The 206,503-nt window shown below is 70.3% G+C and carries 195 protein-coding genes, 2 tRNA genes, 6 pseudogenes and 1 riboswitch (1 of these 204 running past the window's edge); of the genes and pseudogenes, 118 read left to right on the plus strand and 85 right to left on the minus strand.

The window, feature by feature from the left end; genetic code table 11:
- The 13 genes from AB0436_RS16405 to AB0436_RS16465 form a co-directional block, all read left to right on the plus strand.
- Positions 1-782, plus strand: the 3' portion of a protein-coding gene (locus AB0436_RS16405) for an alpha/beta hydrolase (RefSeq protein WP_366468538.1). 184 nt of this gene lie to the left of the window's left edge; 782 of the gene's 966 nt are visible here — the last part of the coding sequence; its start codon lies off the left edge, out of view; its stop codon occupies positions 780-782.
- 8 nt (positions 783-790) lie between these two features.
- Positions 791-2,017 carry a DUF3152 domain-containing protein gene (locus AB0436_RS16410; RefSeq protein ID WP_366468540.1) on the plus strand — a complete coding sequence of 409 codons (1,227 nt, stop codon included), beginning with the start codon at positions 791-793 and terminating at the stop codon, positions 2,015-2,017.
- A gap of 67 nt (positions 2,018-2,084) precedes the next feature.
- Positions 2,085-2,180, plus strand: coding sequence for an Ms4533A family Cys-rich leader peptide (locus AB0436_RS16415; RefSeq protein ID WP_366468541.1), 96 nt, complete (start codon positions 2,085-2,087; stop codon positions 2,178-2,180).
- A gap of 160 nt (positions 2,181-2,340) precedes the next feature.
- Positions 2,341-4,056 (plus strand): ABC transporter substrate-binding protein, encoded by a 1,716-nt coding sequence (locus AB0436_RS16420; protein ID WP_366468542.1) that lies wholly within the window; start codon positions 2,341-2,343, stop codon positions 4,054-4,056.
- Between the two features lie 2 nt (positions 4,057-4,058).
- The gene (locus tag AB0436_RS16425) at positions 4,059-5,051 is read left to right on the plus strand and encodes an ABC transporter permease (protein WP_366468543.1); all 993 of its coding nucleotides are present in this window, start codon (positions 4,059-4,061) and stop codon (positions 5,049-5,051) included.
- A complete protein-coding gene (locus AB0436_RS16430) occupies positions 5,048-6,037 on the plus strand; it encodes an ABC transporter permease (protein WP_366468544.1) in 990 nt (329 codons plus the stop codon). The genes AB0436_RS16425 and AB0436_RS16430 overlap by 4 nt, the downstream gene beginning before the upstream one ends.
- A gap of 16 nt (positions 6,038-6,053) precedes the next feature.
- The gene (locus AB0436_RS16435; protein WP_366468545.1) at positions 6,054-7,697 is read left to right on the plus strand and encodes an ABC transporter ATP-binding protein; all 1,644 of its coding nucleotides are present in this window, start codon (positions 6,054-6,056) and stop codon (positions 7,695-7,697) included.
- 191 nt (positions 7,698-7,888) lie between these two features.
- Positions 7,889-9,544, plus strand: coding sequence for a DUF3492 domain-containing protein (locus tag AB0436_RS16440; RefSeq protein WP_366468547.1), 1,656 nt, complete (start codon positions 7,889-7,891; stop codon positions 9,542-9,544).
- Complete coding sequence (locus AB0436_RS16445) at positions 9,541-10,587, plus strand: hypothetical protein (RefSeq protein ID WP_366468548.1); 1,047 nt, start codon at positions 9,541-9,543, stop codon at positions 10,585-10,587. Before AB0436_RS16440 ends, AB0436_RS16445 begins: the two co-directional genes overlap by 4 nt.
- 160 nt (positions 10,588-10,747) lie before the next feature.
- Entirely contained in the window at positions 10,748-11,710 is a 963-nt protein-coding gene (locus tag AB0436_RS16450; protein ID WP_366468549.1) for an NAD-dependent epimerase/dehydratase family protein, read from the plus strand.
- Entirely contained in the window at positions 11,698-12,462 is a 765-nt protein-coding gene (locus AB0436_RS16455) for a spherulation-specific family 4 protein (protein ID WP_366468550.1), read from the plus strand. The genes AB0436_RS16450 and AB0436_RS16455 overlap by 13 nt, the downstream gene beginning before the upstream one ends.
- A gap of 63 nt (positions 12,463-12,525) precedes the next feature.
- Complete coding sequence (moeZ, locus tag AB0436_RS16460; protein WP_366468551.1) at positions 12,526-13,704, plus strand: adenylyltransferase/sulfurtransferase MoeZ; 1,179 nt, start codon at positions 12,526-12,528, stop codon at positions 13,702-13,704.
- A gap of 202 nt (positions 13,705-13,906) precedes the next feature.
- Positions 13,907-14,353, plus strand: a complete 447-nt coding sequence (locus AB0436_RS16465) for a hypothetical protein (RefSeq protein ID WP_366468552.1) — start codon at positions 13,907-13,909, stop codon at positions 14,351-14,353.
- Between the two features lie 16 nt (positions 14,354-14,369).
- Here AB0436_RS16465 and AB0436_RS16470 read toward each other — a convergent pair whose 3' ends face one another.
- Positions 14,370-17,090 carry a lysylphosphatidylglycerol synthase transmembrane domain-containing protein gene (locus AB0436_RS16470; RefSeq protein ID WP_366468731.1) on the minus strand — a complete coding sequence of 907 codons (2,721 nt, stop codon included), beginning with the start codon at positions 17,088-17,090 and terminating at the stop codon, positions 14,370-14,372.
- Between the two features lie 299 nt (positions 17,091-17,389).
- On the opposite strand from AB0436_RS16470, the gene AB0436_RS16475 reads away from it, so the two are divergent.
- From AB0436_RS16475 to nudC, 5 genes are all read left to right on the plus strand, one after another.
- The gene (locus AB0436_RS16475) at positions 17,390-17,758 is read left to right on the plus strand and encodes an MGMT family protein (protein WP_366468554.1); all 369 of its coding nucleotides are present in this window, start codon (positions 17,390-17,392) and stop codon (positions 17,756-17,758) included.
- Positions 17,759-17,941: 183 nt separating this feature from the next.
- On the plus strand, positions 17,942-21,292 hold the full coding sequence (locus AB0436_RS16480) for an ATP-dependent DNA helicase (protein ID WP_366468732.1): 3,351 nt from the start codon (positions 17,942-17,944) through the stop codon (positions 21,290-21,292).
- Between the two features lie 73 nt (positions 21,293-21,365).
- The gene (locus AB0436_RS16485) at positions 21,366-24,629 is read left to right on the plus strand and encodes an ATP-dependent DNA helicase (protein ID WP_366468555.1); all 3,264 of its coding nucleotides are present in this window, start codon (positions 21,366-21,368) and stop codon (positions 24,627-24,629) included.
- A gap of 10 nt (positions 24,630-24,639) precedes the next feature.
- Positions 24,640-26,043, plus strand: a complete 1,404-nt coding sequence (locus AB0436_RS16490) for a dipeptidase (protein WP_366468556.1) — start codon at positions 24,640-24,642, stop codon at positions 26,041-26,043.
- 140 nt (positions 26,044-26,183) lie between these two features.
- Positions 26,184-27,089, plus strand: a complete 906-nt coding sequence (gene nudC / locus AB0436_RS16495; RefSeq protein ID WP_366468733.1) for an NAD(+) diphosphatase — start codon at positions 26,184-26,186, stop codon at positions 27,087-27,089.
- Between the two features lie 43 nt (positions 27,090-27,132).
- Here the strand turns inward: nudC and AB0436_RS16500 are convergent, their stop codons facing one another.
- Positions 27,133-27,471 (minus strand): trypco2 family protein, encoded by a 339-nt coding sequence (locus AB0436_RS16500; protein WP_366468557.1) that lies wholly within the window; start codon positions 27,469-27,471, stop codon positions 27,133-27,135.
- Between the two features lie 106 nt (positions 27,472-27,577).
- Here AB0436_RS16500 and AB0436_RS16505 point away from each other — a divergent pair, with 106 nt between their 5' ends.
- Genes AB0436_RS16505 through AB0436_RS16525 form a run of 5 tightly spaced genes read left to right on the plus strand, consistent with a single transcriptional unit; the run spans position 27,578 to position 35,322 of the window.
- The gene (locus AB0436_RS16505; protein WP_366468558.1) at positions 27,578-29,251 is read left to right on the plus strand and encodes a serine protease; all 1,674 of its coding nucleotides are present in this window, start codon (positions 27,578-27,580) and stop codon (positions 29,249-29,251) included.
- The gene (locus AB0436_RS16510) at positions 29,248-31,527 is read left to right on the plus strand and encodes a tetratricopeptide repeat protein (RefSeq protein ID WP_366468559.1); all 2,280 of its coding nucleotides are present in this window, start codon (positions 29,248-29,250) and stop codon (positions 31,525-31,527) included. The genes AB0436_RS16505 and AB0436_RS16510 overlap by 4 nt, the downstream gene beginning before the upstream one ends.
- Positions 31,461-32,855: a vWA domain-containing protein gene (locus AB0436_RS16515; RefSeq protein WP_366468560.1), complete on the plus strand. Its 1,395-nt coding sequence runs from the start codon at positions 31,461-31,463 to the stop codon at positions 32,853-32,855. The genes AB0436_RS16510 and AB0436_RS16515 overlap by 67 nt, the downstream gene beginning before the upstream one ends.
- Positions 32,852-34,054: a hypothetical protein gene (locus AB0436_RS16520; protein WP_366468561.1), complete on the plus strand. Its 1,203-nt coding sequence runs from the start codon at positions 32,852-32,854 to the stop codon at positions 34,052-34,054. Before AB0436_RS16515 ends, AB0436_RS16520 begins: the two co-directional genes overlap by 4 nt.
- On the plus strand, positions 34,051-35,322 hold the full coding sequence (locus AB0436_RS16525) for an extracellular solute-binding protein (RefSeq protein WP_366468562.1): 1,272 nt from the start codon (positions 34,051-34,053) through the stop codon (positions 35,320-35,322). Before AB0436_RS16520 ends, AB0436_RS16525 begins: the two co-directional genes overlap by 4 nt.
- 35 nt (positions 35,323-35,357) lie before the next feature.
- Here AB0436_RS16525 and AB0436_RS16530 read toward each other — a convergent pair whose 3' ends face one another.
- A complete protein-coding gene (locus tag AB0436_RS16530) occupies positions 35,358-35,612 on the minus strand; it encodes a glutaredoxin domain-containing protein (RefSeq protein WP_366468563.1) in 255 nt (84 codons plus the stop codon).
- Between the two features lie 147 nt (positions 35,613-35,759).
- Between AB0436_RS16530 and AB0436_RS16535 the strand changes: the two genes are divergently transcribed.
- From AB0436_RS16535 to AB0436_RS16550, 4 genes are all read left to right on the plus strand, one after another.
- On the plus strand, positions 35,760-37,961 hold the full coding sequence (locus AB0436_RS16535; RefSeq protein WP_366468564.1) for an ATP-dependent DNA helicase UvrD2: 2,202 nt from the start codon (positions 35,760-35,762) through the stop codon (positions 37,959-37,961).
- A 183-nt stretch (positions 37,962-38,144) separates the two neighbouring features.
- Positions 38,145-38,441 (plus strand): hypothetical protein, encoded by a 297-nt coding sequence (locus AB0436_RS16540; RefSeq protein WP_366468565.1) that lies wholly within the window; start codon positions 38,145-38,147, stop codon positions 38,439-38,441.
- 131 nt (positions 38,442-38,572) lie between these two features.
- Positions 38,573-38,941, plus strand: a complete 369-nt coding sequence (locus tag AB0436_RS16545) for a WhiB family transcriptional regulator (protein ID WP_366468566.1) — start codon at positions 38,573-38,575, stop codon at positions 38,939-38,941.
- Entirely contained in the window at positions 38,938-39,267 is a 330-nt protein-coding gene (locus AB0436_RS16550) for a hypothetical protein (protein ID WP_366468567.1), read from the plus strand. The genes AB0436_RS16545 and AB0436_RS16550 overlap by 4 nt, the downstream gene beginning before the upstream one ends.
- Positions 39,268-39,378: 111 nt before the next feature.
- Here the strand turns inward: AB0436_RS16550 and AB0436_RS16555 are convergent, their stop codons facing one another.
- Together AB0436_RS16555 and AB0436_RS16560 are read right to left on the minus strand one after the other, a co-directional pair.
- Positions 39,379-40,764 carry an AarF/ABC1/UbiB kinase family protein gene (locus AB0436_RS16555; RefSeq protein WP_366468568.1) on the minus strand — a complete coding sequence of 462 codons (1,386 nt, stop codon included), beginning with the start codon at positions 40,762-40,764 and terminating at the stop codon, positions 39,379-39,381.
- 41 nt (positions 40,765-40,805) lie between these two features.
- Positions 40,806-41,969, minus strand: a complete 1,164-nt coding sequence (locus tag AB0436_RS16560; RefSeq protein WP_366468569.1) for a ThiF family adenylyltransferase — start codon at positions 41,967-41,969, stop codon at positions 40,806-40,808.
- Positions 41,970-42,165: 196 nt separating this feature from the next.
- Here AB0436_RS16560 and AB0436_RS16565 point away from each other — a divergent pair, with 196 nt between their 5' ends.
- The 4 genes from AB0436_RS16565 to AB0436_RS16580 all read left to right on the plus strand — a co-directional run bounded on the left by AB0436_RS16565 (position 42,166) and on the right by AB0436_RS16580 (position 45,950).
- Complete coding sequence (locus AB0436_RS16565; RefSeq protein WP_366468570.1) at positions 42,166-42,762, plus strand: M48 family metallopeptidase; 597 nt, start codon at positions 42,166-42,168, stop codon at positions 42,760-42,762.
- Between the two features lie 119 nt (positions 42,763-42,881).
- Complete coding sequence (locus AB0436_RS16570; RefSeq protein ID WP_366468571.1) at positions 42,882-44,486, plus strand: TerD family protein; 1,605 nt, start codon at positions 42,882-42,884, stop codon at positions 44,484-44,486.
- Between the two features lie 11 nt (positions 44,487-44,497).
- The gene (locus AB0436_RS16575) at positions 44,498-45,178 is read left to right on the plus strand and encodes an AIM24 family protein (protein WP_366468572.1); all 681 of its coding nucleotides are present in this window, start codon (positions 44,498-44,500) and stop codon (positions 45,176-45,178) included.
- A 16-nt stretch (positions 45,179-45,194) separates the two neighbouring features.
- The gene (locus tag AB0436_RS16580) at positions 45,195-45,950 is read left to right on the plus strand and encodes an AIM24 family protein (RefSeq protein ID WP_366468573.1); all 756 of its coding nucleotides are present in this window, start codon (positions 45,195-45,197) and stop codon (positions 45,948-45,950) included.
- Between the two features lie 64 nt (positions 45,951-46,014).
- On the opposite strand, the gene AB0436_RS16585 is transcribed toward AB0436_RS16580, so the two are convergent.
- Both AB0436_RS16585 and AB0436_RS16590 read right to left on the minus strand, forming a co-directional pair.
- Complete coding sequence (locus AB0436_RS16585) at positions 46,015-46,554, minus strand: NUDIX domain-containing protein (RefSeq protein WP_366468574.1); 540 nt, start codon at positions 46,552-46,554, stop codon at positions 46,015-46,017.
- Positions 46,551-47,993, minus strand: a complete 1,443-nt coding sequence (locus AB0436_RS16590; protein WP_366468575.1) for a zinc-dependent metalloprotease — start codon at positions 47,991-47,993, stop codon at positions 46,551-46,553. The genes AB0436_RS16585 and AB0436_RS16590 overlap by 4 nt, the downstream gene beginning before the upstream one ends.
- A 242-nt stretch (positions 47,994-48,235) precedes the next feature.
- Here AB0436_RS16590 and AB0436_RS16595 point away from each other — a divergent pair, with 242 nt between their 5' ends.
- The 4 genes from AB0436_RS16595 (at position 48,236) to AB0436_RS16610 (ending at position 51,472) form a co-directional block, all read left to right on the plus strand.
- A complete protein-coding gene (locus tag AB0436_RS16595; RefSeq protein ID WP_366468576.1) occupies positions 48,236-49,348 on the plus strand; it encodes an SDR family oxidoreductase in 1,113 nt (370 codons plus the stop codon).
- A 123-nt stretch (positions 49,349-49,471) separates the two neighbouring features.
- Positions 49,472-49,930: a molybdenum cofactor biosynthesis protein MoaE gene (locus AB0436_RS16600; protein WP_366468577.1), complete on the plus strand. Its 459-nt coding sequence runs from the start codon at positions 49,472-49,474 to the stop codon at positions 49,928-49,930.
- 191 nt (positions 49,931-50,121) lie between these two features.
- Positions 50,122-50,292 (plus strand): hypothetical protein, encoded by a 171-nt coding sequence (locus AB0436_RS16605; RefSeq protein WP_366468578.1) that lies wholly within the window; start codon positions 50,122-50,124, stop codon positions 50,290-50,292.
- 85 nt (positions 50,293-50,377) lie between these two features.
- Positions 50,378-51,472, plus strand: a complete 1,095-nt coding sequence (locus AB0436_RS16610) for a PDZ domain-containing protein (RefSeq protein WP_366468579.1) — start codon at positions 50,378-50,380, stop codon at positions 51,470-51,472.
- Between the two features lie 56 nt (positions 51,473-51,528).
- Here the strand turns inward: AB0436_RS16610 and AB0436_RS16615 are convergent, their stop codons facing one another.
- Positions 51,529-52,089 carry a PPA1309 family protein gene (locus AB0436_RS16615; RefSeq protein WP_366468580.1) on the minus strand — a complete coding sequence of 187 codons (561 nt, stop codon included), beginning with the start codon at positions 52,087-52,089 and terminating at the stop codon, positions 51,529-51,531.
- A gap of 136 nt (positions 52,090-52,225) precedes the next feature.
- Between AB0436_RS16615 and AB0436_RS16620 the strand changes: the two genes are divergently transcribed.
- From AB0436_RS16620 to AB0436_RS16635, 4 genes are all read left to right on the plus strand, one after another.
- A complete protein-coding gene (locus tag AB0436_RS16620) occupies positions 52,226-55,102 on the plus strand; it encodes a UPF0182 family protein (RefSeq protein WP_366468734.1) in 2,877 nt (958 codons plus the stop codon).
- 95 nt (positions 55,103-55,197) lie between these two features.
- Positions 55,198-55,271, plus strand: a tRNA-Met gene (locus AB0436_RS16625).
- A gap of 219 nt (positions 55,272-55,490) precedes the next feature.
- Positions 55,491-57,296 (plus strand): tetratricopeptide repeat protein, encoded by a 1,806-nt coding sequence (locus AB0436_RS16630; protein WP_366468581.1) that lies wholly within the window; start codon positions 55,491-55,493, stop codon positions 57,294-57,296.
- A 74-nt stretch (positions 57,297-57,370) separates the two neighbouring features.
- Positions 57,371-57,444 (plus strand) — tRNA-Met (locus AB0436_RS16635).
- Positions 57,445-57,572: 128 nt separating this feature from the next.
- Here the strand turns inward: AB0436_RS16635 and AB0436_RS16640 are convergent.
- Positions 57,573-57,989, minus strand: a complete 417-nt coding sequence (locus tag AB0436_RS16640; protein ID WP_366468582.1) for a Fur family transcriptional regulator — start codon at positions 57,987-57,989, stop codon at positions 57,573-57,575.
- Positions 57,990-58,155: 166 nt separating this feature from the next.
- On the opposite strand from AB0436_RS16640, the pseudogene AB0436_RS16645 reads away from it, so the two are divergent.
- A pseudogene (locus AB0436_RS16645) lies at positions 58,156-58,443 on the plus strand (catalase-related domain-containing protein); the annotation flags it as partial.
- Positions 58,444-58,476: 33 nt separating this feature from the next.
- On the opposite strand, the gene AB0436_RS16650 reads toward AB0436_RS16645, so the two are convergent.
- The gene (locus AB0436_RS16650) at positions 58,477-58,875 is read right to left on the minus strand and encodes a CBS domain-containing protein (RefSeq protein WP_366468583.1); all 399 of its coding nucleotides are present in this window, start codon (positions 58,873-58,875) and stop codon (positions 58,477-58,479) included.
- A gap of 152 nt (positions 58,876-59,027) precedes the next feature.
- Positions 59,028-59,828, minus strand: coding sequence for a histidinol-phosphatase (gene hisN, locus AB0436_RS16655; protein ID WP_366468584.1), 801 nt, complete (start codon positions 59,826-59,828; stop codon positions 59,028-59,030).
- Between the two features lie 131 nt (positions 59,829-59,959).
- Here hisN and AB0436_RS16660 point away from each other — a divergent pair, with 131 nt between their 5' ends.
- Positions 59,960-60,544, plus strand: a complete 585-nt coding sequence (locus AB0436_RS16660) for a TetR/AcrR family transcriptional regulator (protein ID WP_366468585.1) — start codon at positions 59,960-59,962, stop codon at positions 60,542-60,544.
- A gap of 37 nt (positions 60,545-60,581) precedes the next feature.
- Here AB0436_RS16660 and AB0436_RS16665 read toward each other — a convergent pair whose 3' ends face one another.
- The 4 genes from AB0436_RS16665 to AB0436_RS16680 form a co-directional block, all read right to left on the minus strand.
- Entirely contained in the window at positions 60,582-60,905 is a 324-nt protein-coding gene (locus AB0436_RS16665; protein ID WP_365849585.1) for a multidrug efflux SMR transporter, read from the minus strand.
- Positions 60,906-60,991: 86 nt separating this feature from the next.
- Positions 60,992-62,002 carry a ribosome small subunit-dependent GTPase A gene (gene rsgA / locus AB0436_RS16670; protein WP_366468586.1) on the minus strand — a complete coding sequence of 337 codons (1,011 nt, stop codon included), beginning with the start codon at positions 62,000-62,002 and terminating at the stop codon, positions 60,992-60,994.
- A gap of 4 nt (positions 62,003-62,006) precedes the next feature.
- Positions 62,007-63,365 (minus strand): 3-phosphoshikimate 1-carboxyvinyltransferase, encoded by a 1,359-nt coding sequence (gene aroA, locus AB0436_RS16675; RefSeq protein WP_366468587.1) that lies wholly within the window; start codon positions 63,363-63,365, stop codon positions 62,007-62,009.
- Positions 63,366-63,422: 57 nt separating this feature from the next.
- On the minus strand, positions 63,423-64,109 hold the full coding sequence (locus AB0436_RS16680; protein WP_366468588.1) for a M50 family metallopeptidase: 687 nt from the start codon (positions 64,107-64,109) through the stop codon (positions 63,423-63,425).
- A gap of 76 nt (positions 64,110-64,185) precedes the next feature.
- Between AB0436_RS16680 and AB0436_RS16685 the strand changes: the two genes are divergently transcribed.
- From AB0436_RS16685 to AB0436_RS16725, 9 genes are all read left to right on the plus strand, one after another.
- The gene (locus tag AB0436_RS16685; protein WP_366468590.1) at positions 64,186-65,007 is read left to right on the plus strand and encodes an SOS response-associated peptidase; all 822 of its coding nucleotides are present in this window, start codon (positions 64,186-64,188) and stop codon (positions 65,005-65,007) included.
- A gap of 1 nt (position 65,008) precedes the next feature.
- Positions 65,009-65,665 (plus strand): alpha/beta family hydrolase, encoded by a 657-nt coding sequence (locus tag AB0436_RS16690; RefSeq protein WP_366468591.1) that lies wholly within the window; start codon positions 65,009-65,011, stop codon positions 65,663-65,665.
- Positions 65,666-65,895: 230 nt separating this feature from the next.
- Positions 65,896-66,552 carry a sigma-70 family RNA polymerase sigma factor gene (locus tag AB0436_RS16695; protein WP_366468735.1) on the plus strand — a complete coding sequence of 219 codons (657 nt, stop codon included), beginning with the start codon at positions 65,896-65,898 and terminating at the stop codon, positions 66,550-66,552.
- Positions 66,549-66,863 carry a mycothiol system anti-sigma-R factor gene (rsrA, locus tag AB0436_RS16700; RefSeq protein ID WP_366468592.1) on the plus strand — a complete coding sequence of 105 codons (315 nt, stop codon included), beginning with the start codon at positions 66,549-66,551 and terminating at the stop codon, positions 66,861-66,863. The genes AB0436_RS16695 and rsrA overlap by 4 nt, the downstream gene beginning before the upstream one ends.
- Before the next feature lie 142 nt (positions 66,864-67,005).
- Positions 67,006-68,340 (plus strand): HD-GYP domain-containing protein, encoded by a 1,335-nt coding sequence (locus AB0436_RS16705; protein ID WP_366468593.1) that lies wholly within the window; start codon positions 67,006-67,008, stop codon positions 68,338-68,340.
- Positions 68,337-69,620 (plus strand): HD domain-containing protein, encoded by a 1,284-nt coding sequence (locus tag AB0436_RS16710; RefSeq protein WP_366468594.1) that lies wholly within the window; start codon positions 68,337-68,339, stop codon positions 69,618-69,620. The genes AB0436_RS16705 and AB0436_RS16710 overlap by 4 nt, the downstream gene beginning before the upstream one ends.
- A gap of 164 nt (positions 69,621-69,784) precedes the next feature.
- Positions 69,785-70,768, plus strand: coding sequence for a hypothetical protein (locus AB0436_RS16715; protein ID WP_366468595.1), 984 nt, complete (start codon positions 69,785-69,787; stop codon positions 70,766-70,768).
- Between the two features lie 93 nt (positions 70,769-70,861).
- Entirely contained in the window at positions 70,862-71,491 is a 630-nt protein-coding gene (def, locus tag AB0436_RS16720) for a peptide deformylase (protein WP_366468596.1), read from the plus strand.
- A gap of 57 nt (positions 71,492-71,548) precedes the next feature.
- The gene (locus AB0436_RS16725) at positions 71,549-71,785 is read left to right on the plus strand and encodes a hypothetical protein (protein WP_366468597.1); all 237 of its coding nucleotides are present in this window, start codon (positions 71,549-71,551) and stop codon (positions 71,783-71,785) included.
- Between the two features lie 67 nt (positions 71,786-71,852).
- Here the strand turns inward: AB0436_RS16725 and AB0436_RS16730 are convergent, their stop codons facing one another.
- The 4 genes from AB0436_RS16730 to AB0436_RS16745 all read right to left on the minus strand — a co-directional run bounded on the left by AB0436_RS16730 (position 71,853) and on the right by AB0436_RS16745 (position 77,637).
- Positions 71,853-72,884, minus strand: a complete 1,032-nt coding sequence (locus AB0436_RS16730; protein WP_366468598.1) for a ribonucleotide-diphosphate reductase subunit beta — start codon at positions 72,882-72,884, stop codon at positions 71,853-71,855.
- Positions 72,884-75,328 carry a ribonucleoside-diphosphate reductase subunit alpha gene (locus AB0436_RS16735; protein WP_366468736.1) on the minus strand — a complete coding sequence of 815 codons (2,445 nt, stop codon included), beginning with the start codon at positions 75,326-75,328 and terminating at the stop codon, positions 72,884-72,886. The genes AB0436_RS16730 and AB0436_RS16735 overlap by 1 nt, the downstream gene beginning before the upstream one ends.
- Before the next feature lie 46 nt (positions 75,329-75,374).
- Positions 75,375-75,510, minus strand: a riboswitch (cobalamin riboswitch).
- A gap of 256 nt (positions 75,511-75,766) precedes the next feature.
- Complete coding sequence (gene mctP, locus AB0436_RS16740; protein ID WP_366468599.1) at positions 75,767-77,398, minus strand: monocarboxylate uptake permease MctP; 1,632 nt, start codon at positions 77,396-77,398, stop codon at positions 75,767-75,769.
- Complete coding sequence (locus tag AB0436_RS16745) at positions 77,395-77,637, minus strand: DUF3311 domain-containing protein (protein WP_366468600.1); 243 nt, start codon at positions 77,635-77,637, stop codon at positions 77,395-77,397. The genes mctP and AB0436_RS16745 overlap by 4 nt, the downstream gene beginning before the upstream one ends.
- 570 nt (positions 77,638-78,207) lie before the next feature.
- Here AB0436_RS16745 and AB0436_RS16750 point away from each other — a divergent pair.
- The 6 genes from AB0436_RS16750 to AB0436_RS16775 all read left to right on the plus strand — a co-directional run bounded on the left by AB0436_RS16750 (position 78,208) and on the right by AB0436_RS16775 (position 85,087).
- Positions 78,208-79,272, plus strand: coding sequence for a phytanoyl-CoA dioxygenase family protein (locus AB0436_RS16750; protein ID WP_366468601.1), 1,065 nt, complete (start codon positions 78,208-78,210; stop codon positions 79,270-79,272).
- Positions 79,254-80,558 (plus strand): DUF6271 family protein, encoded by a 1,305-nt coding sequence (locus AB0436_RS16755; protein ID WP_366468602.1) that lies wholly within the window; start codon positions 79,254-79,256, stop codon positions 80,556-80,558. The genes AB0436_RS16750 and AB0436_RS16755 overlap by 19 nt, the downstream gene beginning before the upstream one ends.
- Before the next feature lie 8 nt (positions 80,559-80,566).
- Positions 80,567-81,736: a type III PLP-dependent enzyme gene (locus AB0436_RS16760; RefSeq protein WP_366468603.1), complete on the plus strand. Its 1,170-nt coding sequence runs from the start codon at positions 80,567-80,569 to the stop codon at positions 81,734-81,736.
- Positions 81,737-82,234, plus strand: a complete 498-nt coding sequence (locus AB0436_RS16765; protein WP_366468604.1) for a GNAT family N-acetyltransferase — start codon at positions 81,737-81,739, stop codon at positions 82,232-82,234.
- Positions 82,234-83,415 (plus strand): MFS transporter, encoded by a 1,182-nt coding sequence (locus tag AB0436_RS16770; RefSeq protein ID WP_366468605.1) that lies wholly within the window; start codon positions 82,234-82,236, stop codon positions 83,413-83,415. Before AB0436_RS16765 ends, AB0436_RS16770 begins: the two co-directional genes overlap by 1 nt.
- A 163-nt stretch (positions 83,416-83,578) precedes the next feature.
- Positions 83,579-85,087, plus strand: a complete 1,509-nt coding sequence (locus AB0436_RS16775) for a glycoside hydrolase family 3 N-terminal domain-containing protein (RefSeq protein ID WP_366468606.1) — start codon at positions 83,579-83,581, stop codon at positions 85,085-85,087.
- A gap of 32 nt (positions 85,088-85,119) precedes the next feature.
- Here the strand turns inward: AB0436_RS16775 and AB0436_RS16780 are convergent, their stop codons facing one another.
- Positions 85,120-85,884: a GntR family transcriptional regulator gene (locus AB0436_RS16780; RefSeq protein WP_366468737.1), complete on the minus strand. Its 765-nt coding sequence runs from the start codon at positions 85,882-85,884 to the stop codon at positions 85,120-85,122.
- A 290-nt stretch (positions 85,885-86,174) separates the two neighbouring features.
- On the opposite strand from AB0436_RS16780, the gene AB0436_RS16785 reads away from it, so the two are divergent.
- The 4 genes from AB0436_RS16785 (at position 86,175) to AB0436_RS16800 (ending at position 90,924) form a co-directional block, all read left to right on the plus strand.
- On the plus strand, positions 86,175-87,458 hold the full coding sequence (locus AB0436_RS16785) for an extracellular solute-binding protein (protein ID WP_366468607.1): 1,284 nt from the start codon (positions 86,175-86,177) through the stop codon (positions 87,456-87,458).
- An 89-nt stretch (positions 87,459-87,547) separates the two neighbouring features.
- On the plus strand, positions 87,548-88,543 hold the full coding sequence (locus AB0436_RS16790; RefSeq protein WP_366468608.1) for a sugar ABC transporter permease: 996 nt from the start codon (positions 87,548-87,550) through the stop codon (positions 88,541-88,543).
- Positions 88,540-89,400, plus strand: a complete 861-nt coding sequence (locus tag AB0436_RS16795) for a carbohydrate ABC transporter permease (protein ID WP_366468609.1) — start codon at positions 88,540-88,542, stop codon at positions 89,398-89,400. The genes AB0436_RS16790 and AB0436_RS16795 overlap by 4 nt, the downstream gene beginning before the upstream one ends.
- A 9-nt stretch (positions 89,401-89,409) precedes the next feature.
- Positions 89,410-90,924: a glycoside hydrolase family 3 protein gene (locus AB0436_RS16800; RefSeq protein WP_366468611.1), complete on the plus strand. Its 1,515-nt coding sequence runs from the start codon at positions 89,410-89,412 to the stop codon at positions 90,922-90,924.
- Positions 90,925-90,995: 71 nt separating this feature from the next.
- Here AB0436_RS16800 and nagB read toward each other — a convergent pair whose 3' ends face one another.
- Positions 90,996-91,781 (minus strand): glucosamine-6-phosphate deaminase, encoded by a 786-nt coding sequence (gene nagB, locus AB0436_RS16805; protein ID WP_366468612.1) that lies wholly within the window; start codon positions 91,779-91,781, stop codon positions 90,996-90,998.
- 430 nt (positions 91,782-92,211) lie between these two features.
- On the opposite strand from nagB, the gene AB0436_RS16810 reads away from it, so the two are divergent.
- Positions 92,212-93,675: a histidine kinase N-terminal domain-containing protein gene (locus AB0436_RS16810; RefSeq protein ID WP_366468738.1), complete on the plus strand. Its 1,464-nt coding sequence runs from the start codon at positions 92,212-92,214 to the stop codon at positions 93,673-93,675.
- A gap of 197 nt (positions 93,676-93,872) precedes the next feature.
- Here the strand turns inward: AB0436_RS16810 and AB0436_RS16815 are convergent, their stop codons facing one another.
- Both AB0436_RS16815 and AB0436_RS16820 read right to left on the minus strand, forming a co-directional pair.
- Entirely contained in the window at positions 93,873-94,130 is a 258-nt protein-coding gene (locus AB0436_RS16815; protein ID WP_004937597.1) for a WhiB family transcriptional regulator, read from the minus strand.
- A 313-nt stretch (positions 94,131-94,443) separates the two neighbouring features.
- Positions 94,444-95,412: a diacylglycerol kinase family protein gene (locus AB0436_RS16820; protein ID WP_366468613.1), complete on the minus strand. Its 969-nt coding sequence runs from the start codon at positions 95,410-95,412 to the stop codon at positions 94,444-94,446.
- An 81-nt stretch (positions 95,413-95,493) separates the two neighbouring features.
- Here AB0436_RS16820 and AB0436_RS16825 point away from each other — a divergent pair, with 81 nt between their 5' ends.
- Positions 95,494-95,916, plus strand: coding sequence for a hypothetical protein (locus AB0436_RS16825; RefSeq protein WP_366468614.1), 423 nt, complete (start codon positions 95,494-95,496; stop codon positions 95,914-95,916).
- A gap of 39 nt (positions 95,917-95,955) precedes the next feature.
- Here AB0436_RS16825 and AB0436_RS16830 read toward each other — a convergent pair whose 3' ends face one another.
- The 3 genes from AB0436_RS16830 to AB0436_RS16840 all read right to left on the minus strand — a co-directional run bounded on the left by AB0436_RS16830 (position 95,956) and on the right by AB0436_RS16840 (position 97,812).
- Positions 95,956-96,861 carry an RNA polymerase sigma factor SigF gene (locus AB0436_RS16830; protein WP_366468739.1) on the minus strand — a complete coding sequence of 302 codons (906 nt, stop codon included), beginning with the start codon at positions 96,859-96,861 and terminating at the stop codon, positions 95,956-95,958.
- Positions 96,862-96,875: 14 nt separating this feature from the next.
- Positions 96,876-97,289, minus strand: coding sequence for an anti-sigma regulatory factor (locus AB0436_RS16835; protein ID WP_365849536.1), 414 nt, complete (start codon positions 97,287-97,289; stop codon positions 96,876-96,878).
- 262 nt (positions 97,290-97,551) lie between these two features.
- Positions 97,552-97,812: a UBP-type zinc finger domain-containing protein gene (locus tag AB0436_RS16840; RefSeq protein WP_366468615.1), complete on the minus strand. Its 261-nt coding sequence runs from the start codon at positions 97,810-97,812 to the stop codon at positions 97,552-97,554.
- Between the two features lie 44 nt (positions 97,813-97,856).
- Here AB0436_RS16840 and AB0436_RS16845 point away from each other — a divergent pair, with 44 nt between their 5' ends.
- On the plus strand, positions 97,857-99,452 hold the full coding sequence (locus tag AB0436_RS16845) for a Na+/H+ antiporter (protein ID WP_366468616.1): 1,596 nt from the start codon (positions 97,857-97,859) through the stop codon (positions 99,450-99,452).
- Here the strand turns inward: AB0436_RS16845 and AB0436_RS16850 are convergent.
- The 3 genes from AB0436_RS16850 to AB0436_RS16860 form a co-directional block, all read right to left on the minus strand.
- Entirely contained in the window at positions 99,431-100,339 is a 909-nt protein-coding gene (locus AB0436_RS16850) for a pyridoxal-phosphate dependent enzyme (protein ID WP_366468617.1), read from the minus strand. The genes AB0436_RS16845 and AB0436_RS16850 overlap by 22 nt on opposite strands.
- A gap of 37 nt (positions 100,340-100,376) precedes the next feature.
- Positions 100,377-101,564: a globin domain-containing protein gene (locus AB0436_RS16855; protein ID WP_366468618.1), complete on the minus strand. Its 1,188-nt coding sequence runs from the start codon at positions 101,562-101,564 to the stop codon at positions 100,377-100,379.
- 147 nt (positions 101,565-101,711) lie between these two features.
- A complete protein-coding gene (locus AB0436_RS16860) occupies positions 101,712-102,158 on the minus strand; it encodes an Rrf2 family transcriptional regulator (protein ID WP_366468619.1) in 447 nt (148 codons plus the stop codon).
- Positions 102,159-102,331: 173 nt separating this feature from the next.
- Here AB0436_RS16860 and AB0436_RS16865 point away from each other — a divergent pair, with 173 nt between their 5' ends.
- The 4 genes from AB0436_RS16865 to AB0436_RS16880 all read left to right on the plus strand — a co-directional run bounded on the left by AB0436_RS16865 (position 102,332) and on the right by AB0436_RS16880 (position 106,115).
- Positions 102,332-103,738: a family 2B encapsulin nanocompartment shell protein gene (locus AB0436_RS16865; RefSeq protein ID WP_366468620.1), complete on the plus strand. Its 1,407-nt coding sequence runs from the start codon at positions 102,332-102,334 to the stop codon at positions 103,736-103,738.
- Positions 103,739-103,845: 107 nt separating this feature from the next.
- Positions 103,846-104,889 carry a family 2 encapsulin nanocompartment cargo protein polyprenyl transferase gene (locus AB0436_RS16870; RefSeq protein ID WP_366468621.1) on the plus strand — a complete coding sequence of 348 codons (1,044 nt, stop codon included), beginning with the start codon at positions 103,846-103,848 and terminating at the stop codon, positions 104,887-104,889.
- Positions 104,890-104,974: 85 nt separating this feature from the next.
- Positions 104,975-105,568, plus strand: a complete 594-nt coding sequence (locus AB0436_RS16875; protein ID WP_366468622.1) for a GNAT family N-acetyltransferase — start codon at positions 104,975-104,977, stop codon at positions 105,566-105,568.
- 118 nt (positions 105,569-105,686) lie between these two features.
- Positions 105,687-106,115, plus strand: coding sequence for a DUF6304 family protein (locus AB0436_RS16880; RefSeq protein WP_366468623.1), 429 nt, complete (start codon positions 105,687-105,689; stop codon positions 106,113-106,115).
- 51 nt (positions 106,116-106,166) lie between these two features.
- Here AB0436_RS16880 and AB0436_RS16885 read toward each other — a convergent pair whose 3' ends face one another.
- Together AB0436_RS16885 and AB0436_RS16890 are read right to left on the minus strand one after the other, a co-directional pair.
- Entirely contained in the window at positions 106,167-106,580 is a 414-nt protein-coding gene (locus AB0436_RS16885; protein ID WP_366468624.1) for a VOC family protein, read from the minus strand.
- Positions 106,581-106,614: 34 nt separating this feature from the next.
- Entirely contained in the window at positions 106,615-106,977 is a 363-nt protein-coding gene (locus tag AB0436_RS16890) for a DUF2809 domain-containing protein (RefSeq protein WP_366468625.1), read from the minus strand.
- Between the two features lie 78 nt (positions 106,978-107,055).
- Between AB0436_RS16890 and AB0436_RS16895 the strand changes: the two genes are divergently transcribed.
- From AB0436_RS16895 to AB0436_RS16910, 4 genes and pseudogenes are all read left to right on the plus strand, one after another.
- Positions 107,056-108,063, plus strand: a complete 1,008-nt coding sequence (locus tag AB0436_RS16895; protein WP_366468626.1) for an NAD-dependent epimerase/dehydratase family protein — start codon at positions 107,056-107,058, stop codon at positions 108,061-108,063.
- Positions 108,064-108,269: 206 nt separating this feature from the next.
- On the plus strand, positions 108,270-108,683 hold the full coding sequence (locus tag AB0436_RS16900) for a carboxymuconolactone decarboxylase family protein (protein ID WP_366468740.1): 414 nt from the start codon (positions 108,270-108,272) through the stop codon (positions 108,681-108,683).
- A gap of 9 nt (positions 108,684-108,692) precedes the next feature.
- Positions 108,693-109,019, plus strand: a pseudogene (locus tag AB0436_RS16905) (DUF952 domain-containing protein); the annotation flags it as partial.
- 45 nt (positions 109,020-109,064) lie between these two features.
- Positions 109,065-109,604, plus strand: a pseudogene (locus AB0436_RS16910) (DUF1349 domain-containing protein); the annotation flags it as partial.
- A 21-nt stretch (positions 109,605-109,625) separates the two neighbouring features.
- On the opposite strand, the gene AB0436_RS16915 reads toward AB0436_RS16910, so the two are convergent.
- A complete protein-coding gene (locus AB0436_RS16915; protein WP_366468627.1) occupies positions 109,626-110,555 on the minus strand; it encodes a LysR family transcriptional regulator in 930 nt (309 codons plus the stop codon).
- Positions 110,556-110,654: 99 nt separating this feature from the next.
- On the opposite strand from AB0436_RS16915, the gene AB0436_RS16920 reads away from it, so the two are divergent.
- Positions 110,655-111,779, plus strand: coding sequence for a putative sulfate exporter family transporter (locus AB0436_RS16920; RefSeq protein WP_366468628.1), 1,125 nt, complete (start codon positions 110,655-110,657; stop codon positions 111,777-111,779).
- A gap of 56 nt (positions 111,780-111,835) precedes the next feature.
- On the opposite strand, the gene AB0436_RS16925 is transcribed toward AB0436_RS16920, so the two are convergent.
- On the minus strand, positions 111,836-112,309 hold the full coding sequence (locus AB0436_RS16925; RefSeq protein WP_366468629.1) for a GNAT family N-acetyltransferase: 474 nt from the start codon (positions 112,307-112,309) through the stop codon (positions 111,836-111,838).
- Between the two features lie 176 nt (positions 112,310-112,485).
- A complete protein-coding gene (gene sodN, locus AB0436_RS16930) occupies positions 112,486-112,881 on the minus strand; it encodes a superoxide dismutase, Ni (protein WP_366468630.1) in 396 nt (131 codons plus the stop codon).
- 141 nt (positions 112,882-113,022) lie between these two features.
- On the opposite strand from sodN, the gene sodX reads away from it, so the two are divergent.
- Positions 113,023-113,448, plus strand: a complete 426-nt coding sequence (sodX, locus tag AB0436_RS16935; RefSeq protein WP_366468631.1) for a nickel-type superoxide dismutase maturation protease — start codon at positions 113,023-113,025, stop codon at positions 113,446-113,448.
- Here sodX and AB0436_RS16940 read toward each other — a convergent pair.
- Positions 113,352-113,981: a CGNR zinc finger domain-containing protein gene (locus tag AB0436_RS16940; RefSeq protein WP_366468632.1), complete on the minus strand. Its 630-nt coding sequence runs from the start codon at positions 113,979-113,981 to the stop codon at positions 113,352-113,354. The two genes, sodX and AB0436_RS16940, sit on opposite strands and share 97 nt — an antisense overlap.
- Before the next feature lie 94 nt (positions 113,982-114,075).
- On the opposite strand from AB0436_RS16940, the gene AB0436_RS16945 reads away from it, so the two are divergent.
- Positions 114,076-114,837 carry a class I SAM-dependent methyltransferase gene (locus tag AB0436_RS16945; RefSeq protein ID WP_366468633.1) on the plus strand — a complete coding sequence of 254 codons (762 nt, stop codon included), beginning with the start codon at positions 114,076-114,078 and terminating at the stop codon, positions 114,835-114,837.
- Between the two features lie 73 nt (positions 114,838-114,910).
- Here the strand turns inward: AB0436_RS16945 and AB0436_RS16950 are convergent, their stop codons facing one another.
- From AB0436_RS16950 to AB0436_RS16960, 3 genes are read right to left on the minus strand one after another with little or no spacing between them, the layout of a single operon-like run.
- Complete coding sequence (locus tag AB0436_RS16950) at positions 114,911-115,672, minus strand: amino acid ABC transporter ATP-binding protein (protein WP_366468634.1); 762 nt, start codon at positions 115,670-115,672, stop codon at positions 114,911-114,913.
- Positions 115,669-116,604 (minus strand): amino acid ABC transporter permease, encoded by a 936-nt coding sequence (locus AB0436_RS16955; protein WP_366468635.1) that lies wholly within the window; start codon positions 116,602-116,604, stop codon positions 115,669-115,671. Before AB0436_RS16955 ends, AB0436_RS16950 begins: the two co-directional genes overlap by 4 nt.
- A 27-nt stretch (positions 116,605-116,631) precedes the next feature.
- Positions 116,632-117,585: an ABC transporter substrate-binding protein gene (locus AB0436_RS16960; protein ID WP_366468636.1), complete on the minus strand. Its 954-nt coding sequence runs from the start codon at positions 117,583-117,585 to the stop codon at positions 116,632-116,634.
- A gap of 548 nt (positions 117,586-118,133) precedes the next feature.
- Here AB0436_RS16960 and AB0436_RS16965 point away from each other — a divergent pair.
- Positions 118,134-119,348: an NADP-dependent malic enzyme gene (locus AB0436_RS16965; RefSeq protein ID WP_366468637.1), complete on the plus strand. Its 1,215-nt coding sequence runs from the start codon at positions 118,134-118,136 to the stop codon at positions 119,346-119,348.
- Between the two features lie 105 nt (positions 119,349-119,453).
- On the plus strand, positions 119,454-120,419 hold the full coding sequence (locus AB0436_RS16970) for a zinc-binding dehydrogenase (RefSeq protein WP_366468638.1): 966 nt from the start codon (positions 119,454-119,456) through the stop codon (positions 120,417-120,419).
- 54 nt (positions 120,420-120,473) lie between these two features.
- Here AB0436_RS16970 and AB0436_RS16975 read toward each other — a convergent pair whose 3' ends face one another.
- From AB0436_RS16975 to AB0436_RS17005, 7 genes are all read right to left on the minus strand, one after another.
- Positions 120,474-121,547 (minus strand): helix-turn-helix transcriptional regulator, encoded by a 1,074-nt coding sequence (locus AB0436_RS16975; RefSeq protein ID WP_366468639.1) that lies wholly within the window; start codon positions 121,545-121,547, stop codon positions 120,474-120,476.
- A gap of 1 nt (position 121,548) precedes the next feature.
- On the minus strand, positions 121,549-122,391 hold the full coding sequence (locus AB0436_RS16980; RefSeq protein WP_366468640.1) for a hypothetical protein: 843 nt from the start codon (positions 122,389-122,391) through the stop codon (positions 121,549-121,551).
- A 93-nt stretch (positions 122,392-122,484) separates the two neighbouring features.
- Positions 122,485-122,670, minus strand: coding sequence for a DUF6104 family protein (locus tag AB0436_RS16985; protein ID WP_366468641.1), 186 nt, complete (start codon positions 122,668-122,670; stop codon positions 122,485-122,487).
- Positions 122,671-122,838: 168 nt separating this feature from the next.
- Positions 122,839-126,663, minus strand: coding sequence for a multifunctional oxoglutarate decarboxylase/oxoglutarate dehydrogenase thiamine pyrophosphate-binding subunit/dihydrolipoyllysine-residue succinyltransferase subunit (locus tag AB0436_RS16990; protein WP_366468642.1), 3,825 nt, complete (start codon positions 126,661-126,663; stop codon positions 122,839-122,841).
- A gap of 283 nt (positions 126,664-126,946) precedes the next feature.
- On the minus strand, positions 126,947-128,044 hold the full coding sequence (locus AB0436_RS16995) for a HAMP domain-containing sensor histidine kinase (RefSeq protein ID WP_366468643.1): 1,098 nt from the start codon (positions 128,042-128,044) through the stop codon (positions 126,947-126,949).
- On the minus strand, positions 128,041-128,778 hold the full coding sequence (locus AB0436_RS17000; protein WP_366468644.1) for a response regulator transcription factor: 738 nt from the start codon (positions 128,776-128,778) through the stop codon (positions 128,041-128,043). Before AB0436_RS17000 ends, AB0436_RS16995 begins: the two co-directional genes overlap by 4 nt.
- A gap of 179 nt (positions 128,779-128,957) precedes the next feature.
- Positions 128,958-129,632 carry a spermidine synthase gene (locus AB0436_RS17005; protein ID WP_366468741.1) on the minus strand — a complete coding sequence of 225 codons (675 nt, stop codon included), beginning with the start codon at positions 129,630-129,632 and terminating at the stop codon, positions 128,958-128,960.
- A gap of 207 nt (positions 129,633-129,839) precedes the next feature.
- On the opposite strand from AB0436_RS17005, the gene lon reads away from it, so the two are divergent.
- On the plus strand, positions 129,840-132,260 hold the full coding sequence (gene lon, locus AB0436_RS17010; RefSeq protein WP_366468645.1) for an endopeptidase La: 2,421 nt from the start codon (positions 129,840-129,842) through the stop codon (positions 132,258-132,260).
- 73 nt (positions 132,261-132,333) lie between these two features.
- On the opposite strand, the gene AB0436_RS17015 is transcribed toward lon, so the two are convergent.
- On the minus strand, positions 132,334-133,167 hold the full coding sequence (locus AB0436_RS17015) for a lysozyme (RefSeq protein WP_366468646.1): 834 nt from the start codon (positions 133,165-133,167) through the stop codon (positions 132,334-132,336).
- Positions 133,168-133,385: 218 nt separating this feature from the next.
- Here AB0436_RS17015 and AB0436_RS17020 point away from each other — a divergent pair, with 218 nt between their 5' ends.
- Complete coding sequence (locus tag AB0436_RS17020; RefSeq protein WP_366468742.1) at positions 133,386-133,868, plus strand: MarR family transcriptional regulator; 483 nt, start codon at positions 133,386-133,388, stop codon at positions 133,866-133,868.
- 15 nt (positions 133,869-133,883) lie between these two features.
- On the opposite strand, the gene AB0436_RS17025 is transcribed toward AB0436_RS17020, so the two are convergent.
- Positions 133,884-134,672 carry a hypothetical protein gene (locus AB0436_RS17025; RefSeq protein ID WP_366468647.1) on the minus strand — a complete coding sequence of 263 codons (789 nt, stop codon included), beginning with the start codon at positions 134,670-134,672 and terminating at the stop codon, positions 133,884-133,886.
- Positions 134,673-135,115: 443 nt separating this feature from the next.
- On the opposite strand from AB0436_RS17025, the gene AB0436_RS17030 reads away from it, so the two are divergent.
- From AB0436_RS17030 to AB0436_RS17050, 5 genes are read left to right on the plus strand one after another with little or no spacing between them, the layout of a single operon-like run.
- The gene (locus AB0436_RS17030; RefSeq protein ID WP_366468743.1) at positions 135,116-137,620 is read left to right on the plus strand and encodes a nitrate- and nitrite sensing domain-containing protein; all 2,505 of its coding nucleotides are present in this window, start codon (positions 135,116-135,118) and stop codon (positions 137,618-137,620) included.
- Positions 137,617-138,093 carry a roadblock/LC7 domain-containing protein gene (locus AB0436_RS17035; RefSeq protein WP_366468648.1) on the plus strand — a complete coding sequence of 159 codons (477 nt, stop codon included), beginning with the start codon at positions 137,617-137,619 and terminating at the stop codon, positions 138,091-138,093. The genes AB0436_RS17030 and AB0436_RS17035 overlap by 4 nt, the downstream gene beginning before the upstream one ends.
- Positions 138,090-138,485, plus strand: a complete 396-nt coding sequence (locus tag AB0436_RS17040) for a DUF742 domain-containing protein (protein WP_366468649.1) — start codon at positions 138,090-138,092, stop codon at positions 138,483-138,485. The genes AB0436_RS17035 and AB0436_RS17040 overlap by 4 nt, the downstream gene beginning before the upstream one ends.
- Complete coding sequence (locus AB0436_RS17045; protein ID WP_365849409.1) at positions 138,466-139,092, plus strand: ATP/GTP-binding protein; 627 nt, start codon at positions 138,466-138,468, stop codon at positions 139,090-139,092. The genes AB0436_RS17040 and AB0436_RS17045 overlap by 20 nt, the downstream gene beginning before the upstream one ends.
- Positions 139,093-139,106: 14 nt before the next feature.
- The gene (locus tag AB0436_RS17050; RefSeq protein WP_366468650.1) at positions 139,107-140,342 is read left to right on the plus strand and encodes a styrene monooxygenase/indole monooxygenase family protein; all 1,236 of its coding nucleotides are present in this window, start codon (positions 139,107-139,109) and stop codon (positions 140,340-140,342) included.
- Here AB0436_RS17050 and AB0436_RS17055 read toward each other — a convergent pair.
- The 4 genes and pseudogenes from AB0436_RS17055 to AB0436_RS17070 form a co-directional block, all read right to left on the minus strand.
- Positions 140,315-141,535 (minus strand): C40 family peptidase, encoded by a 1,221-nt coding sequence (locus tag AB0436_RS17055; protein ID WP_366468652.1) that lies wholly within the window; start codon positions 141,533-141,535, stop codon positions 140,315-140,317. The genes AB0436_RS17050 and AB0436_RS17055 overlap by 28 nt on opposite strands.
- A gap of 82 nt (positions 141,536-141,617) precedes the next feature.
- The gene (locus tag AB0436_RS17060) at positions 141,618-141,962 is read right to left on the minus strand and encodes a hypothetical protein (protein WP_366468744.1); all 345 of its coding nucleotides are present in this window, start codon (positions 141,960-141,962) and stop codon (positions 141,618-141,620) included.
- Positions 141,959-142,714: a helix-turn-helix domain-containing protein gene (locus tag AB0436_RS17065; RefSeq protein ID WP_366468653.1), complete on the minus strand. Its 756-nt coding sequence runs from the start codon at positions 142,712-142,714 to the stop codon at positions 141,959-141,961. The genes AB0436_RS17060 and AB0436_RS17065 overlap by 4 nt, the downstream gene beginning before the upstream one ends.
- A gap of 93 nt (positions 142,715-142,807) precedes the next feature.
- Positions 142,808-143,715 (minus strand): annotated as a pseudogene (locus AB0436_RS17070) (alpha/beta hydrolase).
- A gap of 666 nt (positions 143,716-144,381) precedes the next feature.
- Between AB0436_RS17070 and AB0436_RS17075 the strand changes: the two are divergent.
- On the plus strand, positions 144,382-144,597 hold the full coding sequence (locus AB0436_RS17075; protein WP_366468654.1) for a hypothetical protein: 216 nt from the start codon (positions 144,382-144,384) through the stop codon (positions 144,595-144,597).
- A gap of 52 nt (positions 144,598-144,649) precedes the next feature.
- Here the strand turns inward: AB0436_RS17075 and AB0436_RS17080 are convergent, their stop codons facing one another.
- Positions 144,650-145,774: a CapA family protein gene (locus tag AB0436_RS17080; protein ID WP_366468655.1), complete on the minus strand. Its 1,125-nt coding sequence runs from the start codon at positions 145,772-145,774 to the stop codon at positions 144,650-144,652.
- A gap of 111 nt (positions 145,775-145,885) precedes the next feature.
- On the opposite strand from AB0436_RS17080, the gene AB0436_RS17085 reads away from it, so the two are divergent.
- Positions 145,886-146,686 carry an HAD-IIA family hydrolase gene (locus AB0436_RS17085; protein WP_366468656.1) on the plus strand — a complete coding sequence of 267 codons (801 nt, stop codon included), beginning with the start codon at positions 145,886-145,888 and terminating at the stop codon, positions 146,684-146,686.
- A gap of 20 nt (positions 146,687-146,706) precedes the next feature.
- Here the strand turns inward: AB0436_RS17085 and AB0436_RS17090 are convergent, their stop codons facing one another.
- Together AB0436_RS17090 and AB0436_RS17095 are read right to left on the minus strand one after the other, a co-directional pair.
- Entirely contained in the window at positions 146,707-147,639 is a 933-nt protein-coding gene (locus tag AB0436_RS17090) for a glutaminase (protein ID WP_366468657.1), read from the minus strand.
- A gap of 101 nt (positions 147,640-147,740) precedes the next feature.
- Complete coding sequence (locus AB0436_RS17095; protein ID WP_366468658.1) at positions 147,741-148,673, minus strand: diiron oxygenase; 933 nt, start codon at positions 148,671-148,673, stop codon at positions 147,741-147,743.
- A 128-nt stretch (positions 148,674-148,801) separates the two neighbouring features.
- On the opposite strand from AB0436_RS17095, the gene AB0436_RS17100 reads away from it, so the two are divergent.
- On the plus strand, positions 148,802-149,908 hold the full coding sequence (locus AB0436_RS17100; protein WP_366468659.1) for a ferritin-like domain-containing protein: 1,107 nt from the start codon (positions 148,802-148,804) through the stop codon (positions 149,906-149,908).
- Positions 149,909-149,921: 13 nt separating this feature from the next.
- Here the strand turns inward: AB0436_RS17100 and AB0436_RS17105 are convergent, their stop codons facing one another.
- The 5 genes from AB0436_RS17105 to AB0436_RS17125 all read right to left on the minus strand — a co-directional run bounded on the left by AB0436_RS17105 (position 149,922) and on the right by AB0436_RS17125 (position 155,170).
- Positions 149,922-151,391: a penicillin-binding transpeptidase domain-containing protein gene (locus AB0436_RS17105; protein WP_366468660.1), complete on the minus strand. Its 1,470-nt coding sequence runs from the start codon at positions 151,389-151,391 to the stop codon at positions 149,922-149,924.
- On the minus strand, positions 151,388-152,767 hold the full coding sequence (locus AB0436_RS17110; RefSeq protein ID WP_366468661.1) for an FtsW/RodA/SpoVE family cell cycle protein: 1,380 nt from the start codon (positions 152,765-152,767) through the stop codon (positions 151,388-151,390). The genes AB0436_RS17105 and AB0436_RS17110 overlap by 4 nt, the downstream gene beginning before the upstream one ends.
- Before the next feature lie 106 nt (positions 152,768-152,873).
- Positions 152,874-153,185 (minus strand): zinc-ribbon domain-containing protein, encoded by a 312-nt coding sequence (locus AB0436_RS17115; RefSeq protein ID WP_366468663.1) that lies wholly within the window; start codon positions 153,183-153,185, stop codon positions 152,874-152,876.
- 49 nt (positions 153,186-153,234) lie between these two features.
- Positions 153,235-154,125 carry a non-homologous end-joining DNA ligase gene (gene ligD / locus AB0436_RS17120; RefSeq protein ID WP_366468664.1) on the minus strand — a complete coding sequence of 297 codons (891 nt, stop codon included), beginning with the start codon at positions 154,123-154,125 and terminating at the stop codon, positions 153,235-153,237.
- 1 nt (position 154,126) lies between these two features.
- Entirely contained in the window at positions 154,127-155,170 is a 1,044-nt protein-coding gene (locus AB0436_RS17125) for a Ku protein (RefSeq protein WP_366468665.1), read from the minus strand.
- Between the two features lie 279 nt (positions 155,171-155,449).
- On the opposite strand from AB0436_RS17125, the gene AB0436_RS17130 reads away from it, so the two are divergent.
- Positions 155,450-155,839, plus strand: a complete 390-nt coding sequence (locus AB0436_RS17130) for a hypothetical protein (RefSeq protein WP_366468666.1) — start codon at positions 155,450-155,452, stop codon at positions 155,837-155,839.
- A 146-nt stretch (positions 155,840-155,985) separates the two neighbouring features.
- On the plus strand, positions 155,986-156,660 hold the full coding sequence (locus AB0436_RS17135) for a class F sortase (RefSeq protein ID WP_366468668.1): 675 nt from the start codon (positions 155,986-155,988) through the stop codon (positions 156,658-156,660).
- A 94-nt stretch (positions 156,661-156,754) separates the two neighbouring features.
- Here AB0436_RS17135 and AB0436_RS17140 read toward each other — a convergent pair whose 3' ends face one another.
- A complete protein-coding gene (locus AB0436_RS17140) occupies positions 156,755-158,389 on the minus strand; it encodes an FAD-dependent monooxygenase (RefSeq protein ID WP_366468669.1) in 1,635 nt (544 codons plus the stop codon).
- 274 nt (positions 158,390-158,663) lie between these two features.
- On the opposite strand from AB0436_RS17140, the gene AB0436_RS17145 reads away from it, so the two are divergent.
- The 7 genes from AB0436_RS17145 (at position 158,664) to AB0436_RS17175 (ending at position 164,068) form a co-directional block, all read left to right on the plus strand.
- The gene (locus AB0436_RS17145) at positions 158,664-159,800 is read left to right on the plus strand and encodes a SchA/CurD-like domain-containing protein (protein ID WP_366468670.1); all 1,137 of its coding nucleotides are present in this window, start codon (positions 158,664-158,666) and stop codon (positions 159,798-159,800) included.
- 68 nt (positions 159,801-159,868) lie between these two features.
- On the plus strand, positions 159,869-160,303 hold the full coding sequence (locus tag AB0436_RS17150) for a cupin domain-containing protein (protein ID WP_366468671.1): 435 nt from the start codon (positions 159,869-159,871) through the stop codon (positions 160,301-160,303).
- Positions 160,300-161,568 (plus strand): beta-ketoacyl-[acyl-carrier-protein] synthase family protein, encoded by a 1,269-nt coding sequence (locus AB0436_RS17155; protein ID WP_366468672.1) that lies wholly within the window; start codon positions 160,300-160,302, stop codon positions 161,566-161,568. The genes AB0436_RS17150 and AB0436_RS17155 overlap by 4 nt, the downstream gene beginning before the upstream one ends.
- On the plus strand, positions 161,565-162,815 hold the full coding sequence (locus AB0436_RS17160; protein WP_366468673.1) for a ketosynthase chain-length factor: 1,251 nt from the start codon (positions 161,565-161,567) through the stop codon (positions 162,813-162,815). Before AB0436_RS17155 ends, AB0436_RS17160 begins: the two co-directional genes overlap by 4 nt.
- 47 nt (positions 162,816-162,862) lie before the next feature.
- Positions 162,863-163,120, plus strand: a complete 258-nt coding sequence (locus AB0436_RS17165) for an acyl carrier protein (RefSeq protein WP_365849346.1) — start codon at positions 162,863-162,865, stop codon at positions 163,118-163,120.
- A 1-nt stretch (position 163,121) separates the two neighbouring features.
- Positions 163,122-163,601 carry an SRPBCC family protein gene (locus AB0436_RS17170; protein ID WP_366468674.1) on the plus strand — a complete coding sequence of 160 codons (480 nt, stop codon included), beginning with the start codon at positions 163,122-163,124 and terminating at the stop codon, positions 163,599-163,601.
- 137 nt (positions 163,602-163,738) lie between these two features.
- On the plus strand, positions 163,739-164,068 hold the full coding sequence (locus tag AB0436_RS17175; protein WP_366468675.1) for a TcmI family type II polyketide cyclase: 330 nt from the start codon (positions 163,739-163,741) through the stop codon (positions 164,066-164,068).
- Positions 164,069-164,159: 91 nt separating this feature from the next.
- On the opposite strand, the gene AB0436_RS17180 is transcribed toward AB0436_RS17175, so the two are convergent.
- From AB0436_RS17180 to AB0436_RS17190, 3 genes are all read right to left on the minus strand, one after another.
- The gene (locus AB0436_RS17180) at positions 164,160-165,158 is read right to left on the minus strand and encodes a methyltransferase (RefSeq protein WP_366468745.1); all 999 of its coding nucleotides are present in this window, start codon (positions 165,156-165,158) and stop codon (positions 164,160-164,162) included.
- Positions 165,159-165,359: 201 nt separating this feature from the next.
- Positions 165,360-166,442 (minus strand): right-handed parallel beta-helix repeat-containing protein, encoded by a 1,083-nt coding sequence (locus AB0436_RS17185; RefSeq protein ID WP_366468676.1) that lies wholly within the window; start codon positions 166,440-166,442, stop codon positions 165,360-165,362.
- A gap of 85 nt (positions 166,443-166,527) precedes the next feature.
- Positions 166,528-166,947 carry a PRC-barrel domain-containing protein gene (locus tag AB0436_RS17190; protein WP_366468677.1) on the minus strand — a complete coding sequence of 140 codons (420 nt, stop codon included), beginning with the start codon at positions 166,945-166,947 and terminating at the stop codon, positions 166,528-166,530.
- Positions 166,948-167,092: 145 nt separating this feature from the next.
- Between AB0436_RS17190 and AB0436_RS17195 the strand changes: the two genes are divergently transcribed.
- From AB0436_RS17195 to AB0436_RS17205, 3 genes and pseudogenes are all read left to right on the plus strand, one after another.
- Positions 167,093-167,707, plus strand: a complete 615-nt coding sequence (locus tag AB0436_RS17195; RefSeq protein ID WP_366468678.1) for a DUF4865 family protein — start codon at positions 167,093-167,095, stop codon at positions 167,705-167,707.
- On the plus strand, positions 167,704-168,063 hold the full coding sequence (locus tag AB0436_RS17200) for a hypothetical protein (protein ID WP_366468679.1): 360 nt from the start codon (positions 167,704-167,706) through the stop codon (positions 168,061-168,063). Before AB0436_RS17195 ends, AB0436_RS17200 begins: the two co-directional genes overlap by 4 nt.
- Before the next feature lie 40 nt (positions 168,064-168,103).
- Positions 168,104-168,289, plus strand: a pseudogene (locus AB0436_RS17205) (putative Ig domain-containing protein); the annotation flags it as partial.
- Between the two features lie 96 nt (positions 168,290-168,385).
- Here AB0436_RS17205 and AB0436_RS17210 read toward each other — a convergent pair.
- The 3 genes from AB0436_RS17210 to AB0436_RS17220 form a co-directional block, all read right to left on the minus strand.
- Entirely contained in the window at positions 168,386-169,075 is a 690-nt protein-coding gene (locus AB0436_RS17210) for a GntR family transcriptional regulator (protein ID WP_366468680.1), read from the minus strand.
- 92 nt (positions 169,076-169,167) lie between these two features.
- On the minus strand, positions 169,168-170,130 hold the full coding sequence (locus tag AB0436_RS17215; protein WP_366468681.1) for a catechol 2,3-dioxygenase: 963 nt from the start codon (positions 170,128-170,130) through the stop codon (positions 169,168-169,170).
- A 72-nt stretch (positions 170,131-170,202) separates the two neighbouring features.
- Positions 170,203-171,282 (minus strand): 4-oxalomesaconate tautomerase, encoded by a 1,080-nt coding sequence (locus tag AB0436_RS17220; protein WP_366468682.1) that lies wholly within the window; start codon positions 171,280-171,282, stop codon positions 170,203-170,205.
- A 172-nt stretch (positions 171,283-171,454) separates the two neighbouring features.
- Between AB0436_RS17220 and AB0436_RS17225 the strand changes: the two genes are divergently transcribed.
- Positions 171,455-173,056: an MFS transporter gene (locus tag AB0436_RS17225; RefSeq protein ID WP_366468683.1), complete on the plus strand. Its 1,602-nt coding sequence runs from the start codon at positions 171,455-171,457 to the stop codon at positions 173,054-173,056.
- Positions 173,057-173,084: 28 nt separating this feature from the next.
- Here the strand turns inward: AB0436_RS17225 and AB0436_RS17230 are convergent, their stop codons facing one another.
- Positions 173,085-173,828: a DUF4232 domain-containing protein gene (locus AB0436_RS17230; RefSeq protein ID WP_366468684.1), complete on the minus strand. Its 744-nt coding sequence runs from the start codon at positions 173,826-173,828 to the stop codon at positions 173,085-173,087.
- 102 nt (positions 173,829-173,930) lie between these two features.
- Entirely contained in the window at positions 173,931-175,484 is a 1,554-nt protein-coding gene (locus AB0436_RS17235; RefSeq protein ID WP_366468685.1) for a serine/threonine-protein kinase, read from the minus strand.
- 89 nt (positions 175,485-175,573) lie between these two features.
- On the opposite strand from AB0436_RS17235, the gene AB0436_RS17240 reads away from it, so the two are divergent.
- The 3 genes from AB0436_RS17240 (at position 175,574) to AB0436_RS17250 (ending at position 177,094) form a co-directional block, all read left to right on the plus strand.
- A complete protein-coding gene (locus AB0436_RS17240; protein ID WP_366468686.1) occupies positions 175,574-176,128 on the plus strand; it encodes an RNA polymerase sigma factor in 555 nt (184 codons plus the stop codon).
- 17 nt (positions 176,129-176,145) lie between these two features.
- Positions 176,146-176,271, plus strand: a complete 126-nt coding sequence (locus AB0436_RS17245; protein WP_366468746.1) for a hypothetical protein — start codon at positions 176,146-176,148, stop codon at positions 176,269-176,271.
- 100 nt (positions 176,272-176,371) lie between these two features.
- The gene (locus tag AB0436_RS17250; protein ID WP_366468687.1) at positions 176,372-177,094 is read left to right on the plus strand and encodes a lytic polysaccharide monooxygenase; all 723 of its coding nucleotides are present in this window, start codon (positions 176,372-176,374) and stop codon (positions 177,092-177,094) included.
- Positions 177,095-177,192: 98 nt separating this feature from the next.
- Here AB0436_RS17250 and AB0436_RS17255 read toward each other — a convergent pair whose 3' ends face one another.
- Together AB0436_RS17255 and AB0436_RS17260 are read right to left on the minus strand one after the other, a co-directional pair.
- On the minus strand, positions 177,193-178,080 hold the full coding sequence (locus AB0436_RS17255) for an alpha/beta hydrolase (RefSeq protein WP_366468688.1): 888 nt from the start codon (positions 178,078-178,080) through the stop codon (positions 177,193-177,195).
- Positions 178,077-178,634 (minus strand): quercetin 2,3-dioxygenase, encoded by a 558-nt coding sequence (locus AB0436_RS17260; RefSeq protein ID WP_366468689.1) that lies wholly within the window; start codon positions 178,632-178,634, stop codon positions 178,077-178,079. Before AB0436_RS17260 ends, AB0436_RS17255 begins: the two co-directional genes overlap by 4 nt.
- 128 nt (positions 178,635-178,762) lie before the next feature.
- Here AB0436_RS17260 and AB0436_RS17265 point away from each other — a divergent pair, with 128 nt between their 5' ends.
- Positions 178,763-179,206, plus strand: a complete 444-nt coding sequence (locus AB0436_RS17265; protein WP_366468690.1) for a MarR family winged helix-turn-helix transcriptional regulator — start codon at positions 178,763-178,765, stop codon at positions 179,204-179,206.
- A 111-nt stretch (positions 179,207-179,317) separates the two neighbouring features.
- Here AB0436_RS17265 and AB0436_RS17270 read toward each other — a convergent pair whose 3' ends face one another.
- Entirely contained in the window at positions 179,318-181,408 is a 2,091-nt protein-coding gene (locus AB0436_RS17270; RefSeq protein ID WP_366468691.1) for a SpoIIE family protein phosphatase, read from the minus strand.
- A 147-nt stretch (positions 181,409-181,555) separates the two neighbouring features.
- Between AB0436_RS17270 and AB0436_RS17275 the strand changes: the two genes are divergently transcribed.
- Positions 181,556-182,461 carry a DMT family transporter gene (locus AB0436_RS17275; protein WP_366468692.1) on the plus strand — a complete coding sequence of 302 codons (906 nt, stop codon included), beginning with the start codon at positions 181,556-181,558 and terminating at the stop codon, positions 182,459-182,461.
- Positions 182,462-182,756: 295 nt separating this feature from the next.
- On the opposite strand, the gene AB0436_RS17280 is transcribed toward AB0436_RS17275, so the two are convergent.
- The 5 genes from AB0436_RS17280 to AB0436_RS17300 are packed head-to-tail and all read right to left on the minus strand — an operon-like array spanning position 182,757 to position 189,219.
- Positions 182,757-183,767 (minus strand): ROK family protein, encoded by a 1,011-nt coding sequence (locus tag AB0436_RS17280; RefSeq protein WP_366468693.1) that lies wholly within the window; start codon positions 183,765-183,767, stop codon positions 182,757-182,759.
- On the minus strand, positions 183,764-185,494 hold the full coding sequence (locus tag AB0436_RS17285; RefSeq protein ID WP_366468694.1) for an ABC transporter ATP-binding protein: 1,731 nt from the start codon (positions 185,492-185,494) through the stop codon (positions 183,764-183,766). Before AB0436_RS17285 ends, AB0436_RS17280 begins: the two co-directional genes overlap by 4 nt.
- Positions 185,491-186,402 carry an ABC transporter permease gene (locus AB0436_RS17290; protein WP_366468695.1) on the minus strand — a complete coding sequence of 304 codons (912 nt, stop codon included), beginning with the start codon at positions 186,400-186,402 and terminating at the stop codon, positions 185,491-185,493. The genes AB0436_RS17285 and AB0436_RS17290 overlap by 4 nt, the downstream gene beginning before the upstream one ends.
- A complete protein-coding gene (locus AB0436_RS17295; RefSeq protein ID WP_366468696.1) occupies positions 186,399-187,358 on the minus strand; it encodes an ABC transporter permease in 960 nt (319 codons plus the stop codon). The genes AB0436_RS17290 and AB0436_RS17295 overlap by 4 nt, the downstream gene beginning before the upstream one ends.
- 49 nt (positions 187,359-187,407) lie before the next feature.
- Positions 187,408-189,219 (minus strand): peptide ABC transporter substrate-binding protein, encoded by a 1,812-nt coding sequence (locus tag AB0436_RS17300; protein WP_366468697.1) that lies wholly within the window; start codon positions 189,217-189,219, stop codon positions 187,408-187,410.
- Between the two features lie 274 nt (positions 189,220-189,493).
- Here AB0436_RS17300 and AB0436_RS17305 point away from each other — a divergent pair, with 274 nt between their 5' ends.
- The 3 genes from AB0436_RS17305 to AB0436_RS17315 all read left to right on the plus strand — a co-directional run bounded on the left by AB0436_RS17305 (position 189,494) and on the right by AB0436_RS17315 (position 193,145).
- Positions 189,494-190,738, plus strand: coding sequence for an ROK family transcriptional regulator (locus tag AB0436_RS17305; RefSeq protein WP_366468698.1), 1,245 nt, complete (start codon positions 189,494-189,496; stop codon positions 190,736-190,738).
- A gap of 62 nt (positions 190,739-190,800) precedes the next feature.
- Positions 190,801-192,321, plus strand: coding sequence for a M81 family metallopeptidase (locus AB0436_RS17310; RefSeq protein WP_366468699.1), 1,521 nt, complete (start codon positions 190,801-190,803; stop codon positions 192,319-192,321).
- Positions 192,322-192,344: 23 nt separating this feature from the next.
- Positions 192,345-193,145, plus strand: coding sequence for a copper homeostasis protein CutC (locus AB0436_RS17315; protein ID WP_366468700.1), 801 nt, complete (start codon positions 192,345-192,347; stop codon positions 193,143-193,145).
- Here AB0436_RS17315 and AB0436_RS17320 read toward each other — a convergent pair.
- The 3 genes from AB0436_RS17320 to AB0436_RS17330 form a co-directional block, all read right to left on the minus strand.
- Complete coding sequence (locus AB0436_RS17320; protein ID WP_366468701.1) at positions 193,127-193,528, minus strand: PIN domain-containing protein; 402 nt, start codon at positions 193,526-193,528, stop codon at positions 193,127-193,129. The genes AB0436_RS17315 and AB0436_RS17320 overlap by 19 nt on opposite strands.
- Positions 193,513-193,767: a type II toxin-antitoxin system prevent-host-death family antitoxin gene (locus tag AB0436_RS17325; RefSeq protein WP_366468702.1), complete on the minus strand. Its 255-nt coding sequence runs from the start codon at positions 193,765-193,767 to the stop codon at positions 193,513-193,515. Before AB0436_RS17325 ends, AB0436_RS17320 begins: the two co-directional genes overlap by 16 nt.
- A 97-nt stretch (positions 193,768-193,864) precedes the next feature.
- On the minus strand, positions 193,865-194,719 hold the full coding sequence (locus AB0436_RS17330; RefSeq protein ID WP_366468703.1) for a helix-turn-helix transcriptional regulator: 855 nt from the start codon (positions 194,717-194,719) through the stop codon (positions 193,865-193,867).
- Positions 194,720-194,913: 194 nt separating this feature from the next.
- Here AB0436_RS17330 and AB0436_RS17335 point away from each other — a divergent pair, with 194 nt between their 5' ends.
- The 4 genes from AB0436_RS17335 (at position 194,914) to AB0436_RS17350 (ending at position 197,531) form a co-directional block, all read left to right on the plus strand.
- Complete coding sequence (locus tag AB0436_RS17335; protein WP_366468704.1) at positions 194,914-195,696, plus strand: SDR family oxidoreductase; 783 nt, start codon at positions 194,914-194,916, stop codon at positions 195,694-195,696.
- A gap of 59 nt (positions 195,697-195,755) precedes the next feature.
- Positions 195,756-195,971, plus strand: coding sequence for a 4-oxalocrotonate tautomerase family protein (locus AB0436_RS17340; protein WP_366468705.1), 216 nt, complete (start codon positions 195,756-195,758; stop codon positions 195,969-195,971).
- 90 nt (positions 195,972-196,061) lie between these two features.
- Entirely contained in the window at positions 196,062-196,823 is a 762-nt protein-coding gene (locus AB0436_RS17345) for a MerR family transcriptional regulator (RefSeq protein ID WP_366468747.1), read from the plus strand.
- A 294-nt stretch (positions 196,824-197,117) separates the two neighbouring features.
- A complete protein-coding gene (locus tag AB0436_RS17350; RefSeq protein ID WP_366468706.1) occupies positions 197,118-197,531 on the plus strand; it encodes a DUF4190 domain-containing protein in 414 nt (137 codons plus the stop codon).
- 61 nt (positions 197,532-197,592) lie between these two features.
- On the opposite strand, the gene AB0436_RS17355 is transcribed toward AB0436_RS17350, so the two are convergent.
- The 3 genes from AB0436_RS17355 to AB0436_RS17365 all read right to left on the minus strand — a co-directional run bounded on the left by AB0436_RS17355 (position 197,593) and on the right by AB0436_RS17365 (position 199,335).
- Positions 197,593-197,775, minus strand: coding sequence for a hypothetical protein (locus tag AB0436_RS17355; protein WP_366468708.1), 183 nt, complete (start codon positions 197,773-197,775; stop codon positions 197,593-197,595).
- Positions 197,776-197,864: 89 nt separating this feature from the next.
- Positions 197,865-198,680 carry an oxidoreductase gene (locus tag AB0436_RS17360; protein WP_366468709.1) on the minus strand — a complete coding sequence of 272 codons (816 nt, stop codon included), beginning with the start codon at positions 198,678-198,680 and terminating at the stop codon, positions 197,865-197,867.
- Positions 198,681-198,765: 85 nt separating this feature from the next.
- Complete coding sequence (locus AB0436_RS17365) at positions 198,766-199,335, minus strand: TetR/AcrR family transcriptional regulator (RefSeq protein WP_366468710.1); 570 nt, start codon at positions 199,333-199,335, stop codon at positions 198,766-198,768.
- A gap of 284 nt (positions 199,336-199,619) precedes the next feature.
- On the opposite strand from AB0436_RS17365, the gene AB0436_RS17370 reads away from it, so the two are divergent.
- The 3 genes from AB0436_RS17370 to AB0436_RS17380 are packed head-to-tail and all read left to right on the plus strand — an operon-like array spanning position 199,620 to position 202,434.
- Positions 199,620-199,925 carry a FeoA family protein gene (locus AB0436_RS17370; protein ID WP_366468711.1) on the plus strand — a complete coding sequence of 102 codons (306 nt, stop codon included), beginning with the start codon at positions 199,620-199,622 and terminating at the stop codon, positions 199,923-199,925.
- On the plus strand, positions 199,922-201,859 hold the full coding sequence (locus tag AB0436_RS17375; RefSeq protein ID WP_366468712.1) for a ferrous iron transporter B: 1,938 nt from the start codon (positions 199,922-199,924) through the stop codon (positions 201,857-201,859). The genes AB0436_RS17370 and AB0436_RS17375 overlap by 4 nt, the downstream gene beginning before the upstream one ends.
- Positions 201,856-202,434, plus strand: coding sequence for a NifU family protein (locus tag AB0436_RS17380; RefSeq protein WP_366468714.1), 579 nt, complete (start codon positions 201,856-201,858; stop codon positions 202,432-202,434). The genes AB0436_RS17375 and AB0436_RS17380 overlap by 4 nt, the downstream gene beginning before the upstream one ends.
- A gap of 90 nt (positions 202,435-202,524) precedes the next feature.
- Here AB0436_RS17380 and AB0436_RS17385 read toward each other — a convergent pair whose 3' ends face one another.
- Together AB0436_RS17385 and AB0436_RS17390 are read right to left on the minus strand one after the other, a co-directional pair.
- Positions 202,525-202,710, minus strand: a complete 186-nt coding sequence (locus AB0436_RS17385; protein ID WP_366468715.1) for a DUF397 domain-containing protein — start codon at positions 202,708-202,710, stop codon at positions 202,525-202,527.
- Positions 202,707-203,579 (minus strand): helix-turn-helix transcriptional regulator, encoded by an 873-nt coding sequence (locus AB0436_RS17390; protein WP_366468716.1) that lies wholly within the window; start codon positions 203,577-203,579, stop codon positions 202,707-202,709. Before AB0436_RS17390 ends, AB0436_RS17385 begins: the two co-directional genes overlap by 4 nt.
- A gap of 161 nt (positions 203,580-203,740) precedes the next feature.
- Between AB0436_RS17390 and AB0436_RS17395 the strand changes: the two genes are divergently transcribed.
- The gene (locus AB0436_RS17395) at positions 203,741-204,199 is read left to right on the plus strand and encodes an ATP-binding protein (RefSeq protein WP_366468717.1); all 459 of its coding nucleotides are present in this window, start codon (positions 203,741-203,743) and stop codon (positions 204,197-204,199) included.
- 45 nt (positions 204,200-204,244) lie between these two features.
- Here AB0436_RS17395 and AB0436_RS17400 read toward each other — a convergent pair whose 3' ends face one another.
- On the minus strand, positions 204,245-204,883 hold the full coding sequence (locus AB0436_RS17400; protein WP_366468718.1) for a hypothetical protein: 639 nt from the start codon (positions 204,881-204,883) through the stop codon (positions 204,245-204,247).
- A 339-nt stretch (positions 204,884-205,222) separates the two neighbouring features.
- Between AB0436_RS17400 and AB0436_RS17405 the strand changes: the two genes are divergently transcribed.
- From AB0436_RS17405 to AB0436_RS17415, 3 genes and pseudogenes are all read left to right on the plus strand, one after another.
- Positions 205,223-205,552: a ribbon-helix-helix protein, CopG family gene (locus AB0436_RS17405; protein ID WP_366468719.1), complete on the plus strand. Its 330-nt coding sequence runs from the start codon at positions 205,223-205,225 to the stop codon at positions 205,550-205,552.
- Entirely contained in the window at positions 205,549-206,034 is a 486-nt protein-coding gene (locus AB0436_RS17410) for a hypothetical protein (protein ID WP_366468720.1), read from the plus strand. The genes AB0436_RS17405 and AB0436_RS17410 overlap by 4 nt, the downstream gene beginning before the upstream one ends.
- A 238-nt stretch (positions 206,035-206,272) precedes the next feature.
- Positions 206,273-206,411: pseudogene (locus AB0436_RS17415) on the plus strand (IS1380 family transposase); the annotation flags it as partial.
- Positions 206,412-206,503: the final 92 nt, after the last annotated feature.

Raw genomic sequence — 206,503 nt, forward strand, 5'->3', positions numbered from 1 at the left:
GTTCCTCGCAGAACTGGTCGGCGCTCATGCCCTTGATCGACGATCTGGTGGACGGCGAGGCGCTCGATCTGCCCGGCTTCGGGGACTCCCCGCCGCCGGACGACGGCAACTACTCGGTCACCGGGCACGCTCGCGCGGTCATCCGCTACCTCGATGCGAGCGACCGCGGGCCCGTCCACCTCCTGGGCAACTCCCTGGGTGGCGCTGTCTCGACCCGGATCGCGGCGCTGCGGCCGGACCTGGTGCGCACCCTCACGCTGGTGTCGCCGGCCCTTCCCGAGCTGCGGGTGCAGCGTTCGGCGGCGCCCACCGGCCTGCTCGCGGTGCCCGGTATCACCGCTCTCTACGCCCGGCTCACCAGGGACTGGACGCCCGAGATGCGCACCCGCGGCATGCTGGGGCTGTGTTACGGGGATCCCTCGCGGGTCAGCGAGGAGGGCCTGCGCAACGCGGTCGCCGAGATGGAGCGACGGCTCGAACTGCCGTACTTCTGGGACGCGATGACGCGTTCCGCGCGTGGCATCGTCAACTCCTACACACTGGGCGGGCAGCACGGCCTGTGGCGCCAGGCGCAGCGGGTGCTGGCCCCTACGCTGCTCGTGTACGGAGGGCGGGACCAGCTCGTCGGTTACCGGATGGCGCGCAAGGCGGCGACCGCGTTCCGGGGGGCGCGGCTGCTGACGCTGCCCGACGCAGGCCATGTGGCCATGATGGAATACCCCGAGGCGGTCGCCAGGGCCTTCCGGGAGTTGCTCGACGACTACGACAGCAGTAGGAGCTGATCCGGGGAGTGGGACGTCACAGCCGCCGGGGCGACGCGCCCCGGAGTGTCGAGGACACCGTCGGCTCGACCGGCGCCGGTGCGCCGTCGGCCGAAGCGGGCAGCGGACGGCGCAGGAGAACTCCCGAGCAGCCGGGGCAGGTACGCGGCGGACATCCCGAGCAGCCCGAGTGGGAGAGGCCGGGCCCCGAGCGGTACGGCGTCTCGCAGGGCGTGCAGCACGGGCCGCGGATACCGGGACCGCGCCGGGAGTTCGTCGAGGCCTTCGAGACGCCGGCCGACAGGACAACGCCGGCGGACGGGTCATCACCGGCCGGCGGGCCCGGGCAACGGTCCGGGGCCGGCCCCGTACTGACCGTGCGGAAGCCGGAACCTGCCCAGCAGCCGGTCCGGCGCCCCGGCGCACCCGACGACCCGCAGGATCCCCGTGGCGGCAAGGGCCGTACGTTCACCGGGATCGCCGCCGCAGCGGTGATCACCGTGCTGGCGATCGTGGTGGCCGGACAGGTCGCCGACGGCGGCAAGGGCCGCGACGATGCGCGGGCATCGGGCGCATTGAAACGCGGGAGCGGGGCGGGCCCCGCCTCGCGCGGCGACGCCAGAACGGCGCCGGGCAAGGCTTCCGCAGCACCCGCGACCTACGAGCAGAAGATGGCCAAGCTCTATCCGCTCGACCCGAAACTCGCCGCGTCCGGTGCTTTCGCCGTGGTGCCGGGATCGGACAAGGCGCCCGGCAAGGGGCACAAGTACACCTACCGGGTGGATATCGAGAAGGGAATGGCCCTCGACGGCGCGCTTTTCGCCGAGGCGGTGCAGAAGACCCTCAACGACAAGCGGAGTTGGGCCCACAACGGCGACATGACCTTTGCCCGCATTTCCACCGGGCACCCCGATTTCGTGATAACTCTGGCGAGTCCGGTCACCACCGCGAAATGGTGCGCCAAGTCCGGTCTCGACACCCTCGACGAGAATGTGTCCTGCGATTCCGCCGCGACCGACCGGGTGATGATCAACGCCTATCGCTGGGCCCGGGGATCCAGCACCTTCGGCGACGCCAAGATCTTCGCGTACCGGCAGATGCTGATCAATCACGAGACGGGGCACCGGCTCGGACACAACCATGTGACCTGCCGCACTCCGGGCGCGCTCGCGCCGGTCATGCAGCAGCAGACCAAGTCGCTGGACATCGGCGGAATCAAGTGCAGGCCGAACCCCTGGGTGTATCCCACGGCTTGAGACACTCGTCTCGGAATTCGCCGTATCCACTTTGACATCGGACTTTACTTCGTTCATATTTCTCGGCATGTCGTACTGCCCTGTCGCCTCCGCACGCACCGCCATAGAGCTGGTGCTGTTCGGCGTGACCGAGCACTGCGTCGCCGACATTCTCTGTCGCTGACGCCGTCTGCCCCGGTGCGCGCCGGCCTGTGTCCTGCCGCGCCCGGGCGTAACTCACCCGCAGGTGCGGCATGTTGTTTTTCCGGTCCTTCTCTCCGGTGTCCTGCCTGCGCGGATTCACCTTCCTGTCTTTCCGCGTTACACCGAGAGGTCCGGTTCCCATGCGTCATCTGTCCCCGCGCACAGCGTCCGTGGCAGCCGCGAGTCTGGCCCTGGCCGTGGGCGCTGCCGCCTGCGCCGGGCCCAAGGACGGCGGCGGCGCCACGTCGGGCGCTGCGGGCAAGCCCCACAAGGGCGGCACCCTCAACATCCTGAACAGCCAGCCCCAGACGGACTTCGACCCTGCCCGCGAGTACACATCGGGTGGCGGCAACGTCCCCTCGCTGGTCTTCCGTACGCTCACCACCCGCCACCGGGCGAACGGCGCCGCAGGAGCGAAGGTCGTCCCCGACCTCGCGACCGACCTGGGCACGCCGAACAAGGACGCCACGGTCTGGACGTACACCCTGAAGGACGGGCTGAAGTACGAGGACGGCACGCCCATCACCTCTGCTGACATCAAGTACGGCGTCGAACGGTCCTTCGCCGCCGAGCTCTCCGGCGGCGCGCCCTACCTGCGCGACTGGCTGATAGGCGGGGACCGGTACCAGGGCCCGTACAAGGACAAAAAGGGTCTCGCTTCGATCGAGACGCCCGACGCGAAGACCATCGTCTTCCATCTGAACAAGCCCGAGGGTGAATTCCCCTACCTGGCGACGCAGACCCAGACGACCCCGGTACCCAAGGCCAAGGACACCGGCACCAAGTACGAGGAACACCCGCTCTCCTCGGGCCCCTACAAGGTCGTCAAGAACGAGAACGACGGCGAGCGGATCACACTGGCGCGCAACCCCTACTGGTCCGCCAAGACGGACCCGGAGCGCAAGGCGTACCCGGACCGGATCGACGTACGCTCCGGCCTCGACTCCTCGGTCATCAACCAGCGGCTGTCCTCCTCGCAGGGCGCCGACGCGGCCGCCGTGACCACCGACACCAACCTCGGCCCGGCCGAACTGGCGAAGGTCACCGGCGACAGGAAGCTCGCCGCGCGGGTCGGTACCGGGCACTTCGGCTACACCAACTACATCGCCTTCAACCCGAAGGTGAAGCCGTTCGACAACCCCAAGGTGCGCCAGGCGATCTCCTACGCGGTGGACCGCTCCTCGGTGGTCAACGCGGCCGGCGGTTCCGCGCTCGCCGAGCCCGCCACCACCTTCCTGCCGAACCAGAAGTCCTTCGGCTACACGCCGTACGACCACTTTCCGGCCGGGAAGACGGGGGACCCCGCCAAGGCCAAGCAGTTGCTGAAGGAGGCCGGTTACCCGAAGGGGCTGACCGTCACCCTGACGCACTCCAACGCCAAGGACTTCGAGACCAGCCCGGAGATCGCCACCGCGCTCCAGGACGCCCTGAAGACGGCCGGAATCACCGTCAAGCTCAAGGGCCTCGAGGACAACGACTACAAGGACAAGATCAAGAGCGTCGCGACCGAGCCGGGCTTCTTCCTCGCCCACTGGGGCGCCGACTGGCCTTCCGGCGGTCCCTTCCTCGCTCCGATCTTCGACGGCCGCCAGATCGTCAAGGACGGCGCCAACTTCAACACCGGTTTCCTGAACGATTCCTCGGTCAACAAGGAGATCGACGCGATCAACAAGCTGACCGACCTGAACGCCGCAGCGCAGCGCTGGGGCGCACTGGACAAGAAGATCGGTGCGCAGGCGCTGACCGTGCCGCTGTTCCACCCGGTCTACAAGCGGCTCTACGGCGCGGACATCAAGAACGTCGTGATCAGCGACTGGACCGGTGTGCTCGCCGTCTCCCAGGTAGCGGTCAAGTAACCATGTCCGAAGCCTTGTTGGCCCAAGAGGCGGGGGCGGCCACGGCCGCGCCCGCCGCTGCGGGCCGTCAGTTCTGGCGGCGGCTGCGCGGACAGCGCACCGCCGTCGTCGCGGCGTGCGTCGTCGCCCTGCTCGTCCTGATCGCACTCGGCGCGCCCCTGCTCACCGCGCTGGAGGGCCAGGACCCCAACGCCTACCACCCCGACCTCATCGACTCCGCCCGCGGCGGCGTCCCGGTCGGCCGGTTCGGCGGGATGAGCGCCGACCACTGGCTGGGCCTCGAGCCGCAGACCGGCCGGGATCTCTTCGCCCGACTGGTGTACGGGGCTCGGGTCTCCCTCTCCGTGGCGTTCGCCGCGACACTCGTACAGGTGGCGCTCGGTGTCGCCTTCGGGGTGGCCGCCGCGCTCGGCAACAAGCTCGTCGACAACGTGCTGAGCCGGATCACCGACGTGGTGGTCGCCATGCCGCTGATGATCCTTTCGCTGGCGCTGATGGCGATCGTGCCGGACACTTTCCCCCGGCCGGTGCTCGTCGCGCTGGTCATCGGTCTGATCGCCTGGGGCGGTACCGCGAAGATCGTGCGCGCCCAGACACTGAGCCTGAAGTCGCTCGACCATGTGGCGGCGGCCCGGCTCAGCGGCTGGGGCACCTGGAGCATCGCCCGGCGCGAGCTGCTGCCGGCGCTGGCCGCACCCGTCATCACCTACGCCGCATTGCTCTTCCCGGCGAACATCTCCACCGAGGCGGCGCTGTCGTTCCTGGGCGTCGGTGTGAAGCCGCCCACCCCGTCCTGGGGGCAGATGCTCACCGCGGCCGACGTCTGGTACCAGGCCGCCCCGCAGTACCTGCTGCTGCCGGCCGGGGCGCTGTTCGTCACGGTGCTCGCGCTGACCGTGCTGGGCGACGGGGTACGAACCGCGCTCGACCCGCGGGCCGCGTCCCGGCTGCGGATCGGCACCGGACGCAAGCGGGAGAAGAGGGCATCGGCATGACCGGATTCCTGCTGCGCCGCTTCGTCGGCGCCGCCATCACCCTGCTCGCCATCTCGGTGATCATCTACGCGGTGTTCTACGTGGCGCCGGGCAACGTCGCACAGATCACCTGCGGGCCGCGCTGCTCGCCGTTCCAGGTCAAGCAGGTCAGCGACCAACTGCAACTCGGCGACCCCGTCTATGTGCAGTACTGGCACTTCCTGCAGGGCATCTTCGTGGGCCGCGACTTCTCCACCGGCACTTCGGTGGAGCACTGCGCAGCGCCCTGCCTCGGCCAGTCGTACCGCACCGACCAGCAGGTCACCGACCTGATCATCAGCAAGCTGCCGGTGACCGCGTCGCTCGCGCTCGGCGCGATGGTGATGTGGCTGATCCTCGGGGTGGGCACCGGCGTGCTGTCCGCCTGGCGACGCGGCCGGCCCACCGAGCGGGTGCTCACCGGCCTCACCCTGGCCGGCAACGCCACCCCCGTCTTCGTCATCGGCCTGGTGCTGATGATCGTGGTCTGCGGAACGCTGGGCTGGCTGCCCTACCCCCAGTACGTGCCGTTCTTCGACGATCCGCAGCAGTGGGCCTGGAACCTGCTGCTGCCCTGGCTGTCCCTCGCCCTGATCGAATCGGCCAAGTACGCCCGGCTGACCCGGGCCTCGATGCTGGAGACGCTCGCCGACGACCATGTGCGGACCTTCCGCGCGTACGGCGTGAGCGAGCGCGCCATCATCGGACGGCACGCGCTGCGCGGGGCGATCGCGCCGGTCATCGCGCTCAACGCCAACGACTTCGGGTCGATGTTCGGCGGCGCGGTGCTCACCGAGTCGCTGTTCGGGCTTCCCGGACTCGGCCGTGAACTCGTCCACGCGGTGACCGTCGTAGACCTGCCGGTGGTGGTGGGCATGGTGCTGGTCACCGGTTTCTTCGTGGTGCTCGCCAATGCCGTCGCGGACGTGCTGTACGCGGTGGCCGACCGACGGGTGGTCCTGTCATGAGTCCGGTGGTTCTGTCATGAGTCTGGTCGAGGTCAACGATCTGGCGATCACCTTCGACGGTTCGCTGCGGGCCGTCGACGGACTGTCCTTCACCCTGGACGCCGGCGAGGCGCTCGGCATCGTCGGCGAGTCCGGTTCCGGTAAGAGCGCCTCCGCGTACGCCCTGCTGGGGCTGCACCGGGGGAGCGGCGCACAGGTCACCGGATCGGTGTCGGTGGCCGGGGTCGACGTGCAGTCGGCGTCCGACGCGGATTTGCGGCGGCTGCGGGGCGGGCCGGCCGCGATCGTCTTCCAGGACCCGCTGTCCTCGCTGGACCCCTACTACGCGATCGGCGACCAGATCGCCGAGGTGTACCGGGTGCACACGAAGGCCTCCCGCCGGGCCGCCCGGGCCCGGGCGGTGGAGGTGCTCGACCGGGTGGGCATCCCGGATGCCACCCGACGCGCACGGTCGCGCCCGCACGAGTTCAGCGGCGGGATGCGGCAGCGCGCGCTGATCGCGATGGCGCTGGCCTGCGAGCCGCGGCTGCTGATCGCGGACGAGCCGACCACGGCGCTGGACGTCACCGTCCAGGCCCAGATCCTCGACCTGCTGCACGATCTGCGGCGCGCGACGGGGATGGGGTTGCTGCTGGTCACCCATGACGTGGGGGTGGCGGCCGAGTCGGTGGACGACGTGCTGGTGATGCGGGCGGGGCGGGCGGTGGAGCGGGGGGCGGTGGCCGATGTCCTGGGCTCGCCTCGCGAGGGGTATACGAAGGCCTTGCTGGCTGCGGTGCCGCGGTTGGATGCCCGGCGGGTGCCTGCTCGGGGGCTCCGCTCCCGGACCCCCGCTCCTCAATCTCCCCCGGCTAACGCTGGGAGGCGCCCCCGGGAGGGGCTTGATATGGCCCCGCCGCTTGTTGAGGCGGTTGAGCTTCGGCAGGTGTTCGGGCGGGGGAAGTCCGCGGTGGCGGCGGTGGACGGGGTGAGCCTCAGTGTGCGTCGGGGCGAGACCTTGGGTGTCGTCGGTGAGAGCGGGAGCGGCAAGACCACGCTCGGACGGATGCTCGTGGGGTTGCTGGCGCCCACCTCCGGCCGGATCGACCGGACCGGCCGGGTGCAGATGGTCTTCCAGGACCCGGTCTCCTCGCTCAACCCCCGCCGCTCGGTGGGCGAGTCCGTCGCCGACCCGCTGCGTGCCCGTGGGGAGCGCGACGAGGCGGTGATCCGGGGCCGGGTCGGGGAGTTGCTGGAGCGAGTGGGGCTCGATGCGGGGCAGTACGCCCGCTATCCGCACGAGTTCAGCGGCGGCCAGCGGCAACGCGTCGGTATCGCCAGGGCGCTCGCCGCCGAACCGGAGCTGATCGTCTGCGACGAGGCGGTGTCCGCGCTCGATGTGACGACGCAGGCCCAGGTCACCGCGCTGCTCGCGGAGTTGCAGCGGGAACTCGGCCTGGCGCTGGTCTTCATCGCCCACGACCTCGCCGTCGTACGGCAGGTCAGTGACCGGATCGTGGTCATGCGGCAGGGCCGGATCGTCGAGCAGGGCGATGTGGACACCGTGTACGGCAACCCGCAGGACCCGTACACCAAGCAGCTGCTGGCGGCCGTCCCCGCGCTCGACCCCGCGCTCGCCGCGGTGCGCCGCGCGGCCCGGAAGGAGATGGCCGCAGCCTGACCCAACGTAATCGCACGGCACCGTAGCGCGACGGAACGCGACCGGTACCGGAAAGTTACGACGATTCACCCCTTCCGGTGGCGCGATGGACAACCGTCCATCGCACCACCTGTGTACCGGCTTACGGTCTTTCCGCTGTGGGTCGCCGACATTCAACGGCGGCCGTTCGGAAGGAGACCGGGGGTGTACTCGTGCGGACAGGACTGCTCACGGACGGTGGCTATCCGTATGCGACCGGTGAGTCGAGGCTGTGGTGCGACCGGCTGGTGCGCGGGCTCGGCGGGCACGAGTTCGACGTCTACGCCCTGAGCCGCAGCGCCCACCAGGAGGAGTGCGGCTGGCTCGCTCTGCCGCCCCAGGTGGTGCGGGTGCACACCGCTCCGCTCTGGACCCCGGCCGACGGCGGCGCCGACGACCGGACCTACGGCCGCCGCGACCGCAGCCGTTTCGCCGGTCACTTCAGGGAACTGGCAGCAGCCGTCTGCGGCGACGGTACGGACTTCGCCGCCGGTCTCTACGGCCTGGCCGAACTCGCCGGGGAACGCGGCGGGCTGCCCGGCGCGCTGCGCTCCGAAGCCGCGGTGCGCATCCTGGAGTCCGCCTGTCGCGCCCCCGGCGCGAACCGCACCGTGCAGTCGGCCCGGCTCTCCGACCACCTCGCCTTCGCCGACCTGCTCGAGCGTGCCCTGCGGCCGCTCTCGCTCGACTGGTACACCGAGGAGAGCCTCGGCGCGGTGGACCTCTGCCACGCCACCGCCGGCGGAACGGCCGCGCTGCCCGGTCTGTTGGCCAAACGCTTCTTCGGCGTTCCGCTGCTGGTCACGGAGTACGGGGTCCAGCTGCGCTCGCACTACATCGCGGGCGGCACGCAGCGGGCCCCGGTACGCGCGCTGCTCGCCGCCTTCCACGGCCGGCTGGCCGCCGAGGTGTACGAGCAGGCCGCGGTCATCACCCCCGGCAACACGCATGCCCGCCGCTGGCAGCAGAAGTGCGGCGCGGACCGCGCCAAACTGCGCACCGTCTACCCCGGGATGGAGGCCGAGCGCTTCGCCGCGGTCGGGGAGGGAGCGGACACCGGCGATCCGGACACCCTGGTGTGGGTCGGGCGCATCGAACCGGCCAAGGACCTGATCTCGCTGCTGCACGCCTTCGCCGAGATCCGCCGGGCTGAGCCCGCCGCCCGGTTGCGGATCGTCGGCGCCCCCGCCGAGGGGCCGGACGGGGCGGCCTATCTCGCCCACTGCCGGGCGCTCGCCGCGCAACTCTTCCCGGACGAGGCGACCGACGCGCATGCCGTCGGCAGCAACCCGGTGACCTTCGAGGAGATCGGCGGCCCGGACGCTCCCGAGCTGGCCGACGCCTATGCGGGCGGCGCGGTCGTGGTGCTGTCCAGTGTGGTGGAGGGCTTCCCGGTGAGCCTGGTCGAGGCGATGTTCTGCGGCCGCGCGACGGTCTCCACCGATGTGGGCGCCGTCGTCGAGGTCATCGGCGGTACCGGTCTCGTGGTGCCGCCGCGCAACCCCCGCGCACTGGCCGATGCCTGCCTGGCCCTGCTGAGTGATCCGCAGCGCCGGGCCCGGCTCGGCGCCGCAGCGCGGGCCCGGGCGCTCGAACTGTTCACCGTCGAGCAGAACCTCACGGCATTTCACGGCATTTACCTGGACCTGATCGCGCACGGCCCGATCCGGCGTACGCCGGTGGACGACACCGGCGACCTCCGCCCGTTCGCGCACCCGGCGGAGACCCGGGTGGCCGCTGGTTGGGCGGCGCCGGCCGCGGACCGTACGCCGAGTTGGGCGGCGAGCGACTCCGCATCGCCCAGACCGGACCGAGAGGTTGTCGTATGAGCACCCCCCGAACCACCGAGTCGGCACCGGCGCGCAAGCCCGCGCGGGGACCCGCCGATCCGGTACGGGCGCTGATGCACCGCCACCGGGAGCTGTGCGAGCGCGCGGTGGATCCACTGGAGATCGCCGCCGGCCTCGAGGCGCACGGCATCACCGACCGCACCGCCGCCCGGTTCCGGCACCGGGATGTCTTCTCGCTGGCCGAGGAGCTCTACGCCCGGGTGCCCCGCGGCGCGGAGGACGAGGCGGACGAGCCCGCGCCGGAGCTCGCGCCCCGCGCCCCGCTGTTCGGGCTGTTGCCCGGCGGCTGCGCCCTCGCCACGGTGGTGGCGGCCGGTACGGCACACGGCCAGGGGCGGCTCGTCGCCGTCGTCGTCGGGACGCTCGGCACCTGCGGCGCGCTCGGGATCACCCTCCGCCGCGGACCGCTGAGCGGCAGAAGGCGCGTAGTACCCGCCGCCCGGCTCGCGGTGTGCTGGCTGCTGGTCTACGCGGCCTGCGGCGACGGTCTGCTCGGCCGGCTGCTGCGCGGCGGCCCGGACGGGCCGTGGCCGGTCACCGCCACTCCGCTGGTGGGACTCGCGCTGGCCGTCGCCCCGGCGGCCTGGTGCGCGCGGCTCTTCTCACTGCTGGCCCGGCGCAAGCTCGCGGCCAGCCGGAGCACCACGGAGTTCGCGGCGCACACCAGGCCGCTCGTCGTGGTCGTCACCGCCCTGTTCGCGCTCGCCCCGGCCGCGCTGCTCCTGGCGCCGGGGTTCACCGTGGGAGCCGCCGCCCTGGGGGTGCTGCTCTTCGTCGCCAGGCTGCTCAACGTGCACGGCTTTCACCGGGCTGCCGCCCTCACCCTGTCCGCCGCCTGCGCCACCGAGGCCCTCGCTGCCGCCTCCGTGCTGGTGAGCCGGCTCCCCGGCTGCCGTCTCGTCGCCGTACCGGTCGAGGCGCTGGGCGCGGCGGCCGTCCCCGCCCTCGCCTGCGGAGCCGCCGCACTCACGCTGCTGATCCGTGCCACCGCCGCGCTGTCCCGCGCATCGGCACACACCTGAGCCGCACCTGCACGGTGGCACCTCGACCGCCATCGCTACAGACTCCCGCGGAGCCGACGCCGCGGGCCCACCCACCGGTAACACCAGAAGGAGAACGACAAATGAGCCCCGAACCTTCAGCCCCGGCCCCGGCCCGTCGGTATGGAGAGGTGGCCGCGCGATGAGGGTGCTGCTGCTCGGAGCCAACGGCTACCTCGGCCGCTATGTGGCGGACCGCCTGCTCGCCGACCCCGCCGTGCACCTCACGGCCCTCGGACGCGGTGACGACGCCGACGTCCGGTTCGACCTCGCCAGCGGCAGCCCGGGAGCACTGACCCGCTTCCTGGACGCCGTGCACCCCGGAGTCGTCATCAACTGTGCGGGGGCCACCCGAGGCGGTGCCCGTGACCTGACCCGGCACAACACCGTCGCCGTCGCCTCGGTCTGCGAGGCCATGCGACGCAGCAGTTGCAGTGCCCGGCTCGTCCAGCTGGGCTGCGCAGCCGAGTACGGGCCCAGTCAGCAGGGCTCGTCCACCGCGGAGGACGCACTGCCCCGCCCCGGCGGCCCCTACGGGGTGTCCAAACTCGCCGCCACCGAACTGGTCCTCAACTCGGGCCTGGACGCCCTGGTACTCAGAGTCTTCTCACCGGTCGGCCCGGGCACACCGGCCGGCTCCCCGCTCGGCCGTCTCGCCGAGGCGATGCGGCGCGCCATGCAGAACGGCGACAACGAGCTGAAACTCTCGGGCCTGGGCGTCCAGCGGGACTTCGTCGATGTACGCGACGTGGCGCGCGCCGTGCACGCGGCTTCCCTCTCGGCTGCTCAGGGCGTCGTGAACATCGGCACCGGACGAGCAGTGAAGCTGCGGGACACCGCAGCCGTACTGGCCAGGGTGGCCGGCTTCGGCGGCACGCTGCACGAGATCGACGGCCCGCAGCACCGGCACGGCGGCCTGGTCGCCCAGCGTCCCGCCGAGCCGGTGCTGGAACACCTGGCCGCCCCCTCCCCGTACCCGGACGGCTGCGGCAACTGGCAGCAGGCCGACGTCCGCACCGCGCGGGACCGCCTCGGCTGGCGCCCGCGGATCAACCTCGAGGAGTCCCTCGCCGACATCTGGATGGAGGCGGCATGCCGCATCTGACGACTCCGGACACCGCAACCGACCGGACCGGCGCCGACGAGATCGGCTTCGGGGTGCCCGGATACGCGCACCCCCTGGTCGCCCCGGTCGAATGGGCCGAACTCACCCGGCCCGGAACGCCGCTGCACTGGGTGGTGCTCAACGTCTCGGGCGGCCCCGGAGAGCGCCCCGACCCGCACTGCCTGGAGGCGGCGGGACGCCTGCGCAACGCAGGAACCCGGGTGCTCGGTCACCTCGATCTGGCCCACGGCAGCCGGGACTTCGGCGAGCTGATCGCGGAGGCCCACCGTTTCGTCGACTGGTACCACGTGGACGGCTTCTTTCTCGACCGTGCCCCGGCCGACCGGGGAAGCCTCCCGGAAACCCGCCGGATCACCGCCGCCCTGCGCGGCCTCGGCCTCCCCGGCTGCCATCTGGTGCTCGGCCACGGCTGCCATCCGTACCCCGGTTACGCCGAGGCGGCCGACCAGCTGGTCACCTTCAACGGACCGTGGGCCGAGTACCGCTGGTCGCAGGTGGCGGAATGGACGGCCGACTACCCGGCCGAGCACTTCTGCCACTTCGTGCACGGTGTGCCGCGGACCCACTTGGAGGAGGCCATCCGGATCGCCCGCTGGCAGGGTGCCGGCACGATCTTCTTCACCGACCGGACGGACCACACGGAACGCATAGGGCAAAACGACCCATTCGAGGCGCTGCCCGGCTACTGGGACGAAATCGTCTCGCGGATCGGACCGGGTATCTCGGAATGAGAAGGGGCGTGGCAGTGTTACGAAAAGAACCATCGTACGTAGATACCGACCAACGGAGTCCCCGTGTCGCTGCCACCCCTGGTCGAGCCAGCTGCTGAACTCACCGTCGATGAGGTCCGCAGGTACTCCCGCCACCTGATCATCCCCGATGTCGGGATGGACGGGCAGAAGCGCCTGAAGAACGCCAAGGTACTCGCCGTCGGCGCGGGAGGCCTCGGCTCGCCCGCCCTGATGTACCTGGCCGCCGCCGGTGTGGGCACGCTGGGCATTGTGGAGTTCGACGAGGTCGACGAGTCGAATCTGCAGCGCCAGATCATTCACAGCCAGTCCGACATCGGCCGTTCCAAGGCCCAGTCCGCCAAGGAAACCATCCAGGGGATCAACCCGCTGGTGAATGTGGTCCTGCACGAAGAGCGGCTCGAAGCCGAGAACGTGATGGACATCTTCTCCCAGTACGACCTGATCGTGGACGGCACGGACAACTTCGCCACCCGCTATCTCGTCAACGACGCGTGCGTGCTGCTCAACAAGCCGTACATCTGGGGCTCGATCTACCGCTTCGACGGCCAGGCGTCCGTCTTCTGGTCCGAGCACGGCCCCTGCTACCGCTGCCTCTACCCGGAGCCCCCGCCCCCCGGCATGGTCCCCTCCTGCTCCGAGGGCGGCGTGCTCGGCGTGCTCTGCGCGTCGATCGGCTCCATCCAGACCAACGAGGCCATCAAGCTGCTCGCGGGCATCGGTGAGCCGCTGGTCGGCCGCCTGATGATCTACGACGCGCTGGAGATGACCTACCGCACGGTCAAGGTCCGCAAGGACCCGGACTGCGCCGTCTGCGGCGAGAACCCCACGGTCACCGAGCTCATCGACTACGAGGCCTTCTGCGGCGTCGTCTCCGAGGAGGCCCAGGAGGCGGCGACCGGTTCGACGATCACTCCGAAGCAGCTCAAGGAGTGGATCGACGCCGACGAGAAGATCGAGATCATCGACGTCCGCGAGCCGAACGAGTACGAGATCGTCTCGATCCCCGGCGCGAAGCTGATCCCGAAGAACGAGTTCCTCATGGGCACCGCGCTGTCGGACCTCCCGCAGGACAAGAAGATCGTCCTGCATTGCAAGACGGGTGTCCGCTCCGCGGAAGTCCTGGCCGTCCTGAAGTCCGCGGGCTTCGCCGACGCGGTCCATGTGGGCGGCGGCGTGATCGGCTGGGTCAACCAGATCGAGCCCGAGAAGCCGGTGTACTAGCCGGCGCCAGGTGAGCGAAGAGGGATGGCCGGCACCGTACGTGCCGGCCATCCCTCTCTCCTTTGGCTGCCTCTCTTCAACTGCGCACGGGTGCGCGGGACATTTGTCCTGCCGGAGTACGGACGCTTCGCTCTGCCGCCCGGGGTGCTCCGGGCGAGAAGCTTCAGGTGTCGCAAACACCGAGCACCAGGGGGCACCCGAAATGACCGCAGTGAGCATCGAGAAGCCGGCCTTCGCCGAGGGAACGCAGCAGGACGGGATCCCGGCGGTCAAGGGGCTCCCCGCCTGGTACTTCCCCATCGTCGGTACCTTCGCCGGGGTCTTCGACATCGCCCGCGCCTACCCGGTGGCGTACTGGCTGATCCCGGTGGTGGCCGCGGTGAACCTGACGCTGTCGCTCACCGTGCTGCGCACCCGGATGCGCTTCATGAAGGCGCTCTGGAAGAACAAGCGCACCCGGCTCCTCGCCGTCGGCCTGCTCGCCGTGCGGTTCGCGGTGCGCGGCGCGCTGGGGATGGCCGGATTCGCGGTGGGTGCGGCGACCGGTGGCGTCGTCGTCGGCGTGCTGATGGCCGTGCTCGGCACGGCGATGGCCTGGGGCGACCAGTGGCTGATCCTGCGCACGCTGGAGCGTAGCCGGAGCCTGTGAAGCACCGGGCGGGCGCCTACAGCTCGCCCCGCCGGGTCAGGTAGTTGAAGCACAGCCAGCCGGGCAGCACCGGTAGCCAGAAGGTCAGCAGCCGGAAGAGCAGTACGGCGGCGGCAGCGGTCGCGTAGGGCAGCCCGGCGATCACCAGGGCGCCGGTGAGTGAGGCCTCGACCGCGCCGACGCCACCAGGGGTCGGCACCGCGGAACCCACCGCGTTGGCGGTCAGGAAGACCACGGCGATGCTGGCGTAACTCAGGTTGTTGCCCTCGCCGAACGCCCGGATCGAAGCGTCCAGGCACATCACGAACGTTCCGGTCAGCAGCAGCATCCCGCCGATGCCGGTGAGCAGCTTCCGGGGCTGCTGCAGTACGTCGAGCATGCGCGGAACCACACCGGCGAAGAGCGAACGTACCCGGGTGACGATGAACTTCCGCAGGAACGGTACTGCGGTGATCACCAGGGCCAGCACAGCAGCCGCCAGCAGTCCGGCGATCACCGTGCGGGACGGCGTCAGGGACGGCGTCCGCTCGGTGCCCGTCACATAGCCGAAGATGGCGAGCAGCGTGATGTGGCTGGCGAGGCCGAAGAGCTGCGAGGCCCCCACGCTGGCCACCGCGAGCCCGGGCCGGACCCCCGCGCGCTGCAGGAAGCGGGTGTTGAGCGCCACCCCGCCGACCGCCGCCGGTGCCACCAGCTTCACGAACGACCCGGCGACCTGCGCCAGCACCGTACGGAAGAACGGCACCTTCTCCGGGACGAAGCCGAGCAGGCTCATCGCGGCGGCCACATAGCTCAGCGCGGAGAAGAGCACCGCACCCGCCATCCAGCCCCACTGCGTGTTGGTGAGCAACTGGTGGAAGGGGATGTTCGCCATCTGCGAGAGCAGGAAGTACGCGGCGATGGCCCCGGCGATGACGCTCAGCAGGGTGCGCAGCTTGACGCGTTCGAGGCGGACCGGTTCGGCGTGTGCCTGCGGACGGATCAGCAGGACCTGGTGGCGGATCTGCGAGAGCAGGTCCTCCTCGCGGACGCCTCCCATCGCGTCGTCGATCGCCACCTTCTCGGCCTTCTTGTCGGCCCGCGCGGCCCTGCGGCTGTCATCGGCCGCCCCGTGGGCTTCGGCCTTCGCCTGCCGTGCGGCATCCGACGCCGCTATCACCGCTTCCCGCTCACGCTCCGACCGCTCCCTGGCCAGCTGGCGCAGCGTCGACCGGGTGGAGCGGCTCAGCGCCAGCGGCTGGAGCAGCGGCAGGCTGTCGGCGACCGCGTCCGGTCCGAGTACGGCGACGGCGGCGGCCACCGAGCGTTCCGCACCGGCCCGCAGGCCCAGCGTGGTGAGCAACTGGGCGATGTCCATCCGCAGCACCAGGTCGGAGGCCGCGATCTCACCGCCGCGCAACTCGGTCAGGATCACCGCACCGGCCTGGTCCACCAGGATCGCGTGCCCCACCAGGCGGCGGTGCGCGATCCGGCGGGACTGCAGCGACTGCACCTGGCGCCAGGCGTTCCGCATCAGCTCGTCGGTGATCTCCGCATCGGGAAGCGAGTCCAGCGGATGGCCCCCGGTGTGCTCGTACACCAGCATGACGGCGTCGGGGCCCAGCTCGGACGTGGCGATCAGCTTCGGTGCGTTGGCCCCGGCCGCGATGGCCGCGTACGCCAGCAGTGCCTCCTGCTCCAGGGCCTGGCGCAGCGACTGGATCGACCGGCCGGTGGAGATGGAACGCAGCGTCAGACGGCGCCAGGCGCGGTAGAAGAAGCCCTGGGCCTGCTGCTCGCGGTCGACGACGGTGACGTCCAGCGGGGCGCCGTCCTCCAGCGTGACGAAGTAGCGCCGCCCCCGGTCGCCCTGCTCGGCGGAGTCGGGGAGGTCCCCGGCGCGCATCGCGGTGACCGGGTTGAAGCCGACCTGTCGCAGGCCGGCCAGCAGCTGCCGGCCGGTGGGGCGCACGTTGGGGGAGCCCACGGCGTACAGCGTGCCGTAGGCGACGGTCCAGCCGAGCAGGATGGTGACGACGATGGAGAAGGGGGTGGTCTGTCCGCCGACCAGCACGGCGAACGAGTTGACCAGCAGCACCACCCAGAGCGCCACCCGCCAGCGCGGCCTGCGGGCCATGCCGACGGCCGTCATGTAGGCGATGACCGGCGCGAGGTAGCCGTGCACCGGATCGGTCAGGTTCCCGTTCGTCATCGGATGGGTCAGCGCGTCGGTGATCGACCGGGGGGCGGCCCTGGTGACCCAGAGATCGGTGGCGAGCGCCACGCCGTGGGCCAGTACGGCGGCGAGCACCCCGTCGGCGATCCGCAGTCCGTCGCGCTTCACCAGCCGCTCGATCGCGAAGCCGACCGGGAGGATGAGTATGGCGATCGACGAGAAAAGACCGGTGAGCTTGATCACCAGGTCGGGCGCCTGACCGGTGCCGTTGTTGATGTCCTGTTCCAGGCCCGATGTGGTGCCGTGGGCGAAGGCCGAGATGGCGAGCACCAGCGCGATGGCCAGGATGCCGGTGAGCAGCCGCAGCAGGTCGGAGGGACGGTGCACCCGGGCGGCGAGCAGGGGTTCGTCGCCGGAGACCCGGTCGACGGGGCCCGTGTCCGCGCAGCCGGTGCCGGATGCGGAGTCGGACGTCGTGGCGGGATGCGCGCCGGTCGGGCCGGACGCCTTCCCGGGCTCCGCGGCGGACTTCACGGTGGGTTCCTCGGCGGGTTCCTTCCCGGGCTCTGCGCCGGTCTCCATGTCCGATGCCTGCCCGTTTTCCGGCTGGTTTCCCCCGCCGGGACCGCCGGGACCGCCGGACGGCGGCTCGGCGGCGGCCGCGGTCGCCGCCGTCGGTGGCTGCTGCACGCCTGGCCCCTCCGTCGTGTCCTTCCGGTCGCGCCGCCCCCGGTGGCCGCGCGTCACGGCGCCGTGCCTCGCGGTGCGGCGCCCGGATGATGGTGGCATGTCGGGGCGGCCGAGGCGGGCATCAGGGCCCGATTGTGATGAACCGGCCTTTCCGTACGGGAGCCGGCCCGCTGTCGGAGGCGTAGTGCAGGATGGGCCGGGTGAGTGCCGAACCGGCCGAGCTTCCGGCGTACGCGGAGCAGGTCCTCGATGTGGCGGACCGGATCCCGCCGGGACGCGTCATGACGTACGGGGACATCGCCGAATGGCTGGGCGAAGGCGGCCCGCGCCAGGTCGGACGGGTGATGGCGCTGTACGGCGGCACCGCCCCGTGGTGGCGGGTGGTGCGCGCGGACGGCACTCTGCTGCCCGGCCACGAGCTGCGGGCGCTGGAGCACTACCGGGCGGAGTCCACCCCGCTGAAGGAGTCGTCGTCGGCCGCCCGGGAAGCCGCCGGTCACATACCGCGCCTCGACATGAGGCGGGCGCGCTGGGACGGCGGCGACGGGGCTCATGTCTGACAGCTTCCGCCATCCGGTGGTCCCGCGGGTGGTCTGAGGACCGTACGGGGGACGCACCGGGGCAGTGGGCGGACCGGCTGCAGCCACGACGTCCGCAGGCGTAGCGTCAGCGGGGCACCGCGGACGCACCTCCGTTCCCGCACCCACCACCCGCACACCCACGCACAACCCCCAGGACCGGCGATCCACGTGAGCTCCTCCACCTTCCACCCGGTACGGCAACGGCCGTCGGGCGCGTACCGGCTGGTGCGCACCCCGCCGGGCACCGTTGATCCACCTGTACTGGACGCACAGCAGCGTGCGGTGGTTGACCACGGGACCGGACCGCTGCTGGTGCTGGCCGGGCCGGGTACCGGGAAATCGACCACGCTGGTGGAGGCGGTGGCCCGGCGCATCACCGAGGGGACGGATCCGGAGCGCATCCTGGTCCTGACCTTCAGCCGCAAGGCCGCGGTGGAACTGCGCGACCGGATGGCCGTGCGGCTGGGCGGGGTGCACGGGCCGCAGGCGACCACCTTCCACTCCTTCTGTTACGCCCTGGTCCGCGCGCACCAGGACATGGACCTCTTCGCGGAGCCGCTGCGGCTGCTCTCGGGCCCCGAGCAGGACGTGGCGGTGCGCGAGCTGCTCGCCGGGCAGCTGGAGCTCGGCCACATCCGCTGGCCCGACGAACTGCGCGCCTGCCTGACCACCCGCGGCTTCGCCGACGAGGTGCGGGCGGTGCTCGCCCGCAGCCGGGAACTCGGCCTCGGACCGGACACACTGGCCGCGTTCGCACGGCGCACCGGCCGGCCCGACTGGGGCGCGGCCGCCGACTTCCTGGCCGAGTACCTGGACGTACTCGACGCGCAGGGTGTCCTCGACTACGCCGAGCTGGTGCACCGCGCCGTGCCGCTGGCCGAGCGGGTGGACCTGCGGTACGACGCGGTGTTCGTCGACGAGTACCAGGACACCGACCCGGCACAGGTCCGCCTGCTGCACGCGCTGGCGGGCGGCGGCCGCACCCTGGTCGCCTTCGGGGACCCGGACCAGTCGATCTACGCGTTCCGGGGCGCCGACGTCGGCGGCATCCTGGACTTCCCGGACGCCTTCCCGCGGAGCGACGGCGCGCCCGCCCGGGTCGAGGTGCTCACCAGGTCCCGCCGCTCCTCGGCGTCCCTGCTGGCCGCCACCCGGCTGCTGACCCAGCGGATGCCGCTGCCCCGGCTGCCCGCGGACAAGGTGCGGGCGCACCGCGAACTGTCGGCGGTACGGGCCGGGGGCCGGGTGGAGGCCTACACGTACCCCACCTCGGGCACCGAGCTCGACAACATCGCGGACATCCTGCGCCGGGCGCATCTGGAGGAGGGGGTGCCCTGGCAGGACATGGCGGTTCTGGTCCGGGCCGGCGGCCGCAGCATCCCCGCCGTCCGGCGGGCGCTCACCTCGGCGGGGGTGCCGCTGGACATCGCGGGGGACGATGTCGCGCTGCGCCACGAGCCCGCGGTGACCCCGCTGCTGACCGCGCTGCGCGCGGTGGCGGAGGCGGCGCTGGGCGGACCGGGCCGGCCGGGCGTCCCGGCGGCCGATCCGGGGGCCGACGGGACCGAGCCTGCGTCCGAGCCCGAGACGGCGCCCGCGTCCGAGCCCGAGCCGGCACCGGAGGCGGCGCCCCGGCCCGCACCCTGGCTCCGTACCGACGTCGCGCTCACCCTCCTCGCCTCCCCGCTCGGCGGCATGGACGCTGCCGACCTCCGCCGTCTGGGGCGCGCGCTGCGCGACGAGGAGCGGGCCGGTGGCAACCCGCTGCCCGCACCGTCCGACGAACTGCTCGCCCGGGCGCTCGCCGAGCGCGAGCGGCTCGTCGTGCACGCCGGTTACGCCAGAGGAGCGCAGCAGCTCGGTGCGCTGCTGGCCGCCGCGCGTAAGCTGCTGGCCGACGGCGGCACCGCGGAGCAGGCACTGTGGACGCTGTGGAACGGCACCGGCTGGCCCCGGCGGCTCGAGCGAGCCGCGCTGCGCGGCGGCGCCGGCGGGCGCAACGCCGACCGGGACCTGGACGCCGTCTGCGCGCTCTTCGACACCGCCGCCCGCGCCGAGGAACGCACCGGCGGACGCGGCGCGCTCAACTTCCTGGAGGAGCTCGACGCCCAGGACATCGCCGCCGACACGCTTTCGCAGCGGACCGTACGGCCCGACGCGGTACGGCTGATGACCGCACACCGCGCCAAGGGTCTGGAGTGGGGCCTGGTCGTCGTCGCGGGGGTGCAGGAAGGGCTGTGGCCGGACCTCAGACGGCGCGGGTCACTGCTCGAGGCGGACCGGATCGGGCGGGACGGGCTCGCCGAGCCGCTGACCCCCGGCGCCCTGCTCGCCGAGGAACGCCGGCTCTTCTACGTCGCGGCCACCCGTGCCCGCGACCGCCTGGTCGTCACCGCGGTCAAGGCCCCCGCCGACGACGGCGACCAGCCTTCCCGTTTCCTCACCGAGCTCGGCGTGGAACCGAAGGACATCACCGGGCGACCGCGCAGGCCCCTCGCGGTCGCCCCGCTCGTCGCCGAACTGCGCGCCACCGTCGTGGACCCGCGGTCCTCCGACGAACTGCGCGAGGCCGCCGCCCACCGGCTGGCCGGACTGGCCGCCCTCGCCGACGACGAGGGCCGGCCGCTGGTGCCCGCAGCGCACCCGTACCGCTGGTGGGGCTTGTACGAGCCGACGCACAGCAAGGTCCCGCTGCGTGACCGGGAGCAGCCGGTCGCGCTGTCCGGAAGCGCCCTCGACCAGTTGGCCAACACCTGCTCACTCCAGTGGTTCCTGGGCCGCGAGGTGAAGGCGGACGCACCCGCGAGCGCCGCCCAGGGCTTCGGCAACGTCGTGCACGTACTGGCCGACGAAGTCGCCTCCGGGCGGACTCCGGCCGACCTGGCGGTCCTCATGGAGCGCCTGGACTCGGTCTGGGACTCACTCGCCTTCGACGCACCCTGGAAATCCGCCCAGGAGAAGGAACACGCGCGGGTGGCGCTGGAACGCTTCCTGCGCTGGCATGTGATGGACCGCGCGGGCCGCAGCGCGGCCGCCACCGAGCACGGCTTCGACGTGACCCTGGCAGCCGGTGAGTACGAGGTCCGGATCCGGGGCTCCATGGACCGCGTCGAGCAGGACCGGGACGGCCGGGCCTATGTCGTCGACTTCAAGACCGGCAAGGCGGCCCCCACCAGGGACGAGGTCGCCCACCACCCGCAGCTCGCGGTCTACCAGCTCGCGGTGCGCGAAGGGGCGGTCGACGAGGTCTTCGGCGGCCGGCGCCCCGAACCCGGCGGCGCCGAACTCGTCCAGCTGCGGCAGGCGGCGGCCCGGAAGGAGGGCGGCGACGCCCTCCCGAGGATCCAGGCGCAGGAACCACTGGCGGGGGAGTGGGTCGGGGATCTGCTGGCCACGGCGGCCGGCAAGGTGCTCGACGAGCGCTTCACGCCCACCACCGGGAGCCACTGCTCGCACTGTGCGTTCCGCGCCTCCTGCAGCGCACTGCCCGAAGGCCGGCACATCGTCGAGTGAGCCGTGCGGTCATGCGGTCATCGCGCGATCGGTCATTCGGTCGATGTCGGAGGGCGCCGTTAGCCTCTGCGATGTGACCCCGCGCCTCACCGACCCCGAGCAGCTCAAGGAGCTCCTCGGCATCCCCTTCACCCCGGAGCAGACGGCCTGCATCACCGCGCCGCCCGCCCCGCAGGTCATCGTGGCCGGAGCCGGGTCGGGGAAAACGACGGTGATGGCCGCGCGGGTGGTGTGGCTGGTGGGCACCGGACAGGTCGCGCCCGAGCAGGTGCTGGGGCTGACCTTCACCAACAAGGCAGCCGGCGAGCTCGCTGAGCGGGTCCGCAAGGCGCTGGTCCGCGCCGGCGTGACCGACCCGGACGTCATGGATCCGGAGAACCCTCCCGGTGAGCCCCGTATCTCCACCTACCACGCCTTCGCCGGGCAGCTGCTCACCGACCACGGGCTGCGGATAGGCCTCGAACCGAGTGCCCGGCTGCTCGCCGACGCCACCCGCTACCAGCTGGCCGCACGCGTGCTCAAGGAGGCGCCCGGCCCCTACCCGGCGCTGACCCGATCGTTCTCCTCGCTGGTCAGCGACCTGCTGGCGCTCGACGGCGAACTGGCCGAACACCTCGTGCCGCCGGGCCGACTGCGCGCCCACGACACCGCACTGCTGCACACCCTGGAGGGCGCCAGGCTGTCCAACGCCGATCTGCGCAAGGTCCCGGAGGCGGCCGCAGCCCGCCGAGAACTGCTCGACCTGGTGGACCGTTACCGGGCGGCCAAGCGGAGCCGTGACCTGCTCGACTTCGGCGACCAGATCGCCCTCTCCGCCGAGCTGGCGCTGACCAGGCCCGAGGTCGGTACCATCCTGCGCGACGAGTTCCGGGTGGTGCTGCTCGACGAGTACCAGGACACCTCGGTGGCGCAGCGGCTGTTGCTCTCCGGGCTCTTCGGCGGCGGCACCGGGCATCCGGTCACCGCGGTCGGCGACCCCTGCCAGGCCATCTACGGCTGGCGCGGTGCTTCCGTCGCCAACCTGGACGACTTCCCCGAGCACTTCCCCCACACGGACGGCCGCCCGGCCGCCCGGTTCTCGCTCAGCGAGAACCGCCGCAGCGGCGGCCGCCTGCTCGGCCTGGCCAATGGCCTCGCCGCTCCGCTGCGGGCGATGCACGCCGGGGTCGAGGCGCTGCGGCCCGCGCCGGGCGCCGAGCGGGACGGCATGGTGCGGTGCGCCCTGCTCCGTACCCATCAGGAGGAGATCGGCTGGCTGGCCGACTCGATCGCCCACCTGGTGCGTACCGGCAAGGAACCGGCCGAGATCGCGGTGCTCTGCCGTACCGCGGGCGACTTCGCGGAGATCCAGGGCGCGCTGGTGGAGCGGGACGTGCCGGTCGAGGTGGTCGGACTCTCCGGGCTGCTGCACCTGCCCGAGGTCGCCGACCTGGTGGCGGTCTGCGAGGTGCTCCAGGACCCGGGGGCGAACGCCTCGCTGGTCCGGCTGCTGACCGGCCCGCGCTGGCGGATCGGCCCACGTGACCTGGCGCTGCTCGGACGCCGGGCCCGGCTGCTCGTACGGCACGACAGGGCCGGGGACGAGGACCCCGACCGGCGGCTGGCCGAGGCCGTCGAAGGGGTCGACCCGGCCGAAGTGGTCTCGCTCGCCGATGCGCTCGACACCTTCCTGGACAATGGCGGGGAGGACGACGGCCTGCCGTTCTCCGCCGATGCCCGGGTCCGCTTCGCGCGCCTCGCCGCCGAGCTGCGCGAACTGCGGCGGTCGCTGGCCGATCCTCTGATGGACGTGCTGCACCGGGTGCTGGCCACCACCGGCCTGGAGGTCGAGCTTTCCGCCTCACCGCACGCCCTGGCCGCCCGGCGCCACGAGACGCTGTCCGGCTTCCTGGACACCGCGGCCGGCTTCGCCTCCCTCGACGGCGAGGCAAGCCTACTGGCCTTTCTGGGCTTCCTGCGGACCGCCGCCCAGTACGAGAAGGGCCTGGACCAGGCGCTGCCCGGCGGCGAGAACACCGTGAAGGTGCTCACCGCGCACAAGTCCAAGGGCCTGGAATGGGATGTGGTCGCGGTCCCCGGGCTGGTGGCCAAGCAGTTCCCCGGCGAGCAGTCCCGCGATGCGTGGACGGCTCAGCCGAAGGTGCTGCCGCATGCCTTGCGCGGGGACGCGGCGACCCTGCCGGACGTCGCTGATTGGGACGCGAAGGGCCTGGCGGCTTTCAAGGCGGCGATGAAGTCCCACCAGCACACCGAGGAGCTCCGCCTCGGCTACGTCACCTTCACCCGCCCCCGCTCCCTGCTGCTCGGCTCCGGCCACTGGTGGGGCCCGAGCCAGAAACGGCCGCGCGGCCCCTCCGAGTTCCTGCTCGCGCTGAACGAGCACTGCGCGCAGGGCTTCGGCGAGACGGAGGCCTGGGCCGACCCGCCGGAACCGGACGAGGAGAACCCCGCGCTGCGCCAGGACGCGGCGGACCTCGCATGGCCGCTCCCGCTGGACGAGGCGGCGCTGGCGCGCCGACGGGCCGCGGCGCAGACCGTGCTTTCCGAGCTCGACGCGTTCGCTGTCGTGCCGGAACCGACCGCTGCCACCGTGCCGCACGCCCGTGCCGCGCCCGACGCCCTGACCCCCGAGGACGCGCGGACCATCGCTTCCTGGGACCGCGACCTGGGCGCCCTGACCGCCGAACTCATGCGCGCCCAGCAGACCGTCCGGGACGTCCCCGTGCCCCCCACGCTCACCGCCACCCAGCTGCTGCGTCTCGCCGAGGACCCCGACGGGTTCGCGCGAGAACTGGCCCGGCCCATGCCGCGCCCGCCGCAGCCGGCCGCCCGCCGCGGCACCCGGTTCCACGCCTGGGTGGAGTCCCGCTTCGAGGAGCTGCCGCTGCCCATGCTCGGCCCCGACGAGCTCCCCGGTGGGGACGACGACGAACCGGAGATCGCCGACGAACGCGATCTGGCCGGGCTCAAGGAGGCCTTCGAGCGCACCCCGTACGCCCGCCGCACCCCCTACCGCATCGAGGCGCCGTTCACGCTCACCCTGGCGGGCCGGCTGATCCGCGGCCGGATGGACGCGGTGTACCGGACCTCGCGGCACACCTACGAGATCGTCGACTGGAAGACCCATCACGCCCACACCGCGGATCCACTCCAGCTCGCCGTCTACCGCCTGGCCTGGGCCGAGCAGCAGGGGATCCCGCTCACCGACGTCGATGCCGTGTTCCTCTACGTACGCACCGGCGAAGTGATCCGCCCCACCCGGCTACCGGGCCGCGCGGAGCTGGAGCGCATCCTGCTGGGTGAACCTCCGGACCGGCCACCGGCACCGGCCGGTTAGGCTCGACGGCATGAGCGACACCCCGGACAGCGCTGTCCGTACGTACATAAAGCAGCACCGCGAGCCCTTTCTGGACGATCTGGCCGACTGGCTGCGCATTCCCTCCGTGTCCGCGCAGCCGGACCACGACGCGGACGTACGCCGCAGCGCCGACTGGCTGGCCGCCAAACTCAAGGAGACCGGCTTCCCGGTCACCGAGATCATCGATACGCCCGGCGCGCCCGCGGTCTTCGCCGAATGGCCGTCCGGCGAGGACGACGCCCCGACCGTGCTGGTCTACGGCCACCACGACGTGCAGCCCGCAGCGGTCGCCGACGGCTGGCACACCGACCCCTTCGAGCCGGTCGTCGAGGACGGCCGGATGTACGGAAGGGGCGCGGCCGACGACAAGGGCCAGGTGTTCTTCCACACACTCGGGGTCCGCGCCCACCTTGCGGCCACCGGCCGCACCGCCCCTGCCGTGAACCTCAAGCTGATCATCGAGGGCGAGGAGGAGTCCGGTTCTCCGCACTTCCGCACCCTGGTGGAGGAGCACGCCGAGCGACTGGCCGCCGACACCGTGATCGTCTCGGACACCGGGATGTGGTCCGAGACGACGCCCACCGTGTGCACCGGTATGCGCGGTCTCGCCGAGTGCGAGATCACCTTCCACGGCCCCGGTCAGGACATCCACTCCGGCTCCTTCGGCGGTGCCGTCCCCAACCCGGCCACCGAAATCGCCCGACTGGTCAGCGCGCTGCACGATGCCGACGGGCGCGTCACCATCCCCGGCTTCTACGACGGTGTCGCCGAGCTCACCGCGGAGGAACGAGCCCTCTTCTCCGAGCTGCCCTTCGACGAGGCCGAGTGGCTGGACACCGCGAAGTCCCGGGCCGCAGCGGGAGAGCGGGGCCACACCACCCTGGAGCGGATCTGGGCCCGTCCGACCGCCGAGGTCAACGGCATCGGCGGCGGCTATCAGGGCCCCGGCGGCAAGACGATCATCCCGACCTCCGCCCTGGTGAAGCTGTCCTTCCGGCTGGTCGCCGGACAGCACCCGGTCCGGATCGAGCAGCTGGTCACCGAGTGGGTGGCCGCTCGGGTGCCCGCCGGGATCCGTCACGAGATCTCCTTCAGCGCCGGCACCCGGCCGTGTCTGACGCCGCTGGACCACCCGGCGCTCCAGTCGGTCGTACGGGCCATGGGCCGGGCGTTCGGCGAGAAGATCCGCTTCACCAGAGAGGGCGGATCCGGCCCCGCCGCCGACCTCCAGGACGTGCTGGACGCACCGGTCCTCTTCCTGGGGATCTCCGTACCGTCCGACGGCTGGCACGCGCCCGACGAGAAGGTCGAGCTCGACCTGCTGTTCAAGGGCGTGGAGACCACAGCGCATCTGTGGGGCGAACTCGCCGCTGCCGCACGCCAGGCCGCCTGAACCGAACCACCAGTCACGAGGGGGAGTTGGAAGCACCTGTGAGCAACTTCAGCAGCGCCACCGGAAACCGTGCCACCGGAAGCGGCGCCACCGGAGCCGGTACCGCAGGGGCTCATGCCCCCGGCGATCCGCGCCGGCCGATCGGTCTGACGGATCCGAGCGGTATCGACCGCGCCGCCCACCACCGCCTCGACGAGGCGTGGCTCGCGGCCGCCTGGAGCCACCCGACGACCCGCGTCTTCGTGGTTTCCGGAGCGCAGGCGCTGATCGACGAGACCCCGGACGGCCGCACCGAACTCGTCATGACGCCGAGCTTCGAGGCGCCGCTCACCGAGGAGCACCGCTACTTCCTGGGCACCGACCAGGACGGGGTGCGCTACTTCGCGCTCCAGAAGGACAGCCTCCCCGGCCGGATGGACCAGTCGGCGCGCCCGGCCGGGCTGCGCGAGGCGGGGTTGTTGCTGCCGCCCCGCGACGCGGGCCTGCTGGTGCACGCGGTCGCGCTGGAGAACTGGCAGCGGCTGCACCGCTTCTGCTCCCGCTGCGGCGAACGTACGGTCATCGCGGCCGCGGGCCACATCCGCCGCTGCCAGGCCTGCGGGGCCGAGCACTACCCACGGACCGACCCGGCGGTGATCATGCTGGTCACCGACGAGCACGACCGGGCGCTGCTGGGCCGGCAGGTGCACTGGCCGGAAGGCAGGTTCTCCACCCTGGCGGGCTTCGTGGAGCCCGGCGAGTCCATAGAGCAGTCGGTGGCGCGCGAGGTGCTGGAGGAGGCGGGGGTCACGGTCGGCGCCGTCCAGTACGTCGCCAGCCAGCCGTGGCCCTTCCCGTCCAGCCTGATGCTCGGCTTCATGGCGCGTGCCACCACATCGGAGATCCAGGTGGACGGCGAGGAGATCAGCGAGGCGCGCTGGTTCTCGCGCGACGACCTGCGGACCGCGATCGAGTCCGGCGAGGTGCTGCCCCCGGCGGGCATCTCGATCGCGGCCCGGCTGGTGGAACTCTGGTACGGAAAGCCGCTGCCGAAGCCGCTGGACTGACCCGGAACGTCCGGCCCGGGACTGCCGGGCCGGTCCGGGGCCGTCAACCGGCCGGCGACTCCGCCGGGGTTTCTTCCCGGCCCACCGGAATCCACCCCGGCGCGTGTTCGGCGTTCTGGATCTCCAGCTCGATCTGGATGCGGTGGGTGTTCTCCCGGGTCGCCGAACCGCCGCCCTCCGCGGTGACCACCCCCAGCCGGAGCTTCCCGTTGGCATCGAGCTTCCGGCCCACCTGCACGGTGATCTCCAGGCCGACCTTCCGCACTCCGAGTCGCAGATTGCTCGTTCCGACGCGCCGCTGCGCCTCCTCCAGTTCGGCCCGCACCTCGCTGATCAGATCCGCCAGACCGATCCCCGAGGTCTCATTCGTCCCGTTCCCCATGCGTCTCCCTTGGACCGACCGGCCTGTGCAGCTCGGGCCCCATTGTCTCCCGCAGCGCCTACTCTGGGGAAGTATGGAGGGGGTAGCGGATCACTTCAACAATGCTGTGGATCAACAGAGTTGGCGCCTTCGGCTGCGCGAGGCGCCAGCGGGCGGAACACCGGGAAGGCTGCTCGGCGCCGGGGTGCTGCTCGGTACGGACCTGGTGCTGACCTGCGCCCATGTGATCCCGGGGCCGAAGTCCACGGTGCGGGTCGAATTCCCGTTGCTGACCGGCCCGTCGAAGGGCCAATGGCGCACCGCGACCGTCATCGAAGGCCACTGGGTGGAGCGCCACGGCAACGACGTGGGAGATCTCGCGCTGCTGCGGCTCACCGCATCGGCCCCGGTGAAATCCACCGTGGTGCTCGACCGCGACCCGGCTCCGTACGACACCCGCGTGGCGATCGACGGATTTCCCCGGGGCCGCTCGGGCGGCCTCTGGGTGGACGCGGTCCTCAAGGGGCCCGGCGGCCACGGCGACGACTGGGTGCAGATCAACCCGGTCGACTTCCACGAGCAGGACCCGCGGGGATTCAGCGGGGCCGGTGTCACGGAGACGGGGAGCGACCGGCTGCTCGGCATCATGGTCGCCGTCTACGACACCCAGCCCGACTTCTTCCACTTCTACATGATCCCCGCTGCGACCATCGCCGGCCATCTCCCGCTGGTGGCCGGCCACCTCAGCGGCCTCACGGTCATCCCCGACGACCTGCTGATCGCGCCCGACGGCGCGCGCACCGGCAGGCCGCTGGGCGTCCAGCGCACGGTGACCCGCTGGCTGCACGGCGAACCCGGCACCTGGGACATCGAGACGGTCTTCGTCCGCGAGGACGACCGGGAGGCTGCGATCGCTCTGCGTACCACGCTCAATCTGGCCGACCGGGAGCGCTCGCCGGGCCTCTCCACCGCCGAGACCCGGCAGTCCGACGACGGGACGGTGCCCAGGCCCGGCTCCATCAGCCTCGCGGTGGCCGCGGCCGGGATGAACGCCGAACAGCTGGCGCAGGCCCTGAACCCGCAGTCGCCACGGCACCTCGCCTCGGTCGCGGTGGTGGCACCCGACCTGGCCGAGGCCGCCCCCGGCCGGGTCGGCGAACTGCTGCGCGCTCTCCACGGCCGGGGCACCCGGCTGTTACTCGTCCTGCACGGCCCGCAGCCCGCGCTCACCGGCGAGCTGCTGCCGTCCGACCGGGCCCTGCGATGGCTGACCCGGCTCGGTGAGCGGGCCGACCGCCTCTCGGAGACCGAACGCAGCGTCCGGGAGCTGCACCGGCGGCTGGCCCCCCGGGTCACACCGCTGCCCGCACCGCCGTCCCCGCGCGGCGCCGACGCCCAGCTGTGGACGGTGCAACTGGCCGCCGAACACGGGCGGGGCGGGGACATCATGGAGAAGCTGTCGCACGCCGAGCAGTCCGTGGAGGAGGCACTGCTCCGGGCCGGACGGATCGAGCGCACGCTGCAGGCCGCGCTGGACACCATGCTGCGACTGCGCGGCCTGCTCGGAGTCGCGCAGGCCCGGCTGGGCGACCACGCGCAGGACGAACATCCCGACGCGGTGCGCGACTACACGGCGGCGCAACGGCTCCTCACCGGAGGACCCAGCGACCTCGGTCAGGCCGATCAGGCGGTGCGGACCTTCGTGCGGACCGTGCACCGGATCCTCGACGCCGAGCGGCCACCGGGTGCGACGGGCCCGGCCGACATCGACCGGACGGAAGGAAGGGCCGCGGACCGATGACCTCCTGCCCGCATCCCGACTGCGGTAGCCCGGTCACCCCCGGAGGCTTCTGCCAGCGCACCGGGAAACGCGTCGACCGCGCCACCGGCCGGCACACGGACTCACCCGGCACCGGACCGTCCCGGCCCGTGGTGAGCGGGGTCCCCACGGCCGCCCAGGTACTGCCGCCGCCGCAGGAGAAGGACGACGACCCGCTTGCACTCCCCGAAGTACGCCCGGTGGCGCGCCTCGCGCAGCCCTCCGACGCGGCAGGCCTGCGGGGACTCGGCCTGGGCTCCGACCGTACGCTCGCCGGCCAGTACCAGGTGATCAGAAAGGTCGGCTACGGCGGAATGGGCGAGGTGTATCTCGCGGAGGACACCCGCCTCGAGAACCGACCGGTGGCCATCAAGATCCTGCACCAGCGCGACGGCCACACGATGAGCAGCGAGGGCCGGGAGCTGATCAGGCTCCGGGAGAAGACGATGACCAGCGAACGTCAGGAGCTGGTCGGCCTCAACCACCCCGACATCATCCGGGTGTTCAACTACGGACGGCACGAACCCGCCGGTGAGTTCCTGGTGCTCGAGTACGCCGACGGGCTCACCCTGGAGGAGGTCAGGGCCCGGGTCGTGCAGGACCCGGGTGCGTTCGGCGGTGCGCGCTTCCACGAGTTCGTACTGGCCTACGGCATCCGCATCCTGAACGCCCTCAGCTATCTCCACCACCAGAAGGGCAAGGTCTACGGCGACCTCAAACCGCACAACGTCATGCACTGCGGTACCGAGATAAAGATCGTCGACGTGGGGAGCGTCCGCCGGGAACGCGCCGAGGGCCCGACCACCGACGACTACCGCGCCCCAGGCGTCGGTATGCGCGGCGAGACCCGTTTCCAGGACGACCTGTACAGCCTCGGAGTGACGCTGCGCGAACTGAGCGCCGCGGCCCCGCGTGCCAAGGGTCTCGGCCCGGAATCGCTGCGCCGGGCCCTGCAGCGGGCCACCCACGTGGACCGCAGAGCCCGCTTCGCCACCGCCGAGGAAATGGCGCTGCAGTTGCGCGGGGTGCTGCGTGAACTGCGCTCCCTGCGGACCGAGCAGGAATCCTTCGAGCCGTCACCGCTCTTCGTCCAGTCGGCCCACGCCCTCGACGGCACCATCGGCTCGCCGCCGCCCCTGAACGGCTGGGCGAGCGGCGCTTACGCCCCGACCTCGCCGGGCCTGGTGCCGCCCTCGCCCAGCGAGGTGGCGTGCGGTCTCCCGGTACCGAGGAGCGACCCCTACGATCTGAACGCGCCCCGACTGGACCGCCTCACCGAGGACGACGCGACGGCGCTGCTCCAGCGGATCGGCGGGTGGGACTCCTCGGCCGAACTCCATCTGCTGCGCTGCCGCCTCCATATGGCACGCGCGGTCAACGACCTCGAACCCCGGTCGATCCGGCGGGCGTACGCGGAGGTGAGCCGGGCCCGGCGCTCCATCGACTCGCGCTGGGCGCCGTACGACTGGCGGATCGACTGGCACCTGGGACTGCTCGCCCTGGCACGCGGCGACCTGACCGGCGCCCGCCACCGTTTCGACGGCATCTACCAGGCCATCCCGGGTGAGTACGCGCCCAAACTCGTCCTCGGGTACTGCGCGGAAAAGGCAGGGGAGTGGCCGCAGGCGCTGGAGTTCTACGACGCGGTGCGCCGGCGCAACCACTCCCTCGGCGGCGCCGCCTTCGGTTACGCACGGGTGCGGCTGGGTTCCGTCAGGGCCGAGGGACTGGCCGACGCACTGGCCGCGCTGGAACTCGTACCGGCGCATTCACGCCATCTGACCGCGGCCAGGACCGCCATCGTCCGCATCAAGGCCGCCCGGGCGCGCAACCCGCTGGACCCCGACGACGAGGCGCTCAAGGACGCCCTGCACCGACTGGGCCCGCTCTTCCACGAGCACGGCCTCACCGATCCGCGGGCCCGGCGCCGACTGGAGGCGGAGCTCTGGGAGACGGTGCTGGAACGCGTGCCGTTCCGCAGCCTCGGTGAACTCACCGCCGGCCTCGACGAGCGGCTCACCGCTCCCCGGGACCGCAAGGAACTGGAGGAGACTCTTTCGCTGCTCTACCGCGGCCTCGCGGAGCAGGCCAGACGCTCCGACCTCCCGGACAGCAACGAGATCGCGGACGCGCTCATCGACCGGGCCAACAAGGTCCGCCCGCTGGGCTTCCGCCACGACAGGAGACGCCCATGGCTGGGGAAGACGTACCGGCAGCGGCTGCGGGACGGGCCGAACTCACGGCCCTCCTCGAAGTGAGTCAGATCGCCGAGCTCCCGGTACCCGACGCGGGGACCGCGGCCCGGATGTACGCGGTGGTCACGGTGACCGTCCAGCGCGCCGCCGGACGCGTCGGCAGCCCGCCCGCCGATGCGGGCGATCCGCCGCAGCACGCCGTGGTGTTCCTCATCGACCACTCCTCCTCGATGGTGAACCCGCCCGCCCGGATGGCCGCCGCCAGGAACGCGGCTGCCGCGGCCGTGCACGCCCTGCCCGACGGCACCCGGTTCGCGGTCGTCGCGGGCCGCGACCGGGCATCCGCCGTCTACCCGGTGCCGTCCCAGGCGGAGCCCGGATCGGGAGTCCTGGCGGTCGCCGACGACACCACCCGGCGTGGCGCCGAGGAAGCCCTGCGCGCCTGCCACCCCGGTGGTGGCACCGCGATCGGCAGCTGGCTGGCGTACGCCCGGAAGCTCTTCGCGCGACTGCCCGGCGACGGCGCGGGCTTCGTATGCCATGCCCTGCTGCTCACCGACGGCAGGAACGAGCCGGGTTACGAAACACCCGAGGAGCTGGCCGGTCATCTCGCCGACTGCGCCGATGAGTTCACCTGCGACGCGGTCGGTATCGGCGACGGCTGGGCCACTGAGGAACTGCTGCTGATCACCGGCCGGCTGCACGGCACCGCGCACGCCGTCGAGCGACTCGACCTGCTCACCGAGGAGTTACGCACGCTGACCCGCGAGGCCGCCGACCGCACGCTGACCGGACTGCGGCTGCGCCTCTACGGGCGTGCGGGCGTCGAACTGACCTCCATCGGCCAGGTGTATCCGACCCGGCAGGACCTGCGGACGGTGGCGGAGAGTCCCTACGTACGGGACTACGCCACGGCGCCCTGGGGCGAGGAGACCCGTTCGTATCTGCTGTCGCTGAGCGTCACCCACGACGACGAGCCACCGGGCTCGGAACAGATGCTCACCGAAGTGGAACTGGCCCGTGACGAGACCGCCCGCCCCACGGTCGCGCTGCCGCCGTCGGAGGCCGTACTGGTCCGCTGGTCGGGCGACCACGGGCTCTACAGCCGGATGCACCCCACCGTCGGCCACTATCTGCATCAGGAGGAACTGGTCAGAGTCTTCGAGGAGGGCTGCGCGGCCCTGCGTACCCAGGACCCCGAAGCCGCCCGCCGGGCCTTCGGAGAGGCCTGGCGGCTCGCCTGCCAGGTCGGCGACGAGGCCATGAAGGAACATCTGGCGAAACTGATCAGGCCCGGCGACGAGGGTGAGGCCGAACTCCTGGACCGCATCCGGCCGTTCGACATCGAGGCGGCCAGGATCCGCACCAGCCGAACGGTGTGGCACCGGTGAACAGCCCCGCCCGGTCCGTCGGCCCCGACACCACCGGCGGCACCGACAGCGACATCGGCAAGGACTTCGGCAAGGGCATCGGACCGGTCGTCGCGCAGGCTATCGGCGAGTGGCTGAAAGACGCGGGTGGCGTGCTCCGACGGTATCTCTGTCTGGCGCCGGTGAGCGAAGGGCGGACCGCGGACTTTCTCCGCGACCGGCTGGTCGTGCTGCCGCTGCTCACCGTGATCGCCTTCGGCGCGCTGTCGATGTCCTACGGAGGGGTGCACGGCGACTCCGCGCACGTCAGCGAAGAGAGCGCCCCCGCCCTGGTGGACCTGACCCGTGCCGAAGTCTCGCTGGCGCAGGCGCAGAAGGAGGCCGAATCGGCGCTCAGCGGCCCCTCGCTGGTCGGCCTCGACCAGAACTACCGGGGCCTGATCACCAGAGCCACCCAGAACCTCAACAAGGTCGCCCAGACCGGCGCGTTGAACGCAGCCCAGCGCCAGAGCCTGCAAGTCGTGTCCGGCCTGGTCATCGACTACAACGACTACGTCGGCCGGGCCGACCGCAGCAGGGCCGACTCCACGCTGAGCAGCGCCTACCTGCTGTACGCGCTGAGCATGCTCTGCGAGACCACCGGCAGCACCCCGCAGACCGCACGGTGTACCGAATCGACCGCCCGCGGCTACGAAGCGACCACCATCCAGGACCGGATCGGCTCGCTGGAACGCAGCCTGCGCGCAGATCTGGCGGACGAGGCGGGCTGGGGAACCGGACCGATGATCCTCGCCGCCGTGGCCGGCGTCGCATGCGTGCTGCTCGCCGTCGGTCTGCTCCGCACGCTCAACTTCCTGCGGATCAGATTCCGGCTGCTGAGCCTTCCGCTGGCGGGCGCCGTACTGCCGTTGCTGGTACTGCCGGTGCTGGTCCTCGGGACGGTACAGACCCACCAGGGGCAGACAGCCGTACGACAGACCGTCGAGGGAGCACTGGCCAGGGTGGATCCGGCGAGCGTCACCCCGGCGGTGCCGGACCCCATCGACACCCTGCAGCGGTCGATCGACGGTTCCATGCACCGCGCGCACAGCGAGCGGTGGGCCGCGGTGACGGGCTTCATCCTGCCGGTCGGGCTGCTGAGCGCGACGGCCACCGGCTGGGCGCTGCTCGCCTACCGGCGCGACTACGTCCGGGTACCGGGCCGGGAGGAGTTCCATTGAGCCGAGACCTCCGCCCGTGGTGCTCCCGGGCCGGACTGCGCTCGCTGCTGTCCGCGACACTGCTGGTGCTCGCCGCCCTGAGCGGCGGCTGCGCGAGCCACGGCAAACAGACGGTGGTGGTACTCGGCCCGTGGATGGGGGACGAGGCGGCCGCCTTCACCAAGACCCTCGACCTGCTCGACGACGGCACCCCGTACATCTACACCTACCAGGGCACCCGTTCGCTGCGGGAGACGCTGGTCGCACAGCTGGAGGCGGGTGCGCCGCCGGACGTGGCCATCCTCAACAGCCAGGGCGAGCTGTCCGAGTACGCGCACCAGGGCGTGCTGACGCCGCTGACCGGGGAGCTGGGCAGCAAGGCCTACCCGCCGTGGGCACCGGAGCTGGTCGTCAACGGAAGCAGACACACCTACTGGGTGCCGCTGAAGGTGGACCTCAAAAGCCTGGTGTGGAGCAAACGTTCGCAGCCCGTCACGCCGCACACCTGGTGCCTGGGCATGAGCTCACAGGCCACCACGGGCTGGCCCGGCACCGACTGGATCGAGGACATCCTCCTGCACCGCTCGGGGTGGCAGGTGTACGAGCAGTGGGCCAACGGCGAGCTCTCCTGGACCAGCGACGCGATGAAGGACGCCTGGCGCACCTGGGCCGCACTGATCGAAGGGCAGGACGGGCGGAGCGCGCTGGACACCCCGTACGAGGGCAAGGGCGGCACCGGACTGCTCGACACCGGCACCTGCACCCAGGAGCACGAGGGGTCGTTCATCCGCTACCTCTACGGTCCCGACACCGACTTCGAGCCGTCCGTCGACGCCGTCCCCCAGTTGCGCAGGAACCAGGACGCCTACGAGGTGTCGGCCGACATGGCCGCGGTGTTCCGTGACAGCCCGGCGGCGCTGCAACTGCTCAACCGGCTCTCCGGGACCAAGGGCCGTACCACCTGGATGAACCAGGCCAAGCAGATGCTGAAGCCGAACTTCCCCAGCGCGGCGGACCCGCAGCCCCAGGACCGGGTGGGCAAGCGGGTCGCCACCGCTCTGACCGGGGGCACCGGCAGTGCGCCGACCCGGCTGCTCTGCTTCGACGCGTCCGACACCATGCCGCCCACCCTGCGGGACGCGTTCCAGCATGCCGTCCTGCAGTTCCTGAGCGCGCCCCACCGCGGCCTGGCGGACGCGCCCCTGGGACAGCTGGAAGCCGAGCGCAAGCGGCTCTCGAGGGCGGACTGGCTGCCCGCCACGAGCGTCTGCGGCAGCCCGGCCGGGTAAGAGGGGTGGCCGGGACGGGCCGGGGGGTAGCCGGGTCAGGCTGCCAGCGCCTGCTTCACCTGTGCCAGCGAGGGGTTCGTCATGACCGACTCGGCGCCCGATGAGCCGACGACCAGCAGGGTGGGCACGGTCTGGTTGCCGCCGTTCGCCTTCTCGACGAATGCCGCGGAGTCGGGGTCGTGCTCGATGTTGATCTCGCTGTACGCGATGCCCTCTCGGTCCATCTGGCCCTTCAGCCGACGGCAGTAGCCGCACCACGTGGTGCTGTACATCGTCACAGTGCCCGGCATGTCTCTCGCGCTCCTCTGCTGCTTCGCTGCTTCTTCCGATGGGGGAACGCAGGCGGCCCGGCCGCCATTCCCGTATTCGTACGACTGCGAGGGGTGCCCTGTGGACAACCGTCCCGTGCGTCTCCTGCGACCTGGCAGCATGGCGGGGTGACAGCAGCAACGCACTCCTCCCTCTTCCCGCAGGTCCCCGAATCGGCCGACGCGGTGCTCGACGGGCTCGACCCCGAGCAGCGCGAGGTCGCCACCGCCCTGCACGGCCCGGTCTGCGTGCTGGCCGGAGCCGGTACGGGCAAGACCCGAGCGATCACCCACCGCATCGCCTACGGCGTGCGTGCGGGGATCCTGCAGCCTGCCACGGTGCTCGCCGTCACCTTCACCAACCGGGCCGCGGGCGAGATGCGCGGGCGGCTGCGGATGCTCGGCGCCGGCGGTGTCCAGGCGCGGACCTTCCACTCGGCCGCGCTGCGTCAGCTGCAGTTCTTCTGGCCGAAGGCGGTCGGGGGCACGGTACCCCGGCTGCTCGAGCGCAAGGTCCAGCTGGTCGCCGAGGCGGCGGCGCGCTGCGGTGTCCGGCTCGACCGCACCGAGCTGCGGGATGTGACGGGCGAGATCGAATGGTCCAAGGTCACCCGGACGGTGCCCGCGGACTATCCGGCCGCGATCGCCGGATCGGTCCGTGAGGCGCCGCGCAATCCCGCCGAGATCTCGCAGATCTACGCGATGTACGAGCAGCTCAAGAACGACCGTGGAGTGATCGACTTCGAGGATGTGCTGCTGCTCACCGTGGGCATCCTCCAGGACCGCCCTGACATCGCCGAGCAGGTCCGCAGCCAGTACCAGCACTTCGTGGTGGACGAATACCAGGATGTGAGCCCGCTCCAGCAGCGGCTGCTGGACCTCTGGCTCGGCGACCGGAACGATCTCTGTGTCGTCGGCGACGCCAGCCAGACGATTTACTCCTTCACCGGGGCGACCCCGGAACACCTGCTGAACTTCCGGGTCCGCCATCCCGAGGCGACCCTGGTGAAGCTGGTCCGCGACTACCGGTCGACCCCCCAGGTCGTCCACCTGGCGAACGGTCTGCTCGGTCAGGCGAGCGGCCGCGCCGCCGAGCACCGTCTGGAGCTGGTCTCGCAGCGCGACCCCGGCCCCGATCCCGCATACACCGAGTACCAGGACGAGCCGACCGAGGCGGAGGGCACCGCCCGCCGTATCCGCGATCTGATCGCCGCCGGGGTACCCGCTTCGGAGATCGCCGTGCTGTTCCGCATCAACGCCCAGTCGGAGGTCTACGAACAGGCACTGGCCGATGCCGGGGTGCCCTGCCAACTGCGCGGCGCCGAGCGGTTCTTCGAGCGCCCCGAAGTGCGGGAGGCGGGCGTCGCGCTGCGTGGGGCCGCGCGGGCCGGCGGCAACGACCCGCTGCTCGACGACGCCGTGGACCTGCCGTCCCAGGTGCGGGCGGTGCTCGGCACCAAGGGCTGGCGTGCCGAACCGCCCGCGGGTTCCGGAGCGGTCCGCGACCGGTGGGAGTCACTGGCGGCGCTGGTGCGTCTCGCGGAGGACTTCGCGCGGGCCAGGGCGGGGGCGACCCTCTCGGATCTCGTCGCCGAGCTGGACCAGCGTGCGGCGGCGCAGCATGCCCCGACCATCGAGGGCGTCACCCTGGCCTCGCTGCACGCGGCGAAGGGCCTGGAGTGGGACGCGGTGTTCCTGGTGGGGCTGACCGAGGGCATGATGCCGATCACCTACGCCAAAACCGATGAGCAGGTCGAGGAGGAACGGCGGCTGCTTTATGTGGGCGTCACCCGGGCGCGGCTGCACCTGACACTCTCCTGGGCGCTGTCCCGGTCACCCGGCGGCCGGGCCTCCCGCCGGCCGAGTCGCTTCCTGAACGGCCTGCGACCTGGCTCTACGGCGCTGGGAAGCCTGCGCGGCAGTGCGGGGGGCGGCGCCGGCGGTCGTGGTGGCACCGGCGGCATCGAGCGCGGCAGCACGAGCCGTCGCAGGCAGCGCGGGCCGGTGCGGTGCCGGGTGTGCGGCAAGACGCTGACCGACGCCGGTGAGATGAAGCTGATGCGCTGTGAGGACTGTCCCTCGGACATGGACGAGCGACTGTACGAGCGGCTCCTCGAGTGGCGTGCGGTCCAGGCCGGGAAGATCGGGCAGCCCGCGTTTTGCGTGTTCACCGACAAGACGCTGATGGCCATCGCCGAGGCCGTGCCGTCCACCGAGAGCGAGCTCACCGGCATCGCCGGCGTCGGCGCCCGGAAGATTGCCCGGTTCGGAGCTGATGTCCTGACGATGTGTGCAGGTCAGGAGCTTGTCGCTGCGGACGGCGAAGACTGACCGAAACTCGTTGAAAAAATAGTTTGCGCGCGCCCCGGGAACCCCCTTAGGTTCTTAACCACGGGAACAGCGACTTCTCTGAAGCCCTGATTCTGTGCTGTAATTCATCCGAATACGTATGGGACGAGGCCCTCGGGCCGACCGTCCCCGAGACGCCGAGAGGAGGCGAGACCAGTGGCAACCATGACGAAGTTCACCAAAATGACCGACCGCTCGGTCGTCGCCACCTGCCTGCTCGGCGCCTCGCTCCGCGGGACCGGACTGTCCGGCATCTCTGCCGTCAGCTCTGCCTCCTTTGCGAGCCTTCCCGTCCGGGATCGCAATGAGCGACCGACCGAGGCACCGGCAGCAGCAGTAGCGATCGCGGCGCCCGAGGGCTATGCGCTCGCGGCGACCGGTGCCGGACTCGGCAAGCAGGAAACGCAGCATCACACGATGTGGGCCTTCCGTGGGCTCGAACCCTGGAGTGATCCAGTCTGATACAGCATCAGGCAGGCGCCTTCAGGGCCGCGGAACCCCACCCGGGATCCGCGGCCCTTTTGTTTGTACTGGGCCACCAGACGACCTCCGGTCAAACAGACCGGAACAACCAGACGAGGAATGAAATCACCGTGCAAACCGAAGCACACGCCCCGTCCGTACCGCCCTCGCAGACGCTCCCGCCCCCTGATGCCCCGGAGGACCCCACCGTGTTCCCGCTCACCGCGCTGACCGTGCTCGATGACGCCATCGAGAACCTCGAGGTGCCCGTGCCTTGCCGGGCCTACGACCCGGAGGTCTTCTTCGCCGAGACCCCCGCCGACGTCGAGTACGCCAAGTCCCTCTGCCGTACCTGCCCGCTCGTCGAGGCCTGCCTCGCCGGCGCCAAGGAGCGGCGCGAGCCGTGGGGCGTCTGGGGTGGCGAGCTCTTCGTCCAGGGCGTCGTCGTGGCCCGCAAGCGGCCGCGTGGCCGTCCGCGCAAGAACCCGGTCGCGGCATGAAACTCAACGGCCTCGGAACGATTGACCGCCCCCACACGCACGATCCCCAGAAGCAGGACCCGATGACCTTTTCCACCAGTGAGCCGTCCGGCTCCGCAACCCCAGTCGTCACCACCATCGGCGCGACCGCGTCGCATCAGAACAGGACCCTTGAGATGCAACTCATCCCAGAAGCCATGGCTCGTGCTCATATGCACGAGCGCCGCCGGGAAGCCGACATGGAGCGCCGGGCCCTGCACCTGCTGGCCGCCCGTCGGATGCAGCGCCGCGCCGAGCGCGCCTCGCTGCGAGCCCGTCGTGCGCTGGCCATGGCCGTCATGCAGTAAGCACCGCAAAGAGCGGTGAAGAAGAGTCAGGGGCCGGTCGCCATCGCGACCGGCCCCTTCGCGCTGGTTGCCACTGCTTGCCGGGGCTTGGGCTGCGCTTCGCGGAAGGATTCAGACGCGCGCCTCGGCGGACGGAAGCTCCTCTTCCTCCTCCTCGGCTTCCAGAGCGTCCGCCAGCAGGAACCCCGGCATCCACCTCTCGAGTTCGTCGCGCAGCCGAACCGTGGCACCCAGCTGGCACAGCACCCCGATCGTGCTCAGCGTCACCCGGTGTATCAGAAGATAAGAGGGCGGCAGATTGAGCTGTTTGCCCAACTGGTGGGCCGGGGAGCGGAGATCGGCGATCCGGGCCGCCTGGGCGCGCATCCAGCCCCGGGTGAAGGTGAACTCATCGACCTGCACCGGCTCGATGATCGGCAGCAGATACTCCAGCACCGACTCCGGGTCGAGATCGATGGTCTCCTTGACGAACCCTTCCTCGCAGAGCAGTTCGTAGACGGCCTCGGCTTCCCCTTCGATGGTCATCCGCAGTGACCTGCCGATCGTGCCGGGCAGCCCACCGGGCAGTCGGTCGACGGTCCCGAAGTCCAGCACGCCCAGCCGCCAGTCCTCGCCGTCAGCCGTGGGCAACAGGCGGAAATTGCCGGGGTGCGGATCCGCGTGCAGCAGACCGGTCCTGGCGGGCCCGGAGAAGAGGAATCGGGCAAGCAGCTGCCCTGCCCGGTCCCGCTCTGCGACCGTGCCCCCCGAAATCACATCGGCCAGCGGGATCCCGTCGATCCACTCGGTCACGAGCACTTGGTCGCTCTGATGCACCACATCGGGGACCACCACGTCGGGGTCGTCCGCGAACTCCGCCGCATGTGCCTGCTGGGCCTGGGCCTCCAGCTCATAGTCCAGCTCTTCCGACACCCGGTCGCGCAGCTCGGTGATGAGCGGCTTGATGTCCATGCCGGGGATCAGGGGCCCCAGCAGCCGCGCGAAGCGGCTGAGTTGGGTGAGGTCCGACAGCAGCGCCTCACCGGCGCCCGGGTACTGCACCTTCACCGCGACGTTTCGCCCGTCGTGCCACACGGCCCGGTGCACCTGGCCGATGGAGGCGGCGGCGGACGGCTTGTCGTCGAACTCGTCGAACAGCTCCCGCCACTCCGTGCCCAGCTGTTCTGCCAGTACGGCGTGGACCGTGCTCACCGGCATGGGTGGAGCGGATTCCTGCAGCTTGGTGAGCGCGGCTCGGTAGGGGCCTGCGACCTCTTCGGGCAGTGCCGACTCGAAGACCGAGAGGGCCTGTCCGAATTTCATGGCCCCGCCTTTCAGCTCGCCCAGCACTCGGAAGAGCTGCTCCGCGGTGCGCTGCTGCAGCTCGCGCGCCACGATCTCCGCCGATTTACCGCCGATCCGCTTGCCGATGCCCCAGGTGGCACGTCCGGCGAAGCCCAGTGGGAGCGCGGCCAGCTTGGCCGTGCGGGTGACCGCTTTCCGGGGAAGATCAGACATGCGCCCCTCCAAATCCCAGACTGCCGTGGAGCGTACGGCGGTTACCCGGCCATTGTGTCGTGCGGAGACCCGGCCTCCGAGAGGCACTCCCCTTCAGTGTGCCCGCCCGCACCGCAGGAGCAGTCGCGATGGGGGCCGATCCGGATCGAACGCCAGTCGAGCAGCGGCAGTGATGCCTCCCATCGAGTGCCCGTGGAGGCAGGCAGGTCTCCGTCGATGAACGTCAAGGCGTGCGCGGTGGCCAGCCCCGCCACGGTGGTGGCCAGCGCGAGATCACAGGCCGGTGTGGCGCCGCGCCGCCCCGAGCGCCACTGTGCGAGCATCCTGGGCCACCCCGGATCGCGCTCCGCCCGGCCCAGGGCCAGGCACTGAGAACACGCCGTCCCGCCCGGCAGCACCAGCGGCCCGACCACACCGGTGCTTTCGACGACCCCCGTATAGAGGTGCGGGATACCGGCGGCGATCCAGTCCGCGGCGCGGGACGGATCCGGAACATAGGCCTCGAACCCGTCCCGCGGTGCGACGACGATCAGGGAAATCCCGGCCTCGCCGTCCGTACCGCTCGAGGCCGCCCCGCCGACCCCACCGGCTCCGCGTGTCCGGGGCGGTGGGGCCGGCGCGGACCGCCGCACCAGCCGGCGGGCCGCGGTGTCCCGGCGCTCGCCTGCCGACTCCGCGGGGAATCCGCCGGGCGCCAGGTCCCACGACTCGACGCAGCCGCCGTCCAGCACTTCGACGTGCCCGACTCCACCCGCGGAGAGCAGCGCCGCGACCATGGCACCGACCCGGCCCGCGCCCCGCACCTGAACCCGTATGGCGCGCCGGGCAGCGAGCTTCGCCGTACCGTCGCCCGGCTCGGGATGGACGAGGGAGAGCGAGGCAAGGTCCGGGCGCAGCCGGTCGACGACGGAGGCCCGTTTCCGCAATGCCTCGGCCGCCGGCCCGCCGGCCGAGGCGTCGTCGATGAGTCCCGCGGCGGACAGGCGGCCCACCAACTCGTCCGCCTGTCCCTCGGGCAGATGGAGCGCGCGGGCCTCCTGACGCAGCAGTTCCAGTCCGCGGGTCCCGTCGAGCAGATCGAGCAGGCAACCGGTCGCCGTGTCGATGGGGCCGAGCACGATCGCCCGGTCCGGGGTGACCCCGAATTGCACGGACTGCCTGTCCCGCCATGCGCGCCGCAGCGCGGGCTTCACCATCGGATGCATCACTGTCCCCGTTCGCTTCGGGCGAGTCCTTGTCGCGCTCGCCTGTTGTCAGAATGGCGGGAGATCACAAACGGTGCGGAAAGTTGTCCACAGGGGTGGTGTATTAGTACTTCAAATGGTGCACACCGTGGAATGGATCAAGCTCCCGCAGTCCGGGGGCGGGACTTCCCGTACTGACAGCGGGTAACGTCGAAGCGTGTCCGTCGACCCTCTGCACACCGCCGGAAATCCACCGCGCCGCGCCAGGAGCCAGCCGCCCCGCGGCTCGTCGACGAGCGCGGTCGAGGTGCGCAGAAGTGCCCGGCGCAGCAGGACGGTCTCCGCGTACCGGGAGGGCGACCGCACCATCGTGCTGATTCCGGCGCGCATGTCGGAAGCCGAGGAGCAGCGCTGGGTCACCGTGATGCTCGACAAGCTCGCTGCCCAGGAGAGCAAACGCGTCCTCGGTGATGCGGAGCTGACAGAGCGCGCCGATCGGCTGTCCGCCCAGTATTTCGAGGGCCGGGCCCGCGCCGACTCGGTGCGGTGGGTGACCAACCAGAACACCAGGTGGGGCTCCTGCACCCCCGCCGAGGGCAGCATCCGGCTCTCGCACCGCCTGCAGGGCATGCCGGAATACGTGCTCGATTATGTGCTCCTGCACGAACTGGCCCATCTGCTCGTGCCGGGCCACGGCCCGCGCTTCTGGCAGCTCCTCGAGGCATATCCGCGCACCGAGCGGGCCCGGGGTTATCTCGAAGGTGTGGTGGCGGCCGTGCGGCTCCCGCATCTGCCTGCCGCGCGCGGAGAGTGACGCTGAGTGATTCTGTACCGTCTGCGTACCGGGTGTGTACCGCGTCGGCCGGATGTCGGTGTTTGCCGTTAGCCTGGCTCGACGTAATCGCATTTCGGGATGGGGGACGGTCGTTTCGTATGGCCAGGGAATTCCAACGCGGCCACAAGGCCAAGATCAGTGACCTCACAGCGGGCACCGATCTGTACGTGGGTGTGCAGATCGCCGGCGCCGGACTGACCTTCGACATCAGCTGTTTCGGGCTCGACGCCGACGAACAGCTTTCGGACGACCGATACTTCATCTTCTTCAACCAGCCGAAGTCTCCGGAGGAGTCGGTTCAGCTTCTCGGTGCGCAGGCCGGTGACACCGAGTCGTTCCGGGTGACACTCGACCGTATCCCCGCGAGCATCCACAAGCTCTCCTTCACCGCGACGATCGACGGCGCGGGCCAGATGTCGCAGATCGGCCCCGGCTACATCCGCATTGTCGCGGGCGGCGAAGAGGTCGTCCGCTATGCCTTCACGGGCTCGGAGTTCAGCACCGAGCGCGCCGTCATGCTGGGCGATTTCTACCTCAAGGACGTCTGGCGCTTCGCCGCGATCGGCCAGGGTTTCGACGGCGGGCTCGACGCGCTGTTGAAGAACTTCGGCGGCGAGGTGGCCGAGGAGGAGCCCGCCCCGCACCCGCACGGTGCACCGCCCGCTTTCGGGGTGCCCGCCTCCGGCGCTCCCGCCGCGCCCCCCGCTCCGGCCCCCTCGTTCGGTGCTCCGGCCGCGCCGCCCCCGGCCGCGCAACCGGCCCCCTCGTTCAGTGGCCCCGTCGGCCCCCCGCAGGCGCCCGCCCCCGCGCCGCCCCCGGTGCACGCGGCGCCCACCATCGCCGCGCCGATGCCGATGCCGGGTGGGACGGTGCCGCCGCCCGCTCCCGCTCCCTACGGACAGCCGCCGCAGCAGCCGCAGTTCGGGCAGGTGCCGGGCCAGGCTCAGCCGCCGGGAGCCCCGGCCCCCTATGGACAGCCGTCCCAGCAGCCGCAGTTCGGACAGGCCGCTCCGTACGGTCAGCAGCCGACCCAGGCTGCGGGCCCCGGCCTGCAGGCGGCCTTCGAGAAGTATCGCGAGACCGCCACCGGGCAGCGGTGGACTCCGCAGAACAAATACCTCATGCGGGCCGATCTCACCGTCAGCGGTAATCCGGTGCTCGCCCGCCAGGGCAGCATGGTGATGTACCAGGGCAAGGTCGACTTCAGCTACAAGGGCGCCGGCTTCGCGGGGCGGATCGTGGGAAACGCAACCGGCCAGGAAATGCAGCTGATGCGCTGCACCGGCCGGGGGCAGGTCTTCTTCGCCGAGGACAGCTCCCATCTGCACCCCATCGAACTCCAGGGCGACGGCATCTGCGTCTCGGCGGAGAACGTGCTGGCCTTCGACGAGACCCTGCAGTACGAGGTGCGCAGGATCGAGGGCCATGGCATCCCCGGTGGCGCGCTGTTCACGATGCTTTTCCAGGGCACCGGCACCATCGTGGTGAAGACGCACGGCACCCCGGTGGTTCTGCCGGTCACACCGACGACCTTCGCCGACTGCAACGCGGTCGTCGCCTGGTCGTCCGCCTCCCAGGTGATCGTCTCCAGCCAGGTACGGCTGCGACGCAACGCCTACCCGGGCGACACCGGCGAGAGCGTCAACCTCCAGTTCCGGGGCGCTCCCGGGAACTTCATCATCGTCCAGCCGTACGAGGTCTGAGGGAGCCCGTCATGAATCAGCAACTCGCGGGCTTCGCCCCGACCCCGATCACGGCCCGCATGGAGAACCACGGCAGCAAGATGCTGAAGGTCGCCATGCAGACCGGTCAGGATCTCCTCGCGCGCACCGGCTCGATGGTCGCGTACGAGGGCTTCGTCCAGTACGAACCGAACCCGCCGGCGGTGCGCCAGATCGCCCGTGACTGGATCACCGGTGAGGGCGCGCCGCTCATGAAGTGCTCCGGCGACGGACTGCTCTACCTCGCCGACTACGGCGCGGATGTCGTCGTCATCAACCTCGACAACGACGCCCTCTCGGTCAACGGCACCAATCTGCTGGCCCTCGACGCGAGCCTCACCTGGGGTGTTGAACGGGTCAAGGGCATGGCGAAGCTGGCCGGCCAGGGCCTGTGGAACATCCAGGTGTCGGGGACCGGCTGGGTCGCCATCACCTCGCGGGGCACCCCGCTGGTGGTGAACTGCGGCAGCGGCGAGGACGAGACCTACGTCGATCCGGACGCCCTGGTCGCCTGGTCCCCGAACCTCAAGGTGAAGGGCAAGCGCAGCTTCAAGGCCGCCTCGCTCATCGGGCGGGGCAGCGGCGAGGCGTACCAGATGGCGTTCTCCGGACAGGGGATCGTCGTCGTACAGCCGAGCGAGGACAGTACCGACCGCCTGCGGATCCGGCACTGAGGGGAGCCAGAACATCATGCAGAGCCCGCTTTTCAACTACACGGAACAACAGACCCAGGAGCGGTACACCGCGCAGAACTCGCAGCTGCTGCGGATCGCGCTGGCCGGGCACGACGACATCCTCGCCCGCAAGGGATCGATGGTCGCCTACCAGGGACTGATCGAATTCGATGCCGAGTATCAGTCGAACCAGCAGCGCCGCGCGCGTGCGCACACGGGTGAGGGACTCGACCTGATGCGCTGCCACGGGCAGGGCACCCTCTATCTCGCCAATCTGGCGCAGCACGTGCACATCGTGGACGTGGACCACGAGGGCCTGACAGTGGACAGTGCTTATGTCCTGGCGATGGACTCCAGCCTCAGCTACACGGTCGTCGCGGTGGACAGCCAGTACGGCATCTCCGGCTCCGGCAAGTACCAGCTCGTCATCACCGGGCAGGGCAAGGTCGCGCTGATGACCTCGGGTCAGCCCCTGATGATGCAGGTCACACCGGACAAGTACGTCAACGCCGACGCCGACGCGATCGTCGCCTGGTCGTCGGGGCTGCGGGTGCAGATGCAGGCACAGACCCACTCGTCGAACGTGCGACGCCGCCGCGGCGACACCGGTGAGGGCTGGGAGCTCAGCTTCCTCGGACAGGGCTTCGCGCTCGTCCAGCCCAGCGAGGTGATGCCGCCGCAGCACGCACAGATCGGGCAGGGACTGCGCGCGCAGTACGGCGTGGGCCAGCACGGGGCGCACGCGCAGAACCAGGGCAACGCCTGGAACTAGCCGGGCACGGCTGAGGGGCCCCGAGCGGGGCCCCTCGAGCTGTCAGCCGCGGTTCAGAGCGGGTTCAGAGCGCTGCCCGGGTGCGCTCCACCAGCCGTCGCACCGAGCCGTCCGCGACGTCCGCCACCTCGGCGTAACCGAACCAACGGAGGTCCAGCGATTCGTCGCTGATCATTTCCACCGCTCCGGGCGTCGCCAGCGCCGCGTACTGCACATCGAGGTGCCAGTTGCAGGGCGCCGGAATCGCGTGCCGGTCCAGCGTCACCGGCCCCCCGGACAGCAGCGTCAGCCCCGCGATCCCGGACTCCTCCGTGGCCTCGCGCAGCGCCGCCGCGGCGAGCGCGGTGTCGCCCGGTTCGCAGTGGCCGCCCATCTGCAGCCACCTGCGCAGCTTCCGGTGGAGGGTGAGCAGCACCCGGCCGCGCTCCGGATCCACCACCAGGGCGCTGGCCGTGATGTGCCCCGCCTCGCAGGACTTCCACATGCCGTCGGGGCGCGCCGCGAGGTGGTCCAGATAGCGCTGCCGCAGCTCCTCCTGGTCCGCGCCGTGCCGCTGGCCGTTGTAACTCTTGAGTACCCGGACCGCGTCGTTGTGCAGGCTCACTTGTCGGTGTCGTCCTCGTCGTCCCTGTCGCCCTTCGCCCGGTCGCCCTTCTCCGGATCCGGCTTGCCGGAACCGGGGCGGGGCGCCCCGCCGGCGGCTTCGCCGAGCATCTTGTCCAGCTCGGAGAAGTCCGCCGTCTCGTGGTGCACGAAGCCGTCCGGGTCGTCCAGGTCGGAGGCGGTCGGCAGCATGTCCGGGTGCTCCCAGAGCGCGTCCCGTCCGTCGACGCCCCGGGCGTCGGTCAGCGAGGCCCAGAGCCGCGAGGCATCCCGCAGCCGGCGCGGGCGGAGCTCCAGGCCGATCAGGGTGGCGAAGGTCTGTTCCGCGGGGCCGCCGGAGGCCCGACGCCTGCGCAGCGTCTCGCGAAGAGCGTCCGCCGAGGTCAGACGGGTCTTCGCGGCCTCGTGGACCACTGCGTCCACCCAGCCCTCGACCAGCGCGAGGGCCGTTTCCAGCCGGGCCAGTGCGCTCTTCTGCTCCGGGGTGTCCTCCGGCTGGAACATGCCCTGCTGGAGCGCCTCCTGCAGCTGCTCGGGGTGCGAGGGGTCGAGCTGGCCGACCACGTCCTCCAGCTTGGAGGTGTCGACCTTGATCCCTCGGGCGTACCCCTCGACCGCACCGAACAGATGCGAGCGCAGCCACGGCACATGGGCGAAGAGCCGCTGGTGGGCGGCCTCGCGCAGGGCCAGATACAACCGGACCTCGTTCTTGTCGATGCCCAGGTCCTTGCCGAAGGCCTCGATGTTCAGCGGCAGCAGCGCGGCCTTGCCGGCCGGGCCGAGCGGCAGGCCGATATCGGTCGACCCGACGACCTCGCCGGCGAGCACGCCCACCGCCTGCCCGATCTGCTGGCCGAACATCGCTCCGCCCATGGACCGCATCATGCCGAGCAGCGGGCCCGCCATGGCCTGCATCTCCTCGGGCAGTATGCCGCCCATCGCCGCACCGACCCGCTCGGCCACCGGGTCGACGAGTTCCTTCCACACCGGCAGGGTCGCCTCGACCCACTCGGCGCGGCTCCAGGCGACCGCGGTACCGGCTCCGGAGGGCAGCGAGGTCGCGCCGTCGAGCCAGAGGTCGGCGAGGCGGACGGCCTCCTCGACGGCGGACCGCTCGGCGGGGCCCACACTGGTGTCCTTGGTGCCGTCCGAGGTGCCCTGGGCGACCTGCTGGCGTGCGATGTCCTTGGCCATGTCCCAGTTGACCGGCCCGCCCTCGTAACTGAGCATCTGGCCCAGCTGCTGGAAGGCCGCACCCAGATCGTTGGGGTTCATCGAACCGAACATCGCCGCGAAGGGATTGTCGCCGCCGCTGCCGGGCCCGAACCCGAGCGGATTCATCGGGGACTGCCCGCCGCCCTGGCCGCCCTTGCTCTTGCCCTCGTCGCCGTCCTCCGGCTCCTCCGGCGGAAGGCCGAATCCGAATGGAGTGTCACTCACGGGTTTCCTCGGCTCGTAGGGCCGTCGGCCGACTGGCCGACAGCGATTGCCCGACAACACCACCCAGGGTAGAGGGTGAGGGCCCGGTCAGGCCGGGTCCGACCGGGCGGTAGTCCACCGGACACTCCGCCCGGATGAGGGCTGAGTGCCTCGCCGGGGCGGGGCCTGCGGCAGGATGGACGCCACCTGGTCCGTACGTGTCAGTTCGCGTACGTACTGAAGACAACCGCTGGAGACGCCCGGTGAGTTCCCCAGATCCGCAGGTTCGCGCAGCGCGAAACCTCTCAACCAAGTCCCCCCGAGGACCCGTCGTCGCGGTGACCGGAGCCGCTTCCGGCGTCGGCGCGCTGCTCGCCCAGCGTCTGGCCGCGTCGGACGAGGTCAAGCAGGTGGTGGCCATAGACGAACGCCGCGGTGAGGTCTCCGCGGCGACCTGGCACGTCCTGGACGTACGGGACCCGGCCATCGCGGAGAAGCTGCGCGGCGCGGACGTCGTGGTGCATCTGGCCCTCGACCTGGATCTGGAGACCGACGCGGCCGCCCGTACGGCCTACAACGTGCGCGGCACCCAGACGATCCTCACGGCGGCCGCTGCGGTCGGCGTGCACCGAGTCGTTCTGTGCACCTCCGCGATGGTCTACGGCGCCCAGCCCGACAACGACATCCCGCTCTCCGAGGACGCCGAGCTGCGGGCCACCGCGGAGGCGACGGGGGTCGGCGACCTGCTGGAGATCGAGCGGCTCGGCCGTCGTGCGCCGCGCGCTCATCCCGGCCTCAACGTCACGGTGGTCCGGCCCGCCGTGCTGGTCGGCGGCACCGACACCGCGCTCACCCGCTACTTCGAGTCGCCCCGGCTGCTCGTGGTCGCGGGGACCCGCCCGACCTGGCAGTTCTGCCATGTCGACGACCTGGTCAGTGCGCTGGAGTACGCCGCACTGGAGAAGGTCGACGGCGAGTTCGCAGTCGGCTGCGACGGCTGGCTCGAGCAGGACGAGGTCGAGGCGCTGAGCGGTATCCGCCGGATGGAACTGCCGTCCGCCGTCGCGCTGGGCGCCGCGGCCCGGCTGCACCGGATCGGTCTGACCCCGTCCCCCGCCGGGGACCTGGCCTACACCATGCACCCCTGGGTGGTGAGCGTCGGCCGACTGCACGACGCGGGGTGGCGACCCCAATGGACCAACGAGGAGGTACTCGCGGAACTGCTGGAAGAGGTCGCCGGGCGGTATACGGTCGGCGGCCGTCGGCTCGGCCGCAAGGACGCCACGGCCGCGGGCGCTGCGGGCGCCACGGTCGCGCTGCTGGGCACCGCGGCGCTGGTCCGCCGGGCCCGCAAGGCGCGACGCGGCCGTATCTAGTGCCGCCGGCCCCGCGAGGCGGGGTGCGCCGGGCCTGCTCTGTAGGACGCTCCAACGGGCCGCCGCCGGTGCCGGGCGAAAAGGCTATTCCGCGCCGGCCTGCGGGTACGGCACCATGGCGGCATGGCATCAACCAACGATCACCCGGGCGAGCAGGCGGCGCAGGACCCCATCCGGCTGCTGGCTGTTCGTGAAACTCCGCTGAGCCTTGACGAGGTTTTCCGGGCCGTCGGCGACGACGCGGCCGGCGGCACGGCGCTGTTTGTCGGCACGGTGCGTGACCACGACGGCGGCAGCGATGTCGAAGCCCTCGGCTACTCCTGCCACCCCTCGGTCGAGGCGGAGATGCGACGTGTCGCCGAGAAGGTCACCGGCCGGTTCCCGGTGCGGGCACTGGCCGCGGTCCACCGGGTGGGGGATCTCGCGGTGGGGGATCTCGCGGTCGTGGTCGCCGTCTCGTGTCCGCACCGCGGCGAAGCGTTCGAGGCGTGCCGCATGCTGATCGACGACCTGAAGCACGAAGTGCCGATCTGGAAGCACCAGACGTTCGCGGACGGTTCCGAAGAGTGGGTGGGCGCGTAGCGCCTCGTTGGGGGGCGGTGGTCGGGCGACGGGAGGGCGGGTGGGCGCGTAGCTCCTCGTTGAAGACCAGCTGGCAATTCGTCCGATTGCCCGATTTGCGTAACCACCCCCCTACCGCGAGCGTTGACTCCGCAGACGGTTAATCTGTTGATCAGTCGGTACGCGGCTGATCATGGGGTCGGGAGGTCGGGATGGCTGCACTCGCCTGGTTGCTGATTCCGTTTTTTGCCGCGGTCGGAGCGGCGGTGTGGGGCAGCTGGGCCGCGAAGCATCGCGCGATCGGCGACGGCGCCGAACTCGCGGGCTATGCGCGGTTCCGTGACGCCATGGAGAAGGCCGGGTCCGGTTCGGACCTGCTCTGAGCACGGCGACCCGGGTTTCGCCATGGGCTCCGGGACGAACCGGCCCCGACGAGGCACCGACAGAGCTGTCCCGTACTGTCGTTCCATGCCACGCCGCACCCTGACGCTGCTCACCTCGACGCTCGTTCTGATCGCGCTGCTGTGCGGCGGAGTGTTCCTCACCGTTCCGTACGGGGAGATGAGCCCGGGGCCGACGGTGAACACGCTCGGCAAGTCCGGGGGCAAGCCGGTGCTGCAGATCTCCGGGCACAAGACCTACCCGACGTCCGGGAATCTCAACATGGTGACCGTCCGGGTCACCACCGCCGACTACAACATGAACCTGGTCGAGGCGGTTTACGGCTGGCTCGCCCACGACACCCTGGTGGTACCGCACAACACGCTCTACCCGCAGGGCACCACCGAGCAGGAGTCGACGCAGCAGAACGCCGAGGAGTTCAGCGAGTCCCAGGAGAGCGCCAAGGTCGCGGCCCTCACCGAGCTGGGCATTCCGGTGAAGTCGCGGATCGTGGTCTCCACGGTCGTCAAGGACAGCCCCGCCGAGGGCAAGCTGCATGCGGGCGATCTCATCAGGGCCGTGGACGGCACGCCCGTCAAGGAGCCCACCGACGTGGCGAAGCTGGTCACCAAACACAAACCCGGTCAGGATGTCGTCTTCACGGTGGTCCCGGCCAAGGCCGCGGCCGATGCCGCGAAGGCGGGCACGGAGTCCAAGGGCAGCAAGAAGGTCACCATGACCACGGCAAAGGCCCCGGCCCCGGACACCGGCCGTGCGATCGTCGGCATCACGGCCGGCACCGACCACACCTTCCCCTTCGACATCAACATCAAGCTCGCCGATGTGGGCGGCCCGAGCGCCGGCCTGATGTTCTCCCTCGGCCTCGTCGACAAGCTGACGCCGGGCAGCCTGACCGGCGGCAGGTTCATCGCGGGTACCGGCACGATCGACGACCAGGGGCAGGTCGGCCCGATCGGCGGCATCGAGATGAAGCTCATCGCGGCGCGCAATGCGGGCGCCAGGTACTTCCTGACACCCGCCGACAACTGTTCGGCCGCGGCCGCCGACACACCGTCCGGCCTCACGCTGGTGAAGGTGAAGACCATGGACGGCGCGAAGAAGGCGCTGGACGAGATCCGCACCGGGGACACCGCCTCGCTGCCGAGCTGCTCGGCGAAGTAGCCGGCGCAACGAACGCGGCGGCCCGCGGTGCCCCCGTGCGGAGCGGCACCGGTCGGTTACGCCTCGAAGGTCACCGACAGCGCCTCGGCGAGCCCCGGCACCAGCTCCGAGCCGGTGAGCACCTCGTTGGGGGAGTCCTTCGCGCGCAGCCGCAGCGCGGACTCGCGAGTGCCGTCACGGAGCACCGCGACCGTCATCCGCACCTCCTGGCGGTCCGGGTGCTTGGCCACCCAGTCCGTCAGCTGTGCCTCGTCCATCCCTTCCGGCACGGAGGCCTCGGCGGACGGCGGCAGCATCAGCCGTTCCACCGTCATCGCACAGCCGGCCACCGCGTCGGGCCAGGCGATGGTGGCGAGGAATTCGTCGAGCGGGGTGGTGGACGGGATCTCGTCCTGCTCCACGGGGGTCAGCGAAGCGGCGGGTTCGCCGCCGTCGAGACCGAGCTGGGCGGCGAGGCCCGGCTCCTGGCTGCGCAGCTTCGCGGTGTCCACGAGTGCGAAGAGCCGCGCGGGCTGGTCCCAGCCGAGGCCGGACGCGTACTCGTCGATCTCCAGCACCGCCACCGTGAGCGGACTGGAGGCCATCGGAGGGCCTGAGGGTGAAGAAACGTTGGGCATGGGCAATATCCTGCCCTCTTCCACCCCGGAAGCGGGAACTGAGTAAACCCTCAGTAAGTTGCATGAGTGGGCTCTACGATCGCTGGGCCTGCTCCACACGACCGCGAACTTCGAGGTGCGCACGTTGGCTTTCCAGATGCCGGACCGCGGCGGAGGCCCGACCGGGCCACGGATCAGAGTGGGACGGCCGTCCCGCCGCGCCCGGACCCTGCTGTTGACATTGGGCGTGCTGGCCGTGCTGGCCATGGCGTTCGTGATGTTCGCCGGGTTCTGGACCGACTGGCTCTGGTACCGCTCCGTCGACTACTCGTCCGTTTTCACCACCACCCTGTGGACGAAGATCGGACTGTTCCTCGTCTTCGGCGTGCTGATGGCCGCGGCCGTCGGCGTCAACATCTGGCTGGCGCACCGGCTCCGGCCGCCGCTGAGCGCGATGTCCCTGGAGCAGCAGAGCCTCGACCGTTACCGGATGGGCGTCGCACCGTACAAGAAGTGGCTGCTGCTCGGGATCACCGCGCTGGTGGGGCTGATCGCGGGTGCCTCCGCCACCAGCCAGTGGCGCACCTGGCTGATGTTCGTCAACGGCGTGCCCTTCCACCAGAAGGACCCGCAGTTCAAACTCGACGTGTCGTTCTACGCGTTCGATCTGCCCTGGTACCGCTTCCTGCTGGGCTTCGGTTTCGCGGCCGTCGTGCTGTCCCTGATCGCCGCAGCGCTGGTGCACTATCTGTACGGCGGACTGCGGGTGACCAGCCCGGGGGCGCGTGCCACCTCGGCGGCCACCGGCCATCTGTCGGTGCTGCTCGGCGTGTTCGTCGCGCTGAAGGCGGTGGCCTACTGGCTCGACAGGTACGGGCTCGCCGTGAAGTCCAGCGACTTCAAGGCCACCGGTAACTGGACGGGCTTGCGGTATGTGGACGCCAACGCCTACCTCCCGGCGAAGACCATCCTGTTCTGCATCGCGGTCATCTGTGCCCTGCTGTTCTTCGCGACGCTCTGGCGCCGCACCTGGCAGCTGCCGGTGATCGGGTTCGGTCTGATGGTGCTCTCGGCGATCCTGATCGGCGGGCTCTACCCGGCGATCGTGCAAAAGTTCACGGTCGAGCCGAACGAGCAGGCCAAAGAAGCGCCGTACATCCAGAAGAACATCAAGGCCACCCGCGACGCCTACGGTATCGCCGATACGGACGTCGACAACTACTCCGGCAAGAGCAGCACGAAGGACACCACCAAGCAGCGCAGCGACGCGAATGCGGCGGCCAGTTACCGGCTGATCGACCCCAACGTCGTCTCGCCGACCTTCCAGCAGTTGGAGCAGAAGCGGAAGTACTACGGCTTCCCGGCGACGCTGGATGTGGACCGTTACAACGGCCAGGACACGGTGATCGGCCTGCGCGAGCTCAACATCGCGGGCATCCAGAAGCACAACTGGATCAACGACCACTTCACGTACACCCATGGCTACGGTGCGATCACGGCCAAGGGCACGGCCACCGACAGCAACGGCGCCCCGGTCTTCACCGAGTCGGGGCTGCCGACCACGGGCAAGCTCCCCGCGTCGTACCAGCAGCGGATCTACTACGGCGAGAAGACCACCCAGTACTCCATCGTCGGAGGCCCGCAGAAGGAACTCGACTACGAGGACAACGGCGAGAAGACCACCAGCTATGCGGGGAAGAGCGGGGTCGACCTCTCGAACCCGGTGAACCGCGCGGCGTACGCCGTGGCCTTCAGCGAGCCGCAGATCCTCTACTCGGGAGCCATCGGCGAAGGTTCGAGGATCCTCTACAACCGCACCCCGAAGCAGCGCGTCGAGGCGGTCGCCCCCTGGCTGACCATTGACGGCGACGCCTATCCGGCGGTGGTCGGCGGGAAGATCCAGTGGATCGTGGACGCCTACACCACGAGCAACGGCTATCCCTACGCCTCGCGTACGACCCTGGGTGACACCACGGCCGACTCGCTGACCGACAACCAGCGTGCGGTGGTGGCCCAGCAGAACCAGGTCAACTACATCCGCAACTCGGTGAAGGCCACCGTCGACGCCTACACCGGGCAGGTCAAGCTCTACCAGTGGGACACCAAGGACCCGGTCCTGAAGACCTGGATGAAGGCGTTCCCGAACACGGTCAAGAAGAAGGCCGACATCCCGGCGGACCTGAAGGCGCATCTGCGTTATCCGCAGGACATGTTCAAGGTCCAGCGTGAGCTGCTCACCCGCTACCACGTGACGGACCCCAAGCAGTTCTACAGCGGCAGTGACGCCTGGCAGGTGCCCAACGACCCGACCACCAGGGACAACAGGGCTGTTCCGCCCTACTACCTGTCGATGAAGTTGCCCGGCCAGAAGGGCACGGGGCAGCAGTTCTCGCTCACCACCACCTTCACGCCGAGCGGGCGTCCCAACCTCGGCGGCTTCATGGCGGTCGACGCGGACGCGGAGAGTCCGAATTACGGCACCATAAGACTTCTGAGAGTCACCTCGGAAGTGCCGGGCCCCGAGCAGGTGCAGAACAAACTCAACAGCCTGCCCGATGTAGCCACCTTCGTGAGAGATATGAAGGGCGCCGACTCGGACATCGAGTACGGCAACCTGCTGACCGTGCCACTGGACGGCGGCTTCCTGTACGTCGAGCCGGTGTACGCGCAGGGGCGCAACTCGCACTACCCGCTGCTGAAGAAGGTGGCCGTCTCGTATGCGGACGCCGATTCGCCGGACGGGGACACCACGGCGTTCCGCAACACCCTGGCGGAGGCCTTGAACGAGGTCTTCGGGGCGGACGGCGCGCAGACCACGCCCCCGGACACGGGCACCACCCAACCGCCGGCCACCGGGAACGACGCGTTGAAGAAGGCCATCGCGGACGCCCAGGACGCGTACGACGCCGGCCAGGCAGCGCTGAAGAAGCAGGACTGGACTGCCTACGGCAAGGCCCAGAAGGACCTGCAGGACGCCCTTCAGCGGGCTGCCGACGCCGGCGCCAAGGCCAAGTCGAGTCAGAAGGGCGGCTGACCACCAAGCCTGATCAGGGCGAAAAGCCCTGATCAGGCGGGACCCGACGCTGGTGAAGTTCCTCCTCGCACCGTGATACGGTTGTCACACAACGGCGCGGGGTGGAGCAGCTCGGTAGCTCGCTGGGCTCATAACCCAGAGGTCGCAGGTTCAAATCCTGTCCCCGCTACTGAAGACTGAGGGCCCGGATCTCGGAAGAGGTCCGGGCCTTCGTCATACACCGGGCGGACTCGGATCGGTGAGCGACAGGTGAAATCTCCCTGCGCCTACCGGGAGTTGGCGCTCGTTCATGTTTCACTTATCTCTCTGTGGGCATGTCGACAAAACGCTGAAGTGACCTCCTGGGCTGCGATATACCAGGTGTACGCGGGTTGCGGGTGGTGGGACGATGGGGTTTATGGGGGACAGGGCAACTCTGTTGGAGACAGGGCGGTTTGTGCACACGCACGCCGAGCGTGCCGAGCACGGCGGAGACGTCGTCGGCGCGCAGGACACGGCTGACGCCGAGACCGAGGCGCGGCACCGACGTGGCGCCGAGAGCGGCGACGCCGCCTCGATGAGCGCGCTGGGCGCGCTGCTGCTGCGCCGCGGCGACCTCGACGGCGCCGAGCGCTGGCTGCGTGCGGCCACCGCCGAGGGCGACCGGGCCGGTGCCAACAACCTGGGTGTCCTGCTGCACCAGCGGGGTTATGCCGACGAGGCGGCCGGCTGGTGGCGGATCGCCGCGGTCGCCGGTTCCGCCGCTGCCGCTCACGCGCTGGGCCGTCACCACCGGGAAAGGGGCGATGAGCCCGCCGCCGAGTACTGGCTGCGCCAGTCCGCCGAATCCGGCCACGCGCTGGGCGCCTACGCCCTGGCCGACCTGCTGGAGCACCGCAGCGATGTGGGTGCCGAGCGCTGGCTGCGCGCCGCTGCCGAGCAGGGCCACCGGGAGGCGGCCTATCGCCTGGCCCGCGCACTGGACCGGGCGGCCGCCGAGGAGTCGCCGGCCGCCGAGGCCGAGCAGTGGTACCGACAGGCCGCGGCCCGTGGTCACCGGCGCGCAGCGCTGCACCTCGGAGTGATCCTGGAGAAGCGTGGCGACCTCAAGGAGGCCGGCCGCTGGTATCTGACCTCCGCGAAGGACGGTGAGGCCCGCGCCGCCTGCGCGCTCGGCTTCCTGCTGCGCGACGCGGGCGACGAGGAGAGCGCCGCCGTGTGGTGGCTGCGTGCCGCCCAGGAGGGCGACGGTAACGCCGCCAACGCGCTGGGGGCCCTCCACACGGCCAGGGGTGAGCAGCAGACGGCCGAGCGCTGGTACCGCAGCGCCATGGACGCGGGCGACGTCAATGGCGCGTACAACCTCGCGCTGCTCTGCGCCGCCCAGGACCGCAAGGCCCAGGCCGAGCAGTGGTACCGCCGCGCCGCCTACGCCGGTCACCGCGAAGCCGCCAACGCGCTCGCCGTCCTGCTCCTGCAGAACGGCGACCCGGCCGGCGCCGAGCCGTGGTTCTCCAAGGCGGCCGAGGCGGGCAGCGTGGACGCCGCCTTCAACCTGGGCATCCTGCACGCCGGCCGCGGCGACGACCGCCGGGCGTTCACCTGGTACGAGCGGGCGGCGGCCGCAGGCCACACCGAGGCCGCTCTGCAGGTCGGCATCGCCCTGCTCCGGGACGGTGAGGAGCACACCGCGGAGCGCCATCTGCGCTGCGCGGCGGGCGGTGGGAGCACCGAGGCGGCCTTCCGGCTCGGCGCCCTGCTCGACTCGCGGATGCCGCCGCCGGGACCGCCGATACTCGGCGAGCCCGTCACGGACAAGAGCGAGTGCGAGGAGTGGTACGAGCGGGCCGCCGAGCACGGGCACCGCCGCGCCCAGGTGCGCGTCGGCATGCTCGCTGCATCCCGCAACGACATCGAGGCGGCGGCACGTTGGTACCGGGAGGCCGCCGAAGCGGGCAGCCGCAACGGCGCCTTCAACCTCGGTCTGCTGCTCGCTCGGGAGGGCAACGAGCGGGAGGCCGGCTTCTGGTGGGCCAGGGCCGCGAACGCCGGTCACGGCCGCGCCGCGCTGCGCATCGCGTTGCTCGCCATCCGCCGTGGTGAGCTGGCCGAGGGGCGGAAGTGGTGCGCCCAGGCCGTGGAACTGGGCCCCGCCGAGGTCGCTGAGCGTGCCGCCAGGCTGTCCGAGGCACTGCGGCAGGAACTGAGCGCCTAGCGGGCGCACATCGGGACTCCGTTCATGGATTTGCGCTGGTCGACCGGGCCGACGTAGAGTTGCCATCACAACGGCGCGGGGTGGAGCAGCTCGGTAGCTCGCTGGGCTCATAACCCAGAGGTCGCAGGTTCAAATCCTGTCCCCGCTACTGAAGACTGAGGGCCCGGACTCGAAAGAGTCCGGGCCCTCAGTCGTAGGCCCAGTCGTATGACCAATCATCTGAACTGCCCGGTCCTCTGAACGCCCCGCCCGCAGGAGTGGGGCGTTCCCGTCGGATCAGGCGGAGGCGCAGGCCGGGCAGATGCCCCGGTAGGTGACCTCGACGTCCGAGACGGTGAAGCCGAAACGCTCGGTGTCGGGGAGATCGGTCAGCGGGTTTCCGGCCGGGTGGACATCGCGGATCGCACCGCACTGCGCGCAGACCAGATGCTGGTGCGGGCGGTGGGCGTTCGGGTCGTACCGCTTGGCTCGGCGGTCTGTCGAGACCTCGATGACCTCACCGAGGACGACCATCTCGCCCAGGGTGTTGTACACGGTCGCCCGGGAGATCTCGGGCAGCTTCGCCACGGCACGCGCGTGTACCTCGTCGGCGGTCAGATGCACATGATCCCCGTCGAGGACCTCGGCCACGACACGACGCTGGGCGGTCATCCGCCAGCCGCGTTCGCGCAGACGTTCCAACAGGTCACTCATGGAGCCCAGCTTAACAGGGGAAAAGACCCGGTCCGGAACGGGTGTGACATTGGACTGAGAATTGAATTGGACAAAGTCCAATGTAGGATCGAACCCGTAATCACCCGGTGACAGGACTGGCAGGATCCACGCAGGAGGCGCACGTGACGCAGGGCCACTCACCACGGAGACTGGGGCTCCGGTAGCCGACGAGTGGCAGTCCACCCCGGTCGGCGGTGGCACCGGCAACCACGAGGCGCCCAGCCACCCCGAGGACAACGACTTCGTCCAGCCGGGCAATCTCTACCGCATGATGTCCGAGGACGAGAAGAGCCGGCTCGTCGCGAATCTCGCCGGTTTCATCGCGCAGGTCTCGCGGGACGACATCGCGGAGCGGGCGATCAACAACTTCCGCCAGGCCGACGGTGACTTCGGTAAGCGTCTCGATGCCGCGGTGCAGCAGCTGCGCGCCTGACGCCGGGCCAGGGGCCGAAGAGGCGCGGGCGCATCAGGAGGTCAGCGCCGCTTCGGCCCTGGCGGGCGCCCAGCAGCGGATGATGTCGCGCACCGACACGACACCGACCGGGCCCGCGTCGTCGAGCACGATCAGGTGGCGGAAACCACCGTTCGACATCGCCTCGGCGGCTTCCTCCAGGGTCCAGGAGGCTGCGGCGAAGACCACGTCGGTGGTCGTGTGCGCACCTGCGGTCTCCCGGTCGGGGTCGAGCCCCGCGCCCACCGCGTTGAGGATGTCGCGCTCGGTGAGAATGCCGAGCCCGCTGGTGTCGGGGTCGAGAACGACGGCCGCGCCGATACGGCGCGCGGACATCAGACAGGCGCACTGGCGGAGGGTGTGTGCGGGACCGATGGTGAGAATCACCGTACTCATCGCGTCGCGGACGAACATGAAGGGTGCCACCTCCTGGGGGAATCCCTGCTTGCGCTTCTATTCACAAGTTCACAAGGGGACGTTCCCAGGGTCGCATCACGACGTGCGCTCGGCAAGGGGCCGGACCTGGCCGGCTCGGGCCGGAAGCGCGCGGCGGTCCTGATACTCCGTCAGTAACGCTGGTTGAGATACCCGAGCATGTCCTGGTGCAGCAGGCCGTTGGAGGCGGCCGCATTGCCGCCCTCCACCCCGCGCACCCCGTCCAGGCTGGTGAATTCCCCGCCGGCCTCCTGGACGACGATGGCGGTCGCCGCCATGTCCCAGAGCGAGAGCTCCGGCTCGGCGCAGATGTCGACCGAACCTTCGGCGACCATCATGTACGGCCAGAAGTCGCCGTAACCACGAGTGCGCCAGCAGTCCCGGGTGAGGTCCAGGAAGCCGTCGAGCCGCCCCTGGGCCTCCCAGCCGGTCAGCGACGAGTAGGCGAACGAGGCGTCCGCGATCCTGGAGACCTTGGAGACCTGCAAGCGGGTCGCCGAGGTGAGGCTGCGGCCCGTGTAGGCGCCGCCGCCCTTCGCGGCCCACCACCGGCGGCCCAGCGCGGGCGCGGACACCACGCCGACCACGGGTTCATGGCCGTCATCGCCCGCCACCGCCAGGGAGACCAGCGTCGCCCACACCGGTACGCCGCGGACGTAGTTCTTGGTGCCGTCGATCGGATCGATGATCCACCGCCGTGGGCCGGTGCCCGAAAGGCCGTACTCCTCACCGAGGATCGCGTCCCGCGGCCTGGCGCGCCGGAGCTGTCCGCGGATCAGCTCCTCGGCGTTCTTGTCGGCCTCACTCACCGGGGTCATGTCCGGCTTCGTCTCGACCTTGAGGTCAAGGGCCTTGAACCGGTCCATCGTCGCCGCGTCGGCGGCATCCGCCAGGACGTGGGCGAGACGCAGATCATCGTGGTAATCGGACATGAGCGTCACAGTATCCACCGCGCGCTCGATCGGGCCACAGGCCCCTGCCCGGGCCCTGTCCGTGCCGCGAACCTTGACAGCCCGGTAACCTCCGTCAACTCTGAGCGCAGAGCCGCACCCGGGAGGCAATGATGCCTGCAGCGCGCGAATCCCTGCTCGACTCGGCGCTCTCCGCGCTCGCCGAGCTGCCCTGGTCCGGCGTCCGCATGGTGGACGTGGCGTCCGCTGCCGGGGTCTCCCGGCAGACCCTCTACAACGAGTTCGGTTCCAAGGACGGTCTGGCCCGCGCCCTGATGCGCCGCGAGGCCGACCGCTATCTGCTGGGCGTCGACCGGGCGCTCACGGGGCCGACCTCGTGCGGTGAGCGGCTGGTCGGCGTCGCCGAGTGGACGGTCGACGCGGCGCATTCGTATCCGCTGGTCCGGGCGCTGCTCACCGGTTGCTGGCCGGAACGGTTGCCCGCACCGGGCCCGGCGGCCCGGTCCGTCGGTTCGCACATTCCCGCTCAGCGCCGCGCCGACGCCGGCCCTCCCACCCCGGCCGAGCTGATCGCCGCGGTACGGCACCGGGCGGCGCTTGCGCCGGCCGTGGGCGCAACCGAGGAGGAGAGCACGGAATTCATCCGCTGCTGCGAGGTGGCCGTGCGCCTGGCGCTCTCCCATGTCGTCGCCCCGGGGGACCAGCGAGTGGACCGGCTGGTCCTCGGGTCGGTGTGAGCCCCAGTGGGCCGGCGGCACCGGGGGACCCGGCGGATCAGTGCGCCGAGCCCGACAACTGGAGGCCTATCACGCCCACGATCACGAAGGAGATCGAAACCAGTTTGAGTACCGAGACGAGGTCCCCGAGGAAGACCATCCCGTAGATGGCCGTACCCGCCGCGCCGATGCCCGTCCAGACGGCGTAGGCCGGCCCCACGTCGAGCTTGCGCAGCGAGAGGGTCAGCAGGCCGAAACTGCCGAGTGCGAAGCAGCAGAACGCGACGGTCGGCCAGAGCCTTGTGAAGCCGTGCGAGAGCTTGAGACATACCGCGAAACCCGTCTCGAGAACCCCCGCGACCACCACCAGCAGCCACGCCATTCAGTGCCTCCACATCGGTGACTGCTCCGTCATCACTTGGTGCGCCTATGCATTTACCGGGCCGGCCGGGCGGCAAACGCGCCTGATCAGTCGCCCTCGCGCCGCTCCCGTGTCGCGAGCAGTCTGCGCAGCGAGTCCAGCCGGGCCGGATCGGCGTGTCCTTCGGTCACCCAGGCGTCCAGCGCACACTCCGGTTCGTCATGACTGCAGCCTCGCGGACAGTCCTCGGTGCCCGGTACGAGATCCGGGAAGGCGAGGATGACACGGGAGGGGTCCACGTGGTGCAGGCCGAAGGAGCGTACTCCCGGGGTGTCGACCACCCAGCCGCGCTCGTCGGGGAGCGGCAGCGCCAGCGCCGAGGTCGTGGTGTGCCGGCCGCGGCCGGTCACCGCGTTGACATGGCCGACGCTGCGCCGTTTGTCCCGCGGAACCAGTGCGTTGACCAGAGTCGTCTTTCCGACGCCGGAGTGGCCGACGAAGGCGGTGACCTTGTCGTTGAGGAAGTCCCTGACCCGGTCGGCGGCCTCGCCGTGGGCCAGCTCGTCACGGCTGGTGACGACGTACGGGATGTCGAGGGCCCCGTATGCCTCGAGGAGCTGGTCGGGCGGGGCCAGGTCGGACTTGGTGAGGACGAGCAACGGGGAGAGCCCGCCGTCGTAGGCGGCCACCAGGCAGCGGTCGATCATCCTCGGGCGCGGTTCCGGGTCGGCGAGCGCGGTGACGATCGCCAGCTGGTCGGCGTTGGCGACGACCACCCGCTCGAACGGGTCGTCGTCGTCGGCGGTGCGGCGCAGTACGGACGTCCTGGGCTGGATCCGCACGATGCGCGCCAGTGTGTCCTTGGCGCCGGAGAGATCTCCGACGATCATGACCTGGTCGCCCACCACGGCGGCCTTGCGGCCCAGCTCGCGGGCTTTCATCGCGGTGATCGTGCGGCCGTCGACGAGGCAGGTGAGGCGCCCCCGGTCGACCGTCACCACCATGCCCTCGGCCGCCTCCTCGTGCTTGGGGCGGATGTTGGTGCGGGGGCGGTTGCCCTTGGGATTGGGGCGGACCCGGATGTCGTCCTCGTCGGGGTTCTTGCCGTAGCGGCGCATGGCGTCAGACCCCGAGCATTTCGGTCCACATCCTGGGGAAGTCGGGGAGTGTTTTGGCGGTCGTCGCCACGTTCTCGATCTCGACGCCTTCGACGGTGAGGCCGATGACCGAACCCGCGGTGGCCATCCGGTGGTCGTCGTAGGTGTGGAAGACACCGCCGTGCAGCGGACGAGGCCGGATCCGCAGGCCGTCGGCGGTTTCGCTGACGTCTCCGCCGAGTTCGTTGATCTCCTTGGTGAGTGCGGCCAGCCGGTCGGTCTCGTGCAGCCGCAGATGCGCGACACCGCGCAGCGTGGACGGCGAGTCCGCGACGGCGGCGACGGCGGCGATGACGGGGGTGAGCTCGCCGACCTCACCGAGGTCGACATCGATGCCATGGACCCGGCCCGAGCCGGTGAAGACCAGGCCCTGCTGGGTCAGGGCGCAGGAGCCACCCATTTCGGTGAAGATCCTTCGCAGCGCGTCACCCGGCTGGGTGGTGGTCTCCGGCCAGTCCGGGATGGTGACCCGGCCCCCCGTGACCAGGGCGGCCGCCAGGAACGGCTGGGCGTTGGACAGATCTGGCTCGACGGTCAGATCGCGGCCCAGCACAGCGCTGGGGGAGACCCGCCAGACGTTCGGCTCGCCGCCGGTCTCCGGCTCGTCCACCTGCGCGCCGACCCTGCGCAGCATGTCGACGGTCATCCGGATGTGCGGCAGCGAGGGCAGGGTGGCGCCGGTGTGCCGCACCTCCACCCCCTGGTTGAAGCGTGGCGCGGAGAGCAGCAGCGCCGAGATGAACTGCGACGAGGACGAGGCGTCGATCTCGACGGACCCGCCGTCCAGCGCGCCGCCGCCGTGCACGGTCAGCGGGAGTCCGCCGCGGCCCTCGTCCTCGATCCGGGCGCCGAGCACCCGCAGCGCGTCGATGACGCCGTGCAGCGGCCGCTCGTAGGAACGGGGATCGCCGTCGAAGCGGACCGGTCCGTCGGCGAGGGCCGCGACCGGCGGCAGGAAGCGCATGACCGTGCCCGCGTTGCCGACGTCCAGGGCGGCGGGACCGTGCAGTCCGTACGGGATCACCCGCCAGGCCTCGCCGGCGCCTTCGGGTTCGCCGGCCACGCCGGGGTCGCCGGTGGCCGACGAACTGGACGACACCGTCTCCTCGATCCGCACGCCCAGCGCGCGCAGCGCGTCGGCCATCAGCAGGGTGTCGCGGGAACGCAACGGGCGGCGCAGCCAGCCGGGCTCGGCGGCGAGGGCGGCCAGCACCAGGCCGCGGTTGGTGACCGACTTCGATCCGGGCACCGTGACCGTCGCGTCGACGGCCCCGGACGCGTAAGGGGCGGGCCAGCGGGCGGTGTGCACGGAGCTTTCGGTCATGCCCCTTACTTTACTGATGGTGCACAGGCCCGAAAGTCGCTCGTGTCCCGGCTCGGGTCACAGTCCGAGCAGCCAGCGCCCGCCGCCGATCAGTGAACAGAGCGACACGACGTGGAACAGCAGCAGCCACACGGTCGGCGGGAGGTGCGTGAGCCTGCCCAGCTGGTCGGCGTCGGAGTCCCCCGCATGGCCGTGCAGCCGCTTGCGCTGAAGCTCGAACGCCGGTCGCACACCGCCGATGAGCAGAAACCAGACGGCGGTGTACGCGAACGCCGACTGGACCTGGGCACTGGTCAGCCAGGAGATCAGCACGAAGGCCGCACCGGTGACGATCACGGTGAGTGCCCCGTACGCATTGCGGATCATGATCAGCATGGCGAGCAGCAGCGCACAGGCCGCCCAGAGGAACAGCGTGATGTGGTCCGCGGCCAGCAGCCAGGCGCCGCCGAGACCCAGCAGCGGCGGCGCGGTGTAGCCGGCCGCCGCGGTGAGGATCATGCCAGGGCCGCTCGGCCTGCCGCGGCTGACGGTCAGGCCGCTGGTGTCCGAGTGCAACCGGATGCCGTCCAGCCGCCGGCCGGTGAGCAGGGCGATCAGGCCGTGGCCGCCTTCGTGGGCGATGGTGACGGCGTTGCGGCTGAGCCGCCATATTCGGTGCGGGGCGACGGCGAGCAGCGCCACGGCGGCGGTGACGATCACCAGCCACTCGTCGGGATCGGGCTGGGTGCCGAAGACGCGGTCCATGGGTGCGGGGACTCCTCGGTCGGGCGGTGGCCGGGCTGCTGGCCGGGCGCTGGGTGGAAATGGCAGTCTGGCGCATATGTGCGGACGGTTTGCAGCGAGTCGTAAGCCCGAGGATCTCGTGGGCCTCTTCGGGATAGAGAAGTGGGACCCGACCGAGACCGCGGTCCCCGACTGGAACGTGGCACCGACCAAGACGGTCCAGGTCGTCCTGGAGCGTCCGGTGAAAGACGCCGATCCGCGGCGCCCGGTTCGTCAGCTGCGGAATCTGACGTGGGGCCTGGTGCCCTCATGGGCGAAATCACCGGAGGGCGCGGCCCGCATGATCAACGCGCGGGCGGAGACGATCCAGCAGAAGCCGTCGTTCCGCCGGGCCTTCGCCGCCCGGCGCTGCATCGTCCCCGCCGACGGCTACTACGAGTGGCTGACCGCCGCCGGGGAGCGGGAACTGGAGGTCGAGGGCAAGAAGAAGCGGCCGCGCAAGCAGCCGTACTTCGTGACCCCCGCGGACGGGTCGGTGATGGGGTTCGCCGGACTGTACGAGTTCTGGCGGGACCCGGCGCTGCCCGGTGACCACCCGCAGGCCTGGTGGACGACCTGCACGATCGTCACGACCGAGGCCGAGATCACACCGCTCGCGGGAGGAGCGGACGGCACCGGGGGTCCCGCGTCGCTGGCCGACATCCACCCCCGGATGCCGCTGATGCTGACCCCGGACCGGTGGGATCCCTGGCTGGACCCGGCGCGTACGGACCCCGCGGAGCTGACGGAACTACTGGCACCGCCGCCCGCCGGGCTGGTCCGGGCGTACCCGGTGTCGACGGCGGTGAGCAATGTCCGCAACAACGGGCCGGAGCTGCTGACCGCGCTGGAGGGGCCCGAGGAGGGCACACTCTTCTGACGTGACTGCTTCCGATGTGACGTCTGCTGTCGAGAGTGTCGACACCCCTGCCGGTGAGGCCCGCATCACCTGGCGTACCGCCGCCCGCGCGCGTCTGGTGCTCGCCGTCGGCCATGGCGCCGGGGGCGGTATCGAGGCCCGCGATCTGCGGGCCCTGGCCGATGCGCTGCCGCGGCTCGGGGTGACCGTCGCGCTGGTCGAGCAGCCCTGGCGGGTCGCCGGGAAGAAGGTCGCCCCCGCGCCGAAAACCCTGGACACGGGATGGCGCGCGGTGTGGCCGGCGCTGCTGACGCCCGGCCTGCCGGTGATCGCGGGCGGTCGCAGCGCCGGGGCACGGGTAGCCTGCAGAACGGCGGCGGAACTGGGCGCGCGCGGCGTCCTGGCACTGAGCTTTCCGCTGCACCCTCCGGGGAAGCCGGAGAAGTCCCGGCAGGACGAACTGCTCGGGGCCGGCGCGCCCACGCTCGTGGTGCAGGGCGGGAACGATCCCTTCGGAAAGCCGGCCGAGTTCCCGGCCGGCGCATTCGAGCTGGTGGAAGTACCGTCCGCCGACCATGGCTTCGCGGTCCCCAAGCGCGCCGGAATCGGCCGGGAAGAAGCCCTGAAAGTCATCACCGACGCCGTCGCCGGGTGGGTCGGACGCATCCGGGAATGTTGAGCCCGGGGCCGCTGTTGTGCCGGACATCGATACAGAAGCCTGGATGTGGAGAGGGAGTCCGTCGCATGGGTTCGACCATCTGCCCGCGCCGCCCGCAGAACGCTGAGCTGGAGTGGACGGTGTTCTCGACGGCCACCGGTGCTCCTTCCCGGGCGGCGGGCGGACCGGATCGTCGTCTATCCTCCGATTCGAGTGGGTCCGGTTTCGGATCCGCCAAGGCGTTGGAGGAGGTGGGTCCGGTCACTGGGACCGACACAGGGACCGAAGACGGCCACGCGGAAGAGACGACCGCGGAGCGCAACGCGCGCTTCGAGCGGGATGCCCTCGGCTATCTCGACCAGATGTACTCGGCCGCGCTGCGCATGACGCGCAATCCGGCCGATGCCGAGGACCTGGTGCAGGAGACCTACGCGAAGGCGTACGGCTCGTTCCACCAGTTCCGTGAGGGCACGAACCTCAAGGCGTGGATGTACCGCATCCTCACGAACACGTTCATCAACTCCTACCGCAAGAAGCAGCGGGAGCCTCAGCGCAGTGCCGCCGAGGAGATCGAGGACTGGCAGCTCGCACGCGCCGAGTCGCACATGTCCACCGGACTGCGCTCCGCCGAGTCGCAGGCGCTGGACCACCTGCCCGATTCGGACGTGAAGTCCGCGCTGCAGGCGATTCCCGAGGAGTTCCGCATCGCGGTCTATCTCGCCGACGTAGAAGGCTTTGCGTACAAGGAGATCGCGGACATCATGGGTACACCCATCGGGACGGTGATGTCCCGGCTGCACCGGGGCCGTCGTCAGCTGCGCGGCATGCTCGAGGACTACGCACGCGACCGCGGGCTGGTCCCTGCGGGTGCCGGAGAGTCGAACGAAGCGAAAGGTTCGGGCTCATGAGTTGCGGACAGCCGCACGAAACGGACTGCTCCGAGGTTCTGGACCATCTCTACGAGTTCCTCGACCATGAGATGCCGGACAAGGACTGCACCAAGTTCGAAGTGCACTTCGAGGAGTGCTCCCCGTGCCTGGAGAAGTACGGCCTGGAACAGGCCGTCAAGAAGCTGGTGAAGCGCTGCTGCGGCAGCGATGACGTACCGGCCGACCTGCGGTCGAAAGTCATGGGCCGCATCGACCTGATCCGCTCCGGAGAGGCCGTACCCGACCACGACGTGTCGGTCTCCGACCGGTCGGCCGCCGCTCAGGAGTAGCCCCGGGCCCCGATTTGTCCCCCGGCTTGTCACCCGATGGTGCTGCGGATCCCCGGTTGCGCCACACCGCACGCAGTCGCGCGCTTATCCTCCCGAATCTGTACGGACTCCGAAGCCGTACGGACCCGGAGAAGGAGACCGCATGCGGGCACTGCCGCCGGCCGCACGTGTCTGCATCGTGTGCGCGGTCCTGGCCGCCGCCGGCTGCGTGTGGCCCGCCGTCACCGCCCCCGGCACACCGTGGCTCACGTTCGGGCTGCTCGCCGTGGTCTGTGCCGGGTGCGAACTCGCCGGACGCAGGTCGCCCGGGGCCGGGTCGTTCTTCGCGGTACTGCTCGCCGCCGCACTGCTGCTGCCTCCCGCCGCCGCGGCGCTGGTCGCAGTCCCCGGCGCGCTCGTCGGCCGGGTCGAGCACCGCCCGTATGCCACGCGGCGGGTCTGGCACGCCGCCCAGCTCGCCCTCGCGGTGCGGGCCGCGGCGGAGGTCGCGGTGCGGCTCGGCGGACCGCACCGGACGCCCGACTTTCCCTACGCGCTGCTGCCCGCGCTCGCCGCCGCCCTGGTGTTCTGCCTGGTCGTGACGGTGCTGGAGGGGCTCGTGCTGGCCGCGGCGGAGCGCGTACGGCTGCGCGTCGCCTGGCGTGGCCTGGCCCGGTCGGTGGCCCCGCACATCGTGCACGGGCTGGCCGGGCTGATGATGGCGGTCCTCTGGAGCAGTCCCTTCGGGCCGCTCGCGGCGCTGTTCGTGCTGCTGCCCATGTACATCTCCAGCTGGGTCTTCGCCCAGTACCACCGCGAGCGCGCCGCCCACCGGGCCACCATCCGGGCGCTGGTGCAGGCCGTCGACATCAAGGACCAGTACACCCGTGGGCACAGCGAACGGGTCGGTCAGGCGTCGGCGATGATCGCCGGCGAGCTCGGCATGGACGGTGACCGGCTCGAAGCGCTGCGCTTCGCCGGGATCCTGCACGACGTGGGGAAGCTCGGGGTGCCGACCAGACTGCTCAGGAAGGACGGGCCGCTGACGCCCGACGAACGACGGGTCATCGAGCTGCATCCCGAGTACGGACACGAAATGGTCCGCGGCATCGGTTTCCTCGGCGAGGCGCGGGCGGCGATCCTGCACCATCACGAGCGGCTGGACGGATCCGGCTACCCCTATGGCCTCTCCGGGCAGCAGATCCCCGAATTCGCCCGGGTGGTGGCCATCGCCGACGCCTTCGACGCCATGACATCGACCCGTTCCTACCGGCGGGCCAGGCCCGTCGACGCCGCGCTGACCGAACTGCAGCGCTGTGCCGGGACCCAGTTCGACCCGCGGATGGTCCAGGCGTTCGTACGGGCCCTGGCGCAGCACGGCTGGCGTCCCGCGGTCACCGCGGACGAACCGGACGCCCGCCCGCTCGGACCGGTCCCGCAGGCCCGGGCCGGGGCGTCTCCCGCCGCGTCGGCCGCCGACCGGGAGCGGCTCGGGTGAGCTCGGGCACGCCACGCGCTGTCGCGCTGGTCCACGGCGCCGCCGCCCTGGTCACCGCGGTGTGCCTCGGCTGGACCTGCTGGCACGGCATCCGGGACGGCGGCACCGCGCTGACCTTCGGATTACTCGTCGCCGCCGGTGAACTGGCCCGGCGGACCGGCCCCGGTAGTGAACGCGAGCCGGCGCCTCTCGGCGCCGCCGGAGCCCTCGCCTACGCGCTGCTGGGCCAGAACGGCGGCCACCCCACCGGACACGGCGCCCCCCAGGTCGTCGCCGTCGTGGTCGCGGGCGCCCTGGCGGGGACGGCGCCCCATGTGGCACGCGGCCGGGGGCCCACCGTCGACCACGTGGCCCGCCGGGTGCTCACCGTCGCCTTCGCCGCCGTCTGCTTCCAGCCGCTGTACAACTCGGGACGGCTGGACGCCTGGGGAGTGCGAGGCCCTGCGTACGCCGTGGGGCTGTTGCTGCTGCTCGGGCTGACCGCTCTCTGCGACGCGGTCATCGCCGCCGCGATGACCCGGGCCCGCTCCCTTCCGCACCGCTACAAACGCCGCGGAGGCGCCCCCCTGCCCTACGGACCACTGGTCCGCGACGAGCTCCGCGCGCTGCTCGGTATCGGCTCCGCGGTCTGTGCCACCGGCGTGGTGATGGCCCTGGGGGTCGCCGTCGTCGGCCTGTGGGCGCTGCCCGTCTTCTCCGTACCGCTGCTGCTCACCCAGCTGTCGCTGCGCCGCCACGCGCTCGTCCGCACCACCTATGCACAAACCATCACCTCGCTGGCCCGGGCCACCGAGGTCGCCGGGTACACGCCGCACGGCCACGCCCGCAGGGTCGCCGTCCTCAGCCGGGCCGTGGGCCGCGAGCTGGGGCTCACCGAGTCGGCCCTGACCGTGCTGGAGTACGCGGCGCTCATGCACGACATCGGGCAGCTGTCGCTCGTCGACCCGGTCCCGGACGGCGCGACCGCCCTGCTGCCCCTCGCCGAACAACGCCGGATCGCCCTGCTCGGTGGCGCGGTGGTCCGCCAGACCGGAGTACCCGCCGAGGTCGCGTTGGTCGTCGAGAGCCAGGCAGACCCCTACCGTGAGCAGCCGCTGACCGCCCGGATAGTCAGGGCGGTCAATGCGTACGAGGACCTCTCGGGGGAACACGCAGGAGGCAGCGGTGCGGGCGGCCCGCTCAGCGCGCTGGAACGGCTGCGGCTCGGCACCGGTCGCGATTACCAGCCCGAGGTGGTGGAATCTCTGGCCCGGGTGCTGTCCCGCGGGGGCCTCGCCTAGCGGAGGCAGAGCCGGTGCCCGGTGGATGTGTGCTCCCTCACCTGGGTAACCAGTGGGTAATGAGCGAGGCTCCGACCGAGCATGGTTGGATGCGAAGAGAGGGTGTTCCGGGGGCATAGGAGCCCGGGAAGCAGAGACTTTTCAGCGACCGGCAGGCGGGAATCGTGAGGATCTTCGGGAAGGTACGGCATCGGCCCTCCGCCTCGTGGCGGCAGGCCACTGACCGCGCGTTCACGCTGATCGGCGACGGGCGGTACGAGGACGCGGGGGCGCTGCTGACCCGCGCCGCCGACCTCGAACCGTGGCTGTCCGAGTCCTGGTTCAACCTCGCCCTGCTGCACAAGTTCCGGCACGACTGGGACCGCGCCCGGACCGCCGGGCTGCGCGCGGTGGCCCTCCTCGACCGGGAGACCGGCGCCCCCGACTGGTGGAACGTCGGCATCGCGGCCACCGGCCTGCAGGACTGGCCGCTGGCCCGCCGGGCCTGGCAGGCCTACGGGCTGAAGGTGCCCGGCGAGGCCGCGTCCAGCGGCGAGCCGCTCGGCATGGAGCTCGGCTCCGCCGCCGTGCGGTTGTCGCCCGAGGGCGAGGCCGAGGTCGTCTGGGGCCGCCGGCTCGACCCGGCCCGGATAGAGGTGCTCTCCATCCCGCTGCCGTCCTCCGGTCGCCGCTGGGGCGAGGTGGTCCTCCACGACGGCGTCCCGAACGGCGAACGCGTCACCGCCGCGGGGCCCTCGTATCCGGTCTTCGACGAGATAGAACTGTGGGCCCCCTCGCCCGTGCCGACCTGGGTGGTCCTGCTGGAAGCGGCCACCGAATCGGACCGGGACGCGCTGGAACGACTGGCGGCCGATGCAGGATTCGCCGCCGAGGACTGGTCCTCCTCCGTACGGCTGCTCTGCCGGGCCTGCTCCGAGTCGCAGATGGAGAGCGACGAGGGCGACGGCCAGCAGCGCCTGGACCCGCACGACCACAGCGAGCCGGGCCACCCCGGCCCGCTCGGCCACCGCACGGCGGGCGATCTGTGGGTCCCCGAGCGTGAATGCGGCATAGCCGCCCCCGACGGTCTGGTGCGGGGTCTCCTCGACGGATGGGTCGCCGACAGCCCGGACAGCCGTGAGTGGCGGGATCTCGAAGAAGTCTGCTGAGGGCACCGCGGACTGCCCGTAGGCTGTACGGGATCCATTTGCGGGATCTCTTTCGGTGTTGTCGGAAGTTTTGATGGAAGGCGTACGGCGGACATGGCGCAGCAGGAGACGGACCAGCAGATCAATGACGGTTTCGTCGTGGACACCGAGGACTGCGAGGAGCGCGAGGCGGCCCACCGTGCCCGCGGCACCGTCCGGCCGATCACCGTCGTGGGCAATCCGGTGCTGCACAAGGAGTGCAAGAACGTCACCTCCTTCGACGGCGAGCTGGCCCAGCTGATCGACGACATGTTCGCCAGCCAGAAGGCCGCCGAAGGTGTCGGGCTGGCCGCGAACCAGATCGGTGTCGACCTCAAGGTCTTCGTCTACGACTGCCCGGACGACGACGGCGTCCGCCACGTCGGGGCCATCTGCAACCCGGTCCTCGCCGAGATCCCGGCCGACCGCCGCAACCTCGACGACTCCAACGAGGGCTGCCTCTCGGTCCCGACGGCGTACGCGGCGCTGGCCCGCACCGATTACGCCGAGGTCTCCGGCCAGGACGCCGAGGGCAACCCGGTCAAGGTGCGCGGCACCGGCTACTTCGCCCGCTGCCTCCAGCACGAGACCGACCACCTGTACGGCTACCTGTACATCGACCGTCTCTCGAAGCGCGACCGCAAGGACGCGCTGCGGCAGATGGAGGAGGGCACCCCGCGCTACGAGACGGTGCCCAACCTCTGATCAGACTGCGCCGACCGGCCCCCGAGGGCGAGGTTATGGTGCGGGTACCAAAACCGCATGCTCAATGTGTCGGACCCTGAGCACGAAGCGGCACGTACGGCGCTGCAGCGCGCGTCGGCGACGGTGGTGTCTCCGCTCGTCCTTATGGAGATCGAGCACATCACCATCAGGTACGTCGACCGGCGAGCGGCGCATGCGGTCAACGACTGGCTGCTTGGGGAGGAACGCGCTTTGCGCGTGCTCGTACCCGAGGTCTCGCCCGACGTGCTCCGGCTGCTGCCTGACGACCTCTGACCCTCCCGGCGGGCATGGGCGCACCCTTGGCGGAGATGTACCTGTGGGATGCGCCCATGCGGGTGCGTCAGAACTCGTCGTCGAAGGAGACCGAGCCCTCAACCGCGATCCGGTACGCCGAAGGCCGCCGCTCGAAGAAGTTCGTCAGCTCCTGGACGCCCTGCAACTCCATGAAGGAGAACGGGTTCTCCGAGCCGTACACCGGCGCGAACCCCAGACGTGTCAGCCGCTGATCGGCGACGCACTGGAGATACTCGCGCATCGACTCGGTGTTCATCCCCGGCAGACCGTCTCCGCAGAGGTCACGGCCGAACTGCAGCTCCGCCTCGACCGCTTCCCGCAACATGTCGGTGACCTGCTGCCGCAGCGCGTCGTCGAAGAGCTCGGGCTCCTCCTTGCGGACCGTGTCGACGACCTCGAACGCGAAGTTCATGTGCATGGTCTCGTCCCGGAACACCCAGTTCGTGCCCGTCGCCAGACCGTGCAGCAGACCACGCGAGCGGAACCAGTACACGTAGGCGAAGGCGCCGTAGAAGAACAGCCCCTCGATGCAGGCCGCGAAGCAGATCAGATTCAGCAGGAAGCGGCGGCGGTCGGCCCTGGACTCCAGGCGGTCGATCTTTTCCACAGAGTCCATCCACGTGAAGCAGAACTGCGCCTTCTCCCGGATGGACGGGATCTCCTCGACCGCGTCGAATGCCGCCGCCCGGTCGTCCGGGTCGGGCAGATAGGTGTCGAGCAGCGTCAGGTAGAACTGGACGTGCACGGCTTCCTCGAAGAGCTGGCGGGAGAGATAGAGCCGCGCCTCGGGGGAGTTGATGTGCTTGTAGAGGGTGAGCACCAGGTTGTTGGAGACGATCGAGTCGCCCGTCGCGAAGAAGGCGACCAGCCGTCCGATCATGTGCTGCTCACCGGGCGAGAGCTTGGCCAGGTCGGTCACGTCCGAGTGCAGGTCGACCTCCTCCACCGTCCAGGTGTTCTTGATCGCGTCGCGGTAGCGCTCGTAGAAGTCCGGGTAGCGCATCGGCCGCAGGGTCAGCTCGAAACCGGGGTCGAGCAGATTCCTGCGCGAAGCGGTTTTCTCCGGGTGGGTGGTCATTACTGGCAGGCCTCGCAGGATTCGGGGTTTTCGAGGGAGCAGGCGACGGCGGCCTCGTCGGGCTCCGAAGCCTGTACGGGGACGGTGGCGGCGGACGCGGCGCGCGCGATCCGGGTCGCCGGGCGCGAGCGCAGGTAGTACGTGGTCTTCAGACCCTGCTTCCAGGCGTAGGCGTACATCGAGCTGAGCTTGCCGATGGTCGGCGTCTCCAGGAACAGGTTCAGCGACTGGCTCTGGTCCAGGTACGGCGTACGGGCGGCCGCCATGTCGATCAGGCCACGCTGCGGGATCTCCCAGGCCGTCCGGTAGAGGGCGCGGACGTCCTCGGGGATCCAGTCGAAGCCCTGCACCGAGCCGCTGGCCTCGCGCAGCGCCTCCCTGGACTGTGCGTCCCAGACACCCAGCTGCTTGAGCTCGTTGACCAGGTACGCATTGACCTGGAGGAATTCACCGGACAGCGTCTCGCGCTTGAAGAGGTTCGAGACCTGCGGCTCGATGCACTCGTAGACGCCCGCGATCGAGGCGATGGTGGCGGTCGGCGCGACCGCGAGGAGCAGCGAGTTGCGCATGCCGCTCCGCGCGATACGGGCGCGCAGCGCGTCCCAGCGCTCCGGCCACTCGGGGGCGGTGACGTAGTGGTCGGGATGCAGCACACCGCGGGCCGCGCGGGTCTTCTCCCAGGCGGGCAGCGGGCCACTGAGCTCGGCGAGCTCGCAGGAGGTCTCGTAGGCGGCGAGCATGATCCGTTCGGCGATCCGGGTGGAGAGTTCCCGTGCGCGGGGCGAGTCGAAGGGCAGCCGCAGGGTGAAGAAGACGTCCTGCAGACCCATGACGCCCAGGCCCACCGGACGCCACTTGGCGTTGGAGCGGCCGGCCTGCTCGGTCGGGTAGAAGTTGATGTCCACCACCCGGTCGAGGAAGGTGACAGCGGTGCGTACGGTCGCGTCGAGCCGCTCCCAGTCGATGGAGTCGCCGGAGACGAAGGCGCCGACGTTGACCGAGCCCAGGTTGCAGACGGCGGTCTCACCGTCGTCCGTGACCTCCAGGATCTCGGTGCACAGATTCGACGAGTGGACGACGGCGCCGGGCTCGGCGGTCTGGTTGGCGGTGCGGTTCGAGGCGTCCTTGAAGGTCATCCAGCCGTTGCCGGTCTGCGCCAGAGTGCGCATCATCCGTCCGTACAGCTCCCGGGCGGGGATGGTGCGCCGGGCGAGACCCGCCGCCTCCGCCTCGCGGTACGCCGCGTCGAACGCGTCGCCCCACAGGTCGGCCAGTTCGGGGACGTCGACGGGGGAGAAGAGCGACCAGTCGCCGTCCGCGTCGACCCGGCGCATGAACTCGTCGGGGATCCAGTGCGCCAGGTTCAGATTGTGCGTACGCCGCGCCTCCTCGCCGGTGTTGTCGCGCAGCTCCAGGAACTCCTCGATGTCCGCGTGCCACGTCTCGAGGTAGACGCAGGCCGCCCCCTTGCGCCGGCCGCCCTGGTTGACGGCGGCGACCGACGAGTCGAGGGTGCGCAGGAAGGGGACGATGCCGTTGGAGTGGCCGTTGGTGCCGCGGATGAGCGAACCCCGGGAACGGATCCGGGAGTACGAGAGGCCGATGCCGCCGGCGTGCTTCGAGAGTCTGGCGACCTCGTGATAGCGGCGGTAGATCGAGTCGAGCTCGTCCAGCGGCGAGTCGAGGAGGTAGCAGGACGACATCTGGGGGTGCCGGGTGCCGGAGTTGAAGAGGGTGGGCGATGAGGGGAGGTAGTCGAGCCGGCTCATCAGGCCGTACAGCGCGGCGACTTCGTCCACCGCGCGTTCCGACTCGTCGTCGGCCAGCCCGCAGGCCACCCGGAGCATGAAGTGCTGCGGCGTCTCGATGACGTGGCGGGTGATCGGGTGGCGCAGCAGGTAGCGGCTGTAGAGGGTGCGCAGGCCGAAGTATCCGAAGCGGTCGTCGGCGCCGGTGTCGATGAGCGCGTCGAGGCGCGCCGCGTGCCGGCGTACGAAGTCCGCTGTGCGGTCCGCGATCAGGCCCTCGCGGTGGCCGACGCCCAACGAGGCGGAGAACGACACCGCACCCTGCCCGGCCGCCTCTTCGGCGATGGACCGGGTCAGCAGCCGCGCGGCCAGCCGTGAGTAGGCCGGGTCCTCGGAGATCAGTCCCGCGGCCGCCTCGGTGGCCAGCTCCCGCAACTCCGCCTCGTCCGACCCGGCGTGGCGACCGCGCAGTGCGGCGGCGGCGACCTTGCCCGGGTCGGTGTCGGGGAGGTCCGCGGTGAGGTCGGTCAGGACCCGCAGCAGTACGGTTCCCGGGGCATCCGCCAGCTGTTCCCGGACATCGGGGGCAGGTGCGGTGGGCGCGGTGGTCACGGAGCGCTCTCCCTCGCTCGGCCGGGGCCGGCGGGAGGCGCGGGTGCGCACGGGCGCACCGCAGGGCAGCGCGCCGCACAGCATCCGCAGGCCCAACCGCGAGGCCCGGACGGTTCCCATCCGGTTCGGTCGAGCCGGATGCGCCGTCGGCAGGTCCTCGGACTCCACGGTGCGCGAAAGCGCACCGTTCACACCGTTGCGGGACAGTTCCGGATTCGCACCGGATTCCCCTGCGGCGACAGCGAGCCTGAGCATACATGTGGTGGGCGTTGGATGTGTCACCCCCCATATCTTGTGTCGCGGTGATGATCCGGGCGCTGTGTCAGAGCGTCAGGGCGTACGTCAGCAGTGGGAGGCCGGGGATCGCCTCCCGGTCTCGCTCGGGGGTCCGCAGGAAACCCAGCCCGCCGCCTATCCGAAACGCGGAGTCGGCCGAAAAGCGGAGTCAGCCGAAAGCGGAGGGGCCGTACCGCTCACCACCGGTGAGCGGTACGGCCCCTCCGCGGGCAGGCCGACGGCGTGTCAGTGACCGCCGGGCGCACCCGCCGTGGCCGGCGGGAGGTCCACCTGGACTCCGGGGTCGCCGGCGTCCGCGGTGTAGTCCTCCGGCGAGGTCTCGTCGATCCCCGCCGGCGCCTTGACGGCGTTGAGGACGAAGGTCAGGACCACCGTCACCACGACGTTCATGACGAACGCGGTGAGACCGATGTAGCCGATCTCGCCGAGACCGGGGATCTCCTTGGACGAGCCACCGAAATGGTGCTGTGTCGGGCTGGCGACGCCGTACGCGGCGAGTGTCCCGTAGACCATGCCGACCGCCCAGCCGGCCAGCAGCGCCCAGCGGTGGAACCACCGGGTGAAGAGGCCGCCGACGAGTGCGGGCATCGTCTGGAGGATCCAGATGCCGCCGAGCAACTGGAAGTTGATCGCGACCGTCTTGTCCATGGAGAGGACGAAGATCAGCGCGCCGACCTTCACCACCAGCGAGACCAGCTTGGAGACCTTGGCTTCCTGCGCCGCTGTGGCGTCCGGTTTCAGGAAGTCCTTGTAGATGTTGCGGGTGAAGAGGTTCGCGGCGGCGATGGACATGATCGCCGCGGGAACCAGCGCACCGATGCCGATGGCGGCGAAGGCCACCCCCGCGAACCAGTCGGGGAACATGTTCTCGAACAGCTGCGGGATCGCCAGCTGGCCGTTCTTGACCTTGATGCCGGCCGCGATCGCCATGAAGCCGAGCAGCGCGAGCAGGCCCAGCATCAACGAGTACAGCGGGAGGATCGCGGTGTTGCGCCGGATCACGTTACGGCTGCGCGAGGAGAGCGTCGCCGTGATGGAGTGCGGATACATGAACAGCGCGAGCGCCGAGCCGAGCGCCAGCGTGGCGTAACCCCACTGACCGGCCGCGCCCGGTACGAGCGCCCCGCGGGGCTTGCCGGTCGCCGGGTTGGTCTGCGTGAAGGCATGGCCGGCCTTGGCGAAGATGTCGTCGAAGCCGCCGAGCTTGATCGGGATGTAGATGATCGCCACGATGATGACGAGGTAGATCAGCCCGTCCTTGACGAACGCGATCAGCGCCGGGGCCCGCAGCCCGGACGAGTAGGTGTACGCGGCGAGCACCGCGAAGGCGATCAGCAGCGGGAGGTCCTTGACGAACCAGTTGCCGCTCTCGCCGCCCACGCCCATCACGTCGAGCACCGCCTGGATGCCGACCAGTTGCAGGGCGATGTACGGCATCGTGGCGAGGATGCCGGTGATGGCGACCGCCAGCGAGAGACCCTTGGAGCCGAAGCGGCCGCGGACGAAGTCCGAGGTCGTCACGTAGCCGTGCTTGTGCGACACCGACCAGAGCCGCGGCAGGAAGGTGAAGATCAGCGGGTAGACCAGGATGGTGTACGGCACGGCGAAGAAGCCGGCCGCGCCCGCGGCGTAGATGGCCGCGGGCACGGCGACGAAGGTGTACGCCGTGTACAGGTCGCCGCCGAGCAGGAACCAGGTGACCCAGGTCCCGAACGAACGACCGCCCAGGCCCCACTCGTCGAGACTCTCCGAGGTGTCGGCCCTGCGCCAGCGTGCGGCCATGAAGCCGATGACCGTGACGGCGACGAAGAAGAAGATGAAGACACCGAGAGCGATGCCGTTCACACCGTCCTTCATGCGGACGCACCTCCCTTGCGGGCGCGCTGGTCACGCTGCCACAGCTTGTACGCGAGCATCGTGAGTGCGGTCGAAATGAGCACCCAGAGCATCTGGTACCAGTAGAAGAAGGGGATGCCGATGAAGGTCGGGTCCACCTTGGCGTACGAGCTCACCCAGAGCATCGAAACGAAGGGCGCGATCAGGCATACCGCGATGACCACGCGCCCCGGCGTGATCAGCGGTCTTTTCTCCGGCATGGTGCGGTCCGTCCCCTCACTGAGCACCTGATAGAAGGCGCAGGGAAATCTAAGCGAGGCGGTCCGAGCAGCGGAACCCCTGTCCGCATATCGGTACGGCAACGCCGTGGGGTTCATCCGAACCCACCGGTGGCCGAGCTGCGCCGGGCCCTGTCGTTCCTGCGCTTGACCCGAGGACGTTAGCGCAGGTGACGGGGGTGGTGGCAGGTCTCGGCGGCGTCCGATGCGGGCGGGTTCCGGGAAGGGCCGGATCGCCCCCGCCCCCCGGCGGCCTCCGCGCACGCCTCCCCGTCGGCCGAGGGCAGCCCGGCTGCCCGATCGGGCAGAGCTGCCCCCGGTCGACGCGTCGCCCCAACGACAGCCTTGACAGCGCGAGTTGGTCTAGTCCAATGTTCTGGGAACGCTTGCTGAGCGCGGGGAAGCTCCTGCTGCGGCTTCTGGGCCGGGTGGGATCCCGAACCACCGCACTGACGCCGTTGGGCGCCTTACCGCGGCGATGTGTCCCCGCGCTGGAGCCGCCGGTGAGCGGCCGATCCAGTCAGCGACACATCCGATCCCTGGAGTGGTTGCATGCCCACACCTGCCCCCCATCTGTACCGAGCCTCTTCGGACATCCCCTATTTCAGCCCGGACGGTGAGGCGTACCTGGCGCAGACGCCGTTGCGGGACCTCGAGAAGTCACAGCCGCTTCGCGTGCTGTCCGAGGAGGACTTCGCCTTCTGGCAGACCTACGGCTATGTCGTGGTGAGAGAGGCGATCCCCGCTTCGACGGCGGAGCGCCTGCTGGAATTCGCCTGGGACTTCCAGGGCCTCGACCCGGCTCGCCCGGACGACTGGTATGCGGATCGTCCCTTCCGTACGGACCTGGACCGGGAGCTTCACATCTACGGATTCGTCGAGGCGTACCACCACCAGCTCATGTGGGACAACCGTCAGACGCAGCGTGTTTACGATGCGTTCGTCGATGTGTGGGACTGCGCAGAGCTGTGGGTGACCCTGGACCGGCTCAATCTGAACCCGCCCAACATCAAGAACCGTGATCGCGCGCTCATCGCGCCCACGGACAAGGGCTTCGACATCGAGCTCCACTGGGATGTCGACAGCACACTCGGCGTGCCGCCGCAGCGAGTCCAGGGCATCATCGCGCTGACCGACACGCAGCAGGAGGAGGGCGGGTTCCAGTGCTCGCCCGAGCTGTTCCGCCAGTTCGACCGGTGGAAGGCTGCTCAGCCGGCCGATCGCGATCCTGTCCGGCCGGGGGCGGATCCGGCGGAGTTTCCCGTGGTCCGGCCGCAACTCGAGGCGGGCGACCTGCTGATCTGGAACGGACTTCTCGCGCACGGGGTGGCATCCAACACCTCGGAGAAGGGCGTCCGAGCGGTCCAGTACCTCTCGATGATGCCCGCGCTGGAGACGCACCGGGAGATGCGCGAATCCAGGGTCGGTTCGTGGCGCAGTCTCAGCACACCGGACTGGAACAAGACGCTGGTCGGCGACGTCACGCTCCACGAGTCCCGCAGGTACGGCAGTGCCGAACTCAGTGACCTCGGCGAAAAGCTGTTGGGGCTCACGTCCTGGAGCGGGCAGGAATTCGTACGGCCGACCGGAGAGCCGGAATGCACAGAATCTGCCTGACCCTTCCCACGAACAGAGCGTGTGCCGCCACGATCTCCGCCATGAGCAAGGAGGCGGCCTACGCGGCCGAGCACTTCGACGTGGAGGTGCACCTGCTGATTCTGGACTCCTCCGAGGAACACGAGTTCGCGGAGCATGCCGACGTTGTCGGTGAAGTCGAAAGACCGGCCCATGTGGTGGTGCACCATCTCAACGAGGCGGCGCAGCGGGACTATCTGCAGCGAGTGATCCACCGGGCCGACGTCATCAAGCCCGATCTGATGCTGGACCTCATGCTCCCGGACGACGTCTCCTACGGCGCCTGCACCAATCGAGCGTTCCTGATCGGCAGTTCCCTCGGGTGCCGGTCCGTGCACCGCAGGGACTCGGACAGCAGTTACCAGGTCCTGAACGGTGAGCCCGTCTTTCCCATTCACCACGAGCTCGGGTCGCTGGGGAAGCGCGCGGCCGACGCGGCGGACGGCGTGTCCGAGACCGCGCTGGACCCGGTCCACGCGGACAGGCCGGTGGTGCTGGTCGGTGGCTCCTTCGTGGGTGAGCTGTCGGTCGACATCAGCGAGGTGCAGCGGATCGACCCCCGCACCTACCGCGACATCGTCAGCCTGTGGGCCCCGGTCGGCTGGTCCGAGGAGGAGAAGCAACAACTGGTCGACGAATCGTTCAAGGGAGCCGGCACCGAAGCGTTCAGCGGCGATCGCTCGACCCTGACCATCGTCGACCCCATGCGGGTGGACATGTGCAACATCAGCTTCCAGCAGGTGTACGAGCGCGTGCCACTGCCGCCGGCGACCAACACCATCGGCAGCGACTACTTCCTGATGCACCTGGTCGCGGATGCCGGACTTCCCGGCGTCCTGCACAACCGCAACATCGTGAATTTCTACACCCGGGAACGGAGAACCGACTCCGGATTCATGGCCTATCAGATGCGGTTGACGAAATTCTTCCTTTCCATGCTCTATTTCAATTTCATCTACGGCAGGATGGCGGCAGCCGGCGACTCGCTGCTCGATGACCGGCATCACGTCCAAGCATCCGCCGTCGTCGAATTCGTCAGGGAGAGCGCCCTGCTGGACACCGAGGAGAACGTGCAGCGATTGAACAGCCTTGATCGGTCCTACCGAAAGCTGGGGGGCAGATATGCCGCTTTCGCCGACGTCCTGTTGTCGCGAAGCCGCCGACTGCTCGAGGAATCCCGGCGGGACATCGAGGACTTCGCGCTGCTGATCGAGGCATGGGAACCGCTGATGCGGGCGAGCAGGACCACGGCCGTCCCCCGGTCATGAATACACTGATGCGCGCTGCGCTGGCAGCGGCCGCCGATGACCGGATCGTCTTCGATCTCGCAGGAATCGAAGAACGATACGCATCGCTGAAACGGGAGCTGCCCGGCATCTCCGTCCGTTTCGCCATGAAAGCGTGTCCGGTGGACGAGGTGCTTTCCTGCCTGGCGAACAAGGGCGCCGGCTTCGATGCGGCGAGCCCCCATGAGATCGTGCAGGCCATCAGGACCGGCGTGCCGATGCACTTCATCCATTACGGCAACACCATCAAGTCCGACCGCAATATCGCCGACGCATACCGGCTCGGTGTCCGGGACTTCGCGACGGACAGTGTCGAGGACGTGAAAGCGATCGCGGTGCATGCTCCCGGTGCCCGGGTGTTCTGCCGGCTCGCCACCACCGGTGACGGGGCGCTCTGGGGGCTCAGCCGGAAGTTCGGCTGCTCGGACACCGATGCGGTGCTGGTCATGGAGGCGGCCCGGGCCGCCGGCCTCACGCCGGCCGGCCTGTCCGTCCACGTCGGCTCGCAGCAGATGACGGCTGAGGCCTGGACGGACGCCGTGGAGCGGATCGCCGAGGTACTCGAAACCCTGAACCGGCGGGGGATCTTTCCGGACCACGTCAATCTCGGTGGCGGTCTGCCCGCCCTCGGCTGTCTCGACGGGCGGGGCAGGCCGCTGGATCCTCCGATGGACAAGATCTGGGCGGTGATCCGGGAAGGCGTGCAGCGGCTTCGCGAGGTGTCAAAAGCCCCGCTGGACTTCGTCATGGAGCCCGGGCGCTATCTGGTCGCCGACCACGGTGCGATACGGGCACATGTGTCCCGGCTGTCCCACCGGCGGCAACTGAACGGCGAACGCCAGTACTGGCTGTACCTGAGCTGTGGGAAATTCAACGGACTCTATGAAATGGACGAGCTGCAGTACCGGCTCGAGTTTCCGTCTCATCGCGATGCCGCATACGTACCGGCCGTTGTGGCGGGCCCCACCTGCGACACCGACGATGCCTTTGCTCACGAGCACAATCTCGTTCAGGTGCCCGAGAAAGCGGCGTCAGGGGATCCGGTCTGGATCTTCTCTTCCGGTGCCTACGCCATCAGCTACACCACGCAAGGCTTCAACGGGTTCGCCCCGCTCCCGTACACGTGCATCAACGGCGAGGACACGGAAGGTGCGGAGTAAATGAGCCTCGACATACGCATACGGCACATCGCCGAGCCCGACTGGAGCGACATCGTGGCACTCGAAGCCGGCGCCTATGCCGACCACGCGCTGTCGGAGGGACGGCCCGCGCTCGAGTCCAGGGCCCGCCCATCGCCGGACACGTGCTTCGTACTGGATTGCGAACGGCGGACGGTGGGATATGTGCTGGCGCTGCCCTATCCGAGGTTCCGATATCCGGATCTGACGCGAATCGAGGAGGGGCGCTTCGCCTCGCGCAACCTGCATCTGCACGACCTCGTCATCGCCGCGGGTTTCCGCGGCAGAGGGCTCGCGAAACAACTCCTGGGCCGCCTCACGGCAACGGCCGGAGCGAAGAGGTACGAACACATCTCCCTGATCGCGGTCGCGGGCGGCGCGAGCTTCTGGTCGGCACGCGGTTACCGGGCGCACCAAGAGGTAGCGCTCCCGAAGAGTTACGGCCCGGAAGCCGTGTACATGTCCAAGGAGGTGAAATGATGCTGAATCAGGTAGTGCGCAGTAACGACGGATTCCGCGGGGCACAGCTCGCGATTGCGGCACTCTTCTGCATTCTCGGCTTTCAGTACGGCACCTGGGCCTCGCGGCTTCCCGTGCTCAAGGCGAAGCTGCACCTGACCGAAGCGGAGCTCGGCCTTCTGCTGATGGCCTGTGGGGTGGGCGCAGCCGTGTCCTTTCCACTGGTGACGATACTGATGAGGCGGCTCGGCTCCCGGCGTCTCGCATGTATGTCGGCCCTCTGTCTTGGTCTGCTGCTGCCGCTGCTGGCAGCGGCCCCCGACTATCCGGTCGCCGTCCTGATCGTTTGTTGCGACGGTGTCGCGGTGGGATGCCTGAACGTGGCGATGAACGCGCAGGGCGCCGCGCTCGAGGTCGCGTACCGGCGCACCGCCATGGCCAAATTCCATGCGACGTTCAGCGGCGGGGCCCTGTGCGCGGCGCTCCTCGCATCGTGCATCAACGTGTTGACCCCCTCGCTGGCCGCACATTTCGGGGTGGCTACCGTCCTCATCCTGTTGCTCGTCGCCTACGCCCGGCCAGGGCTGCTGACGGAGGAGCAGCAGCAGCCGGCTGAGGTCCGGACCCGGCAGAAGGGTCGTCGCACCTTCACCATGCCGTCCCGGGTGACGATGTGGATGGGCGGTGCCATGGTGTTCGGCACCGTGACCGAAGGAGCCATGAACGACTGGTCGGCGCTCTATATGAAGGACGTCGTCCACGCGACGCCGGAACTGGCGCCGATGGGTATCGCGGTGGTCTCGGTCATGATGGTGCTGGCCCGTGTCTTCGCCGACGGCTGGCGCACCCGCTGGGGCGACGGCCGTATCGTGCGCGTCGGCAGCGCTCTGGCCGGTACGGGGCTGGCGCTCGCTCTGCTGGCCGGCGGCGTGGTGCCGGCGCTGATCGGCTTCGCCTGCGTCGGCCTCGGCATCGCCGCCGCGACGCCGTGCATCTATGTCGCGGCGGCGCGGCAGGGGTCCGAGGCGCTGGCACTGGTCGCCGCCATGGGGACGACCGGACTGCTGGCCGGGCCCGCCGTGATCGGCTTCATAGCGAGCGCCGGCAGCCTGGTCTGGGGCATGGGCGCCGTCGCCGTCTCGGCCCTCCTGGTGTCTCTGTGCACCATGCAGATCCGTTGGATGGCTCCGACCGACGCATGACCGGTCCAACGGCCTTGCCGCACGGGCCGAATGCGGCTTTTCGAGCCCCCTGTGACGTCTTGACACCCCCAATTGGTCTACGCCAATATGACGTTGGCCTGTACCTAGTCTCCGCCGGTCGGACTCGGCCGGCTCTGTGCCCGTGCCCTTCGGAGGCCCCGCCATGAAGCCAAGCAGTCACCCGAATCTGGAGCGGACAGCTCTCTCTGTCCTCCAGCCGGGGTTCGTGGGGACCACCGCACCGGACTGGATCCGGCGAAGGATCGCCGACGGCCTCAGCTCCGTTGTGCTGTTCGGGCGGAACATCGTCAACCCGGAGCAGGTCACCGAGCTCACCGGCTCGTTGCGCGCCGAGAACCCCGATCTCATCGTCGCCATCGACGAGGAGGCCGGCGACGTCACCCGGATCGAGGCATGGACCGGGGCTTCCCGGCCGGGAAACCTCGCGCTCGGGGCCGTGGACGACATCGACCTCACCGAGTCCGTCGCGCGCGACATCGGGCGGGAGCTCCACGCGGCGGGTGTCTCCCTGAACTACGCGCCGAGCGCGGACGTCAACTCCAATCCGCTGAATCCGGTGATCGGGGTGCGGTCCTTCGGGGAGCGGACCGACGTCGTATCGCGGCACACCGCCGCCTGGATCAGGGGCCTGCAGGAGGCGGGCGTCGCCGCCTGCGCGAAGCACTTCCCCGGACACGGGGACACGGCGATCGACTCGCACCACGGACTGCCCCGGGTGTCGGCCGGGGCCGGGGAGATCGCCCGAACGGCGCTCCCGCCGTTCATCGCGGCGATGGAGGCCGGTGTCCGGGCGGTCATGACCGCTCATCTCCTCGTGCCGGCGTACGACGCGGAACTGCCCGCCACCCTCAGCCGCCGCATTCTGCTGGGCCTGTTGCGCGAAGAGCTCGGCTTCGACGGCATGGTCGTGACGGACGGCATCGAGATGGGGGCGGTCTCGGACCGCTACGGGATCGACGGGGCGACCGTCCGAGCCCTGGCCGGCGGCGCGGACGCCGTCTGCGTGGGGGGCGAGAGCGCCGAGGAGTCCACCGTCGACCTGCTCGGCGCCGCGCTCGTCACAGCCGTACGGGACGGCACCCTGCCCGAGGACCGGCTGGTGGAGGCGGCCTCGCGGGTGCACGCCTTCGCCTCCTGGTCCGGCGCGCGGCGGAGGGAGGTGGCGCGGAACGTCACCGGTTCCGATATCGGGCTGGTCGCGGCGAGGCGAGCGGTGCGGGTGCGCCGCAGGCCCGGCACCGACGGCGCGCTGCCGGTCGCGGGCGCCGTGCATGTGGTCGAGTTGTCCCCGACGATGAGTCTCGCCATCGACGGCCGGACCCCCTGGGGAGTGGCCGGCCCGCTGCGCGATCTGAGGCCCGGGACCACGTCCGTCCGTCTGACGGAGGCCGATCTCGACGGTTCGGACGATCTGCTCGATCGGGCCGTGCTGACTGCCGCGCGGGACCGGGCGCTCGTGGTCGTGGTGCGTGACGCCGCCCGGCACCGCTGGATGTCCGATGTCCTGACCCGCCTGCTCCGGGCACGCCCCGACGCCCTTGTGGTGGAGATGGGCGTACCGGCGGGGGACGCGCTCGGCGCCGTCCACGTGGCCACGAACGGTGCGACCCGGGTCTCCGGCATCGCCGCCGCCGAGGTGCTGGTCGGCTGAGCGGCGCCCGCGCCGCTCAGCCGTCACGCCCGCTAATCGACCGGGCGCTTGAGGTTGGCCACGAACTTGTAGCGGTCGCCGCGGTAGACCGAGCGCACCCACTCCACCGGTTCACCGGCGCCGTCGACCGAGTGACGGGACAGCATCAGCATCGGCAGGCCGACGTCCGTGCCGAGCAGTCCGGCCTCGCGCGGGGTGGCGAGTGAGGTTTCGATCGTCTCCTCCGCTTCGGCGAGCCGGACGTCATAGACCTCGGCCAGCGCGGTGTACAGCGAGGTGTACTTCACCAGCGAGCGGCGGAGCGCCGGGAAGCGCTTCGCCGACAGGTGCGTCGTCTCGATGGCCATCGGCTCACCGCTGGCGAGCCGGAGCCGCTCGATCCGCAGCACCCGGCCGCCCGCTGTGATGTCCAGCAGCCCGGCCAGTGTGTCGTCGGCGGTGACGTAACCGATGTCGAGCAACTGCGAGGTCGGCTCGAGACCCTGCGCCCGCATGTCCTCGGTGTACGAGGTGAGCTGCAGGGCCTGCGAGACCTTGGGCTTGGCCACGAAGGTGCCCTTGCCCTGGATGCGCTCCAGCCGGCCTTCCACGACCAGCTCCTGGAGCGCCTGGCGCACCGTGGTGCGTGAGGTGTCGAACTCGGCGGCCAGCGTCCGCTCCGGCGGCACCGGGGTGCCGGGCGGCAGGGTCTCCGTCATGTCGAGCAGATGTCGCTTGAGCCGGTAGTACTTGGGCACACGCGCGGTACGTCCCGGCGCCGCGTTCTCCGTATCGGTGCTGCCCCCGTCGGTGCCCATCGCCTGCCTTCCCGAACGCTGCGCTGCTGCCGTCACCGGCTCCTCCGTCTGTCGCGGCTCACATGGTGGCACGGTCCGGTAGCGGGACGTCGCCCTCCCTCAGGTGTCGGTCCGATAACGGACACGACAGCCTTCTTATACACCCTTGACACCCCTATAGGTCTAGGCCAAGCTCCCGAGTACTGGTCTAAACCATTAAAGACCAGTACCCAGCCCCAAAGGCAGTACTAGCTCCTAGTGGCATGTCTTCGCGGTGGATGGGGGGTTGCAGCATCCCTGAGGAGGATGGCGTGAAGCGCAAGCTCATCGCGGCGATCGGCGTCGCGGGCATGATGGTCAGCATTGCGGCGTGTGGCTCCGACAGCAAGGGGGACGGCGGCAGCAAGACGGCCGAGCCCAAGTCGTTGACCGTGTGGCTCACGGTCGACGCGCAGAAGAACTGGCCCGACCTGGTCAAGGCAGCCGACGATGCCATCGTCGCGAAGCACCCCGGCCTGAAGATCAACCACGAGTACTACGGCTGGCCGGACAAGAACACCAAGCTCGACGCGGTCCTCGCCACGGACAAGGCTCCTGACGTGGTCGAGATGGGCAACACGGAGATGTTGCCGTACACCCTCAAGGGCGCCTTCGCCCCGGTCGACGCGTCGAAGTTCGACAACTCCGACCAGTGGCTCGACGGCCTGAAGGCCTCGGTCACCTACGACGGCAAGGTCTACGGTGTGCCGTACTACGCCGGTGGCCGGGTGGCGACCTGGCGCAAGGACATAGCGGCCAAGGACGGCGTCAAGGCGACGCCCAAGACGTACACCGAGCTCACCTCCGACCTGGACAAGATCCAGAAGAAGGAGGGCGACAAGTTCAGCGCCTGGTACCAGCCCTCCCGCGACTGGTACGCGGCGATGTCCTTCGTCTACGACGCCGGCGGCTCCATCGCCAAGGAGGACGGCGGCAAGTTCAAGGCGAACCTCTCGTCCCCCGAGTCCCTCAAGGGCCTCAACGAGTACAAGCACGTGCTCGATGCCTACATGCACGGCGACAAGACCAAGGACGAGTCCGACCGTCCGATCGTCTACGGCCAGGGCAAGTCCGCGCTGATCTTCGGCGCCGGCTGGGAGGGCGGCACCGCGGCCCTCCCGGAGAACGACAAGGTCGGCAAGCTCGCCGACAAGCTCGAGACCTTCGTGATGCCCGGTCCGTCCGGCAGTGCCATGCCGGTGTTCCTCGGCGGTTCGGACCTGGCCATCCCGGTCAAGTCCAAGGCGCAGGGCGTGGCCGCCGAGTGGATCAACGCCTTCACCGGTGAGAAGGGGCAGCAGGGTCTGATCGCCAAGCAGAACCTGCCCAACAACAAGAAGGACCTCGCTCCCCTGAAGGCCGACCCGAAGACGACGGTCGCGGCCACCGCGGCCGAGAAGAGCTGGTTCGTCCCGATGGCCCCGGGCTGGGGCGCGGTGGAGAAGGCCCAGGTCCTGCAGACGATGCTGCAGTCCATCGGTACCGGCAAGGCGTCGGTCGAGGCTGCCGCGAAGACCGCGGACACCGCGATCGACAAGGTCATCAACACCAAGTGAGCTGAGACGGGGCAGGGTCCTTCCGCGCCCAGGAGCACAAGGACCCTGCCCGGCCCGTAACCGAGAGAGGGACCGTTGAGGAGCACCTGATGAGTGCCGCAGAGACAACTACCGCAGAGCTGCCCTCGAAGCGGAGCTCACCGTCGCCGGCCTCCGGGGCCGGCAGTCCCAAGAAGCCGACCAGACCCCGGCGCAACGGCGGCGCCGCGGTGCCCTGGGCGCTGCTCGCTCCCTGCCTGCTCGTTCTTGCCCTGGTCCTCGGCTATCCGCTCTACCGGCTCGTCACTCTCTCGTTCCAGAAGTTCGGACAGCCGCAGCTGTGGGGGTTCAAGCCGGCGGAATGGGCGGGTCTCGACAACTTCCGCACCATTCTGAGTGACGGCGAGTTCTGGCGGGTCGTTCTGCGCACCGTGCTCTTCGCTGGTGCGGCGGTCGTGTTGACCATGGTGCTCGGCATGTTGATAGCGCTGCTCCTCCAGCAGGTATCCGGCTGGGTCAAGACGCTCATCAATATCGCGCTCGTGGCGAGCTGGGGCATGCCCATCATCGTCGCGGTGACCATCTTCAAGTGGATGTTCGACTCCGACTACGGAGTCTTCAACTGGCTGCTCAGCCGGATCCCCGGCGTCGACATGATCGGCCACAACTGGTTCGCGAGCGGGCCCCAAGGACTCACCGTGATCATGCTCCTGGTGGTCTGGGGCGCCGTACCGTTCGTCGTCATCACGCTCGGCGCCGGTCTCACCCAGGTACCCAAGGAGCTCGAGGAGGCCGCCCGTCTCGACGGCGCGAGTGGTTGGGGTGTCTTCCGCCATGTCACCGTGCCGATCCTCAAGCCGATCATCGTGATGCTCACGACCCTCTCGGTGATCTGGGACATGGGCGTCTTCCCGCAGGTCTTCGTGATGCGAAACGGCCACCCCGAGGCCGAGTTCCAACTACTCACGACGTACTCGTACGACAAGGCCTTCGTGGTCAACGACTACTCCGGCGGCTCGGCCATCGCCTTCGTCACCGTGCTTCTGCTGCTCGGTGTGGTCGCTGTCTACATGCGCCAGATGCTCAAGATCGGAGAGGTGGAGTGACCACGACCGCAGCGGCTCCCGCCGCCACCCGCCCCCGCCGCAAGAAGCCGAAGCTGGGCTGGAACATCCTCGGCCTGCTCGTCTTCGTCACCATCGGCTTCCCCGTCTACTGGATGCTGAACACGGCGTTCAAGCCGGCCAAGGATGCGATCGACCCCAACCCGCACTTCTTTCCCAGCGTGTTCACGCTGGACAACTTCCACCGGGCGCTCAAGGTCGCGGACTTCTGGGGCCCGATCGGGCGCAGCGCGATCGTCTCCATCTCCGTGGTCGCCATCGGGCTCGTCGTGGGCCTGCTGGCCGCACTGGCGATCTCCCGGTTCGCCTTCCGGGGCCGCAAGATCGTGATCGTCGGCATCCTGGCGGTCCAGATGGTGCCGCTGGTTGCCATGATCATCCCGGTCTTCCTGCTGCTGAACGACCTCGGTCAGTACGACCGGCTCACCGGCCTGATCATCACGTACCTGACCTTCATCCTGCCCTTCACGGTATGGACGCTGCGCGGTTTCATCGTCAATATCCCGAAGGAGCTGGAGGAGGCAGCCATGGTCGACGGCTGCAGCCGCACCGGGGCCTTCGTCCGGGTGGTCTTCCCGCTGCTCGCCCCCGGCATGGTCGCCACCTCCGTCTACGGATTCATCCAGGCGTGGAACGAGTATCTCTACGCCCTCATGCTGATGAGCCAGCAACGGCAGACCGCTACCGTCTGGCTCAGCAATTTCACGACGCAGCACGGGACCGAGTACGCACCGATGATGGCCGGCTCCACGATGATGGCCGTCCCTGTCGTGCTTCTTTTCCTCCTTGTCCAGCGCAAGATGGCCGCAGGTCTGACGGCCGGCGCAGTGAAGGGATAACGCCGCCCCATGACCACCATCACCACCGGCACGGACACGCTCACCCGCGACGCACTCGCCGTGCTCCAGCCCGGGTTCGCCGGCACCACCGCCCCCGACTGGCTGCTGCGCCGGATCGGGGAAGGGCTGTCCTCCGTCGGCCTGTTCGGCCGCAACGTCGCCTCGCCCGGGCAGGTCGCCGCGCTCACCGCTCAGCTGCGGGCGGAGCGGGACGACCTGCTGGTCGCCATCGACGAGGAGAGCGGCGACGTCACCCGGCTCGAAGTGCGGACCGGCTCGTCCTTCCCCGGCAATCTCGCCCTCGGCGCGGTCGACGACACCGAGCTGACCAGGGACGTCGCCCGCGAACTGGGCCGCCGGCTCGCCGAGTGCGGGGTCAACCTCAACTGGGCGCCGTCCGCCGACGTCAATTCCAACCCGGACAACCCGGTCATCGGGGTGCGTTCCTTCGGCGCCGACACCGCGCTGGTCGCCCGGCACACCGCCGCGTACATCGAGGGCCTGCAGGCCGCCGGTGTGGCCGCCTGCACCAAGCACTTCCCGGGCCACGGCGACACCGCGGTCGACTCGCACCACGCACTGCCGCGTATCGACGCGGATCCGGCGACGCTGCACGCCCGCGAGCTGGTGCCGTTCAGAGCGGCCGTCGCGGCCGGTTCCAAGGCGGTCATGAGTGCGCATATCCTGCTCCCGGCACTCGACCGGGAGCGTCCCGCGACGCTCAGCCCGCAGATCATCACCGGCCTGCTGCGGCAGGAACTGGGGTACGAGGGGCTGATCGTCACCGACGGTATCGAGATGCGGGCCATCGCATCGACGTACGGCATCGAGCGGGGCAGCGTGCTCGCCGTCGCGGCCGGCGCCGACGCGATCTGTGTCGGCGGCGGGCTGTCCGACGAGGACACCGTGCTGCGGCTGCGCGATGCGCTGGTCGCGGCCGTGCGGGCCGGCGAACTGCCCGAGGAACGGCTGGCGGACGCCGCCGCGCGCGTGCGAGCGCTCGCGGAATGGACCCGCCGGGCCAGGGGGGCTGCGGAGCCGGGCGCGGCGTCTCAGGAGGGGACCGCGCCCGGCACCGACATCGGACTCACCGCGGCCCGCCGGGCTCTGAAGATCACCGCAGGCGCCCGGCTGCCGCAGACCACGACTCCGTACGTCGCCGCCTTCACCCCCGTCACCAACATCGCCGTCGGCCACGAGACCCCCTGGGGCATCGCCGTCGAGCTGACGGCGTTGCTTCCCGGCACCGAGACCGGTACCTACGACGCCGGTTCGTCGGTGGACGAGGTGCTGCGGGCAGCGGCCGCGCGCCGGATCGTCGCGGTCGTCCGCGACGTCCACCGCCACCCGTGGATGGCAGCCGCCCTCGACGGTCTGCTGGCGGCCCGCCCGGACACCGTGGTGGTGGAGATGGGCGTCCCGCGGGCGGCACCCCGGGGCTCCCTGCATATCGCCACGCACGGCGCCGCGCGGGTCTGTGGCCGCGCGGCGGCAGAGGTCATCGCCGGAGTCGCTCCGGCGTAACGGCTCGCACCGTATGCCGAAGGGCCGGGTCACCGTCATGGTGGCCCGGCCCTTCGCACAGGAACGGCGGCTTACAGCCCCTGCCACTCCGGCTTCGCCGCGAAGGTCGCCCGGAAGTAGTCGGCCAGCTTCAGCTTCGCCGCGGCCGCCTCGTCGACGACCACCGTCGCGTGCGGATGCAGTTGCAGCGCCGAAGCCGGCACCAGGGCGGACACCGGCCCCTCGACGGTCTGCGCGACCGCCTCGGCCTTGCCCTCGCCGGTGGCCAGCAGCACCACGTGACGCGCCTCCAGGATCGTGCCGATGCCCTGGGTGATGACATGGTGCGGGACCTGGTCGATGTCACCGTCGAAGAAGCGGGCGTTGTCGATCCGGGTCTGCTCGGTCAGGGTCTTGATCCGGGTGCGGGAGGCGAGCGAGGAGCACGGCTCGTTGAAGCCGATGTGCCCGTCGGTGCCTATGCCCAGCAGCTGCAGATCGACACCGCCGGCCTCGGTGAGCGCCCGGTCGTAGGCCACGCAGGCAGCCGGAATGTCGTCGGCCGAGCCGTTCGGGCCCATGAAGGAAGCCTGGTCGAGCCCCAGCGGCTCGACGACCTCGCGCAGCACCACCGAGCGGTACGACTCGGGGTGCCCGGCGGGCAGCCCCACGTACTCGTCGAGCTGGCAGATACGGGCTCGTCCGGCATCGACCGCCCCGGCGCCGACCTTGGCGGTCAGGGCCTGATAGACGGGAAGCGGGGTCGATCCGGTGGCGACACCGAGCAGCGCGTCGGGCTTGCGGCGCAGGAGAGCCACCATGGCCTCCGCGATGACCTCGCCGCCTGCCTGGGCGTCCGGGACGATGACAACTTCCACGCTGGGCCTGCCGATCTGGAGAGTGCAACATGTGGTATAGACCAATCTAGCAGAGCGTCACCCTTCGGCCGGAGGTTCCCCGCTCTTTCATGTTCGGCCGGTGGCGGGCGAAACGCATACGCAGGCCGGGACGGCCGATGCGTCCCGCGGGTCGGCCGATCCGGGCCGGAAACGACTGAGGCCGCGGCGCCAGAGCGGACAGGACCCTCGGCCTGTCCGGCCGGCACCGCAGCCCTCAGCTGCATCGACCGTCGGGTGTGCGGTTCCCGGCGGTCGCGGGGAGGCCGGGCGCAGTCAGGATCGCGCCGCGTGCCTCGTCTCGGCTCTCCTGTGCGGGGAGAGCGCACCGACATTGTGGACTAGACCATTAGCCGCTGTCCATGCGTACGGCAGGAAGAATCCGCCGGGTACGCTCGCTGCTGTGCCCTCCATGAACGATCTCGTACGCCAGCACACCGCTCTGAGCGACACCGACCTCGAGTGGCTGCATCTGCTGGTCTCGGAGTGGCAGCTGCTCTCCGACCTGTCCTTCGCCGACCTGGTGCTGTGGGTGCCCACCCGGGACGGCACCCGCTACGTCTCGGTGGCGCAGATGCGGCCGAACACCGGCCCCACCTCCTATCAGGACGACATGGTCGGCCACCTCGTTCCGCGCGGACGCCGCCCGCTGCTGGACGCCGCGCTCGACGAGGGCCGGATCGTGCGGGAGGGGGACCCCGAGTGGCGCGAGGAGGTGCCGGTGCGGGTCGAGTCCATCCCGGTCCGCCGGGAGGGGCGGGTGCTCGGGGTGATCGCCCGCAACACCAACCTGCTCACGGTGCGCACCCCTTCGCGCCTGGAACTCACCTACCTCCAGTCGGCGTCCGACCTGGCCCAGATGATCGCTGCCGGGTCCTTCCCGTTCCCCGGCCAGCAGGTCGACATGGACGCGTCCCCCCGGGTCGGCGACGGCATGATCCGGCTCGATGCGGACGGGGTGGTCCAGTACGCCAGCCCCAACGGGCTCTCCGCCTACCACCGGCTGGGTCTCGCGTCCGATCTCGTCGGCCAGCACCTCGGCCAGATCACCACCGATCTGGCACCGTCCAAGGGCCCGGTCGACGAGGCGATGGTCAAGCTGGCCAGCGGTTACGCACCGCGGGAGACGGAGGTCGAAGGCAACGATGGGGTGATCCAGCTGCGGGCGATCCCGCTGTCACCCAAGGGCACCCGGATCGGTTCACTGGTCCTGCTCCGGGACGTCACCGAACTGCGGCGCCGTGAGCGCGAGTTGATCACCAAGGACGCCACCATCCGGGAGATCCACCACCGGGTGAAGAACAACCTCCAGACGGTGGCCGCGCTGTTGCGGCTCCAGGCCCGCCGGATGGATTCGAACCGCGGCAAGGACGCGCTCAACGAGGCGGTGCGGAGGGTCGGTTCGATCGCCATCGTGCACGAGACGCTGTCGCAGAATCTCGACGAGCGCGTCGAGTTCGACGAGATCGCCGACCGGGTCATCGCGATGGTCTCCGAGATCTCGCCCGGGAAGATCGACTGCCGCCGTACCGGCCGGTTCGGCATTCTCGACGCCGAGGTGGCGACACCGCTCTCGATGGTGCTGACCGAGGTGCTGCAGAACGCCCTGGAACATGCCTTCGCACCGGGTGACCTGGGCGCCGTCGAGGTTTCCGCCGTCCGCGGCGGCCGGGGTGCCGACAGCCGCCTGCTGATCACGGTGCGCGACGACGGCCGCGGGCTGCCCCCCGGCTTCGACGCGCAGACGGCCGGGAACCTCGGCTTGCAGATCGTACGAACCCTGGTCGAGGGCGAGTTGGGTGGCTCCTTCGACATGGTGCCGGCTCCGGACCGCGGTACCCAGGTGGTCCTGGACATACCGGTGCCCGACAAGTAGCCGGACCGGCTCGACGGCTCGGGCCGTCCGGGGGCCGCACAGCAGTGAGCCCCGGACCGAAGGTGATTCGGTCCGGGACTCACCGGCAGTGTCCTACGTTTGCGCATCGGGGGTACTGCGCGCTGCGTTTCGGGGGCGACGGTGGGTGCGTACTCGCTGTACGCGCGCCGCCGGGCTGGGGCTCGTAACAGGGTGGGTCAGGCGGTCGCGTTGCGCGCCCGGTTGCGAGCGGCGCGGCGCTTCATCGCGCGGCGCTCGTCCTCGCTGAGGCCACCCCAGACGCCGGAGTCCTGGCCGGACTCGAGCGCCCACTGCAGGCACTGCTCCATGACGGGGCAGCGGCGGCAGACGGCCTTGGCTTCCTCGATCTGCAGCAGCGCGGGACCGGTGTTGCCGATGGGGAAGAACAGCTCCGGGTCTTCCTCACGACAAACGGCGTTGTGACGCCAGTCCATGGCTGCTACCTCTCTTAGGGTGTTACCTGCTTGTGAATGTGAACGCTTTCACGAATCCCCCCGCAACTGAAGGGCCGACTTCCAGATGGGCTGGTTGTGGTCCTGTGATGTGTGGAGGGGTTCTGACTTTCAGGGAGGCCGGTCCTGCGGGCCGTCCCGATCGCCATGAAGAGATTCGCAAACCTCGGCGGCGGATACAACCCCTTCCGGCAAGTTTTTTTTGATTCCTCGGTGTCGGCTAGGTCACAGCCGTACTTCCATGGGGTGGATCCGCGCCCAAACGTTCGAGTTAAAGGACTTTCGGGCCTTCCACTCACACAATCACACGCAGTGCACGACGTACGCCTGTGAACGTCACGCTCGTACGCAGTCCCAGGTGGTCGCCGTCCATCTGGAAGGGCAGCGGGGCCTTGGAATGCAAGGAGAAGTCCGTCAGGTCGTGCAGTGAAACTGCGTGCTTTCCGTGTGGCCCTTTTTCGGGCGTCGATGTCAGCAACTGGGTAGTGAAACGCGTCACAGCGGGGGTTGACAGCCTATTCAGCCCGAGCACGTCCAGAGCGGTGTCGAAGGAGGCTTCGGGGGAGGCGTAGATCGGGCGATTGCCCAGGTAGGTGTAGGGGGAGGTGTTGCAGACAATGGTCGCCACCAGGTCGCTGACCGGGTCCTCGCCGGGCTGTTCCAGGGTGATCACGCCGTGCCGGCGGTTGGGCTCGTCGAGGAACTGACGTACCACCTGGCGCACGTACAGCGCGTGTGTCGACTTCCGTCCGCGCTCCCGCTGCTGTTCGACCCGGCCGACCACGCCGGCGTCGAAGCCGAGTCCCGCGCAGAAGGTGAACCAGCGGGCGGGCACGCTCTCGTCCTCGGTGCCGGGCGTGCCTGCCGCGTGCCCGAGGCCCACCGTGCGCACCCGGCGCTCACTCAGTGCGTCCAGAATCGCGCCGGTCGCCTCCACCGCGTCGTTCGGCAGACCCAGCGCGCGGGCGAAGACGTTGGTGGAGCCGCCGGGGACCACCGCGAGTCCCGGCAGGCCGTCGGGATCGGGGCCGTGCTGCAGCAGACCGTTGACGACCTCGTTGACGGTGCCGTCGCCGCCGAGCGAGACGACCAGATCGATGTCGCTGCTCTCCGCGGCCCGTCTGCCGAGGTCCTGGGCATGACCCCGGTACTCGGTCGTCACCACTTCCAGCTTCATCTCACTGGCCAGCGCGTGGATGAGGACGTCGCGAACGCGGGCACTGGTGGTGGTTGCTGCCGGATTGACCACGAGGAGTGCGCGCATGGGGCAAAGGTTACCCAGTGCAGCGGCACCGACCCAGCCCGGCCTCGGTCCGGATGCGGCGCTCCCCGCTACCCTGCAGGGGTGAGTACCGAGCAGAGCACCGAGTCCGCCGAACCCCGTCCCGCCCGCCTGACCGCCGCCGCGTCGCTGGCCGCGCTGGAGGGCGGCGCGCTGGCCGCCGGAGGTCTGTACGCGATCGGTACCGGCCTCTTCGGCGACGGCAGCCGGGGCCAGGCCGCCATCACCGGCGTGACCCTCATCGTGCTCGCCCTCATCCCGCTCGTCGCCGCCCGCGGCCTGCTGGGACGGCGGAGCTGGAGCCGGGGCCCGGCGATCATCACCCAGATCATCGCCCTGCCGGTGGCCTGGACGCTGCTGTCGGCGGCCGGGCTGCTGATCCCCGCCGGCGCGGTGCTGGCGGTGGTCGCGGTGACCGCGCTGGTCCTCCTGGTGAACCCGACGACGGCGAAGGCGCTGGGCATCCGGGGGCCGCGGGGGGCGTAGCACGGCTTCCCCCGAGGCCTGCTCCCGGAGCCCCGCTTCTTACTCCTCCACCAGCAGCCGCTCCCGCAGCTGCGCCAGGGTCCTGGCCAGCAGACGCGAGACGTGCATCTGCGAGATACCGACCTCCTGGGCGATCTGCGACTGTGTCATGTTCCCGAAGAAACGCAACAGCAGAATCCGCTTCTCCCGCGGGGGGAGATCCTCCAGAAGCGGTTTCAGCGACTCCCGGTACTCGACCCCTTCCAGGGCCTCGTCCTCCGAGCCCAGCGTGTCCGCGACCGCGGGGGACTCGTCGTCGGTGTCCGGGACGTCCAGGGAGAGCGTGGAGTACGCGTTCGCGGACTCCAGGCCCTCCAGTACCTCTTCCTCCGAGATGCCCAGCCGCTCCGCCAGTTCGTGCACCGTCGGCGCCCGTCCGTGCTGCTGGGAGAGCTCAGCGGTGGCGGTGGTCAGCGACAGCCGCAGTTCCTGGAGGCGTCGCGGCACGCGGACCGCCCAGCCCTTGTCGCGGAAGTGGCGCTTGATCTCGCCGACCACCGTGGGCGTCGCGTAGGTGGAGAACTCCACACCGCGCTCGGGGTCGAACCGGTCGACCGACTTGATCAGGCCGATGGTGGCGACCTGGGTCAGATCGTCCAGCGGCTCACCGCGGTTGCGGAACCGCCGGGCCAGATGCTCGACCAGCGGAAGATGCATACGCACCAGGCTGTTGCGCAGTTCGGCCTTCTCCGGCGAACCGTCCGGGAGGGCGTGCAGCTCGATGAAGAGCGCCCGCGCCCCGTTTCGGTCCCGGGGGCCGTGGTGCTCGTGGTTCTCGTGTTGCTCGCTCATGAGGGCCGCCTGATCCGCCGACTCCAAAAGGCCATCCACCGGGTGCGGCCGGGCCTGCTGTTCCGGGATGTCTCCCGTGCTCAGCGCCCGCGCGTCACGCTCGTCGTCCCGCACCGGTCCGTCCCCGCTCACGCCGGTCCAGGTCCCGCGCCGCGCTGTTTGTACAGGCTGATGCTGACCGTACGGTCGTCGGCGACCGTCGATTCGACCTTGCCGGCGAGTGCGGAGAGCACGGTCCAGGCGAAGGTGTCGCGCTCAGGCGCGCGGCCGTCGGTTGTCGGGGCGGACACCGTGACTTCCAGCGAGTCCTCCACCAGCCGGAACACGCAGCTCAGTACGGAGCCGGGCACGGCCTGCTGAAGCAGGATCGCGCAGGCCTCGTCGACCGCGATGCGCAGGTCCTCGATCTCGTCGAGAGTGAAGTCCAAGCGTGCCGCGAGACCGGCCGTGGCCGTACGCAGCACAGACAGGTAGGCACCCGCAGCGGGCAGCCGGACTTCCACGAAGTCCTGGTTCCCGGGCTCGCCTGCGATCTGGGACACCCTCACCTCCAAGGTGGCACAAGCATTTGCATGGTCGGGAAGATCTTCTCCCGCAACCGTGCGTGACATGGTCGCTTCCTGACGTCGTGACGCTATCGCGATCCATGGTTCCCTGTCGCCAGGCCCCCCATCGATGTTGTCACTCATCGTAAGACAACATGTACGAACGGTCGCTAGGGGTGTGCACGTGCTCTTGCGAAGACGAAGTCTGCCGGGAATGCCACGCGCTCGCGACGGGTTGCGGTCTTCCTGGGCGGAGCGCTCAGACGATCAAGCTGTCGACAAAGCACCAACGCCAGTCCTCGCCCGGCTCGAAGCTTCGCATCACCGCGTGTCCGGTCTCCTTGAAATGCCCGGTCGCGTGCTGATGGGGTGAGGAGTCGCAGCAGCCGACGTGCCCGCATTCCAGGCACAACCGCAGCTGCACGGGGTGGCTGCCGATCGCGAGGCACTCGCGGCAGGTGTCGCTCAACGGTGCCGGCTCGGGAAGCGGCAGTTCTCCAACATGCTGGCACTCACTCATGATTGCCAGGTTACGACGGACCAGGGACAAGGGCGGGCCGGTTGATGGATGCGTTGCCGCTGGTGGCACTGGTGGCCGGAAGCGCGGCGGTGGCGGGGGCGGCACGCCGGACACCGGTGCCCGCACCGCTGCTGCTGGTGGCGGCCGGCCTCGCCGCCGCCTATCTGCCGGGGGTGCCGGAATACACGCTGGACCCGGATGTCGTGCTGCCGCTGGTGCTTCCGCCTCTGCTCTACACGGCCGCGGTCGACTCCTCGTATCTCGATCTGCGCGCCAATCTGCGGCCGGTCGCCCTGCTTTCGGTCGGGTATGTGCTGTTCGCGACGCTGGCCGTGGGCTGGCTCGTGTACCTGGTGGTGCCGGAACTTCCGCTGACCGCGGCGCTGGTGCTGGGCGCCGTGGTCGCGCCGCCCGATGCGGTGGCGGCCACCGCCATTGCCCGGCGGCTCGGGCTGCCGGGCCGGATCACGACGGTCCTGCAGGGGGAGTCGCTGGTCAACGACGCCACCGCGATCACCGCATACAAGGTGGCGCTGGCCGCCGCGGTCGGTGAGGGCGTGTCCTGGGCGGGCGGCGTCGCGGAATTCGCCCTGGCGTCGGTCGGCGGAATCGTGGTCGGGCTGGTCCTGATGGTGCCGCTGCACTGGCTGCGCACCCATCTGCGGGAGGCCCTGCTGCAGAACACGCTCTCGTTGCTGATCCCCTTCATCGCCTACGCGGCGGCGGAACGCGTGCATGCCTCGGGGGTACTCGCCGTGGTGGTCGTCGCGCTCTACCTCGGGCACCGCAACTGGCAGGTGGACTTCGCGACCCGGCTCCAGGAGGAGGCGGTCCGCAAGATGGTCTCGTTCATTCTGGAGTCGGCGGTCTTCGCCCTGATCGGACTGCAACTGCCCTTTGTGCTCCGGGGACTCGGCGCGTACGGCGGCTGGGAGGCCGCCTGGTACGCGCTGGCCGTCTTCGCGGTGGTGGTGGCGATGCGCTTCGTCTGGGTGTTCCCCGCGACGTTCCTGCCCCGGATGCTGTCCAGTCGGATCCGAGCCCGGGAGCCCGACACGAACTGGACGGCGCCGGTCGTCGTCGGCTGGGCGGGGATGCGCGGCGTGGTCTCGCTGGCGATCGCCTTCTCCATCCCGCTGACTTCGCACGGCAAGGACTTTCCGGCCCGGAACCTGGTGCTCTTCCTGACCTTCACGACGGTGATCGCGACCCTCGTCGTCCAGGGACTGTCGCTGCCGCCGCTCATCCGGCTGCTCAGGATCCCCGGGCGCGACACGCACGCCGAGACCCTCGCCGAGGCCCAGGCACAGAACGAGGCGTCACATGCGTCCGAGGAACTGCTCGACAGGCTGCTCACCGATGAGTCCAACGCGCTGCCGCAGCCGCTGGCCGACCGGCTGCGCGCGGTGCTCGAGCGGCGTCGCAACGCGGTCTGGGAGCGGCTCGGCACCGTCAACGAGATGACCGGGGAGACAGCCGACGACACCTACCGGCGTCTCGCCCGAAGCGTGATCGAGGCCGAGCGGACGGTTTTCGTGGAGCTGCGCGACCGGCGCCGGATCGACGACGAACTGCTGCGGACGCTGCTGCGCCGGCTGGATCTGGAGGAGGCGGCGGCCTATCGGGAGGAGACAGGCTGACCGGTGACCACTGCGGCGACCCGGGTGCCGGGTGGGAAACGGCCTTCGGTGGCCAGCGTGGTCAGCCCGAACAGCATCTTGGCCACATACAGCCGTTCCACCGGCAGTCCGTGCTGGTCCTCGAAGTCCGCGGCGAAGGATTCCAGCGCGGGGCTCACCCGGGCGTAGCCGCCGCAGTGGAAGCGGTCGTCGAGGCGCCAGTCGCCGGCCCTGCTGCCGAAGGTGGCCTGCTGGAGGGCCAGCACGTCATCGCCGAGGAAGCCGCCCCGGACCACCGGGAAGCCGATGACCCGCTGTCCCGGCGCCAGGCCGGCCGCCAGGCCCGCGAGGGTGCCGCCGGTGCCGACGGCCACGCCGATCGTGTCGGCGAGGCCGTGCAACTCCCTGCCGAGCGCCGCGCAGCCGTGCACGGCAGCCGTGTTGCTGCCGCCCTCGGGTATCACGCACGTCTCGTCGTCGACCAGGCCGTCGCCGGTCAGCCCGGCCGGGATCGTCTTGGCGCGGTACGCCCGCCGGTCCACGAAGTACAGCCGCATTCCGTCGGCCGCGCACCTCGCGAGCGACGGATTGAGCGGCCGGCCGGCCAGTTCGTCGCCGCGGACGACCCCGATGGTGGGGAAGCCGAGCAGGCGGCCCGCGGCTGCGGTGGCCCGCAGGTGGTTGGAGTAGGCGCCGCCGAAGGTGAGTACGGTGCGGCCGGCCGCCGCCGCCGCCAGGTTCGGGGCGAGTTTCCGCCATTTGTTGCCCGGTAGGTCCGGGTGGATCAGATCGTCGCGCTTGAGCAGCAGCTGTACGCCGTGGCGGGTGAAGCGCGCGTCGTCGACCGGCTGCAGCGGGGACGGCAGGGCCGGCTGCAGCCGGTCGGGGCCGGGAGCTCCAGGGGACATGCGTCCCATTGTGCGGCGTATCGGTTGGTGCGGTACGTCAGTTCTGCGCCAGCCAGAGGTCGGGGCCGAACACCTCGTAGTGGATGTCGGCAGCCGACACGCCCTTGGCCAGCAGCTGGGCGCGGACGGACCGCATGAAGGGCAGCGGACCGCAGAGGTAGGCGCGGGTGCCCGAAGCGACCGGGAGCGGTTCCAGATCGACCAGACCGGTGCGGTCGGCGGGGTGGCCGGGCTCCGGAAGCTCGTACCAGAAGTGCGCCACCGCATCCGGGAGCTTGCTGGTGAGCAGTGTGTGGTCGGTGCGCAGCGCGTGGTCGGCGGGGGCGCGGTCGCCGTGCACGACGGTGACCGGTGCGCGGTGGCCGGTGCCGGCGAGGTGCTCCAGCATCGGCGTGCAGCCGATGCCTGCCGAGGCCAGCAGCAGCGGAGCCTCGGTGTCGTCCAGCACGAGGTCGCCGTACGGCACCGAGACGCGCAGCCGGTCACCGGCCTGTACGTGGGCGTGCAGGTGCTGCGAGACCTCACCGTCTGGGGTTCCCGCGCCGCTCACCCGCTTGACGGTGATCGACCGGAGCTCCGAGCCCGGGGCGGAGGAGAAACTGTACTGGCGGATCTGCCGTGCACCGTCCCCCAGTTCGACCTGCACGGAGACGTACTGTCCGGGCCGGAAGGCCGGGGCTTCGGTGCCGTCGGCCGGGCGGAGCTGGAAGGTGGCGGCGTCGGCCGTCTCCTCGATGCGGGAGGCCACCTGCCACTCGCGCCAGACGTCACCGGCGAGCACGCCCTGCTCGGCGTAGAGCCGTGCCTCGATGGCGATCAGAGCGTTGGCCATCAGCCAGTAGACCTCGTCCCAGGCCGCTGCGACCTCCGGGGTGACCGCGTCGCCGAGCACCTCCGCGATGGCGGCGAAGAGGTGGGTGTGCACCACGTTGTACTGCGCCGGGGTGATCCCCAGGGACGCGTGCTTGTGGGCTATGCGGCTGAGCATGACGTCGGGGCGGGTGTCCGGGTCCTCGACGAGGCGGGTCGCGAAGGCGGCTATGGAGCCGGCGAGGGCCTGGCGCTGGGCTCCGGAGGCCTGGTTGCCGCGGTTGAAGAGGTCGCGCAGCAGCTCCGGGTGCGCGTCGAAGAGCTTGCGGTAGAAGAGATCGGCGATGTCCCCGATGGCCGCACCGACGGCGGGCAGAGTGGCACGGACGGTGGCGGTCGACTGCTCGGTGAGCATCGTGATACTCCTTGCATCTGAATTGGTATTCAAGATGCACATTATCGTGGGTGGTTGATCCGCCTTGCGCCGGGGTCCGGATGTGTCCGCCGACGGGTCGCTTGCGGTCGCCTCGGGTCGCCTGCGGCCGGTTCTACCGTCGGCGGTTCAGTCGGTGGCCGGGCGGCCGCTGATCGCGATCAGCAGCGGTCCGGTGGGCGCGGTGACGAGGTCCGCGATCGTGACCTCGTCCAATGAGGCGTAGAAGGCCTCCTGGGCGTCGCGCAGAGCGGCGCGGAGCCGGCAGGCCGAGCGGAGCGGGCAAGGAGTACTGCCCTCGCACTCGACGACGTCCCCCGGCCCCTCCAGTTCCCGGGCCAGGCTGCCGACCGAAGCGGACCGGCCGGCTCCGGTGAGCGTCAGACCGCCACCGCGTCCACGGCGCGCCTCCACCAGACCCAGGTGCTGGAGTCGCGCGACGATCTTCGCGGCATGGGTGTACGGCACCTGCATCGCCGCCGCCACGTCCCGGGTGGTCGGCGGATCCTCGCCCTCCGCGACAGCCAGCCGCATCAGCACGCGCAGTGCCACGTCGGTGAATCTCGTCAGCCGCATGACGGTCACGCTAGATAACTTGCACCGGAGATACAACAAAGATGCGCCGCGGTCAGCGGCCGTGTGCCCAGCTCAAAGCCCCGTTAGTCGCACTCTTTTGTGTAATGGCGCGTCGGATCCTCCGCCTGGAAGTGTTCATCAGGCAGGTCAGCCCATGATCGAGAGGACGACAGATGTCCGTTGGTGAAGAGGTTCGCGACACGCAGGCACCGCCGCAGCAGAGCCTGGGCACGGCAGCTGCGCGGAACCTCGCGACGACCACCAAGTCCGCACCGCAGATGCAGGAGATCACCTCCCGGTGGCTGCTGAAGATGCTGCCCTGGGTTCAGGTGCAGGGCGGTACGTACCGAGTGAACCGGCGGCTGAGTTACTCGGTCGGTGACGGACGCGTGACGTTCGTGCAGACCGGCGGCCGGGTGCAGGTCATCCCCGCGGAGCTGGGTGAGCTGCCCGCACTCCGGGATTTCGACGACGAGGCGGCACTCGCCGAGCTGGCGCAGCGCTGCGCGCAGCGGGAGTTCGCGCCGGGGGATGTGCTGGCCGTGTCCGGTGAGGCCGCCGACCGGGTGTTCCTGCTGGCGCACGGACGCGTCGAAAAGATCGGCACCGGTCCCTACGGGGACGAGACGGTGCTCGGCGTGCTGGCCGACGGATCGTATTTCGGCGACCAGGCGCTGGTCGAGGAGGGCGCCACCTGGGAATACACCGCCCGTGCCGCCACCTCCTGCGTCGCCCTGGAGCTGACCAGGGCCGACGTGCTGAACCTGGCGGAGCGCGCGGATTCGCTGCGCGAGCATCTCGCCGGTCTGCTCTCCATTCCGCACCAGCGCACCAACAACTACGGCGAAGCACAGATCGATCTGTCCGCCGGCCATGTCGGCGAAGCCCTCGTACCGCACACCTACGTGGACTACGAAGCGGCGCCGCGGGAGTACGAACTGAGCGTCGCGCAGACGGTCCTCAAGGTGCACAGCCGGGTCGCCGACCTCTACAACCAGCCGATGAACCAGACCGAGCAGCAGTTGCGGCTCACCGTCGAGGCGTTGCGCGAGCGCCAGGAGCACGAGCTGATCAACCACCGCGAGTTCGGACTGCTCAACAACTGCGACTACGGGCAGCGGCTCCAGCCGCACGACGGCGTGCCCAGCCCCGACGACATGGACGAACTGCTGTCGCGCAGGCGCGGATCCAAGCTCTTCCTCGCCCACCCCAGGGCCATCGCCGCATTCGGCCGTGAATGCAACAAGCGCGGTCTCGTACCGCAGAGTGTGGACGTCGGGGGACAATATGTGCCCGCCTGGCGCGGAGTGCCGATCTTCCCGTGCAACAAGATCCCGGTCAGCGAAGCCCGCACCACATCGATCATCTGTATGAGGACCGGTGAGTCCGACCAGGGCGTCATCGGACTCCAGCAGAGCGGCATCCCCGACGAGATCGAGCCGAGTCTCTCGGTCCGCTTCATGGGCATCGATGAGCAGGCGATCATCTCCTACCTGGTGACGGCCTACTACTCCGCCGCCGTCCTGGTCCCCGACGCCCTCGGCGTCCTGGAAAACGTGGAGGTGAGCCGCTGGAGGTGACGCGGCACCCCGGACGGACCGGCCGGGCACCCTTGCCGTGGACGCCACCCGGCCGGTCCGCCCGGGGCCGCCGAAGACTCCGTACGCCTGCTGCTGAGGAAGTGACCGTGACCTTGACCAGTACGGACGCCGCGACCGAGGGGGGCCGTGAGGCCGCGGCGCTCCTGGGACACACCCGAGCCCTGGTCGACCCGGAGCTCCGCTCCTGGGTCGGAAGCCTCCCCGGACCCCTGCGCCGTATCGCCATGTACCACTTCGGCTGGGAGCATGCCGACGGTTCCCCGGCCGCCGGACAGGCCGGCAAGGCGATCCGGCCCGCCCTGGTCCTGGAGGCGGCCCGGGCATTCGGCGGGGAAGCACGCCGGGCCGTGCGGGCAGCTGCCGCAGTGGAGCTGGTGCACAACTTCACGCTGCTGCACGACGACGTCATCGACCGGGACGCCACCCGCAGGCACCGGGCCACCGCCTGGACCGTCTTCGGCATACCCGAGGCGATCATCGCCGGGGACGCGATGCAGGCGCTCGCCCTGCGGATGCTCGCCGAGGACGGCCACCCCGCCGCCCTGGCCGCGTCCAGTCGGCTCACGGCCTGTGTCATCGAACTCTGCGCGGGCCAGCAGGCGGACTCCGCCTTCGAGACCCGGACGGACGTGTCGCTGGCCGAGTGCCTGACCATGGCGGAGGCCAAGACCGGCGCGCTGCTCGGCTGCGCCTGCGCGACGGGTGCGCTGTACGCGGGCGCCGGACCGGGCGAGGCGGCGGCCCTGGACGCGTTCGGGCGCGAGGCGGGCCTGGCCTTCCAGCTGATCGACGACCTGATCGGCATCTGGGGGGAGCCGTCGCGCACCGGCAAACCGGCCGGGGCGGACCTCGCCGCCCACAAGAAGTCCCTCCCGGTGGTCGCCGCACTGGCCTCGGGCACCCCGGCGGCCGCGGAGCTCGCGGAGCTGTACCGCGGTCCGTTGGACGCGGAGGGCATCCGGCGGGCCGCCGACGCGGTCGACCGGGCGGGCGGCCGGGACTGGGCCCAGACGGAGGCGGCCGACCGGATGGCCAAGGCCATCGGCCACCTGGCACGCGCGCTGCCCGATCTTGCGGCGGCGGACGGGCTGCTCTCCCTCGCGGAGTACGTCACCCGGCGAAGCAGCTGAGCCCCTGCCCGTGGTCCGGGCCCAACTCCAATATCGTGTCGGCGAGTTAATGCGACGTGATCGGCGAGAGACAAGGGACCGGACCATGGGCGTGGCGATACGACGGGCGGGCGGGGCCGACCGCGAGGTGCTCGTAAGGCTGCTGGACGAGGCCTTTCTGCACGACCCGGTGAGCAGCTGGGTCTTCCCGGACGAAACGCACCGCAGGAAGGTGCACGGAAAGTTCCTGGGCGTGTTCGTCGACGTGACGCTCGCGGAGGGGAGGGCGGACCTGAGCGAGGACGGTTCGGCGATGGCGCTCTGGCTGGACATCCCGGCCGGCCTGCCCGAGGAGGAGGACGACACCCCCGCCCGGATGCGGGAGGCCGCGGACCCGGACAACGAACGGGCCGAACAGGTCGGCCGGCTGATGGGCGAAATCCATCCGCACGACCGGGCACACGCCTACCTGCTGATGATCGGAGTGGCCCCGGAGCGACAGGGGGAGGGGCTCGGAACCGCGATGATGGCACCGGTGCTTGAGCGGTGCGACCGCGAGGGCACGCCCGCCTACCTGGAGGCGAGCAGCGCACGCAGCCGGCGGCTCTACGAGCGGCTCGGCTTCGTGTTCATGGGCACTGCCGTCCAGCTTCCGGACGGCCCGCAGATGTGGCCGATGTGGCGAGAGCCGCGCGGCTGACATCGGGCCGGTCTGTTCCGAGAAGGGGACGCTCGTGACGAGTACGCCGGTAAGTGGTAATGCCGGACTTGGTCACTCTTGGTGACGCCGGGCTGGTGACAGCGCTACAGTCGCGCTCATGACACCACAGTCATGGGCCGGCTGGTACCGGGACAGCCATGGATCAGATGCCCTTGTGATCAGCGCGATCGAGCAGCAACTCCACACCAAAATCCGGGGAGTTGAGTATGCGGGAGCATCTTTCGACTCGTTCGAACCGGTGGACGCGGACCGTTCGGCTGGCGTTGGACCGCTGAGCGACTGTGTGCTGGAGTGGGACATGCCGCTGCCCGTCGTCTCAGCCGACAGCACCACCCAACAGGCCACGCTGAGCTGTCTGCTGGCATTGCGGCGGCCGACCACGGACCTCGGCGTGACGTTGCATTACGGCGGCACGAGCTACGTCTCCGGCAACGACCAGGGCGACTTCGGAGCTGCGCTCGCCCTCATACAGGAGCAGCTCCCCTCCGGCGCCACCCTCCGGGCCCCGTTCGCCGTCGGCGTGTAGGGCGGAGGGGAGTACGGCCGGGCCACCCCGCATGTCCCGGCCGTTGCACGGTCAGTAGGTCTGCAGCTCCAGCAGCCGACCGTCGGGGTCGCGCAGGTGCGCCGTCCGCATGGTCGGCCCCCACTGCGGCCGGTCCTGCGCGGCTGCGGCGACGGTCGCACCGGCCTCGATGCACCGGGTGACCGCCGCGTCCAGATCGCTGCGGTCGTCGATGTGGATCACGACGGAGAACAGGTCCTGGGCCTTCTCCCCGTCCGGAAGCTCGTCCGTTCCCAGCGCCCGGGTCATGACGTGCCGGTCGAACAGGGCGAAGACCGTGCGGCCACTGTGGTCCCAGCTGGCGTAGCCGGACAACTCGTCCCCGCGGGCCAGTTCGGCCCCGGTGAGCCCCGGCAGCACATCACGGTAGAAGCGGAAGGTCTCGGCGAATCGGTCCACCAGCAAGCGTGTGTACGGCGCGTCCATGGCCCCGAAACTATGTGATCGCGTCGGCCCGTCGTCAAGGTCTACGCAGCGCGACCACCCTGACGGAACCGGTCGTTACCGCCCAGCACAGAGCGGCCCCCACGGCGTACCAGAACAGATCAGGCGCGTTGAAGGTCGACCCCAGCAACGGCTGCAGCAGCGCGGGCACCCCCGCCATCTGCAGGAACTCCACGGCCCAGCTCAAGCCGAGAGCGATCCCGGCCGCGGTCACCGCCGTCAGCCGGGGCGCGACGAGCACCACCACGAGATACACCAGGACCGTGTAGAGGGCGTCCCCCGCGCACTTGGCGAACGCACCGTCCGTCAGCGCGCGCACCCCGAGACCTGCGGCCACGGTCACCACCGCGGCCCCGCTCGCCCACCACCGTCTGCTCATCCGGGCACCCTACGCAGCGATTCTGCTGAGAGCATGCACCGCTTCCGGCCGGCGGCCACACCGGGCAGGGTTGCCCTCATGAAGCTGCTGATGCTGGGTGGAACGGAATTCGTGGGCCGGGCCGTGACGGACCGGGCGCTGCGACGCGGCTGGGACGTGACGGTCTTCCACCGCGGTACCACCACGGCCCCGCCGGGTGCCGCCGTGCTGCGGGGCGACCGGACCGCCCCCGACGGCCTGGCGGCCCTGGCGCACGGTGAGTGGGACGTGGTCGTGGACACCTGGACCGGAGCTCCCGCCGCCGTACGGCAGTCGGCCCGGCTGCTCGCCGGCCGCGCCCGCCGCTACGTCTACGTCTCCAGCCGCTCGGTGTACGCCTACCCGGCCCCGGCCGGGCTTCCGGAGAACGGCCCGCTGGTGGACTCGGCGCCGGACCTCGCCGGCGACGTCCCCTATCCGGAGGCCAAACGGGGCGGCGAGCTGGCGGCGGTCGAATCCTTCGAGGAGCGAGCACTGCTGGCCCGTGCGGGCCTGGTCATCGGACCGCACGAGAACGTGGGCCGGCTGCCCTGGTGGTTGCGGCGGATCGTCCGAGGCGGCCCCGTACTGGCGCCCGGGCCGCGGGACCTGGCAATCCAGTACATCGATGCTCGCGACCTCGCCGCCTGGGTCCTGGACGCCGCCGAGGCCGGTCTGTCGGGCGCGTACAACGTCGTGAGCCCGTCCGGGCACGCGACGATGGGCCAACTGCTCGACGCCTGCTTACGGGTCACCGGATCGTCGGCCGAACTGCGCTGGACGCCACCGGAGGTGATCCTCGAAGCCGGCATCGAACCCTGGTCACAGCTCCCGATCTGGCTGCCGCCCGGTGAGATGCACGCCATGATGCACCAGGGCAACACCGACAAGGCCCTGGCGGCCGGCCTGCGGTGCCGCCCAGTCGAGGACACGGTGCGTGACACCTGGACGTGGCTCCGCTCGATCGGCGGCGTCGCCCCACTGCGCCCGGACCGCCCCGCGGTCGGTCTGGACGAAGCGGTGGAGGCGAAGGTGCTCGGGGGCTGCGACCCGGCGCCTTCGTCGTAGCGGACTTGACCTTGAGTACGCTCCAACAATTACCGTCCTTCTTGATCAACGGCGGTGGCGCCCCGGCCCCTTCATGCACCGCTGCCCGACTACTCAGCAAGGACGGACCAGAGATGACCAGCGCCCACAACGACCAGAGCGAGACCGCCGGCACAGCCGAGACCGCCGACGTCGCCGAAACCCGGCAGGACCGTTTCGAGCGTGGCATGGATGTGCTCAACCGGGTGGACGGGGAGAGCGGCCGGCGGGTCGTCGACTCCTTGGCGGACATCTCACCGGAACTGGGACACCAGGTGGTCGCCTGGGCCTTCGGTGACATCTACAGCCGTCCCGGCCTCGCTCCGCGCGACCGGCAGCTGGTCACCCTCGGCATGCTCACCGCGCTCGGCGGCTGTGAAGCCCAGCTGGACGTCCACATCAACGCGGCCCTCAACGTCGGCCTCACCACTGAGGAGATAGTCGAGGCATTGCTGCACTCCGCGGTGTACTGCGGCATGCCCAAGGCCCTCAACGCCACCTTCGTCGCCAAGAAGGTCTTCGCCGAACGCGGACTGCTCCCGGACAGCAAGCAGCAGGCACCGGAGCAGCCCGAGAGCTCGCTGAGCCCCGCCGGCGCATAGCGTGGGCCCATGACCGAACTGCTGCACATCACCGAGCGAGCACTCTGGGAAGCGGCCCGGGGGACCGGTACGTACGAGATGTCCACCCGTGGCCGCACCCTGCACGACGAGGGCTTCATCCACTGCTCGCTGCGTGGGCAACTCGTCGGGGTCGCCGAATTTCTGTACGGCGGTCCGGCGGCGGAGAGCGCCGGCGAACTGGTCGTCCTGGTCATCGACAGCGACCGGCTCTCGGTACCCGTGCGGTACGAGGCGCCCGCCGACGGCGCCGACGAGTTCCCCCACATCTACGGCCCCCTGCCGGTGGACGCCGTCACCAAGGTCGTGCCCTGGCAGGGCGGTTACGCCGTCGATTGGTCCGACGCCGAGTGGCTCAACCCGCCCCGGGCAGCCGTCGCGGACGGCCCGGACCTCCGGGTGACCACCCGGGCGAGGACCGATTTCTGGCGTACCACCGGCTACGGCTTCGTGCATGACGACGGCCACGCCCTGCTCACCGGCCTGAGCGCCGGATCGGCCGTCGAAGTGAGCTTCGTTGCCGGCTTCCGTGCGCTGTATGACCAGGCCGGTGTGATGGTCCGTACCGACTCCGAGAACTGGATCAAAGCGGGGATCGAACTGACCGACTCCGCGCCGCACCTGGGTGCCGTGGTCACCCGCGGAGTGTCGGACTGGTCGATGGCCCCCGTTCCCGAATGGGCCGGCCGGCAGGTCACCGTCCGGGCCAGCCGCACCGGCGACGCCGTGACGTTCCGGGCGCGCTGCGAGGACGGTCCGTGGCGGATGATGCGGCTGGCCCCGCTCGAGCCCAGCGCCAAGGCCTGGGCCGGGCCGTTCTGCTGTTCGCCGCTGAGCGAGGGCCTCGAGGTGCGTTTCACCCGCTTCGCGGTCGGCCCCGCGGACCGTCGGTTGCACGACTGAGCGCGGGCGCGTCGCGACAGCTCACCGCCCCCGCACCGCGCGGAGCAGATGAAGCGCAGGTTCGGGGAGCTCGCGGCCCTTGGGCCATACCGCGTGCAGGATGCGGTGCAGCCGGACCGCCGGGTCGACCTCGACCTCGACCAGGCGTCCGTTGTCCACGTCCTCGCGCACGGCGAGGGCGGAGAGCACAGCCGGGGCGAGACCACGGGCGGCAGCGCTGCGCAGCGGCGCGGTGGAGCCCAGCTCCAGGACCGGAACGGCGATCCCGTCGTACGGGCGCAGGGCCCGCTCCAGGGTCTCCCGGGTCCCGGAGCCGGCCTCCCGGAGCAGCAGGGGGGTGTCGGCCAGCTCCCGCCCGGTCAGCGCGCTGCGGCGGTTCGCCCAGGGATGGCCGGGGGCGACCACCACCGCGAGCCGGTCCCGGCCGACCGCCGACCGGTGCAGGTCGTCGGGGACCCGCGGGCCCTCGACGAACCCCAGGTCGCATTCGGCCCGGCGGAGCGCCTCGATGACGCCCCAGCTGTTGGTCACGGTCAGCCCGACGTGGGCGTGCGGCGCGCCGTCCCGCAGGGTGACCAGCCAGCCGGGCATCAGCTCCTCCGCGATGGTCAGGCTGGCGGCGACATGCAGCCGGTCGTCCTGCCGGGAGCGCAGCGCCGCGGCCCCCTCGACCAGCGCCGCGGCCTGCTCCAGCACCGCGCGCGCCCAGTCGGTGACCACCGCACCGGCGGGCGTGAGCCGGGAGCCGGCCGTCGAACGGTCCAGGAGGTGCAGGCCCAGATGGCGTTCCAGCGTGCGCATCCGGGCGCTCGCGGACGGCTGACTGATCAGCAGCCGGGAGGCCGCCCGGCCCAGGCTGCCGGTCTCCGCCACCGTGACGAGCAACTGCAATGACTGCAGGTCGGGCAGCGGGCGCTGCCCCGGTTCCGGGCCATCACCACGGTCACTCATCGGCTCGCCTTCATCGGGCATCCTTCATAGGGGAACCCTATGACCTGGCCACCGATTCGCGTCTACCGGGGTCGCCGGATCCCCAGCAGTCTGGTGATCATGACCCTCAGTACCGAGCGCACCCCATCAGTCCCGGGCGATCGCACGCCGACGCCGAAGCAGCTGTCCGACAGCGGTACGCCGGCGCAGAGGCCCGGCCCCGTGCGCCGTAACACACCCGGCGTGGCGCTCGCCGTCGCCGGTCTGGCACTCGCCGAGGGCGTGCACGCCCTGCTCCCCGCTGTGCCGATGCTGACCGCCGCCGTGGTGCTCGGTGTGGTGGCCGCGCATGTTCCCGGGGTGCACTCGCTCGTACGCGGTCGGGGGCGCCAGGGACTCGCGCTGGCCGGAAAGCACCTGATGCGGGCCGGCATCGTGCTCCTCGGACTGAAGCTCAGCATCGGCGACGTACTGGGACTGGGCTGGGCCACCGTGGCCATGGTGCTCGGCGTGGTCCTGGCGACCTTCTTCGGGACCTGGTGGCTCGGCCGGAAGCTGGGCCTGCCCGGCGACCAGCCGCTGCTGGTCGCCACCGGCTATGCGATCTGCGGTGCCTCCGCCATCGCCGCGGTCAGCGGTGCGCTCGGCAAGGACGACGACGAGGAGCACGCATCGGACGTGGCCACCTCGATCGCCCTGGTGACGCTCTGCGGCACCCTGGCGATCGCGGTACTGCCGCTGCTCCACCACCCCCTGGGCCTGGACTCCGTCCAGTTCGGCCGCTGGGTCGGCGCCGGCGTCCACGATGTCGGCCAGGTCGTGGCCACCGCCCAGACGGCCGGCCCGACCGCGCTCGGCGAGGCTGTGCTGGTCAAGCTGATCCGGGTGGCGATGCTCGCCCCGCTGGTCGCCGTGGTGGCGGTCGCCTACCGGCGCCGCCGCGCGTACGACGCGGACGGCGGCCGGCCGGTGACGGGCACCCGCCGCCCGGCGCTGGTGCCGCTGTTCGTGATCGGGTTCCTGGCGATGACCGGCCTGCGCAGCACCGGCCTGCTGCCCACCGCCGCCCTCACCACGGCCGACGCCGCCCAGCAACTCCTCCTCGCCGCCGCCCTGTTCGGCCTCGGTAGCGCCGTACACCTGCCCTCGCTGGTCAGGTCCGGCGCCAGAACTGCGCTGCTCGGCCTGGCCGCCTGGATCGTGGTGGCCTCCGCCGCCTACGGGGGCGTGCTGCTCACCACGTGACCAGGCCGCGGAACACCCTGCGGCGGACCCTCGGCACAGCCACTCCGGGATTTCGTTCAGCTGGGCGCGATCGGCTGTTCGAGGAGCTCAACCGGTGCGTCGAAGCCGCAGCGCCGGTACAGCGGAGCGCTTCGCTCGGACGGCCACACGATCAACGTGTCCAGCTGGTCGGCGCGCGCGTAGCGGGTCACTTCATCGAGGAGGGCCCTGCCCAGGCCGCGGTTGCGCTGCTCGGGAATGACATAGAAGTTCGTCACGTATCCGAGCGCCTCGGGCCCCGGGCAGGGACTCGGGATCTTCTCCACGAGGGACACGAACACGTGGCCGCAAGGCCGGCCACCCGCTTCCGCGAGCCAGGCACGCCACGACCCGCCCATCCGAGCACGCAGCCACCCGTCGCATCCAGCGATGAACTCCTCTTCCTCCTGAAGGACTTCGTCACCGTCCTCCTCCACCTTGAACCGCCAGCGCAGGGCCACCAACGCAGGTATGTCGTCGAGCTCGGCACGACGGATTACGACATCACTCATGCCCGCACTCTTGCAGGCAGGCAGGCCTGCCGGGAGCGGAACCGCCACGTCTTCCTGTGGCCGGGTGAAACGAAAACCGCACCCGCTCCGTCAGGGACGCCGTGTTCGGCGGCCTGCGGAGCGGGTGCGGTCAGGTGGGCGGTTCGACCTACGAAAGGTGCAGGTCCAGCCGTCCATCAGGCCTTCTTGGTCTCCCAGAAGATCTTGTCGATCTGGGCGATGTAATCCAGTGCCTTCTGGCCCGTGGCCGGGTCCGTCGAGCCCTTGGCCGTCGACAGCGCCTTCAGGGTGTCGTTGACGAGCTGGTGCAGCTCCGGGTACTTCTCGAAGTGCGGGGGCTTGAAGTAGTCGCTCCACAGCACCGAGACGTGGTGCTTGGCGAGCTCGGCACGCTCTTCCTTGATGACCGTGGCGCGGGCCCGGTAGTGCGCGTCCTCGTTGGCCTGGTACTTCTCCTGGATGGCCTTGACCGACTCGGCCTCGATGCGGGCCTGGGCCGGGTCGTACACGCCGCAGGGGAGGTCGCAGTGGGCGCTGACCTTCACCTTGGGGGCAAACAGGCGGGAAAGCATTGAGCTGTCCTTCCTCGTGATCGTCTTCTCGGGTGGGACATTACTCCGTGAGTGGCCCAATTTCGCGAGTGCCCCCTGGGGCTTAGGTCAAAAGTCCAGGGCCAGTATGGGACTGGTGGACGATCGGACCGGAGGTGGCGGATGACGGATCAGGGGCGGGAACAGAGAGTGCCCTTCGGGGTCGCGGAGGTGGGCGGGCTTTCCATGGTGCCCACGCTGCTGCACGGTGATCAGGTGCTGGTCCACTACGGCGTGCAACTGCGGCCGGGTGATGTGGCGGTGCTGCGGCATCCCTTGCAGCAGGATCTGCTCATCGTGAAGCGGCTGATCGAGCGGCGCGACGGCGGCTGGTGGGTGCTCGGGGACAGCTCGGTGGAGAGCGCGCAGGACAGCCGGGATTACGGGGTCGTGCCGGATGAGCTGCTGCTGGGGCGGGTGCGGGCCCGCTATCGGCCGATCACGCCGGGCCGTCAGCGCTCGCTCGGGGTGGTGCTCTCCTGGCTGGCCTCGTCGGTCAGGCCGGTGCTGGCGGACCGTGACGTCTCCAGGCGCTTGCGCGCCCGGTAGGCGGCCACGTTGGCGCGGGTCGCGCAGCGGTCCGAGCAGTAGCGGCGCGAGCGGTTGGTCGAGGTGTCGAGGTAGGCGTTGCGGCACGGCGCTGCCTCGCACAGGCCGAGCCGGTCCACGCCGTACTCGGTGAGGTGGAAGGCCAGACCCATCGAGGCGATGGCCGCGTAACCGGAGGTCGCGTTGGACGGGTGGTCCGCCAGGTGCATGTGCCAGATCGGGCGGTCGTCCTCGTCCCGGTGGTCGTGGCCGGACACCTGGGGTGACACCGGGAACTCCATCAGCAGCGAGTTGAGCAGGTCCACCGCGAGTGTCTCGTCCCCGCTGTCCGCAGCCTCGAAGACGGCGCGCAGCCGGCCGCGTACCGACCGGAAACGGGTGAGGTCGGCGTCCGTGGCCCGCCGGGCCGCCGAGGTGTTCGTCCCGAAGAGTTCGCGCACCGCGTCGACCGAAGTGAGGGAGTCCTTGTTGCGGGCCGGCTCCTCGGTGTTGACCAGGCGCACGGCGTAGTCCGAGTAATAGGCCAGTTCCACTTGTAGTCCTTACGGGTGCGGTCTAGGGTCGAGTCCGGCGGGTGACGTAACGGCTGCTGTGGCTTCGAGGGTATTACGGGTGGAGGGGTTTCCGATGGCGGGTGCGACGACGGGCACGGACTGGCAGGCGTGGCAACACAGTTGGGACCGGCAGCAGGAGTGGTACATGCCGGACCGCGAGGAGCGGTTCCGGGTGATGCTCGACATGCTGGAGGCGCTGGTCGGGCCGGAACCGCGGGTGCTGGATCTGGCGTGCGGTACGGGAAGTATCACGGACCGGCTGCTCAAGCGGTTCCCGAAGGCGACCAGCACGGGCGTCGACCTGGACCCGGCCCTGCTGACCATCGCGGAGGGGTACTTCGCCGGGGATGAGCGGGTCACCTTCGTGACCGCCGATCTGAAGGACCCGCGGTGGGCGGAGCAGCTGCCCTGCCGGCAGTACGACGCCGTGCTGACGGCCACCGCCCTGCACTGGCTGCACAGCGAGCCGCTGGCGGTGCTGTACGGGCAGCTCGGTGGTCTGGTCGGGGAGGGCGGCGTGTTCATGAACGCCGACCACATGATCGACGACGAGACACCCCGGATCAACGCCGCCGAGCGAGCCCGCCGGCACGCGGCCATGGAACGCGCCAAGGCCGCCGGCGCCCTCGACTGGGCCGACTGGTGGGCGCGGGCCGCCCAGGACCCCGCCCTCGCGGCCCCGACCGCCGAGCGCTTCCGGATCTACGGCGAGCACGCGGAGGGCGACCAGCCCTCGGCGTGCTGGCACGCACAGACCCTGCGGGCCGCCGGGTTCGGTGAGGCGCGGCCGGTCTGGGCCTCACCGTCGGACACGTTGCTGCTCGCGCTGAAATGAGGGGAACGGCGCAGGGGAGGGGCGGTACGGGCCGCGCCGGCCCGTACCGCCCCTCCTTGTCCAGCGATAACGACTAAAGAACCTTCGACAGGAACGACTTCGTCCTGTCGTGCTGCGGATTGCTCAGTACGTCGCGCGGGTGGCCGGACTCGACGACCACGCCGTCGTCCATGAAGACCAGCGCGTCACCCACCTCGCGGGCGAAGCCCATCTCGTGGGTCACGACGACCATCGTCATACCGTCGTCCGCGAGGCCGCGCATGACGTCCAGGACGTCACCCACCAGCTCCGGGTCGAGCGCGGACGTCGGCTCGTCGAAGAGCATCAGCTTGGGCTCCATGGCCAGTGCCCGGGCGATCGCCACCCGCTGCTGCTGCCCGCCGGAGAGCTGCGTGGGGTAGTTCTTCGCCTTGTCGGACAGACCGACCCGGTCGAGCAGCTTCTCGGCCCTTGCGCGGGCCACCGCCTTCGTCTCGCCGCGCACCTGGACCGGTGCCTCCATGACGTTCTCGATGGCCGTCATGTGCGGGAAGAGGTTGAAGCGCTGGAAGACCATGCCGATGTCCCGGCGCTTCAGTGCGACCTCGCTGTCCTTGAGTTCGTACAGCTTGTCGCCCTTCTGCCGGTAGCCGACCAGGTCACCGTCGACGTAGAGCCGCCCGGCGTTGACCTTCTCCAGGTGGTTGATGCACCGCAGGAACGTCGACTTGCCGGACCCGGAGGGGCCGATCAGACAGAAGACCTCACGCGGAGCGACCTCCAGGTCGATTCCCTTGAGGATGTGCGCGGCGCCGAAGGACTTGTGGACGCCCTCGGCCTTCACCATCGCGGTCATCCGGACACCGCCGATCGGTTGCTGAAGGAAGCGATATTGGCCTTGATCTTCTGGAACGGGGTCAGCGGCAGACTGCGGCTGGAACCACGTGCGTAGTACCGCTCCAGATAGAACTGGCCGATCGAGAAGATGGTCGTCAGCACCAGATACCAGGCGGCCGCCAGGAAGAGCATCTCGACCGCGGCCCCGGAGGTCTGCCCGATGTCCTGGGCGGTGCGGAGCAGCTCGTAGAACTGCACCGCCGCGACCAGCGAGGTGGTCTTCAGCATGTTGATGACCTCGTTGCCCGTCGGCGGCACGATGACGCGCATCGCCTGCGGGACCACGATCCGGCGCAGCGTCTTGCCGTGGCTCATGCCCAGCGCGTGCGCGGCCTCGGTCTGGCCCTCGTCGACCGCCAGCAGACCCGCCCGGCAGATCTCCGCCATGTACGCGGCCTCGTTGAGGCCCAGGCCGAGCAGCGCCGTCAGCAGCGGCGTCATGAAGCTCGACCAGTAGTCCTTGTAGATCGGACCGAGGTTGATGTACTCGAAGACCAGGCCCAGGTTGAACCAGACCATCAGCTGGACGAGGACCGGCGTGCCGCGGAAGAACCAGATGTAGAACCAGGAGATCGACGAGGTCACCGGGTTCTTGGACAGCCGCATCACCGCCAGGATGATGCCGCCGACGATGCCGATGGCCATCGAGAGCACCGTCAGCAGCAGCGTCTGGCCGACACCGTGGATGATCCGGTGGTCGAAGAAGTAGTCCGGGATGGCCCCCCAGCGGATCTTGCCCTGGGCGAACGCGTAGATGATCGACGCGAGGACCGCGATGGCGATCACCGCGGTGACGTACCGCCCGTAGTGCCGGACCGGGATGGCCCGGATCGCCTGGGGGGTGGTGGGGGGCGCGTCTTCGGGCCCCGCCTTTTTCATGTCAGTGCTCATGGTGTGTGCCTCTCAGCGCCGGACCGGTCAGGATCCGCCGTTGAGCTTGGCTGCGGTGACCGCACCCTGCTCGGCGCCCCACTTGGCCAGGATCTTGCCGTACTCGCCGTTCTTGATGATCGCGTCCACGGCCTTCTGGAGGGCCTTGGTGAGCTGGTCGTTGCCCTTGGCCACCGCGATACCGTACGGCGCGGCCTCGACCGTGGGTCCGACGATCTGGAAGTCCTTGCCGCCGCCCGAGGTCTTCACCGCGTATGCGGCGATCGGCGAGTCGGAGGAACCGGCGTCGGCGCCGCCCGAGCGGAGCCGGGTCTGGGCCTGCTGGTCGTCGTCGAAGGCCTGGATGGAGAGCTTCTTGCCGGCCGGGCACTTCTTCGCCTGCGCCTTGGCGAGGTCGTTCGACACCGTGCCGCGCTGCACCACGATCTTCTTGCCGCAGAGGTCGGCCCAGGTCTTGATGCCCTGGTCCTTGCCCTTCGGGGTGTAGATCGAGACGCCGGCGGTGTAGTAGTCGACGAAGTCGACGCCCTCGCCGACCTTCTTGCCGTTCTCCAGACCGTTCTGCCGGTCCTTGGTGTCGGTCATCGCCGACATCGCGATGTCGTAGCGCTTGGCGCGCAGACCGGTGACCAGGGTGTCGAACGTGCCGTTCTCGAACTCGAACTTCACGCCGAGCTGCTTGCCGAGCGCCGCGCCGATGTCGGGGTCGATGCCGGCGACCTTGCCGGAGCTGTCCTTGAATTCGACCGGTGCGTAGGCGATGTCGGAACCGACCTTGATGACGCCCTTGTCCTTGATGTCCTTGGGCAGCAGGTCGGCGAGCGGAGCGGCGCTGCTCTTGGCCGTGCCGGAGCCCTGCGTGTCGTTCTTGGTCTGGTCGCCGCAGGCGGTCAGCAGCAGTGCGCCGGCGACCGCGAGTGCGCCGACCGCGGCTGTCCGGGATTTCATTGCGGTCGTGCGGCGTGTGGAGCTTGCGGTCATGGTGATGGTCCTCCGGCGGATCAGGGATAGCCGATGCAGGAGTCGCGCACACGTCATCGGGTGTCGCGACCATGTGTGATTGGGGATACCCGAGGGCATCTTGCCAGTCGGACTAGCCCATTCAGGGGGCCGGTCATGTCAAAATCGGGTAACGGGTCATCCCCGTTCTCCAGTGAGTCTCCAGTCGGCCGGTACCGCAAGGCCGGACCATCTGCTGGCAGACAGAGCTTCAGCCGGAGAATCTCCGGTCCGTCTCACCTGCTGGACATCGTTCGTGACGCAGGACGGGTTTGTCCGGGCATCCGCGCTATGAGTCATGTCACCACGTCGGTGTGAACTCGTGCACGGTGCGGTCCATCAGGTAAAACAGACGGTTACACCCCTCATCCGGGGCTCAGGGCGCGTGTGCGGCGCGCCCGCGCGTATGTACCTCCCCCTGCCCGGCGGGCCAACCGGCCGGTGCGGGACGCATACGCGGTGCCCGCCCACCCCTCCTCAACCAGGAGTGGCCAACCCTCAACTGATGAAGACTTAAGGGGTCACAACCAATGGCAGCGGAGATCGTCAATCCTCGCAGCGACAGCTTCAGCTCCCCCACGGCCGGTGCGGAGCCCTTCGATCCGGCGTTCGCCCTGCACCGCGGCGGCAAGATGGCCATCCAGGCGACGGTGCCGGTGCGCGACCGGGACGAGCTGTCCCTCGCGTACACGCCCGGAGTCGCGAAGGTGTGCAGCGCGATCGCCGAGAACCCGGAGCTCGTCCACGACTACACCTGGAAGTCGCAGGTCGTCGCCGTCGTGACGGACGGCACCGCGGTGCTCGGACTCGGTGACATCGGCCCGGAGGCGTCCCTTCCCGTGATGGAGGGCAAGGCGATCCTCTTCAAGCAGTTCGGTGGCGTCGACGCCGTCCCGATCGCGCTGGCGACCACCGACACGGACGAGATCGTCGAGACCGTGCTGCGGCTCGCGCCCTCGTTCGGCGGAGTCAACCTGGAGGACATCTCCGCGCCGCGCTGTTTCGAGATCGAGCGCAGGCTGCAGGAGCAGCTGGACATTCCGGTCTTCCACGACGACCAGCACGGCACGGCCGTCGTGACGCTGGCCGCTCTGCGGAACGCCGCGACGCTCACCGGGCGCACGCTGGGGCAGCTGCGGGCGGTCATCTCCGGCGCGGGTGCGGCGGGCGTCGCCATCGCGAAGATTCTGATCGAGGCCGGTATCGGGGACGTCGCGGTGTGCGACCGCAAGGGCATCCTCTCCTCGGACCGGGACGACCTGACCGACATCAAGCGCGAGGTGGCCGGTTTCACCAACAAGGCGGGTCTGGTCGGGCCGCTGGAAGCCGCGATGTCCGGTGCGGACGTCTTCATCGGGGTTTCCGGCGGTACGGTTCCCGAGCCGGCCGTCGCCTCGATGGCGGAGGGCTCGTTCATCTTCGCGATGGCCAACCCGAACCCGGAGATTCATCCCGAGATCGCCCACAAGTACGCGGCGGTCGTCGCCACCGGGCGCAGTGACTTCCCCAACCAGATCAACAACGTGCTGGCGTTCCCCGGGATCTTCGCCGGGGCGCTCCAGGTGCGGGCGTCGCGGATCACCGAGGGCATGAAGCTGGCGGCTGCGGAGGCGCTGGCGGCGGTGGTGGCGGATGAGCTGAGTGCGGAGTGCGTGATTCCGTCGCCGTTCGACGAGCGGGTCGCGCCGGCGGTCACCTCGGCGGTGGCGGCGGCGGCCCGGGCGGAGGGCGTGGCGCGGCGCTGACGTCCCGCCCTTCCGTGGCCTGAGGCCCGGCAGGGAACGCAGCGCGGCGCGGGTCACACGTGTGGTCGGTTCCTTCGGGAACCGACCACGCCTATCGTCATGGTCATGTTCGCCGCCTACGCCGCCCGCATCGACCGTGACCACCCCCTCGACGGCCTCGTCCTGGGCGAACGCCCGGCGCCGGAGGCGCGTCCTGGCTGGGTCACCGTCAATGTCAGGGCCGCATCCCTCAATCACCATGACCTCTGGTCCCTGCGCGGGGTCGGACTCGCCGAGGACAAGCTGCCGATGATCCTCGGCTGCGATGCCGCGGGCACCGACCAGGACGGCAACGAGGTCGTGCTGCACTCGGTCGTCGGCCAGACCGGTTACGGGGTCGGCGCCAGGGAGGGCCGGTCCATTCTGACCGAGAAGTACCAGGGCACGTTCGCCGAGCAGGTCACCGTCCCGGAGTGGAACGTACTCCGCAAGCCGGCCGAGCTGAGCTTCGAGGAGGCCGCCTGCCTGCCCACCGCCTGGCTGACCGCCTACCGGATGCTCTTCACCAACGCGGGCGTACGCCCGGGTGACTCGGTACTCGTCCAGGGCGCGGGCGGCGGTGTGGCGACCGCGGCGATCGTGCTGGGCAAGGCCGCGGGCCTGCGGATGTACGCCACGAGCCGCGACGATGCCAAGCGCAAGCGGGCCGTGGAACTGGGAGCGGTGGACGCCTTCGAACCGGGGGCGCGGCTGCCGCAGCGGGTGGACGCCGTGATCGAGACGGTCGGCGCCGCCACCTGGTCGCACTCCGTCAAGTCGCTGAAGCCGGGCGGCACCCTGGTGATCTCGGGCGCCACCAGCGGCCCGAACCCGGACTCCGCCGAACTCACCCGGATCTTCTTCCTGGAGCTGAAGGTCGTCGGCTCCACGATGGGCTCCAAGGACGAGCTGGAGGACCTGCTCTCCTTCTGCGCGGCCACCGGTGTGCGTCCCGTCATCGACGAGGTGCTGCCGCTGGACCGGGCCCGGGAGGGCTTCGAGAAGATGGCGTCCGGCGAGCTGTTCGGCAAGATCGTGCTCACCAGCCCCTGAAACCTGCGCGATCCCCCGGCCCCGGCATTGCCGGGGCCGGGGGATCGCGCAGGTTTACGCCTTCGGGCTCCGCAGGACCGCGCCGATGTGCGCCGCCGCTGCGGACAGGTGGCGGCGTGCGTCCCGTAGTTGGTCCTCCGTCACCCCGTGGTCCCGCGCGGCGTCCCGGAGGTCGTCGCGGAAACGGTCGAGCAGCCGGTCGAGGTCGCGGGCCGGGTTGCCGGAGGACTCCTCGTGGGCCCATTCGGGCTCCTGCGCCGAACCCGTGGCATCCGCGGAATCCGTGCAGCCCGCGGAGTCCGACGAGTCCGTGGAGCCCGCGGCCGGGCCCCGGCCGGGCTGGCTGAACGGGCCGAATTCCTTGGTGAATTCGGCGATGCCTTCCCGCACACCGGCGGGCCAGTCGCCGCGTGCGAAGTGCTCCTGCACCTGCTGAGCGACCCGCTGCATCTGCCGACGCGCCTTCTCCTGGGCCTCCTTGGCCTGGCGGCGGGCCTGCTGGGCGTCTTCGCGAGCGCGGCGGGACTCGTCCGTCGCCCGGCGGGCCTGCTCCTTCCACCCCTGCTTGGCACGCTTGAATTCCTCCTTGGCCTGGCGCCAGCTCTCCTTGTCGCCCCAGGCGCCGTCGAAGAAGTCGGACGCTTCCGGGAACCCGGGAAAGGGCTTGCGCGAACCCGCCGCCGCGCCGCCTCGCGTTCCCGCACCGCCGGCCTCGGAGCCGGCGTGAGTGCCGGAACCGGTGCGGGCCTCCTTCGCGGCCTGCCGGATCTCGCGCCTCAGGTCACTCGCCGAGCCACTGACATCGGCCCGGATCTCCGCCGCGAGTTCGGACACCGACTCGCGGATCTCCAGCTCCAGATCGGCCAGCTCACCGCTGCGTCCGGCAAGTTCCGTGCGGCCCGCCTCGGTGATCGAGTACACCTTGCGGCCGCCCTCCGACGCATGGGTCACCAGGCCCTCGGCCTCGAGCTTGGCCAGCCGCGGGTAGACCGTGCCCGCGCTCGGCGCGTAGAGACCCTGGAAGCGCTCCTCGAGCAGTCGGATCACTTCGTAACCGTGGCGCGGGGCCTCGTCCAGCAGCTTCAGCAGGTAGAGCCGCAGGCGGCCGTGTGCGAAGACGGGGGCCATGTCAGAGCACCTTCTCATCGAGCTCGTCGAGATTGTCCCGGGCGGGCCGGCTCAGCAGCGCGATGGACCCGGACACGGTCGTCGCCTTGAGCTTGCCGTTGCCCGCACCCAGGGTGCCGGTGATCTTCTTCGCACCCCACTGGCCGGTGACCCGCAGGTCGTCGAAGGCGGTGGAGACGGAGCCGCTCGTGGTGTTCGCCTCGACCCGGGTGTCCGTCGGGTGGGCCAGCCGGATGGCGACCTCGCCGGAGACGCTGTTGAGGCGGATGTCGGTGGGCCGGCCGCCGGCGTCCAGGTCGATGACCATGTCGCCGCTGACCGAATCCGCCCGTACGGACGAGCCCGCGCCCTCGACCACCGTGAGGTTCCCGGAGACCGACTGGAATCGCAGATCCCCGGTGACCGCCTGGGCCTCCAGATTTCCCGAAACCGTCTCGGCGGAGACGGAGCCGGAGACTCCGACCAGCGCGGTGTCACCGGTGACGCCGCGGACCTCGGTGCGCCCCCGCATGCCGGAGACCACCGCACCGGCGCTCACCACGCCGACCTCGACGTTCGCGGACGCGGGCACCGCGAGCGAGACCACCGCGCTGCGGTGCCAGCCTCTGCGGTCGAGCCACTTCAGGAAGCCCTTCCAGGGCAGATCCTCGTAGGCCACCGTCAGGGTGCCGTCCTTGAGCGTCACGATCAGCGGAGGTCCGTCGATCTCGGACACCTCGAGTCGGGCGGACGCCTCCTCCGTACCGACCACGTTCACCGTTCCATTGACGAGGCGTACGTTCAGCGCCCGTACCGGATCGTCGAAGGAGAGTTTCTGCGGCTCTGCCACGGATCCCTCGTACATGGGACTGACCTCCCGGGTCGACCGACAACGCAACATATCGCGTCTCTGGTAAGACACGATATATCGCGGTCGCGGGAAGTCAAGCGCGCGGGATCACTCGTCCTCGTCCTCCTCGTCGTCGAGACGGGCCAGCCAGGTGGCAAGGCGCTCGACGGGGACCTCGAAATCCGGGTTGAGATCGACGAACGTCCGCAGCTGCTCGGCGAGCCACTCGAAGGTGACCTCCTCCTCGCCGCGCCGCTTCTCCAGTTCCTCGATGCCGCGGTCGGTGAAGTACATGTGAGCCTTCTCCTGCATGCCTGGGCGTGAGCGATATGCGTACGCCGTGACGGTCACAGTGGTGGGGACAGCAAGGCTACGGACGGAGGGCCCGGTCATCCCACCGCGGGATGACCGGGCCCTCCGTCCTGTGCCGCTTACGCGTCGAAGCATGCGCCTCGGAGTCGCTTACGCCTCGAAGACCTCGGCGACCAGCTGCGCCTGCTCCGCCTGGTGCCGCTTGGCCGAGCCGACCGCCGGGGAAGAACCGTGCGGCCGCGAAATGCGGCGCAGGCGCTCGCCGTGCGGGATGTCGGCGCCGACCGCCAGGTCCAGGTGGTCGATCAGGTTGAGCGCGATGAACGGCCAGGCACCCTGGTTCGCCGGCTCCTCCTGCGCCCAGAGGTACTTCTCGGCGTTCGGGAACTTGGCGATCTCCGCCTGCAGTTCGGCACCCGGCAGCGGGTACAGACGCTCCAGACGGATGATCGCGGTGTCCGTGGCGCCCCGCTTGGTGCGCTCCGCGTCCAGGTCGTAGTAGACCTTGCCGGCCGTGAAGACGACCTTGCGGACCTCGTTCGGGTCCACGCTGTCGTCGCCGATGACCGGACGGAACCCGCCGGTGGTGAACTCCTCCGCCTTCGAAGCGGCCGCCTTGAGGCGGAGCATCGACTTCGGGGTGAAGACGACCAGCGGCTTGTGGTGCGGGTTGTGCACCTGCCACCGCAGCAGGTGGAAGTAGTTCGAGGGCAGGGTCGGCATGGCGACCGTCATGTTGTTCTGCGCGCACAGCTGCAGGAAGCGCTCCGGGCGGGCGGACGAGTGGTCCGGGCCCTGGCCCTCGTAACCGTGCGGGAGCAGCAGGGTGACGCCGGACGTCTGGCCCCACTTCTGCTCGGCGGCCGAGATGTACTCGTCGACCACCGTCTGCGCGCCGTTGACGAAGTCACCGAACTGCGCTTCCCACATGACCAGCGACTCCGGGCGGGCCAGCGAGTAGCCGTACTCGAAGCCCATCACCGCGTACTCGCTGAGCAGCGAGTCGTACACGTTGTAACGAGCCTGGTCGTCGGAGAGGTAGAGCAACGGGGTGAAGTCCTCGCCGGTCTTGCGGTCGATGAGCACCGCGTGCCGCTGACCGAAGGTGCCGCGGCGCGAGTCCTGCCCGGAGAGGCGCACCGGGGTGCCCTCGAGGAGCAGCGAGCCGATCGCCAGGGTCTCGCCCATCGCCCAGTCGATCGTGCCGTCGTCGATCATCGCGGCCCGGCGCTGCACCTGCGGCAGCAGCCGCGGATGCACGGTGATCCGGTCCGGGATGTTGACCTGGGACTGGGCGATCCGCTTGATGACCTCCTGGGAGATCGAGGTGTCCACCGTCACCGGGAACTCCGCCTGCGGCGCGGGGACGTGTGCCTCGGCGGGGGCCGACGTGGCCTCGCGGACCTCCGCGAAGACCTTCTCCAGCTGACCCTGGAAGTCCTGCAGCGCCTGCTCGGCCTCTTCCAGCGTGATGTCGCCGCGACCGATGAGGGACTCGGTGTAGAGCTTGCGCACCGAGCGCTTCTTGTCGATCAGGTCGTACATCAGCGGCTGGGTGAAGGAGGGGTTGTCGGCCTCGTTGTGACCGCGGCGGCGGTAGCAGATGAGGTCGATGACGACGTCCTTGTTGAACGCCTGCCGGAACTCGAAGGCGAGGCGCGCGACCCGCACCACGGCCTCCGGGTCGTCACCGTTCACATGGAAGATCGGCGCCTCGATCATGCGGGCCACGTCGGTGGCGTACATCGAGGAGCGCGAGGACTCCGGTGCGGCGGTGAAGCCGACCTGGTTGTTGATCACGATGTGCACGGTGCCGCCGGTGCGGTAGCCGCGCAGCTGCGACATGTTCAGCGTCTCGGCGACGACACCCTGGCCCGCGAAGGCCGCGTCGCCGTGCAGCGCCACCGGGAGGACGGTGAAGTCCGTGCCGCCCTTGTTGATGAGGTCCTGCTTGGCCCGGACGATGCCCTCCAGGACCGGGTCGACGGTCTCCAGGTGGGAGGGGTTGGCGGCCAGCGAGACCTTGATCTGCTCGCCGTCCAGGCCGGTGAAGGTGCCCTCGGAGCCGAGGTGGTACTTCACGTCGCCGGAGCCGTGCATCGACTTCGGGTCGAGGTTGCCCTCGAACTCGCGGAAGATCTGCGCGTACGACTTGCCGACGATGTTGGCGAGGACGTTGAGCCGGCCGCGGTGGGCCATGCCGATGACGACCTCGTCGAGGCGCGACTCGGCAGCCGAGTCGATGACCGCGTCGAGCAGCGGGATGACGGACTCGCCGCCCTCGAGCGAGAAGCGCTTCTGGCCGACGTACTTCGTCTGCAGGAAGGTCTCGAAGGCCTCGGCGGAGTTCAGCCTGCGCAGGATGCGCAGCTGCTCCTCGCGCTCGGGCTTGGCGTGCGCGCCGCGCTCGATGCGGTCCTGGATCCACTTGCGCTGCTTCGGGTCCTGGATGTGCATGAACTCGACGCCGGTGGTGCGGCAGTACGAGTCGCGCAGGACGCCGAGGATGTCGCGCAGCTTCATCATCGACTTGCCGGCGAACCCGCCGACCGCGAACTCGCGCTCGAGGTCCCACAGGGTGAGGCCGTGCTCGATGATGTCGAGGTCGGGGTGCTTGCGCTGCTTGTACTCCAGCGGGTCGGTGTCGGCCATGACGTGGCCGCGGACCCGGTAGGAGTGGATCAGCTCGAAGACGCGGGCGGCCTTGGTGACGTCATTGTCGTGACTGACGTCGATGTCCCGGAGCCAGCGGACCGGCTCGTACGGGATGCGCAGCGCCTCGAAGAGGTCGTCGTAGAAGCCGTTCTCACCGAGCAGCAGGTTGGCGAGGATCCGCAGGAACTCGCCGGATGCCGCGCCCTGGATGACCCGGTGGTCGTACGTCGAGGTCAGCGTCATGACCTTCGAGACGCCGAGCCGGTTCAGGGTGTCCTGCGAGGTGCCCTGGAACTCGGCCGGGTAGTCCATCGCGCCGACGCCCATGATGAGGCCCTGGCCGGGCATCAGACGCGGCACCGAGTGCACGGTGCCGATGCCGCCGGGGTTGGTCAGCGAGGCGGTGACTCCGGTGAAGTCGTCCATCGTCAGCTTGTTCGCGCGGGCGCGGCGGACGATGTCCTCGTACGCCTGCCAGAACTCGAAGAAGTTGAGCGTCTCGGCCTTCTTGATCGCCGCGACGACGAGCTGGCGGTCACCGTTGGGCTTCACCAGGTCGATGGCGAGTCCGAGGTTGACGTGGGCCGGCTTGACCAGCGTCGGCTTGCCGTCCTTCTCCGCGAAGGAGTAGTTCATCGACGGCATGGCCTTGAGGGCCTGCACCATCGCGAAGCCGATGAGGTGGGTGAAGGAGACCTTCCCGCCCCGGGCGCGCTTCAGGTGATTGTTGATGACGATCCGGTTGTCGAAGAGCAGCTTCACCGGGACCGCGCGGACCGAGGTGGCCGTCGGCAGCTCCAGCGAGGCGTTCATGTTCTTCGCCACTGCGGCGGACGGGCCGCGCAGCGTCACCAGCTCGGGGCCCTCGGCGGCAGCCGGGGTCTTCGCGGCCTGCTGGGCCGCGGGCTTCGCAGCGGCCGGCTTGGCCGGCGCGGCCGGGGCCGCCGCCGGAGCGGCAGCCTTCGGGGTGGCCTGCTTCGCCTCGGCCGGCTTCGCGGTGGCGGGCGCGGGCGCCGGAGCCGCGGCGGTGGTGTCCGCAGCCCCCGCGGCTGCGCCACCCTGCACGGACGGGCTGGTGGTACCGGTCTGGTGGGGAGCGCTCGGGCTCGCCGGCTCCGCGTCGGTGGCGCCGGCAGAGCCCGGCTTGTAGTCGGCGAAGAAGTCCCACCAGGCACGATCGACCGAATTCGGGTCCTGGAGGTACTGCTGGTAGATCTCGTCGACGAGCCACTCATTGGGACCGAAAGCGTCGGCAGGGCTCTTGCCCTGCCCCTCTTGGTCGGTCGAGATGCTCGAGTTACTGGGGGACTGAGACGACACGGCGGTAACCGCCCTCTTCCGCTTCACAAGGTGATGGACAGCGGAAATAAAGGCTACGCCTCCCTGGCCTGGAGGCGCAGTCCGGGCCGCCCATCGTCGCGTAAGTCACATCTGAGAGCGGGTTTCGGGGCTTGAAATGGCGGGAAACAAGCGAAGTTCGGCGCTCTCCGGGTACGACACCGCCGGGCCACCGGCCCCCGGCCGGTCCCCTCCGACGTGCTCACCCCGTGGCTTCTCGGCAGAATGTGCCAGCAGAATGCGCGCTTCCGCTTGGAACCCTACGTCAAGCGGACGTGCGCGGTGCCCCCGGAAGAGTGACCCTGATCCGGCAGCCGCGAGAGGATTCGGCCACCCCGATCCGTCCGCCGTGCAGATCCACCGCCCAGCGCGCGATGGCCAGCCCCAGGCCGGTACCGCCGTCGCTGCCCGGTCCGTGCGGGGAGGGCGCCCGGCCCCGGTTGAAGCGCTCGAAGACACGGTGGCGCTCCTGCTCGGGGATCCCCGGGCCCTCGTCCATGACCTCCAGGTCCAGCGACTCGGGCTGCAGTCCGCGCCGGGCCCGCACCGTGACCCGGCCGTGCGGAGGGGAGTGCTTGACCGCGTTGTCGATCAGATTGGCGACCACCTGGTGCAGCCGCTCGGCGTCCGCGTGCGCGGTCAGCTCGGGCGGTGACACGTCCAGATGCAGATGCACGTCGGTACGGGTGTGCTGGCCGCCGGAGCCGGTTCCCCGGCGCTGCGCCGACGCCAGGTTGGCTTCCTTCAGTACGCCCGAGAGGTACGGCCACACCTCGAAGCGGCGGGCCTTGAGCGGGATCACGCCGTTGTCGAGGCGGGAGAGATCGAGCAGCGTCTCGACCAGCCGGCCGAGCCGCTCGGTCTGTTTCAGCGCGGTGCGCATCGTCTCGGGATCGGCGGCCGACACCCCGTCCACGACGTTCTCCAGCACCGCGCGCAGCGCCGCGATCGGCGTCCGCAGCTCATGGGAGACGTTCGCCACCAGTTCCTTGCGGTTCCGGTCCACGGCCTCCAGGTCCTCGGCCATCCGGTTGATCGTCGACGCCAGGTCACCCAGCTCGTCCCGGCGGCCGACGCCGCTGACCCGCCGGGTGTAGTCACCGTGCGAGATCGACCGGGCCACGGTGTTCATCTCGTCCAGCGGGGAGGTCAGGCTGTGTGCCACGAACTGGGTGATCAGCATCGAGGCGATCACCGAGAAGACCGTGATGAACCGGAGTTCGGTCTTGGTGCGCAGTGCCACCAGCACCAGGCCGGTGGTGATGAAGACCGACACCACGACGAGCGTGCCGAGCTTCGCCGCGATCGAAACCTGGACGGGCCGCCGTCGGTTCCCGGGCCGGCCGTCTCGGGTCCGTCTCATGGGGCGGGCGTCTCCAGTGCGTAGCCGACGCCGTGCACCGTACGGATCCGCTCCGCACCGATCTTCCGGCGCAGTGCCTTGATGTGGCTGTCGACCGTCCGGGTGCCCGAGGCGTCGGCCCAGTCCCACACCTCGGCGAGCAGCTGCTCCCGGGAGAGCACGGCGCGCGGCGTGTTCGCCAGGCAGACCAGCAGGTCGAACTCGGTCGGCGTCAGATGCACATCGTCGTTGCGCACCCGCACCCGGCGCTGCGCGTGGTCGATCTCCAGCTCACCGAGCCGGAGGATTCCGCTGCGCGGCGTCGCCGCCGCGATGGTGGCCCGCTCGACCCGGCGCAGCAGGACGTGCACGCGCGCTGCCAGCTCCCGCATCGAGAACGGCTTGGTCATGTAGTCGTCGGCGCCGACGCCCAGGCCGACCAGCATGTCGGTCTCGTCGTCCCGCGCCGTCAGCATCAGGACGGGGACCGGCCGCTGCGCCTGGACGCGGCGGCAGACCTCGAGGCCGTCGAAGCCCGGCAGCATGACGTCGAGGACCATCAGATCCGGCTGCCAGGTCTGGGCCGCGTCCACTGCGGCCGGACCGTCGGTTGCCGTCTGCACCTGAAAACCCTCGGCTCGCAGCCGGGCGGCAATGGCGTCGACGATCGTCGGGTCGTCCTCGACGACCAACACCCGGCGCTGGGCGCCGGGGGTGGCCGCTACGCCGTTGTGGGTGGTGTGTGTCTGCTCCATCGCCCGCCCCTGGAAGTGCGCTCTTGGTATGCGTGTGCATGTTCTTCGGAATTGCGCGTACGCGGTTTTAGATGTCTGGGTACATGTCTGGGTTTGCTGATGTTCGGCTTTGCTGACGGGAAACGGCTTATCGATCTCATCCGTCGCTGAGCAGACTAGATGCAATTAAGGCGTCCCGGCTACGCAGGGCGAGCAGCGAGATGGACGACGTCGGGAACGCCTCGGGCAACTGGGATCTCTTCGGTTCTTACCCCGCTGAATCCGGCATTCCGCAACGACTGCTCGAAGTCGGGGGACGGGCGGGCGGACCAGACCGCGAGGATTCCGCCCGGTTTGAGGCGGTCCATGCAGGCCATGAGCCCGCTCGGGGCGTAGAGACCGTGGTTGCCCTCGGTCACCGTCCAGTCCGGTCCGTTGTCAATGTCCAGACACAAGGCGTCATATGCGCCGGTCGCATCGCGGATGTGAGCAATCAGATCGGTGCGCAGGATCACAGTCCGCGGATCTGCGAGAGCCGGACCCGAAATCGCCGAGAGAGGCCCTTCGAGATGCCAGTCGATGATGGCCTGCTCCCGCTCGACGACCGTGATCGCGCCCCAGCGCGGATCGGCCGCCGCATGCGCGAGCGAGAAACCCACGCCGAGACCCCCGATGAGTACGGACGGGCGGTCCCGTCCGGGTGGCAGGGCGTCGAGCGCCGAGTCGATCAGCCGGCGCTCGGAGCGGCCGTCCGACGTGTCCATCAGGAAGCACCCGTTGGCGATGATCTCGAAGTGCTCGCCCCGCCCGCGCAGGACGACTTCTCCGTACGGGCCGTCGCGCCGGTCCAGTGTGTGTGCCGTCTCGATGGTGATCGCCTCCGTGCTGCGGGCATCGTCCGCCGTACTCCGTGACGGATCGGAGGCTATCGCGGCAGGTCCGGGCGGTGCACCGGGCGGTCACGCGGGTGGCGCGCGATAGATCGCTGAGAGCGAACACGCTCCGGGGAACATCGGTGACCCTTGGCGCATTGAGCGAGCATTGAGTCTGCATTGCTCAACTTCACTGCCTAAGGGGAGATCATGGCTTCCACGTCCACACCGCTCACCCTGCCCGTGCTGCCCCTCGACGACGAGGTCGTGCTCCCCGGAATGGTGGTGCCGCTGGACCTGTCCGACACCGAGGTGCGTGCCGCGGTGGAGGCTGCACAGGCGTCCGCGGCCCGCTCCACTGGCAACAAGCCGCTGGTCCTGCTCGTTCCGCGCATCGACGGCAGGTATGCGAGCACCGGCGTCCTCGGCACCGTCGAGCAGGTCGGCCGGCTCTCCGACGGCGACCCGGGAGCCCTCATCCGGGGCCGCGGCCGCGTGCGGATCGGCGCCGGGACGACCGGCCCCGGCGCCGCACTCTGGGTGGAGGGCGTCCGTATCGACGAGGCCGCGCCGACGGTGTCCGACACCGACCCGGAGCTGCCCGGAGCCGTCGCCGAGCTGGCCAAGGAGTACAAGGCACTCGCCACCGACTGGCTGAAGAAGCGCGGCGCCTGGCAGGTGGTGGACCGGGTCCAGCAGATCGAGGACGTGTCCGCGCTCGCCGACAACTCCGGCTACTCGCCCTTCCTCACCCTCGACCAGAAGATCGAGCTGCTGGAGACCGGCGATCCGGTGGCCCGCCTGAAGCTCGCCGTCCAGTGGCTGCGCGAACACCTCGCCGAGCAGGACGTCGCCGAGTCGATCGCCAAGGACGTCCAGGAGGGTGTCGACAAGCAGCAGCGCGAATTCCTGCTGCGCCGCCAGCTGGACGCCGTACGCAAGGAGCTCTCCGAGCTCAACGGAGACCCGGAGGACGAGTCCGACGACTACCGGGCCCGGGTGGAGGCCGCCGATCTCCCGGAGAAGGTGCGCGAAGCCGCGCTCAAGGAGGTCGAGAAGCTGGAGCGCTCTTCCGATCAGTCTCCCGAGGGCTCCTGGATCCGGACCTGGTTGGACACCGTCCTGGAGCTGCCCTGGAACGAGCGGACCGAGGACGAGTACGACATCCGGGGCGCCCGGGAGATTCTCGACGCCGAGCACGCGGGCCTGGACGATGTGAAGGAGCGGATCACCGAGTACCTGGCGGTGCGCAAGCGCCGCGCGGACCGCGGCATGGGCGTCGTGGGAGGCCGCCGCGGCGGCGCGGTGCTGGCTCTGGTCGGCCCGCCCGGCGTGGGCAAGACCTCGCTCGGCGAGTCCGTCGCGCACGCCATGGGCCGGACGTTCGTCCGGGTCGCGCTCGGCGGTGTGCGGGACGAGGCGGAGATCCGCGGACACCGGCGCACCTATGTGGGAGCCATCCCCGGCCGGATCGTCCGGGCGATCAAGGAGGCCGGGTCGATGAATCCGGTCGTGCTGCTCGACGAGATCGACAAGGTCGGCTCCGACTTCCGGGGAGACCCGGCGGCCGCCCTGCTCGAGGTGCTCGACCCGGCGCAGAACCACACCTTCCGCGATCACTACCTGGAGGTCGAGCTCGACCTCTCGGATGTGGTGTTCCTCGCCACAGCCAACGTCCTGGAAGCCATCCCGGAGGCCCTGCTCGACCGGATGGAACTGGTCACCCTCGACGGGTACACGGAGGACGAGAAGGTCGTCATCGCCCGTGACCACCTGCTGCCCAGGCAGTTGGAACGGGCCGGCCTGGAGAGCGGCGAAGTGACCCTGGACGACGCCGCGCTGCGCAAGCTGGCGGGCGAGTACACCCGCGAGGCGGGCGTACGGAATCTGGAGCGGGCGGTGGCCAGGCTGCTGCGGAAGGTGGCGGCCCGGCACGAGCTCGGCGAGCAGGAGCTGCCGTTCACCGTCACCGACGAGCAGCTGCGCCGGCTGATCGGCCGGCCCCACCACGTCCCCGAGTCGGCCCAGCTGCCGGAGGAGCGCCGTACGGCGGTGCCCGGGGTGGCCACCGGGCTCGCGGTCACCGGGGCAGGCGGTGACGTGCTCTTCGTCGAGGCGTCGCTGGCCGATCCGGAGACCGGCGCGGCCGGACTGACCCTGACCGGGCAGCTCGGTGACGTGATGAAGGAGTCGGCGCAGATCGCGCTCTCCTTCCTGCGCTCGCACGGCGCCGAACTGGAACTGCCGGTCGCCGATCTGAAGGACCGCGGCGTGCACATCCACTTCCCGGCCGGCGCGGTGCCCAAGGACGGTCCGAGCGCGGGCATCACCATGACGACGGCGCTGGCGTCCCTGTTGTCCGGCCGGCAGGTCCGTACGGATGTGGCGATGACCGGCGAGGTGTCGCTGACCGGTCGGGTGCTGCCGATCGGCGGCCTGAAGCAGAAGCTCCTGGCCGCACACCGGGCGGGCATCACCACGGTGGTGATCCCCAAGCGGAACGAGGCCGATCTGGACGACGTCCCCGCCGAGGTGCTCGACAAGCTGGACGTGCACCCGGTGACCGATGTCCGGCAGGTCCTGGACATCGCACTGTCCGCCGCGGAGGTACGGATCCCGGCCGCAGCCTGACACGGGTCGCCCCGGCGCCGCCTTCGTGGCGGCGCCGGGGCTTGTGTGTCCAGGATTCGGTTCGAAGCAAGGCCTAACCGTTGGCCAGCGCCTGCACCCGGTCGAACGCGCCGTTGAACTTGTCGTGGTCGCCGACCGTGGGACCGGTGGAGGTGTACTGCCACATGGTCTGGTAGCCCCAGCCGGCCGGCAGCGTGCCCGGCGACGTGTTGTAACGGGCGATCCACAGGGGGTTGGTGGAGCCGAACGCCCCGGAGTTGCCGGTGCACTGGGTCCACCAGCTGGTGGCCGTGTAGATCACCGCGTCCCGCCCGGTGAGCGACTTGTACGTGTTGGTGAAGTCACGGATCCAGGAGACCATCCCCGCCGCGCTCAGCCCGTAGCAGGCGCTTCCGTACGGGTTCCACTCGATGTCCAGCACCCCGGGCAGCGTCTTGCCGTCGCGTGACCAGCCGCCGCCGTGGCTGACGAAGTAGTTGGCCTGGTTGGCGCCGCTCGAATCGTTGGGCGTCGCGAAGTGGTAGGCGCCCCGGATCATCCCGACGTTGTACGAGCCGTTGTACTGCTGGGCGAACGAGGGGTTGGTGTAGTAGTTCCCTTCGGTGGCCTTGGTGTAGGCCCACCGGACGCCGCTGTTCCACAGCGTCGTCCAGTTCACGTTGCCCTGGTAGTTGGAGACGTCGACACCCTCGGTCTGCGTCGCGAGGGTCTCGTGCGGCGCGCCGCCCTGGCCGTCATGGGCGATGACGCCCATGCCCATCGTGGCCGTGCCGCGGGCCGGCGTGCCCGGCTTGTGCGCGGCGAACGCGGTACCTGGCATGGTGAGGAGCGAGGTGAGGAATGCGAGAAGAATCCCGACCGCGGCGATACGTCCGCGGCCGGCCGTTCCGGATCTGTGCACGGGCATGAGCGTGCCTCCGAAAGGCTCGGTGGGGGGACTGCTGACCTGCTGACACGTGCTGGTATGAACATGTCAGGAAGGACGCTACGCACGTAGACCGGTGCGGCGGAAGAGGACCTCGGTGCTGCCGTTGGTCTACTCCTGCGAAATACTGGCGGAGCTGCGGCAATAGCAGGGGATGAAAGAAACTTTCAGGACCGGGAAAGCTCGTGAGGGGTGCTGACGTGCACGACAGCGGTACGGACGGCGAACACGCGGCCACGCCTCCAAGTGGTGTGGACCAGGCATTCCTCGCTGTGGAGCGCGAGTTGACCGTTTTCCTGCGCCGGGCGCGGGCCACTTCCGGCGAGATGTCCCGGGCCGTCCATCCCGGCCTGGAGGCCGCCGCGTACGGGCTGTTGGTGTGCCTGGACGAGTGGGGCAGCCGGCGGGCCACCGATCTGGCCGGCTTCATCGGGGTCGGGCGGGCGACCATGAGCCGCCAGCTGCGCGCCCTGGAGGAGCTGGGCCTGGTCGCCCGCGAGCAGGACCCGGACGACGGCCGGGCCTTCCTGATCCGGCTCACCGACGAGGGACGCGAACGGCTGCGCCGGGTGCGGGACGCCCGCCGGGCCGAGTACGTCCGCAGGCTCGAGGGCTGGGACCGCAGGGAGGTCTCCGAGCTGGCCAGGCTGCTGCACCAGTTGAACGCCCGCGCCGAGCGGTGACTACGGGACAGCCCCTTACGGCTCCAGAAGCGCGGCCGACGCGTCATCGTGCGTCTTGCTGCGCCGCAGCCGCGTCCGGCCCGCCGACGCGTCCGCGTCCTCCAGTCCACGCACCCGGTCGATCAGTGACTGCGGACCCTCCTTGCGCAGGATGCCGAAGCACTCGGTCCAGTCGCCTTCGCCGAAGGTCTCCACCCAGCGGCCCGCGCCGTCGCTGAGCGCAGCCAGCGCCCGGACCTGGCCAGCGGGCGTACGGCCGGCGACCGCGCGCGCCGCCACCTGCGGGTCGGCGGCCGCGGTGAAGAAGCCGCCCTCCCGGTTGCGCACCGCATCGGCTGTCGCTTCGGTCGCCAGCACGGTGCGCGGCAGCCGGTCGAGCCGGTCGTCCAGCACCGCCCGTACGGCACCGTGCGCGTCCTCGATCAGCAGGATCGAGTCGGAGAGCACCAGATGCTCGACCGCGTCCGAGGACCAACGCACCAGGACCACGGTCGCCTGAGGCGTACGGACGTGAGAAAGGTCACAACCCTCGCGGTGGGCGTCGGCGGTGCGTCGGATTGACGCCGAAAGGACCTCACGCAAGCTCATATCCCGCCGCGAACCGGACAGTTCGACCAGTGAGCCGCCCAACCGTGCGGTGAACCAGGGCACCCCGTGCTCGCATCCGTCAGTGCCGGCGGGCGGTGTCACGCCGTCCAGCAGGACGAGTACGCCCCCCTGTCCGGAGGCGGGCAGAACCGCGCCCACCCAGTCCTCGTTGGGACGATCCGGGGAACCGGGGGCGGAGGCGATTTCGGTGCGCATGTGGATCAGTCTGCCCGACCGTGTACCGGCGGCGCGCGCCGGTGATCGATTGGCCTGTACCAGCGGGCCGGGGCGGTCCGTTGGGGCGGAATGGGGGAGTCCGGTGAGTGCGGGCGGGCATCCTGCCAAAGCCTGTCCGGAAGTTCCAACCGATGTCCGCCGCGCCCCTCGCGCGCGCCGGGCGCGGAGTTGTTCGCCAACTCGCTGTTGATGTTCACTCCTTCGAGTGGCTGACCGGGTGATGCCCCGTCCCCTCCCAAAACCACTGGAATGGTCGGTAGCCGTATCAGGGGCGGGACGTTTTTGCTGGGGCCAGTCGCCTGACCAGTCGTCTGAGTACAAGGACGAGTACGAGATTGCGAGCACCGGTGCGGAACAAGCGGCTTCGGCGCAACAACAGCGGGCCTGTCGAGCGCACGGTTCGGGTCCGCAGGCGCCTGGTCATGGGGGTGGCCGCCGTCGGCGTGGCCGTCCTCGCGGCCGGGGTGCCCTCGGCCCTCACCGCATCGTCGGAACTGACGGACGCCCAGCACCAGGTCACCCTCGCCGGCCTCGACCAGCAGGCGGTCTCGCTGGCGCACGCCCTGGCGGACGAGCGTGACGACGTCACGGTCTACATCGCCGGTGGCCGGCACCGGAAGGACAAGCAGGCCGCCGACCGGGCCGTACGCGTCGACAACGAGATCGACGAGATCAGTGCGGCCGCTCCCGCCTCGCTCCGGCATGCTCTCGCCACCCTGCCCGCCGTCCGCAGGACCGCACTGACCGGCAAGGGCTCCGCGCTGGACGCCGACAAGGCGTACTCGGACCTCATCGGCACGGTCCAGGAGGTCTCCGACCAGCTCGCCGAGCAGACTCCGCCGGCGGCCGCGGCGGCCACCCGCGCCCAGGTGGACCTCGGTCACGCGGTCGATCAGGCGTCGGCCACCCGCGGGTTGCTGCTGGCCGCGCTGGCCGTCCCCAGCCCGCCGAGCACCACGGCGTACGACCCGGTCAGCGGCCAGTACGTCACCCGGGACGCCAACCCGAACGGCCCCGAGGTGCGGACCCGCGACGAACTGAGCACCGCCGCCCAGCTGTCCAGGGTCAGGGAGCTGGCCGCACTCGCCGACTTCGACCAGGCGGCCGGTCCGGACGCCCGGGATTCGCTGGACGCCACGGTCTCCGGCCCGGAGGTCGACACCGCCGAGAAGTACCTCACCCGGCTCACCGACCAGCCGCAGCTCTCCGCATCCGACCTGAAGACCAGCCCGACCAGGGCAGGCTCGGCGCTCACCGCGCGCATCGACCAGATGCGCGGCGTGGAGTCCGCTCTCGGCGCCCGGCAGGCCAAGCGGTTCGCCGCGCTGCGCGACGAAGCCGTGACCGCGCTCGAGTGGCGGATCGCGCTCACCGGGGCGCTGCTGCTGCTCACCATCGGGGTCGGCGCCGCCGTGGCCCGGACGCTCACCCGCCCGCTCGCGGTGCTGCGGATCGGGGCCGCCCGGCTCGCCGCGGGCCCCGGGGCGGAGGAGCCGATCAGGTTCACCGGCCGCAACGACGAGTTCGCCCAGGTCGTCCGGTCCATCAACACACTGCACGGCAGGGTCCTGGCCGCCGAGGCCCGGGCGGCGCAGCATGCCGTGGGCGGCGTCGGCACGGGTCCGTTCGGCGACCGCGAGCTGCCGGCCGCCGAACGTGCCGCGTACGAGGCCAGGATCGCCGAAGTCACCGCCCGGCTCGACCGGCTGCGGCACACCGTCCAGTCGACCTTCGTCAACCTCTCGCTGCGCGGCCTCGGCCTGGTCGAGCGTCAGCTCACCGTCATCGAGGGCCTGGAGGAGCGCGAGCAGGACCCGGAACAGCTCGCCACCCTCTTCAAGCTCGACCACATGGCGACCGTGCTGCGCCGTCACAGCGAGAACCTGCTGGTCCTGGCCGGTACCGAACACAGCCCCGCGCACGGCGGCCCGGTGCCGCTGGTGGACGTGCTGCGCGCCGCCGCCGGCGAGATCGAACGGTACGAACGGGTCGCCATCCGGTCGCTGCCGCCGCACTCCCAGGTGGCCGGCTTCGCCGCCGACGACATCAGCCACCTGATCGCCGAACTCCTCGAGAACGCCACGTCCTTCTCGCCGCCCGACACCCAGGTCCAGCTGTCCGGCTGGCTCCTGGAGAGCGGAGAGGTGATGCTTTCGGTGCAGGACGAGGGCATCGGCATGTCGGCCGGACGGCGCGCCGAGCTCAACGCCCGGCTGGCCGACCCCGAGACCTACTACCCGGGGCGCCCCGACGACGACGGCGCCGGACTCGGTCTGCAGGTGGCCGCGCTGCTCGCCGCGCGCCACGGCGTCCGGGTCGAACTGCGCGAGCAGAAGCAGGGCGGTATCACCGCGGTCGTGGTGCTGCCGAGTGCGCTGCTCCCCGAGGAACCGCCGCTCGCCCCACCGCACTTCGTGCCCACGGCGGGGGCGGCGCCGACGCTGAACCTGCCGGGTTCGGTCGCGGAGTCGAACTCGAACGTGCTGCCCACCCGTTCGCGCTACGCGATAGGGGCCGACGCGCACGAGCGGACGGCCGACACGGTGGACGCGGGGGCTGCGGGGGGCGCGGTACCGGTGGACGAGCCGACCTTCACCATGCGGCTCCCACGCCAGCAGACCACCGACCAGACCCCTGAACAAACCACCGAACAGACCACTGAACAGACCACTGAACGCGTCACGGAACGCGTGACCGACAAGGGTCTGCCCAAGCGCACCCCGAAGATCAGCAGGCCCGCCGACGCCACCCCCCGGCAGCGCCCCGGCGGTGTGGACGCCGAGGCCCTGCGTCGTAGGCTCGGTGGCTTCCACCAAGGAGCGAAGAACGGCCGGAAGGACGTCGAAGCAGAGATCTCGGAGCAGCTTGGGACCGAGGTTGTAAGGAACGATGACGCGGGGGACAGTGTCGAGGAGGCACGCAGTTGACTGCGCCCAGCACATTCGGACTGAGCCGCGAAGCCCGTAACCTGCACTGGCTGTTGAAGAACCTGGTGGAGGAGGTGCCAGGCCTCCGTTCCGTCGCCGTCGTGTCGTCCGACGGACTGATGCTGCTCTCCTCCGATCCGGAGACGCCGGTCGCGCCGAGAGATGTTCCGAGCGGACCCAAGGGGTCGGCGGCCGACCTCGCCACCATCGTCTCCGGCATCGGCAGCCTCACCATCGGCGCCGCGAAGCTGATGGACGGCGGAGCCGTCAAGCAGACGATGGTCGCGATGGAGGAAGGCAGCGTCTTCGTGATGTCGATCAGCGACGGATCGCTGCTCGGGGTGCACGCCACCCCCGACTGCGACATGAGCGTGGTGGCCTACCACATGGCGCTCTTCGTCGGCCGCGCCGGTCATGTCCTCACCCCCGAACTCCGCATTGAGCTGCGCAAATCGATGGAGAGCGCCCAGTGACCCCCGCCCCTCACCTACCGGTCCGCAGCCCCGACCGGCGGCCGGCGCGTGTCCGGCCGTACTCACTGACCGGCGGCCGCACCAAATTCGGCCACATCCTCTTCGTGGAGACCTTCGTGGCCGCCATCGAGGCGGTTCCGGAGCGGCCGGAGCTGGCCAACGGTCCGATGAGCCTGATGCCGGAGATGCGGGCCATCGTGGAGATCTGCCGCCGGATGCGCACCGTCGCGGAGATCTCGGCCCTGCTGAAGATGCCGCTCGGCGTGGTCCGGGTCCTCCTCAGCGACCTCGCAGACCAGGGAAAGATCCGTGTGTACGGGACCGGGCACGGCGAAGGCCAGCCCGACCGCGCTTTGCTCGAAAGGGTGCTGAGTGGACTCCGCCGTCTCTGAGACGCTGATCCCCGCCGAGGCCGACGAGGGTATCCAGGCCTGGCAGAACGACCGTACCCGCGCACCGATATCCACCAAGATCGTGGTGGCGGGCGGCTTCGGCGTCGGAAAGACGACCTTCGTGAGCGCCGTCTCGGAGATCACACCGCTGCAGACCGAAGCGCTGATGACCCAGGCGAGCGAGGACACCGACGACCTCACCGCCACACCGGACAAGCTGACCACCACGGTCGCCATGGACTTCGGCCGGATCACCCTCGACGACGACCTGGTGCTGTACGTGTTCGGCACACCGGGACAGCAGCGCTTCTGGTTCATGTGGGACGACCTGGTGCGCGGCGCGGTCGGCGCGATAGTGATGGCCGACACCCGCCGTCTCGCCGACTGTTTCCCGGCGCTGGACTACTTCGAGAGCTGCGGTCTGCCGTACATCGTGGCGGTCAACCACTTCGAAGGCACCCCGGGCTTCGAACCGCAGGACGTACGCGAGGCCCTGACGATCCCGCGCCACGTCCCTGTACTCATCATGGACGCGCGTAACAGAATTACGGTGATCGAGTCGCTGCTGGCCCTGGTGGGCCACGCACTCGACTCCACCCCCGAATAGGAGAACAGCCCGCCATGCGCAAGATACTCATCGTCGGAGCCGGTCAGTCCGGGCTTCAACTCGCCCTCGGTCTCCAGTCGCAGGGCTACGAGGTCACCCTGATGTCCAACCGCACCGCCGACGAGATCCGATCGGGCCGGGTCATGTCGACGCAGTGCATGTTCGACACCGCGCTGCAGCACGAGCGTGACCTGGGGATCAACTTCTGGGAGTCGCAGGCCCCGAGGATCGAGGGCCTCGGCGTCTCCGTCGCGGCCCCCGACGGGTCCCGCCCCATCGACTGGGTGGGCAAGCTCGACGGGTACGCCCAGTCGGTCGACCAGCGGGTGAAGATGGCCGGCTGGATGGAGACCTTCGCACAGCGCGGCGGACAACTCGTGATCCACGGCGCCGCCGTGTCCGACCTGGACTTCTTCGCCCGCACCTATGACCTGGTGCTGGTCTCGGCGGGCAAGGGCGAACTGGTCTCGATGTTCGGCCGGGACGCCACCCGCTCGCCGTTCACCGCGCCGCAGCGCGCGCTGGCCGTGGCGTACGTGCACGGGATGGGCCCGCGACCCGAGCACCCCGACTTCGACGCGGTCCGCTGCAATCTCGTGCCCGGCGTCGGCGAGCTCTTCGTGATGCCGACGCTCACCCTCAGCGGCCGTGCGGACATCCTCTTCTGGGAGGGCATACCCGGTGGCCCGCTGGACGCCTTCCAGGGCGTCAAGGACCCCGCCGAGCATCTCTCGCTCACGCTGGAACTCATGGAGAAGTTCACCCCCTGGGAGTACGCGCGCGCCACGCACGTGGAACTCACCGACGCGGCGGGCACCCTCTCCGGGCGCTACGCCCCCACGGTCCGCAACCCCGTCGGCCGGCTCCCCGGCGGCGGCCTCGTCCTCGGCGTGGCCGATGTGGTGGTGGCCAACGACCCGATCACCGGACAGGGTTCCAACTCCGCGTCGAAGTGCGCGGCCGCGTATCTGGAGGCCATCACCGAGCACGGTGACCGGCCCTTCGACGAGGCGTGGATGCAGCAGACCTTCGACCGCTACTGGGCGACGGCGCAGCACGTCACCAAGTGGACGAACGCGATGCTGGGCGTCCCGCCCGAGCACGTGCTGAACCTCATCGGTGCCGCCGGGCAGCTCCAGCCGGTCGCCGACCGCTTCGCGAACGGCTTCAACAACCCCGCGGACTTCGAGAACTTCTTCTACGACCCGGAGAAGACCGGCGCCTACCTCGCCGAGGTGTCCGCCGGCTGAGCGGCCTTCGACGCCGCCCCGGCCTTCGGTGCTGTTCCGGCCTTCAGGGCTCCCGCGGTTCCGGAATCGGGGCGGACCGCGCCCAGCACCGGGGCGGACGCCAGCGGGGAGATCTCCACCCGTGCCCCGGGGCGGGGTGCCTGGACCACTTTGCCGTTGCCGATGTACAGCGCCACATGGGTGGCGTCGGGGAAGTACACGATCAGGTCGCCCGGCCGCAGTGCGCTCAGCGACACCTTCGGGAGACCGCGCCACTGCTCCTGGCTGGTGCGCGGGATCTTCCGGCCGGCGTGCGCCCAGGCCTGCTGGGTTAGCCCGGAGCAGTCGAAGGAGTCCGGGCCCGCCGCGCCCCAGGCGTACGCCTTGCCGACCTGCGCCACCGCGTAGGCCATCGCCGCGGTGCCCTGCGCGGACGCGGCCGCCGGCGGGCCGCTGAGCACCCCGGAGTCGACCAGCTCCTTCTGCGCGGCTCCGGTGTCCGCCTGGTCCAGCGCCGCCACGTCGGCCGCCTGACCGGGGGTGAAGCCGGCCAGCAGCGCCTCCGCCTCGCGCAGCCGGGACTCGGCCGTGTCGTGCGCCTTCTTCTTACGGGCCGCCAGCTTCTGCTGCTCGGCGAGGGCGGCACGCGAACGGCTGTCGAGCGCGCTCGCGCGCCGTTCGACCTTCTTGAGCCGCTTGATCTTCGCCAACTGGTCGGCGGAGGCCCGGGCGATCTGGTGGCCCTCGTCCAGGGCCTGCTCCGGATCGTCGGCCAGCAACAACTGCAGATACGGGGAGAGCCCCGTCCTGCCCTGATACTGCTCGCGGGCCAGCTGCCCGGCCGCGTCGCGGCTCTCGGCGAGCTCCTTCCGCGCCTTCGCCAGCCCGGCGCCGACCTTGCTGGTCGCCGCTTGCTGCCGCTTGAGCGCTTCCGCGGCGGCCGTGTAGGTCTGTCCGGCCGCCTCCGAGCTCTGGTAGAGGCTCTTGAGCCGGTCCAGCAGCGCCGCGGCGGTGGTGGGCGCGGTGGTGGTGGCCTCCGGGGCGGCGGCTGCCGGTGCGGTCGCTTCCGTACCCGCACCAGCCGCGCCCGCACGCGTACCCGCGCTCGCACCCGGATCCGGCTCGGCGAGCGCGGGCGACGCGGTGACGACCATGCCGATCACCGCCGTCGCACAGACCAACCGCAGCAGCCTGACCGACGCTCTGCCTGACATCCCGCCTGACACCACATCACCTCCGCTTCCGGGGCGGGCCGTCCGCCCGGGCCGAGCATGCGGTGGGATACCTGATGCCGCATCAGTAGCGGTCTGTTCGGCCCAATGCGATCACTCGGAAGGGGCGTCGGGGTTGTCGGGACGCGGCCTCCGCCTTCGACCAGGGCCACTTCAGCGTGCGCGGACGGCCTTCGGGCGTGTACACGTACTTCCAGCCGCGCAGCAGCCCCAGCCGCCTGGTGTGACCTGCGGGTACGCGCACGTAGACCAGCACGGTCGGCGGTCCGCCGGCCGCGTCCGGGACGGGCACCTCGTACACCTTCGGCGGGTTGCCGGTCGGCCCCAGTAGGATCGGCAGGATGCGCCCGTCCAGCGGGCCGCCCTCGAACAGGGTCTCTTCGCTCTTCACCGGGCCAGTCTGACTCAGCCCTCCTCGGGGGCCTCGTCCCCCGGTGCGGCCAGCAGGTGGGACGCCTCAGGCAGGGCCGGCAGCAGCCGCCGGGCCAGAACGCCGGCCGGGCCCTCCGGAAGCTCCTGCGCCAGGGCGGCCCGTACGACGGCGGCGCTCTGCGCGTCCGTCGCGGCGCTCACCGTGAGCACCGCGATCAGGTGGTCGATCAGCCAGTCGCGGAGCTCGCCCTGCGGCGGCTGCTTCCCCTCGTCGAGCCAGATGAGCGACGCGGCCTCCACCGCGGCGATCCAGGTACGCACCAGCATCCGCAGCCGCGGCCCCGGGGAGTCCGCGCCGAGATGCACCAGGATCTGCTCGGCGGCGGCCCGGCGCACCTCGTCGACGATGGCGCCGGTACGGGACGTCTCGGCAACGCTGCCACCCTGGAGCAGCGCCGAGAAACCCGCGTCGTGCTCGTCGACGAATGCGAGATAACGGTCGAGTACCTGACGGAGACGCCCGGTGAGCGGACCGGTCTGCCGCTCGGCGAAGCAGAGTTCCAGCTGGTCAGCGGCCGAACGCAGTGCCTTCTCGTACAGCTGCTGCTTACCGCCGGGGAAGTACCGGTAGACCAGCGGCCGCGAAACCCCCGCCGCCTCCGCCACGTCATCGAGCGACACGTCCTCCGGCGCCCGGTGCGCGAAGAGCGTCAGGGCCGCATCGAGAAGCTGTATTCGACGCTCCTCGACGCCGAGGCGCCGGTAGGCGGGGGTTGCTGCGGGGGTCATGAGCGCAGCGTAATCCTTCATCCCGCACGACAGCCGTGGCACGTGGCTACAGCGGATCTTCACCGCCCCCGGGCCCCATCCTCGGCGAAGATCTCAACTCTTGGGGTGTTCCGTGCGTGCTTGCCGTCTGGGGTCGGCCGCCTTCGGGTGGAGGAAGCCGGTGAGTGCGGAGGCCAGGGCTTCGGGTGCCTGTTCGGCTACGTGGTGTCCGGAGTCGATGCCGTGGCCGCGTACGTCGGTGGCCCACCGGCGCCAGATCGCGAGGGGATCGCCGTGGAGATCCTCCAGGTCATCCTGGAGCGACCAGAGGATCATCGCCGGGCAGGTGATGCGGGCGCCGACGGACCGGTCGGCTTCCTCATGCTGCCGGTCGACAGTCAGGCCGGCTCGGTAGTCCTCCAGCATTGCCCGCACGACGTCGGGATTGTGGATCGCCTGCTGCCACTCGTCGTAGTTCTCGCGCCCCATGCTGTCGGGGTCACCGCGATACCAACGGTCGGGGTCGGCGGTGATCACCCGCTCGGGAACGTCCGGCTGCGCGAAGAAGAACCAGTGCCACCACTGAGTGGCGAACTCGACCGTGATCCTCGACAGGTGCTCCGTCAGCGGCAGGCAGTCAAGAAACGCCACCCGGGTGACGGCCTCCGGTTGATCGAGCGCGAGGCGCAGCGCCACGGGCCCCCGCGGTCATGCCCGACGAGGGCGAAACGGGGATGGCCGAGGTGGCGCATCACTGCCACGACGTCACCGGCGACCGCGCGCTTGGAATAGCCCGCGTGATCCGTCGTGAACCGCGGTCCGCGGGAACGCCCGTATCCGCGCAGGTCCGGGCAGACCACCGTGTGACCGGCCTCCACAAGCAGCGGAGCGACCCGATGCCAGGTGGCCGACGTGCGGGGATGACCGTGCAGCAGCACCACCGGTGTGCCCTCGCCGCCGAAGCGGACGAAGACGGAGGCCTCGCCGACCTTGACGTACGCCTCTTCGAAGCCGTCGAACATCCTGGCCCTCTTCTGCTCGGTTGGCGGCGGCTTGGCGGCCCGCAGCGGCATCAACCCCCCGTCTGCCCGCGACGACTGACGCTACGCAAGCGGCTACGCCGACCCGCAGGAGGCGGCACCCCTCGTCGCGTTTTCGCCATCTCGCCTGTCGGCAGCGGTGGCGTCCAAGCGGCCGTTCGGCAGAGCAGGAATGCTGAGCCGATCCGCTCGGGCCGCCCGACCACGACACGTACAGCCAGTCCCGCGTCCGCGTACCAGCGACGAACAGCAGGCCGCGTTCCGCGATGAGTCCGCCTCGTGCTGGAGGCGGTGCGGGCCCTGCGACGGGTGCCGAACACGTCTCTGGTGGTCGAGTGGGTGGGGGTCGGTCCGTATTGCCGACGGAGAGGCGTGCCGCCACCCGGAAGTCCTTGACTGCTTGGTACAGAGCTCGTTCTCGCGTTCGGAGAGGCGACCACCCCCGGCGCGGTCCACCTTCGCGACTCCGCGTACGTACAGGGCCCGCCACTCGGCTTCACACCCGCCGCACGGACGAGAAAGTCGCTGGAATCGTCATCGTCGCACCCGAGTTCCCGTGAAACCTCGTCCGCATTCGCCCTCGGGCCACGGTCGGTCCGTCCCGGCCGCAGCTGCTCTCCCTGTCACCGCTCCGAGAAAGACCGTCCCATGTTGGCCCAGTCCTCGACCGCACCGCCGACCACGCCGTGGATCGCGATCGTGCCGCTGATTGCAATTTTCCCGGCCGTCTTCTACATGATCGACATGACGCGCCACCCGCGCACCCGCCAGCTCTCGCCACAGACATGGCTGGCCATCTGCGCATTCGGGAACGTGTTCGGGCTGTTCGCCTACCTCAGGTTCGGCCGGAGCGAGGACCGCTAGTCGTCGCATACGGGTAGCTGCTGCCATCATCTGCCGACAGAACCATCGGTCTTCACGTCCCGTGCGAGACAGCCAGGTGCGCGAGCGCGAGCGTCCTGTCCGGTTCCAGGGTGACGTGTACGCCGCCGCTGATCCGGTCGAGTGTTGCCTGCAGCCACCCGCGGTCCTCGTCCGTCGCCCGTTCCAGCCGCATGCGGCGGGCCTGCAGGGGCACTATGCGCACGGCGGTCACCGTGCCGGTATCCGCCTGCACCGAGACGAGGTACATGAGGCGGAGATCGTCGCGGTACTCCTCGTGTCCGGTGATGCCCTCGTAGTCGTCGATGAAGTCGCCGCAGCCGTACAGGATCAGCCGGTCGCGGTAGACCTCGACGGGACGGGGATGGTGCGAGGAATGACCGTGGACCACGTCGACGCCGCCGTCCACCAGGGCGTGCGCGAAGCGGACCTGCTCGCGGGGGACGGGGTAGCCCCAGTTGGAGCCCCAGTGCACGGAGACGACCGCGATGTCGCCGGGGCGTTTGGCCTCCCGGACGCGCTCGGCCGTGGCGGCGGCCGCCTCGGCCGACAACTCGGGTACGAAGGCGACACCGGACCGGTCCGCTGCCGCCGCCCAGCTCCTCGCGACGCCGCTGGAACGTGCTCCCAGGGCGAACACCAGCACCCGACCACCGCCGGAGCCGGCGGGAACCGTCGCGGGCGCGTACGCCTCGTCGGAGGTCCGTCCCGCGCCCGCCGCCCGCAGTTCCGCGCCTGCCAGCGAGTCGAGCGTCTCGTGCAGGCCCGGGCGGCCGAAGTCCAGTACGTGGTTGTTGGCCAGGACGCAGACGTCGGGCCGGGCGACCGCCAGCGCGGGCAGGTTCGCCGGGCTCATCCGGTAGTGGACGGCCTTCCCGGGGGCGAACTCGTCGCTGCGGGTGATGGACGTCTCCAGATTGATGATCCGGACGTCCGGAGCGGCCTCGTCGAGCACCCGCAGCGCTTCGCCCCATGGCCAGGAGGGGCCGACAGGGGCCGGGATCAGGGCGCTCGAAGCCTCCGCCAGGTCGACGTAGGAGCGGGCATCCCGGACGTAGTCCTCCCGCAGCGTCGGATCACCCGGGTGGGGGAGGATCTGGTCGACGCCGCGCCCGAGCATCACATCGCCGCAGAGGAACAGCGTCACCGTGCTGCTCATGCTTTTACGGTAGTCGTCCGCCGGAACTTTCTCCCTCGGACCGCTGTGCCTGCCGGTGGCCCCGGAAGGTCGCTTCGGACGGGGGAGCGGGGACGGCGGTAACGTCCTGGCATGGTGCCAGTACGCGCGGTCCTGATCGACATCGACGGTGTCCTCACGGTCTCCTGGAAGGCGCTGCCGGGGGCGGTCGAGGCGCTGCAGCGCATCCGCACCGCCGGGCCGGCCATCACCCTCCTCACCAACACGACCTCCCGCAGCCGCGCCTCGATCGCTCACGCCCTGGCCGCTGAGGGGTTCGCCGTCGATGCGCAGGACATCCTCACCGCGCCCGCCGCCACCGCGGCGTACCTCACCGAGCACTACCCGGGTGCCCGTTGCTCGCTGCTGAACAGCGGTGACATCCGCGACGACCTCTCGGACGTGACGCTGCTCGACGAGGACGACACCGTCCCGGACGTGGCCATCGTGGGGGGAGCCGGCCCCGAGTTCGACCACATCGCGCTCAACCGCGTCTTCGGCCACCTTCAGCAGGGCGCCCGACTGGTCGCCATGCACCGGAATCTTTACTGGCGCACCGACCGGGGACTGCAACTCGACACCGGCGCGTACCTGATCGGTCTGGAGCGCGCCGCGCGCACGGAGGCGGAGATCACCGGCAAACCGGCGGCCGCGTTCTTCGAGACCGCGCTGGCCCGGCTCGGCGTGCGTCCCGATCAGGCGCTGATGGTCGGCGACGACATCGAGTCCGACGTGCTTGCCGCGCAGCGCGCCGGGCTCACCGGGGTCCTCGTCAAGACCGGCAAGTACCTGCCGGAGACGCATGAGGCCGCGAGCGGCACACCCGATCACGTCCTGGAATCGTTCGCCGACCTTCCCGCTCTGCTGGGCCGTCTCGCCTCGGCGGATCACTGACCCACCGGCCGGTCCGGCCGTCAGAACACCGAAAGCCCCGTCAGCGTCGTGAAGCGGTCCAGGGCCGCGACGCCCGCCACCGAATTGCCGCGTTCGTCGAGTCCGGGGCTCCAGACGCACAGCGTGCAGCGGCCGGGTACGACGGCGATGATGCCGCCGCCCACACCGCTCTTGCCGGGCAGGCCCACCCGGTACGCGAAGTCGCCGGCCGCGTCATAGGTGCCGCAGGTGAGCATGACCGCGTTGATCTGTTTGGCCTGACGGCGGCTGAGCAGCCGGGAGCCGTCGGCCCGGATGCCGTGCCGGGCAAGAAACCCGGTGGCGAGTGCGAGGTCGGCGCAGGACGCCTCGATCGCGCACTGCAGGAAGTACTGCTCCAGGAGCAGCGGCACCGGATTGTCGATGTTGCCGTACGACGCCATGAAGTGGCCGAGGGCGGCGTTGCGATCGCCGTGGGTGGCCTCGGATGCGGCGACGTCCTTGTCGAAGGTCAGCCGGGGGTTGCCGCTCTCGGCGCGCAGGAACTCCAGCAGCGCGCCCGCCGCGTCACCGGTCTGTGTCTGGAGGCGGTCGGTGACGACGAGGGCGCCCGCGTTGATGAACGGATTGCGCGGGATGCCGTTCTCGTACTCCAGCTGCACCAGCGAGTTGAACGGATTGCCGGAGGGCTCGCGGCCCACGTGCTCCCAGAGCTCGCCGCCCTCGCGGGCCAGGTCGAGGGCGAGCGTGAAGACCTTGGTGAGGGACTGCGTGGAGAACGGCTGCCGCCAGTCCCGCACTCCGTACACCGTGCCGTCGAGCTCCGCGACGGCCATGCCGAAGCTGCGCGGGTCGCAGGCGGCGAGCGCCGGGATGTAGTCGGCGGGCCGGCCGCGCCCGGGCGTCTGCTCGATCTCGGTGGCGATGCGCTCCAGGACCGGCTGGAAGGTCAGCGACGGGGACATGATCCCCATTGTGCCGCCCGTCCTGTTCCGTTGCTCGTCCCGCCGGTCCTGCCGCGCATCAGCCCGCAGCGCCGCTCAGCGGACCTCGGTGCCGCCGCGCGGCTTCGGCTTCATCGGGCCAGCAGCCCCGAGCCGACCCAGAGCCGGCGGCCCACGCCCCGGAGTACGCCGATGTCGTCCAGGAAGTCCGTCAGGCGCTTGGCACCGGTCTGCATCACCTGTGTGCGGTGGCCGCTCGCCCGGACCTGGGCGACGGCCTCGCGGTGGTCCAGGCCGACGTTCGTGTAGACCTGCGGGTTGATGAAGCAGGTGGAGAAGACCCGGGCGGCCTCACCGCAGCTGACCCGGGTGAAGTGCTGCTCCCAGCGGGGCGCGGACACCATCTGGCGGCGCAGTTCCTCGCGGGCGTACCGGACGTGGCGGGCCTCCTCGATGACGTGGATCCGGGTCACTCCGCGCACCAGGCTCTGCACCCGTTCGTCGGGGAAGGTCAGCCGCTGCATGTAGTCGAGGATCTCCTCGCCCAGCAGGGTGGCGGCGAAGGAACCGGGCGTGGTGGAGGCGGTCTTCAGGACGCGCGCGAGGTTGTGGTAGAGCCGGGGCACCGGGTAGGCCGGTGCGCCGCCCTTCTGGATCATCCTGGCGAACATCATGGAGTGCCGGCACTCGTCGGCTATCTCGGTCAGCGCGTAGCGGACATGACTGCTGGTCACCGACTTGTCGTAGATGTGCCGGACGAGCAGCTGCATCAGGATGATCTCGAACCAGATGCCGAGCGAGGCCAGCGAGGCCGCCTCGTGCCTGGCGAGGTCCATCCGCTGTTCCTGGGACATCTTCCGCCACAGCGGGGTGTCGTAGAGCGATACGAGCTCGGGCGGCCAGAACCACTTGCCGTCCTCGATCGGGGCCGCCCAGTCGAGCTCCTTGTCCGGGTCGAAGGAGTGCTTCGCGGACGCTTCCAGGAGCCGTTCGGCGGTCTGCTCACGGTCCCTGAGCATGCCGAGGGCGTCGCGGAGCACTTGGCTGTCGGTCGCAGTCGTCATCGCTGGGGCACCTCACGCTCGGGCGTTACCACTGGTTACTCTTTATGAGACTGCTTGTCAGCAAGATGTGTCAATCCTTTACCGCGACTTGTTGACCCGGCGTCTACCAACGTGTGAGCCTGCCAAGTATGTCGACTCATGAGCTCTACACCAACGGTCCGGTCGCACCGAACTGGCAGATACCGGCCGCCGGTTCGGCGCGTTTCAGCTGGGAGTACGACGACGGGCGCGACCGGCTGCTCGCCCTGTACCAGAAGGGCAAGGACAAGCAGTGGGACGGCGCGAAGCGGATCGACTGGTCGCTCGAAGTCGACCCGTACGACCCGCTCGGCACGCCCGACGAGGCCATGACGCTGTACGGGACGCCCTACTGGGACCGGATGACCGACCGGGACAAGGGCGAACTGCGCAAGCACTACACCGCCTGGCAGTTCAGCCAGTTCCTGCACGGCGAGCAGGGCGCGATGGTGTGCGCCGCCCGCATCGTCGAGTCCGCGCCCGACCTCGACGCGAAGTTCTACTCGGCCACCCAGACCATGGACGAGGCCCGGCACGCCGAGATCTACGGCCGGTTCCTGCACGAGAAGCTCGGGATGCTGTACCCGATCAACGACAACCTGCAGGCGCTGCTGGGCGACACCCTCCGCGACTCGCGGTGGGACATGCCGTACCTGGGCATGCAGGTCCTCATCGAAGGGCTCGCGCTGGCCGCGTTCGGGATGATCCGGGACACCACGAACAAGCCGTTGCCGAAGCAGATCCTGGCGTATGTCATGCAGGACGAGGCGCGGCATGTGGCCTTCGGGCGGATGGCGCTGCGCGACTACTACCGGCAGCTGACCGATGCCGAGCGGCGGGAGCGCGAGGAGTTCGTCATCGAGGGCTGCTACCTGATGCGCGACCGGCTGCGGGGCGTCGAGGTCCTGGAGAACTTCGGCATCCCCAAGAAGGAGGCTGAGCAGCTCTCCGAGAACTCCGAGTTCCTGCAGCTCTTCCGCCAGCTGCTGTTCAGCCGGATCGTGCCGTGTGTCAAGGACATCGGCCTCTGGGGCGAGCGGCTGCAGAAGGCCTACGTCGACATGGGCGTCTTCGAGATGGGCAACTCCAACCTCGACCTGCTGATGACGCAGGACGAGGAGATCGCCGAGCAGCTCGACAAGGAGAGGTTCGCGCAGGAGGAGCTGGCCCGCGTCTCCGAGGTCGAGTCGGCCATCGCGGAGGGCGCGCAGTCCTGAGCGGTGGACACGCTCACCGGTCGTCGTGCTCGCTGAGCGCCGCCTCCATGACCGCCCGGGCGATCGGCGCGGCGAAGCCGCCGCCGCTGATGTCGGCGCGGTCCGCCGAGGCGTCCTCGACCACCACGGCGACCGCCACCGCCGGCCGGCTCGCGCCGTCGGCGCGCGCCCAGGAGATGAACCAGGCGTACGGCAGCCCGGCGTTGCCGACGCCGTTCTGGGCGGTGCCGGTCTTGCCGCCGACCGTGACGCCCGGGATCGCCGCGGTGGAGCCGGTGCCGTGTGTCACGACGTCCACCATCATCTGCTGGAGCTGTTCGGCCGCGGGGGCGCTCATCGCCCGCCGGTAGGGTTTCTGACCGGTCCGGTGAACGATGCCGCCGTGCTGGTCGAGCGTCCGGTCGATCAGGTGCGGGTACATCAGGGCGCCGTCGTTGGCTACCGCGGCGGAGACCATCGCCATCTGCAGCGGGGTCGCCGAGGTGTTGAACTGCCCGATGGAGGAGAGCGCCAGCTGGTCCCTGCTCATATCGGTGTCGAAGTTGCTCCGGGCGACCCCCGACGGAATCCTGAGACCGCTGTCGTTGAAGCCGAACTTCCGCGCCGTGGCCACCATGTCGTCGAGCCCGACCCGTACCCCCAGATGGGCGAGCACCGTGTTGCAGGACACCTCGATGGCGTGGGCGAGTGATGCGTGGCCGCAGCCGCTCGCCTCGTTGGGCAGTTCGGTCGTGGTGTCGGGCAGCAGGTACGGATCGGGGGTGTCGGTGTCCTCGTCGATGTCGGAGACCACACCCGCGTCCAGCGCGGCCGCCGCCGTGACGATCTTGAACGCCGAACCGGGCGGGTAGGTCTCCCGGATGGCCCGGTTCAGCATCGGCCGGTCGGCGAGCGCGTTCAGCCCCGCCCAGGCCCGGGTGACGCGCGGGCCGGTACCGGAGAACGCGCCGGGGTCGTACGAGGGGCTGCTGACCAGCGCCAGGATCCGGCCGGTGGCCGGCTCGATCGCGGCCACCGCGCCCCGCCGGCCGTCGAGCCCTTCGTACGCGGCCTCCTGCGCCCGGGCCTCGATGGTGGTGGCCACATCGCCGCCCGGCTGCCGGGTCCGGGTCAGCTGGTTCCACATCGGAAAGGGGGTGAGCCGCGGATCGGTGCCGGCCAGGATGCCGTCCTCGGCGTTCTCGATCAGCGCCGTGCCGTACGTCTGAGAGGCGTAGCCGGTGACCGGCGCGTACAGCGGCCCGTCCCGGTAGGTCCGCTCGTAGCGCAGTTGCTCGCCGGAGTCCTTCGACCCCGTGACCGCCCGGCCGTCGACCAGGATGTCGCCGCGCGGCTGCGCGTAACGGGCGATCATCTGGCGCCGGTCGGCCGGGTTCTTGCCGAGCGAGTCGGCCTGGATGACCTGCACTCTGGCCGCATTGGCCAGCAGTGCGAGCAGCAGCAGGACGCAGCAGGCGGCGGCGCGCCGGATGTTGCGGGTCATGACGCCGTCTCCACGACCGGCGCCACGACTCCGGGTTCGACGAGGTCCGGGCGTGGTCTGCGAGCGGAGTCGCTGAGGCGGATCAGCAGGGCCACGATCACCCAGTTGGTGACCAGGGAGGAGCCGCCCTGGGCGAGGAAGGGCATGGCCATGCCGGTCAGCGGGATCAGCCCCATCACCCCGCCCGCGATGACGAACACCTGGATCGCCAGGATGGAGGCGAGACCGACGGCCAGCAGTCGCCCGAAGGAGTCCCGCAGGGCCAGCCCCGCCGAGTAGCCGCGGGCCACCAGCAGCCCGTACAGCAGGAAGAGCGCGCAGAGTCCGGCCAGGCCGAGCTCCTCACCGGCCGTGGCCAGGATGAAGTCGGACTTCACGGCGAAGCCGATCAGGACCGAGTGGCCCATGCCCAGGCCGGTGCCGAGGATGCCGCCCGCGGCGAAGGCGAAGAGCGACTGGGCGACCTGGCTCGGGCCCTGGCCGGCCGCGATGGAGGCGAAGGGGTGCAGCCAGTCCTCGACCCGGCTGCGGACATGGGGTTCGAGATGGCCCACCATGAAAGCGCCGAAGCCGGCCATCAGCATGCCGATCGCGACCCAGCTGCCGCGGCCGGTCGCTACGTACAGCATGATGATGAACAGCCCGAAGAAGAGCAGTGAAGTGCCCAGGTCGCGCTCCAGCACCAGGACACCGACGCTGACCAGCCAGATGGCCAGGATCGGCGCCAGAGCGCGCATGGTCGGCAGCTGGAGCCGCCGGATCCGGCGGCCGGTGTAGGAGAGGGCGTGGTGGTTCGCCGCGAGGTAGGCGGCGAAGAACACCGCGAGCAGCACCTTGGCGAACTCGCCCGGCTGGATGGAGAAACCGCCGAGCCGGATCCAGATCTTCGCGCCGTTCACCGCGGGGAAGAGGATCGGAGCGATCATCAGGGCCAGCGCGGTGGCGACCGAGAGATAGGCGTACGACCGCAGCACGCGGTGGTCGCGCAGCAGTACCACGACGACGATGAAGAGCCCCACTCCGAAGGTCGACCAGATCAGCTGGGTGGGTGCGGCCGCGTCGTGGCGGGTCTCCAGGTCGAGGCGGTAGATCAGCACCAGGCCGATGCCGTTGAGCAGCACCGCGATCGGCAGCAGCAGCGGGTCGGCGTACGGGGCGCGGAAGCGGACGGCGAGATGGGCCAGCAGGGCGAGCAGCGCGAGCCCCGCGCCGTAGCTCGCGGCATCCGCCGGTACGGAGTCGTGCCGGGTGAGCCCGACGTCGATGTAGCCGCAGACGGAGATCAGTACGGCGGCGAACAGCAGCACGAGTTCGATCCCGCGCCGCTTCGGCCGACGGGGATCGGGCGGGGGAGTGTCCGCAGTCGTTGCGTACATGGCACGCAACGTAGCAAGCCCCGGGCGATATATCCGTCAATGTCCTGGTGTGCCGCGGGAGCGGCCCCGGAGCGTCGACGCTCTGCCGGGGCCGGCCGCGCACCGCTCACTGCTGGTACGGGTTCTGCCCCTGCTGCTGCGGCGCGGCCTGGCCGTAACCCTGCTGCGGGCCGTGCGGCTGACCCGTGCTCTGCGCCTGCAGCTGCTCGGCCTGCTCCTTGGTCAGCCGGCTCTCCACGCCGCAGAACGTGCACTGGGTGGCGTACTTGACGGAGAGGGGGAAGAGCGGCACGAAGAACAGCGTGAACTTGGTGACGCGCTTGCGGAGCGTGTGCGCGGACGGGTTACCGCAGTGGCCGCACACCAGGGTGAGTATCGCCAACTGGTAGATGTAACCCCTGGTACCAAAAATGATCATGTTATGTCCCCTCCTGGCCAGTCATAGCGGTTCACCGTATCCGCCGGTGTCAAGAGCCGGGCAGCCGCCGGGCCCCTTCCAGGTCGACGAGCGGGGCGAGCAGGTCTCCGTGCTTCTTCAGCCGGGGCCCGATGTCGCCGATCAGGAAGACCAGTTCGGCAGGGTCGGTGCATCCTTCGACCTCCTTCCAGGTGACCGGCGCCGACACGGTCGGCTCCGGGCGGGCGCGCACCGTGTAGGGGGTGGCCGTGGTCTTCGCGGCCGCGTTCTGGCTGTGGTCGACGAAGACCTTGCCGGGCCGTAGCGCCCGCGCCATCCGGTGCAGGGCCAGCTCCGGCAGCGCCGCCTCCGCCTCGATGGCGAGGCCTTTGGCATATGCCGACACCTCGTCCGACGGGGTGCGCTCGAGCGGCACCAGCAGATGGAGGCCCTTCGATCCGGAGGTCTTCGCATAGGCGGTCAGGCCGTCGTCCGAAAGCCGCTCCCGCAGCCAGCATGCCACCGTGCAGCAGTCCACCACGGTGGCCCCGGGGCCGGGGTCGAGGTCGAACACCAGCCGGTCGGCGCGGGCGGGGTGCTGAGCCTGCCACTGCGGGGTGTGGAATTCGACGACCAGGTTGGCCGCCCACATCAGCGTCGCCAGATCCTGGACCAGCACCTGACATGCGGTCCGCTCCCGGGAGCGGGGCACATCGGCGGTCTGCACCCAGTCGGGGGCGCCGGGCGGCACGTTCTTGGTGAAGAACCGCTGCCCGTCGGGGCCGTCCGGGTAGCGCAGAAAGGACACCGGCCGATCACGCAGGTGCGCGAGCAGCGGACCGGCGGTTTCGGCGCAGTAGTGCAGGACCTCACCCTTGGTGGTGCCGGTCGCCGGGTAGAGGACCTTGTCGAGTCGGGTGAGGGGCAGCCGCCGCCCCTCCACCTCGGTGAGGGGCGGCATATCAGGCGGACGCCCGCTTCGTGGTCTTCTTCGCGGCCGTCTTCTTGGCCGTGGTCTTCTTCGCTGCGGTCTTCTTGGCCGCGGTCTTCTTTGCCGGGGTCTTCTTTGCCGGGGTCTTCTTCGAGGCGGCCGTGCTCTTCTTCGGGCCCGAACTCTTCTTCGCCGCCGTGCTCTTCTCGGCCGCGCTCTTCTTGCCCCCCTTGCCGGCCCGCAGCGTGTGGATCTCGGCGTCCTCCCCTTCACCCTCCTCCTCGGCGTCCTCCCCCCGCGTCCCCTTCGCCGCCCGGACGCTGTTCTCCAGGGCGGCCATGAGGTCGATGACCGTGCCGTCGGAGGGGGCGGCCTCCCGCTCGTGCGGGGGCTCGACGCCCTGCAGCCGCGCCTCGATGACCTGCTGGAGCGCCTCCTGGTACTCGTCCCGCATGGCCGACAGGTCGAAGTCCTCGGAAAGCGTGTCCATCAGCGATTTGGCCATCTTGAGCTCCTGGGGCCGCACCGTGACATCGCCTTCCGGAGCGACGCCGGCCGCGGGCCGCACCTCGTCGGGCCAGAGGCAGGTCTGCAGCACCAGGGTGTCCTCGTGCACGCGGAGCACCGCCAGGGACTCCCGCGAGCGCAGCGCGATCTTGGTGACCGCGATCTGGCCGGACTCGATCAGAGCGTCTCGGAGCAGCGCGTAGGGCTTGCTGGCCGTCCGGTCGGAGCTGCCGACGTAGTAGGCCTTGGAGAACATCAGCGGATCGATGGTGTCGGCGTCCACGAAGGCCAGCACGTCGATGACCTTCTTGCTGGGCAGCGGCAGATCCGCGAGGTCGTCGTCCGACAGGGTGATCGTGCTGCCGTCCGGGGCCTCGTAGCCCTTGGTGACCTCCGAGTAGGGGATCTCCTTGTCCTCCGCCTCGCAGAAGCGCCGCATCCGCACCCGGGAGCCGTCCTCCTCGTGCACCTGGTGGAGCGGTACGTCGTGCTCCTGGGCAGCCGTGAAGAGCTGGACCGGAATCGTGACCAGCCCGAACGAGATGGCGCCCTTCCAGGTCGCTCGCATGGCGCGCTCCTCTCCCGGGGGTTCTCAGGCTAAGCCGGAGCACGACACCGCGAAACTCGACGCCGCCCCGTGCGCCGGGCCGGTCTTACACCTTTCCTGGCTGCCAACGGGTGATTGAACCGTGATGTCCACCCGGAGGGCCCAAGATATGGCCCTAATGCAGCACACTCCGGTGGTGGGCGGTCCGATTCCGGTTGACGGTGAGCACGTCCCTACTGCGAATCCGAAGAGCCGACGACGTGTCGGTTCGCGCAGTGGTGGCGGAAGGAACACATCCACATGCGCACAGCTCGTACCCTGTTCGCCGCCGCGGCTGCCACGGCGATCCTCTCCTTCGGTGCACCGGTGGCCCTCGCAGCGACACCCACCCAGTGGACCCCGGACAGCGGCTCCTCGTCGAGCAGCGACTCCGGCAAGTACAGCGGTTCCGCCGAGCACGGCCAGTCCGAGCACGGGCAGTCCGAGCACGGGCAGAAGGACCCCTCGTGGGGTGGCGACAACGACTCATGGAGCGGCAAGGAGCCGCACGGCGGCGTGCACGCCGGTGGCGGCGGTCTCGCGGTGACGGGCAGTGGCCTGGCGGCCGGCACGGTGCTGCTGGTCGGCGGGCTCGGTGCCGGGGCGTACATGCTGCGCCGCCGCACCACCTCGGGCTCCGCCCTCGCCTGATCGCCGTCGAGTCACCCCCCGGGCTGTCGCGGTCGCCGTCTCGTCGGGACGGTGGCCGCGGCGACTGCGTTTCCACGTAACCGGCTTTTCCGGTACCCGGTTTTCCCGCACCCGCTCTGTCGTCCCGTGGATGGAAGGTTCGCCTCATGACCGCCCAGAAGCCGCCCGAGCCGACCCCGCCGGACCGCAGGCGCTCCATGCTGTGGCCCGCCGCGGCGGTGGCACTCGGGGCGCTCCTCATGTACAACTCCGTCGAAGGCAACGGCACGACCGAACCCCACCCCACGGCCGTCGCCTCCGCCGAGCCCAGCCCCCCGGCCGCGTCCTCCCCGTCCGTCGACCGGACCCTGGTGCTGCCCCGGTCGACGCCGACCCGGATCTCCATCCCGGCAATCGGGGTCAACGCCCCCTTCACCAACCTCTCGCTGGGATCGCAGGGAGAGCTCAGCCCGCCACCGGCCGACGACAACAACCTCGTCGGCTGGTACATGGGCGGCCCGGCACCCGGCCAGACCGGCCCGGCCATCGTCGCGGGCCACGTCGACACCAAGACCGGGCCCGCCGTCTTCATGCTGCTCTACGCGCTGAAGCCGGGGAACACCATCGACATCGCCCGCGAGGACGGCACGGTCGCCACCTTCAAGGTCGACTCCGTCGAGGAGTTCAGCAAGGCCGACTTCCCGGACAGCCGGGTCTACGCCGACACCCCCGACCCGCAGCTGCGCCTGATCACCTGCGGAGGGGTGTACGACCATCAGGTCAAGGACTACAAGGACAACGTGGTGGTCTTCGCCCACCTCGACTCCACCGGGACCGTCTGAACCGGAGCCCACCGCTCGAAGGGCTGATGCCCGACGACTGCTGCCCGGCCGGGACGACCCCGGCCGGGCAGCAGTCATGACGGCAGCGGCCGCCTCAGGGACGGCTCAGCAGCGTGCCGAGCACCTCGGCCAGCACCGCCTCGTGATCGGTCACCCCGGCCGGCGCCCGCCAGGCGACGAACCCGTCCGGGCGCACCAGCACGGCTCCTGCGGCCGTCGTACCGTGCGCCTCGGCCCAGTCCGTGCCGCCCTCCGTCACCAGGTCGGCGCCCGCTCCGGCACCCACCGCGTAGACGTCCAGCGGTACGGACAGCCGGTCGGTGACCCGTTTGGCCGCCGACCGCCAGGCCTCTTCGCCGACGTCGGTGAGCAGCACGAAGGACCGCTCGTAGAGGTCCAGGGTCGACCTGCGGACGCCGTACCGGCTCACCCACAGGTGCGGGGCGCGGGAGCCGGGGTCGCCCGCCAGGCGCATTCCGTCGGGCACGACGGGCTGCTCGGGGTCGGCGCCGACCACCGCGCCACGGGGATAGCGGTAACCGAGGGCCACCGGGAGCAGCCCGCCCTGCTTGCCGCCGGCCGGTCCGGGGACCGGTGCGTAACCGGGGTGACTGTGCTCCGCGGAGCGGGATGACGCGCGGCGGCTCGTCGCCTCCGCCACCGGCCGGCGCTCCGCCTCATACGTCTTCAACAGCCCGGCGCCCGCTGACCCGTTCAGCACGGCGGCCAGCTTCCAGGTCAGGTTGTGCGCGTCCTGGATGCCGGTGTTGGAGCCGAAGGCCCCGGTGGGGGACATCTCGTGCACCGAGTCACCGGCCAGGAACACCCGGCCCGACGCATAGCGGTCGGCCACCCGTTCGGCGGCGTGCCAGGGCGCCTTGCCGGTGATCTCGACATCGAGGTCGGGTGCCCCGGTGGCCCGGCGGATGTGCGCCACGCAGCGGTCGTCGGTGAAGTCGTCGAGGGTCTCGCCCCGGTCGGGCTGCCACGGCAGGTGGAACACCCACTGCTCGTGGTTGTCGACGGGCAGCAGCGCACCGTCCGCGTCCTCACCGGTGAGGTAGCAGACGATGAAACGGCGGTCGCCGACGACATCCGCGAGCTGCCGGGACCGGAAGGTGACGCTCACGTTGTGAAACAGGTCGCCCGCCCCCGACAGCCCGATCCCGAGCCGCTCACGGACCGGACTGCGCGGCCCGTCGGCCGCGATCAGGTAATCCGCGCGTACGGTGCTGCGCTCGCCGCTGCTCCGGTCTTTCAGCACCGCGGTCACTCCGTCGGCGTCCTGGTCGAAGGAGACCAGTTCGGTGGAGAAACGCAGGTCGCCCCCGAGGTCGCGGGCGCACCTCACCAGGACCGGTTCCAGGTCGTTCTGACTGCAAAGACACCAGCCGGCGGGGCTGAAGCGCGCCAGTCCGCCACCCGGGTCGATCTCCTTGAACAGCCACTCCTGGTCGTCGCCGGTCAGTGAACCGGCCTGCAGAATCCCGTGGTTGTCGGCGAGCACCGACGCCGCCTCCCGGATCTGCGACTCGACGCCCGCCGTGCGGAACAGTTCCATCGTGCGGACGTTGTTTCCGCGGCCGCGCGGATGCACCGAGGTGTCGGCGTGCTTCTCGACCAGCAGATGCTCGACGCCCAGCCGCCCCAGGAACAGGGAAGCGGACAGGCCCACCAGGGAACCGCCCACGATCAGGACCGGTACGCGGTGGTCGACTTTCTCGTTCATGCATGCTCCAGCCAGAGGTCCTGCGGGTGGACAACAGCGTCTGGGTTTTCTCATGCCCGTCACGGCCTCGTTTCGGACGGCATTCACCCGCATGGTGCCCAGCTCTCGCGCCACTCCCGGCACCGGCTCACGATCGAGCAAGGGTGCGACAGCCCCGAATCCGGGGAGCGGGCCACGGGGAGTTACCGGGAGCCCGCTCCGGATTGCCCTGATGACCGACGACTGACGGTGGGCCCCGGAGGTGACCGCCGTTTCGTCTCGAAGGAGTGTTCCCATGACGGTCTTGTCGGAACGGGTTTCCCAGTCCGCCTTCGACGGCTCAAGACTTCGCGTCGTACTGCTGCTGGACCTGCACGAGGGTGCCCAGGAGCAGTTCCTGCAGGCTTACGAGCAGATGCGCATACAGGTCGCCTCGGTACCCGGCCATGTCAGCGACCAGCTGTGCCAGTCGATCGAGAACCCCTCGCAGTGGCTCATCACCAGCGAGTGGGAGACCGCGCCGCCGTTCCTCGCCTGGGTGAACAGCGAGGAGCACGTCCAGATGGTCCAGCCGCTGCACAGCTGCGTACGCAACACCCGTTCGCTGCGTTACAGCGTGCTCCGGGAGACCGGGAACACGGCCGGGGGCGTGGCGACCGCGCCGGTCAGGGGCGGTCTGCAGGCCGCCCCCCGGCTCGGCGACGGCGTGGTCCGCCACGCCCTCACCTTCACGGTGAAGCCCGGCACGGAGGACGTCGTGGCGAAGATCCTCTCCGGCTACGAGTCCCCGGAGGCCCGGGTCGACGAGAACACCCGGCTGCGCCGCACCTCGCTGTTCATGCACGGCAACCGCGTCGTACGGGCCGTCGAGGTCGAGGGCGATCTGCTGGCGGCGCTGCGCCATGTGTCCCAGCAGCCCGAGATCAGAGCGGTCGAAGAGGCGCTCAACCCCTACCTGGAGCAGGACCGGGACCTCGCCGACGCCAACTCCGCCAGGACCTTCTTCACCCGGGCCGCGTTGCCGATGGTGCATCACGAGTCGGCGGGGCGGTACGCGCCTTCGGACGTCCGCAGGCACGCGCTCTTCTACCAGGCCAAGGACGGGTGCGGCACGGCGCTGGCCCGGTTGCTGGCCGGCCAGGACGAGGCGGTCGCCGACGACCCGACCACCCCGGTCGCCGGCAGCACCATCTTCCAGCGGGACGACGTCGTGGTGCGGGTCGTCGACGTGGCGGGCCCGGTCGACGCCCGGCCCGGACAGGTGCTGGGCATCGACGGCCCCCGCAAGGCGCATGTGCTGGCCCGCCTGCTCGACGGCGGCGCGGACGGCGTGCCGACCACGGAGGAGGGGGCCGCCGGTTTCCTGGAGCGTTCCCGGATGACCCCGATCACCGACCGGAGCGCGTCGGACCGACCCCCGCGCCGACCCTGACCCGCGCGTCCTCCGGGCGGAGCACCCCCCGCTCCGGCCCGTCGGCTCAGACCCAGGAGAAAGCTGTCATGAACCTGCACCGGCCACGCATCGTGGACCTCAGCGAAACCCAGCCCAACCGAAGGCGCGGAGGCGATCTGCGCGCCATGCTCACGCCGACGGCGGTGGGGGCGACCAGCGGCTTCATGGGCCTGGCTCTCATCGAGCCCGGCGACCGGATCGGCGAGCACTACCACCCGTACTCCGAGGAGTTCGTGTACGTCGTGAACGGTCTCCTCGAGGTCGACCTGGACGGCGAGACCCACAGCATGCGCCCCGACCAGGGGCTCCTCATCCCGCTGAACGTCCGTCACCGCTTCCGCAACGTCGGTGACGTGGAGGCCCGGATGGTCTTCCATCTCGGCCCGCTGGCCCCGCGTCCCGAGCTGGGACACGTGGACACCGAGGGCGAGGACCTGATCGACCAGGGACCGCCCGCGGAGAGAACGGCGGCCACCTCATGACCCGGCGTGTGGCGGTCACCGGGATAGGCGTCGTCGCCCCGGGCGGCACCGGCATACCGGCTTTCTGGGACCTGCTCTCGGCCGGCCGCACCGCGACCCGGGGCATCACCCTCTTCGACCCGGCGGGTTTCCGCTCCCGGATAGCCGCCGAGTGCGACTTCGACCCCGCGGAGCACGGCCTCGACGCGGACCAACTGGTGCGGCACGACCGGTACGTGCAGTTCGCGCTGGTCGCAGCGGACGAAGCGCTGCACGACTCCGGCCTGGAACCCGGCGAGGAGGACCCGTGGCGCATCGGGGTCTCGCTGGGCACCGCGGTCGGGGGTACCACCCGGCTGGAGCAGGACTACGTCGAGGTGAGCGCCAACGGCGCCCGCTGGGACGTCGACCACCGGCCGGCCCGCCCCGAACTGCACCGGGCCTTCTCGCCCAGCTCCCTCGCCTCGGCGGTGGCCGAACAGATCGGCGCGCACGGTCCCGTCCAGACGGTGTCCACGGGCTGCACCTCCGGCCTGGACGCGATCGGGTACGCCTTCCACTCCATTGAGGAAGGCCGGGTCGACGTGTGCCTCGCGGGCGCGTCGGAATCCCCGATCTCCCCCATCACGGTGGCCTGCTTCGACGCCATCAAGGCGACCTCACCCAACAACGACGACCCGGAGCACGCCTCCCGGCCGTTCGACGCCAACCGCGACGGCTTCGTCATGGGCGAGGGCGGCGCCGTGCTCGTACTCGAGGAGCTCGAGCACGCCCGGGCCCGCGGTGCGACCGTCTACTGCGAGATCCAGGGCTACGCCACCTTCGGCAACGCCTACCACATGACCGGGCTGACCCCGGACGGAGTCGAGATGGCGCACGCCATCAACACCGCCCTCGACCACGCCCGGCTGGACGGCAGCAGGATCGACTACGTCAACGCACACGGCTCGGGCACCAAACAGAACGACCGGCACGAGACGGCGGCGGTGAAACGGTCGCTCGGCGCCCACGCCCACGAGATACCCATGAGCTCGATCAAGTCGATGGTCGGCCACTCGCTCGGCGCCATCGGCGCCATCGAGGTCGTGGCGTGCGTACTGGCACTCAGCCACCAGGTGGTGCCGCCGACGGCCAACTACGAGACCCCCGACCCCGAGTGCGACCTGGACTACGTACCGCGCACCGCCCGTGCGGCGAAGCTGCGCAGCGTGCTCTCGGTCGGCAGCGGATTCGGCGGCTTCCAGTCCGCTGTGGTGCTGTCCCGGCCCCGTGGGAGGAAAACATGAGTCAACCGAACGACCGGCGCGCGGTCATCACCGGCATCGGTGTCGTCGCCCCCAACGGGACGAGCACCGAGACCTTCTGGAAGAGCACCCAGGAGGGCATCAGCGTCCTCGACCGGGTCACCCGTGAAGGGTGTGAGCAACTCCCGCTGCGGGTCGCGGGCGAGGTCCGCGACATCGCACTCGACGCGCTGGTCGAGGAGCGCATCCTCGTCCAGACCGACCGGTTCACCCACTTCGCGATGGTGGCGGCGGACCTCGCCCTCGACGACGGCCGGCTGACCCGCGCCGACTACCAGGACGCGCCGTTCGCCGTCGGAGTGGTGACCGCCGCGGGCTCCGGCGGCGGCGAGTTCGGCCAGCGCGAACTGCAACGGCTGTGGGGTCAGGGACCCCGCTTCGTCGGGCCGTACCAGTCCATCGCCTGGTTCTACGCGGCCAGTACCGGCCAGATCTCCATCCGTGGCGGCTTCAAAGGCCCGTGCGGAGTCGTCGCGAGCGACGAGGCCGGCGGCCTGGACGCGCTCGCGCATGCCGCCGGGGCCGTCCGGCGCGGCACCGACGCGGTGGTCGTCGGCGCGGCCGAGGCGCCACTGGCGCCGTACTCGATGGTCTGCCAGCTCGGTTACGAGGGACTCAGCACCGAGGAGGACCCCGCCCGCGCCTACCGCCCCTTCACCTCCGGCGCCTGCGGGTTCGTGCCGGCCGAGGGCGGCGCCATGTTCCTCGTCGAGGACGAGAGGACCGCCGTCGCACGCGGGGCCCAGGTCCGGGCCGAACTCGCCGGGCACGCCACCACCTTCACCGGCGCCTCCCGCTGGGAGGAGTCCCGGGAGGGACTCGCCCACGCGATCCGCGGCGCGCTGCGGGCGGCGCGCTGCGCGCCCGAGGAGGTCGACGTCGTCTTCGCGGACGCCCTCGGCATCCCGGACGCCGACCGCGCCGAGGCACTCGCCATCGCCGACGCGCTCGGTGCGCACGGCCGACGGGTACCGGTCACGGCGCCCAAGTCCGGCACCGGGCGGGCGTACTGCGGTGCCCCGGTACTGGACACCGCCGCCGCGGTCCTGGCCATGGAGCACGGTCTGCTGCCGCCCACGCCGAACGTCTTCGACGTCTGCCACGACCTCGACGTGGTCACCGGCACGGCGCGCCCCGCCGAGCTGCGGACCGCGCTCGTGCTGAGCCGCGGGCTGATGGGCTCGAACTCGGCGCTGGTACTCCGAGGGGCCGCCGGTCCGCCCGCGTAACCGCACCCTTCTCTCCGCCCCCACCCTTCGCAGAAAAGGAAACCCTCATGACCCCTGAACTCGACTACCAGGAACTGGCCCTGCTGATGAAGAAGAGCGCGGGCATCACCGTCGACCCGGACGAGCTCGAGAACCGCACGCAGGCCAAGTTCAGCGACTTCGGCCTCGACTCCCTCGGCCTCCTCGGCATCGTCGGCGAGCTCGAGAACCGGCACGGACGAGCGCTGCCGCCCGACGCGGACAAGTGCAAGTCGCCCGCGGAGTTCATCGACATGGTCAACGACGCGCTGCTGATGGGAGCCTGACATGCCCGCACACACCGAGAACGAGATCGTCATCGCGGCCCCGCTGGACCTCGTCTGGGACGTGACCAACGACCTGGAGCACTGGCCGGAGCTGTTCAGCGAGTACGCGGCCATCGAGATCCTCGCCGACGAGGGGAACACCACCACCTTCCGCCTCACCATGCACCCGGACGACAACGGCAAGGTCTGGAGCTGGGTGTCCGAGCGCACCGTCAACCGCGCCTCGCACACCGTCGTGGCGCGCCGGGTGGAGACCGGCCCGTTCGACTACATGGACATCCGCTGGGAGTACACCGAAGTCGTGGACGGCACCCGGATGCGCTGGACGCAGGACTTCGCGATGAAGCCGGACGCCCCGGTCGACGACGACTGGATGGCCGACAACATCAACCGCAACTCCGCCGTCCAGATGGGCCTGATCCGCGACAAGATCGAGCAGCGCGACCGCGAGCGCCGCACCCCCGAGCCCGCGCCCCGCTGAGCCCCCGGTCGCCGCACCCACTGCGCCGCCGCACCCACCGCGCCGCCGCACCCACCGCGCCGCCGCACCCACTGACGCCGCCGTCCCCGCCCGCGCGGGGGCGGCGCTCGGACGGAACACGAAGGGAACACCCGCCCATGCACCACGCCCTGATCGTCGCCCGGATGGCGCCGGGCTCCGCGCCCGACATCGCCAAGCTCTTCGAGGCCTCCGACCGAGGTGAGCTGCCTCACCTGGTCGGGGTCACCCGGCGCAGCCTCTTCCAGTTCGGTGACGTGTACATGCACCTGATCGAGTCGGAGAACCCCCCGGGGCCCGAGATCGCCAAGGTGACCCGGACGCCGGCCTTCCAGAACATCAGCGACCAGCTCTCCGCGTACATCAGCCCGTACGACCCGGAGACCTGGCGGAGCCCGAAGGATGCGATGGCCCACGAGTTCTACCGGTGGGAGCGCGGCGCGGCCTGACCCGCACCGCAACGCCCCGGTCCCGGCTCTGCGCCGGGACCGGGGCGTTGCGGTGTGCGCCGCCTGTCGGGTTGCTCAGCCGCCTGTCCGGTTATCGGACCGGCACGGCGCACTCGAACGCATGCAGATAGGCGTTGACCGGCTGGATCTCCCCGACCGTCAGTCCGGCCCGGGTGATCCGGTCCACCAGGCTCTGCCGGGTGTGCTTCGCTCCGCCCACATTGAGCAGCAGAAGCAGGTCCATGGCGGTGGTGAAACGCATCGACGGGCTGTCGTCGACGAGATTCTCGATGATCACGACCCGGGCCCCCGGACGGGCCGCCGCGATGACGTTCCGCAGCGTCTTCCCGGTGCTCTCGTCGTCCCACTCCAGAATGTTCTTGACGATGTAGAGGTCCGCGTCGACCGGGATGTTCTGCCGGCAGTCCCCGGCCACGATGCGGGCCCGGTCGCTGAGCGAACCCCCGTCGCGCAGCCGGGAATCCGCCCGCGCCACCACCCCCGGCAGGTCCAGCAGCGTCCCGTGCGCCTCCGGGTGCTTCTCCAGCAGACTCGCCAGCACATGCCCCTGGCCGCCGCCGATGTCCGCGACCGTGGCGACGCCGGTCAGGTCGAGCAGTGCGGCGACGTCCAGCGCCGACTGCATGCTGGACGTGGTCATCGCCCGGTTGAAGACCTGCGCCGACTCGGCGGCATCCTGGTGCAGATGGTCGAAGAACTCCTTGCCGAACACCTCGCGGAAGACACTCGACCCGGACCGCACCGCCTCGTCGAGCCGCGGCCAGACGTCCCAGGTCCAGGGTTCCGTGCACCACAGGACGATGTAGCGCAGGCTCTGCGGGTCGTCGTCCCGCAGCAGCCGGGACATGTCGGTGTGTACGAAGGCGCCGTCCTCGTTCTCGGCGAACACGCCGTAACAGGACAGGGCGCGCAGCAGACGCCGGAGCGGCGCCGGTTCGGTGCGCACGGCCGCTGCCAGTTCGTCCACGGTGGCGGACGACCCGGTGAGCGCGTCCGCGACGCCCAGCCGCGCCGCCGCCCGTACGGCAGCGGCCGCCGCCGCACCGAAGGCCAGCTCACGCAGGAGCATGGCCGGCTGGGCGGCGCCGGGCGGCTCGGTGCCGGCCTGCTGACCGGTGGCCGTACGGTCGCCGGCAGCCCGGACGCCGTTGCCGGCCGGCTTGTCGCCGGGGGAGCAGGTGCAGGCCGCTCCGGGACTTGCGGAGGTGGGACTCGCTGTGGTCATACGTCTTCGCTTCTCCTTGAGACGGGCGAGCGGCGCGGGCAACGGTCAGCACATTCCGGTCGGCTTGGACGCCCCGCAGCGGTTGCGCTCGAAGGTGTTGCCCGATCCGTTGTCGGCGCCCGCCAGATCGGCGGGCTTGTTGCGCTGCACGACGTTGTCCCTGATGACGTTGTCGGTGTTGGCAGCCCCCACGAAGCTCTTGAAGAGCACCACACCGCCGGCGTAGGGCGAGGTCCCCGCGTTGTCCTCGACAGTGTTGGAGCGCACCAGGGTGCCCTGCGAACCGGTGAGAACGATGCCGGCGCCCTGCAGTGCGGGCATCCGGGCGGTGGCGGGGCAGGACTTGTTGTTGTGGTGGACCCAGTTGTCGCTGATGGTCATCTCACCGGCGGTCGGCTTGTTCTCGTCCCCCACCACGAAAACGCCGCCGCAGTTCCCGGTGACCTCGTTGTCCGAGACGGACAGATTCCTGACCCGCCGCAGGGTGACGCCGATCCGGTTGTCCTCCAGCAGGTTGTCCTGCACCACGGTGCCCATCGTGTCGGTGGCGCTGCCCTCGCTCTGGACCACGTTCGCGATCATGATCCCGGAGTCGCCGTTGCCCCGAACGGTGTTGTCCCGGAACACGCCGCGTACGGACTTCTCCTGCGCGATGCCCCACGTACCGTTCTTCTCGGCCACCACCTGCCGGACGTTCAGCCCGTCGGTCCCGGAGGCCCAGACGCCGTTCTTCTTGAAGCCCGACAGGGTCAGCGAGCGGATGTGCACCCCGGTGACGGGTTTGTCCGCAGCGCCGATCACACAGATGCCGCTGCCCAGCTCGGCGCAGCTCTGGGCGGGCTTCGTCATCCTGGTCCCGGGCATCAGGACCGTGTTCGCGCCCCCACCCATCAGGGTGAGCCCCGGCTTGGTGATCAGAACGCTCTCCCGGTAGGTGCCGGGCGCGATGTACACGGTGTCGCCGGGTTGTGCGGCGTTCACCGCCGCCTGGATCGACTGGCCGGGGTGCACCACCCGCGCCCCGATCGAGGCGGTGGCGGTGGCGGAGGCGGACGGCGGCGCGGCGCCCAGCGAGGTTCCGGCGGCGACGGCGATGCATGCGAGGAGCTTGAGGTGTCGTTTCGTCATGAGCTGAAACTATGAGCAATCACCCCACACTGCCACGCGGAGTGACCCTATGGATACTCCAAGTGGTCACTCGGGCGCGGTTTCCTTACCGCCGGTAGGGAAAACCGGGGTAGATGTAGCCGGCTCCCCAGAACGGCAGGTAGCCGTAGTAGCCGTACACATCGGAGTAATGCTCGGGCTTGTCGGTCAGCCCCGGGTCGTACACGGGAGCCCCGGCCACGTGTTCACGGGACTTGTCGATGAACACCTGCTCGTCGGTGATGCGCGTGAGGGCGTCGACGGGGATGAAGGACTTCGTCTCGCCGAATCCCAGAAAGCCGCCGTGCGCGACGAGCAGGAAGCGGACCCTGTGCTCCGCGTCGTCGATCAGAAGGTCCTCGACCTTCCCGATGTCGTTCCCGTCGGTGTCCGTCACCGTGCGTCCGCGGACGTCTTCTTCAGCGGTTTCCACCGTCTGCTGGGAATCGCCGAGTTTGCTGAGGATCGGCGCGCTGTCGGTCGTCATCTGCGGTCTCCTTGCTCTGGTCCGGCAACCGTCGCCTACCCGGCGCACCGACCCGCAATCACCGCCGGGGCCGGAAATGTACCTACTAGTATGTACGGGATCGTGCCGGTCTCCCGACGGGCCATCAGGAAAGGCGGCACCTTTCGTGTACGCGAAGCAGTACGAGATCACCCTGCCGGCCGACTACGACATGCGGATCATCCGCAAGCGGGTCGCCGAGGGCGGCCCGCTTCTCGACGGCCTCGCCGGACTGGGCCTGAAGGCGTGGGCCATCCGCGAGCGCGGTACGGACGGCTCGCCGGTCAACCAGTACGCGCCCTTCTACCTGTGGAACGAAACCGGTGCGATGGCCCGCTTCCTCGTCGGCGGCGGCGGATTCCAGCACATCGTCCGCGACTTCGGGCGCCCGGCCGCACACCACTGGACAGGCATCGCCTGCCACGCGGGCCCCGCCCGCACGGCTCCCCCTCGGGCGGCCTCGCGGCGCCTCACCGCGATCCCCGCCGCCCCGGACCCCGACGGCACCGGCTTGGGCCTGGCCACGCTGATCGAACAGGAGACCACGGAGCTTCGCGACATCGCCGGCCGGGACGACGTGCACACCGTGGCGCTGGCGGTCGATCCCCAGAACTGGCAGCTGATGCGGTTCGTCCTGTGGAGGGACACGGTCGCACAGGACGAGGATGCCACCGAGCGCTACGAGGTCCTGCACCTCTCCGCGCCGGGCCTGGCCTGGCTGCCCGAGGGGAGGGGCTGGTGACGCTCGACCGCTCCGGCGTGTCCCGTCACGAGTCGACCCGGCGTCAAGGCACTGTGTCGATCTACGACACCTACGGCCAGAACGGCTGGGCGGTCTACGGCGGCACCAGCCTGGCCACCCCGCTGGTCACCGCGATGTACGCGCTGGCGGGCACCTCGGGCGCCGACGACAACCCGGCGGACTACCCGTACGCGCACACCGACCAGCTCAACGACGTCACCTCGGACAACAACGGCAGCTGCGGCGCACCGATGTGCTCCGCCCGTACCGGCTGGGACGGCCCGACCGGGCTCGGCACCCCCGAACGGCGTCGGCGCGTTCAAGGCGGGCGGCAGCCAGCCGCCTCCCACCGGTGACCTCACGGTCGCCGACCCGGGCGCGCGGACCGGCACGGTCGGCACGTCGATCCCGGCACTGAAGAACACGGTGTCCGGGGGAACCGCGCCGTACACCTGGTCGGCCTCCGGACTGCCGGGCGGCCTGACGATCGACTCCTCGACCGGTACTGTCAGCGGCACCCCCACCGCGGCCGGCACCTTCCAGGTCACGCTCACCGCGAAGGACAGCGCGGGCAGGAGCTGAAACCGGTCGGCCTCGGCCCGGTGGAAAGCGACGTCTATCTCTACCTGTTGTCGCACGCCCGGGGCGTGTCGCCGGGCCGGTGGGTGACGCCATCCGTTACGGGCGGGACGGCCGCGACTTGTCCACCTCGGGCAGTGTTTCGATGACGCTGTGCAGGTGGGCCCGCATGGCGCTCTCGGCCGCTGCGGGGTCCGCCGTGCACAGCGCCTCGATGACGGCAAGGTGCTGCGGCAGCGATACGTGCGGGCGGCCGGGGTGCATGGCCAGGCGGAACTGGTGGCGGACGTTCTGTCCGTGCAGGCGTTCCAGCACGGCGCAGGCGGTGTTCTGCCCGCTCATGGCCAGGATCCGGCTGTGCAGTTGCCGGTTGAGATCGGAGTACCCGAACACGTCGCCGGTCGCGACGGCCTCCTGCATCCGGGCGCCGATCTCGCGCAGTTCGACGCGGTCCTCGTCGGTGGCCCGCTCAGCCGCCTTGGCCGCGCACAGCCCCTCCAGGGCCATGCGGACCTCGGTGATCTCGATGGCCTCGGCGAGTGACACGGCGCGGACCCGGGCACCGCGGTTCGGGATGTGCTCGACCAGTCCTTCGGTGGTCAACTGCACCAGGGCGTTCCTGACGGCGGCCCGGCTGACACCGAACTGCTGGGACAGTTCGGCTTCGACCAGCCGCTGGTTGGGGGCGAACTCCCCGCTGGTGATGGCCTGGCGGATGACATGAGCAACCGTCGGCTTGACCGTTCCGGTCGACTCGGCCGACCCGGTCGTGCCCGCTGCTGCTGCCATAGAGCTCACCCCTGTATTGGCGACAATATTGTCAGTGCATGGTAGTCGGTGCCACCGCGCGGGCTCCCCGGCCCGGTGTCCCGGTGCCGGTGTCACGGCGCGGTCGGCGGCTCCACCGGCGGGGTGCCGTGGGTGTGGAAGGACTCGATGGTCTTCAGCCCCCAGGCCTGCCCCTTCGTACGCTCGGCCTCGGTCCAGGTGATGGTCTTCCAGTCCGGTGCGAGCACCAGCCGGGTGAGCGGGTTGCACAGCTCGATCCGGTTGCCGCCGGGCTCGTAGACGTAGAGGAAGAAGGTCTGCTGGATGGCGTGCTTGTGCGGGCCGGTCTCGATGAAGACGTCGTTCTCCAGGAAGATGTCCGCCGCACGCAGGATGTCGTCGCGCGTGTCGGTGGCGAACGCTATGTGGTGCAGTCGGCCGCGGCTTCCGGTCCAGTCCCGGGTGTAGACCAGGTCGTACGACTTGTTGGTGAAGGTCAGCCAGCGCCCGGCGATGACCCCGCTGTCGAGCTGGATCTGCTCGGTGGCGTGCGCACCCAGTGTGTCCCGTACGAAGCCGGAGGCCGATTCCACCTCCGCTGCGAGGAAGTTGACGTGGTCGAGGCGGCGCACCGCGACGCCCCGGCCGGGGTAGGCCTGGGGCTGGTTCTTGAGTGACGGGGTCAGCTCCGGGGGAGCCTGGTACCACTCGCTCTCCCAGTAGATCTCCATCTCGTGGCCGTCCGGGTCGCGGAAGAGGTACGTGGGGCCGAGGCCCGGGTCCCCGTCGCGCCAGCCGATGCCCAGGCCGGCCTCGTCGATGGCCTTCACCCGGCGTTCGAGCGCCTCCTGGCTTGCGGCGCGCAGACCGGTGCGGCGGATCCCGGAGGTGTGGTGGGCGGTGAGCTTGAGGGAGTGATGCTCGTAGTCGTCCCAGGTGCGCAGGTAGACCGAGTCGCCCTCGGTGCCGTTCTCGGTGAGTCCCATGACGCGGGTGAAGAAGTCCAGACTCTTCTCCGGCTCGGGGGTGAGCAGTTCGACGTGGGCGAGGTGGGCGATCTCGTGTGCGGGTGCCACGGTGGGTTCCTTTGCATCGGCAGTTGCGTCGGTGGGTGCGTCGGTGGTGTGCGTCGCCGGCGGGCAGCAGCACTAGGAAGTGCGCGGGTAGACCGTGCCGTCGAACAGCTTGCGGGCGGTGCGCACCAGGCTGGAGCGGCGGACCCGCGGGGGCGCGGCCGCCGTGTCGAGGTCGATGTCCACGTCGAGCCGGCCGGTGGCGTGCTCGATGCCCAGGGGGGTCCCGGGGCGGGGGAAGCGGGCCAGGCCGTGTCCGACGGCGCCGTCCAGCAGTAGGGCGGTGGCCACGGTGACGGCGCCGAGCACGCCGATCGAGTCGTGCGGGCGCAGCGGGATGAACGTGCGGGTGCTGATGAGGCCGCCGTCCCGCGCCGGCGCGACCAGCGTGGTCTTGGGGACCGGGGCGTCCGTGACGTCGCCGAGCCCCATGAGCTTGCCGGCGGTGAGACGCAGTGACTGGATCCGGTCCCGCAGGCGGCTGTCGGCGGCGAGTTCGGCGGGCGTCTCGTAGCCGGTGATGCCCAGGTCGCGGGCGGCCGCGACCACCACGGGCATGCCGTTGTCGATGCAGGTGACACCGATGCCGTCGATCTCGTCCCGGACGTTGCCGGTGGGCAGCAGGCTGCCGCAGGCCGACCCCTCGGTGCCGGCGAAGTCCAGCAGCACGGCGGCCGCCGTGCCCGGGACGCCGCTGATGGCGGTGTCCCCGCTGTAGTCGACGACGCCGCCGGGGGTGGGGAAGGTGGCGGTGGCCAGGCTGTCGGAGTTGACCATGCGGATACGGACCCGGGTGTCCTGGTCGCCCGCCGCCACCAGGCCGCGCTCCACCGCGAACGGCCCGACGCCCGCGAGGAGGTTGCCGCAGTTCTGCTGGTCCGAGACGGTGGCTGCCTCCACACCGACCTGCAGGAACAGGTACCGGATGTCGGCGTCGGCTTTCGGGGAGCGCGAGACGACGGCGACCTTGCTGCTGAGTGGGTGGGCGCCGCCGATGCCGTCGATCTGGCGCGGGTCGGGGGTCCCCATGATCCGCAGGAGCAACCGGTCCCGCTCATCCGGGTCGTCCGGCAGATCTTCCGCCAGGAAGTAGGCGCCCTTCGACGTGCCGCCGCGCATCAGCATGCACGGCACGCCGTTCGAGGTGGGTGACATGACACCGCCTTCGTGGTCGGGAGCCGCCCGGGAGGGGCTGTGCTCGCACTGTGCGACCCGGCCAAGCTAAGTTCTGGCGGAAATATTGTCAACAATGTTTGTCGCAACCCTTGCGCCACTATGTGGCGGCATCTACAGTCGCCGAATATTTCTCCGTGAATGAGGGGCTGCCTTGTCCATCCCACTGTCGGCGCCAGGGAACACCAGCAACGCATCGCGGCCATCGGCCACGCACACCAGCCTGAACAAGGCGACCATCTTCGCGGTCGGGTTCGCGGTCTGCCTCGCTCAGATAGGCCTGGCCGTGCCGGCCACCCTCAACGGGACCTTCCAGAACGTGCTGCATCCCACCGGGGCCTCCCAGCTCGACTGGATATCCGACTGCACCCTGCTGCCGATCGCAGCCCTGGAACTCACCTTCGGTGTACTCGGTGACCTCTTCGGCCGCAAGAAGCTGCTCGTCGGCGGCGCCCTGCTGATGCTGGTCGGCGAAGCCGTCTCCGGCACCGCGACCGGAGTCGGCCAGATGTACGTCGGGCAGTTCGTCGCCGGCCTCGGCTCGGCGGCGCTGTTCCCCACCACGCTGGCCATCATCGCCTCGGGTAGCCACACCCACGCCGGTCGCGCCCGCATGATCGCTCTGTGGGCGGCGCTGCTGTCCACCGGAAACTTCATCGCCCCGATGCTCGGCGGCCTGACCGCGACCTACGGAAGCTGGCGGCTGGCTTTCTGGATCATCGTGATCCTGGCCGCCGCCGACGCCGTGTTCAGCTACTTCTTCGCCAGTGACTCGCGCTCCCCCGAAGGGCGCTCGCTGGACATGCCCGGCCAGCTCACCGTCGGCCTGGCCCTGTTCGCCCTGCTGTACGCGGTGATCGAAGGCCCGACCGCCGGCTGGGGCAGCCCGATCATCGTCGGTTCGTTCATCGTCGCCGCGGTGCTGCTGGTCGCCTTCGTCGTGATCGAGCAGCGGGTCGCCGCGCCGCTGCTGCGCATGGACCTTTTCCGTAACCGCGCCTTCGCGCTGGCTTCCGCCGTGACCGTGCTGGGCATGTTCTCCTTCCTCGGCACGGCCTACGCCATCAGTATCCGGATGGAGGTGATCCAGCATCAGAGCGCGCTGCGCACCGCGTTCGCCTTCATTCTGCTCAGCGGACTCACGATCTTCCTGCTGCCGCTGACCTCCTTCATGATGGCCCGCTACCAGCCACGCTGGATCCTCGGCGGCGGCTTCCTGCTCATGGCCGTCGGGCAGTTCCTGGCCGCCGAGCTGCCGATCACGGAGACCACCCTTCCGCCGCTGATCCTGCCGATGGGTCTGGTCGGGGTGGGCTTCTCCTTCGCGGTCTCCTCGGTCACCGCGACCGTGGTCAACACGGTGCCGGGCAAACTCGCGGGCATGGCCGCGGCCACCACCAGCATGGTGCGTGACTTCGGCTTCGCGATGGGCCCGGCGCTCATCGGCGCCGTCGCCCTGAGCAGGACCGCCGGCAGCTTCAACAGCTCGCTGGCAGACGCCCCTTCACTCGCGTCCGTCAAGGCCGCAGCCGAGGAGGCGGGCGCCGTCGCGACGAACTCCGTACCGTCGGACGTGCCGTTCAGCAAGGCCGCCCCGCTCGCGGTGAAGGCGCTGGACCACGGTTACTCGCTCGGTTTCCTGATCTGCGCCATCGCCGCGCTGGTCTGCTGCGTCGTGACGGTGGCCGTGCTCGGCGGGAAGCAGGAACAGGAGGAGGAGATCGCAATGATCGAATCGGATCCCGCCGCTGCCTGACGCCCGAGCCGCAGGCACCGGACCGGTGTCAGGCCCCGGTGCCGGCGCTGAAGGTGCCGACCTTCGGTACGGATGCCTTGCCGGTGTTGGTGACGGGACCGCCGGACCAGGCGACCTTGAGGGACGCGGTCTCGTCCGGCGGGGTGATCTCGACCGCGGCCGGCGTGACCGTGGTGACACCGGTCATCTCCGGGTTGCTGAAGGAGAGAGCGGCCCAGGCGCTCCTGCCGGGGGCGAGCTTGACGGTGTCCTTCGCGCCGCCGGTGCGCTCCGGGTTGACGGAGACCTCCTGGCCCTTGCTGTTGACGAAGGCCATGCCCGGGTAACCGTGGACGGTGCAGGTGCGGCCGGAGCGGTTGGTCAGCACGAGGGCGAAGTTCTCCTGGCCCGCGCCCGGGTGGTTGGGGCCCACCGTGGCCTTCAGGTCGGAGGTGTGGCAGCGCCCGCTGCCCGCGGGCTCCGACGCCGGGGTGCCGGTGCTCCGGGAGGCCGAGGCGGAAGCGGTTCCCCCGTCGCTCCTCGACGAGGCCGAGGGGGTGGAGCTGCCGGACTGGGACGGGTCGGCCGTCGCGTCACCCGAGGCGGGGGCCGCGCTGCCCTTGACGCTCTGCGGCGCGGCGGCCCCCGACTTCTTGTCCCCGCAACCGGTCAGCAGGGCTGCCGCCGCCAGCGCCACGGTGGTGCCCGCGACGATCCGGGAGTACCTGACAGCGCGCCGCCTCGATGCCGTCTGCTGCCACCCGGCGGGCGTCGGGTCCTGGTGCTGTGTCATGGCTGCCCTCGTTTTCTGCTCGTTCTTCGCGCTGTACACAAGCTTCGATGACCGCCCCGGCCGAAAAGTTCACGAGAAACACGAGAAAGCAGTGTCGCGGTCTCAGGAGCCGGTAACCCGCAGGCTGCGGAGTATGCCGTCGGTTCTCTCGGTGCAGTCCCGGTCGCAGCGGATCTGTGCGTAGACCTCGGGTCCCCCGCTGCGCGTGGCGGTGAGGCCGATCTCCTCCAGCGACTGCCCGGCGGTGCCGCAGGGCGACCAGGTGCGGACCCGGCCGTGCCAGGCGTCGCTCGTGAAGGCGCGGCCGCCGTGGTACGTACAGCCGGTGTGCCCGATGGTCTCCGCCTTGTGCGCCAGCCCGCCGCCGGATGCGCCGATCCCGACGAAGACGCCGCTGACCGCCGTGGTCAGGTCCGGCCAGCGGCTCACGTCCTGGGCGACGGTCAGGCCGGGCTGGTGGTGGGTCCGCAGGCCCAGCACGGTGGGGTCCCAGCCGGAGCCGACCTGCTCGTCGGCCCATCCGGACGGCATCTCGAAACTGATCCGCTTCGTCGCGTCGGTCACCCGGATCTCGGCGGGTGTGGTGGGCCGGCCCTGCAGTTCCACGGCGACGACCGTGCCCGCACCGAGGAGCACGACCGCCGCTGCCCCCGCCGCGACGGCCTTCCCGCGGCGGCCGAGTGTCCGCCTCCCGGGCGGGGAGTCCGGTACGGCGGCCCGGGCCGCCGCGGGCCGTTCCTCCGATGGCTGCCGCTCGGGAACCGGCGTCTCCCGGGCCTGGGTGTCCCGGGCCGGCGTCTCCTGGGACTGTGTCTCCCGGGCCTGGGTTTTCCGCTCGGGGCTCCGTACCGCTGCCACGGGGAGCGCCGCGGCGATCCGGTCGAGTTCGTCGGCGAAGGCGGCCGCCGTGGGCCAGCGCCGTTCGCGGTCGGGTTCCATCGCGCGCAGTACGGCGCGGTTCAGCGCGGGCGGCAGGCCGGGGCGTACCCGGTCCGGTTCGATCACCTTCCCCGGTGAGCCGGGTGCCGCGCCGGTCACCAGGCGGTAGAGCACCGCACCCAGGCTGTAGACGTCGGCGCGGCCGTCGATGCCGTCGAACGGCTCGGCCTGTTCGGGGGCCATGTATCCCGCCGAGCCGGCGACCACGGTCAGCCCCGAGGCCTGGGCGAGTGTCTTGGCGAGGCCGAGGTCGGCGACCAGGACCCGTTCGCGCCCCGCTGTTCCGCCCCCGGCCAGCAGGATGTTCGACGGTTTGATGTCCCGGTGGACGATGCCCGCCTCGTACAGCGCGGAGACGCCGCGGGCCGCCCGGGCAGTGAGGTCGAGGGCCTCGGGCACCTCCACCGGGCCGGCCGCCATCCGGTCCTCCACGGTGCCGCGGTCTGCGTACTCCATGACGAAATAAGGCCGTTCGTCCGGCAGTTCGCCGATGTCGAAGACCTGCACCACGCCGCCTGCGGTGGCCCGGCGCAGCAGGCGGGCCTCGGTCAGGAAACGTTCGCGGATGTCCATCCGGAATGCCCAGTTCTCGGCCATCACCTTGATCGCGACGGGGGCCTCGAGCCGGTCGTCGTGGGCCAGCCACACCACGCCGAAGGCACCGGCGCCGAGGCGCCGCTCGACGCGGTAACGGCCGATCTGATCAGGGAAGGGCATGCCCCTTATGATGCCTGGATGACTGCACAGCCGACGCAGGGGCCGCCCCCCGGTCCCGGCCGGCGGCCGGCCCGCCGCCGGTGGCCCGCGTGACCCCGCCCGACGACGACACCGAGGCACTCGCCGCGCGCGCCGCGGCCGGTGACGCGGACGCCCTCGATCAGCTGCTGCGGGCGATCCGCCCCGAGGTGGTCCGCCGCTGCGGGCGGTTCCTGCTGTACCAGGAGGACGCCGAGGAGGCGGCCCAGGACGCCCTGCTGCAGGTCGCGCGGAACATCGGGCGCTTCGAGGGCCGCAGCCGGTTCAGCACCTGGCTGTACACGGTGGTCGCCAACTGCGCCCGCCAGAAGTATCGGGAGTTGAAACGGTCGGCGGTGGAACAGCCGATGGCCCCGGAGGACTCCGCCCGCCCCGATCCCCGCACCACCAGCGTGATCGCCGGCTCCCGGGTGGACCTGCTGGACGCCCTGGAAAGGCTGGAACGCGACAGCCCGCACCTGGTGGCGCCACTGGTCTACCGGGACATCTGCCAGATGGACTACGAGGAGATCGCGGAGCGTACCGGCATTCCGCTCGGCACGGTCAAGTCCCGTCTCCACCACGCCAGGCGCCAGATCCGGCCCTGGCTTTCCGCCTCGTCCTGAGCACGTACCGAAGCGAGATCGCCGCCGGGCTGGTGCTGAGCGTGAAGACCGTGGAGGCGGCGCTCACCCGGGCGTACCGGAAGCTCGGCGGCAAGTCGCGTGTCGAGATTCCCCGCATGGTCATGGCGCGGCCGACCGCATGACCTGTGCCCGGGGAGAGCCCGGGTTCGCTCCCTTGACGGAGGCCGGACCATGAGTATGGTCTAGACCTGGGGCGGCGGCCTCGACACCGGAGGAGTTGGCATGAACATGAGGCGAAGATTAGCTGCCCTGATCGGGGTGGGCATCGCGCCCCTCATCGCGATATGTCTTCCGGCCACCACGGCCGGCGCCCACGGCTACGTCTCCACACCCCCGAGCCGCCAGGCGCAGTGCGCCGCAGGCGTCGTCGACTGCGGTCCCATCAAGTACGAGCCGCAGAGCGTGGAAGGGCCGAAGGGCCTGACCAGCTGCAGCGGCGGCAACGCGGACTACGCCGAACTCGACGACGACAGCAAGAACTGGACGGTCAGCCCGGTCGACAGCTCGACCACCTTCACCTGGACCCTGTTGGCGCGCCACGCCACCAGCAGCTGGCAGTACTTCGTCGGCGGCCAGAAGGTGGCGCAGTTCAACGACGGCGGCGCGCAGCCCGGGGCGACCGTCACCCATCAGGTGAACTTCGGCAGTATCACCGGACGGCAGAAGGTACTCGCCGTCTGGAACATCGCCGACACGGCCAACGCGTTCTACGCCTGCATCGACGTGAACATCAGCGGCAACGGCGGTGGGGGCGGCGGCAACGGCGGGGACCCGGCCACCTGCACCGCACCGGCCTGGGACGCCGGAACGGTCTACACCGGCGGCGAGACCGTCACCCGGAACGGCCACACCTGGCGCGCCAAGTGGTGGGTGACGGGCGACGATCCCAGCGCCGGCGGCCAGTGGGGTGCCTGGGCGGACCTCGGCCCCTGCGCCCCGGCATAACACCGGCAAGCCCGCGCACGCACGACCCGGCCCCGCCCCGGGAGAGGACCTCCCGTGGCGGGGCTTCGGCATGCCCAGGGCCCCGCAGATCGGCGACGTCACGCCGTGACCGTCCCGGCGAACGCCAGGGAGCGGAGGAAGATCTCCTCCACCCGGGCATCGGGCAGCCCGTACCAGCCGTGGTCGGCGTCCGGCACGGTCCACAGCTCGACCGGTGTGCCGGCCTCCTCGAGCGCTGCGGCGAGGGACTCGCCGTGCGAGCGGGCCACCATCGAGTCCGCTTCGCCGTGCACGAGGAGGAACGGTGGCGCGCCGGCGCGGACCAGGGCCAGCGGACTGGCCGCACGGGCGCGCTCCGGGACGGTCACCGGGGCTGCGCCCAGCAGCGCCGCCTCCGGGGTGCCGGCGTCCTCGGGAGTGAACCGGCCCCGGGCGGCCGTCAGGTCGCTCGGGGCGTACCAGATCACCGCGCCGGCCAGGGCCGGCGCCGTGTGCGTGAGGGCGAGGAGCGAGGCCAGGTGTCCGCCGGCCGACTCGCCCCACACCACCACCCGCCCGGGGTCGACGCCGAGTTCCGCTGCCCGCAGCGTGAGCCAGCGCAGCGCGGCGCGCAGATCGTCGAGCGGGGCCGGGAAGGTGGCCTCGCCACTGAGCCGGTAGTCGGCGCAGGCGACGGCGAAGCCCGCCGCCGCGATGCGCGCGAAGGGCCCGGGGACCCAGTCACGGGTGCGCAGGCCCATGTCGTCGCGCCGCCCCCGGCGCCAGGCGCCACCGTGCACGAACAGCACCAGCGGCACCGGCTCCGGCCGGTCGCCACCGGGCAGCCACAGGTCGAGTTCCAGTGGACGGCCGCCCTCGACCTCGCCGTACGGCACGCCGCGCACCGCGCGTACGCACGTCCCGACCGGGACGGCGGGCGGCAGCGGCGCGTGGTCGGGGTGCGGTGCGGCGATCAGCTCCCGCAGGGCGGATCCGGTGCCCGTCATCGGGTCCGCCACTGGTGCTCGGGCAGGAAACGCACGTCGTACTGCTCGGGAACGCTCCGGAACCTGTGCGGCTCCGGGACGACGGGTTCCTGCGGCAGGCCGAGCCGCTCCGCCGGCGCCCCCAGATTCTCGAAGAACCGCTCGAAGGTGCCGCCGGGACCGGCGGCGACGCCGACGACCTGGCTGTGGTGGCGTTCCATGCGGTAGGCGTGCCGGCAGTTCTTGGGCACGAAGCCGAAGTCGCCGGGGGTGAGCAGCTTCTCCTGCTGCACTCCCTCGGTGTCCTCCACGAACAGCCGGACCGCGCCCTGGGTGATGTAGAAGACCTCGTGGGTGTCGGTGTGCAGATGCGCCGGGATGACGTCGCCCTTCGGGCCTTCGACGGTGAAGAAGTTGAAGGTGTTCTCGGTCTGCTCGCCGCCCGCGTAGATGGTGATCAGGTCGCCGAACAGGTGAGCCCGGTCCCCTTCGCCCTTCTCGATGAAGTACGGCTTGCCCGGATCGGGCGGAATGCGGGAGGCCTGCCGGTAGCGGGTGGCGTACTCGATGGTCATGCCTTCTCCTCGGGGCGGCGTCCACGATAATGTCAGGCAGCCTGACATGAGAGAGTCGACGGGCAAGCCCCGCCATGAGCCAGCTCCCGTCTCCCGTCACCCGCGGGAACCGCAGCCGTGAGGAACAAATGCAGTCCACCCGCCGCAATCTGCCCCAGTTGCTCGGCGACGCCCGGCGCTGGTTCGAGGAGGGGCTGCTGGCCGCGCTGGAAGCGGAGGGTGCCACGCCGGTGTCCCCGACGCAGGCGCAGCTCTTCGCCGTACTGGACGAGCAGGGCACCACCGTCTCCGAGCTGGCCCGGCGCATGGGCGTCACCCGGCAGACCGTGCATCAGGCCGTGCATGGTCTGATCGCCGCTCACCTGCTCGAACAGGTTCCTGACCCCGCCTCGGCCCGGCAGCGGCTGATCCGGCGTACCGGGGAAGGACGACGCGCGCACCGCCGGGCCGGCCTCATCCTGGAACGGCTGGAGGAACGGCTCGCCGAGCGGATCGGCCGGGAGGCGGTCGATGCCCTGCGGGCGACGCTGGAGGAGCCGTGGGGTCCGCCGCACTCCCCGAGCCCGGAATGAGGCTGCTCAGGCCGGCGCCCGGCCCTGGCCGGGGGCTCCGATCCCTCACCGGTGGACCGGATTTCGCCAACCACATCGGCGCGGTCGAGTACCGCTGAGAGCGTCGGCAGGTCACGCACCCGGCAGCGGGGTCAGCGCCTGTTCGGTCCAGATCGTCTTGCCGGACACCGTGTGCCGGGTGCCCCAGCGGGTGGTGAGCTGGGCGACCAGGAGCAGACCGCGGCCGCCCTCGTCGAAGATCCGCGCCCGGCGCAGGTGCGGCGAGGTCGAGTTGCCGTCGGAGACCTCGCAGATGAGCGTCCGGTGGTAGATCAGCCGGAGCTGGATCGGCTGGGTGCCGTAACGGATGGCGTTGGTGACCAGTTCGCTGACCACCAGCTCGGTGACGAAGCCGGCCTCCGTCAGACCCCAGGCGTCGAGTTGGGCGAGGGCGAGCCTGCGGGCCTCGGCGACGCCCGCGAAGTCGGCGGCGAGGTCCCAGACCCGGATGTGGTCGGAGTCCATGGCCTTGGTGCGCGCCAGCACCAGCGCCACGTCGTCGCGGGGGTGCGCCGGCAGCAGGGTGGAAAGCACCTGGTCGCAGCGGGCGTCCAGGGTGGAGTGCGAAGCGGCCAGCGCCTGGCGCAGCCGGGCGATGCCCCGGTCCGGGTCCCGGTCGATGGCCTCCACCAGCCCGTCCGTGAAGAGGGCGACGAGGCTGCCTTCCGGCAGCTCGAGCTCCGTGGTCTCGAAGGGCAGGCCGCCCACACCGAGCACCGGGCCGACGCTGACGTCCACCACCTGCGTGGTGCCGTCAGGCAGCAGCAGGACGGGCGGAGGGTGACCGGCGCCGGCCACGCTCAGCATGCGCGACACCGGGTCGTAGACCGCGTACAGGCAGGTCGCGCCGATCTCGCCGGTGCTGGTGCGGTTGTCGTCGTCGGCGTCGTCGTCGCCGCCCAGCCGGAGGACCAGATCGTCGAGATGGGCCAGGAGCTCGTCGGGCGGGAGGTCGACGTCGGCGAGCGTCTGCACCGCGGTGCGCAGCCTGCCCATCGTCGCGGAGGCCTGGATGCCGTGGCCGACGACATCGCCGACCACCAGGCCGACCCGCGCACCGGAGAGCGGGATGATGTCGAACCAGTCCCCGCCCACGCCGGCCTGCGCGTCGGTGGGCAGATAGTGGCAGGCGACGTCCACCGCCGGCTGCCATGAGGGTCCGTGCGGCAGGAGGCTCTGCTGGAGGGCGAGCGCGGTGGTGCGCTCGCGGGTGTAACGGCGGGCGTTGTCCACACAGAGAGCAGCCCTGCTCGCAAGTTCCTTCGCCAGCGCGAAATCGTCCTGGGTGAACGTGTCGGGCCGGGTACGCAGCAGCACGGCGACCCCCAGCGTGGTGCCACGGGCGATCAGCGGCACCGCCATCATCGAGGTGACGACGGAGCCGCGCATCTTCTCGGCCCGCGCCGGCGCACTCGCGATCCACTCGTCGAAGTCCGGGTCCCCGCTCCCGCTGAGCACGGCCTTCCCGGAGTGCAGCGCCCGGGCGGGCGGCGAGTACGGCGGGTACGCGTCGGTGTAGCCCAGGCCGATCACCGCCTCGGGGGTCCCCTGCTCGGTGGACAGGTGCGCGGCCCGGCGCATGACGACGGTCGCGTCCGGACTGCCGGGCGCGGGCTCCTCGCCGCGCATCACCGCCTCCAGCAGATCCACACTGGCGAAATCGGCGAACCGCGGGATGATCAGCTCGGCCAGCTCCTGCGCGGTACGGCCCAGGTCCAGGCTCCGGCCGATCGAGACCGAAGCCTCGTCGAGCACCGCGAGACGCTGCCGCGCCCAGTGCTGCTCGCTGCTGTCGAAGGCGGCCATGCCGACCGCGTACACCTCTCCCGCCGCGTCCCGGACCGGCCACAACTCCAGGTTCCAGGCGTGCTCCCGGATTCCGGACGGTGCACGGGTGTGGCTTTCGTAGTGCGCGGTCTTTCCCGTCGCGGCGACGTCGCGCAGCGCTTGCAAGAAGCCCAGCTGGTCCACGTCCTCGGGGACGCCGTAAGGGAAGGTCCGGCCGCGCAGGACTTCCTCGCCGAGCCCCATCACCTGGCAGGCCACATCATTGAGCCGCAGATACCGTGGGGTGCCGTCGAAGATCGACATCGAGAACGAGGCCTGGCGGAATGCCCGCTCCACGAGCGCAGGCTCGTCTTCGCCTCCCCACCGAGGGTCCATACGATCAGTGTGCGCCCCGCTCAGCACGCCAACAAGTGGGCATTTCCCGACATCGCGGCCCCGTCGGCACGGCTCCTGTCGCGCCCTCCGCGAGGCCGGGTCACGATGGCAGGGGCGCGACAAAGCCGACAGGCAGGGGTGACCACCGTGGGTGCACTGGTGCCGGTTCTCTTCGCTCTCTGCGCGGCCCTGTGCAACGCCGTGGCCACGGTGCTCCAGCGGCGCGCCGCGCTGACCGTGCCACGCTCCGACCACCTCAGGGCCGGCCTGATGCTGGACCTGGCACGGCGCCCGGTCTGGCTGGGCGGCATGCTCGCCGTCGTCGCCGCCGCCGTCAGCCAGGCGATCGCGCTGGCCACCGGGGCACTGTCGGTGGTGCAGCCGCTGTTCGTCCTGGAGCTGCCGCTGACCCTGCTGGTGGCCTCGCTGCTCTTCCACCGACGACTGCGGCGCGCCGCGTGGATGGCCGTGGTGTGTGTGGTGGCCGGACTGGGCGTGGCGCTGGCGACGGCCTCCCCGACCGGCAACAGGACGCATGTGCCGATCGACCGCTGGGTGCCGGCCGCCGCCGTCTGCGGCGGAGTGGTCGCCCTGCTGGTGGTGGCGGCGTTCCGACGCCCCGTGGGCCCGGTGCGCGCCGCCTGCCTCGGTGGTGCGACGGCGCTCTGCTACTCCTTCACCGCGGCACTGATGAAGACCGCCACCCACATCCTGGACGTCGACGGCCTCGTCGGATTCCTGACCGCCTGGCAGTCCTACGGCTTCGCGGTGACCGGTGTGGGGGCGTTGTTCCTGCTCGAGAACACCATGCAGGCGGGCCCGCTGGTGGCTTCCCAGCCGGTGCTCACCGTCGGCGACGCACTGATCAGCGTGGTCCTCGGCGTCACGCTCTACGACGAGCACATCCGTTCCGGCTGGTGGGTCCTGCCGGAGCTCTGCGGGGTCGCCCTGATCGTGCTGGGCGCCACGGCTCTCGCCCGCACCTCGTTGGCGCAGAGCCTGATGGCCTCCGACACCCCGAGCCCGGCCACGAGTGAGGCGTCGTCGCTGTGATGTGCCCGGGAGCTGCCGGGCCGCGAAGGGGCCGCACAGCCGGAACGCACCGACGGGCCCGCGGCTTGCGCGCGTTCCGCGCGGCGTACCGGGAGCCCGCCGGTGTGCGGCAGGGGTCCCCTTCAGGTCTGGGGACGCCGCCCGTGATTCGCCCCGTTCTTGCGGCGTGCCTTCTTCTTGCGGCGGCGCTTCGAGGACATGTCCGTGCTCCTTCCTGGGGGGGTTGTCGGCCGGTCTCCACCGTGGCATACGGACGTCCGGTCCGGCCAGGAGGGGCCGCCCGACGCGCGGTGCGTCACGCGCTGAGGCGCCCCCGAGCCCCCACGCCGCTGGGGCAGTCCGGTACCGCCGGGCCGGCTGACGCGTTCAGTTCGCTGCGCGCCCGGGCCGCCGCGCCCAGGGCGACGGCGTCGTCGCCGAGGGAGGCGCGGACCAGGTGGACCGGGCGGCCGCTGACCGGGGGTTCGTCGGTGAGGGCGGTGCGGATCGCCGGTTCCAGGTGGGACCAGGCGCGGGAGACACCGCCGCCGATGACGACGGTCGTCACGTCGATGAGGCCGGCCGTGATGAGGATCGCCCGGGCGATGGCCGTCCCGGCGGTGCGGAAGACCGCCCGGGCGTCCTGATCACCGTCGTCCGCGGCGAGCAGCACGTCCCGGGCGGTGGTGGGGCCTGCCGCCGGGTCGGCGCGTTCCCGGTAGCGGGCGGCGATGGCCCGTCCGGCGGCGAGCGTCTCCAGGTGGCCGCGACCGCCGCAGGAGCAGGGCAGGTCGCCGAAGCCGGGAATGTGTCCGATCTCGCCGGCGGCGCCGTGCGGCCCGTCGTACACCTCGCCGTCGATCCACAGGGCGCCGCCGACGCCGGTACCCAGGGTGATGCCGAGGGCGTGGGACTCGCCGGCGATCGCTCCCCGCGGGGACGCCTCGCCGCGCAGGAAGGCGTTGACGTCGTTGTCGAGGAAGGCCGGTATCCCGAGTGCCGCCTCGATGGCGTCGGTCACCGCATAGCCGGCCCAGCCGCGGAAGGAGTCGCTGGCCACCAGGATGTGGCCGGTGTGCGAGTCGACGATGCCTGCCGCACCGATGCCGACGCCGGCCGGCCGGTGCGGGGTGCGGGCCAGCAGGCCGTGGAGCGCGGCGAGCGCGGCGCCGACCATGGCCCGGCCGCCCTCGGCGGCCGGGGTGGGCACCTCCGCGCGGGCGAGCACGGTCAGTTCGGGGGAGCAGAGCAGGACCTGGGTGGTGGTGCCGCCGATGTCGATGCCGGCCACCACCCCGGCCCCGCCGTCACGCGCGGTGGCCGTCACGCGGTCTCCTCCGATCCCGCGAGTGATCCGGCGGCGAGGGCGGCCTGCCGCTCGGTACGCCGTCTGCGTTGCAGCACCGGATCGGGCACCGGCACGGCGGCGAGCAGTCGCCGGGTGTAGTCGGTCTCGGGGTGCAGCAGAGTCAGCTCGGTGCGGCCCTGTTCCTCGATCCGGCCGGCCCGCATCACGACGACCCGCTGGGCGAAGTGCTGCACGACGGCGAGGTCGTGGGAGACGAAGAGGCAGGCGAAGCCCAGTTCGTCCTGGAGTTCGGTGATCACTTCGAGTACTGCTTCCTGCACACTGACATCGAGGGCGCTGGTGGGTTCGTCGGCGACCAGCAGCCGGGGCTCCAGGACCAGGGCTCTGGCCAGGCTGACCCGTTGGCGCTGTCCGCCGGAGAGTTCGCGCGGGGCCCGGTCGGCGAGGGCGCGCGGCAGCCGCACGCGTTCCAGGATCTCCGCGACCCGGTCGTCGCGTCCGCGTGCCGACAGGTCGCCGCGGTGGATCCGCAGCGGCTCCGCGACGCATTGGCCGACGCTCATCCGGGCGTCCAGCGAGGCCACCGGGTCCTGCAGGATCACGCCGATGCCCGACCGCAGGGCGCGCTCGGCGCGCCCCCTGCTCTTGCGGAGGTCGGAGCCGAAGAGCGAGACGCTGCCCGAGGCGGCCCGGACGAGGCCGAGGGCGGCTCGGGCCGCCGTCGACTTGCCGGAGCCCGACTCGCCGACCAGGCCGACGGTCTCTCCCGCGTGCACGGCGAAGGACACGCCCCGCAGCGCGAACACGGCCTGCTTCCCGCGTCCGAAGGTGACACAGACGTCGTCGAGTTCCACCACCGGCTGCCCGGCGGCGGGGGAGTCGGCCGGCAGAGCGGGCTCGCCGGGGCCGGCCGGGCGTTCGGCGGTGGTGACGAGGCGGGGCACGGCGGCGAGCAGCCGCTTGGTGTACTCGTGACCGGGCCGCAGGAGCACGTCCTGCACGGAGCCGGTCTCCACGATCTCGCCGTGCCGCATGACCGCGACCCGGTCGGCGAAGTCGGCGACGACACCCATGTTGTGGGTGACCAGCAGCACTCCGGTGCCGGTTTCGGTGGCCAGCCGGCGCAGCAGGTCGAGGATCTCGGCCTGCACGGTGACGTCGAGTGCGGTGGTGGGTTCGTCGGCGATGAGCAGGCCGGGCCCGTTGGCGATCGCCATGGCGATGACCACCCGCTGCCGCTGACCTCCGGACAGCTCGAAGGGGTAGGCGGAAGCCCGCTGTTCCGGGTCCGGGATGCCGACCTTGCGGAGCAGTTCGACGGCCGCGCGGGCCGCGTCCTGCTTGCCGACCGGCCGGTGGTTGCGGATGACCTCGCTGATCTGGGCGCCGATCCGGGTGAGCGGGTCCAGGGCGGTGGCAGGTTCCTGGAAGACCATGGACACGGTCCGGCCGCGTACCGCCGCGAGTTCGGCTTCGGTGGCGGCGACGACGTCGGTGCCGGTCAGCGCCGCCCGTCCGGTGGCCCGGGCATTGCCGGGCAGCAGGCCCATCGCGGCCAGCGCCACCGTGGACTTGCCCGAGCCCGACTCGCCGACCAGGGCGAGTGTCTCGCCCGGCGCCACGTGCAGGGAGACGCCCCGCACGGCGGGCACCTCGCCGCTCTCGGTGGTGAAGGTGACGGCGAGGTCCTCCAGTTCGAGGAGCGGCGCGGCCCGGTTGGCGGTGGAGTGGTCGGCGGTGGTCATCCGCGCCCCCTTACGTCGAAAGCGTCCCTGAGCCCGTCACCGATCGCGTTGAACGCGCACACGACGAGGATCACGGCGAGGCCCGGTGGCACGATCAGCCACCAGCGCCCCGCATAGGCGGCGGTCAGTCCCGAGGAGAGCATGCCGCCCCAGTCGGTGGCCGGTGGCTGGATGCCGAGTCCGAGGTAGGACACGTACGCCACCAGGAGGATCGCGTCGGCCACCTGGAAGGTGGCGGCGACCACGACGGTGGACACCGAGTTCGGCAGGATGTGCCGGCCGATGGCCCGGGTGTGGCTGCCGCCGATGGCGCGCAGGGTCAGGATGTAGTCGCGGCTCTTCAAGGTCAGCGTCTCGGCTCTGACCAGCCGGGAGGGCACCAGCCAGGAGACCAGACCGAGGATGATCACCAGGCCGCCGACGCCCGGGGTCCAGATGGCCGAGACGACCAGCAGGATGAAGAGCGCGGGAATCGCGATGCCGGCGTCGACGACCCGCATCATGACGGCGTCGATCCAGCCGCCCGCATACCCCGCGGCGGCGCCCCACAGGGTCCCGATGCTGGTCGCCAGGACACCGGCCGCGAGCCCGACCAGCAGGGAGACCTTGCCGCCGTACATCAGGCGGCCCAGTTCGTCGTGGCCGATCGCGTCGGTGCCCAGCAGATGGGCCGTGCCGGGGGCGAGGTTCACCTGGGTCAGGACGGTGTGGGTCTGGTCGGTGCGGTAGACCAGCGGACCCACGAAGCAGAACAGGAAGAAGAAGACGACCACGGCGAGCCCGACCACCGCGAGCCGGTTCCGGGCGAACCGGCGCGCGACGAGGCGGAATCCGGTGGCGGCGGCCGGCGCGGCGGCCCGGGCCGTCTCGGGGCCGGGCGTCTGACCCGGTTGCAGTACGGCGCTCATGCCCGACCTGCCTTCACTCGGGGATCGATGATCCGCTGGACGATGTCGGCCAGGAACGTGCCGGCCACGGTCGCGATCGAGATGACCAGTACGCAGCCGAGCAGCACCGGGTAGTCGGAGGATTGCGCCGCGGTCCAGAACAGCAGTCCCATGCCCGGGTAGTTGAAGAGCTGCTCGACGATGAGCGCGCCTCCGAAGAGCACCGGCACGTAGTAGCCGAGCATGGCGACGACCGGGGTGAGGGAGTTGCGGAAGACGTGCCGCCGCAGGATCGCGCCCTGCCGGGAGCCGCCCGCCCGCGCGGTGCGCACGTAGTCCTCGGAGAGGTTCTCCAGGGTCGCCGCCCGCATGTAGCGGCTGAACACCGCGACCATGGACGCAGCGCCCGACACGACCGGGAGGATGAGCGCGGCCGGGTCGGAGAAGACCTGCGCGAGTGTCTGGCCCTGCGGTGCCTGCGGCGGCAGCCAGGGCAGCACCTGGCTGAACAGCAGCACCAGGACCAGACCGAGGAAGTACACGGGGGTGGAGTAGGCGATGAAGCTGAGCGTGGTGATGACGTAGTCGGCAGGCCGGTTGCGCCGGACCGCCTGCCACATGCCCAGCGGGATGGCGAGGACCAGTGCGACGACCGCGGACAGCACGGTGAGCAGCAGGGTCTTCGGCAGCCGCTCCACGATGAGCTGGGAGACCGGTTCGTTGAGGGTGTAGGAGACGCCCAGGTCGCCGCGGAGCAGTTGACCGAGGTAGTGGAAGTACTGCACGGGCAGTGGCGTGTCGAGGCCCTGTTCGTGGTTGAACTGGGCGATCTGCTGCGCCGTGGCCTGCGGCCCGAGGATGCCCCGTGCGGGGCCTCCCGGCAGCGCGTGGAGCAGGCCGAAGACGACCACGGTCACGATGAGGACGACGACGACGGCCTGGAGGAAGCGCCTGATCAGATAGAGAAAGGTAGGCATGGTTTCCCGTCGGTTCGGGTCAGGTGGGGCGCGAGGATTCCGACGGAACTCACTTTTTGAGCCATTTCCATTGGGCCGGGTGGAAGTTGGCGAGAGAGTCCTGGGTGAACCCGCCGAGGCCGTCCCTGAGCACCGATATCTGGTAGTCGGGTTCCGGCAGCCAGATCACCGGCAGTTGCTTGGCGAGCGCTGCGCTGTACTTCTGGACGGCCCTGGGGTCGCTGGAGGTGGTGGTGGCGGTGACGAGTTCGTCGACGGCCGGGTCGGAGTAATTGCCGAAGTTCGATCCGCCCTTGGTGCGGAAGAGCGCGTCACCGGTCGGGAAGGCCGGAAAGTACCAGCTGCCCGCGGTGCCGAAGAAGGACAGCTGCCATGAGCAGCGGGCCTGCCCCGGGGTGCACTGCGGGGTCTGCGAGAGCACCGAGTTGACCGGAGCGGTCTTGATCGAGAAGTCGATGCCCGAATCGCCGAACGACGACTGGAGCGCGCTCATCAGGTTGTCGGTGACGGTCGAACCGGACTGCGCGAGCACCCGCATCCGGAACTTGGTGCCCTTGGCGACACCCGCGCCGCACGCGTCGGAACCACTGCCGGGCCGCGTGCACACCATGACGCCGTTCTTCTCCTGCCAGCCGTGGCTGGTCAGCAGGGCCTTGGCCTTGCTGTTGGAGAAGGGGTACGGGTTGTGCTTCTGCTGCTTCGAGAGGAAGTCGGAGGGCTGGCCCTGCGGGACCGGTCCGTAGGTCGGGACGGCGGTGCCGTCGTAGATCACCTTGGACAGGATGTCCTGGTCGACCGACATCTGTATCGCCTGCCGGGCGTAGAGCTGGCGGAAGACCGGGCCCATGGCGGGATTGGAGAAGTTGTACGGCATGTAGGTGACGGCCCAGCCGGCCCACGGCTTGACGTCGTAGCCGATGGAGGTGAAGGACTTCTTCTGGCCGAGGTCCGTCGAGTCGATGTAGCCGTAGTCGACCTGACCGGCACGCAGCGCGTTCTTCTCCGCGTCGGTGGTGGTGAAGGGCAGCAGGTTCACCGTCTTGATGTGGGCCTTCCCACCGCCGTCGTACTTCTTGTTGGCGACGAGCGTCACCTTGCCCGAGGTGGAGAAGGTCTTGATGGTGTACGGGCCGCTCACCGTCTTCCACAGCGGGTCGCTCTGGTAACGGCCGATCTTCTTCGCCGCGGAGTTGAGGAACGTCCAGACCTGCTTGGCCCCGGCAGTGCTGCGGTCGGCGTCGGAGATCTTCCCGGCGGCGCTGGTCTTGTCCCACACGTGTTGCGGCAGCGGTTTGATCAGGCTCAGTTCGTTGGCCAGCATCCACTGGGCGTTGTACGCCTTGTCGAACGTGAGGGTGAAGTGGTGGTCGTCCACCGTCTTGAACGAGGTCCAGTTGTCCGGCGCCTGGCCGGGGCTGTAGCTGGCCCACTTGTCCTTTTCGGCCGTGACGACGTTGTACCAGAATTCCACGTCACGGGAGGTGATGGGCTTGCCGTCGCTCCAGTGCCGGTCGCCGAGGGTGATTTCGACGCTCTTGCCGTCCTTGGCGAAGTCGGCGCCGGTGGCTACGGACGCGTCCTTGTTCCAGCCGATGGTTCCGGTGGAGCCGTCGTAGGAGACCAGTGGCTCCCAGAGGGTGGAGATGATGGAGCCGTTGTTGGTGTTGAGGTGCGCGGCGGTGCCCAGCGGAAGAATCCAGTTGGGCATGAAATTGGCCGGCAGCGCGTAGTTGATGGAGTGGGTCGAGGCAGACGACGAACCGGTCGATCCGGTACACCCCGCGAGCAGCGCGCTCGCTGAGGCGACGGCTCCCGCGACCAGAGCCCAGCGGCGCCGGGGCGCGGTGCGAGCACGCAACATGAATGACTCCTTGAGGATGGGGACGGGAGTAGTCAACGACCTCCGGGGTCGAAAAAACAAACAAAGTAATGTCAATATTTGGTTACGCTGATATTGGAAAAAGTCTCGCGCGGTTTCCCCGGGAAGGGTCTTGGCGGGCTTTACTTGCGCTCAACTCCCTTATGAGTAAAGCCTCTTCTGCATTCCGCGTCTCCCCCCATCCGCTATCGGCGTTCACGGGACAGCGGGACGGGCGTAGGGTCGGTGCCACACATCCGCCGACGATAGTTAGTGCATGAATGAAATAAGTACCGGGCGAAATGTTTCACGGGGTTCCTCCCCCCTCGCCGCCCGGATCCTCGCCGTCATCGCGTCCGGGCAGGCGACGTCGCGTGCCGAGCTGGCGCAGTTGCTGGGGGCCGCCCCGTCGACCATCTCGTTGACGGTCGGCCAACTGCTGAGCCGCGGACTCCTGGCCGAACGTGGTACCCGCTCCTCCTCCGGTGGGCGGCCCCGCAAGATCCTCGTGGTCGGCGGCCGGGACGAGTTCGCGGTCGCCGCGGACCTCGGCGCCCACCACGCGCGGGTGGGGATCGTCCTGCCCGGCGGGGGCCTCGCGGACGTCTCGACGGTGCCGTTCGCCATCTCCGACGGCCCGGAACCCACCCTGTCCCGGCTGGCGGAAACCCTGGAGGAACTGGTCCGGCGGCGTGGCCCCCAGCGGCTGCGCGGAGTGGGCATCGCGCTGCCGGGGCCGGTCGACACCGAGGCCGGGATGGTGACCCTGCCGTCCCGGATGCCGGGGTGGAACAGGTTCCCGGTCGGTGACTGGCTCCGGGAGCGCTTCGCGGTGCCGGCCGCCGTCGACAACGACGCGAACTGCATGGCGGTCGGCGAGCACACCGTACGACCGCCCGAGGTCCGGCAGTCGATCATGGTGAAGACCGGATCGGCGATCGGCGCCGGAGTCATCGTCGACGGCAAGCTCTACCGGGGCGCGACCGGGGTGGCCGGCGACATCACCCACGTCCGGATCGACGCGGCCGGGGACACCCCCTGCTCCTGCGGCAACACCGGCTGCCTGGAGACTGTCGCCTCCGGCGCCGCGCTCGTGCGCATCCTGCGGGAACGCGGCGCCGACGTGCGTTCCACCGAGGACGTCGTCCGCCTCACCTCGGACGCCGACCCGGAGGCGACCCGCGCGGTGCGCACGGCCGGCAGATACCTGGGCGAGGTGCTCGCCGCGAACGTCAACTTCTTCAACCCGTCCGCCGTGTACCTCGGCGGCATCCTCTCCACCCTGGAACCCTTCGTCGCCGCCGTGCGCAGCAGGCTCTACGAGGGCTGTCACCCGCTGGTCACCGAGCACCTGACCATCGAACGAGCCCGGCTCGGCGCCGACGCGGGGCTCGTGGGCGCCGGCCAGTCCGCCCTCCAGCGCGCCTTCAACCAAGCGCTGACGTCGCTCACCGCGGAGCCGGACGCCGCCGAACCGGTCCCGCCCCCGCCCGCCGGGCCGCCGCTGCCCCCCGGCGCCTGAAGTCTCCCGCCCGAGTCGCCCACCCGAGCCGGCCGCCCGGCTCCGTACACCCCTGGAGAACCATGCCGCAGCGCACCGCCGTCGCCCGCCCCGTCATCGCCATCGCGGGACTCGGCATCGAATCGTCGACCTTCTCCCCGGCCCGGACCGGGGCCGCGGCCTTCCATCCGCAGCGTGGCGAGGAGGTCCTCAACCGCTATCCGTTCCTCGCCCCGGGCCGGGCGCTGGCCGAGGCGGCCCACTGGCAGGGCGCGCTGGTCGGCAAGTCGCTGCCGGGCGGCATGGTCACCGCCGAGGCGTTCGCCGAGCTCTCCGGTGAGCTGCTGGAACGGCTCGCCGCCATGGAGCAGCTCGACGGCCTCTGGTTCGACATCCACGGCGCCATGACCGTGGAGGGTGTCGACGACGCCGAGGCGAAGCTGCTGGCCGACATCCGCGACGTGATCGGCCCCGACGTCATCGTCTCCACCTCCATGGACCTGCACGGCAACGTCTCCCGCGAACTGGTCCACGGCACCGACCTGATCACCTGCTACCGGATGGCCCCGCACGAGGACCACCTGGAGACCAAGGAACGGGCCGCCCGCAACCTGGTGGAGCTGCTGGTCAGCGGCGCGCCCCGGCCGGTCAAGGCCTGGGTTCCGGTCCCGGTGCTGCTGGCCGGCGAGCAGACGTCCACCCGCATCGAGCCGGCGAAGAGCGTGTACGCGGCGGTGGCCGAGGTGGAGGGCACCGACGGCGTCATCGACGCCGCGATCTGGGTCGGTTACGCGTGGGCCGACGAACCGCGCAACCGCGCCACGGTGGTCGTCACCGGTACGGACGAGGCGGCGGTCACGACCGGTGCCGAGCGGCTGGCACGCGGCTTCTGGCAGGCCAGGCGCGACTTCGCCTTTGTCGCGCCCACCGGCACCATGGCCGAGTGCGTGGACGGCGCGCTCGCGTCGAAGGCACGCCCCTACTTCATCAGCGACACCGGCGACAACCCGACGGCGGGCGGCGCGGGCGATGTCACCTGGGGCCTCGGCTACCTGCTGGACCGGCCCGAGTTCCGGGCGCCGGAGGGCCCGACCGTCATCTACGCCTCGGTGCCGGGGCCTGCCGCCGTCGCGGCGGCCGTAGGGGTGGGCGTCGGCGCGACCGTCACCGTCACGGCGGGCGCCGAGGTCGACGACCGGCACGCCGGCCCGCTCAACCTGACCGGCGAGGTGCACGCGATACGCCACGGCGACCGGGACGCGGAGACCGAGGTGGTGCTCAGGGTCGGCAGTGTGTACGCGATCCTCACCAAGCTGCGCAAGCCCTACCACCACGAGCAGGACTTCACCGGGCTCGGCCTCGACCCGCGCGGCGCCGACCTGGTCGTCGTCAAGATCGGCTACCTGGAGCCGGAACTCTTCGACATGTCCGCCGACTGGAAGATGGCTCTCACCCCCGGCGGCGTCGATCAGGACCTGGTCAGGCTGGGACACAGCCGCATCCACCGCCCGATGTTCCCCTTCGACCCCGACATGACCGACCCGGACCTGGCCGCCCGTCTGATCGACCCCAGCGACCGCCCGCTCACCGGAAACGCCGAATGAGCGGCCGCGCTGGGGACGGGCCTGTGGACGGGCTTGTGGGCGGCCCCGTCGCGAGCGACCGGCTCGCCCTGGAGATCGCGGTGACCTCGGCCGCCGGAGCGCGTACCGCCAGGGACGGCGGCGCCGACCGGGTGGAACTCTGCTCGGCCCTGGAGCTGGGCGGCATCACCCCCTCGGCGGCGCTGGTGGAAAGCGCCGTGTCGGCGGGTTTGCCGGTACACGTACTGGTGCGGTGCCGGCCGGGCGACTTCGTCTACGACGCCGAGGAGATCGCCCTGATGAGCGCCGAGGTGCGCTCGGCGATCCGCTCGGGCGCGGCCGGCGTGGTGATCGGCGCGCTGACGGCCTCCGGGACGCTCGACACCGAGGCGATCAGGCAGTTCACCGACGCCGCCCGGGAGACGGGCGCGGCGGCGGGCCGCCCGGTGGAGGTCACCCTGCACCGGGCGATCGACCAGACCGCCGACCCGGCCGCCACGGCCGCCGAGGTTCCCGCGCTGGGACTCGACCGGATCCTCACCTCGGGCGGCGCGGCCACCGCTGTCGCGGGTACGGCGGTCATCGCCGCCATGGTGTCCGCCGCACCGGACATCCAGGTGATGGCCGGGGCAGGCGTCCGGCCCGCCGACATACCCGGTCTGGCCGCAGCCACCGGCGTCGCCGCCGTCCACCTCTCCGCCAAGTCCCCGGCCCCGACCGGCCCGCGCGGCCGTGGCCTCGCCCTGGGTGTCACCGACTCCGCGACGCACTACCTCACCGACCCCGAGCTGGTGCGCGCGGCGCACACCGCCCGGAACGGCCCCGGCTACAGGACGACGGCGTGAACGCCGGGCAGGTTGTCGAAGGCTGCCTCGGCGTCGGTGGTGACGATGGTGCGCGCTGTGGCGGCAGCCGTCGCCGCGATGATCAGGTCATGCGCGCCTCGAGGCCTTCCTGACCGGCGCACGTGGGCGAGGAGACGAGCGTGGATGCGAGCGGTGTCGCTGGTGTAGTCCTCAACCGGAATGAGAGCAAGCACGCCGTCGACGAACTCCTGCCGCCGGGTCCGGTTGACTCCGTCTGCCAGTTCCACACCGAACTGGAGCTCCGCCACGGTGACCGCGGCGAGACAGACGTCGTCATCACCCTGCAGGAGGGACGCGAGATCCGCCGCGCCGCGTTCCGCGCGGATGAGGGCGCCGGTGTCCAGGATCAGGCGTCGGGCCACTGGGCGCTCACCTCGTCGCCCAGCAGGGTGCGGACCGAGGAGATGTCCTCGGCGAAATCGCGGTCGGGCCTGTGGTCGGCGAGGAACTCCTTGAGCGCCGCACCGTTCCCAGCCGATGCCGGACCGAGGACGGCCAGCCGACGGCCCGCACGAGTGATCACGATGGTCTCACCGTGCTCCGCGCGGTCCAGGGCGGAGGCGAAGTTTCTCGACACATCTGTCGCCGTCATCGTCTTCATGGAATCAGAGTATCTGATTTCCACTGCTCATGGCCAGGTCTGGACGGGACGAGCCGCCAGGTCCTGGTGCCCGAGCTGCTGGAGAGCGCCCGGCCGGTCACCGATCCGCGCCGGCGGTCATGTCCTGCGTGCCGATCACGGAGAGAAGCTCCAGTTGGGCGGCGCCCTCGGTGCCGGGCCGGGCGCTGAACCAGAGCAGGCGCTGGCGTCCGTCCTCGCTGAACATGGAGGTGCAGTCCAGCTCGATGACGCCCAGCGCGGGGTGCACGATGCGTTTGTGGTCGGCCCGCCGCAGAGCGACATCGCGGGTCTCCCAGAGGGCGGCGAATTCCTCGTTGCGGCGTCGTAGCACGGTCACCATCTCCTGGACCTCGGGGTCGCGGCCGCGCCGGGCGGCGACGGCCTGCAGGTCGGCGACGAATACCCGGGAGTGGTGGTCGTGGTCCTCGGACGGATACAGCGTGCGGGACCCGGGGTCGGTGAACCAGCGGTGGACGAAGCTCGCCTCAGGCCCGCGCACGGCGGGCGGAGGGCCGATGAGGGCGACGGCCAGACGGTTCTGGACGAGGACTTCGTGCAGATCGGTGATGACCTGGGCGGGGGTGCTGGTGAGCTGGTCCAGCAGGCCGAGCAGGGCCGGCTGCACGTGCCCGGCCGGGCCGTCCGCTGCCGGGGGGAGCGGACGGTCGGCGAGGTGGAACAGATGGTCGCGCTCATCGCCGTTCAAGCGAAGTGCCCGGGCGAGGGACGCCACCACCTGGGCCGACGGCTGGGCGCCGCGACCGCGTTCCAGCTCGGTGTAGTAATCGGCCGAAAGACCGGCCAGCTGGGCGACCTCCTCGCGCCGCAACCCGGCCACCCGGCGCCGCGGACCGGTGGGCAGGCCGACGTCGGCCGGGCGGATCCGGTCACGCCGGGACTTGAGGTATGCGGCGAGCTCCGAGTGGTTCACGTCCCCATCGTCCCTCGCGCCGGGGGCCCGAGCCAGGGGGTGCCAACCCCAGGGTGGGGACAGCCCTGGTTGATGTGGGGGCAGCGGCCCAGGCTGGACACACAAGCCGGGCACCACGACGCAGCGCCGTCGCCCGGTGCCACGACCCCCCCATCGGGGCTTCCCTGATCCAGCATCATCCGACAGGAGTCGCCATGTCTTCCCAAGGAACCCCGAAGAGCCGTGCCGCTTCCGAGCACGACACCGACCGGCCCCGCGTCGCCATCGTCACCGGCGGTTCGCGCGGTATCGGCCGCGAGACGGTGCGCCGGCTGGCCACCGACGGCTACGCCGTCGTGGTCGGCTACGCAGGCAACCGCGAACTGGCCGAGGCCGCGGCCAAGGACGCCACCGACGCCGGTGGCCGGGCAGTCGCCGTCCAGGCGGACGTCGCCGACGAGCAGCAGATGGCCGAGCTGTTCGACACCGCCGGGTCCGAGTTCGGCGGCGTCGACGTCGTCGTCCACGCGGCCGGCCGGATGCATCTGTCCCCGATCACTGACCTGGACCTGGCGGAACTGGACGCCATCCACCGCACCAACATCCGCGGCACTTTCGTCGTCGCCCAGCAGGCCGCCCGGAAACTCCGCAACGGCGGGGCGGTGATCACGTTCTCCACGTCGGTGGTCGGTCTGGCCTTCCCCGGTTACGGCGCCTACAGCGCCAGCAAGGGCGCCGTTGAGGCGCTCACGATGGTCCTCGCCCGCGAACTGCGCGGCCGTGACATCACCGTCAACGCCGTCGCCCCCGGCCCCACGGCCACCGACCTGTTCTTCGACGGCAAGGACGAGGCGACCATAGCCCGCCTGGCCGCGCAGGCCCCGCTGGAACGCCTCGGTACCCCGGCCGACATCGCCGAGGTGGCCGCCTTCCTCGCCTCCCCGGCCGGCCACTGGGTCAACGGCCAGGTCGTCCGCGCCAACGGCGGCATCGTCTGACCGGACGACGCGCTCGCCGCAGCCGACTCCGGTTACCCACACCACGAAAGAAGCGTCAGATGCCGTTCGCGAACTTCAAGGTCCCCGCCGGATCCCTCGACGAGAAGCAGAAGCAACAGCTCGTCACCCGCGCCACCGAACTGTACGTCGAGATCTACGGCGAACGGGCCCGCGCCAACACCATGGTCCTGGTCGAGGAGGTCACCGACGGCGGCTGGGGCATCGGCGGCAATGTCCTCACCCTCGCCATGCTTCAGGAGCCGCCCGAGAGGTGAGAGCGCCGACGGCTTGCGGTTGCCGCTGCGTCAACTTCTACGGTCGTACGTGTGGCCGGACGGACCGGCCCGGTGATGGGAGGCACGGCGATGGCCTGGTCGATCGCGGATGTGGCCCGGATGTCCGGGGTGACATCCCGGACGCTGCGGCATTACGACGCGATCGGTCTGCTGCCGCCTGCCCGGATCGGAAGCAACGGCCACCGCTACTACGAGCAGGCCGATCTGCTGCGGCTGCAGCAGATCCTGCTGATGAGGGAGCTGGCCCTGGGGCTGCGCGAGATCCGGGAGGTTCTGGACAACCAGGTCGATCAGGTGGCCGTGCTGCGCGAACACCGGAGGCGGCTGCTGGGGGAGCGGGACCGGCTGGAGACGCTGGCCCGCACCGTCGGGCGGACCATCGCCGAACTGACGGAAGGCAAGGTCGACAACACCATGGTGCAGATCAACAGGCCGGAGAACCTGTTCGAGGGATTCGACCCGTCGCCCGCCGAGGCCGAGGCGCGCGAGCGGTGGCCGGAGCAGTGGGAGCAGTCCCAGCGGGTCGCGGAGACGATGACCGCCGATGACCAGGACCGGTGGCAGCGCGAGGTGACGGCGCAGATGATCCGCCTGGCGGAGTTCATGGTGGCCGGCACACCGGTCGCCGATCCCGCGGTGCAGGCCGAGATGGACGTCCACTACCGGAGTGTCTGCCGTTTCTGGACCCCGAACGCGTGCGCGTACAAGGGACTGGGCCGGACCTACGTCGACGACCCGCAGTTCCGCTCCAATTACGACAGAATCGCCGACGGCCTGGCCGCCTACCAGTGCGAAGCGATGGCCGTGTACGCCGACGCCCGGCTGAGCTGAGCTGTTCGGGGGCCCACGGCGCCGGGGGCCGCGGGCTCCTGGCGGTGGCGGGCCCTGCCGTCCTCGCACAGGTCGACCATGGCCCGTGAGCCCCGAAACCGGCTCACGGGCCCGCACGGCGGCCGCGACATGCCACCCCTGCGCATGCCCGCAGGTCCGTCACATCCCCGCTGCCCGGCCGCGCAACTCCACGCGCTGCAAGCCGACATGAGTGGCCGGGGTGGGGATACACGGTCGACAGGCGCCACGCATCACTGGCGGTCCGAAGTCATACCTTGGATTGGATGTGATCACATGACAACGCCGGACCATTACCCTTCGCACGAATCGAACGACTGGCAGCCCGGCCGGACAGCCGTACGCAGCAGCAACGGCCTCGCTGTAGCCGCACTTGTGCTCGGGATCCTGGCCGTAGTCTTCTTCTGGACCGTCATCGGCGGCATTCTCCTCGGTGTGATCGGCCTGGTCCTCGGAATCTTCGGTATCCGCAGGGCAAGCGCCGGCAAAGCCCCCAGACGTGGCATGGCGATCACGGGAACAGTGCTGTCCGTACTGGGGATCCTCGGCGGCGCCGGCATCCTGATCGCGGGAATCTCCATCCTGAACTCCGACTCCTTCAAGAGCTATTCGGACTGCGTACATCACGCCGACTCCCAGTCCGAAAAGGACCAGTGCGCACGCGACTTCAACCATCAGCTGGGCAACTGAGCACAATGCGCGCCCCATAGGCGAACTTCTACGGCCCGGTCGCTCACAGCGCACTCCGCGCTCAGCCGAGTGGTACGACGATTCCGCCACCGTGGCGGCCTGTCTCCGCCTCGTCCAGCATGAGCGCGGCCACGCTGGGGCGGCCGATCCTGGGCGGCAGCAGAGGGCGCCGCAGCTCTGCGAGCGGCACGAGGCGTCGTTCGGGGCTGATCGGCTGGTCGGTGACGTCCGGGGCGTGGAACACCGTGGCACCGGCGTCCAGGGCGACTGGTCCATGCGTCGTGGCCGCCGCGCTCAGTGGCGCGACCGCGGGTGCTGGGGTGCGGGCGGGTGTCAGCCGGTCAGCTGGTTGAGCTTGCGGATCTGCTTGTCGAAGGCCCGGGCGGGAACGACGCGGCGCAGTGCGCTCGCGCGTCCGGCCACGGGGCCGGCGGTGTAGCGCAGCTTCGGCTTCGCGTCGGTCGCCGCCGCGACGATCACCTTGGCGACGACGGCGGGGGGGTCGCCGTCCCTGATCGCCTGCACCATCAGGCGGTCGAAGGTGTGCCGTTGCTTCGCGTAGACCTGCAGGGGCGTGTCGGGCTTCGCGCTGTTGGCCTCGAATCCGGTGCTGGTGTAGGCGGGTTCGACCAGAAGCGCTCGGACGCCGTGCTCACGGATCTCGTGGTCCAGGGACTCGGAGTAGCCCTCGATCGCATGCTTGGAGGCGGCGTAGACGGCCATGTAGGGCGAGGGGATGAGCCCGACCACGGACGAGATGTTGATGATGCGTCCGCGGCCCTGAGCGCGCATGTGCGGCAAGACCGCCTTCACCATGCGCATGACCCCGAAGACGTTGGTGTCGAAGACGCCCTGGGCCTGCGCGATGGAGGTTTCCTCGGCCGCACCCATCGAGCCGACACCGGCGTTGTTGACCAGGACGTCGATCCGCCCGAACCGCTCGATCACCTGCTGGACCGCGGTGGTGACCGAAGGGTCACTGGCCACGTCGAGGTCGAGGAGCGTCACACTGCCGAGCGGGGTGACGCGCGCGGCGTCGCGGCTTGTGCCGACCACATCGAAACCCGCTGCGACCAGTGCGAGCGCGGCTTCCTTCCCGATGCCGGAGGACGCACCCGTCACGAGTGCCACCGGCTGATTTGTCGTCATGAGGAATCCCCAGCTCATTGAGAAACTGATCGGTTTCCACTCACCGTAAACCGATCGGTTTCCCTCCGCAAGGGTGGGGGGTGCGTCAGCGCACGTCTGCCGCATCGAGCAGGGTGACGACAGTGGGTGTGATGAGCCCGGTCAGGCTGTCGGCCCGGATCCCCGCGCGGGCGCTGGCGCCGTCGAAGACCAGGCTGAGCTGCCGGGCCAGCAGGTCGGGATCGCTCGCGCCACCCTGTTCGGCCTCGGAACGGAAAAAGGCCGTCAGTTTCGCCTTGGCCTGGTGGGCCACCCGACTCGCAGGGTGGCTCTGATCCTTGAGCTCGATCTGCACGGCCAGGTACGGGCAGCCGCGGAACTCGGGGGCGCCCGCCTGCGACTCCACCTGCTCGAAGACGTGCAGGATCCGTTCGCGAGGCGAACGGCCATCGCCCGTCGCGGGCAGGAGCCCGGCCACGAAGGCGGAGGTGCGCTCCTTCAGGCTTGCCGCCAGCAGTTCGTCCTTGCTCTCGAACAGCTGGTACAGCGAACGCTTCGACACTCCCGCCGCCTTGCACAGCGCCTCGACGCCGATGCCGACACCGTCTCGGTAGGTGAGCGTGGCCGCCGCCTCCAGCAGCCGCTCTCGGGAACTTGGCTTCACTTCGGTGGTCATACTGCGAGGTTAGCCGGAACGGGGCGAAATAAAACCGATCGGTTTCCACGCATCGTCAACAGCAGCGCCGTGATCTTCACCACCGACCCCGCGGACATCCACGCCTGCCTGACAGTCCTCGCACCGACGGACGTGCACGTGGTCGCCGTCTGACGGCCTGGACTCAAGCTCTGCCCCACCGGGCAGGGTCCTGCCCGATCCAGCGCCGGGAGGGGGCGATATTGTCGCTACCGGGATAAAAGGTTAGCCTGCCCTAATCTACGAAGACGATCCCGGGGTTGAGGATGTCGATGGTCTCAGTGCAGTTGGGCGCGCGTCAGAGCGATCCGTCCGTGCCGACGGATTCGGCGGGGGTCGCGCGGCTGGCCGACCTCCGGCCCGGGATGAGTGGCCAGGTGATCGACATCGACGAGTCGGTCGAGCCGAGCACCGCGCGACGACTGTTCGACCTGGGGTTCACCCCCGGCGCCGAGGTCACCGTGCTGCGGAAGGCGCCGCTCGGCGACCCTGTCATCCTCCGGGTCGCGGAGTACGAGATGGCGCTGCGCAAAGCGCAGACCGCCGGCATCCGGATACGGCGCACCGCATGAGCTCGCACTGCGGTCCGGTGGCCCAGACGGTCACCGGTGAGACCCGGCTGGCTCTGGTCGGCAGCCCGAACTCGGGCAAGAGCACACTGTTCAACGCCCTGACCGGCCTGCGGACCAAGACCGGTAACTACCCCGGTGTGACCGTCGCACGCTATGAGGGGGTGGCGCGTTCCGACGGGCACGAGGTGGTCATCGAGGACCTGCCCGGCACCTACAGTCTCGACCCGATCAGCCCCGACGAGCAGGTCGTCGCTGATGTGCTCGATCCGGGCAACCCGGACCTCGGCACACCCGACGGCATCCTCGTCACCATCGACGCGACGACGCTGCGCCGTTCCCTCGGACTGCTCGCCCAGGTCATGCAGACCGGCCTGCCGATCTGCGTGGTGCTCACCTTCCGCGACGAGCTGGCCCGTCGCGGCGGCACACTCGACACCGCGGCCCTCCGCCGTGCGCTGGGTGTGCCGGTCGTCGGGGTGACGAGCGGGTCACACAACGAACTGGCGCAGTTGCAGTCCATGCTGCGCGGCCAGGACGCATGGGAGCGGCCGGTCGTCCCGCCGCCCACCGACCCCTCGCAGCGGCGGGCCTGGGTGGAGTCGCTGCTGCAGAGCGCGGGCTACGAGGTGCCCGAGGCCGACCGCCGCACGCGGCGCATCGATGCCGTGCTGCTGCACCCGCTGTGGGGCACGCTCATCTTCTTCGCGACCATGTTCGCGTTCTTCCAGATCATCTTCACCGTCGCGGCACCGCTGCAGGACGCGGTGCAGAGCGTCTTCGACTGGCTCGGCACGCTGGTCACCGAGCACGTCTCGAACACGTTGCTCGCCGGCTTCCTCGGCAACGCCCTGATCGGCGGCGTGGGCGGCGTGATGGTCTTCCTGCCGCAGATCGCCCTGCTGTTCCTCATGATCTCGCTGCTGGAAGGCAGCGGCTACCTCTCCCGCGCGGCATTCCTGATGGACCGGCTCATGTCCAAGGCCGGGCTGGAGGGCCGGGCGTTCGTCGCCCTGCTCTCCTCCCTCGCCTGCGCCATCCCGGGCATCATGGCCACCCGCTCCCTCCCGTCGGCCAGGGACCGCTTCGCGACCATGATGGGCGCGCCGCTGATGACCTGTTCGGCGCGCCTGCCGGTCTACGTGCTGCTGATCGGCCTGCTGGTGAGCCCCGACACACGGGTCGGTCCCCTCGGCGCCCAGGGCGTCGTCATGTTCGCCCTGTACCTCGTCGGTGCGCTCTCGGCCATGGTGACGGCCTGGGTCTTCAAACGGTTCAGCAGCCGGGGCGGTCCGGCGCTGCCGTTCTACATGGAGATGCCGTCCTATCGGCTGCCGCGGCCGCGGTCGGTGGCCGACGCCATCTGGAGCGCCTGCAAGGGCTTCCTGCAGAAGGTCGGCCGGATCATCCTGCTCGTCACCGTCGGGCTGTGGCTGCTGCTCAGCCTGCCCATGCACAGCGACGCGCAACTGCGCTCCGCCGGGGTCGATCCGGCCGCCCGGACCGCGGTCTCCGCCTATACGGTCAACCACAGCTTCGCCGCCGACATCGGTCACGCCATCGAACCCGTCTTCGAACCCCTTGGCTTCGACTGGCAGATCAACATCGGCGTGCTCGGGTCGCTGTCCGCCCGCGAGGTGTTCGTCGCCACCCTCGGCCAGGTCGCTGCCGCCCAGAACCCCGACGAGCCGACCAAGGCCCTGACACACATGACCTACACGGACGGGCCGCACAAGGGAGAGAAGCTCTTCACTCCGGCCACGACGGCCGCCTTGATGGTCTTCTTCCTCTACGCGCTGCAGTGCATGTCGACCATCGGGACCATGCGCCGTGAGACCGGCTCGTGGAGATGGCCCGCGGTCGCCTTCGGCTACATGTTCGTACTGGCCTGGACCATGTCCTTCCTGACGCACACCGTCGTGGGGGCGCTGGCATGAGCGTCATCCCCATGCACCCCGAGGCCACGGCCGACCCGCAGACCGTCCGCTGGGTGATCCCGGCCGGCACGCTGCCGGTCGTCGGAGAGATCGTCGACGCACCGGACGAGCTCGGGAAGATGCTCCGCTCCGAAGACGTCGCCTCCATCGAGGTGGAGACCCAGGCCGTGGTGATCCGGCTCGCCGACGGCCGGAGCTGGTCCGGCACGGGAGCGCGGGTGCGCGACGCGCTCAGCGCGGCACTGCAGCACCCCCGGCGGTGGCGGCCGGCCGGCGTGGTCACCGAGGACGACATGCTGCGCGCCGCACTGCAGGACGTCCTGGACGGATCCGTCGGTGACTACATCCGCTCCCATGGCGGCGAAGTGACGATCGTGTCCGCCCACGACCGGCGCGCGGAGGTGCGGATGGCGGGCACCTGCTCGCACTGTCCGGCTGCCGGGTACACCCTGGACTCCCGCCTCGAGTCGGAACTGCGTGCTCGGTTCCCCGACCTGGTCGAGCTACGGGCCACGGAGCAGCCCGGCAGGACGGCACGGCGCACCTGGCTCACCCTGGGCCGGCGCAGCGCGTGACCGCCGCGGGTTCCTGGGCTCGTCCAGGGGTCTTCCCGTTTGCTGAGGGCCGGCCGACCGTCGAGCCCGCCGCCCGCGTCTGGCGCGGGGTCAGGCCCGGGCGGCGTAGGAGACGAAGTCGTCCCACGCGGCGGGGGAGAGGGTGAGTTCGGGGCTCTGCCGGTCCTTGGAGTCCCGGACGTGGATCGCTGTCGTCTCCGTCGCCACCTCGACGCAGCTGTCCCCCTCGGAGCCGCTGTAACTGCTCTTGAACCAGGCCAGATCGGACGTGCTCATAGCGCTCCTCGCATTCGCTTCAGCAGGCCCACGGAGTCGTCGGGAGTCAGGGCCTGCGAGCGCAGTTTCGCATACCGCTGTTGGAGGACGCTGATCTCCTTCGGGTCAGCGATCAGCCGCCCGTTCTTCTGACCCTCCGAGTATCCGAACCACCGGTTCTCGGGCGCCTCGGCCAACTGCATCGGGCCGTCCAGCCCCGCGTGCGACGGCTGCCGCGTCGGCATCACTTGGAACTCCACATTCCAGTTCCGCTCGATCAACCCCAGCAACCGGTTGAAGAGTTCACGTGTCACCTCCTCCCCGCCCGTATACCGCTCCAGCACCGCCTGCTCCACGATGAAGCTGAACGCCGTCGGCGGCTTCCGCGACACCGACAACAGTTCCTGACGGGCCAGCCGCGCCGCGATCCGCTGTTCCAGCTCCGCCGGATCGGGCAGCGGCGGCACGTTCAGCGACACCGCCCGCGCGTACGCCTCCGTCTGCAACAGGCCCGGCACCACCCGGCACTCGTACGTGTACAGGCTGATCGCCGTCGTCTCGACCCGCGCCCACTGCCGGAACCAACTCGCAAGACCCGCCTGCCGTGACAGGTGCGGCGCCGCCTTGCGCAGTGCCCCCGTGTTCCCGAAAGCCGCCTCCGCGCGCTCCACGAAGTCGCGGTCCGGCATGCGCCGACCCTGTTCGATCGAGGCGACCGTGTGCTTCGAGAAGCGCACCAGGCCGCCGAACTCCTCGCGGCTCAGGCCCGCGTGTTCCCGTAAGGCCTGGACGAACGCGCCGAAGGTGCGCAGACTGTCCGACACTCCCGGTTCGGCCCCGGTTCCTCCAACCGCCGCCGTACCGCCGCCGTCCGTGTTCTCGTAGGCCACCGCCGGACACCTCCCGCACAACCGCTCCGCTGCCACGCTCGTGACGCCGACCATCGTCACGCATCGTGATGCGTACCGTCCACCCACGGTGTGCGTACGCTGACACAGCGTACGCACGTCACCTCTGGTGAACGCACCTGTCCGGTTGCCACATTGGGCGCATGACCGCACCCGAAACTCCTGCGACCCGACAAGCGCCGCTCACCGTACGTGTGTTCACCCAGCGGTTCAGCTCCACCCCGCTCGGTGCCCGCCTCGCCCGACACCTCGCTCTGCACCAACTGGACGCCTGGGGGCTGCCGCACGGCACCGAGACATCGGACACCGCCGCCCTGCTGGTCGCCGAACTCGGCGCGAACGCCGTCACGCACGGCCGGGTTCCCGGCCGGGACTTCGAGGTCACGCTCAAGCTCCTCGGCCGGACACTGCGGATCGAGGTCTCCGACACGCGGGGCGAACTCCGGCCACCGTCTCCCGGCACGCACCGCCCGACGCTCCCACTGCTTGCGGAGACCGGCCGGGGCCTCCTCCTGGTGGAGGCGCTCGCCGACCGGTGGGACGTACTCGACCGCGTCCCCCTCGGCAAGACGGTCGTCGCCGAGCTGGACCTGCCGCGCTGACGAGTCACCCAGCCGTCCATTGGCTTCCTGCTCAACGGTGCGTCCTCACTCCGGGCTGAGCTCCACCGTCGTCGTAACCCGTGTGAGGGCCGGTTTTCTCGGCACCGAACCGAATCCGAAGCGCACGGGCGGTTCGACGAGGGCCATCCCACCCAGGTCCATGCTCTGGAAGCTCCCCGACACCGCGCGGACCGGCCGCAGGTCCCGGGCGCCGTACCACTCGCGACGGCCGGCGCCCGCGCTGCCGCGAGTTCGCACACCGGACAGCAGCAGGCGGGCGGGCCGGTCCGTCAGCGCGCTCCACGCCGGACGGCGGGCGAGCGCGCCGGGAACGGCATGCAGCACGAATCCCAGAAGCCGTCGCCGACCGGTGGTGAAACGTAGATCGAGTGGCCCCGCGGTGACGGTCCAGGTGCCGCCGGCGACGCTCACGTCGACCGGGACGAGGCACACCGTGTCGAACGCGTAGGTGCCGCGGATGAAGTCCGCCGTCTCCGGGGTGGGGGCCAGCAACAGCCGTTCTCCGTCGGCCCGTTCGAGCATCACATCGCTGAACGGCCCGAACGGTGACCGTTCCCAGTGTCCGAGCACGATGCGCGTCCCGGACGGGGTGCCCATGCCGGCGATCCAGCCGTCGAAACGCAACCGCGGACGTCGTCTTGCTCCGCTGAGAATCCGGCTCATCCGCTCATCCGCTCGTCCCCGCTCGAAGCGCCGAACGTCTGCGTCAGCCGGCCTGCCCGCAACACGGGCAGGCGCACCCGCGGCTCCGCTCCGTACGCCACCACAAGTGGCGAGTCCCCCATGGGGCGCCGAACATGCGCCGGAGCTGCCCCGCCGCCCACGCGGTACGAGCAAGGGAGTGCGGACACGCTGCCGAGCAAGGACCGGGACCGCATCGACCTGCCCACGGTGGATTCGCCGTTCTCCCCTTGGTGTGGACCGAACCACGGAGAGGAGGCTGCCCGGTTGCCCGCCTCGACCGCACTCGCACTGTCGTCATACGCGTATTACGATGTCTTCGTGACGAAGGCTCGCATCACCATCAGCCTGGAGCAGGACCAGGCCGAACGCATCAGGCAGCACGCAGAACGGGCGGGCATGGATGTCTCGGCGTACCTGGTGCATGCCGCAACGCGCCAGATGGCCGAGAGCGATGCCATAGAGGAACAGTTCGCCGAGGTGGACGCACTCATCGCCCGGGCGGAGCGGGCAGCGGACGAGCTCCCCGCAGAACCCGCCCCGGAACCGGCCGCGGAGCTGACGGAGCAGGAACGCCGCGAGGTGGAGGAGGCCCTGGGTCTCGTCCATGGCCGGGACCGGCAAGGCCGCCGTCCGGGACAGGCCGCGTGAGTGCGCGGGTGCCGGTCTACGACACCGGCATGCTCATCGCACTCGCCGACCGCAAGGCGAAGGCGGTGGCCCTCCACGAGGGACTGCGCACGGTGCCGCACCGGGCGCTGGTGCTCGGGCCGGTCCTCGCCCAGGTGTGGCGCCCCCAGCCGGCGCTGGTGCACGCCCTGTCCGGCGTCCTGAAGGACTGCGCGGTCCCTCAGGCCCGTACGTCCGAGCCGCCCATGCGGCAGACGAAGGCGGGCCGTCCGGAGTGTCTGGCCTGTGCGACGGGCCCGGACCTCGCGGACTGGCGGCGCATCGGCACCGCTCTGGGGCGAGCGGCCCTGCCGGCGAAGAAGCGGCCGGACGCGGTGGACGCCTGGGTGGCCCTGGCAGCGGCCCGGCACGGCAGCGCGGTGATCTTCACCACCGACCCGGGGGACATCCACGCCTACCTTGCGGTCCTCGCACCGACGGACGTGCATGTGGTTGCCGTCTGACGGTCGACGGTCACGCAGGTTCGCCCGCTGTGCTGTCCGGGCCGGGGCGCCCTCGCAGGCGCATTCGGCCCAGACCGTCTTACCGCCGGGCGGGTACGGCTCGCGCCCCAGCGGTCGGCGAGGGCGGTGACCAGGGGCAGGCCACGGACAGACTCGGCGTCCGGGGGGCGACGGGAGGTGCCCGCCCACCAGCAGGGAGGAGTTGACTCGGCCAGGTACTACCCATGGACGGAATTCGACCGGCCTGCGCAATCTCCCCCTGCACGACACCGCACAGAACCAGCTCTGGCTGAAGATCGTCCAGATCGCCCTCGACCTGCTGGCCTGGATGCCCATGCTCGCGCTGACCGGCGAAACCCGCAGGGTGGGAGCCCCGCTTCCTAATGCTGTTGTCAAGCAGTCATAGTCACTGGAGGTGCGACTTGATAGCACCGTCGGTCACGGATCAAGGCCCACAGAACGTTGACGC

The organism is Streptomyces sp. NPDC051322 (genome assembly GCF_040689485.1).
Lineage (GTDB): Bacteria > Actinomycetota > Actinomycetes > Streptomycetales > Streptomycetaceae > Streptomyces.

What these genes read in the sequence shown, in the direction of transcription:
- AB0436_RS16415 (WP_366468541.1), top strand. Translation starts at nt 2,085, where the DNA reads ATGTCGTACTGCCCTGTCGCCTCCGCACGCACCGCCATAGAGCTGGTG.
- AB0436_RS16420 (WP_366468542.1), top strand. Translation starts at nt 2,341, where the DNA reads ATGCGTCATCTGTCCCCGCGCACAGCGTCCGTGGCAGCCGCGAGTCTG.
- AB0436_RS16425 (WP_366468543.1), top strand. Translation starts at nt 4,059, where the DNA reads ATGTCCGAAGCCTTGTTGGCCCAAGAGGCGGGGGCGGCCACGGCCGCG.
- AB0436_RS16430 (WP_366468544.1), top strand. Translation starts at nt 5,048, where the DNA reads ATGACCGGATTCCTGCTGCGCCGCTTCGTCGGCGCCGCCATCACCCTG.
- AB0436_RS16435 (WP_366468545.1), top strand. Translation starts at nt 6,054, where the DNA reads ATGAGTCTGGTCGAGGTCAACGATCTGGCGATCACCTTCGACGGTTCG.
- AB0436_RS16445 (WP_366468548.1), top strand. Translation starts at nt 9,541, where the DNA reads ATGAGCACCCCCCGAACCACCGAGTCGGCACCGGCGCGCAAGCCCGCG.
- AB0436_RS16450 (WP_366468549.1), top strand. Translation starts at nt 10,748, where the DNA reads ATGAGGGTGCTGCTGCTCGGAGCCAACGGCTACCTCGGCCGCTATGTG.
- AB0436_RS16455 (WP_366468550.1), top strand. Translation starts at nt 11,698, where the DNA reads ATGCCGCATCTGACGACTCCGGACACCGCAACCGACCGGACCGGCGCC.
- AB0436_RS16465 (WP_366468552.1), top strand. Translation starts at nt 13,907, where the DNA reads ATGACCGCAGTGAGCATCGAGAAGCCGGCCTTCGCCGAGGGAACGCAG.
- AB0436_RS16470 (WP_366468731.1), bottom strand. Translation starts at nt 17,090, where the DNA reads ATGGAGACCGGCGCAGAGCCCGGGAAGGAACCCGCCGAGGAACCCACC.
- AB0436_RS16475 (WP_366468554.1), top strand. Translation starts at nt 17,390, where the DNA reads ATGGGCCGGGTGAGTGCCGAACCGGCCGAGCTTCCGGCGTACGCGGAG.
- AB0436_RS16490 (WP_366468556.1), top strand. Translation starts at nt 24,640, where the DNA reads ATGAGCGACACCCCGGACAGCGCTGTCCGTACGTACATAAAGCAGCAC.
- AB0436_RS16500 (WP_366468557.1), bottom strand. Translation starts at nt 27,471, where the DNA reads ATGGGGAACGGGACGAATGAGACCTCGGGGATCGGTCTGGCGGATCTG.
- AB0436_RS16510 (WP_366468559.1), top strand. Translation starts at nt 29,248, where the DNA reads ATGACCTCCTGCCCGCATCCCGACTGCGGTAGCCCGGTCACCCCCGGA.
- AB0436_RS16515 (WP_366468560.1), top strand. Translation starts at nt 31,461, where the DNA reads ATGGCTGGGGAAGACGTACCGGCAGCGGCTGCGGGACGGGCCGAACTC.
- AB0436_RS16530 (WP_366468563.1), bottom strand. Translation starts at nt 35,612, where the DNA reads ATGCCGGGCACTGTGACGATGTACAGCACCACGTGGTGCGGCTACTGC.
- AB0436_RS16540 (WP_366468565.1), top strand. Translation starts at nt 38,145, where the DNA reads ATGACGAAGTTCACCAAAATGACCGACCGCTCGGTCGTCGCCACCTGC.
- AB0436_RS16550 (WP_366468567.1), top strand. Translation starts at nt 38,938, where the DNA reads ATGAAACTCAACGGCCTCGGAACGATTGACCGCCCCCACACGCACGAT.
- AB0436_RS16555 (WP_366468568.1), bottom strand. Translation starts at nt 40,764, where the DNA reads ATGTCTGATCTTCCCCGGAAAGCGGTCACCCGCACGGCCAAGCTGGCC.
- AB0436_RS16560 (WP_366468569.1), bottom strand. Translation starts at nt 41,969, where the DNA reads ATGCATCCGATGGTGAAGCCCGCGCTGCGGCGCGCATGGCGGGACAGG.
- AB0436_RS16570 (WP_366468571.1), top strand. Translation starts at nt 42,882, where the DNA reads ATGGCCAGGGAATTCCAACGCGGCCACAAGGCCAAGATCAGTGACCTC.
- AB0436_RS16575 (WP_366468572.1), top strand. Translation starts at nt 44,498, where the DNA reads ATGAATCAGCAACTCGCGGGCTTCGCCCCGACCCCGATCACGGCCCGC.
- AB0436_RS16580 (WP_366468573.1), top strand. Translation starts at nt 45,195, where the DNA reads ATGCAGAGCCCGCTTTTCAACTACACGGAACAACAGACCCAGGAGCGG.
- AB0436_RS16600 (WP_366468577.1), top strand. Translation starts at nt 49,472, where the DNA reads ATGGCATCAACCAACGATCACCCGGGCGAGCAGGCGGCGCAGGACCCC.
- AB0436_RS16605 (WP_366468578.1), top strand. Translation starts at nt 50,122, where the DNA reads ATGGCTGCACTCGCCTGGTTGCTGATTCCGTTTTTTGCCGCGGTCGGA.
- AB0436_RS16610 (WP_366468579.1), top strand. Translation starts at nt 50,378, where the DNA reads ATGCCACGCCGCACCCTGACGCTGCTCACCTCGACGCTCGTTCTGATC.
- AB0436_RS16615 (WP_366468580.1), bottom strand. Translation starts at nt 52,089, where the DNA reads ATGCCCAACGTTTCTTCACCCTCAGGCCCTCCGATGGCCTCCAGTCCG.
- AB0436_RS16620 (WP_366468734.1), top strand. Translation starts at nt 52,226, where the DNA reads ATGCCGGACCGCGGCGGAGGCCCGACCGGGCCACGGATCAGAGTGGGA.
- AB0436_RS16630 (WP_366468581.1), top strand. Translation starts at nt 55,491, where the DNA reads ATGGGGTTTATGGGGGACAGGGCAACTCTGTTGGAGACAGGGCGGTTT.
- AB0436_RS16640 (WP_366468582.1), bottom strand. Translation starts at nt 57,989, where the DNA reads ATGAGTGACCTGTTGGAACGTCTGCGCGAACGCGGCTGGCGGATGACC.
- AB0436_RS16650 (WP_366468583.1), bottom strand. Translation starts at nt 58,875, where the DNA reads ATGTTCGTCCGCGACGCGATGAGTACGGTGATTCTCACCATCGGTCCC.
- hisN (WP_366468584.1), bottom strand. Translation starts at nt 59,828, where the DNA reads ATGTCCGATTACCACGATGATCTGCGTCTCGCCCACGTCCTGGCGGAT.
- AB0436_RS16660 (WP_366468585.1), top strand. Translation starts at nt 59,960, where the DNA reads ATGCCTGCAGCGCGCGAATCCCTGCTCGACTCGGCGCTCTCCGCGCTC.
- AB0436_RS16665 (WP_365849585.1), bottom strand. Translation starts at nt 60,905, where the DNA reads ATGGCGTGGCTGCTGGTGGTGGTCGCGGGGGTTCTCGAGACGGGTTTC.
- rsgA (WP_366468586.1), bottom strand. Translation starts at nt 62,002, where the DNA reads ATGCGCCGCTACGGCAAGAACCCCGACGAGGACGACATCCGGGTCCGC.
- aroA (WP_366468587.1), bottom strand. Translation starts at nt 63,365, where the DNA reads ATGACCGAAAGCTCCGTGCACACCGCCCGCTGGCCCGCCCCTTACGCG.
- AB0436_RS16680 (WP_366468588.1), bottom strand. Translation starts at nt 64,109, where the DNA reads ATGGACCGCGTCTTCGGCACCCAGCCCGATCCCGACGAGTGGCTGGTG.
- AB0436_RS16685 (WP_366468590.1), top strand. Translation starts at nt 64,186, where the DNA reads ATGTGCGGACGGTTTGCAGCGAGTCGTAAGCCCGAGGATCTCGTGGGC.
- rsrA (WP_366468592.1), top strand. Translation starts at nt 66,549, where the DNA reads ATGAGTTGCGGACAGCCGCACGAAACGGACTGCTCCGAGGTTCTGGAC.
- AB0436_RS16705 (WP_366468593.1), top strand. Translation starts at nt 67,006, where the DNA reads ATGCGGGCACTGCCGCCGGCCGCACGTGTCTGCATCGTGTGCGCGGTC.
- def (WP_366468596.1), top strand. Translation starts at nt 70,862, where the DNA reads ATGGCGCAGCAGGAGACGGACCAGCAGATCAATGACGGTTTCGTCGTG.
- AB0436_RS16725 (WP_366468597.1), top strand. Translation starts at nt 71,549, where the DNA reads ATGCTCAATGTGTCGGACCCTGAGCACGAAGCGGCACGTACGGCGCTG.
- AB0436_RS16730 (WP_366468598.1), bottom strand. Translation starts at nt 72,884, where the DNA reads ATGACCACCCACCCGGAGAAAACCGCTTCGCGCAGGAATCTGCTCGAC.
- AB0436_RS16735 (WP_366468736.1), bottom strand. Translation starts at nt 75,328, where the DNA reads ATGCTGTGCGGCGCGCTGCCCTGCGGTGCGCCCGTGCGCACCCGCGCC.
- mctP (WP_366468599.1), bottom strand. Translation starts at nt 77,398, where the DNA reads ATGAAGGACGGTGTGAACGGCATCGCTCTCGGTGTCTTCATCTTCTTC.
- AB0436_RS16745 (WP_366468600.1), bottom strand. Translation starts at nt 77,637, where the DNA reads ATGCCGGAGAAAAGACCGCTGATCACGCCGGGGCGCGTGGTCATCGCG.
- AB0436_RS16750 (WP_366468601.1), top strand. Translation starts at nt 78,208, where the DNA reads ATGCCCACACCTGCCCCCCATCTGTACCGAGCCTCTTCGGACATCCCC.
- AB0436_RS16755 (WP_366468602.1), top strand. Translation starts at nt 79,254, where the DNA reads ATGCACAGAATCTGCCTGACCCTTCCCACGAACAGAGCGTGTGCCGCC.
- AB0436_RS16760 (WP_366468603.1), top strand. Translation starts at nt 80,567, where the DNA reads ATGCGCGCTGCGCTGGCAGCGGCCGCCGATGACCGGATCGTCTTCGAT.
- AB0436_RS16765 (WP_366468604.1), top strand. Translation starts at nt 81,737, where the DNA reads ATGAGCCTCGACATACGCATACGGCACATCGCCGAGCCCGACTGGAGC.
- AB0436_RS16770 (WP_366468605.1), top strand. Translation starts at nt 82,234, where the DNA reads ATGCTGAATCAGGTAGTGCGCAGTAACGACGGATTCCGCGGGGCACAG.
- AB0436_RS16775 (WP_366468606.1), top strand. Translation starts at nt 83,579, where the DNA reads ATGAAGCCAAGCAGTCACCCGAATCTGGAGCGGACAGCTCTCTCTGTC.
- AB0436_RS16780 (WP_366468737.1), bottom strand. Translation starts at nt 85,884, where the DNA reads ATGGGCACCGACGGGGGCAGCACCGATACGGAGAACGCGGCGCCGGGA.
- AB0436_RS16790 (WP_366468608.1), top strand. Translation starts at nt 87,548, where the DNA reads ATGAGTGCCGCAGAGACAACTACCGCAGAGCTGCCCTCGAAGCGGAGC.
- AB0436_RS16800 (WP_366468611.1), top strand. Translation starts at nt 89,410, where the DNA reads ATGACCACCATCACCACCGGCACGGACACGCTCACCCGCGACGCACTC.
- AB0436_RS16810 (WP_366468738.1), top strand. Translation starts at nt 92,212, where the DNA reads ATGAACGATCTCGTACGCCAGCACACCGCTCTGAGCGACACCGACCTC.
- AB0436_RS16815 (WP_004937597.1), bottom strand. Translation starts at nt 94,130, where the DNA reads ATGGACTGGCGTCACAACGCCGTTTGTCGTGAGGAAGACCCGGAGCTG.
- AB0436_RS16820 (WP_366468613.1), bottom strand. Translation starts at nt 95,412, where the DNA reads ATGCGCGCACTCCTCGTGGTCAATCCGGCAGCAACCACCACCAGTGCC.
- AB0436_RS16840 (WP_366468615.1), bottom strand. Translation starts at nt 97,812, where the DNA reads ATGAGTGAGTGCCAGCATGTTGGAGAACTGCCGCTTCCCGAGCCGGCA.
- AB0436_RS16845 (WP_366468616.1), top strand. Translation starts at nt 97,857, where the DNA reads ATGGATGCGTTGCCGCTGGTGGCACTGGTGGCCGGAAGCGCGGCGGTG.
- AB0436_RS16850 (WP_366468617.1), bottom strand. Translation starts at nt 100,339, where the DNA reads ATGTCCCCTGGAGCTCCCGGCCCCGACCGGCTGCAGCCGGCCCTGCCG.
- AB0436_RS16855 (WP_366468618.1), bottom strand. Translation starts at nt 101,564, where the DNA reads ATGCTCACCGAGCAGTCGACCGCCACCGTCCGTGCCACTCTGCCCGCC.
- AB0436_RS16860 (WP_366468619.1), bottom strand. Translation starts at nt 102,158, where the DNA reads ATGCGGCTGACGAGATTCACCGACGTGGCACTGCGCGTGCTGATGCGG.
- AB0436_RS16865 (WP_366468620.1), top strand. Translation starts at nt 102,332, where the DNA reads ATGTCCGTTGGTGAAGAGGTTCGCGACACGCAGGCACCGCCGCAGCAG.
- AB0436_RS16875 (WP_366468622.1), top strand. Translation starts at nt 104,975, where the DNA reads ATGGGCGTGGCGATACGACGGGCGGGCGGGGCCGACCGCGAGGTGCTC.
- AB0436_RS16880 (WP_366468623.1), top strand. Translation starts at nt 105,687, where the DNA reads ATGACACCACAGTCATGGGCCGGCTGGTACCGGGACAGCCATGGATCA.
- AB0436_RS16885 (WP_366468624.1), bottom strand. Translation starts at nt 106,580, where the DNA reads ATGGACGCGCCGTACACACGCTTGCTGGTGGACCGATTCGCCGAGACC.
- AB0436_RS16890 (WP_366468625.1), bottom strand. Translation starts at nt 106,977, where the DNA reads ATGAGCAGACGGTGGTGGGCGAGCGGGGCCGCGGTGGTGACCGTGGCC.
- AB0436_RS16895 (WP_366468626.1), top strand. Translation starts at nt 107,056, where the DNA reads ATGAAGCTGCTGATGCTGGGTGGAACGGAATTCGTGGGCCGGGCCGTG.
- AB0436_RS16900 (WP_366468740.1), top strand. Translation starts at nt 108,270, where the DNA reads ATGGATGTGCTCAACCGGGTGGACGGGGAGAGCGGCCGGCGGGTCGTC.
- AB0436_RS16915 (WP_366468627.1), bottom strand. Translation starts at nt 110,555, where the DNA reads ATGAGTGACCGTGGTGATGGCCCGGAACCGGGGCAGCGCCCGCTGCCC.
- AB0436_RS16920 (WP_366468628.1), top strand. Translation starts at nt 110,655, where the DNA reads ATGACCCTCAGTACCGAGCGCACCCCATCAGTCCCGGGCGATCGCACG.
- AB0436_RS16925 (WP_366468629.1), bottom strand. Translation starts at nt 112,309, where the DNA reads ATGAGTGATGTCGTAATCCGTCGTGCCGAGCTCGACGACATACCTGCG.
- sodN (WP_366468630.1), bottom strand. Translation starts at nt 112,881, where the DNA reads ATGCTTTCCCGCCTGTTTGCCCCCAAGGTGAAGGTCAGCGCCCACTGC.
- sodX (WP_366468631.1), top strand. Translation starts at nt 113,023, where the DNA reads ATGACGGATCAGGGGCGGGAACAGAGAGTGCCCTTCGGGGTCGCGGAG.
- AB0436_RS16945 (WP_366468633.1), top strand. Translation starts at nt 114,076, where the DNA reads ATGGCGGGTGCGACGACGGGCACGGACTGGCAGGCGTGGCAACACAGT.
- AB0436_RS16950 (WP_366468634.1), bottom strand. Translation starts at nt 115,672, where the DNA reads ATGACCGCGATGGTGAAGGCCGAGGGCGTCCACAAGTCCTTCGGCGCC.
- AB0436_RS16955 (WP_366468635.1), bottom strand. Translation starts at nt 116,604, where the DNA reads ATGAGCACTGACATGAAAAAGGCGGGGCCCGAAGACGCGCCCCCCACC.
- AB0436_RS16960 (WP_366468636.1), bottom strand. Translation starts at nt 117,585, where the DNA reads ATGACCGCAAGCTCCACACGCCGCACGACCGCAATGAAATCCCGGACA.
- AB0436_RS16965 (WP_366468637.1), top strand. Translation starts at nt 118,134, where the DNA reads ATGGCAGCGGAGATCGTCAATCCTCGCAGCGACAGCTTCAGCTCCCCC.
- AB0436_RS16970 (WP_366468638.1), top strand. Translation starts at nt 119,454, where the DNA reads ATGTTCGCCGCCTACGCCGCCCGCATCGACCGTGACCACCCCCTCGAC.
- AB0436_RS16975 (WP_366468639.1), bottom strand. Translation starts at nt 121,547, where the DNA reads ATGGCCCCCGTCTTCGCACACGGCCGCCTGCGGCTCTACCTGCTGAAG.
- AB0436_RS16980 (WP_366468640.1), bottom strand. Translation starts at nt 122,391, where the DNA reads ATGTACGAGGGATCCGTGGCAGAGCCGCAGAAACTCTCCTTCGACGAT.
- AB0436_RS16985 (WP_366468641.1), bottom strand. Translation starts at nt 122,670, where the DNA reads ATGTACTTCACCGACCGCGGCATCGAGGAACTGGAGAAGCGGCGCGGC.
- AB0436_RS16995 (WP_366468643.1), bottom strand. Translation starts at nt 128,044, where the DNA reads ATGAGACGGACCCGAGACGGCCGGCCCGGGAACCGACGGCGGCCCGTC.
- AB0436_RS17000 (WP_366468644.1), bottom strand. Translation starts at nt 128,778, where the DNA reads ATGGAGCAGACACACACCACCCACAACGGCGTAGCGGCCACCCCCGGC.
- lon (WP_366468645.1), top strand. Translation starts at nt 129,840, where the DNA reads ATGGCTTCCACGTCCACACCGCTCACCCTGCCCGTGCTGCCCCTCGAC.
- AB0436_RS17015 (WP_366468646.1), bottom strand. Translation starts at nt 133,167, where the DNA reads ATGCCCGTGCACAGATCCGGAACGGCCGGCCGCGGACGTATCGCCGCG.
- AB0436_RS17025 (WP_366468647.1), bottom strand. Translation starts at nt 134,672, where the DNA reads ATGCGCACCGAAATCGCCTCCGCCCCCGGTTCCCCGGATCGTCCCAAC.
- AB0436_RS17030 (WP_366468743.1), top strand. Translation starts at nt 135,116, where the DNA reads ATGGGGGTGGCCGCCGTCGGCGTGGCCGTCCTCGCGGCCGGGGTGCCC.
- AB0436_RS17050 (WP_366468650.1), top strand. Translation starts at nt 139,107, where the DNA reads ATGCGCAAGATACTCATCGTCGGAGCCGGTCAGTCCGGGCTTCAACTC.
- AB0436_RS17055 (WP_366468652.1), bottom strand. Translation starts at nt 141,535, where the DNA reads ATGTCAGGCAGAGCGTCGGTCAGGCTGCTGCGGTTGGTCTGTGCGACG.
- AB0436_RS17065 (WP_366468653.1), bottom strand. Translation starts at nt 142,714, where the DNA reads ATGACCCCCGCAGCAACCCCCGCCTACCGGCGCCTCGGCGTCGAGGAG.
- AB0436_RS17075 (WP_366468654.1), top strand. Translation starts at nt 144,382, where the DNA reads ATGTTGGCCCAGTCCTCGACCGCACCGCCGACCACGCCGTGGATCGCG.
- AB0436_RS17080 (WP_366468655.1), bottom strand. Translation starts at nt 145,774, where the DNA reads ATGAGCAGCACGGTGACGCTGTTCCTCTGCGGCGATGTGATGCTCGGG.
- AB0436_RS17085 (WP_366468656.1), top strand. Translation starts at nt 145,886, where the DNA reads ATGGTGCCAGTACGCGCGGTCCTGATCGACATCGACGGTGTCCTCACG.
- AB0436_RS17090 (WP_366468657.1), bottom strand. Translation starts at nt 147,639, where the DNA reads ATGGGGATCATGTCCCCGTCGCTGACCTTCCAGCCGGTCCTGGAGCGC.
- AB0436_RS17095 (WP_366468658.1), bottom strand. Translation starts at nt 148,673, where the DNA reads ATGACGACTGCGACCGACAGCCAAGTGCTCCGCGACGCCCTCGGCATG.
- AB0436_RS17100 (WP_366468659.1), top strand. Translation starts at nt 148,802, where the DNA reads ATGTCGACTCATGAGCTCTACACCAACGGTCCGGTCGCACCGAACTGG.
- AB0436_RS17105 (WP_366468660.1), bottom strand. Translation starts at nt 151,391, where the DNA reads ATGACCCGCAACATCCGGCGCGCCGCCGCCTGCTGCGTCCTGCTGCTG.
- AB0436_RS17110 (WP_366468661.1), bottom strand. Translation starts at nt 152,767, where the DNA reads ATGTACGCAACGACTGCGGACACTCCCCCGCCCGATCCCCGTCGGCCG.
- AB0436_RS17115 (WP_366468663.1), bottom strand. Translation starts at nt 153,185, where the DNA reads ATGATCATTTTTGGTACCAGGGGTTACATCTACCAGTTGGCGATACTC.
- ligD (WP_366468664.1), bottom strand. Translation starts at nt 154,125, where the DNA reads ATGCCGCCCCTCACCGAGGTGGAGGGGCGGCGGCTGCCCCTCACCCGA.
- AB0436_RS17125 (WP_366468665.1), bottom strand. Translation starts at nt 155,170, where the DNA reads ATGCGAGCGACCTGGAAGGGCGCCATCTCGTTCGGGCTGGTCACGATT.
- AB0436_RS17130 (WP_366468666.1), top strand. Translation starts at nt 155,450, where the DNA reads ATGCGCACAGCTCGTACCCTGTTCGCCGCCGCGGCTGCCACGGCGATC.
- AB0436_RS17135 (WP_366468668.1), top strand. Translation starts at nt 155,986, where the DNA reads ATGACCGCCCAGAAGCCGCCCGAGCCGACCCCGCCGGACCGCAGGCGC.
- AB0436_RS17140 (WP_366468669.1), bottom strand. Translation starts at nt 158,389, where the DNA reads ATGAACGAGAAAGTCGACCACCGCGTACCGGTCCTGATCGTGGGCGGT.
- AB0436_RS17145 (WP_366468670.1), top strand. Translation starts at nt 158,664, where the DNA reads ATGACGGTCTTGTCGGAACGGGTTTCCCAGTCCGCCTTCGACGGCTCA.
- AB0436_RS17150 (WP_366468671.1), top strand. Translation starts at nt 159,869, where the DNA reads ATGAACCTGCACCGGCCACGCATCGTGGACCTCAGCGAAACCCAGCCC.
- AB0436_RS17155 (WP_366468672.1), top strand. Translation starts at nt 160,300, where the DNA reads ATGACCCGGCGTGTGGCGGTCACCGGGATAGGCGTCGTCGCCCCGGGC.
- AB0436_RS17160 (WP_366468673.1), top strand. Translation starts at nt 161,565, where the DNA reads ATGAGTCAACCGAACGACCGGCGCGCGGTCATCACCGGCATCGGTGTC.
- AB0436_RS17165 (WP_365849346.1), top strand. Translation starts at nt 162,863, where the DNA reads ATGACCCCTGAACTCGACTACCAGGAACTGGCCCTGCTGATGAAGAAG.
- AB0436_RS17170 (WP_366468674.1), top strand. Translation starts at nt 163,122, where the DNA reads ATGCCCGCACACACCGAGAACGAGATCGTCATCGCGGCCCCGCTGGAC.
- AB0436_RS17175 (WP_366468675.1), top strand. Translation starts at nt 163,739, where the DNA reads ATGCACCACGCCCTGATCGTCGCCCGGATGGCGCCGGGCTCCGCGCCC.
- AB0436_RS17180 (WP_366468745.1), bottom strand. Translation starts at nt 165,158, where the DNA reads ATGCTCCTGCGTGAGCTGGCCTTCGGTGCGGCGGCGGCCGCTGCCGTA.
- AB0436_RS17185 (WP_366468676.1), bottom strand. Translation starts at nt 166,442, where the DNA reads ATGACGAAACGACACCTCAAGCTCCTCGCATGCATCGCCGTCGCCGCC.
- AB0436_RS17190 (WP_366468677.1), bottom strand. Translation starts at nt 166,947, where the DNA reads ATGACGACCGACAGCGCGCCGATCCTCAGCAAACTCGGCGATTCCCAG.
- AB0436_RS17210 (WP_366468680.1), bottom strand. Translation starts at nt 169,075, where the DNA reads ATGGCAGCAGCAGCGGGCACGACCGGGTCGGCCGAGTCGACCGGAACG.
- AB0436_RS17220 (WP_366468682.1), bottom strand. Translation starts at nt 171,282, where the DNA reads ATGTCACCCACCTCGAACGGCGTGCCGTGCATGCTGATGCGCGGCGGC.
- AB0436_RS17230 (WP_366468684.1), bottom strand. Translation starts at nt 173,828, where the DNA reads ATGACACAGCACCAGGACCCGACGCCCGCCGGGTGGCAGCAGACGGCA.
- AB0436_RS17235 (WP_366468685.1), bottom strand. Translation starts at nt 175,484, where the DNA reads ATGCCCTTCCCTGATCAGATCGGCCGTTACCGCGTCGAGCGGCGCCTC.
- AB0436_RS17250 (WP_366468687.1), top strand. Translation starts at nt 176,372, where the DNA reads ATGAACATGAGGCGAAGATTAGCTGCCCTGATCGGGGTGGGCATCGCG.
- AB0436_RS17255 (WP_366468688.1), bottom strand. Translation starts at nt 178,080, where the DNA reads ATGACGGGCACCGGATCCGCCCTGCGGGAGCTGATCGCCGCACCGCAC.
- AB0436_RS17260 (WP_366468689.1), bottom strand. Translation starts at nt 178,634, where the DNA reads ATGACCATCGAGTACGCCACCCGCTACCGGCAGGCCTCCCGCATTCCG.
- AB0436_RS17265 (WP_366468690.1), top strand. Translation starts at nt 178,763, where the DNA reads ATGCAGTCCACCCGCCGCAATCTGCCCCAGTTGCTCGGCGACGCCCGG.
- AB0436_RS17270 (WP_366468691.1), bottom strand. Translation starts at nt 181,408, where the DNA reads ATGGACCCTCGGTGGGGAGGCGAAGACGAGCCTGCGCTCGTGGAGCGG.
- AB0436_RS17285 (WP_366468694.1), bottom strand. Translation starts at nt 185,494, where the DNA reads ATGACCACCGCCGACCACTCCACCGCCAACCGGGCCGCGCCGCTCCTC.
- AB0436_RS17290 (WP_366468695.1), bottom strand. Translation starts at nt 186,402, where the DNA reads ATGAGCGCCGTACTGCAACCGGGTCAGACGCCCGGCCCCGAGACGGCC.
- AB0436_RS17295 (WP_366468696.1), bottom strand. Translation starts at nt 187,358, where the DNA reads ATGCCTACCTTTCTCTATCTGATCAGGCGCTTCCTCCAGGCCGTCGTC.
- AB0436_RS17300 (WP_366468697.1), bottom strand. Translation starts at nt 189,219, where the DNA reads ATGTTGCGTGCTCGCACCGCGCCCCGGCGCCGCTGGGCTCTGGTCGCG.
- AB0436_RS17305 (WP_366468698.1), top strand. Translation starts at nt 189,494, where the DNA reads ATGAATGAAATAAGTACCGGGCGAAATGTTTCACGGGGTTCCTCCCCC.
- AB0436_RS17310 (WP_366468699.1), top strand. Translation starts at nt 190,801, where the DNA reads ATGCCGCAGCGCACCGCCGTCGCCCGCCCCGTCATCGCCATCGCGGGA.
- AB0436_RS17325 (WP_366468702.1), bottom strand. Translation starts at nt 193,767, where the DNA reads ATGAAGACGATGACGGCGACAGATGTGTCGAGAAACTTCGCCTCCGCC.
- AB0436_RS17335 (WP_366468704.1), top strand. Translation starts at nt 194,914, where the DNA reads ATGTCTTCCCAAGGAACCCCGAAGAGCCGTGCCGCTTCCGAGCACGAC.
- AB0436_RS17340 (WP_366468705.1), top strand. Translation starts at nt 195,756, where the DNA reads ATGCCGTTCGCGAACTTCAAGGTCCCCGCCGGATCCCTCGACGAGAAG.
- AB0436_RS17345 (WP_366468747.1), top strand. Translation starts at nt 196,062, where the DNA reads ATGGCCTGGTCGATCGCGGATGTGGCCCGGATGTCCGGGGTGACATCC.
- AB0436_RS17350 (WP_366468706.1), top strand. Translation starts at nt 197,118, where the DNA reads ATGACAACGCCGGACCATTACCCTTCGCACGAATCGAACGACTGGCAG.
- AB0436_RS17360 (WP_366468709.1), bottom strand. Translation starts at nt 198,680, where the DNA reads ATGACGACAAATCAGCCGGTGGCACTCGTGACGGGTGCGTCCTCCGGC.
- AB0436_RS17365 (WP_366468710.1), bottom strand. Translation starts at nt 199,335, where the DNA reads ATGACCACCGAAGTGAAGCCAAGTTCCCGAGAGCGGCTGCTGGAGGCG.
- AB0436_RS17370 (WP_366468711.1), top strand. Translation starts at nt 199,620, where the DNA reads ATGTCGATGGTCTCAGTGCAGTTGGGCGCGCGTCAGAGCGATCCGTCC.
- AB0436_RS17375 (WP_366468712.1), top strand. Translation starts at nt 199,922, where the DNA reads ATGAGCTCGCACTGCGGTCCGGTGGCCCAGACGGTCACCGGTGAGACC.
- AB0436_RS17380 (WP_366468714.1), top strand. Translation starts at nt 201,856, where the DNA reads ATGAGCGTCATCCCCATGCACCCCGAGGCCACGGCCGACCCGCAGACC.
- AB0436_RS17385 (WP_366468715.1), bottom strand. Translation starts at nt 202,710, where the DNA reads ATGAGCACGTCCGATCTGGCCTGGTTCAAGAGCAGTTACAGCGGCTCC.
- AB0436_RS17395 (WP_366468717.1), top strand. Translation starts at nt 203,741, where the DNA reads ATGACCGCACCCGAAACTCCTGCGACCCGACAAGCGCCGCTCACCGTA.
- AB0436_RS17400 (WP_366468718.1), bottom strand. Translation starts at nt 204,883, where the DNA reads ATGAGCCGGATTCTCAGCGGAGCAAGACGACGTCCGCGGTTGCGTTTC.